This window comes from Undibacterium umbellatum, from assembly GCF_014284125.1.
Taxonomy (GTDB): Bacteria; Pseudomonadota; Gammaproteobacteria; order Burkholderiales; family Burkholderiaceae_D; genus Undibacterium; species Undibacterium umbellatum.
In genome coordinates this window covers 802,689-964,723 of record NZ_JACOFX010000001.1, presented here as the reverse complement: position 1 = coordinate 964,723, position 162,035 = coordinate 802,689, and the positions used below count along the sequence as shown (strand labels likewise).

143 protein-coding genes, 6 tRNA genes, 2 rRNA genes, 1 pseudogene and 2 riboswitches (1 of these 154 only partly in view) are annotated in these 162,035 nt (G+C 49.5%); of the genes and pseudogenes, 92 read left to right on the top strand and 60 right to left on the bottom strand.

Going from position 1 to position 162,035, the window contains the following annotated elements; translation table 11 throughout:
* The 5 genes from H8L47_RS04495 to gcvP all read left to right on the top strand — a co-directional run.
* Nucleotides 1–2,331, top strand: a 23S ribosomal RNA gene (locus tag H8L47_RS04495); the annotation flags it as partial.
* 253 nt (nt 2,332–2,584) lie between these two features.
* A 5S ribosomal RNA gene (rrf, locus tag H8L47_RS04490) occupies nt 2,585–2,697 on the top strand.
* A gap of 423 nt (nt 2,698–3,120) precedes the next feature.
* Nucleotides 3,121–3,208: riboswitch (glycine riboswitch) on the top strand.
* Nucleotides 3,209–3,219: 11 nt separating this feature from the next.
* Nucleotides 3,220–3,342: riboswitch (glycine riboswitch) on the top strand.
* 72 nt (nt 3,343–3,414) lie between these two features.
* Complete coding sequence (gene gcvT, locus H8L47_RS04485) at nt 3,415–4,545, top strand: glycine cleavage system aminomethyltransferase GcvT (RefSeq protein WP_186951973.1); 1,131 nt, start codon at nt 3,415–3,417, stop codon at nt 4,543–4,545.
* 60 nt (nt 4,546–4,605) lie between these two features.
* Nucleotides 4,606–4,983: a glycine cleavage system protein GcvH gene (gene gcvH, locus H8L47_RS04480; protein ID WP_186951972.1), complete on the top strand. Its 378-nt coding sequence runs from the start codon at nt 4,606–4,608 to the stop codon at nt 4,981–4,983.
* Nucleotides 4,984–5,261: 278 nt separating this feature from the next.
* The gene (gcvP, locus tag H8L47_RS04475) at nt 5,262–8,150 is read left to right on the top strand and encodes an aminomethyl-transferring glycine dehydrogenase (RefSeq protein WP_186951971.1); all 2,889 of its coding nucleotides are present in this window, start codon (nt 5,262–5,264) and stop codon (nt 8,148–8,150) included.
* Nucleotides 8,151–8,228: 78 nt separating this feature from the next.
* Here the strand turns inward: gcvP and H8L47_RS04470 are convergent, their stop codons facing one another.
* On the bottom strand, nt 8,229–10,346 hold the full coding sequence (locus tag H8L47_RS04470; RefSeq protein ID WP_186951970.1) for a GGDEF/EAL domain-containing response regulator: 2,118 nt from the start codon (nt 10,344–10,346) through the stop codon (nt 8,229–8,231).
* A 683-nt stretch (nt 10,347–11,029) separates the two neighbouring features.
* Here H8L47_RS04470 and H8L47_RS04465 point away from each other — a divergent pair.
* Nucleotides 11,030–11,365 (top strand): energy transducer TonB, encoded by a 336-nt coding sequence (locus H8L47_RS04465; protein WP_186951969.1) that lies wholly within the window; start codon nt 11,030–11,032, stop codon nt 11,363–11,365.
* A 184-nt stretch (nt 11,366–11,549) separates the two neighbouring features.
* Entirely contained in the window at nt 11,550–13,127 is a 1,578-nt protein-coding gene (locus H8L47_RS04460) for a hypothetical protein (RefSeq protein WP_186951968.1), read from the top strand.
* A 16-nt stretch (nt 13,128–13,143) separates the two neighbouring features.
* Here H8L47_RS04460 and H8L47_RS04455 read toward each other — a convergent pair whose 3' ends face one another.
* The 4 genes from H8L47_RS04455 to H8L47_RS04440 form a co-directional block, all read right to left on the bottom strand.
* Nucleotides 13,144–14,748 (bottom strand): methyl-accepting chemotaxis protein, encoded by a 1,605-nt coding sequence (locus tag H8L47_RS04455; RefSeq protein ID WP_186951967.1) that lies wholly within the window; start codon nt 14,746–14,748, stop codon nt 13,144–13,146.
* Between the two features lie 288 nt (nt 14,749–15,036).
* Nucleotides 15,037–16,206: a cyanophycinase gene (locus H8L47_RS04450; protein ID WP_230413573.1), complete on the bottom strand. Its 1,170-nt coding sequence runs from the start codon at nt 16,204–16,206 to the stop codon at nt 15,037–15,039.
* A gap of 228 nt (nt 16,207–16,434) precedes the next feature.
* On the bottom strand, nt 16,435–19,149 hold the full coding sequence (locus H8L47_RS04445) for a TonB-dependent receptor (RefSeq protein ID WP_186951966.1): 2,715 nt from the start codon (nt 19,147–19,149) through the stop codon (nt 16,435–16,437).
* 93 nt (nt 19,150–19,242) lie between these two features.
* Nucleotides 19,243–20,196, bottom strand: coding sequence for a MurR/RpiR family transcriptional regulator (locus H8L47_RS04440; protein ID WP_230413572.1), 954 nt, complete (start codon nt 20,194–20,196; stop codon nt 19,243–19,245).
* Between the two features lie 314 nt (nt 20,197–20,510).
* Here H8L47_RS04440 and H8L47_RS04435 point away from each other — a divergent pair, with 314 nt between their 5' ends.
* Entirely contained in the window at nt 20,511–21,629 is a 1,119-nt protein-coding gene (locus H8L47_RS04435; RefSeq protein WP_186951965.1) for a succinylglutamate desuccinylase/aspartoacylase family protein, read from the top strand.
* A 13-nt stretch (nt 21,630–21,642) separates the two neighbouring features.
* Complete coding sequence (locus H8L47_RS04430; RefSeq protein WP_186951964.1) at nt 21,643–23,034, top strand: YfcC family protein; 1,392 nt, start codon at nt 21,643–21,645, stop codon at nt 23,032–23,034.
* Between the two features lie 2 nt (nt 23,035–23,036).
* Here the strand turns inward: H8L47_RS04430 and phnE are convergent, their stop codons facing one another.
* The 8 genes from phnE to prpR form a co-directional block, all read right to left on the bottom strand.
* Nucleotides 23,037–23,834 carry a phosphonate ABC transporter, permease protein PhnE gene (gene phnE, locus H8L47_RS04425; RefSeq protein WP_186952044.1) on the bottom strand — a complete coding sequence of 266 codons (798 nt, stop codon included), beginning with the start codon at nt 23,832–23,834 and terminating at the stop codon, nt 23,037–23,039.
* 2 nt (nt 23,835–23,836) lie between these two features.
* Complete coding sequence (locus tag H8L47_RS04420; protein ID WP_186951963.1) at nt 23,837–24,676, bottom strand: PhnE/PtxC family ABC transporter permease; 840 nt, start codon at nt 24,674–24,676, stop codon at nt 23,837–23,839.
* A 5-nt stretch (nt 24,677–24,681) separates the two neighbouring features.
* Entirely contained in the window at nt 24,682–25,536 is an 855-nt protein-coding gene (locus H8L47_RS04415) for a phosphonate ABC transporter ATP-binding protein (RefSeq protein ID WP_186951962.1), read from the bottom strand.
* A complete protein-coding gene (locus tag H8L47_RS04410) occupies nt 25,536–26,366 on the bottom strand; it encodes a putative selenate ABC transporter substrate-binding protein (protein WP_230413593.1) in 831 nt (276 codons plus the stop codon). The genes H8L47_RS04415 and H8L47_RS04410 overlap by 1 nt, the downstream gene beginning before the upstream one ends.
* A gap of 142 nt (nt 26,367–26,508) precedes the next feature.
* Nucleotides 26,509–27,531, bottom strand: coding sequence for a sensor domain-containing diguanylate cyclase (locus H8L47_RS04405; RefSeq protein ID WP_186951960.1), 1,023 nt, complete (start codon nt 27,529–27,531; stop codon nt 26,509–26,511).
* Nucleotides 27,531–28,142, bottom strand: a complete 612-nt coding sequence (locus H8L47_RS04400) for a chemotaxis protein CheC (protein WP_186951959.1) — start codon at nt 28,140–28,142, stop codon at nt 27,531–27,533. The genes H8L47_RS04405 and H8L47_RS04400 overlap by 1 nt, the downstream gene beginning before the upstream one ends.
* The gene (locus H8L47_RS04395; RefSeq protein ID WP_186951958.1) at nt 28,142–28,504 is read right to left on the bottom strand and encodes a response regulator transcription factor; all 363 of its coding nucleotides are present in this window, start codon (nt 28,502–28,504) and stop codon (nt 28,142–28,144) included. Before H8L47_RS04395 ends, H8L47_RS04400 begins: the two co-directional genes overlap by 1 nt.
* A gap of 116 nt (nt 28,505–28,620) precedes the next feature.
* Nucleotides 28,621–30,216 carry a propionate catabolism operon regulatory protein PrpR gene (prpR, locus tag H8L47_RS04390; RefSeq protein ID WP_186951957.1) on the bottom strand — a complete coding sequence of 532 codons (1,596 nt, stop codon included), beginning with the start codon at nt 30,214–30,216 and terminating at the stop codon, nt 28,621–28,623.
* 208 nt (nt 30,217–30,424) lie between these two features.
* On the opposite strand from prpR, the gene prpB reads away from it, so the two are divergent.
* The 7 genes from prpB (at nt 30,425) to H8L47_RS04355 (ending at nt 39,801) form a co-directional block, all read left to right on the top strand.
* Entirely contained in the window at nt 30,425–31,315 is an 891-nt protein-coding gene (prpB, locus tag H8L47_RS04385) for a methylisocitrate lyase (RefSeq protein WP_186951956.1), read from the top strand.
* Nucleotides 31,316–31,399: 84 nt separating this feature from the next.
* Complete coding sequence (gene prpC / locus H8L47_RS04380) at nt 31,400–32,548, top strand: bifunctional 2-methylcitrate synthase/citrate synthase (RefSeq protein WP_186951955.1); 1,149 nt, start codon at nt 31,400–31,402, stop codon at nt 32,546–32,548.
* A 47-nt stretch (nt 32,549–32,595) separates the two neighbouring features.
* Nucleotides 32,596–33,069 (top strand): GNAT family N-acetyltransferase, encoded by a 474-nt coding sequence (locus H8L47_RS04375; RefSeq protein WP_222616386.1) that lies wholly within the window; start codon nt 32,596–32,598, stop codon nt 33,067–33,069.
* A 42-nt stretch (nt 33,070–33,111) separates the two neighbouring features.
* Complete coding sequence (gene acnD / locus H8L47_RS04370; protein WP_186951954.1) at nt 33,112–35,706, top strand: Fe/S-dependent 2-methylisocitrate dehydratase AcnD; 2,595 nt, start codon at nt 33,112–33,114, stop codon at nt 35,704–35,706.
* Between the two features lie 78 nt (nt 35,707–35,784).
* The gene (prpF, locus tag H8L47_RS04365; RefSeq protein WP_186951953.1) at nt 35,785–36,975 is read left to right on the top strand and encodes a 2-methylaconitate cis-trans isomerase PrpF; all 1,191 of its coding nucleotides are present in this window, start codon (nt 35,785–35,787) and stop codon (nt 36,973–36,975) included.
* Nucleotides 36,976–37,126: 151 nt separating this feature from the next.
* Nucleotides 37,127–37,852 carry a hypothetical protein gene (locus H8L47_RS04360; protein WP_186951952.1) on the top strand — a complete coding sequence of 242 codons (726 nt, stop codon included), beginning with the start codon at nt 37,127–37,129 and terminating at the stop codon, nt 37,850–37,852.
* 59 nt (nt 37,853–37,911) lie between these two features.
* A complete protein-coding gene (locus H8L47_RS04355) occupies nt 37,912–39,801 on the top strand; it encodes a propionate--CoA ligase (protein ID WP_186951951.1) in 1,890 nt (629 codons plus the stop codon).
* A gap of 77 nt (nt 39,802–39,878) precedes the next feature.
* Here H8L47_RS04355 and H8L47_RS04350 read toward each other — a convergent pair whose 3' ends face one another.
* Together H8L47_RS04350 and H8L47_RS04345 are read right to left on the bottom strand one after the other, a co-directional pair.
* Nucleotides 39,879–40,763 (bottom strand): HDOD domain-containing protein, encoded by an 885-nt coding sequence (locus tag H8L47_RS04350; protein ID WP_186951950.1) that lies wholly within the window; start codon nt 40,761–40,763, stop codon nt 39,879–39,881.
* Nucleotides 40,764–40,974: 211 nt separating this feature from the next.
* On the bottom strand, nt 40,975–42,819 hold the full coding sequence (locus H8L47_RS04345) for a DUF885 domain-containing protein (RefSeq protein WP_186951949.1): 1,845 nt from the start codon (nt 42,817–42,819) through the stop codon (nt 40,975–40,977).
* Between the two features lie 378 nt (nt 42,820–43,197).
* Here H8L47_RS04345 and H8L47_RS04340 point away from each other — a divergent pair, with 378 nt between their 5' ends.
* The gene (locus tag H8L47_RS04340; RefSeq protein WP_186951948.1) at nt 43,198–44,346 is read left to right on the top strand and encodes a VCBS repeat-containing protein; all 1,149 of its coding nucleotides are present in this window, start codon (nt 43,198–43,200) and stop codon (nt 44,344–44,346) included.
* 79 nt (nt 44,347–44,425) lie between these two features.
* Here the strand turns inward: H8L47_RS04340 and H8L47_RS30200 are convergent, their stop codons facing one another.
* Nucleotides 44,426–46,162 carry a methyl-accepting chemotaxis protein gene (locus tag H8L47_RS30200; protein WP_186951947.1) on the bottom strand — a complete coding sequence of 579 codons (1,737 nt, stop codon included), beginning with the start codon at nt 46,160–46,162 and terminating at the stop codon, nt 44,426–44,428.
* Between the two features lie 187 nt (nt 46,163–46,349).
* On the opposite strand from H8L47_RS30200, the gene H8L47_RS04330 reads away from it, so the two are divergent.
* A complete protein-coding gene (locus tag H8L47_RS04330) occupies nt 46,350–47,336 on the top strand; it encodes a fumarylacetoacetate hydrolase family protein (protein WP_186951946.1) in 987 nt (328 codons plus the stop codon).
* Nucleotides 47,337–47,388: 52 nt separating this feature from the next.
* Complete coding sequence (locus H8L47_RS04325) at nt 47,389–48,555, top strand: ABC transporter substrate-binding protein (RefSeq protein ID WP_186951945.1); 1,167 nt, start codon at nt 47,389–47,391, stop codon at nt 48,553–48,555.
* Between the two features lie 65 nt (nt 48,556–48,620).
* Here H8L47_RS04325 and H8L47_RS04320 read toward each other — a convergent pair whose 3' ends face one another.
* Entirely contained in the window at nt 48,621–50,837 is a 2,217-nt protein-coding gene (locus tag H8L47_RS04320; protein WP_186951944.1) for a patatin-like phospholipase family protein, read from the bottom strand.
* A 169-nt stretch (nt 50,838–51,006) separates the two neighbouring features.
* Here H8L47_RS04320 and H8L47_RS04315 point away from each other — a divergent pair, with 169 nt between their 5' ends.
* The 4 genes from H8L47_RS04315 to H8L47_RS04300 all read left to right on the top strand — a co-directional run bounded on the left by H8L47_RS04315 (nt 51,007) and on the right by H8L47_RS04300 (nt 53,762).
* Nucleotides 51,007–51,948: a CysB family HTH-type transcriptional regulator gene (locus tag H8L47_RS04315; RefSeq protein ID WP_186951943.1), complete on the top strand. Its 942-nt coding sequence runs from the start codon at nt 51,007–51,009 to the stop codon at nt 51,946–51,948.
* Entirely contained in the window at nt 51,945–52,748 is an 804-nt protein-coding gene (locus H8L47_RS04310) for an HAD family hydrolase (protein WP_186951942.1), read from the top strand. Before H8L47_RS04315 ends, H8L47_RS04310 begins: the two co-directional genes overlap by 4 nt.
* Nucleotides 52,741–53,394: a class I SAM-dependent methyltransferase gene (locus tag H8L47_RS04305; protein WP_186951941.1), complete on the top strand. Its 654-nt coding sequence runs from the start codon at nt 52,741–52,743 to the stop codon at nt 53,392–53,394. Before H8L47_RS04310 ends, H8L47_RS04305 begins: the two co-directional genes overlap by 8 nt.
* Before the next feature lie 71 nt (nt 53,395–53,465).
* Nucleotides 53,466–53,762 (top strand): SCP2 sterol-binding domain-containing protein, encoded by a 297-nt coding sequence (locus tag H8L47_RS04300; RefSeq protein ID WP_186951940.1) that lies wholly within the window; start codon nt 53,466–53,468, stop codon nt 53,760–53,762.
* A gap of 89 nt (nt 53,763–53,851) precedes the next feature.
* Here the strand turns inward: H8L47_RS04300 and H8L47_RS04295 are convergent, their stop codons facing one another.
* Nucleotides 53,852–54,190 carry a hypothetical protein gene (locus H8L47_RS04295; protein WP_186951939.1) on the bottom strand — a complete coding sequence of 113 codons (339 nt, stop codon included), beginning with the start codon at nt 54,188–54,190 and terminating at the stop codon, nt 53,852–53,854.
* A 105-nt stretch (nt 54,191–54,295) separates the two neighbouring features.
* Here H8L47_RS04295 and H8L47_RS04290 point away from each other — a divergent pair, with 105 nt between their 5' ends.
* Nucleotides 54,296–54,622, top strand: a complete 327-nt coding sequence (locus tag H8L47_RS04290) for a 2Fe-2S iron-sulfur cluster-binding protein (protein ID WP_186951938.1) — start codon at nt 54,296–54,298, stop codon at nt 54,620–54,622.
* Here H8L47_RS04290 and H8L47_RS04285 read toward each other — a convergent pair.
* The 5 genes from H8L47_RS04285 to H8L47_RS04265 all read right to left on the bottom strand — a co-directional run bounded on the left by H8L47_RS04285 (nt 54,619) and on the right by H8L47_RS04265 (nt 60,999).
* On the bottom strand, nt 54,619–55,617 hold the full coding sequence (locus tag H8L47_RS04285; RefSeq protein WP_230413571.1) for a CapA family protein: 999 nt from the start codon (nt 55,615–55,617) through the stop codon (nt 54,619–54,621). The two genes, H8L47_RS04290 and H8L47_RS04285, sit on opposite strands and share 4 nt — an antisense overlap.
* On the bottom strand, nt 55,614–56,051 hold the full coding sequence (locus H8L47_RS04280) for a hypothetical protein (protein WP_230413570.1): 438 nt from the start codon (nt 56,049–56,051) through the stop codon (nt 55,614–55,616). The genes H8L47_RS04285 and H8L47_RS04280 overlap by 4 nt, the downstream gene beginning before the upstream one ends.
* A 36-nt stretch (nt 56,052–56,087) precedes the next feature.
* A complete protein-coding gene (locus H8L47_RS04275) occupies nt 56,088–57,482 on the bottom strand; it encodes an MBL fold metallo-hydrolase RNA specificity domain-containing protein (RefSeq protein ID WP_186952040.1) in 1,395 nt (464 codons plus the stop codon).
* A 154-nt stretch (nt 57,483–57,636) separates the two neighbouring features.
* A complete protein-coding gene (locus H8L47_RS04270; RefSeq protein ID WP_186951937.1) occupies nt 57,637–59,769 on the bottom strand; it encodes a 3-hydroxyacyl-CoA dehydrogenase NAD-binding domain-containing protein in 2,133 nt (710 codons plus the stop codon).
* A gap of 27 nt (nt 59,770–59,796) precedes the next feature.
* Complete coding sequence (locus H8L47_RS04265) at nt 59,797–60,999, bottom strand: acetyl-CoA C-acetyltransferase (protein WP_186951936.1); 1,203 nt, start codon at nt 60,997–60,999, stop codon at nt 59,797–59,799.
* A gap of 144 nt (nt 61,000–61,143) precedes the next feature.
* Between H8L47_RS04265 and H8L47_RS04260 the strand changes: the two genes are divergently transcribed.
* The gene (locus H8L47_RS04260; RefSeq protein ID WP_186951935.1) at nt 61,144–61,623 is read left to right on the top strand and encodes a thioesterase family protein; all 480 of its coding nucleotides are present in this window, start codon (nt 61,144–61,146) and stop codon (nt 61,621–61,623) included.
* A 225-nt stretch (nt 61,624–61,848) separates the two neighbouring features.
* A complete protein-coding gene (locus H8L47_RS04255; protein WP_186951934.1) occupies nt 61,849–62,634 on the top strand; it encodes an enoyl-CoA hydratase/isomerase family protein in 786 nt (261 codons plus the stop codon).
* Between the two features lie 164 nt (nt 62,635–62,798).
* On the opposite strand, the pseudogene H8L47_RS29640 reads toward H8L47_RS04255, so the two are convergent.
* A pseudogene (locus H8L47_RS29640) lies at nt 62,799–62,930 on the bottom strand (IS630 family transposase); the annotation flags it as partial.
* On the opposite strand from H8L47_RS29640, the gene H8L47_RS04250 reads away from it, so the two are divergent.
* The 5 genes from H8L47_RS04250 to H8L47_RS30035 all read left to right on the top strand — a co-directional run bounded on the left by H8L47_RS04250 (nt 62,913) and on the right by H8L47_RS30035 (nt 68,703).
* The gene (locus H8L47_RS04250) at nt 62,913–63,323 is read left to right on the top strand and encodes a hypothetical protein (RefSeq protein WP_186951933.1); all 411 of its coding nucleotides are present in this window, start codon (nt 62,913–62,915) and stop codon (nt 63,321–63,323) included. The pseudogene H8L47_RS29640 and the gene H8L47_RS04250 sit on opposite strands and share 18 nt — an antisense overlap.
* A 353-nt stretch (nt 63,324–63,676) precedes the next feature.
* Nucleotides 63,677–64,504: an alpha/beta fold hydrolase gene (locus H8L47_RS04245; protein WP_222616385.1), complete on the top strand. Its 828-nt coding sequence runs from the start codon at nt 63,677–63,679 to the stop codon at nt 64,502–64,504.
* Complete coding sequence (locus tag H8L47_RS04240) at nt 64,479–66,158, top strand: sensor domain-containing protein (RefSeq protein ID WP_186951932.1); 1,680 nt, start codon at nt 64,479–64,481, stop codon at nt 66,156–66,158. The genes H8L47_RS04245 and H8L47_RS04240 overlap by 26 nt, the downstream gene beginning before the upstream one ends.
* 375 nt (nt 66,159–66,533) lie before the next feature.
* Nucleotides 66,534–66,737 (top strand): cold-shock protein, encoded by a 204-nt coding sequence (locus H8L47_RS04235; protein ID WP_007878889.1) that lies wholly within the window; start codon nt 66,534–66,536, stop codon nt 66,735–66,737.
* 229 nt (nt 66,738–66,966) lie between these two features.
* Nucleotides 66,967–68,703: a methyl-accepting chemotaxis protein gene (locus H8L47_RS30035; RefSeq protein ID WP_186951931.1), complete on the top strand. Its 1,737-nt coding sequence runs from the start codon at nt 66,967–66,969 to the stop codon at nt 68,701–68,703.
* A 178-nt stretch (nt 68,704–68,881) separates the two neighbouring features.
* Here H8L47_RS30035 and H8L47_RS04225 read toward each other — a convergent pair whose 3' ends face one another.
* Nucleotides 68,882–69,787 (bottom strand): LysR family transcriptional regulator, encoded by a 906-nt coding sequence (locus H8L47_RS04225; RefSeq protein ID WP_186951930.1) that lies wholly within the window; start codon nt 69,785–69,787, stop codon nt 68,882–68,884.
* Between the two features lie 166 nt (nt 69,788–69,953).
* Between H8L47_RS04225 and H8L47_RS04220 the strand changes: the two genes are divergently transcribed.
* The 4 genes from H8L47_RS04220 to H8L47_RS04205 all read left to right on the top strand — a co-directional run bounded on the left by H8L47_RS04220 (nt 69,954) and on the right by H8L47_RS04205 (nt 73,870).
* The gene (locus H8L47_RS04220) at nt 69,954–70,634 is read left to right on the top strand and encodes a haloacid dehalogenase type II (protein WP_186951929.1); all 681 of its coding nucleotides are present in this window, start codon (nt 69,954–69,956) and stop codon (nt 70,632–70,634) included.
* 32 nt (nt 70,635–70,666) lie between these two features.
* Nucleotides 70,667–72,253 carry a malate synthase A gene (gene aceB, locus H8L47_RS04215; protein ID WP_186951928.1) on the top strand — a complete coding sequence of 529 codons (1,587 nt, stop codon included), beginning with the start codon at nt 70,667–70,669 and terminating at the stop codon, nt 72,251–72,253.
* Between the two features lie 242 nt (nt 72,254–72,495).
* On the top strand, nt 72,496–73,185 hold the full coding sequence (aqpZ, locus tag H8L47_RS04210; RefSeq protein ID WP_186951927.1) for an aquaporin Z: 690 nt from the start codon (nt 72,496–72,498) through the stop codon (nt 73,183–73,185).
* A gap of 118 nt (nt 73,186–73,303) precedes the next feature.
* Nucleotides 73,304–73,870 carry a DUF1415 domain-containing protein gene (locus H8L47_RS04205; RefSeq protein ID WP_110254278.1) on the top strand — a complete coding sequence of 189 codons (567 nt, stop codon included), beginning with the start codon at nt 73,304–73,306 and terminating at the stop codon, nt 73,868–73,870.
* A 165-nt stretch (nt 73,871–74,035) separates the two neighbouring features.
* On the opposite strand, the gene H8L47_RS04200 is transcribed toward H8L47_RS04205, so the two are convergent.
* Nucleotides 74,036–74,299, bottom strand: coding sequence for a hypothetical protein (locus H8L47_RS04200; RefSeq protein ID WP_186951926.1), 264 nt, complete (start codon nt 74,297–74,299; stop codon nt 74,036–74,038).
* Between the two features lie 31 nt (nt 74,300–74,330).
* Between H8L47_RS04200 and H8L47_RS04195 the strand changes: the two genes are divergently transcribed.
* The 6 genes from H8L47_RS04195 to H8L47_RS04170 all read left to right on the top strand — a co-directional run bounded on the left by H8L47_RS04195 (nt 74,331) and on the right by H8L47_RS04170 (nt 78,835).
* A complete protein-coding gene (locus tag H8L47_RS04195; RefSeq protein ID WP_186951925.1) occupies nt 74,331–75,581 on the top strand; it encodes an aspartate kinase in 1,251 nt (416 codons plus the stop codon).
* Nucleotides 75,582–75,674: 93 nt separating this feature from the next.
* Nucleotides 75,675–75,766, top strand: a tRNA-Ser gene (locus tag H8L47_RS04190).
* A gap of 543 nt (nt 75,767–76,309) precedes the next feature.
* On the top strand, nt 76,310–76,543 hold the full coding sequence (locus H8L47_RS04185; protein WP_186951924.1) for a hypothetical protein: 234 nt from the start codon (nt 76,310–76,312) through the stop codon (nt 76,541–76,543).
* Nucleotides 76,544–76,629: 86 nt separating this feature from the next.
* Nucleotides 76,630–76,755 carry a hypothetical protein gene (locus H8L47_RS30030; protein ID WP_268978032.1) on the top strand — a complete coding sequence of 42 codons (126 nt, stop codon included), beginning with the start codon at nt 76,630–76,632 and terminating at the stop codon, nt 76,753–76,755.
* Nucleotides 76,756–77,052: 297 nt separating this feature from the next.
* Nucleotides 77,053–77,262 (top strand): hypothetical protein, encoded by a 210-nt coding sequence (locus H8L47_RS04175; RefSeq protein ID WP_186951922.1) that lies wholly within the window; start codon nt 77,053–77,055, stop codon nt 77,260–77,262.
* Nucleotides 77,237–78,835 carry a PAS domain-containing sensor histidine kinase gene (locus tag H8L47_RS04170; protein ID WP_186951921.1) on the top strand — a complete coding sequence of 533 codons (1,599 nt, stop codon included), beginning with the start codon at nt 77,237–77,239 and terminating at the stop codon, nt 78,833–78,835. The genes H8L47_RS04175 and H8L47_RS04170 overlap by 26 nt, the downstream gene beginning before the upstream one ends.
* Before the next feature lie 339 nt (nt 78,836–79,174).
* Here the strand turns inward: H8L47_RS04170 and H8L47_RS04165 are convergent, their stop codons facing one another.
* Together H8L47_RS04165 and H8L47_RS04160 are read right to left on the bottom strand one after the other, a co-directional pair.
* On the bottom strand, nt 79,175–80,242 hold the full coding sequence (locus H8L47_RS04165; RefSeq protein ID WP_230413567.1) for a sensor histidine kinase: 1,068 nt from the start codon (nt 80,240–80,242) through the stop codon (nt 79,175–79,177).
* Between the two features lie 340 nt (nt 80,243–80,582).
* Nucleotides 80,583–80,789: a hypothetical protein gene (locus H8L47_RS04160; protein ID WP_186951920.1), complete on the bottom strand. Its 207-nt coding sequence runs from the start codon at nt 80,787–80,789 to the stop codon at nt 80,583–80,585.
* Nucleotides 80,790–81,260: 471 nt separating this feature from the next.
* On the opposite strand from H8L47_RS04160, the gene H8L47_RS04155 reads away from it, so the two are divergent.
* The 4 genes from H8L47_RS04155 (at nt 81,261) to H8L47_RS04140 (ending at nt 84,487) form a co-directional block, all read left to right on the top strand.
* Nucleotides 81,261–81,680, top strand: coding sequence for a response regulator (locus H8L47_RS04155; RefSeq protein WP_186951919.1), 420 nt, complete (start codon nt 81,261–81,263; stop codon nt 81,678–81,680).
* Between the two features lie 446 nt (nt 81,681–82,126).
* On the top strand, nt 82,127–82,537 hold the full coding sequence (locus H8L47_RS04150) for a GFA family protein (RefSeq protein WP_186951918.1): 411 nt from the start codon (nt 82,127–82,129) through the stop codon (nt 82,535–82,537).
* Nucleotides 82,538–82,905: 368 nt separating this feature from the next.
* Entirely contained in the window at nt 82,906–83,370 is a 465-nt protein-coding gene (locus H8L47_RS04145) for a DUF3060 domain-containing protein (protein ID WP_186951917.1), read from the top strand.
* 172 nt (nt 83,371–83,542) lie between these two features.
* The gene (locus H8L47_RS04140; RefSeq protein ID WP_186951916.1) at nt 83,543–84,487 is read left to right on the top strand and encodes an exopolyphosphatase; all 945 of its coding nucleotides are present in this window, start codon (nt 83,543–83,545) and stop codon (nt 84,485–84,487) included.
* Between the two features lie 26 nt (nt 84,488–84,513).
* On the opposite strand, the gene H8L47_RS04135 is transcribed toward H8L47_RS04140, so the two are convergent.
* Together H8L47_RS04135 and H8L47_RS04130 are read right to left on the bottom strand one after the other, a co-directional pair.
* Nucleotides 84,514–85,179 (bottom strand): GNAT family N-acetyltransferase, encoded by a 666-nt coding sequence (locus H8L47_RS04135; RefSeq protein WP_186951915.1) that lies wholly within the window; start codon nt 85,177–85,179, stop codon nt 84,514–84,516.
* Nucleotides 85,180–85,260: 81 nt separating this feature from the next.
* Complete coding sequence (locus H8L47_RS04130; RefSeq protein WP_186951914.1) at nt 85,261–85,986, bottom strand: hypothetical protein; 726 nt, start codon at nt 85,984–85,986, stop codon at nt 85,261–85,263.
* Between the two features lie 284 nt (nt 85,987–86,270).
* On the opposite strand from H8L47_RS04130, the gene H8L47_RS04125 reads away from it, so the two are divergent.
* The 5 genes from H8L47_RS04125 to H8L47_RS04105 all read left to right on the top strand — a co-directional run bounded on the left by H8L47_RS04125 (nt 86,271) and on the right by H8L47_RS04105 (nt 91,015).
* Nucleotides 86,271–86,957, top strand: coding sequence for a response regulator transcription factor (locus H8L47_RS04125; protein WP_230413566.1), 687 nt, complete (start codon nt 86,271–86,273; stop codon nt 86,955–86,957).
* A 3-nt stretch (nt 86,958–86,960) separates the two neighbouring features.
* Nucleotides 86,961–88,286: an ATP-binding protein gene (locus tag H8L47_RS04120; protein ID WP_186951913.1), complete on the top strand. Its 1,326-nt coding sequence runs from the start codon at nt 86,961–86,963 to the stop codon at nt 88,284–88,286.
* A 190-nt stretch (nt 88,287–88,476) separates the two neighbouring features.
* Nucleotides 88,477–89,268 carry a glycosyltransferase gene (locus H8L47_RS30195; RefSeq protein WP_329605429.1) on the top strand — a complete coding sequence of 264 codons (792 nt, stop codon included), beginning with the start codon at nt 88,477–88,479 and terminating at the stop codon, nt 89,266–89,268.
* Between the two features lie 139 nt (nt 89,269–89,407).
* Entirely contained in the window at nt 89,408–90,247 is an 840-nt protein-coding gene (locus tag H8L47_RS04110; RefSeq protein WP_186951912.1) for a MipA/OmpV family protein, read from the top strand.
* 12 nt (nt 90,248–90,259) lie between these two features.
* Nucleotides 90,260–91,015, top strand: coding sequence for a hypothetical protein (locus tag H8L47_RS04105; RefSeq protein ID WP_186951911.1), 756 nt, complete (start codon nt 90,260–90,262; stop codon nt 91,013–91,015).
* A 55-nt stretch (nt 91,016–91,070) separates the two neighbouring features.
* On the opposite strand, the gene H8L47_RS04100 is transcribed toward H8L47_RS04105, so the two are convergent.
* Entirely contained in the window at nt 91,071–91,283 is a 213-nt protein-coding gene (locus H8L47_RS04100; protein WP_186951910.1) for a hypothetical protein, read from the bottom strand.
* 221 nt (nt 91,284–91,504) lie between these two features.
* Here H8L47_RS04100 and H8L47_RS04095 point away from each other — a divergent pair, with 221 nt between their 5' ends.
* On the top strand, nt 91,505–93,805 hold the full coding sequence (locus H8L47_RS04095; RefSeq protein WP_186951909.1) for a TonB-dependent receptor plug domain-containing protein: 2,301 nt from the start codon (nt 91,505–91,507) through the stop codon (nt 93,803–93,805).
* Between the two features lie 77 nt (nt 93,806–93,882).
* Here H8L47_RS04095 and H8L47_RS04090 read toward each other — a convergent pair whose 3' ends face one another.
* A complete protein-coding gene (locus tag H8L47_RS04090; protein ID WP_186951908.1) occupies nt 93,883–94,380 on the bottom strand; it encodes a pilin in 498 nt (165 codons plus the stop codon).
* Nucleotides 94,381–94,575: 195 nt separating this feature from the next.
* On the opposite strand from H8L47_RS04090, the gene pnuC reads away from it, so the two are divergent.
* Both pnuC and H8L47_RS04080 read left to right on the top strand, forming a co-directional pair.
* The gene (pnuC, locus tag H8L47_RS04085) at nt 94,576–95,166 is read left to right on the top strand and encodes a nicotinamide riboside transporter PnuC (RefSeq protein WP_186951907.1); all 591 of its coding nucleotides are present in this window, start codon (nt 94,576–94,578) and stop codon (nt 95,164–95,166) included.
* Nucleotides 95,154–95,678, top strand: coding sequence for an AAA family ATPase (locus H8L47_RS04080; protein WP_186951906.1), 525 nt, complete (start codon nt 95,154–95,156; stop codon nt 95,676–95,678). The genes pnuC and H8L47_RS04080 overlap by 13 nt, the downstream gene beginning before the upstream one ends.
* 75 nt (nt 95,679–95,753) lie before the next feature.
* On the opposite strand, the gene rpoD is transcribed toward H8L47_RS04080, so the two are convergent.
* A complete protein-coding gene (gene rpoD / locus H8L47_RS04075; RefSeq protein ID WP_408057685.1) occupies nt 95,754–97,940 on the bottom strand; it encodes an RNA polymerase sigma factor RpoD in 2,187 nt (728 codons plus the stop codon).
* Nucleotides 97,941–98,509: 569 nt separating this feature from the next.
* Between rpoD and H8L47_RS04070 the strand changes: the two genes are divergently transcribed.
* The 8 genes from H8L47_RS04070 to H8L47_RS04035 all read left to right on the top strand — a co-directional run bounded on the left by H8L47_RS04070 (nt 98,510) and on the right by H8L47_RS04035 (nt 105,671).
* Complete coding sequence (locus tag H8L47_RS04070; protein WP_186951905.1) at nt 98,510–98,866, top strand: hypothetical protein; 357 nt, start codon at nt 98,510–98,512, stop codon at nt 98,864–98,866.
* A 144-nt stretch (nt 98,867–99,010) separates the two neighbouring features.
* Nucleotides 99,011–99,730, top strand: coding sequence for a c-type cytochrome (locus H8L47_RS04065; protein WP_186951904.1), 720 nt, complete (start codon nt 99,011–99,013; stop codon nt 99,728–99,730).
* Nucleotides 99,731–99,781: 51 nt separating this feature from the next.
* Complete coding sequence (locus H8L47_RS04060) at nt 99,782–101,083, top strand: c-type cytochrome (protein ID WP_186951903.1); 1,302 nt, start codon at nt 99,782–99,784, stop codon at nt 101,081–101,083.
* A gap of 154 nt (nt 101,084–101,237) precedes the next feature.
* Nucleotides 101,238–102,464, top strand: a complete 1,227-nt coding sequence (locus H8L47_RS04055; protein WP_186951902.1) for a hypothetical protein — start codon at nt 101,238–101,240, stop codon at nt 102,462–102,464.
* A gap of 95 nt (nt 102,465–102,559) precedes the next feature.
* Nucleotides 102,560–103,498, top strand: coding sequence for a hypothetical protein (locus tag H8L47_RS04050; protein WP_186951901.1), 939 nt, complete (start codon nt 102,560–102,562; stop codon nt 103,496–103,498).
* Between the two features lie 41 nt (nt 103,499–103,539).
* Nucleotides 103,540–104,178, top strand: a complete 639-nt coding sequence (locus H8L47_RS04045; RefSeq protein ID WP_230413565.1) for a VOC family protein — start codon at nt 103,540–103,542, stop codon at nt 104,176–104,178.
* Nucleotides 104,175–104,867, top strand: a complete 693-nt coding sequence (locus H8L47_RS04040) for a penicillin-insensitive murein endopeptidase (RefSeq protein WP_222616383.1) — start codon at nt 104,175–104,177, stop codon at nt 104,865–104,867. Before H8L47_RS04045 ends, H8L47_RS04040 begins: the two co-directional genes overlap by 4 nt.
* Before the next feature lie 15 nt (nt 104,868–104,882).
* Nucleotides 104,883–105,671 carry a DUF4184 family protein gene (locus H8L47_RS04035; RefSeq protein ID WP_186951899.1) on the top strand — a complete coding sequence of 263 codons (789 nt, stop codon included), beginning with the start codon at nt 104,883–104,885 and terminating at the stop codon, nt 105,669–105,671.
* 10 nt (nt 105,672–105,681) lie between these two features.
* Here H8L47_RS04035 and pstS (H8L47_RS04030) read toward each other — a convergent pair whose 3' ends face one another.
* The gene (pstS, locus tag H8L47_RS04030; RefSeq protein ID WP_186951898.1) at nt 105,682–106,731 is read right to left on the bottom strand and encodes a phosphate ABC transporter substrate-binding protein PstS; all 1,050 of its coding nucleotides are present in this window, start codon (nt 106,729–106,731) and stop codon (nt 105,682–105,684) included.
* A 195-nt stretch (nt 106,732–106,926) separates the two neighbouring features.
* Between pstS (H8L47_RS04030) and H8L47_RS04025 the strand changes: the two genes are divergently transcribed.
* The 3 genes from H8L47_RS04025 (at nt 106,927) to H8L47_RS04015 (ending at nt 109,253) form a co-directional block, all read left to right on the top strand.
* Nucleotides 106,927–107,397: a hypothetical protein gene (locus H8L47_RS04025; protein ID WP_222616382.1), complete on the top strand. Its 471-nt coding sequence runs from the start codon at nt 106,927–106,929 to the stop codon at nt 107,395–107,397.
* A 222-nt stretch (nt 107,398–107,619) separates the two neighbouring features.
* Nucleotides 107,620–108,384, top strand: coding sequence for a GNAT family N-acetyltransferase (locus tag H8L47_RS04020; protein WP_186951897.1), 765 nt, complete (start codon nt 107,620–107,622; stop codon nt 108,382–108,384).
* A gap of 2 nt (nt 108,385–108,386) precedes the next feature.
* On the top strand, nt 108,387–109,253 hold the full coding sequence (locus H8L47_RS04015; protein WP_186951896.1) for a UDP-2,3-diacylglucosamine diphosphatase: 867 nt from the start codon (nt 108,387–108,389) through the stop codon (nt 109,251–109,253).
* A 3-nt stretch (nt 109,254–109,256) separates the two neighbouring features.
* Here the strand turns inward: H8L47_RS04015 and H8L47_RS04010 are convergent, their stop codons facing one another.
* The 3 genes from H8L47_RS04010 to ppk1 form a co-directional block, all read right to left on the bottom strand.
* Nucleotides 109,257–110,144 (bottom strand): EamA family transporter, encoded by an 888-nt coding sequence (locus H8L47_RS04010; RefSeq protein ID WP_186951895.1) that lies wholly within the window; start codon nt 110,142–110,144, stop codon nt 109,257–109,259.
* A 99-nt stretch (nt 110,145–110,243) separates the two neighbouring features.
* Nucleotides 110,244–110,723, bottom strand: coding sequence for a phosphohistidine phosphatase SixA (sixA, locus tag H8L47_RS04005; RefSeq protein ID WP_186951894.1), 480 nt, complete (start codon nt 110,721–110,723; stop codon nt 110,244–110,246).
* Nucleotides 110,724–110,725: 2 nt separating this feature from the next.
* Nucleotides 110,726–112,822 carry a polyphosphate kinase 1 gene (gene ppk1, locus H8L47_RS04000; protein WP_186952032.1) on the bottom strand — a complete coding sequence of 699 codons (2,097 nt, stop codon included), beginning with the start codon at nt 112,820–112,822 and terminating at the stop codon, nt 110,726–110,728.
* A 280-nt stretch (nt 112,823–113,102) separates the two neighbouring features.
* Between ppk1 and pstS (H8L47_RS03995) the strand changes: the two genes are divergently transcribed.
* The 8 genes from pstS (H8L47_RS03995) to H8L47_RS03960 all read left to right on the top strand — a co-directional run bounded on the left by pstS (H8L47_RS03995) (nt 113,103) and on the right by H8L47_RS03960 (nt 121,664).
* A complete protein-coding gene (gene pstS, locus H8L47_RS03995; RefSeq protein ID WP_186951893.1) occupies nt 113,103–114,146 on the top strand; it encodes a phosphate ABC transporter substrate-binding protein PstS in 1,044 nt (347 codons plus the stop codon).
* 155 nt (nt 114,147–114,301) lie between these two features.
* Nucleotides 114,302–115,282, top strand: coding sequence for a phosphate ABC transporter permease subunit PstC (gene pstC, locus H8L47_RS03990; RefSeq protein WP_186952031.1), 981 nt, complete (start codon nt 114,302–114,304; stop codon nt 115,280–115,282).
* Entirely contained in the window at nt 115,282–116,154 is an 873-nt protein-coding gene (gene pstA / locus H8L47_RS03985) for a phosphate ABC transporter permease PstA (protein WP_186951892.1), read from the top strand. The genes pstC and pstA overlap by 1 nt, the downstream gene beginning before the upstream one ends.
* 13 nt (nt 116,155–116,167) lie before the next feature.
* Nucleotides 116,168–116,947: a phosphate ABC transporter ATP-binding protein PstB gene (gene pstB, locus H8L47_RS03980; protein WP_186951891.1), complete on the top strand. Its 780-nt coding sequence runs from the start codon at nt 116,168–116,170 to the stop codon at nt 116,945–116,947.
* A gap of 121 nt (nt 116,948–117,068) precedes the next feature.
* Nucleotides 117,069–117,779: a phosphate signaling complex protein PhoU gene (gene phoU / locus H8L47_RS03975; RefSeq protein ID WP_186951890.1), complete on the top strand. Its 711-nt coding sequence runs from the start codon at nt 117,069–117,071 to the stop codon at nt 117,777–117,779.
* Between the two features lie 9 nt (nt 117,780–117,788).
* Nucleotides 117,789–118,475 carry a phosphate regulon transcriptional regulator PhoB gene (gene phoB / locus H8L47_RS03970; protein ID WP_186951889.1) on the top strand — a complete coding sequence of 229 codons (687 nt, stop codon included), beginning with the start codon at nt 117,789–117,791 and terminating at the stop codon, nt 118,473–118,475.
* A gap of 152 nt (nt 118,476–118,627) precedes the next feature.
* Nucleotides 118,628–119,920, top strand: coding sequence for a phosphate regulon sensor histidine kinase PhoR (gene phoR, locus H8L47_RS03965; RefSeq protein ID WP_186951888.1), 1,293 nt, complete (start codon nt 118,628–118,630; stop codon nt 119,918–119,920).
* 259 nt (nt 119,921–120,179) lie between these two features.
* Complete coding sequence (locus H8L47_RS03960) at nt 120,180–121,664, top strand: serine hydrolase (protein WP_186951887.1); 1,485 nt, start codon at nt 120,180–120,182, stop codon at nt 121,662–121,664.
* A gap of 321 nt (nt 121,665–121,985) precedes the next feature.
* Here the strand turns inward: H8L47_RS03960 and H8L47_RS03955 are convergent, their stop codons facing one another.
* From H8L47_RS03955 to H8L47_RS03940, 4 genes are all read right to left on the bottom strand, one after another.
* Nucleotides 121,986–123,818, bottom strand: a complete 1,833-nt coding sequence (locus tag H8L47_RS03955) for an aminopeptidase P family protein (protein WP_186951886.1) — start codon at nt 123,816–123,818, stop codon at nt 121,986–121,988.
* Between the two features lie 175 nt (nt 123,819–123,993).
* Entirely contained in the window at nt 123,994–124,473 is a 480-nt protein-coding gene (locus tag H8L47_RS03950; RefSeq protein WP_186951885.1) for a GNAT family N-acetyltransferase, read from the bottom strand.
* A gap of 15 nt (nt 124,474–124,488) precedes the next feature.
* Nucleotides 124,489–126,609 carry a methionine--tRNA ligase gene (metG, locus tag H8L47_RS03945; RefSeq protein ID WP_186951884.1) on the bottom strand — a complete coding sequence of 707 codons (2,121 nt, stop codon included), beginning with the start codon at nt 126,607–126,609 and terminating at the stop codon, nt 124,489–124,491.
* A gap of 138 nt (nt 126,610–126,747) precedes the next feature.
* Nucleotides 126,748–127,815, bottom strand: coding sequence for a hypothetical protein (locus H8L47_RS03940; RefSeq protein ID WP_408057683.1), 1,068 nt, complete (start codon nt 127,813–127,815; stop codon nt 126,748–126,750).
* Nucleotides 127,816–128,078: 263 nt separating this feature from the next.
* Between H8L47_RS03940 and H8L47_RS03935 the strand changes: the two genes are divergently transcribed.
* Nucleotides 128,079–128,960 (top strand): DUF2167 domain-containing protein, encoded by an 882-nt coding sequence (locus H8L47_RS03935; RefSeq protein ID WP_230413564.1) that lies wholly within the window; start codon nt 128,079–128,081, stop codon nt 128,958–128,960.
* Between the two features lie 33 nt (nt 128,961–128,993).
* Entirely contained in the window at nt 128,994–129,725 is a 732-nt protein-coding gene (locus H8L47_RS03930) for a site-2 protease family protein (protein ID WP_186951882.1), read from the top strand.
* Nucleotides 129,726–129,770: 45 nt separating this feature from the next.
* Here H8L47_RS03930 and H8L47_RS03925 read toward each other — a convergent pair whose 3' ends face one another.
* From H8L47_RS03925 to H8L47_RS03910, 4 genes are all read right to left on the bottom strand, one after another.
* The gene (locus H8L47_RS03925) at nt 129,771–130,244 is read right to left on the bottom strand and encodes a DUF2269 family protein (protein ID WP_186951881.1); all 474 of its coding nucleotides are present in this window, start codon (nt 130,242–130,244) and stop codon (nt 129,771–129,773) included.
* A complete protein-coding gene (locus H8L47_RS03920) occupies nt 130,241–131,545 on the bottom strand; it encodes an SDR family oxidoreductase (RefSeq protein WP_186951880.1) in 1,305 nt (434 codons plus the stop codon). The genes H8L47_RS03925 and H8L47_RS03920 overlap by 4 nt, the downstream gene beginning before the upstream one ends.
* 8 nt (nt 131,546–131,553) lie before the next feature.
* Nucleotides 131,554–131,991, bottom strand: a complete 438-nt coding sequence (locus H8L47_RS03915; RefSeq protein ID WP_186951879.1) for a thiol-disulfide oxidoreductase DCC family protein — start codon at nt 131,989–131,991, stop codon at nt 131,554–131,556.
* A 123-nt stretch (nt 131,992–132,114) separates the two neighbouring features.
* Nucleotides 132,115–132,648, bottom strand: a complete 534-nt coding sequence (locus H8L47_RS03910; protein WP_110254021.1) for a GbsR/MarR family transcriptional regulator — start codon at nt 132,646–132,648, stop codon at nt 132,115–132,117.
* Between the two features lie 126 nt (nt 132,649–132,774).
* On the opposite strand from H8L47_RS03910, the gene H8L47_RS03905 reads away from it, so the two are divergent.
* Both H8L47_RS03905 and H8L47_RS03900 read left to right on the top strand, forming a co-directional pair.
* Nucleotides 132,775–133,374 (top strand): DUF924 family protein, encoded by a 600-nt coding sequence (locus H8L47_RS03905; protein WP_186951878.1) that lies wholly within the window; start codon nt 132,775–132,777, stop codon nt 133,372–133,374.
* A gap of 34 nt (nt 133,375–133,408) precedes the next feature.
* Entirely contained in the window at nt 133,409–134,926 is a 1,518-nt protein-coding gene (locus H8L47_RS03900) for a phage tail sheath family protein (protein WP_186951877.1), read from the top strand.
* A 49-nt stretch (nt 134,927–134,975) separates the two neighbouring features.
* Here H8L47_RS03900 and H8L47_RS03895 read toward each other — a convergent pair whose 3' ends face one another.
* Nucleotides 134,976–135,665 carry a carboxypeptidase regulatory-like domain-containing protein gene (locus H8L47_RS03895; RefSeq protein ID WP_186951876.1) on the bottom strand — a complete coding sequence of 230 codons (690 nt, stop codon included), beginning with the start codon at nt 135,663–135,665 and terminating at the stop codon, nt 134,976–134,978.
* A 180-nt stretch (nt 135,666–135,845) separates the two neighbouring features.
* On the opposite strand from H8L47_RS03895, the gene apbC reads away from it, so the two are divergent.
* The gene (gene apbC / locus H8L47_RS03890) at nt 135,846–136,934 is read left to right on the top strand and encodes an iron-sulfur cluster carrier protein ApbC (protein WP_186951875.1); all 1,089 of its coding nucleotides are present in this window, start codon (nt 135,846–135,848) and stop codon (nt 136,932–136,934) included.
* A 13-nt stretch (nt 136,935–136,947) separates the two neighbouring features.
* Nucleotides 136,948–138,045, top strand: coding sequence for a bifunctional diaminohydroxyphosphoribosylaminopyrimidine deaminase/5-amino-6-(5-phosphoribosylamino)uracil reductase RibD (gene ribD / locus H8L47_RS03885; protein WP_186951874.1), 1,098 nt, complete (start codon nt 136,948–136,950; stop codon nt 138,043–138,045).
* Nucleotides 138,046–138,109: 64 nt separating this feature from the next.
* Here ribD and H8L47_RS03880 read toward each other — a convergent pair.
* From H8L47_RS03880 to H8L47_RS03870, 3 genes are all read right to left on the bottom strand, one after another.
* A tRNA-Pro gene (locus H8L47_RS03880) sits at nt 138,110–138,186 on the bottom strand.
* A 102-nt stretch (nt 138,187–138,288) separates the two neighbouring features.
* Nucleotides 138,289–138,365: transfer RNA gene (locus H8L47_RS03875), tRNA-Pro, on the bottom strand.
* Nucleotides 138,366–138,437: 72 nt separating this feature from the next.
* Nucleotides 138,438–139,340 carry a pseudouridine synthase gene (locus tag H8L47_RS03870; protein WP_186951873.1) on the bottom strand — a complete coding sequence of 301 codons (903 nt, stop codon included), beginning with the start codon at nt 139,338–139,340 and terminating at the stop codon, nt 138,438–138,440.
* Nucleotides 139,341–139,532: 192 nt separating this feature from the next.
* On the opposite strand from H8L47_RS03870, the gene gltX reads away from it, so the two are divergent.
* The 5 genes from gltX to H8L47_RS03845 all read left to right on the top strand — a co-directional run bounded on the left by gltX (nt 139,533) and on the right by H8L47_RS03845 (nt 141,899).
* Complete coding sequence (gltX, locus tag H8L47_RS03865; protein WP_186951872.1) at nt 139,533–140,927, top strand: glutamate--tRNA ligase; 1,395 nt, start codon at nt 139,533–139,535, stop codon at nt 140,925–140,927.
* A gap of 64 nt (nt 140,928–140,991) precedes the next feature.
* A tRNA-Ala gene (locus H8L47_RS03860) sits at nt 140,992–141,067 on the top strand.
* Between the two features lie 32 nt (nt 141,068–141,099).
* Nucleotides 141,100–141,175, top strand: a tRNA-Glu gene (locus H8L47_RS03855).
* A 67-nt stretch (nt 141,176–141,242) separates the two neighbouring features.
* Nucleotides 141,243–141,318: transfer RNA gene (locus H8L47_RS03850), tRNA-Glu, on the top strand.
* Nucleotides 141,319–141,479: 161 nt separating this feature from the next.
* Nucleotides 141,480–141,899: a DUF1801 domain-containing protein gene (locus H8L47_RS03845; protein ID WP_186951871.1), complete on the top strand. Its 420-nt coding sequence runs from the start codon at nt 141,480–141,482 to the stop codon at nt 141,897–141,899.
* Nucleotides 141,900–141,959: 60 nt separating this feature from the next.
* Here H8L47_RS03845 and H8L47_RS03840 read toward each other — a convergent pair whose 3' ends face one another.
* Both H8L47_RS03840 and H8L47_RS03835 read right to left on the bottom strand, forming a co-directional pair.
* Nucleotides 141,960–143,012, bottom strand: a complete 1,053-nt coding sequence (locus H8L47_RS03840; RefSeq protein ID WP_186951870.1) for a sulfate ABC transporter substrate-binding protein — start codon at nt 143,010–143,012, stop codon at nt 141,960–141,962.
* Nucleotides 143,013–143,444: 432 nt separating this feature from the next.
* Nucleotides 143,445–143,969 (bottom strand): DUF2846 domain-containing protein, encoded by a 525-nt coding sequence (locus tag H8L47_RS03835; RefSeq protein WP_222616381.1) that lies wholly within the window; start codon nt 143,967–143,969, stop codon nt 143,445–143,447.
* Between the two features lie 239 nt (nt 143,970–144,208).
* On the opposite strand from H8L47_RS03835, the gene H8L47_RS03830 reads away from it, so the two are divergent.
* On the top strand, nt 144,209–145,771 hold the full coding sequence (locus tag H8L47_RS03830) for a thioredoxin family protein (protein ID WP_186951868.1): 1,563 nt from the start codon (nt 144,209–144,211) through the stop codon (nt 145,769–145,771).
* Between the two features lie 105 nt (nt 145,772–145,876).
* Entirely contained in the window at nt 145,877–146,290 is a 414-nt protein-coding gene (locus H8L47_RS03825; protein WP_186951867.1) for a bacteriohemerythrin, read from the top strand.
* Between the two features lie 25 nt (nt 146,291–146,315).
* On the opposite strand, the gene H8L47_RS03820 is transcribed toward H8L47_RS03825, so the two are convergent.
* Together H8L47_RS03820 and H8L47_RS03815 are read right to left on the bottom strand one after the other, a co-directional pair.
* Entirely contained in the window at nt 146,316–147,881 is a 1,566-nt protein-coding gene (locus H8L47_RS03820) for an ABC transporter substrate-binding protein (protein WP_186951866.1), read from the bottom strand.
* Between the two features lie 194 nt (nt 147,882–148,075).
* Nucleotides 148,076–148,369 carry a hypothetical protein gene (locus tag H8L47_RS03815; RefSeq protein WP_186951865.1) on the bottom strand — a complete coding sequence of 98 codons (294 nt, stop codon included), beginning with the start codon at nt 148,367–148,369 and terminating at the stop codon, nt 148,076–148,078.
* Nucleotides 148,370–148,642: 273 nt separating this feature from the next.
* Between H8L47_RS03815 and H8L47_RS03810 the strand changes: the two genes are divergently transcribed.
* From H8L47_RS03810 to H8L47_RS03800, 3 genes are read left to right on the top strand one after another with little or no spacing between them, the layout of a single operon-like run.
* A complete protein-coding gene (locus tag H8L47_RS03810; protein WP_186951864.1) occupies nt 148,643–149,674 on the top strand; it encodes a methionine ABC transporter ATP-binding protein in 1,032 nt (343 codons plus the stop codon).
* Nucleotides 149,674–150,333: a methionine ABC transporter permease gene (locus tag H8L47_RS03805; RefSeq protein WP_186951863.1), complete on the top strand. Its 660-nt coding sequence runs from the start codon at nt 149,674–149,676 to the stop codon at nt 150,331–150,333. The genes H8L47_RS03810 and H8L47_RS03805 overlap by 1 nt, the downstream gene beginning before the upstream one ends.
* A 27-nt stretch (nt 150,334–150,360) precedes the next feature.
* Complete coding sequence (locus tag H8L47_RS03800) at nt 150,361–151,173, top strand: MetQ/NlpA family ABC transporter substrate-binding protein (RefSeq protein ID WP_186951862.1); 813 nt, start codon at nt 150,361–150,363, stop codon at nt 151,171–151,173.
* A gap of 82 nt (nt 151,174–151,255) precedes the next feature.
* Here H8L47_RS03800 and H8L47_RS03795 read toward each other — a convergent pair whose 3' ends face one another.
* The 4 genes from H8L47_RS03795 to gloB form a co-directional block, all read right to left on the bottom strand.
* Nucleotides 151,256–153,643: a fused MFS/spermidine synthase gene (locus tag H8L47_RS03795; RefSeq protein WP_186951861.1), complete on the bottom strand. Its 2,388-nt coding sequence runs from the start codon at nt 153,641–153,643 to the stop codon at nt 151,256–151,258.
* Nucleotides 153,644–153,980: 337 nt separating this feature from the next.
* Nucleotides 153,981–154,556: an elongation factor P gene (locus tag H8L47_RS03790; protein ID WP_186951860.1), complete on the bottom strand. Its 576-nt coding sequence runs from the start codon at nt 154,554–154,556 to the stop codon at nt 153,981–153,983.
* Nucleotides 154,557–154,671: 115 nt separating this feature from the next.
* Nucleotides 154,672–155,868, bottom strand: coding sequence for an elongation factor P maturation arginine rhamnosyltransferase EarP (gene earP / locus H8L47_RS03785; protein ID WP_186951859.1), 1,197 nt, complete (start codon nt 155,866–155,868; stop codon nt 154,672–154,674).
* Between the two features lie 11 nt (nt 155,869–155,879).
* A complete protein-coding gene (gene gloB / locus H8L47_RS03780; protein ID WP_230413562.1) occupies nt 155,880–156,692 on the bottom strand; it encodes a hydroxyacylglutathione hydrolase in 813 nt (270 codons plus the stop codon).
* Here gloB and H8L47_RS03775 point away from each other — a divergent pair.
* From H8L47_RS03775 to H8L47_RS03760, 4 genes are all read left to right on the top strand, one after another.
* Nucleotides 156,670–157,443 (top strand): class I SAM-dependent methyltransferase, encoded by a 774-nt coding sequence (locus tag H8L47_RS03775; RefSeq protein WP_186951858.1) that lies wholly within the window; start codon nt 156,670–156,672, stop codon nt 157,441–157,443. The genes gloB and H8L47_RS03775 overlap by 23 nt on opposite strands.
* A complete protein-coding gene (gene rnhA, locus H8L47_RS03770; RefSeq protein WP_186951857.1) occupies nt 157,436–157,870 on the top strand; it encodes a ribonuclease HI in 435 nt (144 codons plus the stop codon). Before H8L47_RS03775 ends, rnhA begins: the two co-directional genes overlap by 8 nt.
* An 84-nt stretch (nt 157,871–157,954) precedes the next feature.
* On the top strand, nt 157,955–158,803 hold the full coding sequence (locus tag H8L47_RS03765) for an AraC family transcriptional regulator (RefSeq protein WP_186952028.1): 849 nt from the start codon (nt 157,955–157,957) through the stop codon (nt 158,801–158,803).
* Between the two features lie 78 nt (nt 158,804–158,881).
* Nucleotides 158,882–159,820, top strand: coding sequence for a DMT family transporter (locus H8L47_RS03760; RefSeq protein WP_186951856.1), 939 nt, complete (start codon nt 158,882–158,884; stop codon nt 159,818–159,820).
* 101 nt (nt 159,821–159,921) lie between these two features.
* Here the strand turns inward: H8L47_RS03760 and H8L47_RS03755 are convergent, their stop codons facing one another.
* The 3 genes from H8L47_RS03755 to H8L47_RS03745 all read right to left on the bottom strand — a co-directional run.
* Nucleotides 159,922–160,722, bottom strand: coding sequence for a MipA/OmpV family protein (locus tag H8L47_RS03755; protein WP_186951855.1), 801 nt, complete (start codon nt 160,720–160,722; stop codon nt 159,922–159,924).
* 414 nt (nt 160,723–161,136) lie between these two features.
* Nucleotides 161,137–161,700, bottom strand: a complete 564-nt coding sequence (locus H8L47_RS03750; protein WP_186951854.1) for a hypothetical protein — start codon at nt 161,698–161,700, stop codon at nt 161,137–161,139.
* Nucleotides 161,701–161,890: 190 nt separating this feature from the next.
* Nucleotides 161,891–162,035, bottom strand: the 3' portion of a protein-coding gene (locus tag H8L47_RS03745) for an NAD(P)-dependent oxidoreductase (RefSeq protein ID WP_186951853.1). The gene runs 494 nt beyond the window's last position; 145 of the gene's 639 nt are visible here — the last part of the coding sequence; its start codon lies beyond the right edge, outside the window; its stop codon occupies nt 161,891–161,893.

Sequence of the window (162,035 nt, the reverse complement as noted above, 5' to 3'; positions counted from 1 at the left end):
TCCGTGACTGCGTACCTTTTGTATAATGGGTCAGCGACTTACATTCAGTGGCAAGGTTAACCGCATAGGGAAGCCGTAGAGAAATCGAGTCCGAATAGGGCGAATCAGTCGCTGGGTGTAGACCCGAAACCAAGTGATCTACTCATGGCCAGGTTGAAGGTGCGGTAACACGCACTGGAGGACCGAACCCACTAATGTTGAAAAATTAGGGGATGAGCTGTGGGTAGGGGTGAAAGGCTAAACAAACTTGGAAATAGCTGGTTCTCTCCGAAAACTATTTAGGTAGTGCCTCTTGTATCACCGTCGGGGGTAGAGCACTGTTATGGCTAGGGGGTCATCGCGACTTACCAAACCATTGCAAACTCCGAATACCGACGAGTGCGAGCAAGGGAGACAGACATCGGGTGCTAACGTCCGGTGTCAAGAGGGAAACAACCCAGACCGCCAGCTAAGGTCCCAAAGTATAGCTAAGTGGAAAACGAAGTGGGAAGGCTAAAACAGTCAGGAGGTTGGCTTAGAAGCAGCCACCCTTTAAAGAAAGCGTAATAGCTCACTGATCGAGTCGTCCTGCGCGGAAGATGTAACGGGGCTAAGCTATACACCGAAGCTGCGGATATCCTTAGGGATATGGTAGGAGAGCGTTCTGTAAGCCTGCGAAGGTGACTTGTAAAGGTTGCTGGAGGTATCAGAAGTGCGAATGCTGACATGAGTAGCGATAATGGGGGTGAAAAGCCTCCACGCCGTAAGCCCAAGGTTTCCTGTTCAACGTTCATCGGAGCAGGGTGAGTCGGCCCCTAAGGCGAGGCAGAGATGCGTAGCTGATGGGAAGCAGGTTAATATTCCTGCACCGTCGTATGATGCGATGGGGGGACGGATCGCGGAAGGTTGTCCGACTGTTGGAATAGTCGGTTTTTAACCTGGAGAAGGCTGTTAGGCAAATCCGGCAGCGTAATTCAAGGGGTTGAGACGAGACACTTAGGTGTTGAAGCAATCGGAAGTGGTTCCAAGAAAAGCCTCTAAGCTTCAGTCATACGAGACCGTACCGCAAACCGACACAGGTGGGCGAGATGAGTATTCTAAGGCGCTTGAGAGAACTCGGGAGAAGGAACTCGGCAAATTGGTACCGTAACTTCGGGATAAGGTACGCCCTTGTAGCTTGACTGCCCTGCGGCAGAAGGGTGAAGGGGTTGCAATAAACTGGTGGCTGCGACTGTTTAATAAAAACACAGCACTCTGCAAACACGAAAGTGGACGTATAGGGTGTGACGCCTGCCCGGTGCTGGAAGATTAAATGATGGGGTGCAAGCTCTTGATTGAAGTCCCAGTAAACGGCGGCCGTAACTATAACGGTCCTAAGGTAGCGAAATTCCTTGTCGGGTAAGTTCCGACCTGCACGAATGGCGTAACGATGGCCACACTGTCTCCTCCCGAGACTCAGCGAAGTTGAAATGTTTGTGATGATGCAATCTACCCGCGGCTAGACGGAAAGACCCCATGAACCTTTACTGTAGCTTTGCATTGGACTTTGAATCGATCTGTGTAGGATAGGTGGGAGGCTTTGAAGCGTGGACGCCAGTTTGCGTGGAGCCATCCTTGAAATACCACCCTGGTTTATTTGAGGTTCTAACCTTGGCCCGTAATCCGGGTCGGGGACAGTGCATGGTAGGCAGTTTGACTGGGGCGGTCTCCTCCCAAAGTGTAACGGAGGAGTTCGAAGGTACGCTAGGTACGGTCGGACATCGTGCTAATAGTGCAATGGCATAAGCGTGCTTAACTGCGAGACTGACAAGTCGAGCAGGTACGAAAGTAGGACATAGTGATCCGGTGGTTCTGTATGGAAGGGCCATCGCTCAACGGATAAAAGGTACTCTGGGGATAACAGGCTGATTCCTCCCAAGAGTTCATATCGACGGGGGAGTTTGGCACCTCGATGTCGGCTCATCACATCCTGGGGCTGTAGCCGGTCCCAAGGGTATGGCTGTTCGCCATTTAAAGTGGTACGTGAGCTGGGTTTAAAACGTCGTGAGACAGTTTGGTCCCTATCTGCCGTGGGCGTTGGAAGTTTGAAGGGGGCTGCTCCTAGTACGAGAGGACCGGAGTGGACGAACCTCTGGTGTATCGGTTGTCACGCCAGTGGCATTGCCGAGTAGCTATGTTCGGAAGAGATAACCGCTGAAAGCATCTAAGCGGGAAACTCGCCTTAAGATGAGACTTCCCAGAGACTTGATCTCTTTAAAGGGTCGTTCGAGACCAGGACGTTGATAGGCTGGGTGTGGAAGTGCAGTAATGCATTAAGCTAACCAGTACTAATTGCCCGTAAGGCTTGTCCCTATAACCTTAGCAGGTTGTAGGCTACGACAAGTATTGTGAAGTGTTTGCGAAATGTGCCAGTTGTGGAAACAACAGGCTAGTTCGACAGCAGTCACAACCACTACCTCAAGCGATGGTCTCGCTTGCTGTGACAAAACAAATTCTTGATTAGTGCGAAGACTCACCTCTGACGCACACTCTACGACACTTCTTCTGAATTGGATTTTTTGCTCCTCACAGCTCAGCGTGAAGAACAATCAATCAACAAGTTATGCCTGATGACCATAGCTAATCGGTACCACCCCTTCCCATCCCGAACAGGACCGTGAAACGATTACGCGCCAATGATAGTGCTGCAACCAGTGTGAAAGTAGGTTATCGTCAGGCTTTTATTCCGCATACCCCCGCTTATTCAGTTAAGCGGGGGTTTTGCTTTTGTGCGCGCAACAAAAACAAAAATAACAAACAAAAACAAGATCAAAAACAAGATCAAAAACAAGGTCAAGACCTCTCAACAATGAGGCACCCAGACACAGAGTCGCTCCGAGAAAAGCAAGAACAGCAAGAACAAGCGAAAGCTCTGCTTTTACTCTGGGTCTTTGGTTTCTGATTTTATTTCCAGGCGACATAGCTTCTAATGAACTTAATATGCTATGCCACACGAGAATTCATGCTAAAGAGATAAATATAGAGGTGTTTTTATCAGATATTTATTTATCAATTCGGCAATTGGTTTGTTTGGGGAAGTCATTTTTCTGTAAATATTTCCAAGCTCAACTATCCAAGCCCTTGCAAGCCTTATATAATCGCGCTACTTGATCGGGAGAGCGTAACGAAAGTTACCGCCGAAGGGGCTAATACCCAAAAAACTCTCAGGCAAAAGGACCGATCAACGGGGTAGTTAAAAGTTGCCCCAACTCTGGAGAGCGGTAGCGGCAGAGCAAGTCGCCGGACTACCCACCGAAGGTGCGCGCGGGCAGCAAACATACATAGCTCCCGTAATCTCTCAGGTACCAGGACAGAGGGGTATGCGATTTCAGCGCATGTGGCGTCTCTTCGCCGGCATGCGTTTGTTCGTCCCTTCAATCTGGTAACGAGGCACTCATGACGCAAGCAGCGACATCACTCAAGGCAACTCCCCTCAATGCAGCCCATCGTGCGGCTGGTGCAAAAATGGTTGATTTTGGCGGCTGGGACATGCCTGTCAACTATGGTTCCCAAATCGAAGAACATCATGCAGTGCGCACTGATTGCGGCATGTTTGATGTATCCCATATGTGCGTCGTTGATTTGCAGGGCGAGAATGTACGCGGCTTCCTGCGTGGCCTGGTGGCAAATAATGTCGATAAATTGCAGGTAGCGGGCAAGGCCCTGTATTCCTGCATGTTGAAGCCTGAAGGCACGGTCATCGACGACCTTATCATTTATTTCTTTAGCGAAAACTGGTTCCGTCTCGTCGTCAATGCTGGCACGGCAGAAAAAGACATCGCCTGGATGAATGCCCGCAATGCAGAAACCAATAGCGGCCTGACGATTACCCAGCGCCGCGATGGCGCGAATGCCTTTGCTCTGGTGGCAGTGCAAGGCCCGAATGCCCGCGCCAAAGCATGGGAAGTCTTGCCAGAAACCAAAGCAGCCAGTGCAGAAATCAAACCTTTTAACGCAGTTATCGTTGCCGACACTTCCTTTGGTGAAGTCATGGTGGCACGCACTGGTTATACCGGTGAAGACGGTTTCGAGATTGCTGTTTCCGCCGACCGCGTAACTGATTTTTGGAATGCCTTGGTAGCAGCAGGTGTCAAACCTGCTGGCCTCGGTGCGCGTGACACTCTGCGTCTGGAAGCTGGCATGAATTTGTATGGCCAGGATATGGATGAAACAGTCAACCCGCTCGATGCTGGTCTGGCCTGGACTATCGATCTGGTCAGCGAGCGTGATTTCGTAGGCAAGCAAGCGCTGCAAACACAAGGACAGAATGCCCAGTTCCTGGGACTGATCCTGCGTGAAAAAGGCGGCATCCTGCGCGCCCATCAAAAAGTGGTTTGTGCGCAAGGTGAAGGCGAAATCACCAGCGGTACTTTCAGCCCGACCATGGAACAGGCAATTGCACTGGCGCGTTTGCCTATGGGCGTGTCTGTAGGCGATACTGTGCATGTTGTTATCCGTGACAAGCAATTGGCAGCATCTGTGGTCAAACTGCCTTTCGTCCGTAATGGCAAAATCCTGGCTGCATGATTTTCATCCGCAGCTTGTACTGACTATTATTTAAAACAATTTACTTATTTGGAGTCCATCATGAACGTACCAGCAGACCTGAAATACACAACATCCCACGAATGGGTACGCACAGAAGCAGACGGCACCATCACTGTCGGCATTACTGAGTTCGCTCAAGATGCTTTGGGCGATATCGTTTTCGTTGACTTGCCTAAAGTTGGCACAGCACTCGAAGCTGGCAAGGATTGCGCAGTGGTTGAATCTGTCAAGGCAGCTGGCGATATTTATGCACCGGTGACTGGTGAAGTTGTAGGTATCAATGAAGCACTGGCCGATGCACCAGAATCCATCAACGCTGATGCGTTTGCAGCATGGCTGTTCAAACTGAAGCCAGCAAATATCGCTGATGTTGATGCCTTGATGAATGCTGAAGCTTACGCCAAGAACATCGCTTGATTATGTAGTTAAAACAGGTAGCCGGTGGACTGTAATGGCTAAAACGAAAGTGAAAGGCGCGCATCTTGGTGATCAGGGCAAGGCGCAAAGCGCAGCGATAGTAAGCTATCGCGAGCATTTGCAACGCAGCCATGATCGCCAAGGGCGCGAGAGGCACTGCCGTTTTAGCCATTGCAGTTCACCAAAGTCGCCTCTTTTAATATGGATTTGCCTGAATGCGGTTTGCCCTGCATAGCTCCGCCTGATATTCCACGTTACTCTTCTGTACCCCATATACCATGACCCGTCCTTCACTGACTCAACTGGAAGCGCACGACGCTTTCATCGCTCGCCATATCGGCCCTTCTGAAGCAGAACAAGCCGCCATGCTGAAAACCCTGGGCTATGCTGACCGCACAGCCCTGATTGATGCCATCGTTCCGGCCAATATTCGCCGTCACGATGTGCTGCCACTGGCGCAATTCACAGAAGCCAAATCCGAACAGGAAGCACTGGCAACATTGAAGGCACTGGCGTCGAAAAACCGTGTACTGAAATCCTTGATCGGTCAGGGTTATTACAACACGCATACACCTGGCGTGATCCTGCGCAATATCTTTGAAAACCCTGCCTGGTATACGGCTTATACGCCATACCAGCCAGAGATTTCACAAGGTCGTCTGGAAGCCATTTTGAACTTTCAGCAAGTCATCACTGACCTGACTGGCATGGACATTGCCAACGCATCCATGCTCGACGAAGGCACGGCTGCAGCTGAAGCGATGACGCTGATACAGCGCGTAGGCAAGTCCAAATCAAATGTGTTTTATGTTGGCGACGATGTGTTGCCACAGACCCGCGAAATTATCGAAACTCGCGCCAAGCCGCTGGGTATAGAAGTGCGTACTTGTACAGGTACAGAAGCGCTGGATAATGATTGCTTTGGTATCTTGCTACAATACCCTGGCGTTGATGGCGCCATCCGCGATTACCGCGAATTTGCTGCCACCTTGCATGCCAAGGGTGCGATGGTCATCGCTGCTGCCGATTTGCTGGCACTGACACTGATCGCTTCCCCAGGTGAATGGGGCGCTGACGTCGTCGTTGGTAACAGCCAGCGCTTTGGCGTACCACTGGGCTTTGGTGGTCCGCACGCAGGCTACATGGGCACACGCGATGCGTTCAAGCGCAGCATGCCAGGTCGTCTGGTTGGCGTGACGATTGATGCTCAAGGTAACAAGGCTTATCGCCTGGCACTGCAAACACGTGAACAGCATATCCGCCGCGAGAAAGCTACATCGAATATCTGTACCGCCCAGGTTTTGCTGGCAGTGATTGCATCCATGTATGCCGTCTATCACGGCCCTGCAGGCTTGCGCCAGATCGCCTTGCGCGTACACCGTCTGACTGGTGTTCTGGCTGGCGGCTTCAAACAACAAGGTCTGGCTATCGCCAACACAACTTACTTTGACACTCTGACAGTGAACGTCGCTAATGCTGCTGCCTACCATCAGGCTGCTGAAGCTGCTGGCTACAACCTGCGCCAGATCAGCGCAACACAGGTTGGTGTCTCTCTGGATGAAACAGTGACACGTGCCGATGTTGAAGCTCTGTGGGCGATTTTCGCCAAGGCCAGCGGCGTAACCGCAGCGCCAGATTTTGCTGCGATAGAAGCAGGCGTCAATGATGCCTATCCAGCAGAGTTGACACGCGGCACGACTTACCTGACACATCCAACTTTCAACCGCTATCACGCAGAACATGAAATGCTGCGTTACCTGCGCAGCCTGGCAGACAAGGACCTGGCGCTGGACCGCACCATGATACCGCTGGGTTCATGCACAATGAAGTTGAATGCCACCAGCGAAATGATCCCGGTGACCTGGCCAGAATTTTCAAGCATCCATCCATTCGCGCCAAATGACCAGACTACCGGTTACCGCGAAATGATCAATCAGCTCGAAGCCATGTTGTGCGCAGCGACCGGCTACGACGCCGTGTCCCTGCAACCAAATGCCGGTTCTCAAGGTGAATATGCAGGCTTGCTGGTGATACAGGCTTACCACGCTTCTCGAGGTGAAGCTCACCGCAATATCTGCCTGATCCCGTCTTCAGCCCATGGCACCAATCCAGCATCTGCCAGCATGGTAGGCATGGACGTGGTCGTTGTTGCCTGCGATGAAAACGGTAACGTTGATCTGGCTGACCTGCAAGCCAAGGCAGAGAAACATAGCGCCAACCTGGCTGCAGCGATGGTGACTTATCCATCCACGCATGGTGTGTTTGAAGAAGGTATACAGCAATTGTGTGAAATCGTCCACAGCCACGGTGGCCAGGTGTATGTTGATGGCGCGAATATGAATGCGCTGGTCGGCGTAGCAGCACCAGGCAAGTTTGGTGGCGACGTCAGTCATCTGAACTTGCACAAGACTTTCTGTATCCCTCACGGTGGTGGCGGCCCAGGCGTAGGCCCAGTTGCAGTTGGTGCGCATCTGGCGAAGTTTTTGCCTAACCAGAAATCAACAGGTTATGTCCGTGGTGAAGATGGTATTTCTGCCGTCAGCGCAGCACCGTTTGGTTCTGCCAGCATCTTGCCTATCTCGTGGATGTATATCGCCATGATGGGTTCTGAAGGTTTGAAGGCCGCGACAGAAACAGCGATCCTGGCAGCTAACTATATCGCCAAACGCCTGGCACCCCATTACCCTGTTCTGTACAGTGGTCATGATGGCCTGGTAGCGCATGAATGCATACTGGATCTTCGTCCGTTGACAGATGCTACTGGCATCAGCAATGAGGACGTGGCCAAACGCCTCATCGACTTTGGTTTCCACGCACCGACCATGAGCTTCCCTGTGCCTGGTACCTTGATGATAGAACCGACAGAAAGTGAATCACAGGCTGAACTTGATCGCTTCATTAATGCCATGATCAGCATCCGTGAAGAAATCGCCAAGGTTGCCAGTGGCGAATTCGATGCCAAGGACAATCCGCTGAAACATGCACCACACACAGCAGAAGTGCTGATCGCCAATGAGTGGTCACATGCTTACAGCCGTGAAGTGGCAGCTTATCCAGTAGCTTCCCTGCGCAAGAATAAATACTTTGCGCCGGTTGGCCGTGCCGACAATGTTTATGGTGATCGTAATCTGTTCTGCTCTTGCATACCAGTTAGTGATTACGAATAAGCTTTGACGGCTTTGGTGTCAATGAAAACGGACATGCTTGCATGTCCGTTTTTTTATGCGTCTGTGTTTTGTAGCAGTTTAATTCGGCATAACAGCAGAAATCGGTACATGTGCCGTAACACCCAGACGCAGTAGTTTTGCGAATTGCTCTGCAGCCAGTGGCCTGCTGAAAATATAGCCTTGTCCTTCTTCGCAATGCTGGGCTTTTAAAAAAGACAGTTGCCCTTGTTTTTCTATGCCCTCAGCAATTACTTTCTGATTCAGACTATTCCCCATCGCAATGACGGCACTGACGATGCCACCATCGCCATCAGTTTTTGACGCACCGATATCGTTTACAAAGGACTTGTCGATTTTCAAGACATCAATCGGGAATTGATTCAAGTAACTCAAGCTGGAATAACCCGTACCAAAATCATCGACAGCCAGTTGTATACCCATGTCTTTCAGTTGCTGGAGGATCGCGACACTGCCTTCTGCATGGTGCATCAGGACACTCTCGGTAATTTCCAACTGCAGGCAATTCGGTGAGAGACCTGTCTCTGCAAGTATCGTCCGCACACCTTCAACAAAATCCTGACGACGAAATTCAACTGCAGAAATATTTACCGAAATCGCTGCAATTGTTAGTCCGTCATCCTGCCATTGTTTGGTTTGTGCACAAGCCTCACGCAAGACCCAGCGGCCTATCGGTACGATGACACCGCAGTCTTCTGCTATGCGGATAAAACGTATGGGCGGTACCATGCCCCATTGTGGGTGCGCCCAGCGCAACAAGGCTTCTGCACCAGTGATGGCACCACTTTCCAGATTGATCTTCGGTTGATAGTGTAGCGAGAATTCATTGCGTATTAATGCCAGCCTGAGATTGGCTTCTATGACTTGCCGTTCCACTGCGCGCACATTCATTTCCGGTTTAAAGAACTGGAAATTATTACGTCCCCTCTCCTTGGCCTGATACATGGCAGTGTCTGCATTCTTGATCAGCGTCTCTGCGTCTGTGCCATCAGCGGGGTAAGAACTGATACCTATGCTGGTGGTGACATACAGTTCATGTTTGTTGATACTGTGCGGTGCTGCCAGGGATTTCAATAGCTTCTCAGCTGTATAGGCCGCATTCTCGGCAGACTTATCATCTGTCACCAGGATCACGAATTCATCGCCACCCTGGCGGCTGACAGTATCTGAACTGCGCACACAAGCACATAGGCGTTCGGTGACTGATTTTAACAACATATCACCTATGGCGTGCCCCAGTGAATCATTGATGTGCTTGAAATTATCCAGATCAAGAAAAAGTATGGCCAGATGTGTCTCACGACGCTTTGCCAAACCGATTGCCTGGGCAATACGGTCATTCAGTAGTGCGCGGTTGGGCAGATTGGTCAGGAAATCATGCTGCGCCAGATGTGCCATCTTCACAGCCATGGCCTGGGTCGCCGAAACATCATGAAATACCATCACCGCACCCGCCATATTGCCTTCAGAGTCATGAATGGGAGCAGTCGAATCTTCGATTGCCACTTCACTGCCATCACGCCTGAGCAATATGGTTCCCGGGGTTAAAGTCGTGGCTTTATCCTGTCGCAATACTTGTATAATCGGATTGGCTTTTGCCTGTTTATTTTCACACTGAACCAGAGGCATGACAAGATTGATGGACTGGCCTTGTGCTTCTTCACGTTTCCATAAGGTCATGTGCTCGGCGGCGACATTCAGGTAGTCGACATTGCCGGCCATATCAGTACCTATCACCGCATCGCTAATGGAGTTAAGGGTGATTTCTGCCCGCGCTTTTTCTATATACGCCGCTTGTTCAACTGCTTTGCGCTGGATGATATTGCGCAGGGATTGCGGTACCAGATAGCTGGAGAAATGTCCCTTGGTCAGATAGCCTTGCGCGCCTAGTCCAACCGCTTCGACTGCCAGGCTGTCGTCCAAATCACAAAGTGTAAGTATGGGGATTTTGGATGCCACTTCAAACAAGGCCTCGAACGTCGCTATGCCTTCACTATCCGGCAAAGACAGGTCAACCAGGATTGCGTCAATCTGCTTTTTTTGTATTTGTTCAAGTGCGTTTGAGAGGCTGCTCGCAAACTGGGTTTCGTAAGGGCCATCGTGGGCTTTGCGCAGCGCGTCCTGGAGTGCAAGCGCATCAGTAACAACATTCGTAACAACGAGAATTCGCTTGGCCATGAAGCGGCTCCTTAATATGGTGCGCAAAAAGAACGCGTATGGTGCTGGACTATAGCGTAATTTTTGCAGGCAAATGAGGGGACCGGCGTGTCTGCACCGCCGCGTTTACTTCGCAATAAATGTATGACCGTGAAAGAAATGTTTTATTCTTGACACTGGATGGAAAGTTACTTGGTGGCGCACTGCGCGTCTGTTCGATGACGCACATTGTCTTAAAAGAAATGCGGTTTGTGACTCAGTCGCGTTTTTCTCAATTTGGTTGCCATAGATGGTTGGCAAAAGGCAGGCGGTAAATCGTTAGAGAAAAAAAGTAGAGGCAGGGGGCAACCTGCTTATAGTAGGCCAGAATTTCCTGAGTTCGATTGTTGTCTCCCTCTGTACAAATTATTTTTATCAATAGTTCTGGTCTGGCAACCGCGGCGACACTGGGCCTGAATGAAGGCTAGTAGAGAAGTGTAAAAAAGGCAAAATGGCATGCCGCAAAGCAACGTTTTGAAAGGCTATATTGGCATAGTGCAAAGCGAAGTTACATTTTGTATTGGAGGGGCACAATCTTTAACAGTGCTACGTGCTGTTAAAGGTAAAAAGAATTGCCTTGCGGAAAAATTGTGCAGTAAAATATGGCCCTGTTTCCGCATGGCAATCTCTTCCTTTCTTTGTATCTTGTCTATCTCATTATTCACATGAAAAAATCAATTCTCGCCACAGTACTATTCGTTTCTGCGTTCTCTGCATCTGCAAGTGAAATCGCTCCTTCTGTTGAAAAACAATCTTGCGAAAAAGCGGTTTATCCAAAATCTGCATTGATGAATGAAGAAACTGGCACAGTAGTTTTGTCCATCCTGGTTGGCCCTGATGGTGCCGTAGTTGATTCCAAGGTTGAAAAATCCAGTGGCTCCAAGGCTTTGGATAAGGCAACACAAAAAATTTATTCTTCCTGCAAATTCAAACCTGGTGCCAAAGATGGCAAACCTCAGCAAGCCTGGACCAAGCTGGAATATGTCTGGAGTCTTTCCTGATCTTCCGATATCAGCGTGACAGCGCAAAAAGAGATGCAATGGCATCTCTTTTTTTATGGGTGATGCAACATAACGCTGTCTTCGGATATGTGATTTTGGTGTGCTTTTATTAAAGAATTTATAAAGCTTGTCGTTATTTGATTGATCGTAATGCAAGAATTTATTTTTAGGATGCACACTTGATATGGCGACTATTCTTTCAAGCCTGAGCACGCCTGCTACGCAAGTCAATGTGCGTGCTGGCGCAAGCCAGTCTGTGGCTTTGGACAAGCAAGGTGCAGGCATATCGGTAGCGCTGGATAATGCGAGCCCGGTGGCAGTATCATCTTCTTATCAGCTCAATTTGCGCACTGCACGTGCAGTGTTAATGCCACAGACCTATGACCAGGCTGGTTTTGTACCAGATCCGGTCAGCCAGTGGCTGGAAAACAAGAGCGACGATACTTTCAGTTATATGCTGGAGCAAAATGCCAGGTTAACGACTGTTTCAGGACGTTTCAATGGCGTTGCCTCTGGCGTGATAGAGCGTTTTCAAACCACTCAAGGTGATTTCAAGCAGGCAGTGGTTGCCACTTATCCTGCGCAATCAAACGCTAATCAAAATGTGGCTGAACTAAGCCAGGCCAGGTTGAATAATTTGCGTGAGAATGCAGATCAAAGCATGGGGCTGAGTGTCACGCTGGCATCAGGGCGTAGTATAGAATTTTCCATCAAAAGTAATGCTGATGGCCTGAGTGTGGAAGCCAGCAGCAGCGCCCAACTGACTGAGTCCGAGAGCAGGGCGCTGGAAAAACTGGCGGCTGGCCTGGAGAAAACTGCCAATAGCTATTTTGCAGACCAGCGTATCAATCTCGATGCCTTGGCAAACTTCGACACTTTTGCCATCAGTTCGCTCAAACTGGAAATTAAAGTCGGTGAGCAGGAATTGAATTTTAATATCAATCAATCCCACCATCAGCTCAACATAAAATCTGCCAGTGGGCAAATAGATATTGATGTCAGTCATGACAATCCTGGCTTGCGTGGCAATGCTGCGCAAAGGAATAAGGCGATACAACTATTTCTTGGGCAAATCGATACTGCAGGCAATCGTGGCGGTGCTGACAAAGAACTGGTATCGCTCTATAAGGATGCATTTTCCATCATGCAAAAAATCAATACCGAAGAAGATGGTTCTGATTTAAGCACGCAATTGCCAGGTCGTGCGCCAAGCTTCTGGGATGATGCTGCCCAGCCTTTATTAACCGGGCTTGCGGATTTCAATGCAAAAATCACTGGTGTGGTGAGCACCCCCAATCCTGCTCATTTGCAGGAAAGCGATTATTTCAATTATCAGGTCAGCCAAAAGACGACGCAGCAGGGCCATGCGGCCAATGGCAGCATCAGCCAGATACTTGATTCCAGATTGAGTGCCGCCTTTCATCAGGAGTTAAAATCAAATGAAAAGCCGGTCTTAAGTAGTGACAGGAATTCGCAAAGTTATCGCTATTCCAAGGTGGAAGACCATGCCAGCAGCAAGCTGATACTGGGCTTTGACAAAAACCAGTTGAATAGTGCCAGCCTGGAAAAGAGTAGTGACCGTTTGCTGTCAGTGTCCAGCTACGAACTTGGCAAGCTGGTTAGCACACAAACCCATCCTGACAAGCAAGATAGCAGGATTAACCTGCACGTCAATACTGGCCCGCATGCTTCAGCAAGTGCGCAGGCCCAACAGCGCCTGCGCATGGTTGATAGTTTGAGGAATCAAATATTCCTTGATTGAAGAATTGCACGAGGCTTTAGCGCAAACGACGTGGCTGTGTCGCTTGTGCTGAGTTCGTTCTTGCCTGAGCACGTGCCGGGCTAATCAGGGGCGCTGCTGCGGTATGCACTTTGAAAATATTGACTACCTGCGCCAGACTGGCTGCCTGTTCATTCATGGCCTGGGCAGCGGCGGAAGCCTGTTCTACCAGGGCAGCATTTTGCTGCGTCATATTATCCATATCAACGATGGCATGATTGACTTGTTCTATGCCTGAACTTTGCTCCTGACTGGCAGAAGCAATCTCGGCGACGATATCAGTCACGCGTCTGACGCTGGCAACGACTTCATCCATGGTGGAGCCGGCGATGGCAACCAGCTTGCCACCTTCTTCCACTTTTTCTGCCGAGCTGTCTATCAGGGTTTTGATTTCTTTGGCTGCAGAGGCTGAGCGCTGTGCCAGGTTACGCACCTCACTGGCAACCACGGCAAAACCGCGACCCTGTTCACCCGCACGCGCGGCTTCCACTGCGGCATTCAAGGCCAGGATATTGGTCTGGAAAGCGATGCCATCAATCACGCTGATGATATCGACGATCTTTTTTGAAGACTCATTGATGGAGCCCATCGTGGCCACCACTTTGCCAACGACATTGCCGCCCTGTGTCGCCACTTCAGATGCCGAGATTGCCAGTTGATTTGCCTGTCTGGCATTGTCGGCATTTTGTTTGACTGTGGAAGTCAGTTCCTCCATGGTGGAAGACGTCTCTTCCAGCGCGCCTGCCTGTTGCTCGGTGCGGTTAGACAGATCCAGGTTACCCGACGCGATTTCACCCGATGCAGTAGCAATGGACTCCGACCCAGTACGTACTTCGCTGACGACAGAGGCCAGCTTGTCACGCATGGTTTTGATTGCAAACAATAAGCTGGACTGATCATGGTCTTTGACTTGTATATCCGCAGTCAGATCACCTTCTGCAATATGGCCAACGACTTCAGCTGCGTACGCAGGTTCACCACCAAGCTGTCGCAGAATGGAACGTGTCATATGCCAGGCCAATGCGCCTACCATGGTCATCATGATGGCTCCTACCCCCAGCATGATGCCGGCCTGCCGCCAGAAGGCATCATTGATGTCATCCAGATAGGTGCCAGTGCCAATCAGCCAGTCCCAAGGGGCGAATTGCATGACGGCATAGATCTTGTCTACCTGGCCTTCTACCCCGGGCCGGGTACCTGGTGCTTCTACGATGCCTATTTTCCCTTTGGCCAGAGCGGCGCGATAACGGTCGCCTGATTCCTTCATATCCTTTTGCGGCACCCCTATGCGTGATGTTTTTGGATGTACCCGTAACAAGTCATCTGTGTAGCCACGCACAAAGAAATACATGTCTTCTTTATGGAAACTGGAAATCGCCAGCTTGGCCTGTTTCTCTGCATCTTCACGTGAGAGCTTGCCTGATTGTTCCAGTGCATGGGCTTTTTCTATCGCTGCATGCGCCATTTCGACCATGTTGGAAATTTGCTCGGTACGCTCCTTTTTCATGGTTTGACGCAGCGAGTACAAAGAAATGGCAGAAATGACAGAAATGCCGAACAGGGTGATGGCGCACAGCAAGATGATGCGGGTGCTAAGTTTCATGGCGTGGTCTCACTGGTTTGCTGCAGTGTGCCGCAATGCTGGGCGGATGCGAGAGAGAGTCTGGTATCACCTCCTGCTAATCCACCTGCATTCAGAGCGGGTCTGCATAGTTTTAATCATTGGCAAGCGCACGGCCCCGCCTGCGGCGCGCAGCGGAAACCGTGGTCTGATTGTAAGTGAAGCGAAGATGCCAGAGAGGAAGAATTTGCAAACAAACGACAAATCAGTTGGATACTTGATCGGAATGAACGGCAGGATGGTACTCGGCACCATCCTGCTTACAAGGACTTACTTATAAATCGGCAGGTTCATGCTCACAGGCCGTATATCGAGTCGCAGATTGTGGACGGTATAGCTCTCGGCACCAGACGCGCTGGAAAAGTAACCCAGGCTTTCTGCCACTTTGCTGAAGTTGAATTCAAAACCCAGTTCCGCCGGATTATCCATGCCAAAAGCCAGGCCGATCGCGCGCTCCTGCTTGCCATCGATCAAATGAAACATCAGGTCAGTGACTACCGTATTGGCCAGAATATCGGGATAAAAACGATGATCAGCATTATTAGTTTGAGCAGGATTGAGCTTGTGTAGCAGCTTGTCTGTCGATGGTACCAGCGTCCTGCTACGCAAATTGAAACGGTCACCGCGGTCCAGGTAGCTGATGCGGGCATTGCTGAGATTAAAATTTTTCTGGGAATCATCCGTTTTTGCCTGACTCAGATCAAAAAGAATGGCACCTTTATAGCCAATGACTTCGACCTCACCCTGATTGCTCACTACCATGGCAGTATTTTCATCGACACCCAGGCCCAGTTTGTAATTTTTTTTCAGCATGACAGGCAGCATGCGGGCAAAGCGGCCACGTATGATCAGGTGTTGGTCTATGAATACATCCGGTCCTATGAAACCCAGACCAGCTGCAATCTCCTTGCCATCAGTCACGCCTGACTTGAGCGTTGGTAGCACAGGTTTGGCATCATAGAACATGGTGGTACTCATGATGGCAGCACCGGCACTACTACCTGCGATAACTCCACCGCGCTGATATAGCGCCCAGATTGCTTCCAGCATCGCAGTCTTGCTACCATCCGGCTTGACCAGCGCCTGCACGATGCGGCCCTGATCGCCGCCAGTAAAATACACGCCGCTAGCATTTTTCAGCTTATCCAGCCAGACAGCATCATTGACGATATCTTCCGGTTTGAATTGCGCATGCTTGACTGACAAGGGTATCAAGAAAGCCTGGGCACCATTCTGGTTCAGGGATTCCACCGCAAATCCACCAGATCTTTCCGGGCTGCCCGCTGCCGCAGGGATAACTGCAATCTTGGCACCTTTGCCCCCAGCCTGTTGCACGATGCGCTGCCAGACTACTGCATTATCTACCCGCAAGGCACCACCGATAATGACGAGGGAGCCTTTTGATTGTTGCAGTGTGGCGTCTTCTGCATGAGCATTCATGGGTAATTGACAGAGTAAGAGAGCCATACAGCTTAGTAAGTTGCGCAAACTACGCAAGCTGATTAGTAGCGAACCTGCATTTTTCAGAAAAATTATCATTTTCTTCATCCTGATTTTTTGACATTGTAAGTGATTCAATTCACCACTACGCGCGTGAATTTAAAAAAAGGGGACAACACCAAGTGCTGTCCCCGAACGCGCTGCTTTGGAAGTCTTTATTGATACTGCTTATTTGAATGCATAGTTACCTGAGATATAGACAAAGCGCCCACGAGGATCGGTATAGCTGGGGTCATAACCAGCGATGAAACTATATACCTGGTTAGAACGCGGTGGATTGGCGTCTAGCAGGTTCTTGATGCCGGCACGCAAGCTGAATGCTTTGCTGAATTTATAGCTGCCGCTGAAATCCCACAAGACATAGGCGGGCACGTCACGGGTGCTGCCGTTGGCCAGGGCGTTCTGGTCGCGATAGCCCTGATAGTAAGTCTGTTGCAGTGTTGCACCCCAAGGGCCACGGTCAAGATCAAATGTCAGGGTATGTCTCCAGCGCTGTACTACCTGGGTGTCGGTATAGACGCCTACACCATTTACTTCCGGGCTGGCGGCTGTGTTACGGGTCTTGTAGTCGATGACATAGGTGCCGTTCAGGCTGGCGTTGAATTTACCCAGGCTGTTTTCTGGCAGTTTCCAATTGACGTTGACATCCACGCCTGAGGTTTTCAACGAACCGATATTTTTCACTCGGCCATCTACTGACAAGATCGGGCCTGGGATGCCTGGCAGGCTGGGGTCAGCCGCGCCACGTATCGCGTAGCCCGGATTGGATTTTGGATCGCTAAAGTAAGCACCTTCGTTAGCCAGCAGGGTGTCAGACTTTTCTATGCGCCAGTAATCCAGGGAGGCAGTCAGGCTGCGGCTGGGTTCAACCACGATACCTGCAGAAAACTGCTTCGATGTCTCAGGTTTCAAATTCGCGGTGCCGCCTTTGATCAGGTCTGGCTGTATGCCGCAATAGTCGGGATTCTTGGTATTGTCGATATTGCCGGTCTTGATACAGCCCAGCGGGTCATTGTAGATGCCGCTGGTCTGGCCTGTACGTGCCGGTTCGTTGATATCTGCCAGGCTGGGTGCACGGAAACCTGCACTGTAAGAGCCGCGTACTACGATTTCTTTGGCTGGTGTCCAGCGCAATCCAAATTTTGGATTAGTGGTGCTGCCCACGTCGTCATAGCTGTCATGGCGCACGGCGGCTTGGGCCTCGAGGTTTCTGAGTATGGGCAAATTCAATTCGGCAAACAGGGCTTTGACAGTACGGCTACCGCCATAAGCAGATGCGGCACCGTCACCGCGTATTTCGCCAGCGGCCAGCAGAGCGGATGGTGTGAATTCCAGTTTTTCGCGGCGGTATTCTGCACCTATCGCCAGACCGGCGTTTCCACCTGCCATGGCAAACAATTCGCGTGAAGCCTTGATATCAAAAGCATCGGTAGTGGCCCGTGACTGGCGGGCAGCGTCACTGATTTTTGATGCATTCAGCAAGTTCGTGCCTTCTGCTCCAGATGGTCCGAAAGGATTGATTTTTCCAGTCAGGAAGGCGCTGTCAAATGCCGATGTTCTGACATAGCCATCGACATATTTATCATCAACCTTGCTGACGCTGTGGTTCAGGGCGGTATCATAATCCCAGCCAGCGATCGTACCTTTCGCACCGACTACCAGCCTTTGTGCAACTGCATTCACTTCATTGGTACGCGGGCCAGCAGCACTGAGGCGCAGGCCTACGCGCAAAGGCGTTTTGTTGGTGGTGATTAAGTCGTTGGGATAGTAAATCCCAGTCACAGGGTAATTGAGGTTGGTGACTGTAAGCGGGCTGATGCGGTAAGTAGTTTTTGTATCGCTGTGTAAGGCTTCAGCAAACAGTGTGTTGTCGGCATCGATCGCAAATTGGGCACGGCCTAAGAGGGAGGCGCGCTGGGATTCAGGGAATATCTCGGTGTCATGCATGTAGTCATACAAACAGGCTTTGCTGCCGACAAAGCTGTCGGCAGCAAACACCGTGGCGGGTGGGTTGCAGTTTGGTGCGCTGGGATTCAGGCGTGATCCGGTCGCGCCACCGCTAGCCGTAGTACGGCGCACATTGGCCGGGAAAGTGTTGGAGCTGCCCACATCGAGATTGATGTCAGGCTGATATGCTGATCCTATCCATGAACGCTGGGTAGAACGCAAGCCGCCAGTATTCTGGAAATTGACCACGCCCATGAGGTTGTATCTGTCCTGGTTCAAGCTGCCTACACCACCTGACAGGCTGATGATTTTTTTGTCTGCACCGCCATGCTGGGTATTGCCCACATAAGCGGATATTTCTGCTCCCTGATAATCAGGGCGGGTAATGAAATTGATGACGCCACCAATTGCATCTGCACCATAGATGGCGGACGCGCCATCTTTCAACACTTCCACGCGCTGTATGGCAGCAGAAGGAATGGAATTCAAATCCACACCAGAAGATGTCCCGGGCGAGGCGAAGTTGGCGAGGCGGCGACCATTCAATAATATAAGTGTGGATGACACACCTATGCCACGCAGGTTGGCGCCGTTAAAGCCGCGCTGCGTACCGCCGTTATCGCTGAAGCTGGCACCGTCAGTGAGGCCTGCAGTGCTGGCCGAGACTTTGCTCAATAATTCTGCCGCCGTGGTGACACCAGATTTATCTATTGATTCACGGCTGATGATTTGCACTGGCAAGGCAGTTTCTGCATCGATGCGTTTTATCGATGAGCCAGTGATTTCTACACGTTGCGGTTTGATTGAATCGGTTTCAGACTGTGCCCATGCGCTTTGCTGGGGGGCGCCCAGCATAGCCATGACGCTCATTGCTGACCAGGTTGCGACAGCCAATTTCTTGGGTATGGGCTGACATGCTTGTTTTTTCGTTGCCATTGCCTTGCTCTCCTCAGGTTTTACAGAAATTTAAAAAAAGCATCCCCCTCAGTCACTCCGCAGAGTGACTGTGATTCGCTTATTTTTGCTTATTTACTTCTTGGTTTTATTGCTATCCGGCTTTGTGTATTTGATATTGTTGTCAGCGCTATGCAAATAGGCTGATATCGCTTCGGTCAGGCGCATGGCCTTTTCCACATTCTTCTTATTCGACACCATCATGCTGCTGACCAGGGCTTCAATGACGGCAATAGCTGCACTGGCACTGCTGGGTAAGACGCCATGGGTGCTGGGTGCCAGCAGTAAGTAATTGCCTAGTTGTGCAATCGGTGACGCTGGAGAATCGGTGATCGTCACGACACAGGCACCGTGGTCACGCACAAACTGCGTGAGCTTGATGACATCCAGCGCATAGCGTGGGAAGGAGATAACAATCAGCACATCCTTGTCGGTAATGTTTGCCAGATGGCCAGCAGCTACTTCCGTGCCGCCGTATCCCACCACTTCCACCACATGTGAACAAAAGGGCTGTAAATGCAGGGCCAGCATGCCAGCCAGATGGGCACTCAGTCCAAAGCCCATGACATACACGGTATTCGCCTTTGCAAGGTGACTGACGATCTGGCTCAAACTCTGTTCAGACATGCCCTGGTTTGCTGCATCAATATTGGCGGCAGCAAACTGCATGCTGGTGTGGGCGGGCGAGGGCGCATTTTTTTTGGCTTCTATGGTATTGCGCAGTTTTTCTACTGGCTGGAACACTGCCTGCACCACTTCCGCAATCTGGTTACGCAGACCGGCGTAGTTATTAAAACCCATATCACGCGCAAAGCGGCTGATCGTAGCTGTTGAAACATCACATTGTTCTGCCATGTCTTCTATACCCAATGCCGTCACCTTGACCTGGTTACGCAAGAGAAAATTGGCAATGCGCTTATAAGAGGGAGAGCCCTCCTGCAAGACCAGCATTAATGATTCACCCAGCGTGGATTTTGCAAAGACCATCTCGGGTGAAGTAGATTCGACAGGAGTATTTAGTTTTTTCATGTACATCAATCACTGAAACTTTCAGCAAAACTTTTTTCGATGAATGAACTGTAGACCTGTTTAAAAATATTTTCAATACTATTTGTCAGTTTATTTTCATGAATGTAGAATATGTAAAAAATCGTTCATTGCTTACAGGCGGAGAGAGGTTCAAACAGTGTTGTTTTTGCGCTGCTTGCACAAACTACTATTGGATAAGCGGGAACACAGTCAGGATAAATCCTGTGTAAGCCAGACTACATCATGTAAATCCAGAATCGATTTGTGATTCTGTTTTTTGGTCCAAGCATTACCAACGAAGAAAAGAGTTTTCTATGCAGATACAGCGCCATGCCTTGCCCGATGTCAGTAGCGGGTCATCACGTGAATTGCGGAGTTTTCATTTCGGTACGCCGGGTCAGGGTCGCAAAGTGTATATACAGTCGTCTTTGCATGCTGACGAGATCCCTGGCATGCTGGTGAATCATTATTTGCGCGACATGCTCGCGCAATATGAAGAAGCCGGAGACATCGCCTCCGAAATCGTACTTGTACCTGTTGCTAATCCCATAGGTTTGGCGCAGAACATACAGGGCACGCCTTTCGGCCGCTTTGATCTGGCGACAGGTATCAATTTCAACCGTGGCTATCGCCACTTGACACCATTTTTGCTGCCTCTGCTGGAAGACAAGCTGGGTGCCGATGGCAACGAAAATGTAAAACTGATACGCCAGCAGGCATTGGCGGTGTTGCTGGCATGGCAACCAGACACCGCAACTGATCAGCAAAAGAAAATCCTGCAAACTCTTGCTGTGGACGCCGATATCGTGCTGGACCTGCATTGTGATAACCAGGCTGTCATGCATTTATATACTGGTACACCGCTTGCGCAAGACTGTCTGCCGCTGGCTGCCTACCTCGGGGCGCGAGCGGTCCTGGTATCGGTATTGTCGGGAGATGATCCTTTCGATGAATCTTGTTCGCGCCACTGGTGGGAACTGGCACAGCACTTTGGTGCTGCCACACCTGTCCCAAATGCTTGCATGGCCATCACGGTGGAATTGCGCGGGGAAACCGAAGTCAGTCATGAACTTGCACAGGCAGATGCTTTGGCCATTATTCATTTCCTCAGTCAGGCTGGCTATCTGCGTCGCAGAGCACCCGCTTTACCGCAAGTTTTATGTCAGCCTACACCATTGGAAGGTGTCGAGCCTTTGCTTGCCTCACGTTCAGGCATACTGGTATTTACCAAAGCTGTGGGTGATTACATCGAGGCTGGTGAAAAAGTGGCAGATATTGTTGATCCTGTCAGCTCACAAGTGACGCCGGTATTGGCGACACTGTCCGGCATTTTATTTGCTCGCGTCGCCATACGCTATGCCACACATGGTATGCGTATTGCCAAAATCGCTGGCGCCGTTGCTTACCGCAGCGGTAATTTACTGTCTATGTAAAGAGGAGTTCATCATGCTGAAAAAAATCAGATTGCCGAATACCTTTGTCCTGCTGTTTTCTTTGCTGGCATTGATTGCATTAGCTACCTGGCTGGTACCTGGCGGCAAATATGATACCCATGTAGTCAATGGCAAGACGCTCATTAACCCGATCACGTTCCATTACGTCACCAGTAATCCGCAGGGTGTAGTAGCTCTGATGATGGCACCAATCAAGGGCTTTGTGGAAGCCGCATTGATCATCGGTTTTGTGCTCATTGTCGGTGGTGCTTTCGCTGTCTTGCAAAAGACGGAAGCAATCGATGCCATGATCAAATCCGTGGCCAAGGCGCATACCCATTCCAGTATGGTAAGGGCTGGGATTATTCCTTTATTTGTCACCTTGTTTTCTTTGGGTGGGGCTACTTTTGGCATGGCCGAAGAAGCCATACCATTCGTCATGATCTTTATTCCACTGGCGCTGGCGCTTGGCTATGATTCGGTGGTGGGCGTATCGATCCCCTTTATTGGTTCGCAAGTCGGTTTCGCTGCGGCGTTTTTGAATCCTTTCAATGTGGGTATTGCCCAGGGTATTGCTGGTGTTCCACTGTTTTCTGGCATAGGTTTCCGCCTGCTCGCCTGGGCATTGGCGACATTGGTTACCATTGCATTTCTTAGTTGGTATGCGGCGCGCATCAAGAAAAACCCACAGCTGAGTCCGACTTTTGAAATTGATAAGGAAAAACGTCAAAATCTTAAAATCGATGAGTTCAATCATTTTACTGGCATGACGGCGACCCACAAGGCCGTGCTGTTTATATTCCTGCTTGCACTCATCACCATGGTGGTCGGCGTAGTCAGATACAGCTGGTATATCGAAGAAATTGCAGCATTGTTTTTGGTCATGGCGATACTGGTGGGTATCGTTGGCAAACTTAATGCTGACAGTTTTGTTGAAGCATTCATGCACGGTGCCAAGGACCTTGTGACTACCGCGCTGGTGATTGCCCTGGCTCGCGGCACCATGATACTGGCGCGCGATGCCAATATCATCGACACTATGTTGAATTTCCTGATGCCTTTTGTGCAGTCTTCGCATCCCATCTTCGCGGCCCACAAGATGTTTGTGATCCAGTCTGTCATCAACTTCTTCATCCATTCTGGCAGTGGGCAGGCTGCATTGACTATGCCCATCATGGCACCGCTGGCTGACCTGGTGGGTGTAAGCAGGCAGACGGCGATATTGGCATTCCAGTTTGGTGAATTTACGACACCGATGATACCGACATCCGGCATTACGGTTGGCGTGCTGGCACTTGCGCGCATACCCTGGGCGACCTGGGCCAAGTGGATGATACCCTTGCAGTTACTGTACTTTGTCCTATCCCTGGGGCTGCTAGCCTTGTCATGCGTGATCAGTTGGTAGTATTAATGCATCAACCAGCGTCGCATGGCAAAACTCAATGCATCCACCATGGCGACCAGTATCAGCATAGCGATAATGACCGTGGCGGCGGTCTGCATCTGGAAAAGTGACAGGTGATACTTCAACATCTGCCCAAGGCCACCAGCACCGACCACACCCAATATGGCGGCGGCGCGGATATTGTTTTCCCAGCGGTACAGGGTGTAAGACAGCATTTGCGGCAGGCTTTGTGGCAGCGTGGCATACAGGAAAGCATTGACGGCAGAGGCACCGTTCAGGCGCAACGTGGATTCAGCCTGCGGTGGGGCGTTTTCCAGAACTTCAGCAAACAGGCGACCAAGTACACCGGTGGTATGGGCGGCCAGCGCAATAGTGCCAGCAAAGGGACCAAGGCCAGCGGCAATCAGCATGATGGATGCCCAAACAAGTTCAGGAATGGCACGCGCCACATTCAGGAATAATCGGGTACTGCTTTTTGCCGCCTGGCCAAAGCGGCCGCTGGCTGGCAGGGCCAGGAACAGACCCAGGATGGCGGCAATCAGGGTGCCCAGTGCCGACATGGCCAGGGTTTCAAAAGAGGCCAGAGCGGTTTTTGTCAGCAGGGCAGGGCTGATGTCGGGCGGCGCAAAGCCCTGCAGGAATTCCCAGGTTTTGCCTGCTGCATCGTCACTGAACAGCGCGCGCCATTCCATGTTGAGGCTGACAAAGCTGGCGATCACCAGCAGCATGATGCCGGCACTTAATCCAAGCTTGAGTGGACTTAATAGCGCCGGTGGGGCTGGCATGTTGTTATCTTGCATACTCATGCCAGCGCTTTGCGGAATAGTTTGCTGGTCAGGTCAGCAAGGCCCACCAGCAGTACGAATACGATGAGCATGGTCGATACTTCATCGCCGGATAACATTTTCATTGATTCATCCATACGCTGACCCAGGCCTCCAGCGCCAACAAAGCCCATCACGACAGAGCCGCGTATGGCACATTCCCATCGGTAGATAGTGTAGGAGATCAGTTCTGGAGCCGCATTGGGTAATGCCCCATAGAGAAAAGCTGTCAGGCGGCTACTGCCATTCCTGAGCAGGCTGTCGGTGGCGTGGGCATCATTGGCTTCCAGGATTTCGGCGTAGACTTTGCCCAGCATGCCGGAATAGGTGAGGGCGATGGCGAATACGCCCGCAGTCGGCCCCAGTCCGACCAGGCGCACAAACAGCAAGGCCCAGACCAGTTCGGGAACGCTGCGCAATAAAACCAGTTTCCAGCGCACGATCTGGCGCAGCAATCTTGCCATGCCATGCATACGTCTGCTGCCTATGCGCGAAATCGATAAGTGCTCATTGACGATCAGTGTCATGGGAATAGCGCCCAGCAGTGCCAGCGTCAGACCTGCTGTGGCAATGGCGATTGTTTGCCAGGTTGCTTCCAGCACGATCAATAAGAATTCTGCGGAATGCGCAGGTGGAAAAAACCCGGATAGAAAACGCCAGGTCGCAGCCAGGCTTTGCGCATCGATCAGTTGCCAGGGTTTGAATTCAGTGATGATCAGCATGGGCCATAGCAACACCAGCATGCATAAGCTGATAGTCATCCGCATGCGCCATGCAGGATCATGCTCAATATCGGTATGGTTCGCCTGCTGTGTCATGTTGCTTAAAAACAGCGCGGTGCATCAGGAAAATCAGTCTGATCCGGCGCAGTCATGTGCAAAGACTGCTGCTCAGGGCTACCGGCATTTCGGTACAGTTCAGCGATCATCTGATCATTGACCTTGTCACTATCGAACATGACTTTGCCAGCGCGCAATCCTATGATGCGCGAGAAGTGCTGACGTGCCAGTTCTACCTGATGCAGGCTGCAGATCAGTGTCGCATTGCGTTGCTTTGCTTCTTGTTGCAAGGTGTTCAGGGTTTGCAGCGCCAGCGTTGGGTCGAGAGCAGACAGAGGTTCATCTACCAGTAGCAGGCTGGCATCCGACAATAGCAGACGCGCCAGGCCACAGCGCTGGCGTTCACCACCAGACAGCTTGTCGACCCTGGCATAGAGTTTATGTTGCAGATCAAAACGCTGCAATGCTTGCCAGGCAGACAGTGGGTCTGCTGGCTTGATCAGATTGCGCAGTGCCTGCGCCAGCGTCCATTGCGGCAGGCGTCCGGCCAGTACAGCAGTCACAACGCGCTGACGCGCTGGTAGCGGCGGCGTTTGTGGTGCCAGAAACAGATGGCGGCGCAATGCGTGGCGCGCCCTGTTTGACAGTGCCCAGACATCGTGGTTCATGAATTGGAACTGGCCGTTGGCTGGCTGGTGCGCTGCAGCCAGGGTATGCAATAGCGTGGTTTTCCCCGCACCAGACGGGCCTATGATGGCAATCTGCTCGCCCTGGGCTACCGTCAGGTTCAGGTTTTCAAGTATGTATTGCTGCTCAGTTTGCCCTGCCACCGGAGCAGTATGTACTGCACCGGGAAAAGCCACGCTCAATTGCTGCAAAAGCAGCGGTGCTGCTGGCATTACTTCAGCAGGCCGGCATTATGTGCTGCCGCTTCGATGGCCTTGTAGTTGTCAGCTTTGGTAGGGATGAAGCGCGTCGCACGTTGCAGATCCAGGATTTCCTTGTCTTGCGGATTGGCCGGATCAAGATTCAGGAATGCATCTGTGATTTTTTTGCGTAGTTCGGCAGGCATGTCGGCGCGTACCGACCAGTTATAGTCAAAGTAGCCTGGAGTCGTATAAAACACATGCACCAGTTTGGTATCGACCTTGCCTTGCGCCAGCAGTTTTTCCCATACTGAAATATTCAGGGCGCCAGCATCTACCTTGCCGCCAGATACGGCTGCAACAGTGGCATCATGGGCGCCGGAAAAAGCGATGCGCTTCATGTCCGTATCAGGGTTGATTTTGGCGGCCAGCAAGTAAGAGCGTGGCATCAGGTGGCCGGAAGTAGAAGATTCAGAACCAAAAGCAAAAGTCTTGCCTTTCAGGTCTTCTAGCTTGGTAATGTTCTTATCGGTGGTGATGAAGACGGATTTGAATCTTTCATCTTCTTCCCGCTGCACCAGTGGTATGACTTGCTCTTTGCTACGCATCTTGGCTTGTATGAAAGTGAAGCCACCAAACCAGACCATATCCAGCTTTTTATTGACCAGGCCTTCTACTGAGGCGGCATAATCAGTGACGGGAATGAATTCTACCTTCATGCCCAGTTTTTTTTCAAGCATGGTACCCAGAGGTTTGAATTTACGCTGCAACTCTGTCGGTGCTTCGTCGGGGATGGCGGAAACTCTTAAGATTTGCTGCGCATGGGTCAAGCTGGTGAATGCCAGCAAGCTGGCGGCAATCATGATGTTGCGGCGTGAAACTGTAAAGCGGGCGGCAAAATTAGTCATATTATTTCCTGGAAGACCAAAGTAATTGAAATAGGATTTACGCAAAACCGTCACACAGCTACTTGTACTGCCTTCTTCGCTAAAACGTAGCCGGAGTTCAATTGCTGACAGATTGATGTAAGGTGCCAGCGGGTGCTGTAGTTTGCATATTGAAGTGCTGCAAAGACATATATTGACTTTGATTGCGACCAGCTTTTTTGGCTTCATACAGTGCAGCATCGGCACACTTGAGCAGGGAATTGGCATCAATATCAGGATGCTTATAGAAATTGCTAAAGCCTATGCTGACACTGATACGCTGGCTAATGCGGGAATTAATATGTGGTATGTTCAAATCCCACACAGCCAGCCGCAGTTTTTCAGCAAACAGCATGGCAGAGTCAGGTGCCATGTTGGGCAACATGAGGATGAATTCTTCACCGCCAAAACGGGCCAGTACATCGGTTGCACGCATCAATTGTTTGCGCAGGGCGGTGGCGACTTGTATTAGCGCCTTGTCTCCCGCCACATGGCCATAGCTGTCGTTATATTCCTTGAAGTAATCGATATCGACCATGAACACTGACATGGGCACACTATGACGCACGGCATGGCCCAGGGCCATTTTGTAATGCTCATCAAAGAAGCGACGGTTATAAATGCCTGTCAGGCTGTCGGTGGTGGCTTCTCGCTTCAGCGCTTCAGAATGTGTGCGCAAGATTTTTTCGCGTTTGATCGATGTGGTCGAGTCACTGATCTGTATCAGGCAATGACGCTCGCCATACTCCGCAGTAATCGGCGTGATGGTGATGGATTGATCGATGCGGCTTTTCCCATCATCTTGCTCGTTGCGCTGAAACAACGGCAAGGGTGAGCGATGCAAGGCATTTGACAAAACCACAGGCAGGCCATAACTCAGTGTATTGGTGATGGCATTCAGGATGGCACGGCTGGGCAACTCTTCAAAAGCTTCGGAGATGTGCTTGCCGATGACCTGTTTGGCGGGAATGCCTGTGTGTCTCTCCACCCAGCCATTCCACAGGTGCACAGTCTGTTGCGCGTCAAGCACAATCAGTCCCAGGCTGATGGAATTGAATATTTGCTCCATTGCAAATGGAGACGGTGACAGCAACTGCGCCATTACACTGCTCCCAAAAAGCGCTCAAGCTGGATAATCAAACCTTTTAAAGATGTGGAACTCAACAAGAAAATCAGGTGGCCTTCAGAATGTCGCCTTTCTATCGCCAGGTCGATATGCAACAACAGGACGTAAGGTTGATCGAGATCGTCACTGACACGACGGAAAATTTCTTCGGTCGTTGCCACTGAGTAATCTGGTAATGAGCAGTTCAGCGGAATATTCAGCATATCTGCCATCGCGGACAGGCAGGCATTGAGGATGATATTACCGAGTTCGCACATCGCTTCCTGTTCAAATTCGGCCAGGTCTTCCAGGCTGATTTGCGACCCCATCATGTCGCGCACAATTTCCAGGGCGTGTTCTTCAGTGAACAGGAGGATTGCTTCTGCTTCAAACGAGCCACTAAAGGTTTGGTGCACAGTGCCAAAGCGCTCACTTTGCAAACCCATTGCAGAAACATCAATTTCCGAGGATTTTCGGATTTCAACAGAAGGGACCGACAAGCGAACTTCTTCTCCTACAATGTCACTCAGGCTGGCAGCAGCTCTGCCAGCGCCGACATTGAAGACCTCACTTAATGCATCGAGATGAAGTTCGGTGAGGGAATTCATTATTCGCTCGCGAAATAATTGAGGACGATGGTGATGGATTTCTCAGTGACTGGTTTGGCGACAAAGATGGTGCCTATGGAGGTAGCCCGGTTTTGCATGGTGTCCTGTACATTTGCCGAAAAAATGGCGATGCGTACATGTGGACTGGTTTGCAAAATCTGCTCTGCAGCGTCAGTGCCCAGCATGCCAGGCATGTTGATATCCATGGTGCAATAGTCTGGTTTGTTCTCTATCACTGACTTGATGCCTTCTTCACCACTGCCAGCCTCAAAGAATTCCCAATCCGGATGCACTGCCTTTACATGCGCGCGAATCACCATGCGGGAAACTTTACTATCGTCAACAATGAGTATTTTTTTCATAATGTATTTTATGCAAAACTAATGCACCCAGGAAATGTGAGTGACAGCGTAAATTCATTTTACCTTAGTGCGGCATAAAATTCGCCATTCAGATGATCAATTAATGTTTCAAATGATTACGATTTTTGCTTGAGGCGTCGCCACAGGGTCGTTCTACTGATGCCCAGATAGTCAGCAGCTGCGTCGCGGTTGTTATTGAACTTTTCCATGACCTGTTCCAGTGACTCTGGTGTTGACTGTTTCGTTGAAATAGCGGGTGTATTCTCAGTGATGCTTAACTCGGGCAATGTTTTTGCCACGAAACTCGGTGTCAATGCTTGCAGTGGTTCGGCTGCCAGGAACAGGGCAAGTCGCTCCATCAGGTTGCGTAGTTCTCTTACATTTCCTGGCCAGGCATAAGGTTGTAAAAGCATGCCGCAACTGGCCATTTCTGCGTGCAGATTGGCATGTGGTCTGACGCCAATGGCAGCCAGGGCATGCTTCAGGAACCATACTGCAAGCGGCAGTGTGTCATCTGCACGCTCCCGTAATGCTGGCAAATGCAAGCGTAATACGGCAAGGCGGAAATATAGATCAGCCCGAAACTTTCCTTCTTTTACTCTTGCCACCAGGTCGCAATGTGTGGCACTGATAATGCGTACATCGACAGGTATGGGGCGCATGCTTCCGACCCGCGTGATTTCACGTTCCTCCAATACGCGCAGGAGGCGGGTTTGCAAGGCGAGTGGCATCTCACCAATTTCATCCAGAAATACCGTTCCTCTGTGAGCAATTTCAAACAATCCAGCGTGCCCGCCCCGTTTCGAACCGGTAAATGCACCTTCTTCATAGCCAAACAATTCTGATTCCAGCAAACTCTCGGCAATGGCACCGCAATTCACAGCGACAAAAGGCTGGCGTGCTCTTGTGCTTTCCCGGTGTAAAGCCTGGGCAGCCAGCTCCTTGCCAGTGCCGGTTTCACCTTGCAACAACACTGTTGCAGGAGAGCGGGCAAACAAGGCGATGGACTTGCGCGTAGCCTGCATCAGGGCAGAGTCACCCCGCAAATCGTTAATGCCATGTTTGGCGCGTAGTGATTCTGCTGCCGGATGATGCCGCCCGCGGGCTGATTCCAGTCGCGTCAGTCGAGCGATTTCCAGTGCATCATCAAAGGCCTGACGTATCGAGGTGGCTGAATACATGAAAATGCCAGTCAGTCCAGCTTCCTCAGCCAGGTCAGTAATCAGTCCTGCTCCGACGATGACCTTGATACCACCCGCCTTGAGCTCACTGATCTGGGCGCGCGCATCTTCTTCGGTGACGTAGGTGCGCTGCTCTAGCGGGAAGCCGAAAGTCGCCTTGAAATCCGCCAGTTCTGGCATGGTTTCCTGATAATTGATCAGACCTATTGCGGGTGACACCTTGCGTGCCCTTGCCAGTGCCTGCATGACATCAAAGCCACTGGCCTTGGCAATCACGACCGGGACGGGCAGGCGGTTCTTGAGATAGGCACCGTTGGAGCCAGCCGCAATGACGGCATCGCACCTCTCGGTTTGCAGGCGCTCTTTCAGGTACTGTGCTGCCTCTTCAAAACCCATATGTATGGGCTCTATGTCGGCACTGACATCGTATTCGACCATGATGTCGCGGAACATGTCGAACAGGCGTGAGATGGACACTGTCCAGATAACGGGTTTGTCGTGGGTATCACGTATCGCCGGCGTATGTTTCATATATGTTTCAATTAATGTTTCAAAATTCAATGTGAAACATCATTATGAAACAAATCTGGGTTCCTGAACAAGATTTGTTGTGCGAGCATAGCGAATAAGTATTTGATTTATATACACATCATCCAGAAACAGTAGGGTGTGCCTGCAGGCTGGCACGCTCATTGCAATGTCTATCCCAGAATCTGTTCATTAACCTGAAAGCATACACATGAGTACATACTCCGCAGGTGCCGCCTTCCGTAAGGCGATGCAGGAAGAATCCCCTCTTCAAGTCGTGGGCGCAATCAATGCCAACCATGCCTTGCTGGCAAAACGTGCCGGTTTCAAGGCAATTTATCTGTCTGGTGGCGGCGTTGCTGCCGGTTCCCTGGGTTTGCCTGATCTGGGCATCTCCAATCTTGACGATGTCCTCACTGATGTGCGCCGCATTACTGACGTTTGCGACCTGCCTTTGCTGGTGGATGTGGATACCGGCTTTGGTTCATCCGCCTTCAATGTGGCACGTACCGTCAAATCCATGATCAAGTTCGGCGCTGCAGCCATTCATATTGAAGATCAGGTCGGGGCCAAGCGTTGTGGTCACCGTCCAGGCAAAGAGATCGTCAGCAAACAGGAAATGGTTGACCGCGTCAAGGCCGCAGTCGATGCGCGTACCGATGAAAACTTCGTCATCATGGCCCGTACTGATGCCCTGGCCGTTGAAGGTCTGGAAGCTGCCATCGAACGTGCCCTGGCTTGTGTGGAGGCAGGTGCCGACATGATCTTCCCGGAAGCGATTACCGAACTGGCGATGTACAAGCAGTTTGCCAATGCCGTCAAAGTGCCTATCCTGGCAAATATCACGGAATTCGGTGCTACTCCTTTGTTTTCTGTCGACGAACTGGCCGCAGTGGATGTGGGTCTTGTTTTGTATCCATTGTCAGCTTTCCGCGCCATGAACAAGGCAGCAGAAAACGTCTACGGCGCGATACGCCGTGACGGTACGCAAAAGAATGTCGTCGACACCATGCAGACCCGCATGGAATTGTATGAGCGCATCAATTACCACGACTTTGAGCAAAAGCTGGATGCTCTGTTTGCCCAGCAAAAATCCAAATAAAAACCAAATAGACTTCCCGGCCTTGTGCTGTATCAAGCCAGCGGGCGGGAATAGCACTTCTAATGTACCAATGGAGAAATAATCATGACTGAAGCCGTTCCATTCAAACCAAAGAAATCCGTTGCCCTGTCTGGCGTTACTGCTGGCAATACCGCGCTTTGCACTGTAGGTAAAACAGGCAATGACCTGCATTACCGTGGCTACGATATCCTGGATGTGGCCGACACCTGCGAATTTGAAGAAATTGCCCATTTGCTGGTGCATGGCAAATTGCCGACTGTCGCAGAGTTGCGTGGTTACAAAGCTAAATTGAAGGCCCTGCGTGGCTTGCCAGCCAATGTCAAGGCGGCACTCGAATGGCTACCAGCATCTTCTCATCCTATGGATGTCATGCGTACCGGTGTGTCTGCACTGGGTTGCGTATTGCCAGAAAAAGATGACCACAATAACCCTGGTGCACGCGATATCGCTGACCGCCTGATGGCTTCGCTGGGTTCCATGCTGCTGTACTGGTATCATTACAGTCATAATGGCAAACGCATAGAAACTGAAACCGATGATGAATCCATAGGCGGCCATTTCCTGCATTTGCTGCATGGTGAAAAGCCACGTGCGTCGTGGGAAAAAGCCATGCATACTTCATTGATACTGTATGCAGAGCATGAGTTCAATGCATCGACCTTTACTGGTCGTGTCATCGCAGGCACAGGTTCTGACATGTATTCTGCCATCACCGGCGCTATTGGTGCCTTGCGTGGCCCTAAACACGGTGGCGCGAATGAAGTCGCGTTTGAAATCCAGAAACGTTATGACAATCCAGATGAAGCAGAAGCCGATATCAAGAAACGTGTGGAGAACAAGGAAGTCGTGATTGGTTTTGGTCACCCTGTGTACACTATCTCTGATCCACGCAACAAGGTCATCAAGGAAGTCGCGCGCAACCTGTCTAAAGAAGCGGGCGCGATGAAGATGTTTGATATTGCCGAACGTCTGGAAACCGTGATGTGGGATATCAAAAAGATGTTTCCTAACCTGGACTGGTTTTCTGCCGTGTCCTACCACATGATGGGTGTACCGACTGCCATGTTCACTCCTCTATTCGTGATCGCGCGTACCTCTGGCTGGGCGGCACACATCATAGAACAGCGTATCGATAACAAGATCATTCGCCCTAGCGCTAATTATGTTGGCCCTGAAGACCTGAAATTTGTTCCTTTGAATAAACGCAAATAAATAAACGCAAATAAATCAACGAGAGTAAATAAGCCAGAGGTTGCAAAATGAAAGTGCAGGCAGACCTGTCCAAACTCAGTACCAGACGCGCTGTGAGGCAAGATCTGCCTCGCCTGCTGGAACTCATTGCTGATGATGATCTGGGCAAGAACCGTGAAGGCGTAGGCTCGGAGGATGCATGTTATTCAGAAGCCTTTGACCGCATAACAACCGACGATAATCAGTTCTTGATGGTAGCTGAGCTGGATGGCCGCATCATTGCCATGCAGCAGGTGACGTTCATCCCTGGCCTGAGCAGGAAAGGCGCTACCCGCACCATGATAGAAAGCGTGCGGGTCGATGGCTACTTGCGTGGCCAGGGCATAGGTCACTGGTTCATAAAGCAGGCGATACAACTGGCAAGCGAACGTGGTTGCCAATTGGTTCAACTGACCAGTGACAAGAAGCGCATACAGGCGCACAGGTTCTATGGAAGTTTGGGCTTCACCGCATCACATGAAGGTTTCAAGTTACAACTCTGAGCTGCCTTGAATATCGAATACTAATATTGACAATAGCGAGCCATGAATACTCAATTCCGCAAGCCACTACCAGGCACTACACTGGACTATTTTGATACACGCGAAGCAGTCGATGCGATCGTGCCAGGTGCCTATAACAAGCTGCCATACACCTCACGCGTACTGGCAGAAAACCTGGTGCGCCGCTGTGACCCGGCTACGCTCACCGATTCTCTGCGCCAGTTCATTGAACGCAAGCGCGACCTTGATTTTCCCTGGTTCCCGGCGCGTGTAGTATGCCACGATATCCTCGGTCAGACTGCGCTGGTTGATCTGGCAGGTCTGCGCGATGCGATTGCCCTGCAAGGTGGGGATCCTGCCTTGGTCAATCCTGTGGTGCCTACGCAACTGGTGGTGGATCATTCGCTGGCTGTTGAGTGCGGCGGTTTTGATCCGGATGCCTTCAACAAAAACCGTGCAATTGAAGACAGGCGGAACGAAGACCGTTTTGACTTCATCAACTGGACGAAAAAGGCATTCAAGAATGTCGATGTGATCCCGCCCGGCAATGGCATCTTGCACCAGATTAATCTGGAACGCATGTCACCAGTCGTGCAAGTGACAGATGGTGTGGCTTATCCGGATACCCTGGTCGGTACTGACAGCCATACACCCATGGTGGATGCGCTGGGAGTGATTGCGATTGGTGTCGGTGGTCTGGAAGCAGAAAGCGTCATGCTGGGTCGCGCATCCTGGATGCGTTTGCCAGACATCATCGGTGTCGAGCTGGCAGGCAAACCGCAGGAAGGTATCACGGCAACAGACACGGTGCTGGCATTGACAGAATTTTTGCGCAATCAAAAAGTCGTGTCGTCATATCTGGAATTTTATGGTGAAGGTGCATCCCACCTGACCCTGGGTGACCGCGCCACGATTTCTAACATGGCACCAGAATTCGGTTCCACTGCTGCGATGTTCTATATTGATGAACAAACCATCAAATACCTGAAACTCACTGGCCGTGATGATGAACTGGTCAAGCTGGTAGAAACCTATGCCAAGGAAACTGGCTTGTGGGCAGATACCCTGAAGAATGCTGAATATGAACGCGTATTGAAGTTTGATCTGTCTTCTGTCGTGCGCAATATCGCTGGTCCGTCGAACCCTCACAAGCGTGTACCAACCTCAGAACTGGCGGCGCGTGGCATCAGCGGCACGGTCGAAAACGAACCTGGCCTGATGCCTGACGGTGCCGTCATCATCGCTGCTATCACCAGTTGCACTAACACCAATAATCCACGCAATATGGTGGCTGCCGGTTTGCTGGCGCGCAACGCCAATAAATTGGGCCTGACCCGCAAACCCTGGGTTAAGAGTTCACTTGCTCCTGGTTCCAAGGCTGTGACCCTGTATCTGGAAGAAGCCAATTTGATGCCTGAGTTGGAGCAGTTAGGCTTTGGTGTTGTCGCTTATGCCTGCACATCCTGCAATGGCATGTCGGGCGCGCTTGACCCTGTGATCCAGAAAGAAATCATCGACCGCGATCTGTATGCAACGGCAGTATTGTCTGGTAACCGCAATTTTGATGGTCGTATTCATCCGTATGCGCAACAAGCTTTCCTCGCTTCGCCACCGCTGGTCGTGGCGTACGCCATTGCGGGCACTATCCGGTTTGATATCGAGAAAGATGTGCTGGGTCTGGATGCTGCAGGCAAGCCAGTAACTTTGAAAGATATCTGGCCAACTGACGAAGAAATTGATGCAGTGGTTGCTGCCAGCGTCAAGCCTGAACAATTCCGTAAAGTTTATATTCCGATGTTTGCCAAACAGGCTGATGACGGCGAAAAAGTCAGTCCCCTTTATGACTGGCGTCCACAGACTACCTACATCCGCCGCCCACCATATTGGGAAGGTGCATTGGCAGGGACGCGCAGCATGAAAGGCATGCGTGCGCTGGCAGTATTGGGTGACAACATCACGACTGATCATCTGTCACCATCAAATGCCATCATGCTCGATAGTGCCGCTGGTGAATACCTCGCCAAGATGGGTTTGCCAGAGGAAGATTTCAATTCTTACGCGACTCACCGCGGTGACCATCTGACTGCCCAGCGCGCCACCTTTGCCAACCCGACCCTGAAGAATGAAATGGTCGTGGTTGATGGCAAGGTCAAGGCAGGCTCACTCGCCCGCATAGAACCAGAAGGCACGATCACCCGTATGTGGGAAGCCATAGAAACCTATATGGAACGCAAGCAGCCATTGATTGTGATTGCAGGTGCCGATTATGGGCAGGGCTCTTCCCGTGATTGGGCAGCCAAGGGTGTGAGACTGGCGGGTGTGGAAGTAATTGTTGCTGAGGGTTTCGAGCGCATCCACCGCACTAATCTGGTTGGTATGGGCGTTTTGCCGCTGGAATTCTTGCCAGGCGTGAACCGTCTGACCCTGAACATCGATGGCACAGAAACCTTTGATGTCATAGGTGAGCGTATGCCACGCGCAACCCTGACCCTGATCATCAACCGCAAGAATGGTGAATCTGTGGCAGTGCCTGTGCTGTGCCGCCTCGATACGGCAGAAGAAGTGTCGATTTATGAAGCTGGTGGTGTCTTGCAGCGTTTTGCGCAAGACTTCCTGGAATCTGTCAAAGCTGCATAAGTTCTACTGATACGGTTTGCAAGCACTACTCTTGACGGAGTAGTGCTGCCTCTGAGTCAAATTTAAAAGAGTAAATACATGGCACATCTTCCACAGATCAAAGTTCCTGCAACCTATATGCGTGGCGGCACCAGCAAGGGCGTGTTTTTTCGCCTGCAGGATTTGCCAGTAGCTGCACAACAATCAGGTGCAGCACGCGATGCCTTGCTATTGCGCGTGATAGGCAGCCCCGACCCTTATGGCAAACAGATTGACGGCATGGGCGGTGCAACTTCAAGTACCAGCAAGACTGTCATACTCTCAAAAAGCAGCAAGCCTGACCATGATGTCGACTATCTATTTGGCCAAGTGGCGATAGACAAGGCCTTTGTAGACTGGAGCGGCAATTGCGGTAACCTGTCTGCGGCAGTCGGCGCTTTCGCCATCAGTGCTGGCCTGGTGGATGCTGAGCGTATTCCGCAAAACGGTATCGCCACTATCCGCGTATGGCAGGCAAATATCAGCAAGACCATCATTGCTCATGTGCCTATGACTGATGGGGCAGTACAGGAAACTGGTGATTTTGAACTTGATGGAGTCACCTTTCCGGCGGCAGAAGTACAGCTTGAATTCATGGACCCGGCAGCCGATGAAGAGGGTGCAGGCGGCTCGATGTTCCCGACTGGCAATCTGGTCGATGACCTGGACGTACCGGGTGTCGGTATGCTGAAGGCAACCATGATCAACGCCGGTATTCCCACCATCTTCATCAATGCAGAAGCGATAGGCTATACAGGTACTGAATTGCAGGACGCCATCAATGGTGATGCCAAGGCTCTTGCCATGTTTGAGACTATACGTGCGCATGGCGCATTGCGTATGGGCCTGATCAAGGATATCTCTGAAGCGGCACAACGCCAGCATACCCCCAAGGTAGCTTTTGTTGCCAAGGCTGCTGACTACACTTCGTCCAGCGGCAAACAAGTCCAGACAGCGGATATCGATTTGCTGGTACGCGCCCTATCCATGGGCAAGCTGCATCATGCGATGATGGGGACAGCAGCCGTGGCTATCGGTACTGCGGCAGCAATCCCCGGCACCCTCGTGAATTTGGCTGCTGGCGGTGGTACACGCACTGCGGTGCGTTTTGGTCACCCATCCGGCACTTTGCGGGTGGGCGCAGAAGCGACGCAAGTCAACGGCGAATGGAGTGTCACCAAGGCCATCATGAGCCGCAGCGCACGTGTGCTCATGGAAGGTTGGGTACGCATACCCGGCGGCGGCTTCTGATTCTTTTTTGGCTGTTGGCGTGCCTGGTAAGCCTGCAGCAAGCAAAGTAATTCAAGATAAACATAACCAACACTCAGGTGGAAGCACCTGAGTGCATGGCAGGTTTGCGCCCGGATTTTTGTGCAAAAAAACTGTGAAATGAAGGATAAGCATGTGGTACACCCTCGCCGGCAGTTTGAACTCCATCTTTATACTGATCAGCCTGTACGGGATCTGGTCACAGGTGAAGATGGTTTGGGATAGAAAGGCTGCGGCACGGACAGCGCTAGGAGTGAATGGTAGTGAGAGCGAAAAGCCGACTGACTTGCTGTCCTTAAACCAGTTCACTGTCAGCTTCCTGGCGTATTGCTCATTCTTTGTTTATGGTTATTCCATACGGCCATTCAATCATTTCATTGTCTGGCCGAGGATGATAGCAGCGATGCTGATACTGGTTTTATTGTGGGAAATTTATACAGACCGCAAGACCAAACTTGCTTTTGCTTCTTCCATGATGGCGGCAGTCATCATGTTCCTGGCCTTGTCGGGGCTGATGATCAGCAGGGTTTTCGATGGAACTTTTATAGATGAAGGTCGCAAGGTTTCTCAAAGCCTGATCGTGCTGGTTACCCTGTTTTTGGCCCAGGGATATGCGCATCAGATCAGTCTGATCTGGAAGTCTGGTAAAACCGGTGCGGCCTCGTTGAATATGAGCCAGTTCATTTTGGCCATGGATGTGACGACGATCTTGTTTGCCTTTGCCATGGGCTTGCAGACTGGTTGGCCTTTATTGTTTTTGGCGACGGTCAGTGCCATCACCAAGATGGCGATCATGTACTTGTTTACATGGGTGGAATTCAGTCCTCGGGCGCGACAGCGCAGGAGCGGCTTTGCCTGAGTCCTGATTGTAAATTGTAAAAAATGCGGTTCCAGTGATAATAAAATGAAGGAGATACCATGTCTTATGCTGCTTTTTATCAAAAATCCATACAAGCGCCCGAAGCTTTCTGGGACCAGGAAGCCAAACTGATAGACTGGCACAAGCCTTATGATCAGGTGTTGGATCATAGCAAACCACCATTTGCCAAATGGTATGTCGGCGGTGAAACCAATCTCTGCCATAACGCTGTCGATCGCTGGCTGGCTACCCAGGCAGACCAGCCCGCGCTGATCGCCATTTCTACTGAAACCAATATCGAAAAAACTTATAGTTTTGCCGAGTTGCATGCAGAAGTGCAGCGCATGGCTGCCATCATGCTTAGCCTGGGTGTCAAGCAGGGCGACAGGGTGTTGATCTACATGCCCATGATTGCCGAAGCGGCGTTTGCCATGCTCGCCTGCGCCCGCATAGGTGCCGTGCATTCCGTCGTGTTTGGTGGTTTTGCTTCAAAGAGCCTGGGTACGCGGATTGATGATGCGAAGCCTGTACTGGTGGTATCGGCTGATGCAGGCATGCGAGGTGGTAAAGCTGTGCCATATAAACCCTTGCTGGATGAGGCCATAGCCTTGGCTGAGCACAAACCTGCACATGTCTTGCTGGTGAATCGCGGTCTGGACGAAATGAAGTTGGTGGCCGGGCGTGATGTTGATTATGCGACAGCCAGAGCGCAGCATCTGGATGCACAAGTACCTGTAACCTGGCTGGAATCAAACGCCATGTCCTACGTCTTGTACACCTCGGGTACGACGGGCAAGCCCAAAGGTGTGCAGCGTGATGTCGGTGGTTATGCAGTGGCGCTGGCGTCGTCGATGAAGCATATTTTCTGCGGCAAGCCGGGAGAAACCTATTTTGCGACTTCGGACATAGGCTGGGTGGTGGGCCACTCGTACATCGTCTATGGTCCGTTAATTGCTGGTATGGCCACCATCATGTATGAAGGTACGCCTATACGCCCTGATGCTGGCATCTGGTGGAGCATCGTCGAGAAATACAAGGTCACGCGTATGTTCTCGGCGCCGACTGCAGTGCGCGTCTTGAAAAAGCATCCGCTTGAGCTAATGCGCAAATATGATTTGTCCTCGCTCAAAGCTCTTTACCTGGCAGGTGAGCCGCTTGATGAAACTACTTCAAGCTGGATAGCAACCGAACTTGGCGTGCCCATTGTCGACAATTACTGGCAAACCGAGACTGGCTGGCCCATATTGTCGGTCGCGCGTGGCGTTGAGCAGACCGCCACCCGCCTCGGTAGTCCAGGTGTAGCCATGTACGGTTATGACGTACGCATCATCAATGAAAACACGGGTGCAGAATGTGCAGCCAATGAAAAAGGTGTAGTTGCTATCAAAGGACCGTTGCCACCAGGTTGCATGCAAACCGTGTATGGCGACGACCAGCGTTTTGTAAATACCTACTGGTCCAATTTCTCGCATGAGCAATTATATTCAACCTTTGACTGGGGCATCAGGGATGCTGATGGCTATTACTTCATCCTTGGCCGCACCGATGATGTCATCAATGTTGCAGGGCACAGGCTGGGTACCCGTGAGATAGAAGAGAGCATTTCCAGCCATCCACAAATTTCTGAAGTGGCGGTGGTGGGTGTGGAAGATAAGCTAAAGGGCCAAGTGGCTGTGGCTTTTGCCATACTCAAAAATCCTGAACTGGCTGAAACGCCAGAACAAAAGCGGGCGCTGGAAGCCGAGGTCATGAGTGTGGTTGACAAGCAGCTAGGGGCAGTTGCAAGACCGTCACGTGTGCATTTTGTCAGCATGTTGCCGAAAACCCGCTCCGGTAAGTTGCTGCGCCGATCCATACAGGCGATTTGCGAAGGACGTGAAGCTGGGGATTTGACGACGATAGAAGACCCTTCTTCCTTGCAGCAAATTCAGGCAGCGCTGACGGCTTGAGTATTAACAATTAGGCACAAAACCAAAGGGAGCATTTGCTCCCTTTGGTTTTGCACACAGACAGGTTCAGAGCAAGTTCAGAGTTGCAGGGCTGCTGCCAGGGTTTTCACTTCTTCTTCCGACTCTTCCAGGATGCTATTGAGTGTGCCATCGCCGACAACGAAATCAATTTCTGAAGAACACTGTTCAGACTCTTCCGCATACGAATGGATATCCATAGGTGAATGCGTAGTTGCCAGTTCATTCGCCAACAACAAGGTATCTCCAAGAGTTTCTGGCGGCATGGCACGCAAGCCGAACCACAGGGCTTCAACCGCCTCAACCACGGCTTGTGGCAGCATCAGGCTCTTGATGACGGCTGCGCCTATCTGCGATTCGGTTGATTCGCGGTCGATGATGGTATCAGTGAAAGAAGGCAAATCATCAAGGCTGGAGTCTGGTGCAGGCTCGTCACGTTCCAGCAGGGATGGAAACTCATCGACACGTGACAGCAAGTAAAAATTGCCTACTTCATGCACAATACCGGCAAACATGGCAGTGTCCGGGTCCAGCTTGGTGATGCGTCGCGCTATCACGCGCGATAGCGCCGCAACCTGGGCGGTATGCTCCCACAACTTATTGGTCATGGCCAGCAATTGCTTGTTTTTGCTGGTGCCAGCCAACTGCCGTACTACCAACGAGGCGACCACGGCACGCAGCGTGCGGAAGCCCAAGCGGCTAATGGCTGCCTTGACGTTGGTGACATCATTGCCACGGTTGTAAGCTGCCGAATTGGCAATGGCAACCATGCGGGCAGCCAGGAAGGGCTCATTCAGAACCAGCTTGCTTGCAGTTTCGATACTGCACTCAGGGTCGTCCAGGGTTTGTTGTATCTTGAGGGAAGCCGCAACATTCGTCGGGAAAATCAGTTCTCCCCGTTTGGCTTGTTCAGCTATGCTGTTGAGCGCATCGATTTTATTCATCGCTATGTCTTTTGCACACGTTAAACAAACATATGGTGGGTGCAATGAACACCCAGTCGGTCAGCAAAGGGCTTATCTTGTCTTTTGCTTAACAAGTCCAGTCCTGGGTTCTATTCATTGCCTGTTTTTGCAGAATGAATTCACATGATTTCATTCTGCTTCAGATAGTGTTGCAGGTCAATCAAGCGATAGAAAATAAATCCAAACTTGCTCAATTTGTCTTTTGGCTGTCTATCCACTTATTTACTTTAGCTTCCAATAATGCCAGGGGCAGTGTGCCATCGCTGAGTATGACATCATGGAATTGACGCAGATCAAAGCGCTTGCCCAGGATGCTACTCGCTTTTTGTCTGAGTTCAACGATTTTCAATGAGCCTATCTTGTAACCGAGGGCTTGCCCTGGCCAAGCCATATAGCGTTCCGTTGCCTGGCGGGAAACGGCTTCGCTGTAACCCAGTGTTGTCTGTTGATACTGGATAGCTTGTTCACGTGTCCAGCCCTTGGTATGCAGGCCAGTGTCAACCACCAGGCGCGTGGCGCGCAATAGTTCATCCGTCAGATGACCCAGGTAAGCAGCAGGATCATTTTCAAACAAACCCATCTCTTTACCAAGGGTTTCAGCATACAGTGCCCAGCCTTCGGTATAGGCATTATTGCCACCAAACTTGCGGAACTTGGGGATGTCCAATTCCTGTAATGTTGCCAAGTGGAAATGGTGGCCAGGCTGGCCCTCATGCAAGTACAGGGTTTTCATACCGACGGTGCTATAGTCGGCCGGATTGTTGATGACGGCCCAGAATACGCCTGGGCGCGAACCATCTATGGCAGGCTGAGTGTAATGGTCAGATGCAGTCTCGCGGCTGATTTCTGGTTCTGCACGGATATCCAGTGCGGCCTTGGGCACCTTGTTAAACAGTTCAGGCAACTTGGCATTGACCATCTTTTCTATTTGTCGATAACCATCAAGCACCTCAGCTTCAGTCTTGTAGGGGCGATACTGTTTTTGTGTATCTATCCAGGCAGGCAAACCTGCCGGTTCACCGCTGTAACCCAACTTGGGGCCAAGGGCGACAAATTCACTTTGTATGCGTGCCACTTCTTTCAAGCCCAGGGCATGAATGGTTTCAGGGTCCAGACTGGTTGTGGTCTGGTCGCGTACCAGGGCACGATACCAGACATCACCCCCTGGCAAGGCGCTGAAACCACTGCTGTTGCGGCTGGCAGCAAGATAATCCTGGGTCAGGAATTGGTTAAACTGACGCAAGGCAGGCAAGACTTTCTTTGTCAGAACCTGTTTGTATTCCTTGCTCAGACGTTGCTTTTCAGCCTCTCTGAAGCCATTGGGGAAATTCTTGATTGGTGCAAAATAGGCATGATCTTCGACTTTATCAGTGACCAGTTGCGCAAACTGGGGCAGGACCGAGCTGACCAATGCCTTTGGCAGGACGATGCCGCGCTTCACACCTTCCCGCATATTGCTGGTGGCCTGTCCCATCCATGTTGGCAATTGCACCAGACGACGCAGAAAGACTTCGTAGTGTTTCACCGTTTTCATGGGCTGCGCGCTTTGTCCCGAGGCAAAGTGGGCCAGGGTCACTGGCACGTTTTCCATCTGATTGATCGGTAAAAGATGATCATCAAATTTTGCCATGTCCAGATTGGCTTTGAGTTCGTAGTCCAGGCAGTCATAGGTGACAGCATCTGTTGCCGATAATTGCTCACGTTTGATACGTGCCAATTTGCTGGAAATATCCTTCCATATAGCGACTTGTTTGGCGCGGACTGCTTGCGACAAGTTCATGGGCAGCTTGTCATCATAGCGAGTGTCACCGTTATAGGTCGCCTCCAGGGGATCGTAAGCAGCCTGCTTGTCATAGTATTCATCTGCAAGCTTACTCAGTTGCTGGCTTTGTTTCAGATTTCCTTGCAGCCCCGATTGTGCAACTACAGCATGTTTGTCTTTAGCTGAGGCAGTGTCACTCGCCGCCATAACGCTGGTGCAACTAAGTACGCCAGCAGAAATCAGGACACTAGTTAAAAGGCGCAACTTGAGCATAAGACTTTCCAGAAAATGAAAAAATAAAATAGTTTGCAAGCATACCACTATGCGCGCACAAGTTTGCTTTGACTCTGGACAACGTGTACCAGTTCCCGAGCGGGCAGAAACGAGTCAAAAAAAAATGGCATATTGCCGTTTTTTTCATAAAGCTTTTTGTTCTTTTACCGTTACCTGTGTAGATCACGCATATTCCATTTGAATGTTCAAGGCTTTCGAAATGCGTGCGGATGGAACAGATATTGGGCAGACAAGCCATGCGTGATCGCGTCCTGTCACAGAAGCCGCGAGGACCGTTGTCGTGTCTTGAAAATGCAATGTTTGCTGGTATGTGTTCCAGGTTTTTGTTGGTTTAACGGCCCATGGCTGGAGCGCATCATGAAAATTGCATCGTCGGATATTTCTCTGTCATCACAACATGCAGCGACAACGACAATGGAGACGCAAGAAAGATTGCGTGCCTGGGTCGGCAATAAGCGCCCGGATTTTGAAGGCAGCAGTATCAGATTGCCAGCCAATACGAGGGACGCTTCGACGAATGTAAGAATCTCAGATGCGGGCTGGGCTGCGCAGGCCGCGCCGACAGGAACCGCTACCGCTTCCGCTTCCGCTTCCGCTTCCGCTTCCGCTTCCGCTTCCGCTGCATCTGCGGCTGACGCAGTTCAGCAAGCCAGTGATGAAGCAGAGAATGATCCCCGCATACGCCTGATCAGATATCTCGTGGAATTGATGACAGGTAAGAAAATCAATCTCTTGAGCAGTTCGGATATACAGCAGAGTGATGCGCCAGCACCAGCGGCCGCGCGGCCAGTGCCAACTGAGGCGGTAACGCCCGCCCAGGCGACCGGGCCTAAACAAGCCGGGTGGGGTGTGGAAATAGACACACATCATTCTTATACCGAAACCGAGCAAACCTCTTTTCAGGCCAGTGGAAAGATCGTGACGGCGGACAATAGAGAAATCAGTTTTGATCTGTCATTCCAGCTCAACCGTAGCTATCACGAAGAAAGCAGCACGAATATCAGGCTGGGTGATGGCAAGAAAGTTGATCCTCTGGTAATCAATTTTGATGGTCATTCTGCGCAATTAACATCGCAGAAATTTTCCTTTGATTTAAATGGCGATGGTAAAAAAGAGAACATATCTTTTGTTAAAGGTGCTGGCTTTCTTGCGCTGGACAAAAACAATGATGGCAAGATCAATAATGGCAGTGAGTTGTTTGGACCCGGCACGGGTAATGGGTTTTCTGAGCTGTCCGCCTATGATAGCGATGGCAATCACTGGATAGATGAAAACGATGCGGTCTTTGACAAATTAAAAGTTTGGACCAAGGATGGTAGCGGCAAAGATCAGTTGCAAAGCTTGAAACAAGCCAATGTGGGGGCGCTGTATCTGGGCAATGTGAGCACAGAGTTCGCTTTGAATAATACGCAAAATCAATCTGATGGACAGCTTCGTTCTTCTGGTATCTGGCTGAGTGAGGATGGCAGGGCGCATAGCTTGCAGCAGGTTGATTTGTCGGTATGATCTGCCTGCAATTTTCAAAAAAAGCACAGTCTCTTTAGGAAATTGTGCTTTTTTTGACCATAACCAATCGTACTTGAGATTAAAACTCTTCCCAATCATCGTTGCCGCCAGCAGGTGGCTTTTCCATGCTCGACGTTTTTGCAGCCGGTTTTTGTGCGGATTTGCTTGCTATAGGTGCCTTGCTGATTTTTAAGGTGGTCGTTGTTGGCGGTTTGCTGCGGACCTTATTGACGGCAAGGGCGGGCTGAGAAGCATTTTTGCTATTGACTACACTGTCAAGCTTGAAAACGCTGACGGCCTGCGCAAGAGCGCCAGCTTGTTCTTGCATGCTCTCGGCTGCTGCCGCTGCCTGCTCAACCAGGGCTGAGTTTTGCTGTGTCATTTCATCCATTTGAGCGATGGCAAGATTGACTTGTTCTATGCCTGCACTTTGTTCCTGGCTGGCAGCGGTGATTTCACTCATGATGTCGGCTACATGTTTGATGGATGTGACGATTTCATCCATGGTCATGCCAGCATCTTCAACCAGCTTGTTTCCCAGATTGACTTTCTCAACAGAGTCATCAATCAGAGTCTTGATTTCCTTGGCAGCGCTGGCGCTGCGCTGTGCCAGGTTCCTGACTTCGGCCGCAACCACTGCAAAGCCACGGCCTTGTTCACCTGCGCGGGCGGCTTCTACCGCCGCATTCAAAGCCAGGATATTGGTCTGGAAGGCGATGCCGTCAATCACCCCGATGATGTCGACAATTTTGCCCGAGCTATCCTTGATAGAGCCCATGGTATTGACGACCTGGCTGACGATATGACCACCCTTGGTGGCAACTTCTGTGGCAGAGATCGCCAGTTGATTAGCCTGACGTGCATTGTCTGCGTTTTGTTTGACAGTAGAAGTCAATTCTTCCATCGAGGATGCGGTTTCTTCCAGTGAGCTGGCCTGGGATTCTGTCCTGCTGGACAAATCTGCATTGCCAGAAGCAATTTCGCCTGATGCAGTAGAGATCATCTCTGTACTGTTATGCACCTGACTGATGGTCATGACCAGGCTATTATTCATATCTGCCAGGGCACTCAGCAATTGCCCGGTTTCATCACGCGAGCGTACTTCTATACGGCCTGTCAAATCCCCATTGGCAACCTTGGTAGCAACTTTGACAGCGTCATCCAGTGGGCCAGTGATCGAGCGCGCTATCCAGGCACCGAAAGCGGCGCTGAGAAGCAGGGCGATGATACCCAGAACAATCATCAGATTGCGCGAGAACATGATGATATTTTTGATCTCCTCGCCTTTGGCATTCATGTCCGTTTTTTTTATGGTGCTGAGCTTGTCTATATCGATCAGGGATTGCTTTAATGCAGGGAAGGTGGATTTCCCCATCATGGCGACGGCTTCATCTTTTTGATCCAGCTCGATCAGATCCCCAGTCTTACTGAAAGCCGTGACAAATGCTGCATTGGATGCGGTCAGTTTTTCAACAGCCTCTTTTTCTGTTGGGGTCAAGGCAAGTCTCTTTAATGTTTCAATCAGAGCACTTATTTTTTTCTTGTTCGCATCAATAGCAGTATATTGGCCAGTGCGGGCATTCTGGTCTGGTGTAATAAACAACTCCAGAGTACGGCTGCCGTTTTCCTGTATCAGGGCAGAGATCTCTAGTGCACTGGCGACACCGACCGCATCATTTTCCAGGATTTGTTTATTGTGATCGGCAATGTCATTCAATCTCACTACGCTGATGACGACCATGAACAACATGGTTAGCAAAGTCATACCAAAGCCAAAGCTGAGACGTACCCTGATTTTAAGATTATTAAAGTTCATGGCTGCAATTCCTGTACAGATCAGATTGAGGGAGGCGGGCAACAGCGGTTCCAAGTTTTAGCATACCTAAAATCGCGCCGTTCTGCTAAGTAAATTGGTCATTGGTCGTTGTGGCTGTCAGTTTCCTGACAAATTAGATGAGCCCTTCAGGTAAAATCGCAAAATACCTGATCAATACAGAGGATTTATGAAGCTTGCAACACTCAAAGACGGTTCGCGGGATGGGCAACTGGTAGTTGTGGCCCGTGATTTAAAGACTGCGGCCATCGCTGACGGCATAGCGCCGACCTTGCAGCGCGCGCTGGATGACTGGAATTTTATCCAGCCACAGCTAGAAGAATTATATAACCGCCTCAATGCAGGGCGTGCAGCCTATAGTTTTGATTTTGAACCAAAAAACTGCATGGCCCCATTGCCGCGTGCCTATCAGTGGGCAGATGGCTCTTCCTATGTCAATCATGTGGAGTTGGTGCGAAAGGCCAGGAATGCCGAGATGCCTGACAGTTTCTGGCATGACCCTCTGATGTATCAGGGCGGTAGCGATGACTTCATCGGCCCATGTGACGATATTGTTACGGGTTCTGAGGAGTGGGGCATCGATTTTGAAAGTGAAATTGCTGTTGTGACTGGGGACGTGCCCATGGGTGTCAAGGTGCAGCATGCAGGTGACTACATACGCCTGCTGATGCTGGTGAATGATGTGTCCCTGCGCAACCTGATCCCGGCAGAATTGGCGAAAGGCTTTGGCTTTTTTCAGTCCAAACCGGCGTCTAGTTTTTCACCAGTGGCAGTGACGCCAGACGAGTTGGGTGAGGCCTGGAAAGGTGGTAAAGTCAATCTGGCACTCCGCTCCAGTGTCAACGGCATGCTGGTCGGGCAACCCAATGCAGGTGTGGATATGGTGTTTTCCTTCCCGCAATTGATCACGCATTTGTGCAAAACCAGGAATGCGAGAGCAGGCACCATCATCGGTTCTGGCACAGTCTCGAACAAGGATGCAAGCAAAGGCTATAGCTGCATCGCTGAAAAACGCGCATTGGAAATGATCGCTGTCGGCGAGCCTGTTACTCCTTTTATGAAATATGGTGACAGCATCAAGATAGAAATGCTGGATAAAAATGGTAAATCCATCTTCGGGGCGATAGATCAGAGCGTGGCTGAACCTGACTTGTAAGCATGGGTTGAAATCAATCCAATTTCCTGAAAAACCTGTTCTGGAGCACAGCATGTCTTTGATCTTTTCTTATTCCTTGCGTACTGCTGTTGTCACCGCTTTGAGCCTGAGTAGCCTGGCAGCGCAGGCGCAAATACGGGTGGGCATTAATCTGTCAACGACGGGTCCGGCAGCAGCTATCGGTGCTTCATCCAAAAATGCCATCATGCTGTGGCCGAAAGAGATTGGCGGCAAGAAAGTGGAGTACATCCTGCTGGATGACGCCAGCGATCCCGGCATTGCAGTAAAGAATGCGCGCAAGCTCATCACAGAAGAAAAGGTTGATGTCATCGTTGGCCCAAATACGACGCCCAGCGCATTGGCAATGCTGGAAACAGTGGCAGAAAACGAAACGCCCATGATTACCCTGGCAGCATCGGCCAGTATTGTTGAACCCATGGATGCCAAGCGTGCCTGGGCTTTCAAGATGCCACAGAATGATACTCACATGACTACCATATTGACGCAACATATGGCTGACCATGGCGTAAAGACGGTAGCCTTCATCGGTTTTGCTGACGCGTATGGTGAAGGCTGGTGGCGTGAATTTTCCAAACTGGCTGAGCTGCGTCATATCAAGGTCGTGGCTAATGAACGTTTCGCCCGTACCGATACCAGCGTTACAGGGCAGGTTTTGAAGATGATGGCAGCCAAGCCGGATGCGGTGCTCATTGCTGGTTCAGGCACGCCTGCAGTCTTGCCACAAAAGACCCTGATAGAGCGTGGTTACAAGTCACAGATTTACCAGACTCATGGTATCGCCAGTCTTGAGTTTTTAAAGCTGGGCGGCAAGGATGTCGAGGGTACTTTATTCCCTACCGGGCCAGCCGTGGTAGCTTGGCAATTGCCTGAAAAACATGTGGTGAAAAAAGTCTCTACTGATTTTGTGCGGCAATATGAGGCCGCCTATGGTGCTGGCAGCGCAACGCAGTTTGCTGGTGATGCCTGGGGTGCATACACGTTGCTGGCGAATGCAATTCCCCTTGCCTTGAAAACTGCACAGCCGGGCAGCAAGGCATTTCGACTCGCCTTGCGCACTGCGCTGGAAAATACCAAAGACCTGGTCGTGCCTCAGGGGGTGATCAATATGAGTGCGACTGACCATGTAGGACTGGACCAGCGCTCGCGTGTCATGGGCAAGATCCAGGGCGGGAAATTTGTCTATGCGTATGGTGGTTGAAACCTGTTTCCAGCTTTAAGAAATAAGAAGGACGCGCTCACTTCGGAAGAAATGAGCTAGCTTTTCTATTGTCTGCCTAGCTGGAAAAAGACATTTCTGGCACCACCCTGACCAAGGGCAAAGCCCAGGTATATAGGTCCCATAAAACTATTGAAGCCAGCAAACAGACTGGCGCTTTTGCGTAACGACTGCAAGGAAACATCTCCACTCTTGTTCCAGACATTGCCTGCCTCCAGCGATGTGCCCAAGAACAGGCTTTGCCCAGCCAGGTCAAACTTCACGGCACGCAGCAAATATGTCACGCTGCCGTAGAGCATATAGTTGCCAGTGAACTGGTCTGGCTGATAGGCTGACAATTGCTGGAAGCCGCCCAGCGTTGACCCGACGCCACGTATTTCGGTGTCTGTCTGTAGTAGCCCAGCCGCATTCAGTTTCAGGTTGATGCTGTGATTATTGAAGCTATTCGCCCAGGTTGTATTGACAGCGACTTCCTGGTAATTTTTGCGTGCGCGATTGGTTCCCAGAAAAGCGTTGGCATCGAATTTATAGCCATAACGAGGAAAGCTGGTATCGCTAAGCTGGTCAATTACGATTGCCGTCTTGACGCCGAATTGCTGCAGGTCAGCGCTGGGCAAGGAATCCGCAACCACACTACCATCCCCATTGGCATACAATAGCCCGCCAATCTTGGGGCGTACACGATAGTGGTTGAAATTCAAACCTACCTTGGCTTCGCCTAGTATGCTTTGTTCGCCTAGGCGAAAACCTACATCCAGGCCCAGTTTGTCGCTGCGGACATTGTATTCGGCAATTCGGGTATCGCCATTATATAAGTTTCGGTTGTTTTGCCCGACTTGTGCAAATGGTGCAAGGTACATACCTTCGCGTTCAAACAAGGGCTGTCGTAATTCTGTATGGAACTTGATGCTGTTGCCAAATTCAAGATCGTTGCGCCACTCAAGTCCGCCCTCAGTCAACCAGGGGCGTCTATGTCCAACCTGTAGCTTGAAGCCGCCTGTGCCTGCAAATCCGCTTGACAGTGCCAGACCAAAGCGCAGGAAGTGCGGGCCCCAGTTACGGCCATAGGCATTCACGCGTATGCCGTACTCGCCATCGCGCTCCACCAGTTCATGATTGACACTGTCAAATTCACGGGCATTGTTGAGTATGGCCAGCTTACGGTTGATGTCTTCAGCCTTGTATTCAAGGCCTGTGCGTATATCCAATTGACGCCGGATATCGCTCTCAGGAACTGCGCCATTGGTAGCCACATCGACAAATTGTATTTTGATTGGCGGTAGTCGTGGGTTCAGGCGTATCTCATGTCTGATGGCATAGATTTCTGCTGGCAGGCTATAGGCTGCCAGCTTGGCATCCATGGAGCGGGTGGCTTTTTCACCGATCAGCACAGCTTCTTTTGACCTGGCGAAATCCATGAAACTGATATTGCCCATGCTGGGTTCTATCAGCAAATCATTCGGACCAAGCAAAGCCTTTTGCGCTTCCACATTTTGCTCGGTCAGGATATTAACCATTTGCTGGCTGACATTGAACAAGGTCAGTAACTGATCGCGAGGCATCAGCGGTGTGCCTATATTCACGGCGATCACTACATCAGCGCCCATTTTCTTTGCAATATCCACGGGCAAGTTTCTGACCAGGCCGCCATCTGATAATAATTTGCCATCTATCTCAATAGGGGCAAATACTCCTGGTGCTGCCATGCTGGCCCGTATGGCTTTATGCAGATGCCCCTTGGTAAAGACGACCATTTTACCGGTTTCCATATCGGTCGCCAGAGTGCGGAAGGGGATGGGCAGGCTGTCAAATTCTATGTCCGGCTGTAGATGGGCAGTCCAGTTCTGTAATATTTCAAGAAACTGGCTGGCCTGGACGACGCCTGCGGGTAATCTTACACCGTTGGAACTCAGGCCCAGGGTAGCTCCCAAAGGATATTGCTCGTCCTCCTCCCTGACGCTTTGCGGCAGGAAACGTCGCTCTACTCTGTCGAGGGCGATGTCATTGAGTTTCAGAGTATCCAGCCTGGCTTCGATTTCGCTGGCCGAGAAACCTGCTGCATACAGGCCTCCTACTACTGCACCCATGCTGGTGCCAGCAATGCAGTCTATTGGGATGCGTAGTTCTTCCAGCACCTTAAGTACGCCCAAGTGGGCAAAGCCACGTGCGCCGCCGCCCGACAATGCAAGGCAAATTTTGGGCTGCTTTACATGTGTTGCTTGTACGGTAATGCTCTCTGCATACGAGAGGGTAGGGGTCAGCAAACAACTGACAAGACTAAAAACTAGCAGTAAAAGTGATTTAAGCATGTGGTAATTGGTGGAAACATGGAATTCTTGGTTCAGGGTCTATATACTAGCGTATGCATATCAAACGATGCTAACCTAGGTCTAATTGCATAAGAGATTATCCTCGCTATTACAAAAACTACCCATGAACCTACATCAATTGCGCTTTGTACGCGAAGCTGTAAGACAGAATTTTAATCTGACTGAGGCTGCCAAGGCCTTATTTACGTCGCAGCCCGGTGTTTCCAAGGCAATTATTGAACTTGAAGAAGAGTTGGGCGTCGATATTTTCACCCGTCATGGCAAGCGCATACGTGGTCTCACCGAGCCGGGCAGGGCAGTGTTGAAGTCAGTTGAACTCATCATGCAAGAAATTGACGGACTTAAACGCATAGGCAAGGAATTTGCAGCTCAGGACAGTGGCAGCTTTACCATTGCCACCACCCATACCCAGGCGCGCTATGCCTTGCCCAAGGTAGTGCAGGCCTTCATGCAAAAGTATCCCAAGGTAAGGTTGTCACTGTTGCAGGGCAATCCCAAGCAAATTGCCGAAATGGTCATGCGTGACCAGGCTGATATTGCCATTGCAACGGAAGCCATCGCTGGCTTTGATGGTCTGATTTCCTTGCCATGTTATCAATGGGAGCATGTCGTCGTTGTTCCGGTCGAGCACCCCTTGCTGAAGTTAAAGAATATCAGCCTGGAAGAAGTTGCCAATTATTCATTGATTACCTATGATGCTGCCTTTGCTGGCCGCAGCAAGATAGATCATGCCTTCCAGATCCGGAATCTCAAGCCAGATATCTTGCTGGAAGCCATTGATGCCGACGTCATCAAGACTTATGTGGAGCTAGGCATGGGCGTTGGTATTATTGCAGGTATGGCCTTTGATGCCGAACGCGACAAGAATTTACGTGCCATACCGGTTGGTCATTTGTTTGGCATGAACATTTCACGGGTAGCGATCAAGCAGGGTGCTTACCTGCGCAGTTATATTTATACTTTTATAGAATTACTGAATCCTACCCTGAACCGTAAAATGATAGACAATGTCATGCAGGGCAATAAGGATACCTACGATTTATGAGCATGCAGGCACTGAGTGCCTTGCCTGCAGCGCATCGCAGGCAAGTGCGCGGCATATTGACGGATATTGACGATACCTTCAGTAGCCACGGCAAGCTGACAGTAGCAGCTCTGGCCGCACTTGACCGGGCAAAAACTGCGGGTTTGCGGCGAATAGCCGTGACAGGGCGGCCAACTTACTGGACCTTGCCTTTGTTACGCCTATGTGATTTTGATGCTGTTATTGCTGAGAATGGTGCAAGTGCGTTTTGGCTGGGCGGGGATGGCAGGCAGCAGTCCATGTTCTATGCTGATGCCCAAACCCGTCAGCAACACAGACAACGTTTGCTGGACTTTGCCGACATCATGCAAAGGCATTTTCCGAATGTATTGCCAGCTGCCGATGCCTCGCAACGTATAGGTGATCTGGCTTTTGATATAGCGGAAAATATTCCTGCGATACCGCTGTCACAATTGAATGAGGTCGTGGCCCTGATCCATGAACATGGTTTGCATGCCACCACCAGTAGCATCCATGCCCATGCCTCGGTTGCGCCCTTCAGCAAGCAAAGCATGAGCCAGCGGGTGCTGCATGAAGTATTTGGCGTCAGCGATGATGTCGCAAAAACGACTTATGTATTTATTGGTGATTCTGCCAATGATGCCAGTATGTTTGCCCATTACCCGCTTTCAGTTGGCGTGGCAAATATCTACAAATATCTGGACAGATTTGAAGCCCACCCGGCTTATGTTTGTCAGGCCCAATACGGCGAGGGATTTGTTGAGCTGGTTGATTTTCTGTTGAAAGATAAAAATGAGTGAAAATAAAATGCGCGAATACTATGCGCAACGTGCACAGACCCTGGAAAAGGTTTACCAAAAACCCGAGCGTCAGCAAGACTTGCGTGAAATTCAGGGCAAAGTCCTCGATGTATTGAAAGACAAGCGCGTGCTGGAAGTGGCTTGCGGTACTGGCTACTGGACTGAGCGTTTTGCGCCTGTGGCAGCAAGCGTTGTTGCGACTGACTATAACCAGCCTATGCTGGATGTGGCGCTGGCCAAGACTTACCCTGAAGGTAAAGTGCAATTTGCCCTGGCTGACTTGCATGACTTGCCCGCAGCCACGGCAGACCAATACACAACTTGCTTTGCCGGTTTTTTCTGGTCACATGTCATGCGTGATGATCAAACCAGTTTGCTAGGCCACCTGAGCAAGGTGACGGGTAAAGGCACTACCCTGGTCCTGATCGACAATAATTATGTAGAAGGCAGTAGCACGGTAGTCGCCCGCACTGACCTCGAAGGCAATACCTTCCAGTTACGCAAGCAGGAAGATGGCAGCAGGGTGGAGATACTCAAGAATTTCCCTACTGATAGTGCACTGCGCAAGAAATTTGGCCCTGCCGTGCGCGATATCCGTATTTTCAGAAATACTTACTACTGGATGCTGACTTGTATCTTGAAATGAGTTCTAGTATTGTCCCTCGAAAGCCTGCCGTGATACATTGCAAGTCGTTTATATTTTTTCTGGAGTAATTCATGGATCTGCAAGCTTGCACAGAAGCGATACGCGCTAAAGTTGGTGATGATAGTGGTTTGAATGCCACCCTGAAATTTGATTGCGGTGATGAAGGCGTGGTATTTGTTGATGCGCTGGTGACACCAAATACAGTCAGTAATGAAAACAACGAAGCTGGCTGCACCATCACAATTTCTCTGGAAAACCTGGCAGCCTTGCTGACTGGTCAATTGAATCCTATGAATGGTTTCATGATGGGCAAACTTAAGGTAACAGGCGACATGAGCGTTGCCATGCGCTTGCAGACGGTGGTGTAAGTCTGGTCTGAAAGGCCAACTTAAATAGAGCGGCATTTCCTTTTGTGAGGAAATGCCGTTTTTATCTGGGGCTTGCCATATCGTTTCCCTCACACCAGCGACATCGCACTCAATGCCAGTGCCGAAGTACCGTCTGGATACAGGGCATCATAGCAGCGTGTGCAACTGCTGCAAAACAGGTGGGAGCGCTTGACGAATTTATAGCGCAGTATCAGTTGTAATTGCACGCCGCTGCAGTGGGGGCAATGCTCACGCATATTACCTGCCGACGGCGCATCTTCGGATTGAAAACCTCCTTCTAACATTACTCCTTCTATGACGTCGCGGGGATCAAGCTGCATCAGGATAAAATCTGGTGCGCGGGCATTACGCCTTTCTGAATAGCTATCTTGCTGTTGGGAAAGTAGATGTGCACTGGCTGTCATCATGTTTAGCTCCTGGAGTGACTTCTGCCGCTGCTGACAGTCAACAGGAGGGCAGGCTTTCAATCTAGTAAAATTCAGACGTGAAGACAAGGACGATAGCGAGAAAAAATGAGTAAGCAGGATGCATTAGCCAATACAGTATGGACGCTGACTGTGCAGCCGCATGGCTGGGCCTGCGAAACTGTGGCCGAACTCAGCTTGCTGGAGGCCGCCTTGCTGGAAGGTATACGCATCCCCAATTCATGTCGCAATGGCACCTGCCGCACTTGCATATGCAAGATGCTGGCAGGGAAAATTAATTACAAGATAGACTGGCCCGGCCTGAGCCTGGAAGAAAAGCAGGAGGGCTGGATACTGCCTTGTGTCGCCCAGGCCCGCTCGGATGTGGTGCTGGACGTGCCAGCAGCAACGACCGTGTTTAATAAGGAAATTTAGTCAGCCGTATTACTGCACTGCATGAGTTGCCCATCCTTGCGATTCCAGCAGGCAGTGCTGGCTTCAGGCACAGGGTGTGGCACGCCATCATCATCTATCTTGGCCAAACGGGTATCCCAGGCTTTCACGCCTTTCTTGTCCAGTTGCAGGCGTATCACCCAGCCACGGGTTTGCGGTTCATTGTCGAGTTCATCCATGACAAAATTACCCAGGCTGTAAATGATAGGTTTTCCCTTGTAATGTTCTACATCCTGTATCACATGGGGATGGCCGCCTATGATGGCATCGGCACCCGCGTCGATCATGACTTTGGCTAACTGACGCTGTCTGTCGACGGCCAGTTTGTCATTCTCCCAGCCCCAGTGCATATACGGGATGACCAGGTCTGCGTGGTATTGCTGGCGTGCCTTGCGTATATCTAGTACCACTTGTTCGTCTTCACTCCAGGCGACACCTGCAGCCTGTGCTTCTGCTTCAAAACTGCGTGGCATGTATTCGTTATAGCCCAGCAGGGCGATGCGCAAACCCTTCTTTTCAATGATCAGTGGCGTATGCGCTTCACGCAGATTATTGCCACCACCAAAGCGTTTGATGTGCTGCTGATCCAGTAAGCCCAGCATTTCCTGGAAAGCTGCACGTCCAAAATCACCGGAATGATTGTTCGCTATTGATACTGCATCTACATGTTGCTTCAGAGTAGCTAATGTCCGAGGATGGGCGCGGAAAGTAAAATTCTTGTCGGCAGCGTCACCCGTCGTGGCGACGACGCATTCCAGGTTGACGACGCGGATGTCGGCGTTCTTGAATAATTTGGCGAAGGCAAAAAACGGATCTTTACCCTCAGCGATCATTTTTCCTGGCTTGCCATCCAACACCACATCGCCGGCAAAGAGTATGCTGACGCTATTGTCTTGCGCCAGGCTTGTACCCGTAGCCATTACTGACAAGGCACAGGTGGTCAACAAATGACCCAGAGTTTGTTTGAAGGTTTTCATTGTTGCACCTCTTGCAGGGTGCAACGATACTGCAATTCACGCTCGACATCGCCAGCATAGACAGAATTTTGCGGCGTTAACCGAGTTTCTTTGGACGTCACTCTGAACGGTGGGTGGTAGGTCGCCTGATGGACAGGTATGTCGCCGCGACGTGTCTGGAAATAGGCGTATAGTTTGACATAGTCTATCTGCTGCACCTTGCCTACCATGACCGCCTTGAAAGTGAAGCGCTCACCGATGTCCGTCGCCTTCACATCATAGGGGTCTTGCACCATCTGACTTTCTATCGTTTGCATGCTGCCAGCATAGCTGACATAACAGCGCAACACGGGTTTTGCATGGCTGGCTGCGCTCAGGCAGCTTGCCATCAAAAAAACACCACCAACCAATTGCGATACACGATACTTTTTCTTCGTCACTGCGAGTGCCTGCATAGGTTCACCGATGTTCGTTTATACGAGCAGCGATTATCACAGTATTTGGGGATGCAGGGAAGTCAGAGTTTTAGCTTCGATCTTGTAACAGGATAAATGTTCAGGAACTTCACAGCGCCAGCCCAATTCACGCTCTATTTTCTGGCGCAGATGGTCAGCCGCCGCAGGCTCACCATGTGTGATAAAAGTGCGCAGTGGTGCTTGCTTCAGATGTTTGAGCCACCCCAATAATTCTAGGTAGTCTGCATGGGCCGACAAGCCATCAATTTGTACAACTTTGGCGCGTATCCTGACATCCTGGCCATGTATGCGTACCGTGTTTGCGCCATTAACCATCGATTCGCCGCGAGTTCCACCAGCCTGATGACCACAAAAGACGATGGTATTTCTGTCGTCAGATGCCATGTATTTCATGTGATGTAGCACCCGGCCACCTGTTGCCATGCCGCTGGCGGAGATGATGACCTTGGGCCAGCGTTCATTATTGAGGCGCTGCGATTCTTCTGGCGTTTTGACATAGGTGGTCATGGCCACCATACCTGCGACATCCTCAGCAGAGAGTTTCAAAGAATCGGCATAGTGACTATAGATACCCGTCGCACTTTCAGACATGGGACTGTCCATATAAATGGGGAAATCATGTATCTGCTTATTCTTGCGCAACTGATACAACAAATACAGCAAGGTTTGCGCGCGCCCAACAGCAAAGGAGGGTATCAGTACTGAGCCACCGTGTTGCACAGTACTGTTGATGACATCACGCAAATCATTTTCTGGAATGTTCGTGCTATGTAGTCGATCACCGTAAGTTGATTCAACGATCAGGTAGTCAGTTTTTTCCGGGAATTCCGGTGCCTTCATGATGTAGTCACGCGGCCGCCCTACATCGCCAGAAAATAACAGGCTGGTCTGCTCCATTTTCAAAGAGATACTGCAAGACCCAAGGATATGCCCATTTGGTATCCACTTTGCCTGCACATCATCGGCAATCGTAATGCTGGTGTGTTCATCTACGTAATGAAAGTGCTTGAGTGCCTTCTCGACATCTTTGCTGTCATACAAAGGCAGGGCTTGCTGATGCTTGGACAGATGGTGTCGATTAAGGTAGGCCGCTTCTTCTTCAAAAAGATGCGCAGAATCGCGCAGCAATAATTTACATAGCGCGAAAGTGGCTTTGCTGCAGTAAATCTTGCCCTTGAACCCGAGTTTTACCATCAGTGGCAGGTAGCCAGAATGGTCAAGATGGGCATGGGTCAACAAAATGGCATCGACTTTTGATGGATCAAAGGGCGGCTCTTCCCAATTGCGCAAACGCAATTGTTTGTAGCCCTGAAACAGACCACAATCCACCATAATTCTGCTTTGATCAGAAATCAGCAGATAACGTGATCCGGTTACTGTGCCAGCGGCACCCAAGAAATGCAGTTTGATCAAAATACACCTCCAGTCAGGGGTAGTGTTTTCAACTTACCCTGTCGTCAGGCAAGTCCAAAGAACTCAAACACTATTGAACACGCGCAGGCATACTGGAGTCAATTGCAAATCAATTGCAGGCTACCATTAGATTCAACTTGTTTGTGCTAACTCAATCATTCGCACGGGGCTGGGTAAGTGCCAGGTAATTTTCTGGCAAGGCGAAACGCTCCCCAAATTGCGCTTGTAATCCTGCTGCACGCACGGCAAACCGTTCTGCGCCTACATGATTAATAAATTGCACTGCACCGCCAGTCCAGGCTGGGAAGCCTATGCCAAAAATAGAACCTATATTGGCATCGCGGCTGGATTCGAGTACGCCTTCAGCCATGCAACGCAGAGTCTCTATGGATTGAATATAGAGGAATCTGTCTTGCAAATCGGTATAGGGCAGGCTGACTCCGGGTTTGCCAAACAATTTACTCAACTCTGGCCACAGATACTTCTTGCTACCATCTTTCGGGTATTCATAAAACCCTGCACCAGCAGCTTTACCTGCACGCTGATGCTCATCAAGCATGGCATTGATAATGGCTGCAGACGCCGGGGCTTGCCAGCTCTTGCCTTCCGCTTCCAGATCGGCTTTGGTTTGCGCTGCGACATGGCGCGACAGGCTCAGCGATACTTCGTCCTGCACTGCCAGTGGACCAACCGGCATGCCGACTGAGAGTGCTGCGTTTTCTATGAGTGCTGCTGGCAAACCCTCTGCCAGCATGCTCAAACCCTCGTTGACAAAACTGGCAAACACTCTGCTGGTGAAAAAACCGCGTGAGTCATTGACGACAATGGGCGTCTTTCCTATCTGCAGGACGTAGTCATATGCGCGGGCCAGTGTTACCTCACTCGTTAGTTTACCCTTGATGATTTCCACTAGTTGCATTTTGTCAACAGGTGAAAAGAAGTGTATACCTATGAAACGTTCGGGATGGCTGATAGCCTTTGCCAGGCCGTTGATCGGCAGGGTAGAGGTGTTGCTTGCCATGATGCCATCTGCTGCCAGCATGCTTTCAGCTTCACTGCTGACCGTGGCCTTGAGTTCACGGTTTTCAAACACGGCTTCGATGATGAGGTCGCATCCAGAAAAATCACTGGTATGTGCTGTTGGCAGTATCAACTCCAGTTGGCGTGCTGCTGTTTCTGCTGGCAGGCGACCTTGCGCGACTTTTTTATGCAGACTGTTGGCAATATTGGTTTTGCCTTGCTCAGCTTTTTCCAGTGTATGCTCTTTCAATATGGTAGTGATGCCTCGCGCCGCACTGACAGCGGCTATGCCTGCGCCCATCATGCCAGCACCAATGATACCGAGTTTGCTTACATTGGATTTCGGGATATGTTGCGGGCGGCTTTTGCCAGAGCTGATTTCCTGCATCTGGAAGAACAGGGTGCCTATCATATTCTTGGCGACCTGCCCAGTCGCCAGGTGGGTGAAGTAACGGCCTTCAATTTTCAGGGCATTGTCAAAATCAACTTGTGCGCCTTCAACCATCGCTGCCAATATGGCTTCTGGCGCGGGATAATTGCCACGGGTTTTTTCGCGCAACATGGCAGGTGCTACCATGATCATGGGCAGCAGCTTGGCAGAATTGGCTGCGCCACCGGGCAGTTTATAGGCTGCATCATCCCATGGCTGTTGCCCCTGTGGGTTAGCCAGTATCCATGTTGTAGCCTGTTGCAACATGTCTTCATGGCTGCTGGCGAGGGCATGTACCAGACCAGCCTTTACAGCGGCTGCCGGAGAAACCTGCTTGCCTTCAAGCAGATAAGGCATGACTTCCTGCAATCCCAGCAGACGTACACTGCGTACCACGCCACCCGCACCGGGTAATAATCCCAGCGTCACTTCGGGGAAACCGATTTTTGCTTTGGGATTATCCAGTGCAATGCGGTAATGGCAGGCCAGCGCCAACTCCAGTCCACCGCCAAGGGCGCTGCCATTGATGGCGACCACCACGGGCTTGCTGAGTTTTTCCAGACGACGCAACACAGCCTTGTTTTTCTCTACCATGTCCAGACAGGACTTTGCATCTTGTATGCTGATGAGTTCGCGCAAGTCGCCACCAGAAAAAAAACTGTCCTTGCCTGAAGTCAGGATGACGCCGCTGAGTTGTTCTTTTTCTTCTTCCAGTCTGGCGACGGCAGATGCCAGTGCATCACGAAATGCTGCGTTCATGATATTCACTGACAAACCCGGCATATCTATGCTGAGAGTGACTATGTTGTGTTCGTCTTTGCTGTAATTGATCATGATGTTTTTTTCGCTTATATTTCTGGTTTAAACGCGCTCTATGATGGTGGCGATGCCCATGCCGCCACCCACACACAGGGTAATGAGGCCACGTTTTAACTGACGCGCTTCCAGTTCGTCTATCAGATTGCCCAGTAACATGCAGCCAGTTGCCCCCAGTGGGTGGCCCAGCGCAATTGAGCCACCATTCACATTCACTTTTTCTTCCGGCACCTTGAGGTCTTTCATGAATTTCATAACGACCGCTGAAAAGGCTTCATTGACTTCAAACAGATCGATATCTTCTATACGCAGACCGGCTGTGCTCAAGGCTTTCAACGTGGCAGGGCCGGGGCCAGTCAGCATGATGGTCGGGTCAGTGCCCGTCACTGCTGTAGCGACAATGCGGGCACGCGGGTTCAGGCCCAGGCGTTTGCCCATGGCTTCGGTGCCTATCAGGGCAAGAGCGGCACCATCAACGATGCCGGAAGAATTGCCGGCTGTATGCACATGGTTGATGCGTTCAATGTGCGGATACTTGCGTATGGCAACGCTATCAAATCCCATCTTGCCCGGCATTTCAAATGAAGCCTTGAGCGAGGCCAGCGCGGCCATGCTGGATTGTGGCTTGATGAATTCGTCTTCAGCCAGTATCACAAGGCCATTCATGTCCCGCACCGGACGCAGGGATTTGAAGCGGCCAGCCGCGCGCGCTGCAGTGGCTTTTTCTTGCGAACGCAGGGCAAAGGCATCAACATCTTCACGGCTGAATCCTTCCAGCGTGGCGATCAGGTCTGCCCCTATGCCTTGCGGCAAAAAGTCAGTTTGCATGCTGGTTTGCGGGTCGGCTGCCCAGGCGCCACCATCTGATCCCATGGTCACGCGTGACATGGATTCGACACCGCCAGCGACCACCAGGTCTTCCCAGCCTGAACGTACTTTTTGAGCTGCCAGGTTGACTGCTTCCAGGCCGGATGCGCAAAAGCGGTTCAGTTGCACGCCTGCCACTTGCCAGTCCCAGCCTGCAGCCAGCGCCGCCGTCTTGGCAATGTCTGCGCCCTGGTCACCAATGGGGGTGACACAGCCAAGCACGACATCATCGATCAGTGCAGTATCAAGCGACAGACGTTCTTGCATATCCTGCATCAGGCCAGACAGCAGGGAGATAGGTTTGACGCTATGCAGTGAACCATCTTTCTTGCCCTTGCCGCGCGGTGTGCGTGGTGCATCAAAAAGATAGGCTTCGGTCATTTCATTCTCCTGTCTGTTGGTCTGTACTGGAAGGGATATATGGCTTTGTAAGTGCTCAAGTGTATGATGATACAATTAATAAAGCAAATGCTTGATTAAATGCTGTGAGTCAGGTTTTGCCACAGGACATAAGGAAAATACGCAATGACACAAAACATCATAAACAACCCCGAATTTCAAGGCATGCTCAAAATGGTGATAGAGGAAAAAATCCCGTTTTGCCATTTGCTCGGCATGAAGCTGGACAGTTTTGACCCGGATGCACCGCGCCTCAGCATAGGCATGCGGGACGAGTTATTAGGCAATTTTGCCCAAGGCATGCTGCATGGCGGTGTGATTGCCTCTGTATTGGACAGCGTGGCGGGTTTTGCCATCTTGCTCAAAATGGCACAGCAAAGCCCGCAAGATGATGTGATCTCGCAGCTCAAGGAATTTGGCAAGATGAGTACCATAGATTTACGCATCGACTATCTGCAGCCAGGGCGTGGCAAGCACTTTGTCGCTACCGCTGAAGTCACCCGTCTGGGCAAGCGCGTCGCCAATGTCCTGATGGATTTGCGTAATGAAAAAGGTGACAGAATTGCGACAGGTGCAGCCGCATTCATGTTACATGGACGTGCTTGATTGCCTTTTTGCCTACTTGTACTAGGATAGTAGATGTAAGAACCTGTTTGCGATCTTACTGCGCGTGCGCAATCGGAGTCCACGCGGGGCGCATGTGCTGTTCAAAATGCTCATGTACTGGAGTACATTCCGCTTTTTGCGCTGCGTTTTTGTTACCCTGACCCCGCTGACGCACGCTTGCTACAGATCGCAAACAGGTTCCAAGCCAAAACAAGGGAGACTGACATGAGCATACGTCTTGAAAAAGCCAATGGACTGGCCACCATCATCTTTGATAATCCGAGTTGCATGAACGTGATGGGGGCAGCCGAGATACGTTCCCTGAACGAGTTGACACAGTTGCTTGCAGAAGACCACAGCATACGCGTCGTGATTGTTCGTGCCGAGGGCAAGGTATTTGGCGCTGGCGGCGACATTGCCAGCTTCAAGCCTGGCGACCCGGCATCTCCTGAAGCCATACGTGAAATTGGTGCTGAACTGAATCAGGCGATATTGCGCCTGCATAAATTGCCTGCGATTGTCATTGCCTCTGTACACGGAGCGGTTGCCGGTGGCAGCATGGGCACTATGAATGCGGCTGATCTGGTCGTGGCTGCCAAGGGCACGCGTTTCAATATGGCCTACGCCAAGATAGGTGCAAGCCCTGATGTCGGCAATACCTGGTTCTTGCCGCGCCTGGTCGGTAACCGCAAGGCGCTGGAATGGCTATTGTTTTCAGAGAATTTCGATGCCGATGAAGCCCTGGCCTTTGGTCTCATTAATCTTGTCGTACCTCCAGAGCAATTAAAAGATGTGACTGAGAAGCTGGCGCTGAAGCTACTGCGTGGTCCTCAAGAAACTTATGCCAGAATAAAACGCTTGATCTATCAGTCAGACGCGACTTCGCTTGAACAGCAGGTCAATGACGAGATCGAGGCTTTTGCAACGGTCACGATGACACCGGACTTTGCTGAAGGGGTATCAGCCTTCCTGGATAAACGCACCGCTCATTTTGGTTGCAAGCTGAATTAGTGATTCGACATTCAAATAGATAAAGCTGCGTATTTCACCAAGGCATCCTGTTAGTAAGTATGTCAGCGCCCCAGTTTGATCGCAATGTCGTTCATGCGCCACTCAGTGGTTGTACGTAGTTTTTCTTTTATGCACACCAAAACCTTGCTCCGAATCGCTTACATAATATCTGCGTTGAGGCGTTCTTCGGGATAGATTTCAGGGCTGTAACTGGGCAAATAAAACACATCTACTTCATTGGCATGTACGGCTAAGCTTGCCTTTACTGGCTTGAAGTGATGCACACGCAGCTTGTCTTAAATGAGGAATACTTTACAACCAGCGCGCTCGACACCACCGCAGAACGTTTCGCCCACACGATCAACGCCCTCAAAGGCAAAGTCACCATGCTCGTCATTGCCCATGGCTTGCCCAAATGCCTTAAGGTTGATGCCATCTATCGTTTGACAGAACGGCGCCCAGCCAATGCCTCCGGCACCAGCAAGACAAATAAAAGCAACTGCAACCCCAGTCACATAGACCGCATCTTCCTGTGGGTAGTCCGCATCCTCGTCTTCATCCCGCTGCCCCGCGCTGCCATCGGTAGGCTAGACATCATCGCCACGGCTGAAGGCAAACTCACTCCCAAGACCCTGCTCAAGATCGTGCAACCAGGAGAAGCAGGTTTACTCAAAGAAAAACTGGTATAAGAAGGTGCCGGCGTCAAAGCTGGGCAAGTCCTGGCCAGGTTAGAAACCACCCTCGCCAGTGCGTACAAAACCAGCATCAGCATCTCACAAATTTATAAACTCCTTGCGTTTGAAAGTGATTCTGAAACGTCTATTGCATCCGCGCAACATTGTTTTGCGAAGTAGATAGAATACGCAGTTCGGCGGCTAGTTCAATTTGCGTATTTGCTCAATAAACATATACTTGAGCCAAGCTGCTGCTTTAAGCTACTTGGACGTCAATTGTTCACAAAATTTGAATATTGAAGGATGTGCCTCACATCCATCGACCTTACTGTAAGCTACGTCAACCTAACCAGCACCGGAGTTAACCCATGTCTGCAGAAAAGATAGACTTGAATGTTCTTCATCGTAATAACGTAAAAGTCATTGGCGAGTCTGGTCCAGTGCTGCTGTATGCCCATGGTTTTGGATGCAATCAAAATATGTGGGACAGGGTAACGCCTGCGTTTATTGGGACTCACAAACAAGTACTGTTTGATTATGTGGGTTCAGGAAGGTCGGATTTAAAGGCTTTTGACCCGCATCGGTACGCCAGTCTTAACGGCTATGCCCAAGACATACTCGACGTCTGCGATGCACTTGGTTTGGCAAGTGGTATTACATTCATTGGACACTCTGTCAGTTGCAGTGCCGGAATCTTGGCTTCGATTGCAAGACCAGAATTGTTTGATAAGTTGATTTTGGTAGGGCCAAACCCATGCTTTGTCAATGACCCACCCGAATACTTTGGTGGATTTGAGAAGGAGGATCTTGAAGGTCTGCTAGATCTCATGGAGCAGAATTATATTGGGTGGGCTAACTATCTTGCCCCGGTTGTTTCTGCACAAGGTGAGGCCGGTTCTGTAACTGCTGAACTATCGGACAGTTTTTGTTCTACCGACCCAACGACGACAAAGGTGTTTGCGAGAACCACTTTTTTCTCTGATAACAGAGCCGACCTTCCCAAAGTGAACCGACCTTGCCTGGTTATTCAGCACAGAACAGATACGCTGGCACCGGTTCAGGTCGGTGAATACGTTCACAATCATCTGGCTGGCAGTACTCTTAAAGTGCTGGAAGTGCAAGGCCATTGCGCGCACATGAGCGAACCCTCGCTCGTCGTTGATGCCATTCGTGAATATCTCAGTCATCCCAGTTGATAGAAATTTAGTGCAAAATTTTGATCAAATACCTTGCCCGATTCTGGTGACCGATTGGGCAGGCAAAATTCTATCAGTCAACCAAAGTCTGCTTAGTCTTACTGAGCAAGATCCGGAATCCCTTATTGATAAATCGATGGATGTGCTATTGCCAATGGCAAGCAGGATTTTTCTGCAAACGCATGTGATCCCCATGATATTGCGTGAGGGGCAAATACGTGAAATTCGCTTGCAATTGATCAGCAGTACTGGAACCAGGACTCCAGTCTACGTCAATTGTCAGAAAACATCATCGATCGATGTGGAAAGCCTGACCTGGATTTTTTATGTCACGGTGGAGCGCACCCGTTTTGAACATGATTTGTTGCAGGCCAGACAAAAAGCAGATGAGATGTCGGTTGAGAGTATCAATAGGGAAAGGTTCATCCGTACCATTGCAGACGGCTTGCCGAGCATGATTGCGTATTGGGATAAAAATTTGATTTGCAAGTTTGCAAATTCTGTATATTTGAGATGGTTCGGGTTCACTCCTTCAGAGATATTAGGCATGTCCATAAAAGACTTGCTGGGAGAGCAGCTATTTTCGCTGAATTTTCCGTATATGCAGCGCGCACTTGCGGGGGAGCCACAGGAATTTGAGCGCGAAATAAAGAGACCGGACGGTAGTATAGGTTATACGCTTGCCAACTACATCCCTGATAGAGATTCAAGCGGCGAGATAATGGGTTTCTTCGCGCTTGTTACAAACATCACGAAAGTACGGGAGGCAGATGCAGCCATTCGTCTTTCTGCTAGCGTGTTTGAAGCGACGTCAGAAGGGATCATGGTTACCGACCCGCAATCGATTATCTTGTCGGTGAACCAGGCGTTTACACGGCTTACTGGCTACACCCAGGAAGAAGCAGTCGGAAGAAATGCAAATTTACTCAGTTCTTCTCGCCATAGTCCAGAGTTTTTTAACAATCTTTACAAAGAATTGAATCTTTCTGGAAAATGGAAAGGTGATGTTTGGAGTAAGCGCAAAGACGACACGGTTTTCCTTGAAAAACTCTCAATTTCAGCTGTAAAAAACGACGCTGGTGAAATCACGACATACGTTGGTGTATTCGATGACATAACAGTACAGTGGGACAAAGAACAGTTGGTTCATCACATGGCTTTTCACGATAGTTTAACGGGCTTGCCAAACAGGTTATTGCTGGTCGAGCGCCTCGGGCAGCTTATTACTATGGCCGAACGTGAAAAGCGCCAAATCGCGTTGTTATTTTTAGACCTGGATGGCTTTAAATTAGTTAACGATATATTGGGACATGACATGGGCGATCATGTTCTCAAGACAATTGCAACAAGACTTGAAGGGCAACTGCGTGGCTCCGATACTGTGGCTCGTTTGGGCGGGGATGAATTTGTCATATTGCTAGACAATCCTGATAGTCGTGAAAGTATCTCCATCATTGCCTCGCGATTAATCGCGGTTGTCAACGAGCCTATCCTCAACTTAGGAAAAGACGCACGGGTAGGTACATCTATCGGCATAGCATTATTCCAAAATGAAGGGCAGACACCTGATCAATTGCTCAAACTTGCTGACGATGCTATGTATAAAGCAAAAAAGTCTGGGAAAAATATTTTTGTATTTTCAGATTCAAATTAGGGGGTAATGGACTTTACAACCAGGGGAAGAATTTACCTCATCACCCTGCACCTGAAACAAAAGGCCCTCCGATGACGGAAACGGCCGCGATCAATTGACGCTCCGAAGATTTATGCAATATTCAGGCTAGGTGAGAAATGTGACAATCGCATGACAAATTGCGATGGATTTTGCGTCAGAAAGGCGACTTTTCCCTCCGAAAGTGTAAGATTAATCGAGTGTGTAGTGTTTTATTTTACTTTTTCCCGAAATTCTGCGTATAATCGTTCAGTCGTTGAGATTCAAAGTGGTAGTGCAGTATCAGTCTGTCATTTCTTACTTGGTTGAAACGATCTATCGGGCACATGCCCACATTAACTGAAATAGGAAATTGTAATGGCAACAGGTATTGTTAAATGGTTCAATGATTCAAAAGGTTTCGGCTTCATCACTCCAGATGAAGGCGGTGAAGATCTGTTTGCTCATTTCTCCGCTATCCAATCTAACGGCTTCAAATCTTTGAAAGAAAACCAACGCGTTTCTTTTGAAGTAACGACAGGCCCTAAAGGCAAGCAAGCTTCTAACATCCAAGCAATCTAATTGCTTCTTTGTTAGTCTGGTGTAACGCCAGATTTGCTCTAAGAAATCCCCGACATGTCGGGGATTTTTTTTTATAAAAATACAAAATTTTCTTCCCCCAATAATTGCAAACGTATTTATACTAGTTTTGCGACATTTCTACTAAAGTTGTCTCGGATCAATACTTTCATTAAGAATTTTTGTATTCTTGCTTCAAATTGGCTAGGAACCTTAAAAAGGGGAAGTAAAGATGTTTAATCTGACAATCAGGTTAAGACTGATAGGCGTAATGGCTTTCATGGCAATTATGTTGGTCATAGGTGGATTGATGGGGATTTATGGTGTCAGAAACAGTAACGCCGTCATCAAGGAAATTTTTTCCAATCAATTGCCCTCTGTCGAGTCACTCGGGCAGTCACGGGTCCTTATCCTGCGGGCGCGCACAGCCCTTGACCGGGCTATCGCCCATCCGGAATTCCCTGATACTGCGGAGACCATCAAGCGTTCCGAAGATTTCTTCAATCAGTCAGAAGTATATTGGAAAAAATACCTGGCTTTACCGCAAGACGCAGGAGAGAAAAAAATCTCCGATGAGGTTTCTGTCTTGCGTGAAAAATACATCAAGGATGCACATCTTCCAATGGTGAATGCCATTAAGGCAGGTAATAAGGAGGAGGCGGATAATATCAATATGAAGATAGTGCCACCCGCCTATAGCGCCTACTCTGACAAAATGGCAATGCTCAGTGAGTATCAATTTACTGGTGCAGCCAATTCATTAAAGCTCAGCGAAAGCGCATTTACAACCTTCGTTTGGGTTGATGTTCTCGGAGTGATAGGTGGCTTGGTTGCGGTCTTTATTTCGGCTTACTTTTTACTCGCCGCCATTTCTCATCCATTAAAATTGGCAATTTCCCAGTTTGAAGCCATAGGTAATGGTGATTTGACGCAGCAACTGAAGCCAACGTCCCGGGACGAAATGGGACAACTGGTTTCTGCTCTGGAAAACATGCGCCAAAGCCTGATGCAAACCGTCACCATGGTGCGTAATTCAAGCGGGTCTATTGCCATCTCTTCTGAGGAAATTGCCAGTGGCAATATGGACTTGTCCAGCCGTACTGAGCAGCAGGCTGCCAGCCTTGAAGAAACTGCTTCTTCCATGGAAGAGTTGACTTCGACCGTACAGCAAAATGCCGATAATGCCCGTCAGGCAAATACGCTGGCGTCAAATGCTTCTGAAGTTGCGAGCAAAGGTGGTCAAGTGGTCGGCGATGTGGTGCATACCATGTCATCGATCAAAGAAAGCTCAAAGAAGATTGTCGATATTATTGGTGTTATTGATGGCATCGCTTTCCAGACCAATATTCTTGCCTTGAATGCGGCAGTTGAAGCGGCGCGCGCTGGTGAGCAGGGCAGAGGCTTTGCTGTAGTGGCAACCGAGGTGCGTAATCTTGCGCAGCGTTCTGCCAATGCAGCAAAAGAAATCAAAGAACTTATCAGCAATTCTGTTGATAAGGTGGAGGTCGGTTCACGACTGGTGGATGATGCAGGCAAAACCATGGATGAAATCGTCGTCTCGATCAAGAATGTGGCCGACATCATGGCAGAAATCACTTCTGCCAGCGCTGAGCAAAGAGATGGTATCAACCAGGTAAGCCTGGCCATAGGCAAGATGGATGAGGCAACCCAGCAAAATGCCGCCTTAGTGGAACAGGCAGCAGCGGCAGCAAGCAGTATGCGGGATCAGGCGAATAATCTGAATCATGCTGTCAGTATTTTCAAGATTGATGCCAATGATGGCGGCACTAATGGTGGTAATAATCGCGGCAATGCATCTGTGGTATCGCCAGCAAAAGCCGTGATCAAAAAAACCCCTGCTGCCAAACGTGCGACGGTCAATTCGCTGCCCGCAGCAGCAGCGACAGCACAAAATAAGACGACTAAAGGAGCCCCGTCAGCTGCGCAGGATGACTGGGAAGAATTTTAAGAACCTGTGCACGATCTTACTGCGCGTGCGTGATGGGGGCTCATGTGCTGCTCTTCACCTCGTGACGCCCGCTCGCTACAGATCGTGAACAGGGTGTAAGAGCGTTTGGCAACTTCCCTCCGCTTCCGGAGCGTGCTTGATGCGGAGCAGGGACTCAGAAAAATTCAGAAAATCCTGCTCAGGATTTTTTCCAGTAATTTGGCTGGCTATAGGCATGGCGCAGAAAGTCGATGAAGGCACGTATGCGCAAGGGCAGGTGACGGCGTTGGGCAAATATCGCATAGATATCATTGCCCGGCGCATTGAATTCATCCAGTACAGTAATCAGCTTGCCTGATTCAATTTCTGCCCCCACTTCCCACATCGACCGCCAAGCCAGTCCTTTGCCGGATAGCGCCCAGTCATGCAAAACTTCACCGTCATTGCAGACCATATTGCCTTCCACTTTTAGCGTCACATTCTTGCCGTTCTGGCGAAAAGTCCAGCCGCGCTGGCTGCCGTCAGAGCTGAAAGCCAGGCAATTGTGCTTGCTGAGTTCATCCAGGGTTTGCGGTGTGCCATGACGCTTGAGATAGGTGGGCGAGGCGACCACCACACGTTTGTTATCCGCCAGCTTGACGCCGATGAGGTTGGAGTCGGTCAATGCGGCGATGCGTATCGCCACGTCTATGCCTTCACCAATCAGGTCTACCACGCGGTCATTCAGGCTTAGTGTCAGTTTCACATCTCGGTGCTCACTCAGAAAGGAGGGCATCAAAGGCGCGACATGTTGGCGGCCAAAACCAGCGGGTGCAGAAATCGTCAGCGTACCGCTGGCACGTGCGCTGCGTTCTGATACCGCACCTTCCGCCGCTTCCAGGTCAGCCAGTATGCGCTGGCAATCTTCCAGAAATGCTTCGCCCTCATTGGTCAGCGCCAGCTTGCGGGTAGTGCGTTGCAAAAGCTTGACGCCCAGGCGTTCTTCGAGAGCATCAAGACGGCGGCCTATCATGGCGGGAGCCACACCTTCAGCACGCGCCGCTGCCGACAGGCTGCCACGTGTTGCCACTTCAGCAAAGGTAGAAATTTGTTTGAATTGATCCATAGCAGCTTGGCTTCTTAATCTTTCATTTGCAACTAAAATAAAAAGATGTAGTGATGAAATGCGATGATTATAGTATTTTATATTGAATATACTGCTTCCATGATGATTACTATTCAATTTTCTACATTTACAATTACTGCATGTCGTTCAGTCGTTAAAGAAAACCATGACCATCTCTGCCATCGCCTTTGACGCCTACGGTACCCTGTTCGATGTGTATTCCATCAGTGAACAGGCAGACAAGCTATTTCCCGGCAAGGGACGGGCGTTGGCTGAACTCTGGCGCGACAAGCAAATTGAATACACACGTCTGCGTACCATGTGCAGCATGTACAAACCATTCTGGGAAGTGACGCAGGACGCATTGATATTTTGCTGCCAGAAGCTGGGCTTGGAATTGACGCTGAATGCGCAAAATAGCCTGATGGGCCAGTACGCAAAACTGAAAGCTTTTCCTGAAAACCTGCCTGTCCTGCAAGCCTTGCAGACGCAAGACATAAAAATGTCGATTTTATCGAACGGTAATCTGCACATGCTACAGTCTGCTGTCGATGCGGCTGGCATGCAGGGCATATTCAGCCATTTGCTGTCTGTCGAAGTCGTCAAGAAATTCAAGACTGCACCTGAAGCCTATCAAATGGCACCTGATGTATTTGGTGTGCCTGCCAAGAATATCCTGTTCGTATCCAGCAATTGCTGGGATGCCTGCTGTGCCACCTGGTTTGGCTACACGACATTCTGGGTCAACCGGCAAAACGCACCACTGGAACAACTGGGCGTCACGCCACATGGCGAAGGGCGCATGCTGCAAGACCTGATTCCCTTTATAGCAAAACACCGCAACTGATTTCGTTTTATTTCATTTTTTTGGAGACCACAATGACACAACTGACTTTACCTGAAGGCATGCAAATCAGCGGCGAAATCAAGCCAGGCTTTGCCGAGATTCTGACACCAGAAGCCCTGGCACTGGTTGCCAAACTGAGCCGTGCGTTCGAGCCACGCCGTCAGGAATTGCTGGCTGCCCGCGTAGAACGTGTGAAACGCCTGGATGCCGGTGAGACGCCAGACTTCTTGCCAGAAACCCTGCATATCCGCGAAGGCGATTGGAAGATTGCACCTATCCCCAAAGCACTCGAATGCCGCCGTGTAGAAATCACTGGCCCGGTAGAGCGCAAGATGGTCATCAATGCCTTCAACTCTGGCGCTGACAGTTACATGACTGACTTTGAAGATTCCAATACACCAAATTGGGATAACCAGATCACAGGCCAGATCAATATGCGCGACGCCGTGCGCCGCACCATCAGCCTGGAACAAAACGGCAAATCCTACAAGCTGAATGACAAGATCGCAACACTTGTTGTACGTCCACGTGGCTGGCACCTGGATGAAAAACATGTGCTGGTCGATGGCAAACGTATCTCTGGCGGCATCTTTGATTTTGCCCTGTTCCTGTTCCATAACGCCAAAGAACAACTGGCACGTGGCGCTGGCCCTTACTTCTATTTGCCAAAGATGGAGTCCCATCTGGAAGCACGCCTGTGGAACGATATTTTCGTGATGGCACAAAATGAAATCGGCCTGGCACAAGGAACCATCAAAGCGACAGTATTGATCGAAACCATTGTTGCTGCATTCGAGATGGATGAGATTTTGTATGAACTGCGCGAACACAGCTCTGGCCTAAATGCTGGTCGCTGGGATTATATTTTCTCTTGCATCAAAAAATTCAAGAACGACAAAGATTTCTGCCTGGCTGACCGTGCCAAGGTCACGATGACTGCGCCTTTCATGCGTTCCTATGCTCTGCTGTTGTTGAAAACCTGCCACAAGCGCAATGCACCAGCTATTGGCGGTATGGCAGCACTCATTCCTATCAAGAATGATCCTGAGAAAAACGAGATCGCCATGGGCGGCGTGCGCAATGACAAAGCCCGTGATGCAACAGATGGCTACGATGGCGGCTGGGTAGCTCACCCAGGCCTGGTAGAACTGGCGATGACAGAATTCAAGAAAGTATTGGGCGATGCCCCTAACCAGATTTCCAAGCAGCGCCCAGATATCGAAGTCAGTGCCAAGGATTTGCTGAACTTCCAGCCAGAAGCCCCGATCACTGAAGCTGGCCTGCGTTACAACATCAACGTCGGCATCCATTACCTGGGCGCATGGCTGGCTGGCAATGGTTGCGTACCTATCCATAATCTGATGGAAGATGCAGCTACCGCAGAAATCAGCCGCTCCCAAGTCTGGCAATGGATACGCTCTGCCAAGGGCAACCTGGAAGATGGCCGCAAGGTCACAGCCGAGATGGTACGCGCCATGATCCCTGAAGAATTGGCCAAGGTCAAAGAAGTGGCTGGTACAGGTGTTACCTATGACCGCGCTGCGCAAATTTTTGAAGAAATGTCGACTTCTGAAGACTTTGCCGAATTCCTGACTTTGCCTCTGTACGAAGAAATCTGATGCGTTAGATACATTGCAAGTTTGACCGGCTTGCAGATGATTGAAGAAGCGAACACTAAGGTGTTCGCTTTTTTATTTTGCAGGGAAAGTGTATTGTTTTTGAAAAACATGTTTAATTCATTACATATTTTAACAATGCAGCAATATAGCTTTGTTATATTGTTGTTCACTGTGCTGGGTACTTGCAAATTCCTTGCACAGAACCCGGGCAATCTCATACCTTAGAAAAGTGAGCGTAAAAAATGAAACAATATGGTGCTGAATTTTTGGGAACATTCTGGCTGGTGCTGGGTGGCTGTGGCAGTGCCGTGCTGGCGGCGGCTTTTCCTGGTGTAGGCATAGGCTTGCACGGTGTGTCACTGGCTTTTGGTTTGACCGTGCTGACCATGGCATATGCGATAGGCCATATCTCTGGCTGCCACCTAAACCCCGCCGTCTCTATCGGCCTGTGGGCAGGTGGTCGTTTTCCAGCCAATAAATTACTGCCTTACATTATTGCTCAGGTTTCGGGAGGCATCGTTGCTGGTGGGGTCTTGTACCTGATCGCGAGTGGCAAGGCTGGTTTTGACGTATCTGCTGGTTTTGCTTCAAACGGTTTTGCCGAGCATTCGCCTGGTGGTTATTCCATGGTGGCAGCACTGGTCACAGAAGTGGTGATGACCATGATGTTCTTGGTCATCATCCTTGGCGCGACAGACAGCCGGGCACCACAAGGCTTTGCACCTATCGCGATTGGCCTGGGTTTGACGCTGATCCATCTGATCAGCATTCCCGTCACCAATACATCGGTCAATCCTGCACGTAGTACTGGTGTCGCCATCTATGTGGGTGGTTGGGCTCTGCAGCAATTGTGGCTGTTCTGGCTTGCTCCTATTGTCGGTGCAGTGCTGGGTGCTGTCAGCTACAAGGCAATCGCTGGTGAGTCCAAGTAAAATCTGAGGGCAGGGCGCTAGCACTGAAGGCTCCTCAATCTCATGCAAATTTGTCGGATGTCATGCATCTGAAAATCTGGCATGGTATCCTCGGGCCTTCCCCCTTTTTATGCATATCATGCCCAGCAATCTCATCGATACCGACGACGTTATCTCTTCAACCGCAGCCTGGCTGGACAAGGCCGTCATCGGCTTGAACCTCTGTCCATTTGCCAAGGCTGTGCAGGTCAAACAGCAAGTGCGTTATGTTGTCAGCCAGGCCAAAACTCCAGAAGCCTTGCTGGAAGACCTGGAGCGCGAGCTTGAATTACTGGCCGAAGCTAATCCAGAGAAGATAGAAACCACCTTGCTGATTCATCCTCTGGCATTGAATGACTTTCTTGACTTCAATGATTTCCTGGATGTCGCCGATGGCATGCTGGAAGAAATGGAGCTCGATGGTATCCTGCAAGTTGCCAGCTTCCACCCTGATTATCAGTTTGCTGGTACCGAGCAAGACGATATAGAAAACTATACCAATCGCTCTCCATACCCCACCTTGCATTTGTTGCGTGAAGAAAGCATAGACAAGGCAGTAGAGGCTTTTCCTGAGGCTGAACAAATCTATGAAAAGAACATGGAGACCATGCGCGAGCTCGGCCATGAAGGCTGGCGTCGCCTGTTTTCCAAATACGAAAAAAAGTAAGTCTGGATCAGCAAAATCAAACAAAAGCGGTTTGCATATCAATCAATTGAATTCTTATATTGATATGCAAATAAGTAATTTACAATTTACTTTTTATCGCTAATCAGTGTAAATCATTAGAAATGAATATACTGATAGGGAGTATATTTTTTTAAGTTTTTGATTTTAAAAGGAAATAAGCCAATATTTCCTTGTTACTTCCCTTCTATTTGCCGCCACCTGGCAAATAATGGCTGGCTTGTGTACCGCATATCGTACTGTTCCAGCCGGTTTTCCTGCAAATGCCTTACTTCTATTGCCATCTTTCTGTAAAAAATCTGCTTGCACCAAATCCCAGGCCAGCGTTTCTTCCGTTTTTCTGGATTCAAGTGCCTTGTTATTTTGCAGAGCAACATGTACAGTAAGAGGCTGATTTTCCGCATTTTTCACCCTTTAGTCTTCTATCTCAGTTTCTATATCTATGGCTTTAATCGTCCACAAATACGGCGGTACTTCGATGGGTTCGACAGAACGCATCAAGAACGTCGCCAAGCGCGTCGCCAAATGGCATGATGCCGGTCACCAGATAGTCGTGGTGCCTTCAGCAATGTCTGGTGAAACAAATCGTATCATTGGCCTGGCAAAAGAAATTTCTGCCCAGCCTGATCCCCGTGAACTCGACATGATTGCCTCCACCGGCGAACAAGTCTCTGTCGGTTTGCTGGCTATTGCCCTGCAAGCCATAGGCAAGCAGGCAGTGTCTTATGCTGGCTGGCAAGTTGCCATCAAGACTGATTCTGCCCACACCAAGGCCAGAATAGCCTCGATTGATGAAGCCAAGGTCAAGGCTGACCTTGATGCAGGCAAGATCGTCATCATTACCGGTTTCCAGGGTGTTGATGAACTGGGTAATATCACGACCCTGGGTCGTGGTGGCTCTGATACTTCTGCCGTTGCTGTTGCTGCAGCACTCAAGGCGCAAGAATGCCTGATTTATACTGACGTTGACGGTGTCTACACGACCGATCCGCGTGTCGTGTCTGATGCACGCCGCCTGAACACCGTTACCTTTGAAGAAATGCTGGAAATGGCTTCGCTGGGTTCCAAAGTACTGCAAATCCGCTCCGTTGAATTTGCCGGTAACTACCGCATGCCTACCCGCGTTTTGTCATCACTGACCGACCCATTAATACCGCTGGAAGAAGAAGCGAATTCCGGCACCCTGATTTCGTTTGAGGAAGATACACACATGGAACAAGCTACCATCACCGGCATCGCGTTTAACCGTGATGAAGCAAAAATCACAGTTCTGGGTGTGCCAGACAGGCCAGGCATTGCCTATCAAATCCTGGGCCCGGTTGCTGATGCCAATATCGAAGTCGATATGATCATCCAGAACCAGTCCGTCGAAGGCAAGACTGACTTTACCTTCACCGTGCCACGTGGTGAATATGCCAAGGCCATGGACGTGCTGGAAACCAGCGTCAAGGCGCATATCGGCGCTGGCAGCATCGTTGGTGACTCCAAGGTCTCCAAGGTATCCGTCGTTGGTGTAGGCATGCGCAGCCACGTTGGTATCGCATCCCAGATGTTCCGCACCTTGTCGGAGGAGGGAATCAACATCCAGATGATCTCCACGTCAGAAATCAAGATCTCGGTCCTGATTGATGAAAAATACATGGAACTGGCAGTTCGTTCCCTGCATAAAGCATTTGGTCTGGAAAACGCTTAAAAATTTTTCTGGCCTGACTGTTGACCAAAGTCTTACAAGCAGCTATTATCACGGTCTCAATTGCAGCTGAGCTTTTGGCGGTTGCAATAGTGTGGAGATGTGGCCGAGTGGCCGAAGGCACTTCCCTGCTAAGGAAGCATTTGGGGTAACCTGAATCGTGAGTTCGAATCTCACCATCTCCGCCAGCAATACTGAAAAAGCCCCTGGGTAACCAGGGGCTTTTTCTTTGCGTCCCCGCGTGGACGGGCTCATGCATTGGAAACTCCTGTAATTCCTCGCAAAACAACTTGTAAGGTTGCATCTGACTTTGCACAGACTTGTAATTAAAGTTGAATTTCCAAAAACAAAAACAAAGCCGATGTTGTGGGTCTTATTTTGTTGCACGAGCTCAAGTAAGAAGTGCAACAGAGACTAAATTGGTTTGCATGGGAAGTGCGGTAGCATCTGAACTTCCAGATATCCAATTCAAAGTTTCTCGCATTGACATACGTACCTCGTATCCAAGGATGAGAACGCATATTGACGGATTGAAGAAATTCAAAGGCGAATCATAGGACGCTTACTGGGGTGTGGGCTTTGGGACTGTTGAAAACAGCCTGAGCTCCTACAGAGTGAATTCGATTTTGCTGACTACCGCTTACCTGCGCAGTGACTATGATGTCGTCATTGGTTATGAATAGCCAGTGAAATGTGACCGTAAGATTTTGCATGAATTTTTGGAGTGTCTCATGTCTATTAATTCTGCCAGAAATAAATCAGGTTCCACTAATTCTAACGAATCTGCAGATACTCAGGGCGGTACGCACGAACAACACGTGAAAGCCGGGCGACAAAGCCACAAAAAAGATGGCAATAGTTTCGGTAGCAGCAAATTCGCTGGCGACCCAGGCCGCAGTAGTTCCAAGACTGCTTCTCGCTCAGAGCTTAAATCATGCTCTGGTTCCAGCTCTAGCAAGCGTTAATTATCGCCAGTCAATAACGGGTAGATTTGCGTGAGGTGTCCGTTGCAGGACATGTGTTCTAACGTTAATTCTTGAGAGAGACATCAATGACACTGCCACTACACCTGATGCTGGCGCGACGACTTTGCAACCGAAAAATAGCGATTGCAAGGACAGCACTGGGCCTGATCGATGTGATACCTCTGAGGGCTCTCTCGCTGAAGGTGACCTAAAACAGCCAGCACAAGCCGAAGAGCCAAATCCGCAAACGATCAGAGTTGGAGATGAGCTGGAAAAAGTTGGACATGACGATGGTGACATGCAATCTCATGGTGTTCGGGCAATAGTTGTCGATATTGTCAACAATATCGACAACGGCGATGATCGATAAAGCGCAGGCAAAGGTTCGCTTGTTGTGGACAGATTGAAACTGTATAGAACGTAAAAATGGATAGTTTCACTTTTATACCTTCGATGGTCGTAGATTTCGGATCAAGGTGTTTTAAGAGCTGGTGTGCTTGGAATGAAAAATGAAAATCATCATATTGAATTCATTGTGCATTCAAAAAACGATCTTGGTACCCCGAGGCTGCCAGGGGGCACATGTTCTTGGTAGCTTGATTGGGCATGCATTGGTAGAAGTCATGGTTTTTTCATTGGCTGCAGATTTGATTGATGCAATAGCTAACAAAATTTTTTCTGTGGAAATAGCCAATGACCAGCCAAAATCTGCCGGATGATAAAAAATGGATGGACCTCCAGCGCTTTCAGTTGCTGGTAGACGCGATCACTGACTATGCGATATGCATGCTGGACGAAGAAGGTTATGTCAATAACTGGAATGCGGGTGCGCAACGTATCAAGGGATATCGACAAGATGAGGTTATCGGTACACATTTTTCGCGCTTTTATACTCAAGAGGATCAGCATAGCGAGCTGCCGCAGCTTGCTCTATTGATTGCCAGAACCGAAGGTCGTTTTGAGCAGGAAGGCTGGCGCGTCAGGAAGGACGGAAGTCAGTTCCGGGCTCATGTCGTGATTGATCCTATTTACAATGCATTCAATGAATTCCTTGGTTATGCAAAGATTACCAGGGACGTTACCAAAAAACATGAAGCTGATGTCGCACTGAAAAAAAACGAGCAAGCATTGCAGCAGGCGCAGACGATAGAAACAATAGGTAAATTGACTGGTGGTATAGCTCATGATTTCAATAACCTGTTACAGATCATTTCAGGCAACCTTCAACTACTTTCTGCCGAAATCGCAGGAAATACGCATGCAGAGCGGCGGGTTACCAATGCATTGGCGGGCGTCAGGCGCGGTGCCAAACTGGCCAGTAATTTACTGTCTTTTGGACGGCGCCAGGCACTCAATTCCAAAGTCACTAACATTGGTCACTTTGTGGTTGATATGGAAGATATACTGCAACGCAGCCTGGGGGAGACTATCGAAGTCAAAACTATTCTGTCTGATGACTTGTGGAATACCTTTGTCGATGTTGCTCAAGTCGAAAATGCCTTGCTGAATCTGGCTGTCAATGCACGAGATGCCATGGGGTCAGTTGGCAAACTCACCATAGAAATTAACAATGCCGTTCTGGACGAAAATTACGCAAGCACGCATGTTGAAGTCAACGCTGGTGAATATGTGATGCTGTCAGTCTCCGACGTGGGTTCAGGTATGCCGTCAGAAGTCGTATCCAAGGCATTTGATCCTTTTTTCTCGACTAAACCAGAAGGCAAGGCAACAGGCTTAGGTTTGTCTACGGTGTACGGCTTTGTCAAGCAGTCAGGCGGGCATGTCAATATACATAGTGAATTAGATTGCGGCACCACCATTAAACTTTATTTTCCCCGTTCGACAGGACAGGAAGGCCAGCTGGAGGTACAGTTGCAGGAAGAAGTTGTTGGTGGGACTGAAACTGTTCTGGTTGCGGAAGATGATGAGCTGGTTCGTGCCACCGCAATTGAGATACTGACTGCATTGGGATATACAGTATTGCATGCTGCGGACGCAGAGAGTGCACTGTCTGTTATTGAAACTGGTGTCAAAATTGATTTGTTGTTTACTGATGTAGTCATGCCCGGACCATTGAGAAGCCCGGAGCTGGCGCTCAAGGCACGCGAGCGTCTGCCTGACCTGGCGGTATTGTTTACCTCGGGCTATACGCAAAATGCAGTCTTGCATGTCGGCCGGCTTGATACAGGTGTGGAATTGTTGAGCAAGCCATATAGCCGTGAAGCGCTAGCGCTTAAAATCAGGTCTGTAATGGCTAATAACAAATTGCATAGAACTTCACATCCCTTGTAGAAACTCAGTGGCCTGAAAATTGTATTGACTCAGCGACAGACTGCAGGATAATTTACTAGGACTTGCACAAAACCGCACCAGCTACGTTGCAGATCATCTTCTGGTAGCCGCGTATTAAAGTACAGTCTCCGTCGCTACGGTGTAGTTGGGGTTTCAGGCAACATGTTACCGACTAACGTAACGAACCTCTCTTGCAAGAGAGGTTTCCTCAAACGATAGCCTCGCTGGGACAATTTTGCGTAAGTCCTGTAAATCTGAGGTAGCTGTGATTTGCGCCAGATTTCATTATTGAAAATCTGCGAAAACTGACAGGTATCGTTGCTGACTCTCTGGCACTTTTCATCTGTCTTCGCATCGTCCCTTGACTGTCGCAGCATTCGGCACGTCTTCTTGTGTAACTGATCGACGAGGCAGATCAATCGTGAACACACAGCCTTGTCCGGGCTGGCTTTCCACAGTCAGTAATCCGTCGTTCGCTTCGACACTGCGTCGTGCGATGGATAGCCCAAGTCCCAGGCCGCTTTTGTTGGTGCCGCTCTGTGTGAAAGGTAGGAAAATTCCCTGCGTATCTTCCATGCTCATTCCAGGTCCACTGTCTTTGACATTGATACGTATGCGGTCATCTTTGGTTCCAACGCTAAGCGTGACCACGCCTCCTTTGCCACTAAATTTGAATGCATTTTGTAGAAGATTGCCAAGCGCAGAGAACAACAGGTCCTTGTCGGCATCAACCATTAGTATGGCCGGAGTTTGTTCAACGTGAAAGTTACACTTGAGCAGTTCAGCTTCAAGTGAAAAGGAATATTGCACTTCTCCAATAAAATTTGCAAGATTGAAAACTGCACGGCGCAGTATCATGCCAGGCCCTATTCGAACTTCAGCGAGAGAACGGTCAATCAGGCCGCGTAGTCCCACCATGCTGCGATCCAGCACACCTCCTGTGGAACCATTCAGACCAACATTGCCAGACTTGATCGCCGCTATTGCCAGCATTGCGGTGTGCAAGTAATTGCGAAGCTCATGTGCAAAAAATCCTAAACGTTCGTTCGCCTCCAAGGCCTGTTCATCGGCAATCACCAAGTCTCGGTGTTCACTAAAGCCTGTCACAGCGTCGGCGATACCGTTGTCAAGGCAACGATTAAGTGTGCGGAACTCATGGAGTTCAAATTTTTCGTTGAGATCGATCGACAGATCTGATACGGCCTGACAAAGATCGCCGTAATGATGAACTACTTCATTGATCGAGTAACCCAGTGCCAAGAGATCAGCCCCATGAATTGCAGCAGTTACGCCAAGTTCTGGTTGTTGATCAGCTTCGCCTAGTGATGAACCTGATATGGCCAGTGCTTCACCTGTGGTTCCCCGGTGTTCAGCCTCTAGCGTGCGTATCAGTTGATTCAGGAACATGGGAATGCCTTGCTCCAGCTGTTGCTTGTTCGGCGATCTGCCTGATCGAGCTAAAACTTTTTCGCGGCATCTACGCTCAAGCTCTGCGCGATGGGCGATCAAAAATCGTGCATCATGGTAGGCCTCGTGTGTATCCCATGCCTGTCAATTGAAGGTCTACGGCGATATGCCGATATGGGGAGTTACGTCAATAAAGCCAGACGCATGCCATGATAGTGGAGTCTGATACTGAACAAATCTGTGCGCTAGAGCACATTCATCTCGACTGGAGCAGGCAGGTACAGAATCTTCCGAGTCTCAAATGCTGGGCGGAGTGAGGTCATCGCGCAAGCTGTTCAATTTAACTCGAGAAATACATGGTTCGCAAATGCCGACTGCGCTCTTCCATTTTTTTCAAATGGATGTTTTGCTTTGCGGGGGTCAAATTTTTGGGTTCCTGTGTACGACTCATATCCGTTGCCGTAATGCTTGGAGTAATCCTCTGTTCGTGGCGTGCAGCAAGGTTTATATTTCTTGTTGAAAAATGAAAACTGAAAAAATCACTCATGATGACTCCTCTGAAAATAGTCTGATTGTTTACTTTCTCGACCACAACGGCGCAGGAAGTACAGATGACTTGTCAGAGCTACGCCGCGATAGCCCTGCCATGATAGTGACATTTCCAGATGTAGAATGCAGGATAACAGCGACTTGATTTGTAGGAAAAATCTTACCACGCACTGATATTCAATTTACCAGGAATTTCAGGTTGACCTGGCCTTGTTTAAGTTGAAATTGTCTCCATATTTTGTGCCGAGCAATCTATGCTTCCAGCATGGAATATCTCCACTGGTAACACCGCATGTGACCTACCGTACAGATTTGGTCGATTATTTTTCTTAATCTATCATGTTCGTTCAGCACGGGACTTAGTCAGGCGGGGCGAATGGGGCGAATACTAATTCAGCTTGGTCTTGTCCCACTTGTGATCTTGCCATGCTCTACTGGTGAGGACAATTTTTTGTCCAGATAGGTAATTATGCTAAATCCGTTTCCCGCTACTGCACTCCACACTGCCATCGCCAATGACGCTGCAGATAAAAGGTGTACTGGCTTGCGCATTCTGGTTGTTGAAGATAATCAGGATTTGTTGGAAATGCTTTGCGACATGCTGGCGATGATAGGGCACATCCCCACCGCAGCAGCGAGTGGGGCGCAGGCCTTGGAGTTGCTTCAGCAGCAACGATACCAAGTGCTGCTAACAGATATCAATTTACCTAACATGTCCGGCATCGCTCTTGGGAAACAAGCGATACTCGAGGCACCAGACATGCACATCATCATTTCATCAGGTCATGGTGCTCATATTCATTCTTACGTCAATTTTCCTTGCCATATGTTACCCAAGCCTTATGAGCTGAGCCAGATACAACAGCTATTAGACGGATTCTCAGCCTAACCGAAAATGGAAAAGCGTTTTTATTGTGTTGTTTGAATATGCAGGGGACAGTAAGAAGGATATAACTCTGACAAGCGTATGATGAAGTAAATTCAATGTTGTTCGAGTTTGCAGGAAACGAAATACTTGAGGGGTTCCTTCTATCCGTGCCGCCTTGAATGTAAAAAACTGATGTCAACTGTGGGAATAAATGTTGGTGTGTGTAACTAGGTACGGTGTTCTTTGATACTATTTATCCTTCTAGCAGTCTGTCCGACTTAAAAAACTGAAGCGCGATTCGAGGCCCACCTTAGACGAAAAGCAAATTGCAAAGTCGTTGCAGGCATTTAAATGCGGAAATTGCGCTCAAATTTTAAGCACGACACCAAAATTTTTTTTTGTACCCATAGCCCACAATTGGACGGGCTATGTGGTCCACCGCAATCAACTTAGCGTTAAGGAGATCTATGTACCAAGGTAGTTGTCTTTGTGGCGCAGTGACATTGGAAGTACACGGCGCGATAGACGCTATTATTCATTGTCACTGTTCAAAGTGCAGGAAAAGTAGCGGAACCGCATATGCGACCAATGGTTTTGTCAGCACCAGCGATATGCTGATAAAAACCGGGCAGGAATCTATTCATCATTACGAAACAGCGCCGGGTAAAAAGCGACATTTTTGCAAAGTATGTGCTTCCCCCATTTTTAGCAGCAATGAACATGCTCCTGAAAAATTGCGCTTAAGGTTGGGTATTCTGGACTCTGCGATAATTGAAAGGCCAATTTCTCATAACTTTGTCTCATCCAGAGCAAGCTGGGATGATCTGGATGCAAATTTACCGCGATATGATGGCCATGAACCAAGCCGCAATCAATAGTTGAACGCAGCCAGAGGACACTTACCCGAGTGACATCGCAGCAAGAGGTTTGTCAAGTTCTTGGTCGCTTAGCAACTGGGCTACCAGGCAGCATGCTCAGAACGCAGGACGCACAGCACTCAGATTCTCTGCTTTGCGCAAGCCGGCATTTTCCATTTTCAGGGTCGCTATCGGCACTATGATAGCATTCTGCCTTGTCCCACCCTTGTAAGCTCAGCAACTGTTGCTTCATGGGTGGAACCCAATTGTTTTCTCAAATACTGTCGAGCAATGCATCACATTTGCTTTGATGAAGTTGTTTTGAGACACATCTTCATGAGATATATAAATTGGTTGATCAATTTCTTAAAATGAATAAAGGCAGAATAATGAAGATTCAAAAGCATTTATTGGCAGTCGTGATGTTTGCAAGCGCAAGCGCCTATGCAGGTGATGTATCGATCAACATGCCAGGTATTAGCGTGAACACGAACCAGAATACTGGGGCCAATACGAATGTCAACGTCAAAGCCCCAGGTGTCAGCGTGGGCGCTGTAAGCGGCAAGCAGGCTGCGTCTGCAGACGGCCTGCGGATGAATGGTAACGACATGAGCAAAAGCACGCAGTGCAATGGCCAGCCTGTGTACATACAGGGCAATGGCAATCAGATTAACCTGAGTGGAACTTGCCCGCAAGTGAAGGTGAATGGTAACGATAACCAGATCACAGTGGCACAACTCGGAAAGGTGCAAGTGGTAGGTAATGATAATCAGGTCAAATGGGCGCAGGCGCTGAATGGCCAAGAGCCGCAAGTGCAGACTTCTGGCAATGATAACACGGTCAGCAGGCGCTAGTTTTCAGGTGCAACAAAGGGGCGCGCCCCTTTGTGATTGGTACGACTTGTTCCATATTCACTTACTTTATGGACAAGCGCAGGGAAAGTGATTACATTAAACAAAAGGTGCCAGCCTTTACGAAGCGAGTTTTGTTGTATCAGGAATAAACCACTAAACTGGGGGAGTATTCATGTCTGATAATGCCAAGAAATTCCGTTTGATTACACGTAGTGACTTTGACGGGCTGGTTTGTGCAGTCTTGCTCAAGCACCTGAATTTGATTGATGACATACTCTTTGTGCATCCAAAAGATATGCAGGATGGCAAGATTGTTGTCACTGAAAATGATATCAGCACTAATTTGCCCTATGTAGATGGCCTACATATGGCGTTTGACCATCACTTGTCAGAAACCTTGCGTAATGCTGATGGTGGGACCAGAAAAAACCATGTCATCATGCCAGACGCACCGTCAGCCGCGCGGGTGGTGTATGACTATTATGGTGGACTGAAAGTTTTCCCGGCGTCCTGGGACAGCATGATGGCAGCGGTCGATAAGGGTGATTCTGCGCAATTCAATCGCCAGGAAGTCTTGCATCCGCAAGACTGGGATTTGCTGAACTTCCTGATGGATGCGCGTACCGGCCTGGGGCGTTTCCGCGATTTCAGGATATCAAATTACAATCTGATGATGGAATTGATAGACCTGTGCAAGACGCAGAGCATCACAGAAATAATGCAAAACCCCGATGTGAAGGAAAGGGTGGACCTGTACTTTGAGCATGAAGATAAGTGCAAGGAGCAGATACTTCGCTGTGCGACCGTGCATAAAAACCTGGTGGTGCTTGATCTGCGCAAAGAGGAAACCATTTTTGCCGGTAACCGCTTCCTGATCTATGCACTATTCCCCGAGACCAATATTTCCATCCACGTGCTTTGGGGTTTGAAAAATCAGAATACCGTGTTTGCCACTGGCAAGTCGATTTTGAACCGTAGTTCGAAAACCAATATTGGCCCAATGATGCTGGAGTTTGGCGGCGGTGGTCATGAAAATGCGGGTACTTGCCAGGTTGCCAATGACCAGGCTGAACAGGTTCTGGCGACTCTGATCAGCCGTATCAACAAGGATGGCTGATAAGCTGAAGCGCCTGCGCGGCTGATTCAGAACTGGATTTGTATTCCCTTGGGCAGGAATTTTGCATACCTGTTCAAGGAACTGATGATATCGCTTGCTGCGATGCTGTAGTGCAAGTCTTCTGCTGTTTCGCCGGTTTTTTTTGCGCCAAAGCGTTCATGGAATTTCCAGACGGATTCATTGGCTTTTCTCACATCAAAATGCGCGCGCTGGAAGCCCAAAGCCAGCGCATAGTGGTAAACCATCAAAGCCGATTCTATCGAGCTGCTGCTGGCTGAGCCTGCTTGTATTATCCATGAACCCCAACAAAATGAGTCTGCTTGCTGGTCATACAGGCGCACAGTACCTATGTTCTCTCCCTCCATATTCTGGATGATGAAGTAGATTTGCTTGTCATCGCGGGCATATTTTTCCAGCCACTGTTCTTGTGGCTTTACGTTGGCTGAGGTACTGGAAATAAACCTGGATTTTTGTTCATCAGTACGCAAGGCGACGATGTAACTTGCATCTGCTACAGTGGCATTGCGCATGGACAGTTTGTGGCCAAAAATTTTTTTTGCTTTAAGATATGCTGGCCCTACTGCCTGGTCCCGTTGTGCCAGGCGCTGAGCTATGCCTGCCTCCAGGGCGCTGGTCTGTATCTGGGCGGCAATGCCGGATTGATCTGCTGTGGGAGGTGTAACTGCTGACATGGTGGTTCATCTATTGTTTTCACAATAGAGAATTTTACTGTGCCGCGTGCCTGGCGTACAGGCAAACGGCACGGCATTCACTTATTTGACGACAGGTACGGCATTCACTGTGATGCTTTTGTAATAGATGTGGCTGCTTGATTCAAATCCGGAATCCAAGCCAAACAAGAGCCACAGGCTGCCATCTGCCTCGGTCCTGACCTTCAAAGGAGTTTGATTGCTGAGTTTTTTCTCCATATAGGGCGCTTTGCCACAATCTGTGCTGGCATTGCCTATGGTGCCTAGCACCGTGGCATACTTGCCCGGCCCAGCCTGGTTGCCCCGGTCTATGTTCATGATAAAGTCATCTCCCTTTTGTATCGTCAATGGTTCCGTGGGGGAGACTCCGCCGAATAGCCAGACACTTTCACCAGGCGAACCACCCACACCATAGCAACCAGTAGCGACATTGCTGACTACAGTGGTTTGAAAGCTCAACGCATATTCGGTATTGGGGGCGAAGCCCGCGTACTTTTTCTTGATATAGATAAATAAATCATCGCTGCGGTTGGTGCCATAAGTGTATAAACCTTTGCCGCTAAATGGCAGTGGCAGGTTGCGGTATTCCGTGACTATATCGGTCGGCTTGGTCTGGCTGGTAAAGTCAGATGTGCCAAAAATCCAGCCCGCCGGTTCTGTGCTGAAGTCTATGTTGACCTGCGCAGGCAAGGGCTGGGGAATATAATCACTGCTGCCTCCGCAGGCACTCAGCACAGTCGCAGCAATGGTTGCAAAAGTTGCAAAAAATAGATGTCTGGGCAAATTCATGGGAAAAACCTAAAGATGCGACATGGCTTAAACTAGTAAGATAGCGATCTTGCAAGTTTAAGATGTCATCAGTTAATAAGGGCTTGATAGGGACAGAGAATAGCGCCGTCAGAAAAGGAAAACGTTCTCAAAATGTAGAGTATTTGTCTCAAATTTGTAGATCGTGACAGATGAGGCTGGCTTGCCGGGAAATTGTCTGAAAATTGTAAGTCACGCAAGCAGAGCGGGCTTTTTGCGTAAAATCGCGGCCTGTTCGACTACAATGCGGGCAAAAAGGAGGAAGTATGTTTCGTGTAATGCTGGTGGAAGATGATGCAAAACTCGCAGCACTGGTCGCCGAATACCTGAGTGAATATGAATTTACGATAGATATCGTCAGCCGTGGCGATGTGGCACTGAGCCATTTTCAGCAAACTTCGCCAGATATTGTGGTGCTGGATCTGATGTTGCCAGGCATGGATGGCATGGTGGTTTGTCGCCAGTTGCGGGCCATCAGCGCCGTGCCGATTTTGATTTTGACTGCACGTGAAGATGCCTTTGATGAAGTCTCTGGTCTCGAACAAGGTGCCGATGATTATGTCAACAAACCTGTCCAGCCCAGGATATTGCTGGCGCGTTTGCGCGCTTTGCTGAGGCGCGTCAAGGACGAGCCTGTTGATGAAAATGCTGATCTGATATTTGGCGCTTTTCGCCTGTGCCGTGGTGACCGCACCGTGTTCTGGCGCGATGAACCGGTTGCTTTGAATAGTGCAGAATACAAATTGCTGCTGGTACTGGCTGATGCAGCAGGGAAGGTCTTGTCGCGCAATGATATTCTGATACAGATGCGCGGCATAGAATTTGATGGGTTAGACCGCAGCATCGACAATAAAATATCCCGCTTGCGGCGCAAATTTGATGACTCTCATGCCGATAAAATCAAGACAGTCTGGGGAGAGGGCTATCTGTTCAGCCCGTCTGCCTGGGACTAGCAAATGAATCGCCTGTTCCTGCGTTTTTTTGCCTTGGTGATGCTGTCCATTAGCGTTGCCACGCTGGCGATTTACGCTTCCATCACACTGTTTTTTGGTGACCCACTGGATGAAGTTGCGCAGCAACAGGCATCAGGACAAATTTTATTATTGACGGAATATGTCGATCAGGCCGGGCCTGATGAATGGCTGACTCGCCTCAACAAGATCAGAGAAATCACCCACGCGAGACTGGAACTGATACCCCTGCAGTCTGCGCAAGCCAAAGTGGTGGCAGCAAAACAGGCGCAACTCATGCGCGGTGAAGTCGTCATAGATGTCGCAGGCAAGTCTTTTTACCGTCGTGTCGATTTGAAGGGCGAACGATATATCGGCAGTGATGAAGAAGTCATCCACGCCCAGGAATTACCCATCAATGTCGCCCCCGTATTAAAAACCGAAGCGCTGCGCTACATCATCGTTGCATTGTGCCTGCTGATCCCGATTGCGATCTGGTCCAGCACGCACTGGCGCGGTTTGCAGGCCCTGGAAAAAGTTGCCGATGAATTTGGTGCCGGTCATTTGAAAGTCAGGGCACAGACCAGTGAGCGCGACAGCATCTACCCACTGGCGCAGCGCATGAACCAGATGGCGACGCGCATAGAAGCTTTGCTGGAGGCGCAAAAAAATCTTTTGCATTCGGTATCGCATGAGTTGCGCACGCCCATCGCCAGGCTGGAGTTTGCTTTGGAACTATTGAGAAATGCAGCAAAAAATCCGCAACTTGAACCGCGCATGCAAGCCATGGAAGCGGATGTCGCTGAACTGAATGCGCTGGTCAGTGAATTGCTGGATTTGGGTAAGCTGGATCAGCTGGATCATGACGCCAAGCACAACTGCAGTGAAATTGAATTGAGCGACAGCCTTAAGAATTGCGTGGCGGGCTTGCAGCATGTGCTGGCCGAGCATCAACTGGTGATGGATTTGGCAACCGATCTTGGCAGCTTGCGGGCAGACCAGCGCTTGCTGATGCGGGCTGTCAGCAATCTTTTGCGCAATGCTGCCAAGTACACCAGTGGCCGTATCTGGCTGGTCGCAAAAAGAACAGACAGTACGGTGGAAATTGTGCTGGAAGATGATGGCCCAGGGATACCCGCAGCCGAGAGAGAGCGCATCTTTGAGGCTTTTTACAGGTTGGACCGTAGCCGCGATCGCAACACAGGGGGTTTTGGCCTGGGCCTGGCGATTACCAGAAAAGCAATTGCGGCACATGGCGGGCAAATTGTCGTGCAAGAAGGGCAATTTGGTGGTGCCAGATTCATCATTTCCTTACCGCTGCAAGCGCCCTAAGTCCCAGACTTACAAATTGATGACATTTGCCAGACAAGTTGGGGAAGACTTGCTGTCTCGCGCTCTCTATCATTCTTAGTACATTAGGACTTACGCAAAACCGTCCCAAAGCCTTGCAACTCCTGGTCGTACTCTTCGTATTGTCTTCGTCGCTGCTTGTGCATTTTTGTGTTATCAGGAAACCAAAATCGTGACCTATCATTCAGACATCGTGCGGAAAAAATTTCTGGACAAAGTGTATCAGCCGCTGCGCCACTGGTTTTTGAATGATGTGGAAAGGATCGTGGTGACTACGCCCAATTACTTGCCCGGTAGCCCGCTCCTGAATCAATTTCCCGATAAAACTGAAGCGGTCACCTATGGTCTGGACAAGGATATTTATCCTCAGCCAGCTAGCGAGTTGCTGGCAAAATGGCGCGAGCGTTTCACCGGGCGATTCTTTTTGTTTGTGGGTGTGTTGCGTTATTACAAAGGTTTGCATATTTTGCTGGAAGCTGTGGCAGATACTGATATGTCGGTTGTCATCGTGGGCGACGGACCTGAAGCGGCCGCCCTGAAGCAACAAGCAAGTGACTTGCAAATGGGGAATGTCCATTTTCTGGGAGCTTTGCCAGAAGCGGATAAAGTAGCCTTGCTTAGTCTTTGTTATGGTGTAGTGTTTCCATCGCATTTGCGTTCAGAGGCTTTTGGTATTTCGCTATTGGAAGCAGCGATGTATGCAAAACCCATGATCTCCAGCGAGATAGAGATAGGCAGTACTTATGTCAATATTGCCGATGAGACTGGTCTTGTGGTGCCACCAGAAGACGTATTTGCCTTGCGTGCCGCCATGAACCGTTTATGGGATAAGCCGGGATTGGCAGCGCAGATGGGCAATTTTGCGCAAAAACGTTGCCAAACGATATTCACTGCCGAAATGATGGCGAAAAATTATGTGCGCCTGTATGTAGATGTGATTTCAGGAAATACGAAAGAGCCTTGAGCATGAGTATTGACGTTGCGAAAATAGAAAGAGCTGTCTATGATGCGGATTTCTCACGCCTTTGTACCTGTGGCGCCGGTTCGCTTTTTTGATGATATCGGCGATAGGCTGGGTATATACACGACTACAATTGATCAGCATGAAATCTATTCTCTTCGCATCCCTTTTTTGTGTCGCCCGTCTTGCCTGTGCCCAGACCCCGGCATCAAGCATCATGCCGGACGGTAGTTCCGATATGTATGTCGGCCTCGGTGTGCTCTCTGAACCAAGTTGTGAGGTAGGCGGCGAGCAAACTACACGGATCATGCCTAATGTGCAAATGCAATGGAGCAATGGTGTTTTTTTACGTAATACCAATCTTGGCATGCATTTGAGTCCATCCAGTGACTATGAAGTTGGCCCTCTGCTTTCTTATCAACGGGGATGCAGTGCATCAGCTGCACGCAAACTGGCAGGCTATGGCGATGTGGATGGCAGTTTTCAGCTTGGCGGTTTTTTTAACTTCCGTCCACTGGCTAACCTGAGGGTAGGTACCAAATTGTTGCTCGGGACAGGGGCAGGAAAAAAAACCACTTACCTGAATATAGAAGGACGGAGTTATTACAAACTGGCTTCCCATCATGGGCTCGTGTTGTCATCCGGTGTAACGTGGAGCAGGCGCTATTTCGATTCTGCCAACTCGCGATTTGACCCAAACCTGGCTGATGGCTCCCATGTATCAGTTGCTGGGCCAGGAAATATTATGACAGGTTCAGGTAGTGAGGGATTTACCTGGAAATCGACTAAACCCGTATTCAACAAGAATGCCAATGTCAGAAATATTTATCTGGGTTTGAACTGGAACTGGGACTTGAGTTCGTCCTGGATAGTTACTTCGCATGTGACGGCAACACACCAGTTTGATATTGACAAGGATAGCTTGTGGTTGGGTAAGCGAAATTATGTCACGGTGTATTCCGGTTTGGCATATCGATTTTAATTTTATAAAAGCATGATCATTAAGTACGCCTCCATTTTTGTCCTGATGCAGTTTGTTTCCATGCAGGCCTTTGCGCAAACCAATAGCGCAACGCCTGGCACGAAGCAAGCGGCGGCACAGGTATCTGAAAGCCAGGCGGATGCTGAATGGATAAGCTACCGGAATGCGTATCGCCTGATGATACAGTTTGAGAAGTACGGCAAGTCAAAACATCTCATTCAAAGTCATTTTCAGGTTTTCAATAAGGCAACCACCCCTTTGCCGGACAATTTGCAATTAAATCTTGTCAGCAAGAGCATGCGCCTTAACCTGCCTTTGGATGCGCTTGGCCGTGCCAGTTTTCCTTTGCTGAAATCAGCTTATGATGAAAATGCAGAGTTGGTCTTGAACCAGGCATCAGGACAACTCAATTTCCAAAGCAGGATATCGATAGTGGCCAGGGCCGACGGTGTGTATGAAGTTGCCGATTTGCGCCTGGCATGTGAGCAGGCATTGACGTATTTGAAAAGTGTAGGTGACATCAAAGCAGATGCTAAATCCTGCGTAGGGGTCAGATTTTCTTATGCAAAAAATCTGTTGCAGTCGGGGATAAAATTCAGGGGAGCAGACATGCAAATGCATGCGCTGGCTTTGCAAGAGAATAGTGCTTTTCCTGATGAGAGCAACAAGGCTTATAAAACCGCAAGCCTGCGCTTTGCAGATGTGACAGAAAAAAGTCAAGTGCTGGTGCAACTTCCCCCTATTGCTATAGCCCCACTGTTTGAATGAGTTCTAGCAATCATATGCAAGTAATTGCTGCAGTCCCATTCAATATTGCTGCTTCCTACCAGCGACGCCAATGCCTGCCGCCCCAGCGCGAACCACTGTGACCACTGTGACCACGGTGGATAATGATGGGTGGTGGGCTGACATACACCCCTGATCCATATCCGTGCCTATGTCCATAGCCATGCCCATGAGCTGGTGCGACTATGCAGCCAGACAAACTGAACATGCCTGCCACGACTGTCGCAAGTGCGATGATGTTGATACGCATGATGTACTCCTGTTGTACTACACAACTCTAAATGCGCGAGATGGTATTCGCGTTGACAAGTTTATTGTAATTCTTTTTATGAATGTTTCAAGAATGATATGGTCATAGTCAGTTGCAATGATGTACAGGAGTAAGTAACGAATTGTTGCGATATTGAACTTGGCTTGATGTGGTATGGTCTCAGCTTCATTCTCCACATCTATTGCCACAATAATATCTATATGCAAGTAAACAGCTTTTCTTTGCGCCCGACTATTTTATCTCTGGCCATTATGGCGGCTTTCAGCCAATCTTCCTTTGCACAAACTGCAACGCCACCCAAAGCTGAACTGGCTGAAAAAACCGATGCAAAAGCAGCAGAACCCAAGATGCAAAAAGTGGAAGTACAAGGCACACGCAACTATGACGAGCGTCGCCAGGACACCGCGACCAAGATCGTGGTCACCCAAGAGGACATCGTCCGCTATGGTGATACCACGGTCAGTGAAGTACTCAAGCGCCTGCCTGGCGTGACTATTGGTGGCGTACAGGGTCGTGGTGGTGATATCCGCATGCGTGGCTTGGGCGCTGGCTATACTCAGGTCATGCTCAATGGCGAACCTAGCCCGCCGGGCTTTTCACTCGATTCGCTTTCCCCTGACTTGATAGAGCGCATCGAAGTCATACGCGCAGCGACTGCAGAACTGAGCACCCAATCGATCGCTGGTACCATCAATATTGTTTTGAAAAAATCAGTGCAAACAGCGCAGAAAGAACTCAAGCTTGGCATGTTTGAAGATGGTGGCAAGTTTGGCGAGAATATTAATTACCAGGTATCTGATAAGGCTGGTCGCATGTCTTACTCTATCTCCGGTAATCTGAATCATGGGAAATATGAACGGCCTTCGTATTCTGATGAAGTTCGTATGGATGCCAATGGTAATTCACTGGTCAACACCCACACTTATAACCTGGGCTGGGGTACTTTCAGCAACGTGGGGTTTTCACCGAGGATAAATTGGAATTTTGAAAATGGTGATACGCTGACAACGCAAAGTTTTGTCAATGCTAGCCGTTTTGATGGCTATTCCAGCAATGTCAGGACGCCTGAGTTTGGTGCAGTGCCAGACGATCTCAAGGATCGATTGAGGCCAATTTATGCGAGTGATTTTCAAAAAATACACTCTGACTTTTCCATGTTGCGCACCAATTTGAACTGGATACGCAAGCTGGCCGACAGCGCCAAGCTGGATCTCAAATTGGGTGTGAATTATAACAAGCGTAATTCGGATGTTGGATTTGCAGGTTATAACCAGAATAATGCCCAAATACTGGATCGACAGAGCATTTCCGGTGCGACTGACAAAGGTCTCACCATGAGTGGCAAATACAGTGCGCCATTTGTTCAGGATCACTCATTTGTCTTTGGCTGGGATGGAGCGTACAGCAAACGCAGTGAGACTCGCACGCAAAAAGATAATGTTAGTTTCGCTGCCAATGCCCTGGAAGGCCTAAAAGCGAAACCTCTTGACGAAAACTTTAATGCCGATGTAACTCGTCTGGCATTGTTTGCTCAGGATGAGTGGAATGTAACCAAGCAATGGTCTATCTATGGTGGTTTGCGCTGGGAGGGTATTGATACACGTAGCAGCGGTAGTTTCAAATCCTCTGGTCTGAATTACGACAATACTCCGTATAGCATACATAATAAGTCCAGTGTGTGGAGTCCGATATTGCAGACTTTGTATAAGCTGCCAAACAGTAAAAATGACCAAGTCCGCTTAGGTATTACCCGCACCTATAAAGCACCTGATGCGAGCCGTTTGATACCGCGTCGTTTCTATTCAAACGACAATAGCGCCAGCAACCCAGATACTCAGGGTAATCCTAATCTCAAGCCAGAGTTGGCCTGGGGCCTGGATGTGGCCTACGAGCATTATCTGCCTGGTGGCGGCATGTTGAGTGCAAGTGTGTTCTTGCGCAAGATTGAAGATATCACGCGCACAATTCTGGTGAAGGAAATGGATGGCACTAAAGAAGTTTTTGTCAGCATGCCAGCCAATGATGGTCAGGCAACGACCAGGGGTATAGAATTGGAAGCCAAATTTCCTTTGCGCGCCATGATGGAAGGGGCGCCGGCAATTGACTTCAGGGCGAATCTCTCTTTCAACTGGTCCAGTCTGAGTAGCGTGCCTGGACCGAATAACCGCCTGGATTCACAGACGCCGATCAGTGCCAATCTGGGTATAGATTACAAAATGGATAAAATACCACTAACTGTAGGTGGTAATGCCAGTTTCCAGAGTGGTGGCCCTGTCAATATTTCTGCAGTACAGAGTTCTTATTCTGTTCCCAAGCGCGTGCTGGATGTCTACGCCTTGTGGAAATTTGATCCCAAGACCAATTTGCGGGTATCGCTGGGTAATCTTCTGCATCAGGACAATATCAGTGCCAGCAGCTATACCGGCACTAGTGGTTCAGTTCAAACCAATATCACGCCAACTACAGTGACAGCACGCGTCATGTTCGAACATAAATTCTGAAATAAGGAAGGGCACTTCATTCTTGCAGTGCCCTTTCTTGTATTGCATGTTCAGAGTTAAAACGGGCCAAGAGCAGCTTACTTTTTCCCATCGGTTTTAGAACGACAGTAAGACGGCAGATTGGCTGCCGCCACTGTCGTGCTGTCTATGCCCTTGACGGTCATCTTGTTGGGTACTGGCCCATTGGAGCAAATCCAGGCAACAGGTACCATGGGAGCATCCTCAACAACAGCAGGACGCAAACTGATGACCTTGCCCTTGAGCGCACCATTTGCACTATTCCCAAATGTAATATTTACCACACCATTTTGCACAGATACTGAGCTGACGAGATTGCTGACAATTTTATCGGCGACTGGCAGGCCGGCTGCGAGGTTGTCAGCCGGGAATTTCTGCTCTGCCAGCCAGGCAGCCGCAACTGGTTTTTGTGCAATATCTGCAAAGCGTATCCCGGTTTCCAACTGTTCCCGGATGATTTTGAGCAGAAAGGTGGGAATGGCTATGGATGATAAAATTGCAATAATCACTACGACGGCCATCATTTCCAATAGCGTGAATCCTGAGTGTTTTTTCATGAAGCTGATTTTCTGTAAATTGTGTGATTTCTAGCAATATAGCGGATAAGCCATGCTTGTCACAATCGAAATATCAAGAGCGGAGTAGGTTAAAACAGCATTTGACAGTTTAGCACTACACTATGTCGCGCAATATGTTAGGAAGCAAGGGGTGCTATCGTTGATAATGCGGGCACGCCAATTATCTTATGCACGATGAATGATCCTATCCCCTTACTCGGTTTTAGCACCACCTGGCTGGAGCTGATGTCTTTTGTTTTATCCGTCATCACGGTCGCCTTGAATATACGACAGTTACACTGGGCCTGGCTGTTTTCTATCCTGTCATCCGGTTTGTATGCGGGCGTTTTTTTTGACGCCAGGTTATATGGGGACATGGGTTTGCAGTTTGTCTTCATCCTGGTATCTATCTGGGGCTGGATGAACTGGTTGCGTGGTAACGATGCACATGAGCGCCTCAAGGTCACGCGCTTGAATGCACAAAGCAGGCTAGCGTCTGTAGGGGCGACCCTGCTGGTTTTTGTCTTGCTGGCCTGGTTTCTAAAGACTTTTACCGATACAGATGTGCCGTATGCAGATGGCTTCCTGACGGCAGGCAGTTTGCTGGGCCAGGTTTTACTTAGCCGCAAAAAACTGGAAAACTGGCATGTCTGGATTATCGTTGATGTCCTGTATGTTGGCCTGTATGTTTACAAGGGCTTGATGTTGACAGCCCTGTTGTACGCTATTTTCATCCTCATGGCTATCATGGGCTTGCGCGCCTGGAGTAAAACATGTCCTCAGTAAATCGTATCGTCATACTGGGAGCTGAGTCTTCTGGTAAATCCATATTGGCCGAGGCTTTAGCGGCACATTATCAAACTGTGTGGGTGCCAGAGTATCTGCGTGAATTTGTCGAGCAACATCAGCGGGTGCCAAGGCAGGAAGAGCAAATCCTGATTGCCAGGACGCAGGTGCAGCGCGAAGCAGAGCTATCGAGCCAGGCTAAGCAATGGCTGTTTTGTGACACTGGCCCCATCATGACAGCTATCTATAGCCGTCATTATTTTGGTGAGCCAGATGCCGAGCTGGCCGAACTGGAACTCTCCCATCAATATGATTTTTGCCTGGTTACCGCACCAGATTTCCCGTGGCAGGCCGATGGCTTGCAGCGCGAGTCTGCCTATGTGCGCGACCGCGTGCATGAAGAGGTATTGAATGTGCTGGATGAAAGGGAGATACCTTTCTTGCTGGTCGAGGGTAGTACGCAATCACGGCTTGAGCAAGTGCAGTTTGCCCTGTCTTTTTTGCTCAGTTAATTCATTAAAAAAGCACTGCAACCTCGCGGAAGCAGTGCTTCTTATTTGACACCCGGCCTGACTTGTACGCCTGACTTAGTTGCTTTCCATCAGGCTCTTCAAATGGTCTGCACGGGCAGGGTGGCGCAATTTTTTCATAGCCTTGGATTCAATCTGACGTATGCGTTCGCGCGTAACTTCAAATTGTTTGCCCACTTCTTCCAGCGTGAATTCTGTGCTGGTATCGAGGCCAAAGCGCATGCGCAAGACCTTGGCTTCGCGTGGGCTCAAAGAATCCAGGGCTTCCTTCAATTTTTCTTGTACCGAAGCCTGCATCGCTGCAGCCATTGGCGACAAAGTCATGCTGTCTTCAATGAAATCACCCAGTTGTGAATCACCATCGTCGCCGATAGGTACATCAAGGGAAACTGGTTCCTTTGCGATCTTCAGGATTTCACGAACTTTAACTTCTGGCAGGCCCATCTTCTCGGCGATCGCTGCCGGTTCAGGTTCCAGGCCCGTGGTTTGCAAGAGCTGACGGCGTACGCGGTTCATCTTGTTGATGGTTTCTATCATGTGCACCGGTACGCGTATCGTACGTGCCTGGTCGGCAATCGCACGGGCAATTGCCTGCCTGATCCACCAGGTTGCATAAGTGGAGAATTTATAACCGCGACGGTATTCGAATTTGTCCACGGCCTTGAGCAAACCAATATTGCCTTCCTGGATCAAATCCAGGAATTGCAGGCCACGGTTGACATATTTCTTGGCGATGGAAATGACAAGGCGCAAGTTGGCCTCGGTCATGGCTGCCTTGGCTTCGCTGGAACGTTTTTCACCAGCTACCATCTGCTTGTTGATTTCGCGCAGATCATGCAAAGGCAAGCGGACGTTGATTTCCAGATCAATCAGTTTTTGTTGCAATTCGCGGGCAGCATGAATATTCCTGCCCAGGATGGCGGCGTAGCTGGAGGTGCCATTGATCTCCTTGTTCAGCCATTCAGGGTTGGTCGCATTCTGACGGAAGTGCTCGACAAAATAAGCTCGTGGCATGCCGCATTTATTGACCATCAATTCCAGCATCTGCTTTTCAGTCTGACGCATGGTCTTCATTTGTTTACGCAGGCTGTCACACAGTTTCTCTGCCGTCTTGACGCTAAAACGCATGCCTTGCAGCTCGCGCGTGATGGCAACCTGCGCCTGCTGGTAAGCTGGAGACTTATAACCATCCGTGGCGCGGGCAGCCTGCATTTGTTCAAAACGCATGGCGACAATCGCAAATTTGTGCAAGACCACATTTTTCATGTGCTGCAATTGCTCGTCACTAATGCCGCTGGCATTTTCGGCTACTGCATCATCGTCGTCATCCAGATCGTCGAGGTCATCATTTTCGCTCAGTACTAGCGCAGGAGCGTCTGCCGCATCCAGGTCCAGCAAGCCATCGATAATGTCATCGACACGTATTTCATCTTTGGAAATCTTGTCGGCTATCACCAGAATTTCTTGTATGGTACCTGGGCAGGCGGAAATGGCTTGCACCATATCTTTCAAGCCATCTTCTATACGTTTGGCGATTTCAATTTCGCCGGTACGTGTCAGCAGTTCCACGCCACCCATTTCACGCATATACATGCGTACCGGGTCTGTGGTGCGGCCAAAGTCAGAGTCTACCGTCGCCAGTGCGGCAGCCGCAGCGGCTTCTGCTTCATCTTCTGTGACGTTGTTGGCGACGTTGTCGGTCAACAGCATCATGGCGGCATCAGGTGCAGCGTCATAGACGGCAATACCCATGTCATTGAGAGTACTGATCACGCCTTGTATCATTTCAGCGTCAGCAACATCATCAGGCAGGTGATCATTGATTTCTGCGTGGGTCAGGTAACTGCGGTCCTTGCCCAGATTGATCAGCTTCGTCAATTGCTTGCGATATTGCTCCAGCTGTGCTTCCTGGCTGGCTGCATTGCCGGGTGTTGGCTTCTTGGCCTTGACACGTGCAGCACGCTTCATCTCTGCCGATTCAGCCGCATTCAAAGCCTGGATTTCATCATTTTCAAAATGAAACTCAGAAGACTTGCGGCCACGCTTGGCTGGCTCGCGCATGGCGGGCAAGACATAGGCGGATGTATCTATGTCCTTGATGCTGGATGCAGCCGCCGCAGGTGAGGCAGATACGATGGCATTCAAGGTAGTCGCTACGGCAGCTGTAACTGTAGTTGCACGGCTGCTGACTGGTGTAGTCGATGCAGCGAAGCCGGTGGGGGTGCCGGGCGTGGCTGCAGCCAGCGGTTTCAGTGTAACTACCGGTGCTGGTGGTGCCAGTTTGCCAGAACCTATGCGGGCTTCGCGTTTGATGATAGTCGGCGCGGCGGCAGCAGGCTGGTCAGCCAGCAATAATTTCTTTGCGAGCTTGGGCCCGCTTTTGCGTATGACGACGACACGTGGCTTGGCCACTTCGGCATCCGCAATGCTGGTTGCTGTTTCTGGTTTGTTGTAATTTTCTACAGCATCAGGCACTGGTTCGGCGCCTTCCTCAGATGTCGCGGTTGCGAATAGCACGCTAGTGCTGTCAACACTCTCAGTATCTGCTGCTGGCACGTCGGCGGTATCCTCGCTTGCATCTGTCATGCCGTCAGCCGTGGCTGATTGCAATCTGGAGCGACGTTTGGTTATCACAGTCACAGGCGTCGTTACCAGTGTAGGCGTGTCTTCAGTCGTGTCCACAACGGGAACCACCATCTGAACAGTTTGCACCGTAGCCGCACGCGCGACGCCGAGCGGCTGACGGTTCAGTTGGAGTGGTGGTTTCTTACCTAAGGTGAGCGTAGAGCCTGTTTTTGTTGTAGGAGCAGTGTTTGAGTCAGTTAAGCTATTTTTCATGTAACAAATTCGAATACGACAACAAATGCTTGTCAATGGTGTTTGGCAAAAGCAAGGGCGAAAAGCTGCTGGCGATCATCATTTGCAGATCAACGGCAGGCGCGGCGCGGATAAAAAAGCCCGCTGGTAAAAGCGGGCCAGGTCATCTTGCTGAATCTGGGCCTCAAAAGAGACGAAAGGGCAGAATTATCCTCGGCTTAGGCATTCTTGACAAGCAAGACTTTGCTTTCTTTTGCAGAAAATTTCTAGAGCCTGCCCGCGGCCTGCCCACACTCACTGGCAGATGCCACGGATATGCTGGCTTTGCATGGTTTTTGGGCAGTTTTGCTTGAAGCTTCAAGGGGTGGACTCGTTGACAATATTTGATCCAATTTTGATCTATCTTTGATCTGGATCAGAGTTCGCTGCTCGTAGTGATAAAAAATTGGACAAACTGTTAAGCTAGCGTCTTTGTGCCAATATTTGTTTTTTACATCATGCACTTCATTTTTCGCTTGAACGCCAAGCTGCTCGGCCTGCTATTGGTTTTGCCAGTGGCGGCGTTCGCGCAAACAGCGCAAAAAATCCCTGATACCCTGGAGCAAAGGTTGAAAGCATGCACTGCCTGCCACGGCGCTGAGGGCCGCGCTGGCAGTGACGGCTACTATCCACGCATTGCTGGCAAGCCAGCAGGTTATTTGTATAACCAGTTACTGAATTTCAGAGATGGCAAGCGTACCTATCCCGCAATGGCCTATTTGGTGGGTCATATGTCGGATGCCTATCTGAAAGAAATTGCAGGCTATTTTGCCGATCAACATCCTCCTTATTCTGCACCACTGGCCACAGAGGCGAGCTCGAGCATGCTGGAACAGGGCCGCTTACTGGTTCTGCAGGGCGACAAGGCGCGCAACTTGCCTGCCTGTGCTTCCTGCCATGGAAAGAGCATGACCGGGCTGGCACCCTACATTCCTGGCTTACTGGGCTTGCCACGCGATTACCTGATTGCCCAACTGGGGGCATGGCAAACGGGTAGCCGCAAAGCCCACGCGCCTGATTGCATGCAGCAGGTTGCCAGCAAGCTTAATCCCCAGGATATTGCTGCTGTGTCGAGTTGGCTGGCGATGCAGAAAATACCCGCGGATAGCATTACGCCAGTATTGAAGGCTGACGAGTATGCGCAATTGCCGCTTAAATGTGGTGGCGTGGCACCATAGCCTGGAATCAAGCGCATCTCTTCTTAAGAATCACTTAGCTGTAACAAGTCTATGAAAAAAATTGTATTGTCTGTTTTACTGCTCTTGTTGACAGGGGTCATTGCCGTGGCAGCTTATGGTTATTATCTGTTGGATGACACAAGGGTAGTTGCCACTTCCGAAAAACTGTCGGCAGCCGATAAGATCAGTAAGGGCGAGTACCTGGTCAAGGCTGGAAATTGCATGGGCTGTCACACGGCAAGGGGTGGGGCAGCTTTTGCTGGTGGCCGCTTGTTGCAAACCGATTTTGGCAACTTCAAAACACCGAATATCACACCTGATGTGAAAACTGGCATCGGTAGCTGGACGGCAGAGGATTTCTGGCAAGCCTTGCACAATGGCAAATCCAAAGATGGCAGTTTGCTTTATCCATCTTTTCCTTACACCAATTACACTCAGGTGTCGCGTGATGATGCGGATGCCATGTATGCCTACCTGATGTCCTTGCCCATGGTGGAAAAACCAAATCAGGCACATGAACTGCGTTTTCCATACAATAAGCGCGCTTTGCTGGCATTCTGGCGCGCTGCCTACTTTCGTCCTGCCAGCTATCAGGTAGATCAGAGCAAGTCTGCAGAGTGGAATCGTGGTGCCTATCTGGTTAATGGGTTGGGCCATTGCAGTGCTTGTCACGGTAGCCGAAATGGCCTTGGTGCCAATGCGGGTGTCAGTGATTTATCTGGCGGTGAGTTGGCAAGCTGGTATGCGCCAGCGCTGACAAATAGCAAGGAAGTGAATCTGGCTAAATGGCCTGCAGAAGAATTGATTGTCTTGCTGAAGTCCGGTGTCAATCAGCACACTGCAGTTTCTGGACCCATGGCCGAAGTAGTCGCAGGCAGTACCCAGTATTTGTCAAATACGGACATCAAATCCATGGCGGCTTATCTGCAGGCGATACCGACTGTGCAAGTGGCAGAAAAAGATATACTGGACAAGGCCATGGCTGGCACTGAGCTGGGTGCAGAACGTATGGATGCGGTCTTGAAGCAAGGCGGTGCTTTGTACAAGACTCATTGCCTGGATTGTCATGGGGCACAGGGTGAGGGTGTGGCAAATATTTATCCGGCACTTCAGGCAAATCCAGCTGTACTCAGTCATGCTCTTTCCAATCCTGTACGCATGGTCTTGTCTGGTGGTTTTCCGCCAGTCACCAGAGATAATCCTCGCCCCTACGGCATGCCACCATTCGCCCATACGCTGACAGACAATGAAGTTGCGCTGGTACTCAGCTATGTGCGCAACGCCTGGGGGAATAAAGCGGGCGTGCTGACTTCATCTGAAGTGAATCGTTACCGGTCTGCGGCCATGGAGTAGGGCGCAAAGTATTGGATTTGTTCTATCCAACTCGCCGCTAGCGTGAGATACGCGAAATACAATTTGGTGACAATTTACATACAGTTTTAAGCAGACTTGGCGCAAGCTGAGTTTTACACTGGCTTCAATACAAAATTTCTGCAAGGTGAGTCAATTGAAACCTGCTCTTGGTTTGGGCTTTTGCTTTTCTGCAGTGTTGTTGGCGGCGTGTGGTGGTGGCACGGGTACTGGTGCAATCTCTGGCGAAGTGACGCCAGCGACCGGGCTGGCTTTATCCGGTACGGCAGCGACAGGAATGGCGATATCCGGCGCCCCTGTCAATGCCAAATGTCGCACTGGTAGTGGCACCACCACAACAGCTTCTGATGGCGCTTATGCCCTGACAATCGCAGGTGGTGCGCCGCCGTGCGTATTACAAGTGAACAATCCGGCAGACAATAAAAAACTGCATGCAATTGCCATCAATGCAGGTGTCGTTAATTTGACACCTTTGACCGACATGTTATCGACGCGCCTGATGCGTAGCGATATGAGCGGGGTGTTCGCTAATCCTGATGCCGCAGCGATAGAAAAAGCGGTGACAGCCAGCACCATCAAACAGGCGCAAGCCGATGTCACGCAAGCTTTACTAGTCTATGCCGATCTCAGCAAGCTGACCGATTTTTACAGCACCCCCTTGAAGGCAGCAACTTCGGTCAATGCGAGTGCTGGCGATGCACAAGATAAATTGCTGGATAGCCTGAAAGCAAAAATGAGTGCAGCACAACAAAGTCAGATGCTGGATTTGTTGGCGAAGGCGACAGCAGTCGGGCTGCCGCTGGATAATCCTGATCTGAGTTTCAAACCTACTCTGGAACTCATGCCAATGACGGCAACAGTGGCAGTCAACGGTAAATTGAGTTTTTCTGCTGCCACCAATTACCCGCCAAATGTGCGTTATATCCGCCAGCCTGTGAAATGGTCAGTTCAGGAAAACAATGGTGGCAGTATCACGCTCAACGGTGAATATACTGCGCCGGATAAAGCCGGGGTATACCATGTTATGGTGCAAAGAGAAGATTTTCCGGCACTGAATGCCACAGCCACAATCACGGTAAATAGTGCATCATCACCAGTGTTTACACCTTATCTGAATGTCGAAACCAGAAGCATCAGCTTGAGAGCCGGGGCTCAGTATTTCTTTTCTGCGGGGATTAATTACCCGCCAGGCATGTATTACATACGTCAGCCTACCACCTGGTCTTTGGTGGAAGCCAATGCCGGGACAATTGATATACTCGGTGCTTATACGGCACCCGTGCAGCCCGGCGTTTATCATGTCAGGGTCCAGCGTGATGATTTCCCTGAGTTGATGGTCGTTGTTGAAGTGATTGTCAATTAAAGCCGTCACTTACCCAGCTTGTCTTTTGCCGATGAAAAGTGCTATAAAGAAGTAATTTCAGTTAAGATTGCTTCTTTATAAATCTTTTTCATCATATGCGATCACCTTTACTTGCCTGCCTGCCAGCATTTGCGCTGTGCTTTATTTATCCAGTGCTCGCCGCTAACAATATAGACCAGTCCAGCAAGAACACTGGCCCGATCAAAAGTCTGGCAGTTGACCAAAAATCCGATGCACGCTATGTGATTACGACTGTACCTCCAGAGTCAGCCATGGAGCGCTTCGAGATGAAAGATGCTCAAGGACGCAATATTGCCTATGTGGCCATGACGGATGGAGATATTGGTGGCCTGGTGTTTGTCGATAATAAACTCTCCGGCACAGTCTCCAAACAAGATGCGCTGGCATTTTATAGTTGCCGTGGCTATGCCTCGGCAATCAAGTATCATTGGGCGAAAGATGCCAATGCCTGGATTGAGGGGCTGCTGGCTGCCAGCCAAAATACGTCCGCAGTGACTTTACAATTCTCCGGCAAATCCACTTGGCGCAGTATTGTCGAAGTCGTCAATAATCCATCGCTGTCGCAAATCGGTTCACTGGTCGATATCGGCACAAATCCTTTCGGCATATTACGCAAACTGAACAGTGCGCGCGAATCCATGGCTGAGCGTGAACTGTTTGAAAAGACCAGGCTGCGTTTGATGGAGGTCACCACTGGCACCAGCGAAGAAAAAGTGGCAGAGATCATCAAGCCAGAGGATGTTTCTTTTGCCGTTGGTGGTCTGGTCATGGCTTATCCACGTTTTTCTATCGAGTATTTTATTGCTGATGGCTCGGTCAAAGCGATACAGCAACCGTCTTTCCATTTCCTCTCGCGCAAACAGGCAGCGCTGTTTTATGTACCAAATGCAAAATGGGAACTCTGTACGCCAGAGGCATGGCGCAGTGCCTTGCCAGCGGTGCCGTTAGTACCTGTGACCATTACTCCGGCAGCCGTAAATCCCCCGCCAGCCAAAGCCGATGCAGTCAAATAGACTGGCTCAGCTTACTTCTTCTGGACAATGCCGAGGATAATTTGCCTGCTTGCATCATAGATCACATCACCATCACGGCACCTGATCTGATATCAGGTGCAGCGTATGTCAAACGCGTATTGGGGGTTGAGCCACAGGCTGGCGGCGAACACGCGCGCATGGGCACACACAATATGTTTGTGCGCCTTGGCCCTGAATTATTTCTCGAAGTGATAGCACCAAATCCCAATGCCACCAGGCCAGCGCGACCACGCTGGTTTGCGCTGGATACGCTGATGCCAGTTAGCCAGCCACGGCTATCAAACTGGGTGGTGCGTACGACAGATATACAAGCGGCCATAGGCCAGACACAGGAAAATCTAGGTAACATCGAAGCCATGAGCCGTGGAGGCAATCACTGGCTGATCACAATACCAGAAGATGGTTCCTTGCCCTTGCAAGGCATCGCGCCTGCCTTAATCGAATGGCATACTGTGGCACACCCCGCAACTGGCATGCATGATCAGGGTATGAGTTTGCTCAAGCTTGAATTGTTGCATCCTGATACGATCAGGTTTTCTCAATTGATGCAGGAATTGAAAGTGGAAGGCAATATAGAAATCAAGCCCGTTTTGACAGGACTAGCACCTCAATTGATCGCCCACATCATGACACCATTTGGATTGCGGATATTGTCTTGAACATATTAAGGTGTGCATTTATCTGGCTGGCATGTATGGTCCCGGCATTGTCTTGTGCGGCACAAGCGAAAAGTACATGCTATGGAACTGTAGCCAATGGGCGTCTGGAAGGTGGCGTTAGCTTGCCCGCTGAGGGCCGTAATTTTTCTGCTTATAGTGCCCTCGGTGTGAGCCTGGGCAGAACTTATGTCCATTCTGCGGTGGCAGACATTATTGCTCTCGCTTATCAGCAACTGGAATTAACGGCCAGCGATAAAGTTTTTGTTTATGGCGAAACAGGCTGGAAAAAAGGGGGGCGCATACGCCCCCATCGTACCCACAAAAATGGTTTGTCGGTCGATTTCATGGTCCCAGTGGTGGATGCACAAGGCGTATCCAGGCCCCTGCCAGGTACTGTCAGCAATAAATTTGGCTATGAGATTGACTTTGATGCGCAAGGGCGCTTTGCTGATTATCGTATCGACTTTGTCGCCCTGGCCGAGCATTTGTATCAATTGGACCTGGCAGCAAAAGCAAAGGGCAGAAGCCTGGCATTGGTGATTATTGACCCGCCTTATCAGGCAAAATTATTTGCCACACCTCGCGGCTCCTATTTGCAAGAACATTTGAATTTCATGCAGGGTAAAGCATGGATCAGACATGATGAGCATTATCATGTCGATTTCGCCATTTCCTGCAAAAAGAACTAAGCTCAACCAGTCACCATGCCCTGGACATTCGCTCATCCGCTCGCCATCCTTCCCTTGCAACGTCTTGCACCGCAGCGCTTCAATCTCATGGCTTTGATCATAGGGAGTATTGCTCCTGATCTTGGCTACTATGTGTTTGCTTTTGACCTGGCTACGCTGGCCCATCAGTGGCCGGGATTGCTGCTGGTGTGCCTGCCCATGGGCTGGGCCGTTTTCATGTTTATGCGTTTGACGCAAGCTCACTTCATCTATTTGTTGCCGCAAATGCAAAGACAGGCACTGCAGGTGCATGCCACATTGCCCCAGACTTTGGTGGGGCCGCAAATTTTCTGGATTTCACTGGCATTGATCCTGGGGGCGGCGACACATATAGTCTGGGATGCATTCACGCATGCCAGCGGATTCGCCGTTGCCTATTTCGAGGTGCTGCGCAAACCAGTTGAAATAGCAGGTATTCATACTAAAGCTTTTCATCTATTGCAGCATCTGAGTACGCTCTTTGGGTTGTTCGGCCTTGCTTACTGCTATCTGCAATGGCAAAAGAAGCTGCCACATATCGTCATACTCGAACCTCGAGAAAGCGACCAATGGCGTTATATTTTATTGGTCAGCACGGCCATGACGGCATTCTTGCTGGGCTTGCCTTTGGCATATGGCATGTCCAGCATGGCTGATGGTACATTGGCGAAAGAAGCCTTCCTCTTTCGCCTTGCCCTATGTGCGACTACTAGCTTCGCCTTGCTGTTGAGTATTGCTGCCTTGTTGATAGCCAGGGCCAGGACTGCATCCCACGTGCAAGGATGAAATTTTTGCCCTACATGGGGTTCAAATTCCAGTTCAATACTTCCCCTTTTTTATCGGTGACTGTCGTCATTTCCTTGAATATTCTGGCTTGAAGGTGGTCGGGCAGGCGTACAAAATCAACGCTGTTGACATAGCGGTCACCACGCATAAAGGCCCAGGTGAAAAATTTCATGGCGGCGGTGGTTTGCTGTGCATCTTTAGCACGTTGCTGCATGACGATGAAAGTACCCATGGTAATGGGCCAGCTTTTCAGGCCTGGCTTATCGGTCAGCATTTCTTCAAAATTTCCATTGGCTTTCCAGTTGCTATTTGTCAGGGCAGATGAAAATGCCTCGGCTGAAGGGGCAATGAATCTACCATCGCGATTTTGCAGCAAGGCAAAGTCGAGTTTTTCCTGAGTTACATAGTTGTAGTCGATGTAGCTGATGGCATACGGTGTTTTCTTGAGAGTGCTGGCTATACTGCTACTACCCTTGACCTGTGTCAGGCGGGTGTTCCAGGGAATAGTGAAGTTCCTGCCAAATTTTGCCTGCCAGCTTTTACTGGACTTGCTCAGATAGTCAGAAAAATTATATGTCGTGCCGGATCCATCCTGACGCACGATGACTTCTATGTTTTTATTGGGTAGTCGCACGCCAGGATTTTGCGCACTGATAGCGGCATCATTCCATATTGTGATGTCACCAGAAAAAATACCTGCAAGTATCTCGCCAGTAAGGCGTAGCTCGGCAGTCTTGATACCTGGCAGGTTAATGACAGGAACGACGCCAGAAATAGCAGACGGGAATTGTATCAATTTTTCTTTTTTCAGCTCTGCCTGACTCATGGCAGCGTCGCTCGCGCCAAAATCCACACTGTTTTCTTTGATCTTTTTGATACCGGCAGAAGAGCCCTGGGCTTGGTAGACTATATTTGTACCGCCAGTTTTGCTGTAGGCATCAGCCCATCTTTGATACAGTGGAGCTGCTGCTGACGATCCTGAACCCTGAATTTGCGCATGGGTAATGGCAGGGGAGAGGAGTAATGCAAGGGGGAATAATAAAGAATTGCGTGAGATCATATATAAAGTAAAACGAAATAATTTCGGGATCCTGCATAAGGAAAATGGCGCGGATTATCTCATGACATGCGATATTTTTTCGGCGGGACCATTTTTTCGTAATGTCCCTGTCATTTCTGCTGGCTATGCTTCTTCCTTGCATAACAACAATATATTGTTTATATTGTTTACATGTTTTCTAACCTGGAGGCTGGAATGGCAACCGTAACAACGAAGAAATTGAGTCCGGTAGTGGCAGCAAGCGCAGAGAAAAAAGTCGTGGCTATTAAGAAAATTCCAGTCGCAGCAAGCAAGAACAAGGTTGTCAGCAAGCCCGTGACGGATGAAAAAGCGCCAGTAAAAACAACGGCAAAAGTTACTGCAAGAGCGCCTGCTCGAAGCAAGCCTGTAGCAAAAACCGGGGAAGTGAAACCAGTGCCAGAAGTCGTCGTAGAAAAGCTCAAAAAACCCAAGTTGGTGCGTGACAGCTTCACCATGCCGGAAAGTGAATATGCCGCACTTGGTGCCGTAAAAAAAGCCTGCCTGAAAGCTGGGGTGGAAGTCAAGAAAAGCCAATTGTTGCGTATAGGCGTGGCCTTATTGGGTAAGACAGATGTGCCTACTTTAAAAAAATTGATCGCTGGCCTGGCCCCGCTAAAGGCAGGGCGGCCAAAGAAAGAAAAGTAATGCAAGCTGATGGACTGGCAAGGGCTGCACTCGCTTGAGTGAGGTGAGCTGCCGTCTATATGCATTGATTTTTGCTTGAGAATCCCTGTCTGATGTAAGTCATTCAGGGATTGTTGTTTTTTTGACTTGTCATCAAACCGACATCCTACTGTCATATTGCTGAAGTAATCCTTGATTATTCTTCGTTCGTCGGATCAACGAACAACATGACAAGGACGATGAATGCGATTACTCACGATACCCGCCGATGCTAATCCCAGTTTTTCCAAACTCAATCTGAGCCTTGCTACAACGGCAAAAGAAGTGAAAGAAGTCCAGCGCTTGCGCTATAAGGTCTTTATAGAAAGCATGGGCTTATCTGCTTTATCCAATCCAGATGGCCTGGATAAAGATGAATTTGATGAGCACTGCGATCACCTTATTGTGCGTGATTCCAAGACCCTGAAAGTGGTTGGCACTTACCGCATACTGGGGCCAAATGCTGCCCGCCAGTTGGGGCGCTATTATTCTGAAACAGAATTCGATCTGTCCCGCTTGCAGCATATACGCAATAGCGTGGCAGAAGCTGGACGTGCCTGTATCCACCCAGATTATCGTAGTGGTGCTGTCATCATGTTGCTGTGGGCTGGCCTGGCTGCCTACATGCGCCGCGAACGTTGCTCGCACCTGATAGGTTGCGCCAGTATTAGTCTGACTGATGGTGGCCAGAATGCTGCTGCAATATACCGTGGTTTGTCTGCAGGAGATTTCTCTCCACTGGAATACCGCGTTACGCCTCATACTCCTTTCCCTCTCGATGAAATCGATAGCACGTCGACAGAAGCACGTATTCCGCCGCTGTTGAAAGGTTATTTGCGTGCTGGTGCATGGGTGTGTGGTGATCCAGCCTGGGACCCTGATTTCCATAGTGCTGATTTATTCGTCATGTTGCCGCTGGCGAATCTGGACGACCGTTACGCACGCCATTACGGCACAGGGGAGCAATAAATATGAAGCCAGCCGATCAGTTCCTGAATAGCAAATTGTATAAAACCGGTAAGAAAGAAACCCAGCGTTTCCGCACTATCTGGATTTCAGATTTGCATCTGGGAACGAGCGGCTGCCAGGCGGCCAAGTTGCTGGAATTTTTGCGTGCAACCGACTCAGATACTCTGTATCTGGTCGGTGACATCATCGATGGCTGGCAACTCAAGCGCCGCTGGTACTGGGATCAGACTCACAACAACGTCGTGCAAACTGTCCTGAAAAAAGCCAAGAAAGGCACGAATGTGATCTTCGTGCCCGGCAATCATGATGAATCAGTACGCCAGTTTATCGATCTCGACTTCGGTGGCATTAAGATCAGAGACGAGCTGGTGCATACCACGGCCGCAGGCAAGCGCATGCTGGTTTTGCATGGTGACAGGTTTGATGGCGTCATCGCCTGTGCCAAATGGCTGGCCTATGTGGGTGACAGCCTCTACACCTTGATCCTGAAGTTCAACCAGATATTCAATAACTGGCGCGCCCGCGTTGGCATGCCTTACTGGTCGCTGTCACAATACTTGAAGCAAAAGGTCAAGAACGCGGTCAGCTACATCACGCAATTTGAAGACGCACTGGCAGATGAGGCGCGGCGCAAAGGCCTGGACGGCATTATCTGCGGCCATATCCATAAGCCAGAAATTCGCGACATAGGTGGCATCCTGTATTGTAATGATGGCGACTGGGTAGAGAGTTTGTCAGCCCTGGTGGAAGATGCCAAGGGTGAGCTCAGGCTGGTGACCTGGCATGATATCTGCCACCCCGAGCATGTGGCAGACGCAGTGGAAGATACCCATGTGGAAGAGGCTGAACTTGAGGTCGTTACGAGCTAATGCTCAGGTCGCTGCTGCTGGTCTGAACCACGACCAGATGCGCATACCAAGTTGATTGCAAGCCAGGCCACCAAGCACCAATAATCCAGCGCAAATTTTCCACCAGAATAAAGTCTCATTTAAAACGATAGAAGCTGTCAGCATGCCCACCACGGGTACCAGCAGGGTGAATGGTGCAATTGTTGCAGCGGGATACTTGCGCATCAGCCACGACCATATGCCAAAACCAACGATGGTATTGGGGTAGGCTTGATAAGCGATGGCGCCGATCGAAGTCCAGTTGAGTTGCGCATATGCGGCATGCCAGGCGTCCATTCCTTCCATCATGAAAGATGCCAGCAGCAAGGGCGGGCTGGCAATCGCCGAACCCCACACCACCATGGACAAGGGATTAACGACACCTATTTTCTTGGTGACGATATTAGCGATACCCCAGCATACTGCGCCAGCAACAACCAGCACGAAACCAACGATGGTTGCCTGTGCTTCCAAATTCATGGCGACCAGCGCCATGCCGGACAAGGCGATCAAGGCACCTAATACTTGTACGAACTGTGGTTTTTCACCCATGATCACGACAGCCAGGCCCATAGTGATAAATGCCTGCAACTGCATGACCAGCGAAGCCAGTCCAGCAGGAAAGCCCAGCTTGATACCGCAAAACAGCAGCGTGAACTGGAAGGCAAACTGGAACATGCCATAGGCAATCACCCATTTCCAGGAAGTCTTGGGCAAGGGAACAAAAAAGATCAGGGGCAGGGCGGCAAACACAAAGCGCGACGCAGTGAACAGCACAGGTGGCAAACCCTGCAAGCCGATTTTGATGACAACAAAATTAATGCCCCAGGTAATGACGGCAAGCAAGGCGGCAAGGATGTGCAAGGGTTTCATCGTGCTTTATGGGTAAAGACGGCCCTCCATAGTATCAGCAAGCCACGTTCGCTGCTGTGCACCAGTATTTTTACCAGGCGTGACCAATGAACAAAAAGTTTATTTCACCACCAGATCTGGCGACATGATAGCTTTCAAGTAGGTTTGCACAACTTCATTTTCACGCTGCTTTTGCGTGATCCACCAGACATTGCCTTTGCGTACACCATACTCTTGCAAGGGATGTCCTAGAAGCTCGGCAGCTACTTGTCCAAGGTAAGGCTGATGGCCGATGATAAGTACCGGTTCTCGGCTATTTGGCCAGTTTGCGGCAGTCAATACATCGCTGACTGTGGCCGCTGGCCCCAGTTCAGGCATGATCTTATACTTCCTGCCGCAGGCTATCAGTGCTTCCGCCGTGTCCCTGGTGCGTATGGTCGGGCTCGCCAGTATCCTGCATGTTTCAGGCAGTGTGCTATCCAGCCAGTAAGCAATTTTACTTGCCTGCTTATTTCCTTTGCCGGTCAGTTTTCTGAATTCATCAGTCAGTTCTGCCGTCGCCGGCTCTGCTTCTGCATGACGCCAGAGAATGAGATCCATTATTAATTATCCGTATCAGATAGCGAACCCAAAGTTTGCATCAAGTGTTGCTGGGCACAGAATTGCACTTGCTTTGCTCTGGCTTTCTTGCGCTCGTAACGACCGTCTGAATCCAGCGTCCATGCATTCACATTGTCTTTCAGATAGGGTTCCAGACCCTCGGAAATGACGCGCTTCTTCAAAGATTTCTCCAGCACCGGGAAAGCCACTTCAATGCGGCGGAACAGGTTGCGGTTCATCCAGTCAGCACTGGCCAGATACACATCATGCGCCAGGTCATTACGGAAGTAATAGATACGGCTATGCTCAAGGAAGCGGCCTATGATGGATCGTACCTTGATGTTTTCTGACAAGCCAGGTACCCCAGGACGCAAGGCGCAGGCACCGCGTATGATCAGGTCTATCTTGACGCCATCTGCCGATGCCGCGTACAGGGCACGAATGACGGATTCATCCAGCAGAGCATTCATTTTCGCGATGATGCGGGCAGGGCGCCCTTCACGCGCTATGCGTGCTTCATTGCGTATGGCCTTGATGATTTGCGGTTGCAGGGCAAATGGTGCCAGCCACAGATATTCGAGTTTCTTGGGTTTGGTCAAACCAGTCAGGTGAATGAATACTTCATTCACTTCCGCAGCCATGCCTGGGTGGGCAGTCAACAAGCCAAAGTCAGTATAAAAGCGTGTAGTCGAAGGATGATAATTGCCAGTGCCCAGATGGGCATAGTGGCGCAGAGTGCCACCTTCTTCGCGGCGAATCACCAGTGCCAGTTTGGCATGGGTTTTCAGGCCGACCACGCCATACACTACCTGTGCACCGGCACGTTGCAATTTGTCGGCCCAGTTGATATTCGCTTCTTCATCAAAACGCGCCATCAGCTCGACGATGACGGTGACTTCCTTGCCCAGCCTGGCTGCCGTGATCAAGGATTCCATCAAATCGGAATTCATGCCGGTTCGGTAGATAGTCTGCTTGATAGCGACGACGCTAGGATCTTGCGATGCCGAGCGTATGAAATCAATGACGGTCTGGAAAGGCTGGAAAGGGTGATGCAAGAGTATGTCTTGTTTGCGCAGCAAAGTAAAAATGTCGGCATGCGCGTATTTGCCTATCGCTTTGGCTGAGAAGGGCGGGAAGCGCAAATTAGGCTGTTTGACATGGTCTACCAGTTCACCCAGCCTGACCATGTTTACCGGGCCATCGACTGGATACAGGCGGTCATTGTCGAGGGAGAATTGTTCGAGCAGGAAGCGGGATAGATTCTCGGGGCAATTTTTTGCCACTTCCAGACGCACGGCAGCACCAAACTGACGGGTTTGCAATTCACCCTGCAAAGCTTGGCGCAGATTCTTGACTTCTTCTTCATCAACCCACAAATCACTGTCGCGGGTGACGCGGAACTGTGAATAGTTGATGACTTCACGGCCATTAAATAAATCTTCTATATGCGAGTGAATAACAGAAGACAGCAGACAAAAGGCCATGCCGTTATTGGAAAGTTCATCCGGCAAACGTATGATGCGTGGCAAAACGCGTGGGGCTTTGACGATGGCGATGGCCGTGCCGCGACCGAAAGCATCCTTGCCTGCCAGCGAAACGATGAAATTCAAACTCTTGTTGACGACTTGAGGGAACGGATGGGCCGGATCCAGCCCTATGGGTGTCAGCAGGGGCCTGACTTCCCTCTCGAAATAAGACTTTACCCAGGCGCGCTGGGCTTCATTGCGCTCTGAATGGCGTAACAGGTGTATGCCTTTTTTGGATAGCTGCGGCAGGATCTCCTGATTCAGCAATTCATATTGTCTTTTTGCTAGTTGATGACATTCATCGCTGACCCGCTTGAGCATGGCCTGAAAAGTCGGATGTTGTACCAGTTCGCCGTCTATCGTGTTTTGCGCCAACAGGCTCGCGACCCTGACTTCAAAGAACTCATCCAGATTACTGCCAACGATACACAAATACTTCAAGCGCTCCAGTAAGGGGATGCTGCGGTCTTCCGCCTGAGCAAGTACACGCCAGTTGAAGGCGATTTGTGACATTTCCCTGTCCAGAAAAATCACAGAGCGTGACAATTCTGGCGCTGCAGTTTTGACTGGCATGGTTGCCGTCTTGATTTCAGTGTTGGGAGTCTGTTTCATTTCTTCCAACGTAGTTGCAGAAGAGGGTACATCCTGATTTGGCATAATTTTTTGCATGTCATAAAGGCTGTCATATATATACGCGGATAGTTTAGACTGTTCGCATGACAAGTTTATGACATAAAAATGATAATAAGGTTAATTATTTCATGGGTTTTATTTTAAGTCATAATCTTGTCATATTTGGCTTGTACAGTGCGCCTCGTAGTACTGAATACTGTTATTTAACTCTGAGGTGAACATGCAAATCAAACGTGTTGTCAAAACTCTTATCGCTGCAATTGGCGTCGCTGTCACATTTGGCGCTGCTCACGCTGCCGACATTACTGGTGCTGGTGCGACTTTCCCATATCCAATTTATGCAAAATGGGCAGAAGCTTATAAAAAAGCTACTGGCAACGGTCTGAACTATCAATCCATTGGTTCCGGTGGTGGTGTCAAGCAAATCAAGGCAAAAACAGTAGACTTCGGCGCTTCGGACAGCCCTTTGAAGCTCGAAGAACTGGATGCTGAAGGTCTGGTGCAATTTCCAGCCATCATCGGCGGTGTGGTTCCTGTCGTCAATCTGGAAGGTATCGCTCCTGGCACAATGAAGATGACAGGTGACGTATTGGCAGGCATCTATATGGGCAAGATCACTAAATGGAATGCGCCAGAAATCGCAGCCATCAATGCCGGTTTGAAATTGCCAGCAGAAGACATTACGGTAGTACATCGCTCTGACGGTTCTGGTACTACATTCTTGTGGACTGACTATCTGAGCAAAGTCAATGCTGACTTCAAAACAGTAGTTGGTTCTGCCACTGCGGTCAAATGGCCAGTCGGTGTGGGTGGTAAAGGTAATGAAGGCGTAGCTTCCAGCGTCAGGCAAATTAGAAATTCCATAGGTTATGTGGAATACGCCTATGTAAAGAAAAACAAGATGACTCACACCTTGTTGAAAAATTCTGATGGACAGTTCGCTGCGCCAGATGACGAAAACTTCAAGGCCGCTGCTGCAGGCGCTGACTGGAGTAAAGCGCCAGGCATGTACCTGGTCTTGACTAACCAGCCTGGTAAAGCTTCCTGGCCTATCACTGGTGCTTCTTTCATCATTATGCATAAATCGCAAGCCGATGCTGCAAAAGGCAAAGAAGTGTTGAAGTTCTTTGACTGGGCATTCAAGAATGGTGGCGCCATGGCTACTGAGCTGGATTATGTCGCCATGCCAGCACCTGTTGTCAAATTGATCGACGACGGCTGGAAAGCAAAAATCAAAGACGCATCCGGCAAGGCGATCTGGTAATAAATAGTTTCAACCTGTTCAGAAGCTGAACTAAACAGAACGAGGTAATCCGGTTAAGTCCGGATTACCTTCCGGTGGAAAAGACACCCATGACTACCCAAATGTCCTCCGTCAACATGACTGCACCAACTGCAATCCCTCCTGCTGCAACTTCAATGTCGCAAAAGGTCGATCAAATCGATCCTGTGAAAATGGCAATGGTGATGCGTCGCCAGCGTTGGCAAGATTTCTTTTTTCATAAGCTGACCTTCACTTTCGCCGCCCTTGTGCTGGTGGTGTTGGTTGGTATCATTATTTCTTTGTTCCTGCGTGCCATTCCGGCCATGAAGGAATTTGGTTTGCCATTCATCTGGACCATAGAGTGGGATCCGGTTAATGACAAATTCGGTGGTACGATAGCTATCGTTGGTACTCTGGTGACATCTGTCATCGCTTTGCTGATTGCGTTTCCTGTCAGTTTTGGGATTGCCTTGTTCCTTACCGAAATTTGCCCAAACTGGCTCAAACGCCCATTGGGTACGGCAATTGAACTGCTGGCAGGTGTGCCGAGTATTATTTATGGCATGTGGGGTTTGTTCGTATTTGCTCCGCTGTTCTCGCAATATGTGCAACCTGCATTGGCCGCGACACTGGGCAAGCTGCCAGTGATCGGTGCCCTGTTCTCTGGTCCCAAGATAGGCATGGGTATTCTGGCTGCTGGTGTAATTCTGGCCATCATGATTATCCCTTTCATTGCTTCAGTGATGCGTGATGTGTTTGAAGTCGTGCCTCCCGTCCTGAAAGAGTCCGCCTATGGACTGGGTTGCACCAAGTGGGAAGTAGTGCGCAAAATTGTTTTGCCATACACCAAAATTGGTGTGGTCGGCGGCGTCATGCTGGGCTTGGGTCGTGCACTTGGTGAAACCATGGCGATTACTTTCGTGATTGGTAATTCCCATCACTTGTCCTGGTCGCTGTTTGCTGCTGGTAACAGTATCGCTTCTACACTGGCCAATGAATTTGCCGAAGCTGAATCACCACTGCATACATCATCACTGTTCCTGCTTGGGTTGATACTGTTCGTCATTACTTTCGTCGTCTTGTCTGCAGCTAAGCTAATGTTGCTGGGTCTGGCACGTAAAGAAGGAGCAAAATAATGCAAAATTCTACAATGCAATCTGCCAGTAATCCGGTGTATCGCAAGCGTTTGTTGATGCACAAGATAGGTATCACTCTGTCTTCTATTGCTATGGCGCTGGGCGTGTTCTTTTTGATGTGGATCTTGCTCACGTTGTTGATGAAGGGTTCTTCAGCAGTCAATCTTGCCATGTTCACAGAATCTACACCGGCACCAGGTAGTGATGGCGGTGGTTTGATGAATGCCATTTTCGGCAGCTTTGCCATGGTGGGCATTGCCACATTGATCTCTACGCCTATAGGCATACTGGCTGGTATCTATCTGGCTGAATATGGCGACAAGAGCTGGTTTGGGGGCGTTACCCGTTTTGTGACAGACATCATGTTGTCGGCCCCATCCATCGTTGTTGGTTTGTTCGTGTATGCGATTTATGTGGCCAACGTCAAACACTTCTCTGGTTGGGCTGGCAGTATCGCCATTTCACTCATCGCTATACCTGTGGTCGTCCGTACCACTGATAATATGCTGGGCCTGGTGCCTGCCAGTTTGCGCGAAGCCGCTTTTGCTCTTGGTGCGCCACGCTGGAAGGTAGCCTTGATGATACGCTTGCGCGCTGTCAAAGCTGGTGTCGTCACTGGTATCTTGCTGGCAGTTGCACGTATTTCTGGTGAAACGGCGCCTTTATTGTTCACCGCCTTGAATAATCAGTTCTTCAGCAGCAATATGAATCAACCGATGGCTAACTTGCCAGTCGTGATTTATCAGTTCGCCATGAGCCCGTACGACAACTGGCGTGAACTGGCCTGGGGTGGCGCATTGCTGATCACCTTCAGCGTTCTCGGTTTGAATATTTTATCGCGTACTTTGTTTAACCAAAAAACACAGCATTAATACTGACCTCGATATGACTACTCTACAAGACAATCAACAGAAAAAAGCAATCGAAATCGGCGGGCTGAATTTCTTTTACGGGACAACACGTAGCCTGCGCGATATCAATCTGAATATTTACGATAAAAAAGTCACAGCTTTCATCGGTCCATCCGGTTGTGGTAAGTCGACTTTGTTGCGCACCCTGAACCGCATGTACGATCTGTATCCCGGTCAGCGTGCGGAAGGCAGCATCATTTACAACGGCAAAAACATCCTCGATGCAGATCAGGATATTAACCTGCTGCGCGCCCGTGTAGGCATGGTCTTCCAGAAGCCGACTCCTTTCCCTATGTCGGTATATGACAATATTGCTTTCGGCGTTCGTTTATACGAGAACCTGTCCAAGGGCGAGATGGATGAGCGTGTTGAATGGGCATTGAAAAAAGCGGCGATCTGGACAGAAGTGAAAGATAAACTCAGCAAGAGTGGCTTGAGCCTATCTGGCGGTCAGCAACAACGACTGTGCATCGCCCGTGCCGTATCAGTAAAACCTGAAATCTTGCTGCTGGATGAGCCAACCTCAGCACTAGATCCTATCTCTACAGTCAAGATTGAAGAATTGATCAATGAGCTGAAAGAGGAATACACCATCGCCATCGTGACCCATAACATGCAGCAGGCAGCGCGTTGCTCTGACTATACTGCCTATATGTATCTGGGCGAGCTGGTCGAATTTGGCGAGACTGATCATATCTTCATGAACCCCGTGAAGAAAGAAACTCAAGACTACATTACTGGCCGTTTCGGCTAACAAACGACGCACATTTGCGCTTGCTTGTCCATGCAAATGCGTGGACAAGCAATGCTGCTTAAGTGAAGCTTTATAAAGCAGCGACGTTTACATTTTGCAATTGCGAATTCAGGAGAAACCTGTGACAGGCGAACACTCTTCAAAACAATATGATATGGACCTGGAGACAATACGCTCCAAGGTCTTGTTAATGGGGGGCTTGGTAGAAAGCCATTTTCATGATGCCATGTCATGCTTCCGTACCGGTAATGCTGAACAGGCAGAAGCCGTGATTCAATCTGATCTGGAAGTCAATCGCCTCGAAGTGGCGCTGGACGATATGTGCAGCCACCTTATCGTCAAGCGCCAGCCAGCAGCGAATGACTTGCGTACCGTCATGGCGACTGGCAAGGTCATCACTGATCTTGAACGCATAGGCGATGAATCAACCAAAATCGCGCGTATTTCAAGGGATGCTGCAAGCACCAGACGTGGTGTGCCCATGTTCAGCGGCTATGAAACTGTGCGTGTGCTTGCCAGCAGTGTGGCAGATATGTTGCATCAATCGCTGGATGCCTTTGCCCGTCTTGATGGCGACAAGGCAGTGCAGTTGATTGCCCAGGATGCGCTGATCGACAATGATTTCCGCTCTATCATGCGCAATCTGATTACCTTCATGATGGAAGACCCAAGCACGATATCATCGTCCCTGGATGCGCTGTGGGTGGCCAAGGCAATCGAGCGTATTGGGGACCATGCCAAGAATATTGCCGAACATACGATTTATATCGTAGAGGGCAAGGATATCCGCCATTCGGATTATGTAGCGACCAAGCAGGAAAAACTGAGTTAATTATTGATGATGGCTACAGACACAACAATACTCATCGTCGAGGATGAACCGGCAATCGTAGAACTGGTCAGTTTTTCCCTGCGTGCGGCAGGCTGGAACACTTTTGCCGTCAATACAACTGCTGAAGCTTGGGAATATTTGCAGCGCCGCACGCCGCAATTGATTTTGCTGGACTGGATGTTGCCAGATCAGAGTGGTTTGCGTCTTTTGTCCAAGATACGCTCAGACCGCCAGTTCAATGAAATCCCGGTGATCATGCTGACCGCAAAAAGCATGGAAGAAGACAAGATCGCCGGCCTTGACCATGGCGCCGATGATTATGTTACCAAGCCGTTCTCGCCGCGTGAATTGACAGCCAGGATCAAGGCCCTGCTGCGCCGCAAGAGCCCTGAACATGCACAGACTGCCCTGACAGCAGGTCCTGTTGTGCTTGATCCTGTCAGTTGCACAGTCAAGATAGAGGACAACAAGGTCGATATCGGTCACGCCGAATACAAGTTGCTGAAATTTTTCATGGCTCATCCTGAGCGTGTGTTTTCACGCAGCCAGTTGCTTGATAAAGTTTGGGGCGATCACGTCGTCATCGAAGAGCGAACGGTGGACGTCCATGTCCTGCGTTTGCGCAAAGTCTTGAAGAATGCGGAATCCCTGATCAAGACTGTACGTAGCGTTGGCTACATGCTTTCTGAAAAATAATTCAGCAAACGCGCAGTTGATGCAAACGTCACGGCCAGCGCTTGTGTCGCTACCTCATTTCAAAATGGGAATGGGGTAGCGTGAAACTGATCACTGATATCAGTTCAAACCATATATCATCATCACATTCCAAGCAATATTCAGGACCCATCATGTCTCCACGCCTTATTTTCTGGATTTCTGCATTTGTCCGCATCCTCCTGGTCTTTCTGGGAACGGCATGCGCTATCTATTTGTGGGGGGCGGTAACAGGATTGGTGTTGGGGCTATTTGGTATGGTCGCTCTGTTTTGCGTACAGTTGTTTTACTTGCAGCGCCTTGCTGACTGGCTAGACCATCCAAGTAGTTCACGCTTGCCGGATGGTTGGGGGGCCTGGACTGATATTTTTTCACGTCTGTATAAATTGCGTCGTGGTGATGAGAAAAATCAGGCTGAGCTGGCAGAATGGCTGGCACGTTTTCGCCAGGCCATGACACTGTTGCCAGACGGTGTGGTCATCATGGATGACGTTTTGTTTCTGGAGTGGTGTAATCCTGCAGCCGAAAGTCATCTGGGCTTGAGCCATGCACAGGACAAGGGCATGCGTGTGACCAATCTGGTACGCAGCCCTGAATTCATGGATTACATTATCCTGGGGCGCTACGAGACGCCCTTGACGCTGTCTTTCCGTGACCGCAAGCTGATTGCTCATATCATTCCATTTGAAAACCGCCGCCAGATTCTGGTGACACATGATGTCACCGAATCCGAGCGCATAGACATGATGCGGCGCGACTTTATTGCCAATGCCTCGCACGAATTGCGCACACCGCTGACCGTGATCAACGGTTTCCTGGAAATCGCCTCCATGCAAAGTGATCTGGATAATCACACTCGCAATATGCATCTTAAACTAATGACCGAGCAGGGTGAGCGCATGCAGCGCCTGGTAGAAGACATGTTGACCCTGACCAGGCTGGAATCGGTAGATTATCCACCACGCCCAGAACGCATCAGTATGCAAGGTCTGCTGGATCAGATAATGCAGGAGGCGCATGCCCTGTCTGCTGGCAAACACAAAATTACGCTGGAATGTACAGGCCCGGATATCCGCGGCAGCAATGATGAGATACGTAGCGCCCTGACCAATCTGGTGACGAATGCGATCCGTTACACACCAGAAAACGGCAACATCAAAATTAGCTGGATAGATACCGCAAATGGCCCCAAATTTGCCGTACAGGATGATGGTATTGGCATTAGCGCTGAACATATCTCACGTCTGACTGAACGCTTTTACCGCGTCGATAAAAGCCGTTCCCGCGAAACCCAAGGCACCGGTCTGGGCCTGGCCATCGTCAAGCATGTGCTGCTCAGGCACAAGGCTAATTTGCTGATTGAATCTACACCGAATGTGGGCAGTAAATTTTGTGTGCAGTTTCCGGGGTCGGTAGTCAGCGCATAATTTTATTGCAGGGCCAGAAGTTGCAGAATAATCTTGCTCTCCCTATTTTTCCCTCAGCGTTCAATTTTTGTCCGCCCATTGTCCGCGTTTGTCCGCCAGATGATAGCGGACAAGGGTAGCAATAAATATCCTGTACGTAATCAAAGGCTTAGCTATTGGCATATTTCATGCTGTATAAATGATTATTGGCGTGTCCTTCTTTAAATAAGCTGAATGCTGTCATTCGTATTGCCTTGTCATATCCTGGAGAAAGATAAAATTGAAACATGAAGCCCTGCGTAGCGCGTTTAAATTAAGCATCATTGCCCTGACTCTTTGTGTTTCCAATGCGCAGGCTGCTGCTGCACTCAATGACGCGGAAATATTGACTATCCTCAAGCAGCGCATAGATCAGGAAAAAATGGGTGCCAGTATTGTCGTCGGCATCATAGATAAGCAAGGCAGCAGGGTTATCAGTCATGGCTATGCCAACTTGCAATTCCGTACTTTGGCAGACGCTGATACCGTGTTTGAAATAGGCTCCATTACCAAGGTTTTCACGGGTCTCATCTTGATGGATATGGCAGAAAAAGGTGAAGTCGGATTAAATGAACCGGTGGAAAAATATTTGCCAACGTCAGTAACCGTCCCCAGGCGTGCTGGCAAGCAAATTAGCCTGCGCGATCTCTCTACGCATGTTTCTGGTTTGCCTAGAATGCCAGGCAATTTTGCACCAAAAGATCCGAAAAATCCTTACATCGACTATACCCAGGATTTGTTATATCAATTTTTGTCCACCTATCAATTGCCGCGCGATATAGGTTCCAAGCCGGAATACTCGAACCTGGGTGCAGGTTTGTTGGGTCATGCGCTGAGTTTGAGGGCTGGTTCTGACTATGAAACTTTGGTGAGAAGCCGCATTCTCATGCCTTTGAAGATGCAGAACACAGGTATCAATCTGACTGCTGACATGAAGAAACACCTGGCCAGCCCCTACGTAGTGACTGACGAGTTTGCTAGCGAAGCAAAACTGACACTTACTTCCAATTGGGATCTGGGAGTATTTAACGGGGCAGGTGGCTTGCGTTCATCCATGAATGATATGCTCAAATTCCTTGCAGCCAATATGGGTGAGCAAGAAAGCTCCGTGCAAGCTGTTGTCAATAAAATGCAAGAGCCATTGGAGCCACGGGAACCAGGCAAACCAGTCAGATTGGCGTGGGGTGGTGGCAATAAATATGGGAGCGAGATTACCTCTCATACTGGTGGCACTGGTGGTTACCGCAGCTATATTGGTTTTGACAGAAAGGCAGGAAAAGGCGTCGTTGTGTTATCCAACGCAACCACGGAAGTGGGTGACATAGGCAGCAAGATCATCAATAGCGAGTTTCGTTTGCTGCAATTGAAAATGCCGATCACCTTTGTTCAAGCAGTAGAGAAAGCTGGCTATGATCAGGCGAATGCTATCTACCAAGCTTTGAAAGCGAAAGATGCTGACTTTTTTTTGCGTGAGGAAGTCTTGAATGAATGGGCCTATTCCAGATTGAAAACTGATAAGACGCGATCGGTACTGGAATTGTTCAAGCTAAGTGTCTATCTATATCCAAAAAGTGCAAATGCCTACGATAGCCTTGCAGAGGCATATGAGGCAGTTGGCATGTATGAACTTGCGGGCAGCAGCTATCAAAAATCCTTAGAGCTAAACCCGCAAAACCAGAATGCCATTCAGCGTTTGAAAGTGCTGGCTGACGCTGCAAAGAAATAAATCTGGCAGGGGATATACTTCACCCTGCCACCTACAGGATTATTTTTTCTTGCTTTCCTACATTGATCTTCATGCCGCTCAGTTCACTGCTCTCTATGAGCATGTCCTTGAATGATATATCTGCGAATCGGCGGCCGTCCATATCAACGCCACGGAAATTACTACCGCGTTTTGCACTTCACTGAAATGTGAACCAGTCAAATCCATGCGATGGGAATTCCTGCCCTGCAAAAGCTTATTCTCATCCATCGCTTGCCTCTTGACATTGAAATTGATGATCACCCATCGCTGGGACGATGGGCAAGCAAGACTGTCAGTCAATCAACTGGCTGAGCGTAGCAAAGCCTTGGTTCTTTCCTTTAACCATTCCAGCGCAGCGCCACTGACACGGGGTGACAGGCGTTGCAAGACTATGGCATGGTAATCATTGAGCCATTTGACTTCATCTTCACGCAATAGCTCTACCGTGATGCAGCGTGTGTCTATAGGGCAAAGCGTCAGGGTTTCAAATTCCAGGTACTCACCAAATTCGGTTTGCATGGCAGGCACGGTCAGCAGCAGGTTTTCTATCCTTACGCCCCATTTGCCAGGACGGTAAATGCCTGGCTCATTAGAGGTAATCATGCCAGGCTCCATCGCCATATGGGCTTCAGCCATGGTGCTGGATATGCTTTGCGGACCCTCATGCACATTCAGGAAATAGCCAACGCCATGACCGGTACCATGGCCATAATTGATGCCATCGGCCCAGATAGGGGCCCGGGCTATGGTATCGAGCATAGGTGACAATGTGCCGCGTGGGTAACGTATTTGCGAGAGATTGATCATGCCCTTCAAGACCAGGGTGAAGTCGCGTTTTTGTGCTTCTGATACCTGGCCTACGGGAACGACGCGGGTGATATCCGTCGTGCCATTCAGGTATTGACCACCAGAGTCAATCAACAGCAGGCCATCCCCTTCGATGACTGAATGTGATTCCTGGGTGGCGCGGTAATGAGGCATGGCACCGTTGGCATTGAAGCCAGCGATAGTATTAAAGCTGGGTGAGACAAAGTGCGGCTGACGTGCACGGGCAGCGCAGATTTCTTCATCAATGGTCAACTCGGTAATGCGTTGCTTGCCCAGTGCGCTCTCCAGCCAGCTAAAGAATTCACACAGGGCTGCGCCATCCTGTTCCATGGCTTCACGGACAAATTGCGCTTCTTCTGCGGTTTTGCGGGATTTGGCAAATACCGATGGGTTGATGGCTTCGATGATTTTGACAGTTGCTGGTATGCTCTGGCGGAAGCCATAAGTAACCCTGCGTGGGTCTATCATGATGCTGCTATCTGCTGGCAGGGCGGCCAATGCAGCAGCGGCTTCGCTATAGTCCGCCAGGCTGACACCATCTTTTGCCAATATTGCTGCCAGTTCTGCCGGGATTTTGCCAGCGGATACAAACAGCTTTGCCTCAGTCTGACTGATCAAGGCATGACCAACAAATACCGGGTTATAGCTGACATCGGCACCACGCAAATTGAAAATCCAGGCAAGGTCATCGACTGTCGAAACAAAATGCCAATCTGCATTTTTGCTGTGCATTTGCTCACGTATCATTGCCAGTTTGTCAGCGCGGGCAACTACGGCATAAGGTGCTGCATGTTCATAGATGGCCGCCTGCGGCAAACTTGGGCGCTCGCTCCACACCTTATCCAAAAGATCATGGCTGGTATTGAGTTTGATGCCTTTGCTTTGCAAAGCCTGTTCCAGCGCCCTCGCAGTTGCCAGCCCCAATACTGCGCCATCCACGCCCACCGTTTGGCCAGCTTGCAGATTGCCAGCCAGCCAGTCTATGTACAGGGTAGCTGCGGCAGAGGCTATTTTCATCATCTTGATGTCAGTGGGTGCCAGCTCAGTTTCTGCCGAACTCCAGTAGCGGCTGTCTACCCACAGACCCGCAAAATCAGCAGTAACAATCAGAGTGCCCACCGAGCCGGTAAAGCCTGAAAAATAACTACGGCCCTGCCAACGGTCAGGCAAGTACTCAGACAGATGTGGGTCGGACGATGGAATAATATAGGCATCCAGCCCCTGAGCCTGCATGGCAGCACGTAATTGGACAAGACGGGCAGGGATAGGAGAGGTGACTGCGGAAGGGCTAACAGGGCTGTTCATGGACGAGTTTCCAAAGCAGGATCAACAAAGAGTGAGAACAAGTGTATTGCAAGAATGGCATAAATGCTGGCGAAGCTTGAGTGCATTGTTAATATGTCAGCATATGCTTGCATTCGCAAAACTGGGAGAGAGTATACCTAAAATATATTAGATATGAGCAAGTATGCCGATTTCTCTAATTTCTTAAGAAACGGCGCATGACATGCGGGGCAGGCTCATTTGGATTGGCGTGGGAATACTCGAGTTCAGGCGCGAGCTCAAACTCAAAGGCTGCATACAAGTCCAGCAAGCGGGGCTGGTCACTGCGTACGCCCAGACGCAGCTCTTCAACACCTGAAGTCTGTGCTGCATGGATGACGGCTTCCAGCAAATGCTGGGACAGGGTCGAACCGCGAAAAGCGGGCAGCACACCCATGCGCAGCATTTCCCAACAATTATTTTCTGTATCCAGTGGTAGCCAGCGTACAGAACCTACTGGTTCATCATCCAGCAGCAAAATAAAGCCGCCGCCCTGCATTAAATCATTGCAGACGCGCTCACTGCTTTCATGATGGCCGCTGGAGGTGGCAGCCACTTTGTCAGTCCAGCAAGCACGAGTCAGATGCGCGATGAGTTGCGCATCTTCTATGGCAGCTTCACGAACAACAATATTCATAAATCAGGCAAGATATTAACGGACACGCATACCAGGCAGCGCACCAGGCCAGGCTTCCAGTATGTACAAACCTGGATTGGTTTTTTCATCAGCAGCCGATGCAGCCAATACCATGCCTTCTGACATGCCAAACTTCATCTTGCGCGGCGCCAGGTTAGCTACCATGACAGTGAATTTACCAATTAGTTGTTCTGGCTGGTAAGCAGACTTGATGCCGGAGAACACATTGCGGGTACGGCCTTCGCCTACATCCAGAGTCAGGCGCAAGAGCTTGTCTGAACCCTCTACATGTTCGCAATTGACGATCTTGGCAATGCGCAGATCGACTTTGGCAAAGTCATCAATTTTGATTTCTTCGGCCAGTGGTTCGATGTCAGTTGTTACGGATATTGCGGCCTGGGTGGTATCAGTAGTTGTGACAGATACAGGAGTCGGAGCATCGAACAATTGATCAAAGATCTTCAGATCAACACGTTGCATCAAATGTGTATATGCACCAATTTGATGGCCAGGTGTAAGCGCCAATAAAATATCTGAATACTTCATTGGTTGAACGCATAAGAATTTTTCTGCCTCGGTTGCTAGTGAGGGTAGTATTGGCTTCAAATAGAGAGTCAGTAGCCTAAAGCACTCAATAACAACAGAGCAAACTCTATGCAGCCACTCTGGATCCGAAGGATGCACTGGATCCGAGTATTTCTTGGAAAGCTCCCAAGGTTTTGCTTTGTCCCAGAATTCATTGATGGCATCAGCATGTTTCATGATAATGCGGATCGCCAAACCGTATTCCCTAGACTCAAATGCATTCGCGATTTGAGGACCTGAATCCCTTAATCCTTTGAGCACGGTGTCATAGTATTCTGCGATCGGTTTTGAGCCTTCTAGTAGATTGCCACGTACGAGATCGCTGATGCGTCCGTCAAAGTGCTTATGCATAAAACCGGCAGCACGGCTGGCGATGTTGATGTATTTACCGATCAGGTCAGAATTGACACGCGCGACGAAGTCTTCCGGATTCATATCCAGGTCTTCGACCTTGGCATTGAGCTTGGCGGCGAAATAATAACGCAGCCATTCAGGGTTCATGCCGATTTCCAGATAGCGTAGCGGCGAAATACCAGTACCACGTGACTTGGACATTTTTTCGCCAGATACCGTCACAAAACCATGGGCATACACATTGTCCGGTGTTTTATAACCAGAGAACTTCAGCATCGCTGGCCAGAACAGGGTGTGGAAATAAGTGATGTCCTTGCCGATGAAATGGATTTGCTCAGTCGTCGGGTCAGCCATGAAAGCATCGTAATCACGACCGGTTTTGCCAAAGTAATTTTTCAGCGAAGCCAGGTAACCAACTGGTGCATCCAGCCAGACATAGAAGTACTTGCCCGGTTGGTCAGGAATCTCGATGCCAAAGTAAGGCGCATCGCGGCTGATATCCCAGTCACCCAGGCCGCCTTCACCTTCCAGCCATTCCTTGCATTTGTTCGCCACCTCGGATTGCAGGCGATTGTCTTTCAAGGCCCAGCCACGCAAGAATTCCACGCATTTTTCATCAGACAGTTTAAAGAAGAAATGCTCAGATGACTTCATGATCGGTGTCGCACCGGTCAGGACAGAGTAAGGGTTCTCTAATTCTGTCGGCGCATACACGGCGCTGCAGACTTCACAGGAATCGCCATACTGGTCCTTGGCACCACATTTAGGGCATTCACCCTTGATGTAACGGTCAGGCAGGAACATGTTTTTGACCGGGTCAAAGAACTGTTCTATGGTTTTGCTGGTGATAAAGCCAGCAGCTTTCAGTTTGCGATAAATGTCCTGCGACAACTGATGGTTTTCTTCCCCATCGGTTGAATGCCAGTTATCAAACTGTATATGAAAACCATCGAGGTATTGTTTACGTCCGGCAGCGATCTGCGCCACAAAAGCCTGTGGTGTGATGCCAGCTTTTTCAGCCGCAATCATGATAGGTGCACCATGTGCATCATCCGCGCCGACGAAATGTACCTCGTGACCCGACATTCGCTGATGCCTTACCCAAATGTCAGCCTGGATGTATTCCATGATGTGACCAAGGTGGAAGGGCGCATTAGCGTACGGCAGGGCAGTGGTAACAAACAGCTTACGGGTCATGGTTGATGCACTTTTTATGAACGGACAAGGGCATTATTCTAACAGCGAAAGCGCAGATTGGAGCCGCCATGCCCTGATCCGGGGAAATACGGGGTGATAGAAATGGGGGTTTTGTGTTGTTTTGCTAATGGATGATGCTCAAACTACCCACGCACCGTTCCTGTAGACAACTTCATCATCCAGTTTTACCGCTTCGGTAACGGCAAAGACGTCGACATGATGGCGGCCTTCACCTCGCTTGATATGCGGTTTTGCATAGCTGCCATGCTTGGCGCCCAGGGATAAATGGACGCCGCACATGCGCTCATAGGTGCCTATGTCACGCACGGTCTTATCCTTGGAAAAGGCCTTGTTCATGCCAAAACCTAGTTCGCGCACCCAGACTACGCTATCGTCAGCCCGTATATTGGCCAGCACCTGATCAAATTCAGGCGTGGAATTGATGGTATCAACAACCTGGCCTTTTTCCACGATCAGGGTGATCGGCTGTTCCGGGCGATTGACGGTAAATGTCGTATCGCCAAAGGCAAAAATGCGGATTTTTCCGTAAACATCTTCCAGTGCTACCGATTCTGTGAATACTTCACCAATGGGAAATTGACCACCGACATTGTTCATCTGGCGATAGTCACCGACATTGAGCTTGGCCGGTTCAAAGCGACCACTGAAGATCAGTTCTGCGTCGCCACTATCGACGACGCCACGGCTGGCGTTATCGATTTTTTGTTTGAGTGCATTGCCGGTGCCGCGATAGTAGTTGGCATCGTAAGCCAGTGACTCTATGTAATACAGGTTTTCATCACCTTCCATGCGTGCAAGGTGGGGATGCTCTATGACTTTCAGGCCGCGCTTGAATAATTCCACGCGCAGCCTGTAGGCTTCGAGGCGAAAATTGGTGGATTGAACCAGCACAGCCAGATCAGATGCTTGCAGGGTATTTAAAGCTGACAAAATAAACTCAGGTGTCTCCGCATCAAAATCGATGAAGCGGGCATTGGGCAGGCAAGCGCGGTAGGCGCTGGTCAATGCGACTGCCAGAGGGCAGCGCTGGTCATAAACGACTACTGCCTGATGTTGATCCGTGTGCTCAAACGCGAGCTGCAGGATGTCGCGCAAATGTTGCTCCGCCATTGCAATGGTGTCGGCAGGCAAGTGCAACGCTGAGTTGTCTGTATTGGTATTGGTATCGCTTGCGAAGGTGGTCATGATTCTGCCAGTGCTTGCTCTTTGGTAAGGGCGGCAAGCACTTTTATCTGAATGGGAAGCCTGAGCTGGGGACGCTATTTTAGCGCCTAATACTTAAGTATGGATTTGATTTAGGCCATGTTTCAAGGCATTATGCTTAACTTAATGGAAACAAAGTGTATATAAATTCACAAAAATCCATAAATTAGTTGTGCACAATAAATGATCAGCAAATGCCTGGCTGGCATATTGCTCATCAAAATATAAATTTACAGGGAATGAATATGATCGTTAAGCAGTTTTTAAAGTGGGTAGCAGCCTTATTTTTGATAGCCTTTAGCCATTTTGCTTATGCGCAAAATGCCGCGACTGAAGCTGAGATGAAAGCTGCCTTTGATGAAGCGAAGAAAGTCATGCAGGCAGGCCCTGCAGAAATTAAATTGATCGATCAGGCTGTCTTGAAAGTGCCTGCTGGTCAGTTCTTTGTCCCTATGCCCGCAGCTGGCCGCATCATGCGTGCGATGGGTAATTCTTCTATTGAGAGCCTGATCGGGGCAATTTTCCCAGAGCAGGGTGACTGGATGATTGTGGCCGAGTATGAAAAGTCAGGCTATATCAAGGATGATGACGCCAAAGACTGGAATGCAGACGATTTGCTGAAAAGTTTGCGAGAAGGTACTGAAGAGGGCAATAAAGAACGTGTTCAGCGTGGTATCCCTGAAATGCAACTGGTAGGCTGGGCAGAAAAGCCTAACTACGATGCTGCAACGCACAGACTGGTTTGGTCGGCCATCACCAAAGACAAACAGGCTAATAATGATAACCAGGGTGTTAACTACAATACCTATGCACTTGGCCGCGAAGGCTATATCAGCTTGAATCTGGTGACAGCCCTCAATGATTTACCGCAACAAAAAGCCATCGCCAAAGATTTATTGGGGCATCTGGAATTTACAGACGGCAAACGTTACAGCGATTTTAATGTCAGCACGGATAAAGTAGCTGAGTATGGTCTTGCTGCCTTGATTGGCGGCGTCGCCGCCAAGAAACTGGGCTTGTTTGCATTGATTTTCGCTTTCCTGGCCAAGTTCGCCAAACTGGCTCTGGTTGCCGTGGTAGGCTTGGGCGCCTTGGTGGCCAAGTTGTTTGGTCACAAGAAAGCGTAGTTCTATAAGAAGTACAGGTAAGGATAAATAAAAATGTTGAAGTTGCTGTTCCTGCTATTCTCTGGCGTCAAATTTGGCAAGTTGCTGACCTCGGGCGGCACCATGATTATTTCTGTAGTGTTTTACGCCTGGATATTTGGTTGGTGGTATGCCGTGGGATTTGTCTTGCTCATGTTTATCCATGAGTTGGGCCATTTTATTGCGGCCCGTCAGCGCGGCTTGCGCGCGGGTTTGCCGACTTTCATCCCTTTCCTGGGCGCCTGGACTGAGATAAAAGATCAACCCCATGATGCCGAGACTGAAGCATATATAGGAATGGGCGGTCCTTTGGCGGGAACAGTTGCTTCGATACTTTGTTACTTCCTCGCCCGTAACTACAATAGCGACTTGCTCCTGGCGGTTTCATATTCAGGTTTCTTTTTAAACCTCTTCAATATGATACCCATGATGCCTTTTGATGGCGGACGCATCACCGCAGTGCTGACGCCTCGTATCTGGTTCGTTGGCGTTCCCATCTTGCTGGCTGTGTTTTATTTTCGCCCCAGTCCCATGCTGATCATTATCGGTTTTCTGGCCTGGCCACAATTGTGGCGCGCCTGGAAATACGATCCAGAGGCTGAAGAGAACAAGGCTTACTACAATATGTCATCCCAGGTACGATTTACCTATGCAGCCTATTACCTGATCTTGCTGGGCTTCCTGGCCGTTATGACCAATGATGTGCATGAGATGGTGCAGGCGGCGCGTCAGGTAAAAGGCATTTAGTTAATAAAGCAAGCGCAGTATTCTGCGCTTGCTGTATCCGGGTTCTTAAAAACTGGGCTTGTTCACCATCAAAAAGTACACACCTATCATGGCGATGAATGCTGGATAGCCCAGCCATTCCCATATCTTCGCATAGCGCCAGTACTGCTCTGGCAGCACAGTAGTGTTGTTAGCATCGGCAATTTCCAGCATGGCTTTCATGCGAATTTGCAACCACACCACAGGCAGCCAGCAGGCACCTGCAAAAAGGTATAGGACGAAAGACCACATGATCCAGGGGGTGCTCAAGGGCCAGCCTGCCATAAGTACCATGGCAAAGCCTGTCAGAGGCTGGATAATCACGGCAGGTGTCGTAAAACACCAGTCAGCCAAAACCACCAGTCGCGCAACCACAATTTGCGCCTTGAATTGCTTGCTGCGGTTGGTAAAAAACATATAAAACGCCGAGCCAAAGCCGGTACCAACCAGTAAGACAGAAGACAGGATATGCAGGGTTTTAAGCAAGAGATAGGTGTTCATTTTGTGTCTCTTTGATGAGCAAATAAATAAGCAAGTAAAGCCAGTATTGGCAGATTTTTCAGGACAGGGCCAAATGGATGTAAATAATATTCAGGTAAAAAGATCGCAATGATGCAGCTATAGCCAGCAATCAGGGCAATTTGCATCAACCATAAAATACGCTTGGGCCAGAACAGCGTCGCTAGCCCTAAGGATAAATCCAGGGCAGATGCTGCCATCAACATGAACATGGCAGGCGCACCACTAAGGCCGAGAGGCTGCAATAAGGCCAGGCTGCCAGAGATGGGGTAGAGACCAAATGATAACGCTGCCGTAACAAGCCAGATCAGAGCCAACACATAGCGAAACAGTGGCAGGCTCCAGCCTGCAATCGCGCTGCTGGCGAGCATATGGGCTGGGACGTCTGCGAACCAGTTTTTATACGATTTTGCTGGCCTGCTCAGATGCGCAGCAAAGGGGATGGCGTCAGCAACATTGTCTTGCTCCAGCATGCGCAAACTGTCTGGCGTCAGCACATTTTGCGGCAACAGCCTTGCCGCGCTGGCTGCCATGCGCATCAAAGGCATGGGGATAGAGAACATGCATTGCGCTGGCATGCCCATGGCTTTGCGATAGATTTCCAGCATGCGCCGGTAAGAAATGGCTTGCGGGCCTACTGTGTTCAAAATCATGCTATTGCGGTTTTCATCAGCTAGCCAGATAGCTATTGCTGCACACAAGTCTTCTACATGCACGGGTTGTACCTGCTGTTCACCACGACCTGGCAAACCAAGCACAGGTAAGCTGGCCATGCTGCGGAATAGCTGGCTACTGCCACCATCAATGCCAACGACCAAGGAAGGGCGCATGATCAGATAACAGAGGCCGCTAGCTATCAGCGTCTTGTCAGCCGCGCGCTTGCTTTGCATATAGCCTGTCATGGCTTCCGGATGCTCGGTTTCGTTTACAGCACCCAAAGCAGATATTTGAATGATGGATTTAACGCCGCAACTGGATGCCGCGTAAAACAAGGCAGCAGGTGCATCGCGATGGATGGCATCGAAACTTAGTTCTGTCGTTTCATTGAGTATGCCTACAGCATTGATGATGACATCAATTTGCCCTAAGCGACGCAGACGTTTTTCCCAGATGGCTGGCTCAATGTCCTGCGTATAATTGATCGCTATTTCTTCAGGATCAGTCAGGCGTTCGGGCAGTTTTGGTTTGCGCACTCCATGACAGACTTCATGTCCTGCATCCTGCAAAACCTGGCTGATGTGGCGCCCCAGAAAACCTTGTGCGCCACAGATAAGAATTTTCATGATGAAACTTATTTAATTGAACATTTGCCTTGTTTGCAGGCGCGGCTACGTTTTTCAGCGCGTCTCGCGGCAATGCGAATGATCGCATCTGCAAATATTTCAGAAACCCAGTGACGATTTTTGGCGACATACTCATAACCCCAATTACAGATAGGTTTTAGTATCGGTAAATTGCTCGCCGCAGTCAGCCAGCCCAGGCCCACGGCGCGATAGGCAAGGTGGATGGTTTCTACGCCAGTGACGACCGTGCCATCGGGTTTGACACCATGGATGACGCGCATTGCTTCTTCCAGGTTGACGCCGTATTTACCAGCATCAAAACCAGGTGCCGAGGCATCGACGAAATTCAATTTATTCAATTGATCACGCTCCCGCAAATTGTCCATTTCCAGCTTGCAGACAGGGCACGAGGCATCATACAGAAGGGTGAGTGGATAGTCGTTCATTTTAATCTTCCTCAGTTTAACTTTATTTCTGACATTTCTGTCAAAACAGAAATGTATCTTCAAAAAAAATGCCTTTGCATTTTTTTCTTGTGCGAATCAGATGAAGAGCTTGTTGCAGCAAGCTTATTGCTTGTCATCCCCGCGCACAAATTTTTGTACTGCCGCTCCCATCTTTAAGAGCTTCATCAGCGTATTCGGTTCCAGTCGCAGCATTTCATCGGTCCAGGTGGTGACGGTCTTCATCAGTGCCAGGGTTTCTGCTATGCGCAACTGTGTGGCCTTGTCTTCCTGATCCAGATCAGGGCTATCCAGGCATTGCTGCAAGGTGGTAATGGTGGGATTGAACTCTCTTTCCTTGCGCTCACGTACTACTGTGCGAAACAATTCCCAGACATCAAGCGAAGTTTCATAATGTGCCCTGCGGTCACCCATGACATGCGCGAGTTTCACCAGCTTCCAGTTTTGCAGCTCTTTCAGCGAATTGGATACATTCGATCTGGCTACACCCAATGTGTCTGCAATTTCTTCTGCCTGCATGGGGCAGCCAACGATATACAGCAGGGCATGAATTTGGCTCACGGTACGGTTAACACCCCATAAGGTGCCCATTTCGCCCCAGTGCAGGATAAATTTTTGTTTGACGGGTGTAAGTTCCATGAGCACAGTGTAGTTAATTCCTTTATTTCAGTCAAGACAGAAATAAAAGAATTATAAATTTCCTTAATAAAAGATAAAATTGCTGTGAATGAGACTTTAACAAGATATCAAAGAAGAGAGGCATTGATGGATGATTTGCACGCAGTATTAAATTTCTGGTTTGGGATGGATCCCGACGATGCCAAGACCGCGCAGTCCCAGACCAGATTATGGTGGTCCAAGAGCGATGATCTGGATGCTGCCATCAGGGATGGTTTCGCCAATTTAACCGAACAAGCAATGCAAAAGGAATTGGCAGGCTGGGAAAATACAGCAGAAGGCAGGCTGGCACTGATCATCCTGTGTGACCAGTTCCCCAGGAATATGTATAGAAACACGCCCGAGTCCTTCGCTTATGATGCGCAGGCCAGGGCTTATTGTGAGGCGGGTCTGCTGGCACAGGCTGACCGCCAGTTGCGCCCTATCCAAAGAGTTTTCTTTTACCTGCCGCTGGAACATTCAGAGTCGCTGGCAGACCAGGACAGGGCTGTGGCCTTGTTTGATGCCTTGCGCCAGGAAGTGCCTGAAGCACAGCGCGAGACTTTTGAAGGCTTTTATCAATTCGCCATCAAGCATCGCGTAGTCATCCAGCGCTTTGGCCGCTTCCCGCACAGGAATGCAATTTTGGGAAGAGCATCGACATCAGAAGAAGTGAAATTTTTATCTGAACCTGGATCGTCTTTTTAAAAGATGGCAGCAGGCTACTACGGAGTACTCGACCATGATTCAACAACTTGCAACACCAGGTGTCTATGCTACTGAAGTGGATGGTTTTTCCAGTGCTGTGGTGGCGGTGCCTACAGGCATCCCTGTCTTTGTTGGATATACAGCAGAGGCCAACGGTGAGGGTAAGCCCATACCCATTTCATCGCTGAGTGAATACATCAGCATTTTCGGCGCTGCGCCACAAATAGAGTATGACTACGTGAGCAATACGCAGGCGATGCCACCATATCGGGCCAATAAAGCTGCGCCGGCTTTCGGTTTATATTTTGGTTTGCAATTGTTCTTCAATAATGGTGGTGGGGTTTGCTACATCCTTTCTCTTGGTACTTATGGCGATGTAATTGCTGCGGGTACTTTTGGCAAGGACGCTTATACCAGTGCGCTGGCTGTTGCCGCTGCATGTACAGAAGCTGATTTGCTGGTCATGCCCGATGCTGTGCAACTTAGCCTGGATGACTGGGCCAGCGTATCGCAAATGGCTTTGCAAAGTTGTGAACAAGCGCAGCATCTCATGTGCGTACTTGATGTACTCAATGGCTATTTACCCGCAGATGGCAGTGCGCAAGACCCTGTCACTGGCGGCACAGGCAACGGTGGCTTCTACAGGATTGCCGGGCTGGGTGATGATTTCAATAAATATGGCGTCAGTTATTATCCATGGCTGAATACGAATATCGTCAGTATCAGTGACATCGATTACAGCTGGGTTTCAGCTGGTACCTTGCCTTTGCTGGTAGCAGATTTGAATACGGAAGCAGCCACTTTATTTCCTGCCGACGCTGCTGGTAACGCGACAAAGCTACAGGCTTACATAAGCATCGTAGCCTTGTTGCCGCAAACAGGTGACGCAGTGGCAGTGCGTCAGCGTCATCAAAGCCTGATGGCGTTATCGCCGTTGTATCAATCCTGCATGAACAACATCGTTGGCAGCGTTAATCTTTTGCCACCCGCTGCTGCCATGGCTGGTGTATATGCACGTACTGATCATACTTTTGGTGTGTTTCAGGCACCTGCCAATACGACCATCATCAACGCCCTTTCCCCTGCGGTGACTGTCACTGACCAGCAGCAGACAGATTTAAATATGCCCTTGAATGGAATGGCTGTGAATGCCATACGCACTTTTCCCAACTACGGTTTGCTGGTCTGGGGAGCGCGCACCCTGGCGGGAAATAGCGATGACTGGCGTTACATCAATGTCAGACGCACCATGATCATGCTGGAGCAATCGATTAAAACAGCTTTGCAATCCTGTGTGTTTCAAGCCAACGATAGCCTGACCTGGGCTAGCGTGAATGCCTCAATCAGCAGTTTTTTGAATGCACTATGGAAGGAGGGTGCTCTGGCTGGCAGCAAGCCAGATGAGGCATATAGTGTCAGAGTTGGGCTGGGCAGCACCATGACAGGGCAAGACATACTCGATGGTCTGATGAAGGTGACAGTTTCAGTCGCGCTTACGCATCCGGCAGAATTTATCGTACTGACCTTTCAACAGCAGATGCAAACCAGCTAACTGAGAGAGTGCCTGGCACCATGCCGGGCACTCATTAAGACCTCATAAGCTAGTCATAACCAAATGTGGCTGTACTTTTGTTCAGATTGCGCGGAGCAGGTGGTGCTTTAGGTACGAAGCTGAACTGGAATTTGACATTGCTTGGGCCGTCATTTGCCACTTGCACAGTTTGTGCAAGCGGTTCGCCAAACATATTCGGTGCCCAGGCTTTGACTTCATACTTGCCGGCGGGCAGATTATTCAGGGCCACACTGCCTGACGCATCGGTCTTGGAAAAATACGGTGTATCAACCACATAGATAAAACCGCGCATCCAGTCGTGAAAGTGGCAGACCAGGGCGACTTCACCCACTTTGTCAAACAGGACAGGTGCTGGTTCTTCTTTTTTGCTATTCACGCGCAGCTCGAAGGTCTTTGCTGGCGAAAATGATTTCAGGTGATGCTCGTGATTATCCTTGTTGGGAAAACGCACCTGCGTCCCACTGCGTATGACGGTCAGGAAAGGGCTAAAGGCATAATTTTCTTGCGACACAATGCTTGTTTCACCAGGTTTTTTTGCAGGTGAAGGCGTATCCAATGGTGTTGCGAACATAACGGCATTGCTCATGGCTTGCCCGTTCTTGTCGGTCAAATGCCCCACCAGCAAGCCAGCCTGGGCAGTTAGTGAATAACTGAGCAATCCCAAAACAGATAATGGCAGGCGGAATTTGCGGGGCGGCAGTTTTGCTTGGATTTGCATCAATTTCTCCTGATTTTCTTATAAAAACAAATGAGCGCAGGGCTATTATGCTTGAACTTTATTTGGCAAAGGAGTTTGTATCTTCTCAAGATGCTGACTTACAACAAGCCTGTCAGCAAGGGTATTGCAGCCCAGACGCACAAATTGCGCTAGACTTGCAGCATATCTATGGAGAATTGCATGAGTATTACAGTTGATGACATTAAAGCCGCGTTGGCAAAAGTAACAGACCCCAACACGAATAAAGACCTGATAACGACTAAATCAGTAAAAAATATCAAGATAGAAGGCGTAGATGTGAGCCTTGACGTCGAGCTGGGTTACCCGGCGAAAAGCCAATTTGAAATGATACGCGCTGCCGTTGTGGCAGCCATTGCAACCTTGCCAGGCGCAGGCAAGGCCACAGTTAATGTGAGTTCGAAAATCATTGCCCATGCCGTGCAGCCTGGTATCAAGCTCATGCCTAATGTGAAGAATATAATTGCTGTGGCCTCAGGCAAGGGCGGGGTTGGTAAATCGACTACCGCCGCCAATCTGGCCCTGGCCCTGGCTGCTGAAGGTGCGGCTGTCGGTATCCTGGATGCCGACATCTATGGCCCTTCGCAACCTATGATAATGGGTATCTCCGGCCGTCCTGAAACAGTCGATGGCAAAACCATGGAGCCACTGGAAAACCACGGTCTGCAAGTGTCTTCCATCGGTTTCATGATTGACCCTGACGAACCCATGGTCTGGCGCGGCCCCCTCGTGACCCAGGCCATGCAGCAATTGCTGGGGCAAACCAACTGGCGTGACCTTGATTATCTGATCGTCGATATGCCACCAGGTACGGGTGACGTGCAATTGACGCTGTCGCAAAAAGTGCCTGTCACTGGTGCTGTCATCGTAACGACACCGCAAGATATCGCCTTGCTGGATGCGCGCAAGGGTCTCAAAATGTTTGAAAAAGTTGGGATTCCTATCCTGGGCATCGTCGAAAACATGAGCATACATATCTGCTCCAACTGTGGTCACGCGGAACATATTTTCGGTGAAGGTGGCGGGCAGAAGATGTGTGCCGATTTTGGAGTTGATTTCCTTGGTGGCTTGCCTTTGACAATGGCTATACGCCAGCAAGCTGATTCTGGTACGCCGACAGTAGTTGCTGAGCCTGACGGGAAAATTGCTGGCTTGTATAAAGACATCGCCCGTAAGGTCGCAATCAAGGTCGCTGAAAAAGCCAAGGATATGACCAGCAAGTTTCCGACCATCACCATACAAAATACCTGAGGTGCAAGCGAGTATGGATAAGCAGGCTGATTATGCTTACATGCAGCAGGCGCTGGAGCTGGTCAGGCGCGCCACCATAGAAACTTCACCTAACCCCAAGGTGGGTTGCGTGATAGTGCGTGAGGGTCAGGTGCTGGGGCAGGGCTGGACGCAGCCGGTAGGGCAGGCGCATGCAGAGGTGCAAGCCTTGCGTGATGCCGCCACAAAAGGCCACGATGTCCGTGGCGCTACTGCTTATGTCACGCTGGAACCTTGTAGTCATTTTGGCCGCACGCCACCATGCGCAAATGGTTTGCGTGATGCTGGTATCGCACGCGTGGTTGCTGCCATGCAGGACGCCAATCCGCAAGTAGCCGGTCGTGGCTTAGGTATCTTGCAGGAAGCAGGTGTCGAAGTTGAGTGTGGTGCCTTCCCTGACTTGGCTTTGCAGGCGCGGGAATTGAATATAGGTTTTTTTCAGCGCATGGAAACTGGCATGCCCTGGGTCAGAATGAAAGTCGCTGGTAGTCTTGACGGCATCACAGCATTGTCAAATGGGCAGAGCCAGTGGATTACCGGGCCAGCAGCAAGGCAGGATGGGCATCTTTGGCGCGCACGTGCAGATGCGATTTTGACTGGCATAGGCACGGTGCTGTCAGATGATCCCATGCTGAATGTGCGAGGCGTCGACACGCCACGTCAGCCGCAAAAAATCATCGTAGATTCGCAGTTGCGAATCTCTGCACAAGCCAAGGTTTTGCAAGGTGGTGCGCTGATTGTATGTGCTGTAGCTGATGCAGGAAAGCAGCTTGAGTTGGAGCATGCAGGCGCAGAAGTGATCTGCTTGTCCGATGAAAATCAGCAGGTGGATTTGCCAGCCTTGATGCAGGAATTGGGGCGAAGGCAAATTAACGAATTGCACGTCGAGGCCGGGGCAACATTAAACGGCGCATTGATCAGACAAAATTGCATTAACGAGCTCTTGATGTATTTGGCACCCAAGCTCTTGGGTAGTGGGGCTGGTTTATTTAATTTGCCTGAATTGAACCATGTGGATGAGGCGAGGGCTTTGCAATTTCATGAGGTCAGCCGGGTAGGTGATGATTTGCGCATACTGGCTCGCTTCAAATAATTCATGTAAATGTGAAGCATAAAAGAAAAAAGGATCGTTGAATATTCAACGATCCTTTTTAACTTGGTCGGAGTACAAGGATTCGAACCTTGGACCCCCTGCTCCCAAAGCAGGTGCGCTACCGGGCTGCGCTACACTCCGAAAAACTGGTCTGTCATTTATTATTTAAGTTGATGAAGTCTTAAAAAACAAGATCTGAATCTTCCGAAATAAAAGGGACCGTCTCTGACGATCCCTGGAATCTGGTCGGAGTACAAGGATTCGAACCTTGGACCCCCTGCTCCCAAAGCAGGTGCGCTACCGGGCTGCGCTACACTCCGAAGACCGCAATATTACTGCTTTAGGGCCTTGCTGTCAACCCGTTTGCCTGCGTAGCCCACTATGCCAGCTACTTACAATGATTTTCTACTCTCGAAATATCGCTCTCGGCCAGTGAGTGGATCATCAAATCGGATGGACTTTGCCAATAATTGCAATGGTGCAGAAAAGTCATCGGCCTTGCAGGGCAGGGCGACCGGATAAAAGGCATCATTCACAATAGGTGCACCCAGGCTGCTCATGTGAAGTCGCAATTGATGTTTTCTACCAGTCACAGGCTGCAGTTGATAGAGGCTATTTTCTCCACGTCTTTCCTTGATATCTATCAAGGTCTCGGAATTGGCGATACCGTTTACCTCACGCATGACAAAGAACTTTTCTGCTTCTTCCATGCGGCTGCAATGGCGTAGTGGGAAAGACAGTTCAGACAGGTGCTTTGCGACTGCGAGATAAGTCTTTGCCATGTTTTTGCGCTGGAACATTGATTGATACTGCCCGCGGGTGGCAGGATTGTGTGAAAACAGCATGACGCCTGCAGTCTCTCTGTCCAGCCTGTGTATCGGAGTCAGATCCATCAAGCCAGTATTTTTCTTCAGCCTGACCAGTAGAGTCTCCTGTAAAAAACGACCGGATGGAATGACGGGCAAGAAGTGCGGTTTATCGACTACCAGCAAATGTTCATCCTGGAACAGGATTTCTTCATGATACGGAATAGGCGTTTCATTCTCGATTTCACGATAGTAGTAAATACACATGCCGCGCTTGACCGCGCTATCTGCAAGCAGGACTTTGCCATGTTGATCAACGATCTCATGTTTATCCAGGCGTGCTTGCCAGGTGTGGGCAGCCACATCAGGGAAATGATCTTGCAAAAAACGGAAGACATTGTCCCAATGACCTTCTGGTATCCAGATATAGCTGGGGGCGATGCCATCGCGTACGGGTAACGGCAGAAATGGAGGAGACTGGACTTGCATGCTTGATCGTTTATCGGGTGGTCTATTTGCTCCGCCATACTATCACGCAGGCATCAGTCAGGAGTTTGGCGGACTGCCCGGCATTATGAAACTATCCGCCCGGGATGTTAAAACGGTAAAATGCTGGTTTTAACCATTATCGCGTTCTAGTATGTCAGCTTCTTCGACAGCAGGGCGCAGGCTAGTGATCTCATGACTGTACGTACCCGTTTTGCTCCCAGCCCTACCGGCTATCTCCATGTTGGTGGTGCCCGCACTGCCTTGTTCAGCTGGGCATTTGCCCGTCATTTTGGTGGCACTTTCGTGCTGCGTATCGAAGATACCGATCTGGAACGCTCTACGCCAGAAGCCGTGCAAGCCATTCTCGATGGCATGAACTGGCTGGGCCTGCATCATGACGAAGGCCCTTTCTATCAAATGAAACGCATGGAGCGTTATGGCGAAGTATTGGCTGACATGCTGGCTAAAGGCACGGCCTATCATTGCTATTCTTCACCGGATGAAGTTGAAGCCATGCGTGAACGCCAGCGTGCTGCAGGTGAAAAACCACGCTATGACGGCACATGGCGCCCTGAAGCTGGCAAGACCTTGCCAGCGATACCGGCTGACCGCAAGCCAGTAATACGTTTCAAAAACCCTCTGGATGGCGAAGTCAGCTGGCTGGATGTGGTCAAAGGACAAATCACTATCGGTAACCGTGAGCTCGATGATCTGGTTATTGCTCGTCCTGATGGCACGCCGACCTATAACTTCTGCGTTGCAGTCGATGACTGGGATATGCAAATCACCCATGTGATCCGTGGTGATGATCATGTCAATAACACACCGCGCCAGATCAATATCCTGAATGCGCTGGGCGCGACTCTGCCGCATTATGGTCATTTGCCTATGATATTAGGCCCTGATGGCCAAAAACTGTCCAAGCGCCATGGTGCCGTCAGTGTGATGGAGTATCCAAAACAGGGCTATCTGCCTGAAGCCATGCTCAACTATCTGGCCCGCCTGGGCTGGAGCCATGGTGATGATGAGATATTCTCCATGGAGCAAATGTGCAGCTGGTTCGATTTAAGTCATTTGTCTGGTTCTGCTGCCCAGTTCAATCCTGAAAAGCTGGCGTGGATCAATAACCACTATATCAAGGCGGCAGACAATGTGCGCCTGGCTGGTTTGATCAAGCAGCAAATGCTGGACGACGGGGCGCAGTTTGATAATGCGCCCGCACTGGAAGCCGTGATCGCACTGTTGAAAGAGCGCACCAATACCACGGTAGAACTGGGACAGGCGGCCATGCTGTTCTATCGCCAGCCGGCAGCAGACCCGGCGTTGATGACCCAGCATGTGACTGAGGCGATATTGCCAGCCTTGCGTCAATACGCCGAGCTATGCAAAACCGTGGAGTGGAATAAAGCAGCCCTGTCTGCCGCCATGAAACAAACCCTGGCAGACTTCTCACTGAAGATGCCACAACTGGCCATGCCTTTGCGCTTGCTGCTGACAGGCCAATTGCAGACACCATCTATCGATGCTGTCATCGAGCTGTTTGGCCGTGAAGTTGTTACGCAACGTCTGAGCGTGATTGCAGGCTAGAAAGTCTGGGGGCTTTACATCTGACGATGTATCCCCTATAATCTTGTTTCTGTTCTGCAGCGTCGGGGGTATAGCTCAGCTGGGAGAGCGCTTGCATGGCATGCAAGAGGTCAGCGGTTCGATCCCGCTTACCTCCACCAAAAAATGTGGCAGAGCAGAAAACATACTTGTTGTCCCCATCGTCTAGAGGCCTAGGACATCACCCTTTCACGGTGAGTACAGGGGTTCGAATCCCCTTGGGGACGCCAATCAACTTTATTAAGTTATTGTGGACAACAAGTTGTTAGTATTAGGTCAGTAACACGGACAGAATATGTCCCCATCGTCTAGAGGCCTAGGACATCACCCTTTCACGGTGAGTACAGGGGTTCGAATCCCCTTGGGGACGCCAGTAAGTTCTCGTTAAGAGAAACAAAAAAGCCTTGAGAAATCAAGGTTTTTTTGTTTTTGCGGTATGCTTTACTCTTCATCAGTTTTTTCGATTCTGTATTTCTTTCGGCAATTTCGACAATAAGCATCCAACATGATGTCTCAGCGAAAAGGAGGGGAGGGATGGATAAATTCAAAAATCCCCAGGTTGCAGATGTCTTCAATAACTATCCACCTCACATGAGGCAAAAGCTGATGTACCTGCGTCAATTGGTACTGGATACTGCATCAGAATGTAAGGTGGCGGATACGCTGGAGGAAACCCTGAAATGGGGCGAGCCAAGTTATCTCGCGAAAAAAGGCAGTACTGTCAGAATAGATTGGAAGAGTTCGGCGCCAGATCAATACGCCATGTATTTTCATTGCCAGACCAGACTGCTTGATACATTTAAAGAGCTTTACGGCGACAAGCTAAAGTTTGCAGGTAATCGCGCCATTATTTTTCATCAGGATGATGAGGTCCCCGTTGATGAAGTGAAGCACTGCATCCTTTTATCGCTGACTTATCACGACAGGAAACATTTACCCATGCTGGGGGTATAAACAATATGAGTTGTTTATGCTGATTTCTGTCGTGTTGCTTACTTTAGTTTTATTGTTGGCTTACTTTTTGATGTAAATCTTGTCAAATTCCCCGCCATCATCAAAGTGCTTTTTCTGCGCTTGTTTCCAGCCGCCGAATACATCATCGACAGTAAACAAATTCACAGGCTTGAAAGAAGCCGCATATTTTTTTGCCGCGACTTCTGAACGTGGGCGCAGGTAGTGCTTGGCGATCAGGTCCTGGCCTGCTTCTGTGTACAGGAATTGCAGGTAGGCGGTAGAAATTTTGCGGGTGCCCAGTTTGTCTGCGACTTTATCGACGACGGCGACCGGGGACTCTGCAAGAATGGAAATTTTTGGATAGACTACTTCGAAGTTTTCTCCAAATTCCTGACGCACGAGTTGTACTTCATTTTCAAAAGTCACCAGTACGTCACCAATTTCACGCTGGGTGAAGGTGGTCGTGGCTCCACGTCCGCCACCGTCGAGTACCGGGACATTCTTGAACAAGTTTTCCACCAGTTGCCTGGCTTGTGCTTCTGTGCCGCCATTCTTGATGACCGAACCCCAGGCGGCCAGGTAGCTGTAGCGGCCATTGCCAGATGTTCTTGGATTGGGGATGATGACTTTCAAGCCGGGTTTGCCAAGGTCGTCCCAGTTGGCGATATGTTTTGGGTTACCCTTGCGCGTCAAAAACACCATGGTGGAATAAAACGGTGCTGCATTATTCGGGAATTGTTTGGCCCAGTCTTGCGGCAACAAGCCCTTGTCGGCCAGGATGTCAATATCATTGGCCTGGTTCATGGTGACTACTGATGCTTCCAGTCCATCAATGACAGAGCGTGCCTGTTTGCTGGAGCCACCGTGTGACTGGTTGACGCTGATGCTTTCGCCTGTTTTCTTTTTCCAGTCAGCGACAAAGGCAGGATTGATGTCCTTGAACAATTCCCGCGTCACGTCGTAGGATGCATTCAGGATGCCAGTGGCTGCCTGTGCGGGCTTGTAGGCAGCGATCAGACCAACTCCTGCAATCAGCAAAGCGGCTGCGAAAGTATTACGGCGCTGGCGTTGGCGGGGTTCGATCAATTGTTTCACATGTGCGATTTTGCTCATTTTTTGCTCTCCAGTTTCAGAAGATACATCATGCGCAATTAAGCCTGCCTTGTGAACGATGAAATTTGTGCTTGCTTAGATGAAGTGCGCATAAGCAGCAGTTTTAAAAAACAAATGAGAGAAGCCAGGCATTGCGGAGGCAGGATGTATCAAAGCTCCTCCAGAAAAAAGTGCCACCTGGCGGGGATGATAGAGCTAAGAAATTTCTGATTATGTGTGTTGTTGATTGCACCAAGCGGCGCCAACTGAGGTTGATTGAGGAAGGTAGTGTGCTGAATCCTTAGCTAGAACTAATTGCATAAATAGGATGAGTGTGACCAAGACATTTTGTGGTGCAATGCAAGGTCTAATCAAGAGGTCCGATTTACTCGGACACTCTGAAAAGCAGTAAATACCTGTCTTGTAGGTTTTTGTCCTCAGACTATGCAGCAATCATTTTATAAAAGAATTTTGTAATTTCGATTTTTTTAACTCTGGCAAGGCTTGCTCTGGTGTGACTTCTTGCAAAAGCCATTGCATTGTTAACGTGGGGTATACACTAGGCAGAGCGGTTGCCAAACGATAGTAATAGGTTTTTCCAGCTTCCCAATTAACATAGCCCTCGCTCAAGGTCATCCTATTTGCATTCTCTTCGTTAGCTTTCCTTGTGAAAATCTGCTGCAATTTTGCCCTGACAGGATTCCCGGCCAATGTATCTACGGGCCATTTCTGTTCAAATTTATGCTCCCCTGCTGGTACATGAAACCATGTATATCCTTCTACGCTCAAGTCAGCGATGTTTTTGTTGTCCACGTAAAAATAGGCATCTCTGGCACCGAAAGCAGCAGTATTTATTCGGTATATATAGACTAAGGCATTACCATTTTCAGGTGCTTTAGCTGCTTGATATGCAGGGCCTTTCGCCGCGCAGGCGGTGAGTAATATGGCGATCAATAGAATAGTTATGCGTTTCATCATATGAGAACTGTTGAGAATGAAGTTAAGGGTGCGCGAAAATAGCAGATAGTAGTAACGATTGCAACTTCATTCGCTCCAAGTCATATGTAAATTACCTAGCTAAGTGATGCCTGTAATTTATGTAAAGAACAAATATGCATACTCAAAATTAGTCTGATAACCGGGTATGTTGACTGCACAACATGGGCATGAATTTTGTTACACTGATTGCCTGATATATTTATCCCGGGTCCAAATCCATGAAGATAATTTCCTCCCTGTTGTTGGCTTTATCGGCTACATGTATTGCAACATTGCCAGCTTATGCGGCTGACAGTAAAGCGGCAAGCGCTTCTGCACAGGCGGCACATGCTGGTATAGACTGGCGCAAAGACAATAACGTAGATGCGGCTTTTGCCCAGGCCAAGGCCAGCAACAAGCCTTTGTTTTTGTACTGGGGGGCAGTCTGGTGCCCGCCTTGTAATCAGGTTAAGGCAACGATTTTCAATCGTCAGGAATTCATCGATAAATCACGCCACTTTATTCCTGTCTATCTGGATGGCGACACGCCAGGCGCGCAAAAGTTTGCTTCGCAGTTCAAGGTGCGTGGTTATCCCACCATGATCCTGTTTAAACCAGATGGCACAGAAATCACTCGTCTGCCAGGTGAAGTGGATTCTGAGCGGTATCTGCAAGTTCTGACCCAAGCATTGAACACCACATTGTCCGTTCAGGACACGATGAAACTGGCGCTGGCAGGTAGTAAAAACCTCAAGGATGAAGACTGGAGTTTGCTGGCTGACTATTCATGGGATGATCCAGAGCAAAAACTTGTTCCAGGCAAGGAACTGGTTCCCACTTTGCTGAAGCTGTCTGAGGTCAGCCCCGCAGGTTTGCATGCAACACGCCTGTACTTGCGCGGCATATATGCTGCAGCCTCTGCCAAGCCAGGCCAGACCGTGCCAACGATAGACAAGGCACAGGCGACAGAGAAAGTCTTGAAAGCCATTGCAGATCAAAAAACAGCACGGGACAACATGGACTTGCTGTCGAATGGTGCAAAAGAAATAACCGAATTTTTGACCACCAGCAAATCAGAGCAGCGCATTAAACTGGTCAATGCCTGGAATGCAGCCCTGGTCAAACTGGCCGATGATGCCAGTATTTCCAAAACCGACAGGCTGGGCGCAATCATTGCCCAAGTATCCCTGGCCAGCCTGGACAATGCCAAGCCTGAAGCAGCTCTGCAAAAAGAGGTGCAAAAGCGTGTGGGCTTGATAGAGAAAGCTACCAGCGATGCGTATGAGCGCCAGTCCGTCGTCAATGCCGCTGCCTATGCACTGGGTGGCGCCGGCTTGCTGGATGATTCCGATACTTTGCTCAAGGCCGAACTCAAGCGTTCACATTCGCCGTATTATTTCATGTCCACTCTCGGTTCAAATGCCAAAAAACGTGGTGACAAAGTGGCTGCCGCAAACTGGTATGAGCAGGCTTATAACGCAGCCAAAGGGCCTGCCACCCGTTTGCAATGGGGTTCCAACTATGTCAGCAATTTGGTTGATCTGGCACCGAATGATGATGCGCGAATAGAAAAAGCCGTGCAAAGTGTCTTCGGTGAAGCCGCCAAAGTGGACAATGCTTTCTATGAGCGCAATCGTGCCTACCTTGAAAAAATGGGTAAAAAGCTCACAGACTGGAATAAAGAGGGGAAGCATCAAGTCACCTACCAGAAAGTGCGCACACAACTCGATGGCATTTGCAACAAGTTGCCAGCGAACGATCCACAAAAGTCTGTTTGCCAGGGTGTCTTGAATAAGTCTTGAACGATATAACAGCAAGGAATTTGAGTTAAGATGAGTCCTGCGGCAGTGGTGCTGCAGGATTTTTTATTGGATAAACAAGTTGCTTGAACCTGAGTGAGAATGGCCGTGGACTTTTTTCAATGGGATGAGGGTTTAAGCGTGGGCAACACCTTGATAGACCGTGATCATCAGGAATTGATAGAATTGGTCAATAGCCTGCACCTAGCGGCTAGCGATGGCAGGGATGCAGCTCTTATTTGTCGTATTCTGGATAATTTGCTGAGCTATACACAAGAACATTTCCAGCGTGAAGAAATGCTCATGGAGTATATGAATTACCCTGACCAGCTAGCGCATAAAGCATTGCACAAAAAACTGATTGCTCAGGTCCTGGTTTTGCAAGAAGCTTTGAACAAAGGTGCGCATACTGTTGCCACGGATACTGCTGAATTATTGCGTTTCTGGCTCACCCATCATATCCATCGCAATGACAGGCAACTTGCTGCAGCAGCCAAAGAGCGTGGGCTGGATCACTTGTGAACTGAGCCAGCACCAATTACCGTTTTTACTCTGGCCTGAACTGATGGGCAAAAGTAAATTCATCCGTCCTTGCCTTGTATTTCAAGCCTTTGCGCAATGCCCAGCTTGCATATTGGTGATGCAGGGGGATGATCGCATAGTCTTGCAGGGCGATTGCAGCAGCTTTTTTTGCAAAGGCTTCGCGTTTATCGGCTTCAGTCGACGCCAGGGATGATTCTACCGCTTCGTCCAATGCACGATTACTGTATTTGCCCCAGTTCCAGCTACCCCAGCCATTTTCCGCATTGACGGTGCCCAGCACTGTACGCAAGGCAAAGTCACCCGCCAGCGAACCCCAGCCCAGCAAGGCCATGCTGTAATCACCTTTCGCCGCTTTAGGAAAGTAGACAGCCAGTGGTTGAGTTTCTACTCTGGCTTGTATACCCACCTTGCTGAGGAACTGTGCTACGGTCTGTACTATTTGTTCATCATTGATATAGCGATTATTCGGCCCGTGCAGGGCGATGGCAAAGCCATTCGGATAACCGGCTTCTGCCAGCAATTTTTTTGCTCCTTCCGGGTCATACGCTTCCACCTTCAAACTATCGTCATAACCAAACACGCCAGGTGCGACGAGGTTGGATGCAGGTACTGCCAGGCCTTCCAAAATGCGGTCAGTCAATGCGGCGCGGTTGATGGCCTTGGCGATGGCCTTGCGCACACGAATGTCCTTCAGCGGATTGGTCGTCAGCGGTTTGCCTGCCTTGTCAGTAATATAAGGTGAGACCCTGGCCTGGTGATCCAGATGCCAGAACAGGGTGCGCCACGAAACCTTTTGTTCCAGCTTGAATTTGGCATTACTTTTCAGCTTGCTTAAATCTGCCGGAGGGATACTTTCTATGGCATCAACATCGCCAGAAAGCAGGGCCGCCATCCGTGGCGCGCCTGCAGTGATGATACGGAAGGAAACTTTATTCCAGGCCGATTTCTCGCCCCAGTAAGCATCGTTTTTCGTCAATTCAACGACATCACCACGCTTGAAATTGGCGAATTTATACGGGCCAGTGCCTATTGTGGACTTGCCGCTATTGAAATCATCGGTGCTCGCCTGTAATGCGGCCTTTTTTGAAACAATAAAGACAGAACTCATGTCCAGCGGCAGTGGGCCATATGCACTCGCTGTCTTCAGGCGCACGGTATATGGATCAATAATCTGTTTGGCAATGATTTGCTTGGTGTAGCTGGTATAGGGACCGGGGCTGTTCTTTATCTGTGCTGGCCGGTCGAGAGAAAACACCACATCGTCTGCAGTCATCTCGCTACCATCATGAAATTTCACGCCTTGGCGCAATTTGAATTCCCAGGTAGTGGGATTGATCGCTTTCCAGGACAAAGCCAGGCCTGGTGCGATACGTCCGTCAGCATCCACGCTCACCAGCGCCTCAAACAAGTGTGATGCCATGGCGTTATTCGGGCCGCTATTGAAATAATGCGGGTCCAAAGAATTGATGTCCGCTGCCAGACCAATTTTTAAATTCGCAGCAAAACTGAAGCTGACCGTTGTCATTAACAATGCAGCGATGGAGGTGGCGAGTAGATTTTTCTTATTCATAAATTGCATTATTACCTTGTTTATTTGCAAGCACTGTTGGATAGCGCACAGATACAGAGCTTAGCATTCACCGCCATTATGTGCTGAGCACTTGTCTTGATTGCAAATAATCTTTATTTATGAGCTTATGACAGGTTTGGACAATAAAAAACCGCCATGCATTTCCGCTGGCGGTTTTTGAGGGTAACGCAAATTCAGGCTGTAGTATTAATCCTTGTTCCTGTTATCTGGCCACTGGTATTGACCACAGGCTTGGGTTGCTCCGGCGGTGGTTCCGGTTGCTTCGCTGCGTTTTGCTTCAACTGCGCTTGCTGCGTAGCTTGCGCATCTGTGACCCGTTTTGCGTCAGCGATCGCATCAACCTTACCGGAATCGCGGTCTGGTGCCGCACCTATGGTTTCGCTATTTTGTTTTGCGCGCGCTTCTGCAGCTTGCTGAAGTAGCTGCTGGGTTTGCGCTGAACTGGAAGAATTGATTGAAGTCACCATTATCGCACTCGCTTTTGCTCACTTGGAGCGTAGATTGAAACTTATTCCAACATAGTAGTCAGGCCTGGAATATTCAAGCGATTTAAACACAAATTCATATTTATTGCTTTAGGAAAACTTGATGACGGGCAAGTTAATGATTTATTTTTCGTTCGATTTTCGTCTTACTTTAGACATTTTTTTGTATATACAAATTCGATTATATGATTGGAAAAGCTCGGTTCCTTTCGATACAGTGCTCCCCATCGGTTATATATTTTGTTTGGGAAATCAGTGTTACGAATTGAGCAATTAGCTAAGTATTACAAGGTCAACGGCGAGGATGTTTTGGCCCTCAATAATATCAATCTGGAAATTAATAAAGGACAAATTTTTGGCATCATAGGCCGTTCTGGGGCAGGCAAGAGTACCTTGCTGCGCACATTGAATTTACTGGAGCGCCCCAGCCAGGGCAAGGTGTGGATAGAAGGCGAAGACATTACTGCTTTTGACGGGCCGCAGTTACACAATTTGCGTCAGCGCATAGGTATGGTGTTCCAGCATTTTAATCTACTGTATGCAAAAACCGTCTCTGAAAATATCGCCTTTCCCCTCAAGCTGAGCGGGAAATATACAGCGCAGGAAATTCAGGCAAGAGTCATTGAATTGCTTGAACTGGTGGGTTTGCAAGATCAAGGTAATAAGTATCCTTCACAATTATCGGGTGGACAAAAGCAGAGAGTGGGGATTGCCCGTGCGCTGGCAAATTATCCGCATCTTTTGTTGTGCGATGAGGCGACTTCGGCACTTGATCCTGAGACTACGCAAGCCATCTTGCGCCTGCTATTGGATATCAATCAAAAGCTGGGACTGACCATCGTTTTGATTACACACGAAATGCAGGTGATACGCACGATCTGCGACAAGGTAGCAGTTATTGATGCTGGTGAAATTGTTGAACTGGGTGATGTAGTCGATGTCTTCCTGCACCCTCAGCATGAGGTAACGCAGAGCCTGGTTGCTGAAAATCAGGCCCTGGATTTGTCAGCGCTGGAACGCAGTGACCAAGATCCAGGCCGTCATTTGCTGCGCCTGAGTTATGTCGGCACCAGCACGCATGAACCCATTATGACCCGCATTGCAGCGCAAACCAAAATTGATATCGCCATCTTGCAAGGGGTGATCGGGCGCATTAAGAATACGCCGTATGGACAGTTGCTGGTTGAATTGCATAGCACGCAAGAGCAGTCTGAGACTGTGGAGAATTTACTCGTCAATGCAGGTGTCAGGGTCGCAAGAATCAACGCAGCGGCAGGAGTACATTGATGGATTTCTCTCAAATTGACTGGGGTGATATCGCACTGGCGACACTCGATACTTTGACCATGACAGGTGCCTCACTGCTATTCACAGTGTTGCTGGGTTTGCCTCTGGGTGTGTTGCTATTTTTGACAGGTAAAAAACAATTGCTGGAGCAGGGTTTTCTCTACGGGGTGTTATCTGTTGTGGTGAATATTTTGCGCTCCATCCCTTTCATTATTCTGCTGATTGTACTGATCCCTTTCACGCTGATATTGATGGGAACATCGCTGGGTGTGCCAGGCACGATACCGCCGCTGGTGATAGGCACGACACCATTCTTTGCGCGGCTGGTAGAAAACGTTTTGCGTGAAGTGGATAAAGGAATTATCGAAGCCTGCCAGGCCATGGGTGCCAAGACCTGGCAAATTATTTGGCATGCCTTATTACCTGAAGCTTTGCCTGGTTTGCTGGCTGCTGCAACGGTGACCACGATAGCTCTGGTGTCATATGCGGCCATGTCGGGAGTGATCGGCGGAGGTGGGCTGGGTGATCTGGCCCTGCGCTATGGTTACCAGCGTTTCCAGACTGAGGTCATGGTGGTCACGGTATTTATTTTGATTGTACTGGTGCAGTTGCTGCAATTTGCAGGTGACAAGCTGGTTTTGAAATTCACACGTAAGTAAGTTTATATTTTTTAAATTGGAGTCTATATGTCTTTGAACCTGAAACGTCGTTTCTCTCTTATCCTGGCAGGCAGTCTGGCAGCCGCTGCTGTGTTTGCACCAGCAACAGTATTTGCGGTGGAAACTTTACACATTGCTGCCAGCCCTGTGCCACATGCAGAGATACTGGAATTTATCAAGCCAAAACTGGCTAAAGAAGGTGTGGATTTGAAAGTGAAAGTATTCACCGACTACATACAGCCAGCAGTACAAGTCAATGAAAAACACCTGGACGGCAATTTCTTTTTGCATCAGCCTTACCTGAACGAATTCAAGAAAAACCACAAGAACGATATCGAAGTGCCTATCGCCAAGGTGCACGTAGAACCCTTCGCTGCCTACTCAAGCAAGTACAAAAAACTGGCTGATTTACCTGATGGTGCAACAGTCGCTATCCCGAATGATCCATCCAATTCTGGTCGTGCCTTGTTGTTGCTGGCCAAACAGGGTTTGGTGAAATTGAAGGACCCAAAAAATATCTCGGCCACTCAAAAAGATATTATTGAAAACCCTAAGAAACTGAAATTCAAAGAGCTGGAAGCGGCGACTCTGCCACGTGTATTGAACCAGGTTGATTTGGCTTTGATCAATACCAATTATGCGATTGAAGCGAAACTCAATCCTGTGAAAGACTCGCTGTTTATCGAAGATGCAAATTCCCCATATGCGAATTTACTGGTGGCACGTGAAGACAATAAAAACAGTCCGGCATTCAAAAAACTGGTTGCCGCATTGAATTCACCAGAAGTCAAAAAATTCATCGAAGAGAAATACAAGGGCGCGGTCGTACCGGCTTTTTAATAGTTTGCTGATGAAGGAAACAGCCCTGCAACATTCTTTTGCAGGGCTGTTTCGTTTTTAAACCAGTTTTTGTTAGTTGCTCTCAGTTCATTAATGCTGGTTCGGTTGCTGCCTGCTTTAGTGATGGTTTAGACGCAAAGCTTTTCAGATAATCAAGATTGTCTCGAAAATCAGCGTCTTTCATCGCATTGCCTTTTGGCGTGCTGTATTCTAGTAAGAGATTGTTATCGTTGGATAGCAGCAATTCCCTGGATGAAATCATGAACCGGACTTGCTCAGGAGTCAGTACAAGTGCTTCAGGTATGCTTCCTACCCCATTTGGATATAGATCAAGATATGCTCTGATCTTCGCGTTCGTGTCCATGGAGCGCAGACGTTCTTCCTTTTGGCTATTTGGAAATGCACTTGGACTATTACTGGTAATCATGACACCTTGTGTACCTACTGCATACACCCAGACATAGCGAAACGTTTGGGCTGCACTGGCGATCATGACTCCCAAATCTCGTTTTGACATATGCTTTAGTTGAAACCATTGTTTTAAAACGCCCTCTTGGGCAAGTTTGCTTGCGGCCAAGGCATAAAATTCCTGGTTGTAAAGTGAGGCAGCACCAGCAAACCAGATGGACGTGAGTTGTATAGCGATCAGATCATATTTGTCTTGAGTCAGTGATAAATAGTTTCTGCCATCTGTGTAAAAAAAAGATACTCCAGTTTGTGACGCAACATGCTGATTAACGTCGGCAAAATGCCGATTGGAAATATTCACCAAGTCACGGCTAAGGTCAACGATGTTCATGGATTTGAAGCCGGATTCATGTATCGCCATCGCGGTTACGCCCGTTCCATATCCTATTAGCAGGGCCTTATCATAATTGCTCAGGTGGAGCATGGGAATAAGCCCATAGCCTGTTTGTGCGGCCATTTCACTGCCACTTTTCATGGCATTGTTTCCCTGGAACTTGCCATTGGTAGTCAAGGTTTTAAATTCTATACCTTCGATGTTCTGTGCCATGACTGCAGTCAGGCCGCCATCTGCACTTTCTGCATGCTCTATCATTTTCCAGCCTGCGTAATACGGAGGTCTGAAGTATGTATTGATGCCGGTGGCGATAACATTCAAGTCCAGTTGTTTGGGGCATGCAATCAGTAGCACTGAGGCGGCAATGGCGCTGCCATACTGCTGAAATGCCGGAGCAGATTTATCGCGCGTATTCCAGGTGGAAATCAGCAGCAACACGAAAGCGACAATGCCGCATAGCAAACTGGTATGAAATCCACCGATGGCAGGCAAGAGCACAAATCCCGCCAGCAATACTCCGGCGATGTTACCCAAGGTGTTAATGGCTGAAGGAAAACCTATACTATCATGCTGCCCTCTGGATGCTATGTTCATACTGACAGGGTAAAGAGCACCGATGGCGAATGCCGGTGGCAGGGCAATGATGATGGCAGGAATGGCTCGCAAAAATTCGCGTAACCAGAATGAGTGTGGAACGGTAATTTGTGCCAGGGCAAAAAAATACAGGGAAGAAAGCTGCCACATGAATGTAGAGCACAAGATGGTGCAGGTCAGCAAGAACAAAGCTTCATTCAAATGTTCATTGGCTGAACGTCTGGATGCCTTTCCTGCATATCGCCCACCTAGTGCCAAGCCAGCAAGGAAGCAGGTCAGCATAAGAGAAAATGCATAGGTACTGTTGCCTATGACTACCGCCAGCAAGTGGATGGTCGAGACTTCCATCATCATTGTGAGTGCGCCGACGACAAGCAAGACAAGTAGGCCAAAGCGATGTGATCCGTGTACATGTGGATCTGCTTGCTCATGTACTTTTGCTGGCAGGTCATTTGAAGTTTTTGCTTCACTGACCAACAAGAAACCCAGTACGGCGACCAGGATATCTATTGCCGAGGAAAGCCAAAGCGTGCCATTCATGCCCAGAGCTGGAATGATCAGGTAGCCGGATAACAAAGCACCAGACGCAGCTCCAAAAGTATTGGCGGAATAAAACCCGGAGATGGAGGCGATGCAGGATTTGCTGTCTGCTGCGGCTTTTACCAATAAGGGAAAGGTCAGACCCATCAAGATGGTCGGGAAAAGCAAGACCAGTGCGCCCAGTAAAACCTGATAAATGACGAGGGAACTGGAATCAGGCCTATAGCCGACTGCAATCATCAGATAGATATCATGTGCTAATGAAAATATGTAGGGCGTACACAAACAGTATAAAGCGATGGCCAATTCTGCGATTGCATACATCCGTACAGGAAAACGCGTGCGTTTCGCCAGACCAGCACCTATGGCTGCACCGATTGCCATGCCCGTCATGTAAATTGCCAGCACAGTATAAGTAGCGCTGGACTGGCTGCCAAATACCAGGGCAAGTTTTTTCGCGAAATAAATCTGGTAAGCAAGCGCAGCAAAACCAGAGGCAAAGAAAATTCCGAACAGCGTGTTTATTTTTTTCACGGGTATTTTGATAATGAGCGTCATCCAGGCGCTTGTTGGTGAAGTCTAATATTTGCTGTTCATATCGTGACTGGAATATTTTTAAGCAAATAATAGTAAGAAATAATAAAATATTAGGGGTCGTGGCAAATATTGTCAAATGAATAAATTATGACGAGCTATCTATCTGAGCTTTGATTGTTATCTGAAGTCTTTGAGTGGTCTAGATTTGACTGGTAAATTCTTTTTCCTTGCAGTAAATCCGGTGAAGGTGACGGCGCTGAAATGGTAATGTAATGATTTTGGGCGAAAAAAAGCCGCTGTATTCAGCGGCTTTTTTTTACAAAGTAATTACGTCTTAGTTACGTACGACTTTTTTGTATTCATTAGTGCGTGTATCGATTTCGATCATGTCGTCCTGGCTGACGAACAGTGGCACTTGAACGATATGGCAATTTTCTTCGATTGCGTTTTCGATCTTGGCTTCTTTCAGTACGTTGCCTGAAGTATTACCTTTGACTGCTGGCTCAGAATAAATGATCTGGCGAACAATGGTCGTTGGCAATTCAACAGAGATCGCTTTGCCGTCATAGAATACGGCTTCGCATTCCATGCCATCTTTCAGGTAATTCAGGGAATCGCCCATGTTTTCTGCTTCGATTTCATACTGGTTGTATTCTTGGTCCATGAATACGAACAGTGGGTCAGCGAAGTAAGAATAAGTAACTGGCTTTTTGTCCAATACAACTACGTCAAACTTGTCGTCGCCACGGAAGACGTTTTCTTGTGGGCTGTTGGTCAACAGGTTTTTCATTTTCCACTTGTAAGTGAAACCTGTACGGCTGGAACCATTGACATCAGAGCGCAATACGATCATTGGTTTGCTGTCGACCATAATGATGTTGCCAACACGAATTTCTTTTGCAAATTTCATAGCGAGTATACGTAAAAAGTAGGTTGCGTAAAAATCATCTGTTGCCTACTGGCAAAAAATCACCGCAAGCCCACGTTTGATTGAGATTTAAAACAGGTTAAAAATTAACCCAACATTATACTGCATCTTTTTGGCTTGCCACCTTTACTGCGTTGACGAACTTCAATAAATTGCTCGTCATATCCCCATTTTCTTGCAATTTTTCCTGCCAGATGCCAGAAAGCCGTGCAATTTCAGGCAAATCCACTTGAAAGTCTTGCCATATTTCTGTCCAGTCCAAGGGGGAATGGCTTACTGCATTCCACGCGTGTGACAAGGCAGCCAGGCTGGCAGTTGCAGATGTAGCGGTTTTTAAAAATGCATTCAACTTCTTATGATGCAGATTTTTATCCTGGGGATAGATATGCCAGATGAAGGGTCTGTTGGCCCACTGGGCACGGACGAATGAGTCTTCACCACGGACAAAGTTGATATCGCAAGCCCACAGCAATTTATCGTAATCGGTTTGCGGTATGAATGGCAAGACGCGGACTGTTAATCCACCATGGATTACGCTGGCACCTGCTTTGGCGGCTTGTCCCAAATATGTTTCTACGGTTTCAGCGGCGACACCTTCAGGCACCAGGCAGGTGACAGGTGTATCTGCGCTTTGCCATGCTTCGAGTAAATCTGCTACCGGCGCATGCGGGTAGCAAAACAGCGATACTTTTGTGTTACTGATCTCAGCTTCAGTCAGCCCCAATTGCTGCAGAAATGCTGTCATGGCCTCTGGATCTGATTGAAATGCTGTACGTTCACTATCCAGGCGGGCTTCGCGCAGCAGACCGCCAGTTTTGCTATTGAACCCGGGGAAGAAGAAATGCTTGGTCAATGGTAAAGACGGATGAGGCGAGGGCAGGGTATGGCAGCCTTCCACCCACTCTTCGGCTGTCAGGCCTTCAAGATTGAGCCAGACTGGCCGTTGCTCGCACTTTGCCATGGCTTGAATATAGTCTGGCGGTATGTCGCAGGCAAAAAACTCGATGACGATGTCGGCAATATCGGCAACCGTGAATGAGCCTTGTTGATCGCGCCAATGCCTGACGGTGACACCAGCGATTTCCTGTATTTCGGTATCTGTAGTAACTTGCGGGCAGATGCGCTGGAAGCTGCGCAAATCATCTACCCATAGCGTGACGGCGATACCATGTTCTTGCTGCAGTTGCCTGGCCATGCGCCAGCAAATGCCTATATCGCCAAAGTTATCGACGACCTTGCAAAACAGGGCCAAAGATTTTGCTTGGGAGTTTGTATTTATTTCTGTTAAATGCATTGCCATGGTTCTTAAAAGCGGTTTTTCCATTCACGCAAGGCGGCGAAATGGCTGACATCATTTTGTGAGGCAGGGATTTTGCCGCTTTCCAAAAGACGATTGATGATGCTGGTTTCGCGGCTGCGCAAGAAGGGATTGGTTTGTTTTTCCAGTCCTATCTGGGTGGGCACGGTAGGTATGCCTTGTTCACGTCTGGCCTGTTCGCGTTTGATCCGCTCAAGCAAATCCTGGTTGCCTGGTTCTACTTCTTTGGCAAAGCGTAAATTGGATAGCGTATATTCATGGGCGCAATAGACTGCCGTGTCATCTGGCAGGGCAGCCAGTTGGTCCAGAGAATGCAGCATCTGTGCAGGTGTGCCTTCAAACAGGCGGCCGCAACCTCCGGCAAACAGTGTGTCACCACAAAACAGCCAATGTTGTTCAGGTGCGAAATAGGCAATATGGCCTAGCGTATGGCCAGGTACATCCAGCACTTTCAATTCCAGATTGATGCCAGGCACGGTCACTACATCATTTTGTCGCAGTTTTTGGGTGACTACAGCGATCTTGTCTATAGTTGGGCCAATTACCGGGACAGCCGCATGTTCCAGCAGGCGCGGCACACCGCCAATATGATCTGCATGGTGATGAGTGAGTAAAATAGCGGACAATGTCAGTTGATGTTGTGCCAGAGCTTGTAAAATTGGCATGGCGTCGCCAGGATCAACCACGGCAGCATGGTGGCCATCATGGATAATCCATAGATAATTGTCGTCAAAGGCGGGGACAGTCAATATACTCAGGGAATTCTTCATATCAGGCATGGATGCTTTGGAAAAAAACATTATAGACCTTGGATCATGGTTAGAGCTGCCAGCAGGTAGCTATATCCGTCAATGGGAGCAGGCCATGCTCGATAAATTGACGGTGGACATCTTTGGTTTCAATGCCTTGCAGATAGGTTTGCCACAAGTTGATGCGCTGGCAGCCAGCCGCATGCCTCATCGCTGGCTGACCAATTACCGCATGCCGGATGAAAGTCAACCGGGGCAAAAGCGGCCAGTCGTTGTCATTCATGACTTTGCCGAATTGCCTTTTGATGCGCACAGCATAGATTTGATCGTCTTGCCCCATGTGCTTGAATTTGCTCAAGAGCCACATCAGATATTGCGCGAGGTGGAAAGGGTCCTGATACCTGAAGGCAGGGTCATCATCACCGGCTTTAACCGCGCTAGCCTGTGGGGGGCAAGGCAGGCGACCGGGCGCTTGAGCAAGAATTATTTCTTGCCCAAAGAGGGTGAATTTATCAGCCCACCGCGTTTGAAGGATTGGCTTAAGTTATTGAATATGGAAGTGGGAAGCTGCGATTTTGGTTGCTATGCGCCGCCTTTCAAATCAGAAAAATGGCTGCAACGCTATCGTTTCATGGAAAAAGCAGGACAACGCTGGTGGCCTTATTTTGGCGCGGTGTATATATTGCAGGCCGTGAAAAGAGTAAAAGGCATGCATTTGATAGGACCCGCATGGAAGCAAAAACGGGTATCCAGTGCACATGCCTTGCCAGTGGCAAACAAATCAAAAGAATCAAATGGATAATATAGAAATTTACACAGATGGTGCCTGCAAGGGTAATCCTGGCGTTGGTGGCTGGGGCGCTTTGCTGATAGCGGGTAATAAAGAAAAAGAATTATTTGGCGGTGAAAAAGAAACCACCAATAACCGCATGGAATTGATGGCAGTGATACAGGCACTGGGTGCATTGAAGCGCCCCTGTCATATCACTCTGCACACCGATAGCCAGTATGTGTTGAAGGGCATCACTGAATGGATTACCGGCTGGAAAGCCAAGGGCTGGAAAACAGCGTCCAAGGCGCCGGTAAAAAATGTCGATCTGTGGCAGCAACTCGATGCCGCCCGCACCATCCATGAAATTGACTGGCGCTGGGTGCGTGGCCACACCGGCCATCCTGGTAATGAAAGAGCTGATCAACTGGCTAACCGTGGTGTTGAAACGGTACTGTAAAAGCAGACAAGATATCTCATGAACATAGCCGACATCCATACCAGCATACAACAGGGCCTTCAGGGCAATGAGGACGCTTTGTCCATGCCCGGTGTGCCTGAAAGCTTTGAACATGTGAGTGACCGTGCAGAATTCAAAAGGGTACAACATCGGCCCGGAGTCGAGTTATACCGCGCCCATATCGTTGCTCACGCCTTCGAGCCGCATACGCATGAAGCTTTTGGCCTGGGGTCTATTGCCAGCGGGGTAGAGCGTTTCCGTTATCTGGGTAGTGATCATCTGGCACCGCAAGACTCCGTGGTTCTGATGAATCCGGACGAATTGCATACCGGCAGGGCAGAGACTGATACCGGTTGGCGCTATCGTATGATGTATATAGACCCTGAAGTGGTGGCAGAAGTGACGGGCGAGCGTGGCTGGTGGTTCAGGGATGCAGTTGCTCATGATGCCAATAGTGCGCGCAGGTTGAGTGTTATGCTTGAGCAGATTTGGCAAGCCGCCGACAAACTGAGTTTTGACGGCCTCCTGTTTGATATCCTGTTTGAATTCAGGCGCTTTGCCAGTGCGCCGCAAGCACCAATATCTCTGGCTAAGCAACGCTTTGCTGCGGTGCTTGATTATATGCGTGCCTACATGGCAGATCGCATCAGCCTTGAGCAACTGGCGCAGGTTGCTGGACTAAGCCCCTTTCACTTCTTGCGCAGCTTCAAGGCGCGATATCATGCCACACCACAGCAAATGCTGATGGCATTGCGTTTGTACGAGGCCAAATGCCTGTTGGCCAAGGGTTTGCCACCGGCGCAGGTGGCAGCTGCAACTGGCCTCGCAGACCAGTCTCATTTGAACAGGGCATTCGTGCGTCGCTATGGCGTGACACCTGCACGTTATCAGCAGCAGATGCGCCCCGATCACGCACGCGCAGTAAGATCGTAAACAGGTTCTAAGCGCAATCTGGTACAAGACTGCCATCCCAAGATGTTCTAAGCTGACTCTTTTCTGAGGGTAGACTTTATGGGTATCGGCGTTTTATATGCAATGGCAGCAGGTTTGATGTGGGGCCTGGTATTTATTGGCCCTTTGCTCTTGCCCGAGTATCCGGCAGCTCTGCAATCATTTGGCCGCTACCTCGCATTTGGCCTGATTACGCTGCCGATAGCCTGGATGGACAGGCGTCAATTACGCTTGTTGAACAAGTCCGACTGGATAGAGGCGCTGAAGCTGGCAGCCGTTGGCAATATCCTGTACTACCTGTGTCTGGCCAGCGCCATACAACGTTCTGGTGCGCCGCTGCCTACCATGTTGATAGGGACCCTGCCCGTAGTCATTGCCATTACCGCCAATTATCGCAATGCCCAGAGGGATGGCAGCATCGCCTGGCGACGCATGCTGCCATCGCTATTGATTATTTTTGCTGGCGTGGCCTGCGTCAACAGTGTGGAAATAAGCGCATTGCAGGCGGCCTCTGACAAAGATATCCGGACGTATATCATAGGAGGCTTGTTTGCCCTTGTTGCCGTGGCCTGCTGGACCTGGTACCCCTTAAGAAATGCAGACTGGCTGCGTCACCACCCTGACCGTAATCCCAGAGTCTGGGCCAGTGCCCAAGGTGTTGCCACTTTGCCGCTTGCTGTGCTCGGTTATTTGGGCTTATGGATATACATGAGTGTCAGCGGGCAGGATTTTTCCATGCCATTCGGCCCCCGGCCACAATACTTCATCACTCTGATGTTGATTATTGGTTTGTTTGCCTCATGGCTAGGCACGATGTGCTGGAACCAGGCCAGCAAACGCTTGCCTACCAACCTTGCAGGGCAACTCATTGTGTTTGAAACGCTGGCAGCGCTGGCCTATGCATTCATTCTGAGTAAGCGCATACCGGAACCCATGGTTTTGCTGGGGATTACTTTTTTGATTATTGGTGTCGTCACGGCCTTACGCGTCAAAAAGTGACTATCTCAGTGTAATCACTGGCTCATTAACGATGCTGGCCCTGTTGATAATGTATCTCTATCGTCAGGGCCTGTACTCACGCAAGAATTACATTATGCAAGTCAGAAAGTATAATTTACTGTTGTCATCAATATCGGGCTGGTTTTCTTTTTCGTCAACGGGCTGTCTGCAGCATCACCCATCACTTGAGAGACACCTGCGGCACTGCGTACAGACCAGTTTTTGTCTATCATATGTGTCCATGAGACAGTGCCCAGCGCTTGTGAGAATCCGGCCTTTGCGTTAAATGTCTTGTAGCCTGAATTAGTACTTTGCTTGGCAGTTACACCAAAATTGGTCTGGTTATATTTAGCATCGCCATAAGTCAGGCTGCCACCAATTTCAACTTTGTCTGAGGTAGTCTGAAATATCGGGGCGGACAAGCCAAATTCGTAGGAATTGCCATTTTCTCTATGAGACAACGCCAGGTTGGCACCAAAACTGGCATTGATGCCACCAGCAAAGGTGGTGCTTGCATGCAGGTTGGCTGTGACAGAGCCAGGAATATCACCCATGCCTTTCAAGTCATCTGAACTGAACAGTTTTTTCGAATCGCGTGAATCTTCACGGCCTGCGCGATAGCCTATTCCTGCGCTAAGTGAGAAATCACCGACTTTCTGACCATAACCTATGCCGCGCGCAGTGCTGACAAAAAAACCGTTTTTGTTTTGGTATTCGCCGTAGATAGCAGGGCCAAAGCGATTTTTCTTCGCACCCAGGTATTCAGGCGCATAGAACACACCAGCACCAATTATCGCTGTAGACTCAGGCTCTTGCGCCGTTTTATCTTGTGCGTGAGCAGAAAACGACAGGGCCATGAAGCTGGAGAACGCGATGGCTGTCAGTTTGAAAATATGTTTCATGGTAATCCTTTTATCAATGGAAGCTAAACAGTCCGGGCGGCATTCCTGCCGCACAACTACTCTCCGGCGGAGAGCTCGGAGCGAAGTCTCGCAAAGATAAAAAAACTACGCCAATAGAAAATGCCAGGCTTAGTATGCTTGAACGATTAGTACTGAAATCTGGTACTTAATGGGTTTTTCCATCATTGGTAAGTTACAAGGGCTAAAAATTTCTTCAGGTCGCTTCATGACACAGGATTTCTGCAGCAACCACTTTTCAGCCTCAACATACTGACAAGTATTCAATGTCCCGATGCATTTTTGGTGGACACAAGGGTGAGGCCTAAATGAAATGAGGCCGCATAAATTTTATGCGGCCTCATTGAGGAATAAATGCAATACGCAGGACTGATGATGGAGTCGCTCAGTCGCTGTTCAGCTAGCCGTAGCCTTGCTACGTTTTTCTTTCGCCTCTATCAGTTTTTGTATGATGACGCATGCGGATTTCGCCTGTTCCTCGTTGACATCAATATTTTCAATAACAGAACGCTTGAAGCGTATGCCGCTAATGACACCACTGTTCTCAACGAATCCCAGCGTCAGTTCTCGATTCAGAAAGTAGTACACCAACCCTATCACTGCACCAGCGAAAATGACTAACAGTGCCGGGGTAAATAGCTGCGCCGCCATTAAGAAGTATGCAATAAAAAATCCTATGGAAAAGTAGCTCAAAGCCTGCTTCCACGGCTTGTGATAGCCATAATAAGTTGAGCAAATGCCTTGCAGCGGTAACATGCGGGACTCTGTTCCCGCTAATGAATTCGCAGTAAACTCAACCCTGTCGACGCCTACCAAAATTCTGGTGGTAGGGTCAACGCCCATCAGCGACAAAATCCATGCAATCAAACCGCTTTGGCGACCGGTAATGCTGATGAAATTATTCTTGTCGTCGATAGGTTTGGTGTCAGTCTTCCATTCTTTTATTACCAGTGCGCTCATGCGGTTACCTTCAAGTTTGTGAGTTGGTGGAAGCTGCAAGGGTTATTTGGATGTGTTGACATGCCTTTTAGACGAAAAGATATGTCAACACACCCTGGTCCAGGAAGCCAGATTCAGTTGAGATGAATACGTATCATACTAAATACTTTCCCCATAAGCTGTCATACTTAAGTATGTTCTCACCGCCAGATCAGTAACCTACCGTAAATCTTTGATACTGATTTGCCGGTACTTCCAGTTCATTGATCATCGCTACCGCATAGTCTTCTACCGATATATGACTCTTGCCATCTGCAGCAATCAATAAATTATCCTTGCCCAGTCGGAAATGTCCA

Excerpts from the sequence above, each read along its gene's own strand:
- H8L47_RS04225 (WP_186951930.1), bottom strand. The coding sequence starts at position 69,787 with ATGGATCAATTCAAACAAATTTCTACCTTTGCTGAAGTGGCAACACGT.
- H8L47_RS04170 (WP_186951921.1), top strand. The coding sequence starts at position 77,237 with ATGACCAGCCAAAATCTGCCGGATGATAAAAAATGGATGGACCTCCAG.
- H8L47_RS04080 (WP_186951906.1), top strand. The coding sequence starts at position 95,154 with ATGTCCTCAGTAAATCGTATCGTCATACTGGGAGCTGAGTCTTCTGGT.
- sixA (WP_186951894.1), bottom strand. The coding sequence starts at position 110,723 with ATGGATCTCATTCTCTGGCGTCATGCAGAAGCAGAGCCGGCGACGGCA.
- H8L47_RS04195 (WP_186951925.1), top strand. The coding sequence starts at position 74,331 with ATGGCTTTAATCGTCCACAAATACGGCGGTACTTCGATGGGTTCGACA.
- H8L47_RS04235 (WP_007878889.1), top strand. The coding sequence starts at position 66,534 with ATGGCAACAGGTATTGTTAAATGGTTCAATGATTCAAAAGGTTTCGGC.
- H8L47_RS04340 (WP_186951948.1), top strand. The coding sequence starts at position 43,198 with ATGAAAATTGCATCGTCGGATATTTCTCTGTCATCACAACATGCAGCG.
- H8L47_RS03940 (WP_408057683.1), bottom strand. The coding sequence starts at position 127,815 with ATGACCACCTTCGCAAGCGATACCAATACCAATACAGACAACTCAGCG.
- H8L47_RS04405 (WP_186951960.1), bottom strand. The coding sequence starts at position 27,531 with ATGGCGCAGTTGCTGTCACCGTCTCCATTTGCAATGGAGCAAATATTC.
- H8L47_RS03895 (WP_186951876.1), bottom strand. The coding sequence starts at position 135,665 with ATGCAAATCCAAGCAAAACTGCCGCCCCGCAAATTCCGCCTGCCATTA.
- H8L47_RS04440 (WP_230413572.1), bottom strand. The coding sequence starts at position 20,196 with ATGAAAAAACTAAATACTCCTGTCGAATCTACTTCACCCGAGATGGTC.
- phoR (WP_186951888.1), top strand. The coding sequence starts at position 118,628 with ATGTCTCCACGCCTTATTTTCTGGATTTCTGCATTTGTCCGCATCCTC.
- H8L47_RS03830 (WP_186951868.1), top strand. The coding sequence starts at position 144,209 with ATGAAGATAATTTCCTCCCTGTTGTTGGCTTTATCGGCTACATGTATT.
- H8L47_RS03955 (WP_186951886.1), bottom strand. The coding sequence starts at position 123,818 with ATGAACAGCCCTGTTAGCCCTTCCGCAGTCACCTCTCCTATCCCTGCC.
- H8L47_RS03775 (WP_186951858.1), top strand. The coding sequence starts at position 156,670 with ATGGATGCTTTGGAAAAAAACATTATAGACCTTGGATCATGGTTAGAG.
- H8L47_RS03925 (WP_186951881.1), bottom strand. The coding sequence starts at position 130,244 with ATGAACACCTATCTCTTGCTTAAAACCCTGCATATCCTGTCTTCTGTC.
- H8L47_RS04310 (WP_186951942.1), top strand. The coding sequence starts at position 51,945 with ATGAGCATGCAGGCACTGAGTGCCTTGCCTGCAGCGCATCGCAGGCAA.
- H8L47_RS04295 (WP_186951939.1), bottom strand. The coding sequence starts at position 54,190 with ATGATGACAGCCAGTGCACATCTACTTTCCCAACAGCAAGATAGCTAT.
- H8L47_RS30035 (WP_186951931.1), top strand. The coding sequence starts at position 66,967 with ATGTTTAATCTGACAATCAGGTTAAGACTGATAGGCGTAATGGCTTTC.
- gcvP (WP_186951971.1), top strand. The coding sequence starts at position 5,262 with ATGACCCGTCCTTCACTGACTCAACTGGAAGCGCACGACGCTTTCATC.
- H8L47_RS30200 (WP_186951947.1), bottom strand. The coding sequence starts at position 46,162 with ATGAACTTTAATAATCTTAAAATCAGGGTACGTCTCAGCTTTGGCTTT.
- H8L47_RS04460 (WP_186951968.1), top strand. The coding sequence starts at position 11,550 with ATGGCGACTATTCTTTCAAGCCTGAGCACGCCTGCTACGCAAGTCAAT.
- H8L47_RS04110 (WP_186951912.1), top strand. The coding sequence starts at position 89,408 with ATGAAATCTATTCTCTTCGCATCCCTTTTTTGTGTCGCCCGTCTTGCC.
- H8L47_RS04435 (WP_186951965.1), top strand. The coding sequence starts at position 20,511 with ATGCAGATACAGCGCCATGCCTTGCCCGATGTCAGTAGCGGGTCATCA.
- pstA (WP_186951892.1), top strand. The coding sequence starts at position 115,282 with ATGCAAAATTCTACAATGCAATCTGCCAGTAATCCGGTGTATCGCAAG.
- H8L47_RS03900 (WP_186951877.1), top strand. The coding sequence starts at position 133,409 with ATGATTCAACAACTTGCAACACCAGGTGTCTATGCTACTGAAGTGGAT.
- H8L47_RS03845 (WP_186951871.1), top strand. The coding sequence starts at position 141,480 with ATGGATAAATTCAAAAATCCCCAGGTTGCAGATGTCTTCAATAACTAT.
- H8L47_RS04015 (WP_186951896.1), top strand. The coding sequence starts at position 108,387 with ATGAAGCCAGCCGATCAGTTCCTGAATAGCAAATTGTATAAAACCGGT.
- H8L47_RS04025 (WP_222616382.1), top strand. The coding sequence starts at position 106,927 with ATGGCAACCGTAACAACGAAGAAATTGAGTCCGGTAGTGGCAGCAAGC.
- H8L47_RS04245 (WP_222616385.1), top strand. The coding sequence starts at position 63,677 with ATGTCTGCAGAAAAGATAGACTTGAATGTTCTTCATCGTAATAACGTA.
- H8L47_RS04470 (WP_186951970.1), bottom strand. The coding sequence starts at position 10,346 with ATGGCCAAGCGAATTCTCGTTGTTACGAATGTTGTTACTGATGCGCTT.
- H8L47_RS04330 (WP_186951946.1), top strand. The coding sequence starts at position 46,350 with ATGAAGCTTGCAACACTCAAAGACGGTTCGCGGGATGGGCAACTGGTA.
- prpF (WP_186951953.1), top strand. The coding sequence starts at position 35,785 with ATGGCACATCTTCCACAGATCAAAGTTCCTGCAACCTATATGCGTGGC.
- H8L47_RS03820 (WP_186951866.1), bottom strand. The coding sequence starts at position 147,881 with ATGAATAAGAAAAATCTACTCGCCACCTCCATCGCTGCATTGTTAATG.
- H8L47_RS04270 (WP_186951937.1), bottom strand. The coding sequence starts at position 59,769 with ATGATCAATTACAGCAAAGACGAACACAACATAGTCACTCTCAGCATA.
- H8L47_RS04400 (WP_186951959.1), bottom strand. The coding sequence starts at position 28,142 with ATGAATTCCCTCACCGAACTTCATCTCGATGCATTAAGTGAGGTCTTC.
- H8L47_RS04090 (WP_186951908.1), bottom strand. The coding sequence starts at position 94,380 with ATGAAAAAACACTCAGGATTCACGCTATTGGAAATGATGGCCGTCGTA.
- H8L47_RS04290 (WP_186951938.1), top strand. The coding sequence starts at position 54,296 with ATGAGTAAGCAGGATGCATTAGCCAATACAGTATGGACGCTGACTGTG.
- gltX (WP_186951872.1), top strand. The coding sequence starts at position 139,533 with ATGACTGTACGTACCCGTTTTGCTCCCAGCCCTACCGGCTATCTCCAT.
- H8L47_RS04010 (WP_186951895.1), bottom strand. The coding sequence starts at position 110,144 with ATGAAACCCTTGCACATCCTTGCCGCCTTGCTTGCCGTCATTACCTGG.
- H8L47_RS03920 (WP_186951880.1), bottom strand. The coding sequence starts at position 131,545 with ATGAAAATTCTTATCTGTGGCGCACAAGGTTTTCTGGGGCGCCACATC.
- prpR (WP_186951957.1), bottom strand. The coding sequence starts at position 30,216 with ATGAAACATACGCCGGCGATACGTGATACCCACGACAAACCCGTTATC.
- phoB (WP_186951889.1), top strand. The coding sequence starts at position 117,789 with ATGGCTACAGACACAACAATACTCATCGTCGAGGATGAACCGGCAATC.
- H8L47_RS03915 (WP_186951879.1), bottom strand. The coding sequence starts at position 131,991 with ATGAACGACTATCCACTCACCCTTCTGTATGATGCCTCGTGCCCTGTC.
- prpC (WP_186951955.1), top strand. The coding sequence starts at position 31,400 with ATGACTGAAGCCGTTCCATTCAAACCAAAGAAATCCGTTGCCCTGTCT.
- H8L47_RS04355 (WP_186951951.1), top strand. The coding sequence starts at position 37,912 with ATGTCTTATGCTGCTTTTTATCAAAAATCCATACAAGCGCCCGAAGCT.
- H8L47_RS04205 (WP_110254278.1), top strand. The coding sequence starts at position 73,304 with ATGCCCAGCAATCTCATCGATACCGACGACGTTATCTCTTCAACCGCA.
- H8L47_RS04135 (WP_186951915.1), bottom strand. The coding sequence starts at position 85,179 with ATGTCAGCAGTTACACCTCCCACAGCAGATCAATCCGGCATTGCCGCC.
- H8L47_RS04255 (WP_186951934.1), top strand. The coding sequence starts at position 61,849 with ATGAGCATACGTCTTGAAAAAGCCAATGGACTGGCCACCATCATCTTT.
- H8L47_RS04465 (WP_186951969.1), top strand. The coding sequence starts at position 11,030 with ATGAAAAAATCAATTCTCGCCACAGTACTATTCGTTTCTGCGTTCTCT.
- H8L47_RS04220 (WP_186951929.1), top strand. The coding sequence starts at position 69,954 with ATGACCATCTCTGCCATCGCCTTTGACGCCTACGGTACCCTGTTCGAT.
- H8L47_RS04395 (WP_186951958.1), bottom strand. The coding sequence starts at position 28,504 with ATGAAAAAAATACTCATTGTTGACGATAGTAAAGTTTCCCGCATGGTG.
- H8L47_RS04100 (WP_186951910.1), bottom strand. The coding sequence starts at position 91,283 with ATGCGTATCAACATCATCGCACTTGCGACAGTCGTGGCAGGCATGTTC.
- pstB (WP_186951891.1), top strand. The coding sequence starts at position 116,168 with ATGACTACTCTACAAGACAATCAACAGAAAAAAGCAATCGAAATCGGC.
- H8L47_RS03910 (WP_110254021.1), bottom strand. The coding sequence starts at position 132,648 with ATGGAACTTACACCCGTCAAACAAAAATTTATCCTGCACTGGGGCGAA.
- H8L47_RS04250 (WP_186951933.1), top strand. The coding sequence starts at position 62,913 with ATGCACACGCAGCTTGTCTTAAATGAGGAATACTTTACAACCAGCGCG.
- H8L47_RS04410 (WP_230413593.1), bottom strand. The coding sequence starts at position 26,366 with ATGATTGCCGCCAGCTTGCTGGCATTCACCAGCTTGACCCATGCGCAG.
- H8L47_RS04020 (WP_186951897.1), top strand. The coding sequence starts at position 107,620 with ATGCGATTACTCACGATACCCGCCGATGCTAATCCCAGTTTTTCCAAA.
- H8L47_RS03765 (WP_186952028.1), top strand. The coding sequence starts at position 157,955 with ATGCCCGGTGTGCCTGAAAGCTTTGAACATGTGAGTGACCGTGCAGAA.
- pstC (WP_186952031.1), top strand. The coding sequence starts at position 114,302 with ATGTCGCAAAAGGTCGATCAAATCGATCCTGTGAAAATGGCAATGGTG.
- pstS (WP_186951893.1), top strand. The coding sequence starts at position 113,103 with ATGCAAATCAAACGTGTTGTCAAAACTCTTATCGCTGCAATTGGCGTC.
- H8L47_RS03840 (WP_186951870.1), bottom strand. The coding sequence starts at position 143,012 with ATGAGCAAAATCGCACATGTGAAACAATTGATCGAACCCCGCCAACGC.
- aceB (WP_186951928.1), top strand. The coding sequence starts at position 70,667 with ATGACACAACTGACTTTACCTGAAGGCATGCAAATCAGCGGCGAAATC.
- H8L47_RS03815 (WP_186951865.1), bottom strand. The coding sequence starts at position 148,369 with ATGGTGACTTCAATCAATTCTTCCAGTTCAGCGCAAACCCAGCAGCTA.
- H8L47_RS04415 (WP_186951962.1), bottom strand. The coding sequence starts at position 25,536 with ATGCCAGCAGCACCGCTGCTTTTGCAGCAATTGAGCGTGGCTTTTCCC.
- H8L47_RS04145 (WP_186951917.1), top strand. The coding sequence starts at position 82,906 with ATGAAGATTCAAAAGCATTTATTGGCAGTCGTGATGTTTGCAAGCGCA.
- H8L47_RS03805 (WP_186951863.1), top strand. The coding sequence starts at position 149,674 with ATGGATTTCTCTCAAATTGACTGGGGTGATATCGCACTGGCGACACTC.
- H8L47_RS04060 (WP_186951903.1), top strand. The coding sequence starts at position 99,782 with ATGAAAAAAATTGTATTGTCTGTTTTACTGCTCTTGTTGACAGGGGTC.
- H8L47_RS04160 (WP_186951920.1), bottom strand. The coding sequence starts at position 80,789 with ATGAGTGATTTTTTCAGTTTTCATTTTTCAACAAGAAATATAAACCTT.
- H8L47_RS04130 (WP_186951914.1), bottom strand. The coding sequence starts at position 85,986 with ATGAATTTGCCCAGACATCTATTTTTTGCAACTTTTGCAACCATTGCT.
- H8L47_RS04325 (WP_186951945.1), top strand. The coding sequence starts at position 47,389 with ATGTCTTTGATCTTTTCTTATTCCTTGCGTACTGCTGTTGTCACCGCT.
- H8L47_RS04345 (WP_186951949.1), bottom strand. The coding sequence starts at position 42,819 with ATGCTCAAGTTGCGCCTTTTAACTAGTGTCCTGATTTCTGCTGGCGTA.
- H8L47_RS04350 (WP_186951950.1), bottom strand. The coding sequence starts at position 40,763 with ATGAATAAAATCGATGCGCTCAACAGCATAGCTGAACAAGCCAAACGG.
- H8L47_RS04165 (WP_230413567.1), bottom strand. The coding sequence starts at position 80,242 with ATGTTCCTGAATCAACTGATACGCACGCTAGAGGCTGAACACCGGGGA.
- H8L47_RS03905 (WP_186951878.1), top strand. The coding sequence starts at position 132,775 with ATGGATGATTTGCACGCAGTATTAAATTTCTGGTTTGGGATGGATCCC.
- H8L47_RS03755 (WP_186951855.1), bottom strand. The coding sequence starts at position 160,722 with ATGAAACATATTTTCAAACTGACAGCCATCGCGTTCTCCAGCTTCATG.
- H8L47_RS04065 (WP_186951904.1), top strand. The coding sequence starts at position 99,011 with ATGCACTTCATTTTTCGCTTGAACGCCAAGCTGCTCGGCCTGCTATTG.
- H8L47_RS04360 (WP_186951952.1), top strand. The coding sequence starts at position 37,127 with ATGTGGTACACCCTCGCCGGCAGTTTGAACTCCATCTTTATACTGATC.
- H8L47_RS03790 (WP_186951860.1), bottom strand. The coding sequence starts at position 154,556 with ATGAAATTTGCAAAAGAAATTCGTGTTGGCAACATCATTATGGTCGAC.
- gcvT (WP_186951973.1), top strand. The coding sequence starts at position 3,415 with ATGACGCAAGCAGCGACATCACTCAAGGCAACTCCCCTCAATGCAGCC.
- H8L47_RS04260 (WP_186951935.1), top strand. The coding sequence starts at position 61,144 with ATGACACAAAACATCATAAACAACCCCGAATTTCAAGGCATGCTCAAA.
- H8L47_RS04430 (WP_186951964.1), top strand. The coding sequence starts at position 21,643 with ATGCTGAAAAAAATCAGATTGCCGAATACCTTTGTCCTGCTGTTTTCT.
- H8L47_RS04095 (WP_186951909.1), top strand. The coding sequence starts at position 91,505 with ATGCAAGTAAACAGCTTTTCTTTGCGCCCGACTATTTTATCTCTGGCC.
- ribD (WP_186951874.1), top strand. The coding sequence starts at position 136,948 with ATGGATAAGCAGGCTGATTATGCTTACATGCAGCAGGCGCTGGAGCTG.
- H8L47_RS04175 (WP_186951922.1), top strand. The coding sequence starts at position 77,053 with ATGAAAATCATCATATTGAATTCATTGTGCATTCAAAAAACGATCTTG.
- aqpZ (WP_186951927.1), top strand. The coding sequence starts at position 72,496 with ATGAAACAATATGGTGCTGAATTTTTGGGAACATTCTGGCTGGTGCTG.
- H8L47_RS04120 (WP_186951913.1), top strand. The coding sequence starts at position 86,961 with ATGAATCGCCTGTTCCTGCGTTTTTTTGCCTTGGTGATGCTGTCCATT.
- H8L47_RS30030 (WP_268978032.1), top strand. The coding sequence starts at position 76,630 with ATGACACTGCCACTACACCTGATGCTGGCGCGACGACTTTGCAACCGA.
- H8L47_RS04450 (WP_230413573.1), bottom strand. The coding sequence starts at position 16,206 with ATGAATGCTCATGCAGAAGACGCCACACTGCAACAATCAAAAGGCTCC.
- H8L47_RS04125 (WP_230413566.1), top strand. The coding sequence starts at position 86,271 with ATGTTTCGTGTAATGCTGGTGGAAGATGATGCAAAACTCGCAGCACTG.
- apbC (WP_186951875.1), top strand. The coding sequence starts at position 135,846 with ATGAGTATTACAGTTGATGACATTAAAGCCGCGTTGGCAAAAGTAACA.
- H8L47_RS04315 (WP_186951943.1), top strand. The coding sequence starts at position 51,007 with ATGAACCTACATCAATTGCGCTTTGTACGCGAAGCTGTAAGACAGAAT.
- H8L47_RS04150 (WP_186951918.1), top strand. The coding sequence starts at position 82,127 with ATGTACCAAGGTAGTTGTCTTTGTGGCGCAGTGACATTGGAAGTACAC.
- H8L47_RS04300 (WP_186951940.1), top strand. The coding sequence starts at position 53,466 with ATGGATCTGCAAGCTTGCACAGAAGCGATACGCGCTAAAGTTGGTGAT.
- H8L47_RS04280 (WP_230413570.1), bottom strand. The coding sequence starts at position 56,051 with ATGCAGGCACTCGCAGTGACGAAGAAAAAGTATCGTGTATCGCAATTG.
- H8L47_RS04455 (WP_186951967.1), bottom strand. The coding sequence starts at position 14,748 with ATGAAACTTAGCACCCGCATCATCTTGCTGTGCGCCATCACCCTGTTC.
- H8L47_RS03930 (WP_186951882.1), top strand. The coding sequence starts at position 128,994 with ATGTTGAAGTTGCTGTTCCTGCTATTCTCTGGCGTCAAATTTGGCAAG.
- H8L47_RS04445 (WP_186951966.1), bottom strand. The coding sequence starts at position 19,149 with ATGGCAACGAAAAAACAAGCATGTCAGCCCATACCCAAGAAATTGGCT.
- pstS (WP_186951898.1), bottom strand. The coding sequence starts at position 106,731 with ATGATCTCACGCAATTCTTTATTATTCCCCCTTGCATTACTCCTCTCC.
- gloB (WP_230413562.1), bottom strand. The coding sequence starts at position 156,692 with ATGTTTTTTTCCAAAGCATCCATGCCTGATATGAAGAATTCCCTGAGT.
- H8L47_RS03835 (WP_222616381.1), bottom strand. The coding sequence starts at position 143,969 with ATGATGAAACGCATAACTATTCTATTGATCGCCATATTACTCACCGCC.
- ppk1 (WP_186952032.1), bottom strand. The coding sequence starts at position 112,822 with ATGCCAGTCAAAACTGCAGCGCCAGAATTGTCACGCTCTGTGATTTTT.
- metG (WP_186951884.1), bottom strand. The coding sequence starts at position 126,609 with ATGACCCGTAAGCTGTTTGTTACCACTGCCCTGCCGTACGCTAATGCG.
- H8L47_RS04305 (WP_186951941.1), top strand. The coding sequence starts at position 52,741 with ATGAGTGAAAATAAAATGCGCGAATACTATGCGCAACGTGCACAGACC.
- H8L47_RS04155 (WP_186951919.1), top strand. The coding sequence starts at position 81,261 with ATGCTAAATCCGTTTCCCGCTACTGCACTCCACACTGCCATCGCCAAT.
- H8L47_RS04375 (WP_222616386.1), top strand. The coding sequence starts at position 32,596 with ATGAAAGTGCAGGCAGACCTGTCCAAACTCAGTACCAGACGCGCTGTG.
- H8L47_RS04285 (WP_230413571.1), bottom strand. The coding sequence starts at position 55,617 with ATGAAAACCTTCAAACAAACTCTGGGTCATTTGTTGACCACCTGTGCC.
- H8L47_RS03800 (WP_186951862.1), top strand. The coding sequence starts at position 150,361 with ATGTCTTTGAACCTGAAACGTCGTTTCTCTCTTATCCTGGCAGGCAGT.
- rnhA (WP_186951857.1), top strand. The coding sequence starts at position 157,436 with ATGGATAATATAGAAATTTACACAGATGGTGCCTGCAAGGGTAATCCT.
- H8L47_RS04265 (WP_186951936.1), bottom strand. The coding sequence starts at position 60,999 with ATGACCGAAGCCTATCTTTTTGATGCACCACGCACACCGCGCGGCAAG.
- pnuC (WP_186951907.1), top strand. The coding sequence starts at position 94,576 with ATGAATGATCCTATCCCCTTACTCGGTTTTAGCACCACCTGGCTGGAG.
- prpB (WP_186951956.1), top strand. The coding sequence starts at position 30,425 with ATGAGTACATACTCCGCAGGTGCCGCCTTCCGTAAGGCGATGCAGGAA.
- H8L47_RS04420 (WP_186951963.1), bottom strand. The coding sequence starts at position 24,676 with ATGACACAGCAGGCGAACCATACCGATATTGAGCATGATCCTGCATGG.
- H8L47_RS03950 (WP_186951885.1), bottom strand. The coding sequence starts at position 124,473 with ATGAATATTGTTGTTCGTGAAGCTGCCATAGAAGATGCGCAACTCATC.
- phnE (WP_186952044.1), bottom strand. The coding sequence starts at position 23,834 with ATGCAAGATAACAACATGCCAGCCCCACCGGCGCTATTAAGTCCACTC.
- H8L47_RS04050 (WP_186951901.1), top strand. The coding sequence starts at position 102,560 with ATGCGATCACCTTTACTTGCCTGCCTGCCAGCATTTGCGCTGTGCTTT.
- H8L47_RS04140 (WP_186951916.1), top strand. The coding sequence starts at position 83,543 with ATGTCTGATAATGCCAAGAAATTCCGTTTGATTACACGTAGTGACTTT.
- H8L47_RS04185 (WP_186951924.1), top strand. The coding sequence starts at position 76,310 with ATGTCTATTAATTCTGCCAGAAATAAATCAGGTTCCACTAATTCTAAC.
- H8L47_RS04105 (WP_186951911.1), top strand. The coding sequence starts at position 90,260 with ATGATCATTAAGTACGCCTCCATTTTTGTCCTGATGCAGTTTGTTTCC.
- acnD (WP_186951954.1), top strand. The coding sequence starts at position 33,112 with ATGAATACTCAATTCCGCAAGCCACTACCAGGCACTACACTGGACTAT.
- H8L47_RS03935 (WP_230413564.1), top strand. The coding sequence starts at position 128,079 with ATGATCGTTAAGCAGTTTTTAAAGTGGGTAGCAGCCTTATTTTTGATA.
- H8L47_RS03870 (WP_186951873.1), bottom strand. The coding sequence starts at position 139,340 with ATGCAAGTCCAGTCTCCTCCATTTCTGCCGTTACCCGTACGCGATGGC.
- gcvH (WP_186951972.1), top strand. The coding sequence starts at position 4,606 with ATGAACGTACCAGCAGACCTGAAATACACAACATCCCACGAATGGGTA.
- H8L47_RS03760 (WP_186951856.1), top strand. The coding sequence starts at position 158,882 with ATGGGTATCGGCGTTTTATATGCAATGGCAGCAGGTTTGATGTGGGGC.
- earP (WP_186951859.1), bottom strand. The coding sequence starts at position 155,868 with ATGCATTTAACAGAAATAAATACAAACTCCCAAGCAAAATCTTTGGCC.
- H8L47_RS04035 (WP_186951899.1), top strand. The coding sequence starts at position 104,883 with ATGCCCTGGACATTCGCTCATCCGCTCGCCATCCTTCCCTTGCAACGT.
- H8L47_RS03750 (WP_186951854.1), bottom strand. The coding sequence starts at position 161,700 with ATGAGCGCACTGGTAATAAAAGAATGGAAGACTGACACCAAACCTATC.